General features: G+C 59.2%; 205 protein-coding genes, 1 tRNA gene and 2 riboswitches (2 of these 208 only partly in view). Of the genes, 88 read left to right on the forward strand and 118 right to left on the reverse strand.

Annotated features, from left to right (window positions below):
• Positions 1–2331, forward strand: the 3' portion of a protein-coding gene (locus FY550_RS11665; RefSeq protein WP_070979290.1) for a phosphoketolase family protein. It extends 60 nt beyond the left edge of the window; 2331 of the gene's 2391 nt are visible here — the last part of the coding sequence; the start codon falls outside the window, past its left edge; the stop codon is at positions 2329–2331.
• A 37-nt stretch (positions 2332–2368) separates the two neighbouring features.
• On the opposite strand, the gene glgP is transcribed toward FY550_RS11665, so the two are convergent.
• The 3 genes from glgP to adhP all read right to left on the reverse strand — a co-directional run bounded on the left by glgP (position 2369) and on the right by adhP (position 6845).
• Positions 2369–4894 carry an alpha-glucan family phosphorylase gene (gene glgP, locus FY550_RS11670; protein WP_199287803.1) on the reverse strand — a complete coding sequence of 842 codons (2526 nt, stop codon included), beginning with the start codon at positions 4892–4894 and terminating at the stop codon, positions 2369–2371.
• Positions 4895–4936: 42 nt separating this feature from the next.
• On the reverse strand, positions 4937–5542 hold the full coding sequence (locus FY550_RS11675) for a Dps family protein (protein ID WP_070979420.1): 606 nt from the start codon (positions 5540–5542) through the stop codon (positions 4937–4939).
• Positions 5543–5819: 277 nt separating this feature from the next.
• The gene (gene adhP, locus FY550_RS11680) at positions 5820–6845 is read right to left on the reverse strand and encodes an alcohol dehydrogenase AdhP (protein WP_070979294.1); all 1026 of its coding nucleotides are present in this window, start codon (positions 6843–6845) and stop codon (positions 5820–5822) included.
• 135 nt (positions 6846–6980) lie between these two features.
• Between adhP and FY550_RS11685 the strand changes: the two genes are divergently transcribed.
• The 3 genes from FY550_RS11685 (at position 6981) to FY550_RS11695 (ending at position 9854) form a co-directional block, all read left to right on the forward strand.
• Positions 6981–8006, forward strand: coding sequence for a bifunctional enoyl-CoA hydratase/phosphate acetyltransferase (locus FY550_RS11685; protein ID WP_084388152.1), 1026 nt, complete (start codon positions 6981–6983; stop codon positions 8004–8006).
• 190 nt (positions 8007–8196) lie between these two features.
• On the forward strand, positions 8197–8967 hold the full coding sequence (gene fnr, locus FY550_RS11690; protein WP_070979296.1) for a fumarate/nitrate reduction transcriptional regulator Fnr: 771 nt from the start codon (positions 8197–8199) through the stop codon (positions 8965–8967).
• A gap of 197 nt (positions 8968–9164) precedes the next feature.
• The gene (locus tag FY550_RS11695; protein ID WP_070979300.1) at positions 9165–9854 is read left to right on the forward strand and encodes a hypothetical protein; all 690 of its coding nucleotides are present in this window, start codon (positions 9165–9167) and stop codon (positions 9852–9854) included.
• 9 nt (positions 9855–9863) lie between these two features.
• Here the strand turns inward: FY550_RS11695 and FY550_RS11700 are convergent, their stop codons facing one another.
• Both FY550_RS11700 and FY550_RS11705 read right to left on the reverse strand, forming a co-directional pair.
• Positions 9864–10169 (reverse strand): hypothetical protein, encoded by a 306-nt coding sequence (locus FY550_RS11700; protein WP_070979303.1) that lies wholly within the window; start codon positions 10167–10169, stop codon positions 9864–9866.
• Between the two features lie 136 nt (positions 10170–10305).
• Positions 10306–12774, reverse strand: coding sequence for a sensor domain-containing protein (locus tag FY550_RS11705; RefSeq protein ID WP_199287804.1), 2469 nt, complete (start codon positions 12772–12774; stop codon positions 10306–10308).
• A 249-nt stretch (positions 12775–13023) separates the two neighbouring features.
• On the opposite strand from FY550_RS11705, the gene FY550_RS11710 reads away from it, so the two are divergent.
• From FY550_RS11710 to FY550_RS11735, 6 genes are all read left to right on the forward strand, one after another.
• Positions 13024–14457, forward strand: coding sequence for an FAD-binding oxidoreductase (locus tag FY550_RS11710; RefSeq protein WP_070979305.1), 1434 nt, complete (start codon positions 13024–13026; stop codon positions 14455–14457).
• An 85-nt stretch (positions 14458–14542) separates the two neighbouring features.
• Positions 14543–15142, forward strand: coding sequence for a deoxynucleoside kinase (locus FY550_RS11715; RefSeq protein ID WP_139148714.1), 600 nt, complete (start codon positions 14543–14545; stop codon positions 15140–15142).
• Between the two features lie 290 nt (positions 15143–15432).
• Positions 15433–16728: an Nramp family divalent metal transporter gene (locus tag FY550_RS11720; protein WP_070979310.1), complete on the forward strand. Its 1296-nt coding sequence runs from the start codon at positions 15433–15435 to the stop codon at positions 16726–16728.
• Between the two features lie 127 nt (positions 16729–16855).
• Positions 16856–18613 carry a methyl-accepting chemotaxis protein gene (locus FY550_RS17180; RefSeq protein WP_070979312.1) on the forward strand — a complete coding sequence of 586 codons (1758 nt, stop codon included), beginning with the start codon at positions 16856–16858 and terminating at the stop codon, positions 18611–18613.
• Between the two features lie 253 nt (positions 18614–18866).
• On the forward strand, positions 18867–19061 hold the full coding sequence (locus FY550_RS11730) for a hypothetical protein (protein ID WP_070979314.1): 195 nt from the start codon (positions 18867–18869) through the stop codon (positions 19059–19061).
• A 96-nt stretch (positions 19062–19157) separates the two neighbouring features.
• Complete coding sequence (locus tag FY550_RS11735) at positions 19158–19571, forward strand: hypothetical protein (RefSeq protein ID WP_070979317.1); 414 nt, start codon at positions 19158–19160, stop codon at positions 19569–19571.
• A 221-nt stretch (positions 19572–19792) separates the two neighbouring features.
• Here the strand turns inward: FY550_RS11735 and FY550_RS11740 are convergent, their stop codons facing one another.
• Both FY550_RS11740 and FY550_RS11745 read right to left on the reverse strand, forming a co-directional pair.
• On the reverse strand, positions 19793–22216 hold the full coding sequence (locus FY550_RS11740) for a phosphoketolase family protein (RefSeq protein WP_070979319.1): 2424 nt from the start codon (positions 22214–22216) through the stop codon (positions 19793–19795).
• 54 nt (positions 22217–22270) lie between these two features.
• Positions 22271–23476 carry an acetate/propionate family kinase gene (locus tag FY550_RS11745; RefSeq protein ID WP_070979321.1) on the reverse strand — a complete coding sequence of 402 codons (1206 nt, stop codon included), beginning with the start codon at positions 23474–23476 and terminating at the stop codon, positions 22271–22273.
• A 166-nt stretch (positions 23477–23642) separates the two neighbouring features.
• On the opposite strand from FY550_RS11745, the gene FY550_RS11750 reads away from it, so the two are divergent.
• Positions 23643–23915, forward strand: a complete 273-nt coding sequence (locus tag FY550_RS11750) for a hypothetical protein (RefSeq protein WP_070979323.1) — start codon at positions 23643–23645, stop codon at positions 23913–23915.
• A gap of 82 nt (positions 23916–23997) precedes the next feature.
• Here the strand turns inward: FY550_RS11750 and FY550_RS11755 are convergent, their stop codons facing one another.
• From FY550_RS11755 to FY550_RS11805, 11 genes are all read right to left on the reverse strand, one after another.
• Positions 23998–26091 carry an FUSC family protein gene (locus tag FY550_RS11755; protein WP_149054549.1) on the reverse strand — a complete coding sequence of 698 codons (2094 nt, stop codon included), beginning with the start codon at positions 26089–26091 and terminating at the stop codon, positions 23998–24000.
• The gene (locus FY550_RS11760) at positions 26088–27071 is read right to left on the reverse strand and encodes an efflux RND transporter periplasmic adaptor subunit (protein WP_070979328.1); all 984 of its coding nucleotides are present in this window, start codon (positions 27069–27071) and stop codon (positions 26088–26090) included. Before FY550_RS11760 ends, FY550_RS11755 begins: the two co-directional genes overlap by 4 nt.
• A gap of 12 nt (positions 27072–27083) precedes the next feature.
• Positions 27084–27290 carry a DUF1656 domain-containing protein gene (locus tag FY550_RS11765; protein WP_070979330.1) on the reverse strand — a complete coding sequence of 69 codons (207 nt, stop codon included), beginning with the start codon at positions 27288–27290 and terminating at the stop codon, positions 27084–27086.
• 246 nt (positions 27291–27536) lie between these two features.
• The gene (locus FY550_RS11770; RefSeq protein ID WP_070979333.1) at positions 27537–28709 is read right to left on the reverse strand and encodes a porin; all 1173 of its coding nucleotides are present in this window, start codon (positions 28707–28709) and stop codon (positions 27537–27539) included.
• A 330-nt stretch (positions 28710–29039) separates the two neighbouring features.
• On the reverse strand, positions 29040–29840 hold the full coding sequence (locus tag FY550_RS17110) for a ProQ/FINO family protein (protein WP_070979335.1): 801 nt from the start codon (positions 29838–29840) through the stop codon (positions 29040–29042).
• A gap of 83 nt (positions 29841–29923) precedes the next feature.
• Entirely contained in the window at positions 29924–30442 is a 519-nt protein-coding gene (locus FY550_RS11780) for a dihydrofolate reductase (RefSeq protein ID WP_070979338.1), read from the reverse strand.
• Complete coding sequence (locus tag FY550_RS11785; protein ID WP_070979340.1) at positions 30439–31233, reverse strand: thymidylate synthase; 795 nt, start codon at positions 31231–31233, stop codon at positions 30439–30441. The genes FY550_RS11780 and FY550_RS11785 overlap by 4 nt, the downstream gene beginning before the upstream one ends.
• Before the next feature lie 3 nt (positions 31234–31236).
• Positions 31237–32058 (reverse strand): prolipoprotein diacylglyceryl transferase, encoded by an 822-nt coding sequence (gene lgt / locus FY550_RS11790; RefSeq protein ID WP_070979424.1) that lies wholly within the window; start codon positions 32056–32058, stop codon positions 31237–31239.
• A gap of 41 nt (positions 32059–32099) precedes the next feature.
• Complete coding sequence (locus FY550_RS11795) at positions 32100–32888, reverse strand: sulfite exporter TauE/SafE family protein (RefSeq protein WP_084388153.1); 789 nt, start codon at positions 32886–32888, stop codon at positions 32100–32102.
• Between the two features lie 85 nt (positions 32889–32973).
• Positions 32974–35241: a phosphoenolpyruvate--protein phosphotransferase gene (gene ptsP, locus FY550_RS11800; protein WP_070979343.1), complete on the reverse strand. Its 2268-nt coding sequence runs from the start codon at positions 35239–35241 to the stop codon at positions 32974–32976.
• Positions 35242–35327: 86 nt separating this feature from the next.
• Positions 35328–35822: an RNA pyrophosphohydrolase gene (locus FY550_RS11805; RefSeq protein WP_070979345.1), complete on the reverse strand. Its 495-nt coding sequence runs from the start codon at positions 35820–35822 to the stop codon at positions 35328–35330.
• A gap of 201 nt (positions 35823–36023) precedes the next feature.
• Between FY550_RS11805 and FY550_RS11810 the strand changes: the two genes are divergently transcribed.
• Both FY550_RS11810 and FY550_RS11815 read left to right on the forward strand, forming a co-directional pair.
• Positions 36024–36683: a histidinol-phosphatase gene (locus FY550_RS11810; protein WP_070979429.1), complete on the forward strand. Its 660-nt coding sequence runs from the start codon at positions 36024–36026 to the stop codon at positions 36681–36683.
• A gap of 257 nt (positions 36684–36940) precedes the next feature.
• A complete protein-coding gene (locus FY550_RS11815) occupies positions 36941–38353 on the forward strand; it encodes an FAD-dependent oxidoreductase (protein WP_070979347.1) in 1413 nt (470 codons plus the stop codon).
• Positions 38354–38432: 79 nt separating this feature from the next.
• On the opposite strand, the gene FY550_RS11820 is transcribed toward FY550_RS11815, so the two are convergent.
• From FY550_RS11820 to FY550_RS11850, 7 genes are all read right to left on the reverse strand, one after another.
• Positions 38433–38987: a disulfide bond formation protein B gene (locus FY550_RS11820; protein WP_070979349.1), complete on the reverse strand. Its 555-nt coding sequence runs from the start codon at positions 38985–38987 to the stop codon at positions 38433–38435.
• Positions 38988–39031: 44 nt separating this feature from the next.
• Positions 39032–40630, reverse strand: a complete 1599-nt coding sequence (gshA, locus tag FY550_RS11825; RefSeq protein WP_070979352.1) for a glutamate--cysteine ligase — start codon at positions 40628–40630, stop codon at positions 39032–39034.
• A gap of 213 nt (positions 40631–40843) precedes the next feature.
• Complete coding sequence (locus tag FY550_RS11830) at positions 40844–43171, reverse strand: Tex family protein (protein WP_070979354.1); 2328 nt, start codon at positions 43169–43171, stop codon at positions 40844–40846.
• A gap of 127 nt (positions 43172–43298) precedes the next feature.
• Positions 43299–44858 carry a phosphoenolpyruvate carboxykinase gene (locus FY550_RS11835; protein WP_149054708.1) on the reverse strand — a complete coding sequence of 520 codons (1560 nt, stop codon included), beginning with the start codon at positions 44856–44858 and terminating at the stop codon, positions 43299–43301.
• 268 nt (positions 44859–45126) lie between these two features.
• The gene (hslO, locus tag FY550_RS11840; protein WP_070979356.1) at positions 45127–46017 is read right to left on the reverse strand and encodes an Hsp33 family molecular chaperone HslO; all 891 of its coding nucleotides are present in this window, start codon (positions 46015–46017) and stop codon (positions 45127–45129) included.
• A 66-nt stretch (positions 46018–46083) separates the two neighbouring features.
• Positions 46084–46476 (reverse strand): RNA-binding S4 domain-containing protein, encoded by a 393-nt coding sequence (locus FY550_RS11845; protein WP_070979358.1) that lies wholly within the window; start codon positions 46474–46476, stop codon positions 46084–46086.
• 103 nt (positions 46477–46579) lie between these two features.
• Entirely contained in the window at positions 46580–47230 is a 651-nt protein-coding gene (locus tag FY550_RS11850) for an HAD-IA family hydrolase (protein WP_070979360.1), read from the reverse strand.
• Between the two features lie 98 nt (positions 47231–47328).
• Between FY550_RS11850 and nudE the strand changes: the two genes are divergently transcribed.
• Positions 47329–47901 carry an ADP compounds hydrolase NudE gene (gene nudE, locus FY550_RS11855; RefSeq protein ID WP_199287805.1) on the forward strand — a complete coding sequence of 191 codons (573 nt, stop codon included), beginning with the start codon at positions 47329–47331 and terminating at the stop codon, positions 47899–47901.
• Between the two features lie 64 nt (positions 47902–47965).
• On the opposite strand, the gene FY550_RS11860 is transcribed toward nudE, so the two are convergent.
• Together FY550_RS11860 and FY550_RS11865 are read right to left on the reverse strand one after the other, a co-directional pair.
• The gene (locus FY550_RS11860; RefSeq protein ID WP_139148715.1) at positions 47966–48415 is read right to left on the reverse strand and encodes a hypothetical protein; all 450 of its coding nucleotides are present in this window, start codon (positions 48413–48415) and stop codon (positions 47966–47968) included.
• A 312-nt stretch (positions 48416–48727) separates the two neighbouring features.
• On the reverse strand, positions 48728–49162 hold the full coding sequence (locus FY550_RS11865; RefSeq protein ID WP_139148716.1) for a hypothetical protein: 435 nt from the start codon (positions 49160–49162) through the stop codon (positions 48728–48730).
• A gap of 179 nt (positions 49163–49341) precedes the next feature.
• Between FY550_RS11865 and FY550_RS11870 the strand changes: the two genes are divergently transcribed.
• The 5 genes from FY550_RS11870 (at position 49342) to FY550_RS11890 (ending at position 55081) form a co-directional block, all read left to right on the forward strand.
• Positions 49342–50100, forward strand: coding sequence for an SDR family NAD(P)-dependent oxidoreductase (locus FY550_RS11870; RefSeq protein ID WP_070979368.1), 759 nt, complete (start codon positions 49342–49344; stop codon positions 50098–50100).
• A gap of 17 nt (positions 50101–50117) precedes the next feature.
• Positions 50118–51758: a dihydroxyacetone kinase subunit DhaK gene (locus FY550_RS11875; RefSeq protein WP_070979370.1), complete on the forward strand. Its 1641-nt coding sequence runs from the start codon at positions 50118–50120 to the stop codon at positions 51756–51758.
• 142 nt (positions 51759–51900) lie between these two features.
• The gene (locus FY550_RS11880; protein ID WP_070979372.1) at positions 51901–53343 is read left to right on the forward strand and encodes a circularly permuted type 2 ATP-grasp protein; all 1443 of its coding nucleotides are present in this window, start codon (positions 51901–51903) and stop codon (positions 53341–53343) included.
• Positions 53337–54281 carry an alpha-E domain-containing protein gene (locus FY550_RS11885; RefSeq protein ID WP_070979374.1) on the forward strand — a complete coding sequence of 315 codons (945 nt, stop codon included), beginning with the start codon at positions 53337–53339 and terminating at the stop codon, positions 54279–54281. The genes FY550_RS11880 and FY550_RS11885 overlap by 7 nt, the downstream gene beginning before the upstream one ends.
• Positions 54281–55081, forward strand: coding sequence for a transglutaminase family protein (locus FY550_RS11890; RefSeq protein WP_149054550.1), 801 nt, complete (start codon positions 54281–54283; stop codon positions 55079–55081). The genes FY550_RS11885 and FY550_RS11890 overlap by 1 nt, the downstream gene beginning before the upstream one ends.
• Before the next feature lie 18 nt (positions 55082–55099).
• On the opposite strand, the gene FY550_RS11895 is transcribed toward FY550_RS11890, so the two are convergent.
• Positions 55100–56089: an NAD(P)-dependent oxidoreductase gene (locus tag FY550_RS11895; protein ID WP_070979376.1), complete on the reverse strand. Its 990-nt coding sequence runs from the start codon at positions 56087–56089 to the stop codon at positions 55100–55102.
• A gap of 166 nt (positions 56090–56255) precedes the next feature.
• On the opposite strand from FY550_RS11895, the gene FY550_RS11900 reads away from it, so the two are divergent.
• A complete protein-coding gene (locus FY550_RS11900) occupies positions 56256–57002 on the forward strand; it encodes a peptidase (protein WP_070979378.1) in 747 nt (248 codons plus the stop codon).
• 79 nt (positions 57003–57081) lie between these two features.
• On the opposite strand, the gene lon is transcribed toward FY550_RS11900, so the two are convergent.
• The 9 genes from lon to nrdR all read right to left on the reverse strand — a co-directional run bounded on the left by lon (position 57082) and on the right by nrdR (position 66648).
• Positions 57082–59493: an endopeptidase La gene (gene lon, locus FY550_RS11905; protein WP_070979381.1), complete on the reverse strand. Its 2412-nt coding sequence runs from the start codon at positions 59491–59493 to the stop codon at positions 57082–57084.
• A 115-nt stretch (positions 59494–59608) separates the two neighbouring features.
• A complete protein-coding gene (locus FY550_RS11910; protein WP_070979383.1) occupies positions 59609–60907 on the reverse strand; it encodes a DUF945 family protein in 1299 nt (432 codons plus the stop codon).
• Positions 60908–61009: 102 nt separating this feature from the next.
• Entirely contained in the window at positions 61010–61483 is a 474-nt protein-coding gene (locus tag FY550_RS11915; RefSeq protein ID WP_070979385.1) for a phosphatidylglycerophosphatase A family protein, read from the reverse strand.
• The gene (gene thiL / locus FY550_RS11920; protein WP_070979387.1) at positions 61480–62508 is read right to left on the reverse strand and encodes a thiamine-phosphate kinase; all 1029 of its coding nucleotides are present in this window, start codon (positions 62506–62508) and stop codon (positions 61480–61482) included. The genes FY550_RS11915 and thiL overlap by 4 nt, the downstream gene beginning before the upstream one ends.
• 57 nt (positions 62509–62565) lie before the next feature.
• Entirely contained in the window at positions 62566–63048 is a 483-nt protein-coding gene (nusB, locus tag FY550_RS11925; protein ID WP_070979433.1) for a transcription antitermination factor NusB, read from the reverse strand.
• Positions 63049–63062: 14 nt separating this feature from the next.
• A complete protein-coding gene (gene ribH, locus FY550_RS11930; protein WP_070979389.1) occupies positions 63063–63566 on the reverse strand; it encodes a 6,7-dimethyl-8-ribityllumazine synthase in 504 nt (167 codons plus the stop codon).
• Between the two features lie 129 nt (positions 63567–63695).
• Entirely contained in the window at positions 63696–64850 is a 1155-nt protein-coding gene (gene ribBA / locus FY550_RS11935; RefSeq protein ID WP_070979392.1) for a bifunctional 3,4-dihydroxy-2-butanone-4-phosphate synthase/GTP cyclohydrolase II, read from the reverse strand.
• 144 nt (positions 64851–64994) lie between these two features.
• Positions 64995–66158, reverse strand: a complete 1164-nt coding sequence (gene ribD, locus FY550_RS11940; protein ID WP_070979394.1) for a bifunctional diaminohydroxyphosphoribosylaminopyrimidine deaminase/5-amino-6-(5-phosphoribosylamino)uracil reductase RibD — start codon at positions 66156–66158, stop codon at positions 64995–64997.
• Positions 66145–66648 (reverse strand): transcriptional regulator NrdR, encoded by a 504-nt coding sequence (gene nrdR, locus FY550_RS11945; protein ID WP_070979396.1) that lies wholly within the window; start codon positions 66646–66648, stop codon positions 66145–66147. Before nrdR ends, ribD begins: the two co-directional genes overlap by 14 nt.
• 273 nt (positions 66649–66921) lie before the next feature.
• On the opposite strand from nrdR, the gene FY550_RS11950 reads away from it, so the two are divergent.
• The 4 genes from FY550_RS11950 (at position 66922) to FY550_RS11965 (ending at position 69869) form a co-directional block, all read left to right on the forward strand.
• Complete coding sequence (locus tag FY550_RS11950) at positions 66922–67194, forward strand: GlsB/YeaQ/YmgE family stress response membrane protein (protein ID WP_070979399.1); 273 nt, start codon at positions 66922–66924, stop codon at positions 67192–67194.
• A 129-nt stretch (positions 67195–67323) separates the two neighbouring features.
• Positions 67324–67572 (forward strand): GlsB/YeaQ/YmgE family stress response membrane protein, encoded by a 249-nt coding sequence (locus tag FY550_RS11955; RefSeq protein WP_070979401.1) that lies wholly within the window; start codon positions 67324–67326, stop codon positions 67570–67572.
• A 271-nt stretch (positions 67573–67843) separates the two neighbouring features.
• Positions 67844–68788, forward strand: a complete 945-nt coding sequence (locus FY550_RS11960; protein WP_070979404.1) for an ABC transporter substrate-binding protein — start codon at positions 67844–67846, stop codon at positions 68786–68788.
• Between the two features lie 94 nt (positions 68789–68882).
• Complete coding sequence (locus FY550_RS11965; RefSeq protein ID WP_070979406.1) at positions 68883–69869, forward strand: GlxA family transcriptional regulator; 987 nt, start codon at positions 68883–68885, stop codon at positions 69867–69869.
• A gap of 24 nt (positions 69870–69893) precedes the next feature.
• Here the strand turns inward: FY550_RS11965 and FY550_RS11970 are convergent, their stop codons facing one another.
• The 3 genes from FY550_RS11970 to FY550_RS11980 are packed head-to-tail and all read right to left on the reverse strand — an operon-like array spanning position 69894 to position 72237.
• Positions 69894–70355: a thioesterase family protein gene (locus tag FY550_RS11970; RefSeq protein WP_070979408.1), complete on the reverse strand. Its 462-nt coding sequence runs from the start codon at positions 70353–70355 to the stop codon at positions 69894–69896.
• Entirely contained in the window at positions 70355–71332 is a 978-nt protein-coding gene (locus FY550_RS11975) for an L-carnitine dehydrogenase (protein WP_456073124.1), read from the reverse strand. The genes FY550_RS11970 and FY550_RS11975 overlap by 1 nt, the downstream gene beginning before the upstream one ends.
• Positions 71329–72237 carry a BKACE family enzyme gene (locus FY550_RS11980; RefSeq protein WP_149054551.1) on the reverse strand — a complete coding sequence of 303 codons (909 nt, stop codon included), beginning with the start codon at positions 72235–72237 and terminating at the stop codon, positions 71329–71331. The genes FY550_RS11975 and FY550_RS11980 overlap by 4 nt, the downstream gene beginning before the upstream one ends.
• Positions 72238–72501: 264 nt before the next feature.
• On the opposite strand from FY550_RS11980, the gene fusA reads away from it, so the two are divergent.
• Positions 72502–74607, forward strand: a complete 2106-nt coding sequence (gene fusA, locus FY550_RS11985) for an elongation factor G (protein ID WP_070979412.1) — start codon at positions 72502–72504, stop codon at positions 74605–74607.
• 82 nt (positions 74608–74689) lie between these two features.
• On the opposite strand, the gene FY550_RS11990 is transcribed toward fusA, so the two are convergent.
• Entirely contained in the window at positions 74690–75688 is a 999-nt protein-coding gene (locus tag FY550_RS11990; RefSeq protein WP_070979414.1) for a TerC/Alx family metal homeostasis membrane protein, read from the reverse strand.
• Between the two features lie 154 nt (positions 75689–75842).
• Here FY550_RS11990 and FY550_RS11995 point away from each other — a divergent pair, with 154 nt between their 5' ends.
• Positions 75843–76091 carry a hypothetical protein gene (locus FY550_RS11995; protein WP_139148717.1) on the forward strand — a complete coding sequence of 83 codons (249 nt, stop codon included), beginning with the start codon at positions 75843–75845 and terminating at the stop codon, positions 76089–76091.
• Entirely contained in the window at positions 76084–77829 is a 1746-nt protein-coding gene (locus tag FY550_RS12000; protein ID WP_149054552.1) for a sugar phosphorylase, read from the forward strand. Before FY550_RS11995 ends, FY550_RS12000 begins: the two co-directional genes overlap by 8 nt.
• Positions 77830–78222: 393 nt before the next feature.
• Here the strand turns inward: FY550_RS12000 and FY550_RS12005 are convergent, their stop codons facing one another.
• Together FY550_RS12005 and FY550_RS12010 are read right to left on the reverse strand one after the other, a co-directional pair.
• Positions 78223–79443, reverse strand: a complete 1221-nt coding sequence (locus FY550_RS12005; RefSeq protein WP_070979418.1) for a glycosyltransferase family protein — start codon at positions 79441–79443, stop codon at positions 78223–78225.
• Between the two features lie 713 nt (positions 79444–80156).
• A complete protein-coding gene (locus tag FY550_RS12010) occupies positions 80157–80978 on the reverse strand; it encodes an HAD-IIB family hydrolase (protein WP_070979437.1) in 822 nt (273 codons plus the stop codon).
• A 955-nt stretch (positions 80979–81933) separates the two neighbouring features.
• Here FY550_RS12010 and FY550_RS12015 point away from each other — a divergent pair.
• Positions 81934–82245, forward strand: coding sequence for a hypothetical protein (locus FY550_RS12015; RefSeq protein ID WP_139148718.1), 312 nt, complete (start codon positions 81934–81936; stop codon positions 82243–82245).
• A gap of 343 nt (positions 82246–82588) precedes the next feature.
• On the opposite strand, the gene FY550_RS12020 is transcribed toward FY550_RS12015, so the two are convergent.
• From FY550_RS12020 to glyA, 11 genes are all read right to left on the reverse strand, one after another.
• The gene (locus FY550_RS12020; RefSeq protein ID WP_168169334.1) at positions 82589–83656 is read right to left on the reverse strand and encodes a mannosyltransferase family protein; all 1068 of its coding nucleotides are present in this window, start codon (positions 83654–83656) and stop codon (positions 82589–82591) included.
• Between the two features lie 372 nt (positions 83657–84028).
• On the reverse strand, positions 84029–85135 hold the full coding sequence (locus FY550_RS12025; protein ID WP_070979442.1) for a Wzz/FepE/Etk N-terminal domain-containing protein: 1107 nt from the start codon (positions 85133–85135) through the stop codon (positions 84029–84031).
• Positions 85136–85220: 85 nt separating this feature from the next.
• Positions 85221–86603 carry an undecaprenyl-phosphate glucose phosphotransferase gene (locus tag FY550_RS12030; RefSeq protein WP_070979444.1) on the reverse strand — a complete coding sequence of 461 codons (1383 nt, stop codon included), beginning with the start codon at positions 86601–86603 and terminating at the stop codon, positions 85221–85223.
• 29 nt (positions 86604–86632) lie between these two features.
• Positions 86633–88042 carry a mannose-1-phosphate guanylyltransferase/mannose-6-phosphate isomerase gene (locus FY550_RS12035; protein WP_070979447.1) on the reverse strand — a complete coding sequence of 470 codons (1410 nt, stop codon included), beginning with the start codon at positions 88040–88042 and terminating at the stop codon, positions 86633–86635.
• A gap of 70 nt (positions 88043–88112) precedes the next feature.
• Entirely contained in the window at positions 88113–88628 is a 516-nt protein-coding gene (locus FY550_RS12040; RefSeq protein ID WP_070979449.1) for a glycosyltransferase, read from the reverse strand.
• Entirely contained in the window at positions 88625–89059 is a 435-nt protein-coding gene (locus FY550_RS12045) for a glycosyltransferase family protein (protein ID WP_070979452.1), read from the reverse strand. The genes FY550_RS12040 and FY550_RS12045 overlap by 4 nt, the downstream gene beginning before the upstream one ends.
• Complete coding sequence (locus FY550_RS12050) at positions 89056–90150, reverse strand: glycosyltransferase family 4 protein (RefSeq protein WP_139148720.1); 1095 nt, start codon at positions 90148–90150, stop codon at positions 89056–89058. The genes FY550_RS12045 and FY550_RS12050 overlap by 4 nt, the downstream gene beginning before the upstream one ends.
• A gap of 5 nt (positions 90151–90155) precedes the next feature.
• The gene (locus FY550_RS12055; protein ID WP_070979454.1) at positions 90156–91376 is read right to left on the reverse strand and encodes an O-antigen ligase family protein; all 1221 of its coding nucleotides are present in this window, start codon (positions 91374–91376) and stop codon (positions 90156–90158) included.
• 3 nt (positions 91377–91379) lie between these two features.
• Positions 91380–92900, reverse strand: a complete 1521-nt coding sequence (locus FY550_RS12060) for a hypothetical protein (protein WP_070979457.1) — start codon at positions 92898–92900, stop codon at positions 91380–91382.
• Positions 92881–94026 (reverse strand): hypothetical protein, encoded by a 1146-nt coding sequence (locus FY550_RS12065; protein WP_139148721.1) that lies wholly within the window; start codon positions 94024–94026, stop codon positions 92881–92883. The genes FY550_RS12060 and FY550_RS12065 overlap by 20 nt, the downstream gene beginning before the upstream one ends.
• Before the next feature lie 460 nt (positions 94027–94486).
• Positions 94487–95749 (reverse strand): serine hydroxymethyltransferase, encoded by a 1263-nt coding sequence (glyA, locus tag FY550_RS12070; RefSeq protein ID WP_070979461.1) that lies wholly within the window; start codon positions 95747–95749, stop codon positions 94487–94489.
• 358 nt (positions 95750–96107) lie between these two features.
• Here glyA and FY550_RS12075 point away from each other — a divergent pair, with 358 nt between their 5' ends.
• Both FY550_RS12075 and FY550_RS12080 read left to right on the forward strand, forming a co-directional pair.
• A complete protein-coding gene (locus FY550_RS12075; RefSeq protein ID WP_070979463.1) occupies positions 96108–97520 on the forward strand; it encodes an O-antigen ligase family protein in 1413 nt (470 codons plus the stop codon).
• A gap of 67 nt (positions 97521–97587) precedes the next feature.
• Positions 97588–98268 carry a glycosyltransferase family 25 protein gene (locus tag FY550_RS12080; RefSeq protein ID WP_070979465.1) on the forward strand — a complete coding sequence of 227 codons (681 nt, stop codon included), beginning with the start codon at positions 97588–97590 and terminating at the stop codon, positions 98266–98268.
• A 376-nt stretch (positions 98269–98644) separates the two neighbouring features.
• Here the strand turns inward: FY550_RS12080 and nhaD are convergent, their stop codons facing one another.
• From nhaD to FY550_RS12095, 3 genes are all read right to left on the reverse strand, one after another.
• Positions 98645–100117, reverse strand: coding sequence for a sodium:proton antiporter NhaD (gene nhaD, locus FY550_RS12085; protein WP_070979467.1), 1473 nt, complete (start codon positions 100115–100117; stop codon positions 98645–98647).
• A gap of 128 nt (positions 100118–100245) precedes the next feature.
• The gene (locus FY550_RS12090) at positions 100246–102744 is read right to left on the reverse strand and encodes an ABC transporter permease (protein ID WP_070979470.1); all 2499 of its coding nucleotides are present in this window, start codon (positions 102742–102744) and stop codon (positions 100246–100248) included.
• A complete protein-coding gene (locus FY550_RS12095) occupies positions 102741–103532 on the reverse strand; it encodes an ABC transporter ATP-binding protein (protein WP_149054553.1) in 792 nt (263 codons plus the stop codon). The genes FY550_RS12090 and FY550_RS12095 overlap by 4 nt, the downstream gene beginning before the upstream one ends.
• Between FY550_RS12095 and FY550_RS12100 the strand changes: the two genes are divergently transcribed.
• Both FY550_RS12100 and FY550_RS12105 read left to right on the forward strand, forming a co-directional pair.
• Complete coding sequence (locus tag FY550_RS12100; protein ID WP_070979474.1) at positions 103531–104196, forward strand: arylesterase; 666 nt, start codon at positions 103531–103533, stop codon at positions 104194–104196. The genes FY550_RS12095 and FY550_RS12100 overlap by 2 nt on opposite strands.
• A gap of 717 nt (positions 104197–104913) precedes the next feature.
• The gene (locus FY550_RS12105) at positions 104914–105885 is read left to right on the forward strand and encodes a zinc transporter ZntB (RefSeq protein WP_070978790.1); all 972 of its coding nucleotides are present in this window, start codon (positions 104914–104916) and stop codon (positions 105883–105885) included.
• Between the two features lie 17 nt (positions 105886–105902).
• Here FY550_RS12105 and FY550_RS12110 read toward each other — a convergent pair whose 3' ends face one another.
• Positions 105903–106172, reverse strand: a complete 270-nt coding sequence (locus tag FY550_RS12110) for a SelT/SelW/SelH family protein (RefSeq protein WP_070978788.1) — start codon at positions 106170–106172, stop codon at positions 105903–105905.
• Between the two features lie 203 nt (positions 106173–106375).
• Here FY550_RS12110 and FY550_RS12115 point away from each other — a divergent pair, with 203 nt between their 5' ends.
• The 4 genes from FY550_RS12115 to FY550_RS12125 all read left to right on the forward strand — a co-directional run bounded on the left by FY550_RS12115 (position 106376) and on the right by FY550_RS12125 (position 110870).
• Positions 106376–106813, forward strand: a complete 438-nt coding sequence (locus tag FY550_RS12115; protein WP_070978786.1) for a PAS domain S-box protein — start codon at positions 106376–106378, stop codon at positions 106811–106813.
• 590 nt (positions 106814–107403) lie between these two features.
• Positions 107404–107580, forward strand: a complete 177-nt coding sequence (locus tag FY550_RS16895) for a PA3496 family putative envelope integrity protein (protein ID WP_168169324.1) — start codon at positions 107404–107406, stop codon at positions 107578–107580.
• A gap of 148 nt (positions 107581–107728) precedes the next feature.
• A complete protein-coding gene (gene ettA, locus FY550_RS12120; RefSeq protein ID WP_070978784.1) occupies positions 107729–109390 on the forward strand; it encodes an energy-dependent translational throttle protein EttA in 1662 nt (553 codons plus the stop codon).
• Positions 109391–109487: 97 nt separating this feature from the next.
• Positions 109488–110870: a DUF2254 domain-containing protein gene (locus FY550_RS12125; RefSeq protein ID WP_070978781.1), complete on the forward strand. Its 1383-nt coding sequence runs from the start codon at positions 109488–109490 to the stop codon at positions 110868–110870.
• Positions 110871–111047: 177 nt separating this feature from the next.
• Here the strand turns inward: FY550_RS12125 and lpxL are convergent, their stop codons facing one another.
• From lpxL to FY550_RS12190, 13 genes are all read right to left on the reverse strand, one after another.
• Positions 111048–111968 carry an LpxL/LpxP family Kdo(2)-lipid IV(A) lauroyl/palmitoleoyl acyltransferase gene (gene lpxL, locus FY550_RS12130; protein WP_070978879.1) on the reverse strand — a complete coding sequence of 307 codons (921 nt, stop codon included), beginning with the start codon at positions 111966–111968 and terminating at the stop codon, positions 111048–111050.
• A gap of 67 nt (positions 111969–112035) precedes the next feature.
• Positions 112036–113136 (reverse strand): alanine racemase, encoded by a 1101-nt coding sequence (gene alr / locus FY550_RS12135; RefSeq protein ID WP_070978778.1) that lies wholly within the window; start codon positions 113134–113136, stop codon positions 112036–112038.
• A gap of 12 nt (positions 113137–113148) precedes the next feature.
• Positions 113149–114687 carry a TolC family outer membrane protein gene (locus tag FY550_RS12140; protein ID WP_070978776.1) on the reverse strand — a complete coding sequence of 513 codons (1539 nt, stop codon included), beginning with the start codon at positions 114685–114687 and terminating at the stop codon, positions 113149–113151.
• Between the two features lie 302 nt (positions 114688–114989).
• Positions 114990–115970 (reverse strand): RNA polymerase sigma factor RpoS, encoded by a 981-nt coding sequence (gene rpoS / locus FY550_RS12145; RefSeq protein ID WP_070978774.1) that lies wholly within the window; start codon positions 115968–115970, stop codon positions 114990–114992.
• A 110-nt stretch (positions 115971–116080) separates the two neighbouring features.
• Positions 116081–117214 carry a peptidoglycan DD-metalloendopeptidase family protein gene (locus FY550_RS12150; RefSeq protein ID WP_233350202.1) on the reverse strand — a complete coding sequence of 378 codons (1134 nt, stop codon included), beginning with the start codon at positions 117212–117214 and terminating at the stop codon, positions 116081–116083.
• Positions 117207–118172, reverse strand: coding sequence for a DUF368 domain-containing protein (locus FY550_RS12155; protein WP_070978772.1), 966 nt, complete (start codon positions 118170–118172; stop codon positions 117207–117209). The genes FY550_RS12150 and FY550_RS12155 overlap by 8 nt, the downstream gene beginning before the upstream one ends.
• Positions 118169–118801, reverse strand: a complete 633-nt coding sequence (locus tag FY550_RS12160; RefSeq protein WP_070978768.1) for a protein-L-isoaspartate(D-aspartate) O-methyltransferase — start codon at positions 118799–118801, stop codon at positions 118169–118171. The genes FY550_RS12155 and FY550_RS12160 overlap by 4 nt, the downstream gene beginning before the upstream one ends.
• 19 nt (positions 118802–118820) lie before the next feature.
• Entirely contained in the window at positions 118821–119576 is a 756-nt protein-coding gene (surE, locus tag FY550_RS12165; RefSeq protein WP_070978765.1) for a 5'/3'-nucleotidase SurE, read from the reverse strand.
• A 58-nt stretch (positions 119577–119634) separates the two neighbouring features.
• On the reverse strand, positions 119635–120684 hold the full coding sequence (gene truD, locus FY550_RS12170; protein WP_070978763.1) for a tRNA pseudouridine(13) synthase TruD: 1050 nt from the start codon (positions 120682–120684) through the stop codon (positions 119635–119637).
• Positions 120681–121190 carry a 2-C-methyl-D-erythritol 2,4-cyclodiphosphate synthase gene (ispF, locus tag FY550_RS12175; protein ID WP_233350203.1) on the reverse strand — a complete coding sequence of 170 codons (510 nt, stop codon included), beginning with the start codon at positions 121188–121190 and terminating at the stop codon, positions 120681–120683. The genes truD and ispF overlap by 4 nt, the downstream gene beginning before the upstream one ends.
• Positions 121187–121894 (reverse strand): 2-C-methyl-D-erythritol 4-phosphate cytidylyltransferase, encoded by a 708-nt coding sequence (gene ispD / locus FY550_RS12180; protein ID WP_070978760.1) that lies wholly within the window; start codon positions 121892–121894, stop codon positions 121187–121189. Before ispD ends, ispF begins: the two co-directional genes overlap by 4 nt.
• Positions 121891–122196, reverse strand: coding sequence for a cell division protein FtsB (gene ftsB / locus FY550_RS12185; RefSeq protein WP_070978757.1), 306 nt, complete (start codon positions 122194–122196; stop codon positions 121891–121893). Before ftsB ends, ispD begins: the two co-directional genes overlap by 4 nt.
• Positions 122197–122305: 109 nt before the next feature.
• Positions 122306–122875 (reverse strand): NUDIX hydrolase, encoded by a 570-nt coding sequence (locus FY550_RS12190; protein WP_149054554.1) that lies wholly within the window; start codon positions 122873–122875, stop codon positions 122306–122308.
• A gap of 86 nt (positions 122876–122961) precedes the next feature.
• Between FY550_RS12190 and FY550_RS12195 the strand changes: the two genes are divergently transcribed.
• The 3 genes from FY550_RS12195 (at position 122962) to FY550_RS12205 (ending at position 125652) form a co-directional block, all read left to right on the forward strand.
• Positions 122962–123582: a CoA pyrophosphatase gene (locus FY550_RS12195; protein WP_070978752.1), complete on the forward strand. Its 621-nt coding sequence runs from the start codon at positions 122962–122964 to the stop codon at positions 123580–123582.
• On the forward strand, positions 123579–124256 hold the full coding sequence (locus FY550_RS12200; protein WP_199287806.1) for a 2OG-Fe(II) oxygenase: 678 nt from the start codon (positions 123579–123581) through the stop codon (positions 124254–124256). The genes FY550_RS12195 and FY550_RS12200 overlap by 4 nt, the downstream gene beginning before the upstream one ends.
• Positions 124257–124368: 112 nt before the next feature.
• Positions 124369–125652 carry a D-mannose isomerase gene (locus FY550_RS12205; RefSeq protein WP_070978750.1) on the forward strand — a complete coding sequence of 428 codons (1284 nt, stop codon included), beginning with the start codon at positions 124369–124371 and terminating at the stop codon, positions 125650–125652.
• 59 nt (positions 125653–125711) lie between these two features.
• Here the strand turns inward: FY550_RS12205 and FY550_RS12210 are convergent, their stop codons facing one another.
• On the reverse strand, positions 125712–127046 hold the full coding sequence (locus FY550_RS12210; RefSeq protein ID WP_149054555.1) for an MFS transporter: 1335 nt from the start codon (positions 127044–127046) through the stop codon (positions 125712–125714).
• A gap of 281 nt (positions 127047–127327) precedes the next feature.
• Between FY550_RS12210 and FY550_RS12215 the strand changes: the two genes are divergently transcribed.
• Positions 127328–128263 carry a lysophospholipid acyltransferase family protein gene (locus tag FY550_RS12215; protein ID WP_070978871.1) on the forward strand — a complete coding sequence of 312 codons (936 nt, stop codon included), beginning with the start codon at positions 127328–127330 and terminating at the stop codon, positions 128261–128263.
• Between the two features lie 24 nt (positions 128264–128287).
• Here FY550_RS12215 and FY550_RS12220 read toward each other — a convergent pair whose 3' ends face one another.
• Complete coding sequence (locus tag FY550_RS12220) at positions 128288–128773, reverse strand: YajQ family cyclic di-GMP-binding protein (protein ID WP_070978747.1); 486 nt, start codon at positions 128771–128773, stop codon at positions 128288–128290.
• A 146-nt stretch (positions 128774–128919) separates the two neighbouring features.
• Here FY550_RS12220 and FY550_RS12225 point away from each other — a divergent pair, with 146 nt between their 5' ends.
• The 6 genes from FY550_RS12225 to FY550_RS12250 all read left to right on the forward strand — a co-directional run bounded on the left by FY550_RS12225 (position 128920) and on the right by FY550_RS12250 (position 135242).
• Complete coding sequence (locus tag FY550_RS12225) at positions 128920–129309, forward strand: DUF4870 family protein (protein WP_070978745.1); 390 nt, start codon at positions 128920–128922, stop codon at positions 129307–129309.
• A 167-nt stretch (positions 129310–129476) separates the two neighbouring features.
• Entirely contained in the window at positions 129477–130484 is a 1008-nt protein-coding gene (locus tag FY550_RS12230; RefSeq protein WP_070978869.1) for a Bug family tripartite tricarboxylate transporter substrate binding protein, read from the forward strand.
• Positions 130485–130572: 88 nt separating this feature from the next.
• A complete protein-coding gene (locus FY550_RS12235; protein ID WP_070978741.1) occupies positions 130573–130935 on the forward strand; it encodes a DUF4870 family protein in 363 nt (120 codons plus the stop codon).
• A gap of 1 nt (position 130936) precedes the next feature.
• Positions 130937–131623, forward strand: a complete 687-nt coding sequence (locus FY550_RS12240) for an ABC transporter ATP-binding protein (protein ID WP_233350204.1) — start codon at positions 130937–130939, stop codon at positions 131621–131623.
• Entirely contained in the window at positions 131620–134121 is a 2502-nt protein-coding gene (locus FY550_RS12245; protein WP_070978739.1) for an ABC transporter permease, read from the forward strand. Before FY550_RS12240 ends, FY550_RS12245 begins: the two co-directional genes overlap by 4 nt.
• Entirely contained in the window at positions 134118–135242 is a 1125-nt protein-coding gene (locus tag FY550_RS12250) for a lipocalin-like domain-containing protein (RefSeq protein WP_139148702.1), read from the forward strand. Before FY550_RS12245 ends, FY550_RS12250 begins: the two co-directional genes overlap by 4 nt.
• Before the next feature lie 15 nt (positions 135243–135257).
• Here the strand turns inward: FY550_RS12250 and FY550_RS12255 are convergent, their stop codons facing one another.
• Positions 135258–136136, reverse strand: a complete 879-nt coding sequence (locus tag FY550_RS12255; protein ID WP_149054709.1) for a pirin family protein — start codon at positions 136134–136136, stop codon at positions 135258–135260.
• A 137-nt stretch (positions 136137–136273) separates the two neighbouring features.
• On the opposite strand from FY550_RS12255, the gene FY550_RS12260 reads away from it, so the two are divergent.
• From FY550_RS12260 to FY550_RS12275, 4 genes are all read left to right on the forward strand, one after another.
• Positions 136274–136699 carry a VOC family protein gene (locus tag FY550_RS12260; protein ID WP_070978737.1) on the forward strand — a complete coding sequence of 142 codons (426 nt, stop codon included), beginning with the start codon at positions 136274–136276 and terminating at the stop codon, positions 136697–136699.
• 94 nt (positions 136700–136793) lie between these two features.
• Positions 136794–137483 carry a thiaminase II gene (gene tenA / locus FY550_RS12265; RefSeq protein WP_070978734.1) on the forward strand — a complete coding sequence of 230 codons (690 nt, stop codon included), beginning with the start codon at positions 136794–136796 and terminating at the stop codon, positions 137481–137483.
• Positions 137484–137535: 52 nt separating this feature from the next.
• Positions 137536–137660: riboswitch (TPP riboswitch) on the forward strand.
• 163 nt (positions 137661–137823) lie between these two features.
• Positions 137824–139737 (forward strand): phosphomethylpyrimidine synthase ThiC, encoded by a 1914-nt coding sequence (gene thiC / locus FY550_RS12270; RefSeq protein ID WP_070978732.1) that lies wholly within the window; start codon positions 137824–137826, stop codon positions 139735–139737.
• Between the two features lie 115 nt (positions 139738–139852).
• A complete protein-coding gene (locus FY550_RS12275) occupies positions 139853–141109 on the forward strand; it encodes a dicarboxylate/amino acid:cation symporter (RefSeq protein WP_070978730.1) in 1257 nt (418 codons plus the stop codon).
• Between the two features lie 81 nt (positions 141110–141190).
• Here FY550_RS12275 and FY550_RS12280 read toward each other — a convergent pair whose 3' ends face one another.
• The 3 genes from FY550_RS12280 to FY550_RS12290 form a co-directional block, all read right to left on the reverse strand.
• Entirely contained in the window at positions 141191–141589 is a 399-nt protein-coding gene (locus FY550_RS12280; protein ID WP_070978728.1) for a glutaredoxin family protein, read from the reverse strand.
• Positions 141590–141631: 42 nt separating this feature from the next.
• Positions 141632–142624, reverse strand: coding sequence for an adenosine deaminase (locus tag FY550_RS12285; RefSeq protein ID WP_070978724.1), 993 nt, complete (start codon positions 142622–142624; stop codon positions 141632–141634).
• Positions 142625–142846: 222 nt separating this feature from the next.
• Positions 142847–143092 carry a CsbD family protein gene (locus FY550_RS12290; RefSeq protein ID WP_407657368.1) on the reverse strand — a complete coding sequence of 82 codons (246 nt, stop codon included), beginning with the start codon at positions 143090–143092 and terminating at the stop codon, positions 142847–142849.
• Positions 143093–143329: 237 nt separating this feature from the next.
• Here FY550_RS12290 and FY550_RS12295 point away from each other — a divergent pair, with 237 nt between their 5' ends.
• Positions 143330–143668 (forward strand): hypothetical protein, encoded by a 339-nt coding sequence (locus tag FY550_RS12295; protein ID WP_070978722.1) that lies wholly within the window; start codon positions 143330–143332, stop codon positions 143666–143668.
• A gap of 91 nt (positions 143669–143759) precedes the next feature.
• Here FY550_RS12295 and FY550_RS12300 read toward each other — a convergent pair whose 3' ends face one another.
• From FY550_RS12300 to FY550_RS12310, 3 genes are all read right to left on the reverse strand, one after another.
• Positions 143760–144023, reverse strand: coding sequence for a glutaredoxin family protein (locus tag FY550_RS12300; RefSeq protein WP_070978720.1), 264 nt, complete (start codon positions 144021–144023; stop codon positions 143760–143762).
• 140 nt (positions 144024–144163) lie between these two features.
• Positions 144164–145549, reverse strand: coding sequence for a hypothetical protein (locus FY550_RS12305; protein ID WP_070978717.1), 1386 nt, complete (start codon positions 145547–145549; stop codon positions 144164–144166).
• Positions 145550–145564: 15 nt separating this feature from the next.
• Positions 145565–145987, reverse strand: a complete 423-nt coding sequence (locus tag FY550_RS12310) for a hypothetical protein (RefSeq protein WP_070978715.1) — start codon at positions 145985–145987, stop codon at positions 145565–145567.
• Positions 145988–146168: 181 nt separating this feature from the next.
• On the opposite strand from FY550_RS12310, the gene FY550_RS12315 reads away from it, so the two are divergent.
• The 3 genes from FY550_RS12315 to FY550_RS12320 all read left to right on the forward strand — a co-directional run bounded on the left by FY550_RS12315 (position 146169) and on the right by FY550_RS12320 (position 148151).
• Positions 146169–147164 carry a YihY/virulence factor BrkB family protein gene (locus tag FY550_RS12315; protein WP_070978712.1) on the forward strand — a complete coding sequence of 332 codons (996 nt, stop codon included), beginning with the start codon at positions 146169–146171 and terminating at the stop codon, positions 147162–147164.
• Between the two features lie 104 nt (positions 147165–147268).
• Positions 147269–147442 (forward strand): hypothetical protein, encoded by a 174-nt coding sequence (locus FY550_RS16900; protein WP_168169323.1) that lies wholly within the window; start codon positions 147269–147271, stop codon positions 147440–147442.
• Between the two features lie 190 nt (positions 147443–147632).
• A complete protein-coding gene (locus FY550_RS12320) occupies positions 147633–148151 on the forward strand; it encodes a hypothetical protein (RefSeq protein ID WP_070978710.1) in 519 nt (172 codons plus the stop codon).
• 54 nt (positions 148152–148205) lie between these two features.
• Here FY550_RS12320 and glgB (FY550_RS12325) read toward each other — a convergent pair whose 3' ends face one another.
• The 10 genes from glgB (FY550_RS12325) to glgA form a co-directional block, all read right to left on the reverse strand.
• Positions 148206–150440 carry a 1,4-alpha-glucan branching protein GlgB gene (glgB, locus tag FY550_RS12325; protein ID WP_070978700.1) on the reverse strand — a complete coding sequence of 745 codons (2235 nt, stop codon included), beginning with the start codon at positions 150438–150440 and terminating at the stop codon, positions 148206–148208.
• Positions 150437–153922: a maltose alpha-D-glucosyltransferase gene (gene treS / locus FY550_RS12330; protein ID WP_149054556.1), complete on the reverse strand. Its 3486-nt coding sequence runs from the start codon at positions 153920–153922 to the stop codon at positions 150437–150439. Before treS ends, glgB (FY550_RS12325) begins: the two co-directional genes overlap by 4 nt.
• 40 nt (positions 153923–153962) lie before the next feature.
• Complete coding sequence (locus tag FY550_RS12335; RefSeq protein WP_084388115.1) at positions 153963–156143, reverse strand: alpha-1,4-glucan--maltose-1-phosphate maltosyltransferase; 2181 nt, start codon at positions 156141–156143, stop codon at positions 153963–153965.
• A 72-nt stretch (positions 156144–156215) separates the two neighbouring features.
• On the reverse strand, positions 156216–158504 hold the full coding sequence (gene glgX, locus FY550_RS12340) for a glycogen debranching protein GlgX (RefSeq protein ID WP_084388114.1): 2289 nt from the start codon (positions 158502–158504) through the stop codon (positions 156216–156218).
• Between the two features lie 84 nt (positions 158505–158588).
• Positions 158589–159047, reverse strand: a complete 459-nt coding sequence (locus FY550_RS16975) for a DUF2934 domain-containing protein (RefSeq protein ID WP_070978696.1) — start codon at positions 159045–159047, stop codon at positions 158589–158591.
• A 12-nt stretch (positions 159048–159059) separates the two neighbouring features.
• Positions 159060–161909: a malto-oligosyltrehalose synthase gene (gene treY / locus FY550_RS12350; RefSeq protein ID WP_070978694.1), complete on the reverse strand. Its 2850-nt coding sequence runs from the start codon at positions 161907–161909 to the stop codon at positions 159060–159062.
• The gene (gene malQ, locus FY550_RS12355) at positions 161906–164059 is read right to left on the reverse strand and encodes a 4-alpha-glucanotransferase (RefSeq protein ID WP_070978691.1); all 2154 of its coding nucleotides are present in this window, start codon (positions 164057–164059) and stop codon (positions 161906–161908) included. The genes treY and malQ overlap by 4 nt, the downstream gene beginning before the upstream one ends.
• The gene (gene treZ, locus FY550_RS12360; protein ID WP_233350205.1) at positions 164056–165858 is read right to left on the reverse strand and encodes a malto-oligosyltrehalose trehalohydrolase; all 1803 of its coding nucleotides are present in this window, start codon (positions 165856–165858) and stop codon (positions 164056–164058) included. The genes malQ and treZ overlap by 4 nt, the downstream gene beginning before the upstream one ends.
• On the reverse strand, positions 165855–168050 hold the full coding sequence (gene glgB, locus FY550_RS12365; RefSeq protein WP_199287807.1) for a 1,4-alpha-glucan branching protein GlgB: 2196 nt from the start codon (positions 168048–168050) through the stop codon (positions 165855–165857). Before glgB (FY550_RS12365) ends, treZ begins: the two co-directional genes overlap by 4 nt.
• 20 nt (positions 168051–168070) lie before the next feature.
• Positions 168071–169633 (reverse strand): glycogen synthase GlgA, encoded by a 1563-nt coding sequence (gene glgA, locus FY550_RS12370; protein ID WP_084388113.1) that lies wholly within the window; start codon positions 169631–169633, stop codon positions 168071–168073.
• Positions 169634–170249: 616 nt separating this feature from the next.
• On the opposite strand from glgA, the gene cynS reads away from it, so the two are divergent.
• Positions 170250–170696, forward strand: a complete 447-nt coding sequence (gene cynS, locus FY550_RS12375) for a cyanase (protein ID WP_070978689.1) — start codon at positions 170250–170252, stop codon at positions 170694–170696.
• Between the two features lie 274 nt (positions 170697–170970).
• Here the strand turns inward: cynS and FY550_RS12380 are convergent, their stop codons facing one another.
• The 3 genes from FY550_RS12380 to FY550_RS12390 all read right to left on the reverse strand — a co-directional run bounded on the left by FY550_RS12380 (position 170971) and on the right by FY550_RS12390 (position 173323).
• The gene (locus FY550_RS12380; RefSeq protein ID WP_168201487.1) at positions 170971–171474 is read right to left on the reverse strand and encodes a fasciclin domain-containing protein; all 504 of its coding nucleotides are present in this window, start codon (positions 171472–171474) and stop codon (positions 170971–170973) included.
• 52 nt (positions 171475–171526) lie between these two features.
• Positions 171527–172102: a fasciclin domain-containing protein gene (locus tag FY550_RS12385; protein ID WP_070978684.1), complete on the reverse strand. Its 576-nt coding sequence runs from the start codon at positions 172100–172102 to the stop codon at positions 171527–171529.
• Between the two features lie 78 nt (positions 172103–172180).
• Positions 172181–173323, reverse strand: coding sequence for a GNAT family N-acetyltransferase (locus FY550_RS12390; protein WP_070978852.1), 1143 nt, complete (start codon positions 173321–173323; stop codon positions 172181–172183).
• Between the two features lie 197 nt (positions 173324–173520).
• Between FY550_RS12390 and pncB the strand changes: the two genes are divergently transcribed.
• Complete coding sequence (gene pncB, locus FY550_RS12395; RefSeq protein ID WP_070978680.1) at positions 173521–174687, forward strand: nicotinate phosphoribosyltransferase; 1167 nt, start codon at positions 173521–173523, stop codon at positions 174685–174687.
• A gap of 52 nt (positions 174688–174739) precedes the next feature.
• Here the strand turns inward: pncB and FY550_RS12400 are convergent, their stop codons facing one another.
• From FY550_RS12400 to gap, 5 genes are all read right to left on the reverse strand, one after another.
• Positions 174740–175588 carry a dienelactone hydrolase family protein gene (locus FY550_RS12400; RefSeq protein ID WP_070978677.1) on the reverse strand — a complete coding sequence of 283 codons (849 nt, stop codon included), beginning with the start codon at positions 175586–175588 and terminating at the stop codon, positions 174740–174742.
• Between the two features lie 154 nt (positions 175589–175742).
• Positions 175743–176054 carry a hypothetical protein gene (locus FY550_RS12405; RefSeq protein ID WP_139148701.1) on the reverse strand — a complete coding sequence of 104 codons (312 nt, stop codon included), beginning with the start codon at positions 176052–176054 and terminating at the stop codon, positions 175743–175745.
• 201 nt (positions 176055–176255) lie between these two features.
• A complete protein-coding gene (gene betC / locus FY550_RS12410; protein WP_070978673.1) occupies positions 176256–177770 on the reverse strand; it encodes a choline-sulfatase in 1515 nt (504 codons plus the stop codon).
• Between the two features lie 130 nt (positions 177771–177900).
• Positions 177901–178584: a haloacid dehalogenase type II gene (locus FY550_RS12415; RefSeq protein WP_070978670.1), complete on the reverse strand. Its 684-nt coding sequence runs from the start codon at positions 178582–178584 to the stop codon at positions 177901–177903.
• Between the two features lie 129 nt (positions 178585–178713).
• The gene (gene gap / locus FY550_RS12420) at positions 178714–179718 is read right to left on the reverse strand and encodes a type I glyceraldehyde-3-phosphate dehydrogenase (RefSeq protein WP_070978668.1); all 1005 of its coding nucleotides are present in this window, start codon (positions 179716–179718) and stop codon (positions 178714–178716) included.
• 500 nt (positions 179719–180218) lie between these two features.
• On the opposite strand from gap, the gene glk reads away from it, so the two are divergent.
• Genes glk through FY550_RS12435 form a run of 3 tightly spaced genes read left to right on the forward strand, consistent with a single transcriptional unit; the run spans position 180219 to position 182921 of the window.
• Complete coding sequence (glk, locus tag FY550_RS12425) at positions 180219–181178, forward strand: glucokinase (RefSeq protein ID WP_070978666.1); 960 nt, start codon at positions 180219–180221, stop codon at positions 181176–181178.
• The gene (locus FY550_RS12430) at positions 181175–182032 is read left to right on the forward strand and encodes a D-hexose-6-phosphate mutarotase (RefSeq protein WP_070978665.1); all 858 of its coding nucleotides are present in this window, start codon (positions 181175–181177) and stop codon (positions 182030–182032) included. Before glk ends, FY550_RS12430 begins: the two co-directional genes overlap by 4 nt.
• A gap of 7 nt (positions 182033–182039) precedes the next feature.
• Positions 182040–182921 carry an aldo/keto reductase gene (locus FY550_RS12435; protein ID WP_070978662.1) on the forward strand — a complete coding sequence of 294 codons (882 nt, stop codon included), beginning with the start codon at positions 182040–182042 and terminating at the stop codon, positions 182919–182921.
• 124 nt (positions 182922–183045) lie between these two features.
• On the opposite strand, the gene FY550_RS12440 is transcribed toward FY550_RS12435, so the two are convergent.
• From FY550_RS12440 to zwf, 3 genes are read right to left on the reverse strand one after another with little or no spacing between them, the layout of a single operon-like run.
• Positions 183046–183708: a bifunctional 4-hydroxy-2-oxoglutarate aldolase/2-dehydro-3-deoxy-phosphogluconate aldolase gene (locus FY550_RS12440; protein WP_070978660.1), complete on the reverse strand. Its 663-nt coding sequence runs from the start codon at positions 183706–183708 to the stop codon at positions 183046–183048.
• A gap of 30 nt (positions 183709–183738) precedes the next feature.
• Positions 183739–184419, reverse strand: coding sequence for a 6-phosphogluconolactonase (pgl, locus tag FY550_RS12445; protein ID WP_233350206.1), 681 nt, complete (start codon positions 184417–184419; stop codon positions 183739–183741).
• Entirely contained in the window at positions 184406–185881 is a 1476-nt protein-coding gene (gene zwf / locus FY550_RS12450; RefSeq protein WP_149054558.1) for a glucose-6-phosphate dehydrogenase, read from the reverse strand. Before zwf ends, pgl begins: the two co-directional genes overlap by 14 nt.
• A gap of 314 nt (positions 185882–186195) precedes the next feature.
• On the opposite strand from zwf, the gene hexR reads away from it, so the two are divergent.
• The 5 genes from hexR (at position 186196) to FY550_RS12475 (ending at position 191982) form a co-directional block, all read left to right on the forward strand.
• Positions 186196–187062, forward strand: coding sequence for a transcriptional regulator HexR (gene hexR / locus FY550_RS12455; RefSeq protein WP_070978655.1), 867 nt, complete (start codon positions 186196–186198; stop codon positions 187060–187062).
• 299 nt (positions 187063–187361) lie between these two features.
• On the forward strand, positions 187362–188801 hold the full coding sequence (locus FY550_RS12460; RefSeq protein WP_233350207.1) for a sugar porter family MFS transporter: 1440 nt from the start codon (positions 187362–187364) through the stop codon (positions 188799–188801).
• Between the two features lie 135 nt (positions 188802–188936).
• Entirely contained in the window at positions 188937–189788 is an 852-nt protein-coding gene (locus FY550_RS12465; protein ID WP_070978653.1) for a putative selenate ABC transporter substrate-binding protein, read from the forward strand.
• Positions 189789–189800: 12 nt separating this feature from the next.
• The gene (locus FY550_RS12470) at positions 189801–190469 is read left to right on the forward strand and encodes an ATP-binding cassette domain-containing protein (protein ID WP_325062962.1); all 669 of its coding nucleotides are present in this window, start codon (positions 189801–189803) and stop codon (positions 190467–190469) included.
• The gene (locus FY550_RS12475) at positions 190450–191982 is read left to right on the forward strand and encodes a PhnE/PtxC family ABC transporter permease (protein ID WP_233350208.1); all 1533 of its coding nucleotides are present in this window, start codon (positions 190450–190452) and stop codon (positions 191980–191982) included. Before FY550_RS12470 ends, FY550_RS12475 begins: the two co-directional genes overlap by 20 nt.
• Positions 191983–191994: 12 nt before the next feature.
• Here FY550_RS12475 and FY550_RS12480 read toward each other — a convergent pair whose 3' ends face one another.
• Entirely contained in the window at positions 191995–193641 is a 1647-nt protein-coding gene (locus FY550_RS12480; protein WP_070978651.1) for a pectate lyase family protein, read from the reverse strand.
• 240 nt (positions 193642–193881) lie between these two features.
• Between FY550_RS12480 and FY550_RS12485 the strand changes: the two genes are divergently transcribed.
• The 16 genes from FY550_RS12485 (at position 193882) to FY550_RS12560 (ending at position 207749) form a co-directional block, all read left to right on the forward strand.
• Positions 193882–194607, forward strand: coding sequence for a beta-ketoacyl synthase chain length factor (locus tag FY550_RS12485; RefSeq protein ID WP_070978649.1), 726 nt, complete (start codon positions 193882–193884; stop codon positions 194605–194607).
• Positions 194608–194642: 35 nt separating this feature from the next.
• A complete protein-coding gene (locus FY550_RS12490; protein ID WP_070978647.1) occupies positions 194643–194918 on the forward strand; it encodes a phosphopantetheine-binding protein in 276 nt (91 codons plus the stop codon).
• Positions 194919–194926: 8 nt separating this feature from the next.
• Complete coding sequence (locus FY550_RS12495) at positions 194927–195514, forward strand: COG4648 family protein (protein WP_070978644.1); 588 nt, start codon at positions 194927–194929, stop codon at positions 195512–195514.
• Positions 195511–197217, forward strand: a complete 1707-nt coding sequence (locus FY550_RS12500) for an AMP-binding protein (protein WP_168201488.1) — start codon at positions 195511–195513, stop codon at positions 197215–197217. The genes FY550_RS12495 and FY550_RS12500 overlap by 4 nt, the downstream gene beginning before the upstream one ends.
• Entirely contained in the window at positions 197214–197981 is a 768-nt protein-coding gene (locus tag FY550_RS12505) for a glycosyltransferase family 2 protein (protein WP_070978642.1), read from the forward strand. The genes FY550_RS12500 and FY550_RS12505 overlap by 4 nt, the downstream gene beginning before the upstream one ends.
• Entirely contained in the window at positions 197978–198937 is a 960-nt protein-coding gene (locus FY550_RS12510) for a hypothetical protein (protein ID WP_070978640.1), read from the forward strand. The genes FY550_RS12505 and FY550_RS12510 overlap by 4 nt, the downstream gene beginning before the upstream one ends.
• On the forward strand, positions 198912–199361 hold the full coding sequence (locus FY550_RS12515; RefSeq protein ID WP_070978638.1) for an acyl-CoA thioesterase: 450 nt from the start codon (positions 198912–198914) through the stop codon (positions 199359–199361). The genes FY550_RS12510 and FY550_RS12515 overlap by 26 nt, the downstream gene beginning before the upstream one ends.
• Entirely contained in the window at positions 199358–199909 is a 552-nt protein-coding gene (locus tag FY550_RS12520; RefSeq protein ID WP_070978636.1) for a LolA family protein, read from the forward strand. Before FY550_RS12515 ends, FY550_RS12520 begins: the two co-directional genes overlap by 4 nt.
• Positions 199906–202269, forward strand: a complete 2364-nt coding sequence (locus FY550_RS12525; RefSeq protein WP_070978633.1) for an MMPL family transporter — start codon at positions 199906–199908, stop codon at positions 202267–202269. The genes FY550_RS12520 and FY550_RS12525 overlap by 4 nt, the downstream gene beginning before the upstream one ends.
• Positions 202266–203531 carry an NAD(P)/FAD-dependent oxidoreductase gene (locus FY550_RS12530; RefSeq protein WP_070978631.1) on the forward strand — a complete coding sequence of 422 codons (1266 nt, stop codon included), beginning with the start codon at positions 202266–202268 and terminating at the stop codon, positions 203529–203531. Before FY550_RS12525 ends, FY550_RS12530 begins: the two co-directional genes overlap by 4 nt.
• A 5-nt stretch (positions 203532–203536) precedes the next feature.
• Positions 203537–204121: a DUF3261 domain-containing protein gene (locus tag FY550_RS12535; protein WP_070978841.1), complete on the forward strand. Its 585-nt coding sequence runs from the start codon at positions 203537–203539 to the stop codon at positions 204119–204121.
• Positions 204118–205296: a beta-ketoacyl-ACP synthase gene (locus tag FY550_RS12540; protein ID WP_070978629.1), complete on the forward strand. Its 1179-nt coding sequence runs from the start codon at positions 204118–204120 to the stop codon at positions 205294–205296. Before FY550_RS12535 ends, FY550_RS12540 begins: the two co-directional genes overlap by 4 nt.
• A complete protein-coding gene (locus FY550_RS12545) occupies positions 205293–205757 on the forward strand; it encodes an ApeP family dehydratase (protein ID WP_070978627.1) in 465 nt (154 codons plus the stop codon). Before FY550_RS12540 ends, FY550_RS12545 begins: the two co-directional genes overlap by 4 nt.
• A complete protein-coding gene (gene fabG / locus FY550_RS12550; protein ID WP_070978625.1) occupies positions 205757–206494 on the forward strand; it encodes a 3-oxoacyl-ACP reductase FabG in 738 nt (245 codons plus the stop codon). The genes FY550_RS12545 and fabG overlap by 1 nt, the downstream gene beginning before the upstream one ends.
• A gap of 33 nt (positions 206495–206527) precedes the next feature.
• On the forward strand, positions 206528–207196 hold the full coding sequence (locus FY550_RS12555) for a class I SAM-dependent methyltransferase (RefSeq protein WP_139148700.1): 669 nt from the start codon (positions 206528–206530) through the stop codon (positions 207194–207196).
• 94 nt (positions 207197–207290) lie between these two features.
• Positions 207291–207749, forward strand: coding sequence for a YbjQ family protein (locus FY550_RS12560; RefSeq protein ID WP_070978620.1), 459 nt, complete (start codon positions 207291–207293; stop codon positions 207747–207749).
• Positions 207750–207801: 52 nt separating this feature from the next.
• On the opposite strand, the gene FY550_RS12565 is transcribed toward FY550_RS12560, so the two are convergent.
• From FY550_RS12565 to manD, 11 genes are all read right to left on the reverse strand, one after another.
• The gene (locus FY550_RS12565) at positions 207802–208665 is read right to left on the reverse strand and encodes a universal stress protein (protein ID WP_070978613.1); all 864 of its coding nucleotides are present in this window, start codon (positions 208663–208665) and stop codon (positions 207802–207804) included.
• A 104-nt stretch (positions 208666–208769) separates the two neighbouring features.
• Positions 208770–210266 (reverse strand): SulP family inorganic anion transporter, encoded by a 1497-nt coding sequence (locus FY550_RS12570; protein WP_070978611.1) that lies wholly within the window; start codon positions 210264–210266, stop codon positions 208770–208772.
• Positions 210267–210678: 412 nt separating this feature from the next.
• Positions 210679–211311, reverse strand: a complete 633-nt coding sequence (locus tag FY550_RS12575; protein WP_070978609.1) for a YceI family protein — start codon at positions 211309–211311, stop codon at positions 210679–210681.
• Positions 211312–211379: 68 nt separating this feature from the next.
• Positions 211380–212126, reverse strand: coding sequence for a slipin family protein (locus FY550_RS12580; protein WP_407657369.1), 747 nt, complete (start codon positions 212124–212126; stop codon positions 211380–211382).
• Between the two features lie 28 nt (positions 212127–212154).
• Positions 212155–212730, reverse strand: a complete 576-nt coding sequence (locus FY550_RS12585; protein ID WP_168169321.1) for an NfeD family protein — start codon at positions 212728–212730, stop codon at positions 212155–212157.
• A gap of 102 nt (positions 212731–212832) precedes the next feature.
• Positions 212833–214017 carry a mannonate dehydratase gene (gene uxuA / locus FY550_RS12590; RefSeq protein WP_149054561.1) on the reverse strand — a complete coding sequence of 395 codons (1185 nt, stop codon included), beginning with the start codon at positions 214015–214017 and terminating at the stop codon, positions 212833–212835.
• A gap of 3 nt (positions 214018–214020) precedes the next feature.
• Entirely contained in the window at positions 214021–215544 is a 1524-nt protein-coding gene (locus tag FY550_RS12595; protein ID WP_070978605.1) for a mannitol dehydrogenase family protein, read from the reverse strand.
• A 94-nt stretch (positions 215545–215638) separates the two neighbouring features.
• Positions 215639–216925 carry a TRAP transporter large permease gene (locus FY550_RS12600; protein ID WP_149054562.1) on the reverse strand — a complete coding sequence of 429 codons (1287 nt, stop codon included), beginning with the start codon at positions 216923–216925 and terminating at the stop codon, positions 215639–215641.
• Between the two features lie 3 nt (positions 216926–216928).
• Positions 216929–217495: a TRAP transporter small permease gene (locus FY550_RS12605; protein ID WP_149054563.1), complete on the reverse strand. Its 567-nt coding sequence runs from the start codon at positions 217493–217495 to the stop codon at positions 216929–216931.
• Between the two features lie 67 nt (positions 217496–217562).
• Entirely contained in the window at positions 217563–218540 is a 978-nt protein-coding gene (locus tag FY550_RS12610) for a TRAP transporter substrate-binding protein (protein ID WP_070978839.1), read from the reverse strand.
• Between the two features lie 147 nt (positions 218541–218687).
• The gene (gene manD, locus FY550_RS12615) at positions 218688–219899 is read right to left on the reverse strand and encodes a D-mannonate dehydratase ManD (RefSeq protein ID WP_149054564.1); all 1212 of its coding nucleotides are present in this window, start codon (positions 219897–219899) and stop codon (positions 218688–218690) included.
• Positions 219900–220102: 203 nt separating this feature from the next.
• Here manD and FY550_RS12620 point away from each other — a divergent pair, with 203 nt between their 5' ends.
• Entirely contained in the window at positions 220103–220864 is a 762-nt protein-coding gene (locus FY550_RS12620) for an FCD domain-containing protein (RefSeq protein ID WP_070978603.1), read from the forward strand.
• Positions 220865–220909: 45 nt separating this feature from the next.
• On the opposite strand, the gene kdgK is transcribed toward FY550_RS12620, so the two are convergent.
• Positions 220910–221842: a 2-dehydro-3-deoxygluconokinase gene (kdgK, locus tag FY550_RS12625; protein WP_199287808.1), complete on the reverse strand. Its 933-nt coding sequence runs from the start codon at positions 221840–221842 to the stop codon at positions 220910–220912.
• Positions 221843–221966: 124 nt separating this feature from the next.
• On the opposite strand from kdgK, the gene FY550_RS12630 reads away from it, so the two are divergent.
• The 3 genes from FY550_RS12630 to FY550_RS12640 all read left to right on the forward strand — a co-directional run bounded on the left by FY550_RS12630 (position 221967) and on the right by FY550_RS12640 (position 223587).
• Positions 221967–222647 carry an HAD-IA family hydrolase gene (locus tag FY550_RS12630; RefSeq protein ID WP_070978600.1) on the forward strand — a complete coding sequence of 227 codons (681 nt, stop codon included), beginning with the start codon at positions 221967–221969 and terminating at the stop codon, positions 222645–222647.
• 48 nt (positions 222648–222695) lie between these two features.
• Positions 222696–223385: a DUF2076 domain-containing protein gene (locus FY550_RS12635; RefSeq protein ID WP_070978597.1), complete on the forward strand. Its 690-nt coding sequence runs from the start codon at positions 222696–222698 to the stop codon at positions 223383–223385.
• A 112-nt stretch (positions 223386–223497) separates the two neighbouring features.
• A tRNA-Ser gene (locus FY550_RS12640) sits at positions 223498–223587 on the forward strand.
• 111 nt (positions 223588–223698) lie between these two features.
• Here the strand turns inward: FY550_RS12640 and FY550_RS12645 are convergent.
• On the reverse strand, positions 223699–224634 hold the full coding sequence (locus tag FY550_RS12645; RefSeq protein ID WP_070978595.1) for a homocysteine S-methyltransferase family protein: 936 nt from the start codon (positions 224632–224634) through the stop codon (positions 223699–223701).
• Between the two features lie 134 nt (positions 224635–224768).
• On the opposite strand from FY550_RS12645, the gene FY550_RS12650 reads away from it, so the two are divergent.
• On the forward strand, positions 224769–225815 hold the full coding sequence (locus FY550_RS12650; RefSeq protein WP_139148698.1) for a hypothetical protein: 1047 nt from the start codon (positions 224769–224771) through the stop codon (positions 225813–225815).
• Between the two features lie 363 nt (positions 225816–226178).
• On the opposite strand, the gene FY550_RS12655 is transcribed toward FY550_RS12650, so the two are convergent.
• Positions 226179–226613, reverse strand: a complete 435-nt coding sequence (locus FY550_RS12655; protein WP_070978588.1) for a hypothetical protein — start codon at positions 226611–226613, stop codon at positions 226179–226181.
• A 235-nt stretch (positions 226614–226848) separates the two neighbouring features.
• Positions 226849–227055, forward strand: a riboswitch (cobalamin riboswitch).
• 52 nt (positions 227056–227107) lie between these two features.
• On the opposite strand from FY550_RS12655, the gene FY550_RS12660 reads away from it, so the two are divergent.
• Both FY550_RS12660 and FY550_RS12665 read left to right on the forward strand, forming a co-directional pair.
• Positions 227108–227791, forward strand: a complete 684-nt coding sequence (locus FY550_RS12660; RefSeq protein ID WP_149054565.1) for an energy-coupling factor ABC transporter permease — start codon at positions 227108–227110, stop codon at positions 227789–227791.
• Between the two features lie 175 nt (positions 227792–227966).
• Positions 227967–228308: a 4a-hydroxytetrahydrobiopterin dehydratase gene (locus FY550_RS12665; RefSeq protein WP_070978586.1), complete on the forward strand. Its 342-nt coding sequence runs from the start codon at positions 227967–227969 to the stop codon at positions 228306–228308.
• 30 nt (positions 228309–228338) lie between these two features.
• Here the strand turns inward: FY550_RS12665 and FY550_RS12670 are convergent, their stop codons facing one another.
• Together FY550_RS12670 and FY550_RS12675 are read right to left on the reverse strand one after the other, a co-directional pair.
• Entirely contained in the window at positions 228339–228857 is a 519-nt protein-coding gene (locus FY550_RS12670; protein ID WP_070978584.1) for a copper resistance protein NlpE N-terminal domain-containing protein, read from the reverse strand.
• Positions 228858–228895: 38 nt separating this feature from the next.
• Positions 228896–229822 (reverse strand): alpha/beta hydrolase, encoded by a 927-nt coding sequence (locus FY550_RS12675; RefSeq protein ID WP_070978581.1) that lies wholly within the window; start codon positions 229820–229822, stop codon positions 228896–228898.
• A gap of 175 nt (positions 229823–229997) precedes the next feature.
• On the opposite strand from FY550_RS12675, the gene FY550_RS12680 reads away from it, so the two are divergent.
• On the forward strand, positions 229998–230686 hold the 5' portion of the coding sequence (locus FY550_RS12680; RefSeq protein WP_149054566.1) for a type I phosphomannose isomerase catalytic subunit. It continues 376 nt past the right edge of the window; only the first 689 of its 1065 coding nucleotides appear in the window; the start codon lies at positions 229998–230000; its stop codon lies beyond the right edge, outside the window.

Consider the following 230686-nt stretch of genomic DNA (forward strand, 5'->3'; position numbering starts at 1 on the left):
CGTGCTGCCAACTATCTGACGGTGGGTCAGATTTATCTGCAGGCCAATCCGCTGCTGCACGACCCGTTACAGATCGAGCACATCAAGCCGCGCCTGCTGGGGCACTGGGGCACCTCCCCCGGACTCAACCTGATCTATGCCCATCTCAATCGGATGATCCGCAAACGCGATCTCGACATGCTCTATCTTGCCGGACCCGGTCATGGCGGACCGGCACTGCTGGCCAACGTCTGGCTGGAGGGAAGTTACAGCGAGCATTTCCCCGAGATCACTCGCGATGCCGATGGCATGCTGAAGCTGTTTCGCCAGTTTTCGACCCCCGGTGGCGTCCCCAGCCACGTCAGTGTGCCCACACCCGGCTCGATCCATGAAGGAGGGGAACTCGGCTATGTACTGATGCACGCCTTTGGCGCGGTGTTCGACAATCCGAATCTGATCGCCACTGCCGTGGTGGGTGACGGCGAAGCTGAAACTGCCCCGCTGGAAGGTTCCTGGAAAGGTATTCGTTTTCTCAATCCCGAGCGTGATGGGGCAGTGCTACCGATTCTGCACCTCAACGGCTACAAGATTGCCGGCCCTACCGTGTTGGGACGCCAGAGCAACACCACGCTTACCCGACTGTTCGAGGGTCATGGTTATGCCCCACGCTTCGTGACCGGTGACGATCCTGCCCTGGTGCATCAGGCTCTGGCCGCCGCGCTGGAAGAAGCACTCGATGAGATTGCAGCCATTCAGCGAAAGGCGCGGGAAGAGGGGCTCGATCAGCTTCCTGTCTGGCCGATGATCGTACTGCGCACGCCCAAGGGCTGGACAGGGCCGGAGATCGTGGATGGCAAGCCGGTAGAAGGGACCTTTCGTGCCCATCAGGTTCCTCTGGCCGGACTGTCGAATCATCCCGAGCACTTGCAACAGTTGGCACGCTGGATGGCCAGCTATCAACCCGAGCACCTGTTCGACGAAGCCGGCCAACCGACTCCCGACATACTGGCACTGGCCCCCGAGGGAGAGCGACGCATGGGCTCACCCCTTTACGCCAACGGGGGCCGGCTGAGCACACCACTCAGGATACGCGAGCTCGATCTCTATGCCCTGCCACTCAACGCTGATCAGCGCGCGCGGCATCGCCATGAATCTACCCGGGTACTGGGCACCCTGTTGCGTGATCTCTATCGTGACAACCCTGACAATTTCCGCCTGTTCTGTCCGGATGAAACCAACTCCAACCGACTGGGCGCGGTTTTCGAGGCCAGTGACCGCTGTCTGGTGGCCCGTACCCACCCCGACGATGATCACGTTTCTCCTCAGGGCCGGGTAATGGAAGTGCTCAGCGAGCACAACTGCCACGGCTGGCTGGAAGGGTATCTGCTCACCGGCCGCCATGGTCTTTTTGCCAGTTACGAGGCATTTACCACCATTGTCGACTCCATGGCGACCCAGCATGCCAAATGGCTGGAGCACGCCTGCCGGGTGCCGTGGCGAGCGCCGATACCCTCGCTCAACTATCTGCTGACTTCGACCTGCTGGCGCAACGACCATAATGGCTTCAGTCACCAGGGGCCGGGGTTCATCGATGGCCTGCTCACCAAGCAGCCGGCAGTCGTTCGCATCTATCTGCCACCGGATGCCAACTGTCTGCTATCAGTGGCCGAGCATTGCCTGAAGAGCGTCAACTATCTCAACGCCATCGTCATCGACAAACAGCCTCAGCTACAGTACCTGAACCTTGAAGAAGCTCGAGAGCATTGTGCCCATGGCGCCGGTATCTGGGAGTGGGCCAGCAACTGCGGCGACGAGGAACCGGATATCGTCATGGCCTGTGCCGGCGACATCCCTACCCAGGAAACCCTGGCAGCAGTCGATCTATTGCGCGATTATCTGCCCGAACTGAAGATCCGTGTGGTCAACGTAGTCGATCTGATGATCCTGCCAACCCCGGCACAGCATCCACATGGCATTCGCGAATCGTGCTTTTTATCACTGTTCACTGCCAGTCGGCCGGTACTGTTCGCCTTTCATGGCTACCCGGGCGTCGTTCATCAGCTGTTGCATGGGCGTCCTGGCGCCGAACGGTTTCATGTCCGCGGCTATCTTGAGGAAGGTACCACCACGACACCGTTCGATATGGTGGTGCTCAATCGCATCAGCCGCCTCCATCTCTGCCTCGATGTACTGCGTTATGTCCCCGGCAATCTCAAGCGCAGTGCCGGACTCATCGATTATCTGGAAACACAACTGGCCCGGCATCACGACTATATTCGTGAACATTTCGACGATCTGCCGGAAATACGCGACTGGGTCTGGTCGAATCATCCCCCCGTCAACAAGTCATGAGGTATCCGCAGTAACCTGACGCCCCGGAGCGGGGGCGTCAGTGCTGCCAAAGGATTCGCGGTTCTTCGAGGATACCGAGCAGGCCATCGGGAGACGGCCGCAGGCGCACGGTAAAATCGCCGGCCGGCCGACAGCTGGCAAGCCGGGTTTCGTAAACAGCCACGTTATTGTGACGGGTGGGTTGTACGCTGCAGCTCATCGGCTGGCAGACGCCGGAATCGCCCCGGCTGGCATCGGCATACAGCTCCACCAGGAGCTCTCCTGGCAGCAGTTCGCCCATTTTCACGCGTGCTCGGAACCAATGTTGATGATCGCCGCTATCGACGCTGACCGACTCGAAGGCAACGTCCGACCAGTGCTGATCCAGACGCTGGCGACGCGTGACGATTTCCTGGCCCAGAGCACCATTATCGGCCGAACGAGCGCCCCAGGCTTCGGCCGCCGGCAGATAATAACGCGCAACATATTCGGGCAGTGACCGATTGGTGGAGTACTCAGGGGTCAGACGCGCCATGCTTTCACGCATGCGCGCTACCCAGCCGAGAGGGATATTGGCTTGATCGCGTGTATAGAATGCCGGCAGCACTTCCTGCTCGAATAACTCGTAGAGTGCGTCGGCTTCATGAGCATCGTAGGCGGGATCCTCTCCGTGCTCGCGCCCATCGCCCAGCGCCCACCCCACTTCAGGCCTATAGGCCTCGGCCCACCAGCCATCCAGCTCGGAAATATTGAGCCCACCATTTACCAGTACCTTCATGCCACTGGTACCACAGGCTTCCCAGGGTCGACGCGGCGTGTTGAGCCAGACATCCACGCCCTGCACCAGCTGCTCGGTCAGCTGCATGTTGTAATCAGAGAGAAACACCACCCGGTGACCGACATCCGCTTCACGAATGAACTCGACCCACTGCTGTATCAGTGCCTGGCCTGCAGTGTCTGCCGGATGCGCCTTGCCGGCCAGTACCAGCTGCAGTGGTCGCTCGGAGTGTGTCAGCAGTGCCTTGAGACGCTGCGGATCATGGAGCAGTAGATTGGGTCGCTTGTAGGTCGCAAAGCGCCGGGCAAATCCCAGCGTCATGATGCTCGGATCAAACAGCTGCCGGGCGTCCTCGATCTCCTGTAGCGACGCACCTGATGTCGCCCGCTGACGCGCCAGCCGGTGGCGCAGCTGTTCGATGAGTACCCGGCTGGCCTCGGTACGAAACCGCCACAGCGCCTCATCATCAATATTGCGAATACTTCTCGTCAGCGACTCATCGCACCCCAGCCAGCGGGCCTTGCCACAGGCGCGGGTCCAGAGCTCATCGGCCGGCGCCGAGTCCCAGCTCGGCATGTGTACGCCATTGGTCACATGCCCGATCGGCAGTTCCGGCGTCGGCCAGCGGGGAAACAGCGGCGCGAAGATATGACGACTGACACGCGCATGCAGTTGACTGACACCATTGACAAAACCACAGCCGCGGCAGGCCAGCCATGCCATATTGAAGGGTTCGTCCTGGCACGCCGGGCGGCTGCGCCCCAGGGCCAGCAGCTCATCGAGCGTTATCTTCAGCTGTTGCTCGGCGTAGCGCTTCAGGTATTGCGTCACCAAAGCAGGCGAAAACCGATCAAAACCGGCAGCAACCGCAGTATGCGTGGTAAACAGATTACCCGCGCGGGTGACAGTCAGTGCCGTTTTGAAGTCGGTATCCGCACGCTGCATATAGCTGCGTGCCCGCTCCAGTACGACCAGTGCGGCATGGCCCTCATTGAGATGACAGACCTGCGGGTGCAGATCGAGCGCTTCGAGCAGGCGCCAGCCCCCGATGCCCAGCACCATCTCCTGTTTGAGCCGCAGCTCGGCATTACCACCATAAAGTTCGCTGGTAATGCCACGGTGAGCGGGATAGTTGGCTACGTCATTGCTATCCAGCAGATAGAGCGTGACGCGACCAATACGTGCCTGCCAGGCACGCAGCCATACCGAATAGCCGGGCAGCACGATTTCCAGGCGCAGCCATTCACCATCGGGGGTTCGCAACGGTGTGATCGGCAACTGACCCGGATCGTTATAGGGATAGAGTGCCTGCTGATACCCTTTGCCGTCGATCAGCTGACGAAAATAACCCTGTTGATAGAGCAGGCCAATACCAATCAACGGTACACCGAGGTCGCTGGCCGCCTTGAGCTGGTCACCTGCCACATTGCCCAGTCCACCGGAGTAGATCGGTAGTGCCTCACTGACCATGAACTCCATGCTGAAATAGGCCACCGAAGTAAAGGGTGCCTGCGGATAGCGCTGTTCGAACCAGCTGGCAACACCACTCTGCTCTCGCCCGGCCCGAATCAGCGCTTTCAGCCGATCACGGAAGGCCGGCTCAGCCAGCACCCGAGCAAGCCTTTCTCGCGATACGGTCTGCAAAACCGCCCAGGGATTGTGAGTCAACTCCCAAAGGGTGCCATCCAGCTCTCGCCAGATCCGATCGGTTGCGTGCTTCCATGTCCCGCTCAGATCCAGCGCCAGTTCGACCAGGTCCTCGAAGCCGTCAATATCCGCTCCGGGCAGCTCATAGGGTGACGTCATGGTATTCGCCATATACTCCGATCACTCTGCCCGAAGGCGGGTTCAGACACGCAACAGGGGCGTATCCACCAGATGCTCCGCCAGGAACCAGACCTGTGTTTCATTGAGCCGGATGAGACCGGAGACAATCAGATCACTGCTGCCATCATCACCCTGTGCGGCAATATCGGCCGCCGCATCGTGGCAGTCGGCCAGAATGATTTCATGAGCTTCCAGCAAGCGTGAGAGCATGGCCGGTACTTCCTCGCATCCATCCGGTGCACGGGGAATGTGGGTCAGTTCAGCGACATGGCGCAGATCACCCACGGCGATGCCTCCCAGCGTCTGAATACGCTCGGCAATTCTGTCTATCAGCTCAAGCTGCTCACCGGCGTGCTTGTCGAGCAACAGATGCAGCTGATAGAAGGTCGCCCCGCGTACCAGCCAGTGATGCTTCTTGTAGAGCGCATGTAGCACTTGGGTATCGGCCAGCAGCCGGTTGAGGCGCTGACAGGCGTAAAGGCGCGCATCGTGTGACAAGCCCAGCGGGAACTGGCGCACAGTGCCATAGTGCTGGATCTCCACCCCGTGCTGATGCAACCAGGGTTGACTGCCATGGTGCTCTGCGCCCTCATGTGATGCAGCTGGCGTAGCGGTATTACGATCCATGCGAATACTCTCCTGTAAAGGGGGCGCAACGGGTGTCGTGCAGGACACCTGCCCGAAACGCGCCGGCTCTCCCCTCATGTTGAAGGCTGGCGGATCACTGGCCGGAAAGGACTCACAGCCGGCTTCGTCAACCGGGTCATTGATCGAAGCAAGCGACGACGCCAGTTCAAGTGGCGGTATATTCAGCCATTCACTGATTACGGGCCTGGTTCGGCCATGGTCTGGCGTCATCGCTGCATCCTCGGGATGGCCCTGATCGGTGCCATCGCGCATCGATTCAGAAGGTCAGGACCATTCGACCGTCCACCTGACCGGCCTCCAGATCACTGAACACCTGATTGATATCTTCAAGTTTCGCCTTGTGAATATGCGTGCGCACCTTGCCTTCGGCGGCAAAGGCCAGTGCTTCTGCCATATCACGGCGGGTTCCGACGATCGAGCCACGAATGGTGAGTCGCTTGAGCACCACATCGAAAATGGGCGTTTCGAAATTGCCCGGCGGCAGACCGTTAAGACTGATCGTGCCCTTGCGACGCACTATCTGTAGTGCCTGATTGAAGGCCGGCACTGATACCGCCGTTACCAGCACCCCCTGGGCGCCGCCTCCGGTCGCGTCCAATACCTGCTGGACAGCCTCTTCCTGACGGGCATCGACGGCCAGGTCTGCGCCCAGCGACCGAGCCAGTGCCAGCTTTTCATCACTGACATCAAGTGCTGCCACATGCAGGCCCATCGCTTTGGCATACTGAACCGCGACGTGTCCCAGCCCACCGATACCGGAAATGGCGATCCAATCCCCGGGCCGGGCCTCGGTCTCCTTGATGCCCTTGTAGGTGGTGATACCCGCGCAAAGGATGGGTGCCAAAGCGGCAAAATCGGGATTGTCGGGCAGGCGAGCAACGTAATCGGCATGACCGATGGCATATTCGGCAAAACTGCCATTCACGGTATAGCCACTCATGTGCTGCTCTTCGCACAGGGTTTCCCAGCCGGTGGTGCAGTATTCGCAACGCCCGCAGGCGTCGTGCAGCCAGGCAATCCCGACAGCATCGCCTTCCTTCAGATGGGTCACGCCGGCACCGACTGCAGCCACTATACCGGCGCCTTCATGCCCGGGAATAAAGGGGGGTGTCGGCTTGACCGGCCAATCGCCATGGGCAGCATGCAGATCGGTATGGCAGACCCCGCTGGCCATGATCCTGACCAGTACTTCTCCCGGCCCCGGCTCGGGTACCGGTACCTCTTCAATCTGCAGTGGCTGACCAAAGGCGTGTACCACGGCAGCTTTCATCATCTCGGGCATCTTTCCGTCCTTTAAGCAGGCATGACATCACCAAACTAGGGCGGAAAAACATCTCTCATCTTGACCGGGATCAAACCATGGGCAATTACCTGGCGTAGAGTGATCAGGCATTGCCATCGAGGGAAATGCCTTCTCATGTCGAACGGCCATCACTTCACACGTCCGATTACCTCCGAATCGCACATTCGCTCGGCCACTTCACTGCCAGATGGTTTACCGGATCGACTGGAAGCGCTGATCGAACGGGCCAGACCAAACCAACCCATGCGTACGGCAGTAGTGCATCCCGTGGACGGAGACTCGCTCGGAGGCGCCCTGAGCGCTGCCGAACATGGATTGATCGCACCCTTGCTGGTCGGCCCACCGCATCGCATACGCGATGCCGCGGAAGCAGCGGGGCTTGATATCTCCACACTGCCGATCATTGCGACAGCACACAGCCATGAAGCTGCCGAACGCGCCGTAGCTCTGGTCCACACCGGGGAAGCCGATGCTCTGATGAAAGGGGCACTGCACACCGACGAATTCATGCACCCCATCGTCGATCGGAGTCAGGGACTGCGCACCGCTCGTCGCATGAGTCATGTCTTTGTGGTCGACGAACCGAGTTATCCTCGCTTGATGCTGGTGACCGACGCAGCACTCAATATCCACCCGAACCTGGAAGAAAAGCGCGACATTGTTCAAAACGCTGCCGATCTTGCCCGAGCACTGGGCATCAGGCTGCCCCGCATCGCCATCGTTTGCGCAGTAGAGACAGTCACCCCGCAAATGCAGTCCACCCTGGAAGCTGCAGCACTTTGCAAGATGGCAGACAGAGGGCAGATCAAGGGGGCACTGCTGGATGGGCCACTGGGCTTCGATCTGGCAGTTTCCCCTGGTGCCATGCACAGCAAGCACCTGCATTCGGAAGTCGCCGGCAGAGCCGATGTGGTTGTTGTGCCTGATCTGGAAGCCGGCAACATGCTGGCCAAGCAATTGGAATATCTGGCGGATGCACGTCTGGCCGGCGTCGTGCTGGGTGCGCGAGTCCCGATCATATTGACCAGCCGCTCCGACAGTACCCACACACGTCTGGCCTCCTGTGCCGTGGCACTACTTTATCGTCAGTGGCAGCTGGAACAGTCGGCGCTTGTCACCTCAGCTCCCGACACTACCTGATCGGCAGGCGGCGGGCAGGCGTGGGTTGATGGCTTCCCCATCAGGGGCACCAAAAGCCCCGTTATGGCTATTGTCTTTTACACGCTCTACGGTTCTACTCCTTCGGATGCGTTTCGGGTTCATTTCCGGTCAATCATGACCGGCGACGACTCGATATTGCTTCACCCATCATGAAGCAGGGAGCCGTATCATGTCCGTCCATTTCCCTGATGGCGCACAGCGCCCCGACGCCGGCATCCATTGTCAGACCTGTAGCCTGAGCGCCATATGCCTGCCATTGGCATTGAAAATGGAGGACATGGATGAATTCGACGCCATCATTCGCCGTCGCGCGCCATTGGTGCGTGGCGAGACGCTTTGTCGCCAGGGCGACACTTTCTCCCAGGTCTTCGTGGTGCGCACCGGCAGCTTCAAGCAGGTCGTGCTTGACGAAGAAGGCGAAGAGCAGATCACACACTTTCATCTGCCAGGTGAACTGATGGGTCTGGAAGGCATTAATGAGAACGTCCAGCCAGGCTTTCTCATTGCTCTTGAGCGTTCGACCGTCTGCGAGATCCCTTTTCATCAGCTGGACGCTCTGGCCGAGCGCCTGCCCGGGCTACGCAATGAGCTCTACCGCAGCATGAGCCGACATATGGGAGAGGATCATCATCTGATCCGGCTGCTGAACTGTAAAAGTGCCGATGAACGCCTGGCGAGCTTCCTGCTCGACCTGGCACGCCGCTTTCAGCGCAACGGCCACTCACCGAAGAATTTTCGTTTACCCATGTCACGTACCGATATTGGCAACTACCTGGGTCTGGCACTGGAAACGGTCAGCCGTATGCTCGGCCGGTTACAACAGCAGTCGCTGATTGAACTGAAGGGTCGCGAACTGCACATCCTTCAGCCTGAAGCACTCTATCAGTTCTCCGAATCGCATCCCTGCCTCGGTCACGCCCTGAACAGACAGAAGGGTTGATGGCTCGCTTCTCTCGGCAGTCAAATACATGATCCTTCAAGCATCGTAACATTCGGCAGCAGGAATTCCCTGCCAACGCATCAGGCAAGATTCACTGACAGATCGCCACCAAACGACGCACGTTCGAAACCAAAGACCACCATTTCGGATTCCATGCTCACTACACTGCGACCTCTCTTGTATATGGAGGTAGCCGTATGTGGTCATGGATCGACACTGTATGGAGCTGGATCACGGCCAATGCGACCGTATTCAGCGGGCTAACCAGCGTAGGCATGCTACTGATCTGGGGCATCTATCTGCAGTTGATACTGCACAACTTTCGGATGCAGCGTCGCCCGCAAATCATCATCAATCGTGGCCGTGGCCGGGATATCAACTCACTCTGCCTGATCAGCAACATGAGTCAGGAAGCCGTATTCATCGAGACAATCTTTGCTCAGTTGGAAACCTCACGCGGCAGCTGGTTCATCGATATCACGGATATAGTTGATGAACACGCCGGCCGCCACGATCAGCAGAATCAGACCGGCGCCGACACCCATAGCCTGAGCCAGATGACGCACCAGGGACCACTCAACAAGGGCCAGTACATGGAAAGCGGCACCTTCGGTTTGCTGATTCGACGCATTGCCGAAACAAACGGGCTCGAGCTGAACGAGACGTGCCGCCCCCGTCCGACTGATGTCGAGCTTTACTCGCTTTCCATCTGCCTGATCGCCGTATTCGGCAATGAGAAGCGACCCATTGGCGCCCGTCGCCGGTTCCGCTTGATCGATGATGAGCAGGGGCGTCTTTCGCTGATTCCGGACGAGCCCGGCACCCGACAGCTCAACAGTCGCCGACATCGACTGGAAATCCGGCGCTGGCAACAGGCCCTGCTGTAAGGCCGGTGCTTACGGCCGCTTATGGAGCTCCGGATAGTGTTGGTACAGAAGCTGGTCGATGGCCTGCTGTCGACAGCGCTCTTCAAGCAATCTTTCGCCATGACGCATTCCACATGTCATGCATTCGGCTATCGCCTCCGGCGCCAGCGCCGGCCTTGTATGGCAACTGATGGTCATGCCATGGCCATGATCAAGCCGATTGGCGAGTTGCCTCAACTGGCGAGCCAACCAGTTGCCCGGCGCAGATCGACCGGGATAACCGACATGAACATGTGCCTGCCAATGCAACAGACTCGGATGAATATGATGGGACATGACACCCTCCTTTCGAAGCGTGACCTCGACTGACTGTTTTCACGCCTCATTGTGAGGATTGTCCAACCTGGTGCCCAGGCGGTGCAGGTGTGAGCCTGAACGGCGACGACCTCCTGCATCCGCCCTTTCGTCTCGATCAGGCAAGTTTCACATGGCATCTGCCCTGGGGATCCAGTAGACCGGGCCTGCCAAAGAAGTAGCCCTGCAGATGTGAGCACCCTTCACGCTGCAACAGCGTCGCCTGCTCGACCCGTTCTACCCCTTCGGCTGTCGTTTCAATGTCCAGACTACGACTCATGCTGGTAATCGCTCGCACAATGGCCAGCGCCTCCCGGCTTTCACAAACTTCGTTGATGAAACTCTTGTCGATCTTGATCTTGTCGAAGGGGAAGGTACGCAGATACCGCAGCGATGAATAGCCGGTACCGAAATCATCCAGCACGATACGCACCCCGAGCTGCTTGAGCTGTCTCAGGGTTTCGAGATTGCGCTGGGTTTCATCCAGCAGTACGGACTCGGTGATTTCCAGTTCAAGACGGGCCGAAGGGAGCCCCGATGCTTCAAGTGCCCCGGAAACCCGTTCTACCAGATTACGACGAGCGAACTGGATGGGTGACAGATTGACCGATACCACCTGCTCGACCGGCCATTGCATGGCCGCCCGGCATGCCTCGGTCAGCACCCACGTCCCGATTTCGTGAATCAGGCCGGTCTCTTCGGCAATGGGGATGAATTGCAGCGGAGGGATCAACCCTTTTGTTGGATGATGCCAACGTAAAAGTGCTTCGTATCCCGAAAGGTCCATACTCGCAGAGCGTCTGATCGGCTGATAGTAAAGCAGCAGCTCATTGTTGCTCATTGCCTGACGCAGATCAGTCTCGATATCCAGCCGATGACGTGCCATTTCCTCCATCCTTGGCGAGAAGAACTCGTACTGATTTCTGCCATTGCGCTTGGCTTCATACAGCGCCAGGTCGGCCTGTCGGAAGAGTTGTTCCGCACTCGCCGCGGGCATGGAAGAAAGCGCGATGCCAATGCTGACGCCGGTCTGAATCTGGTGGCCATTGATCAGAAACGGGGCGCGACTGATGCTCACCAACCGACAAGCGATGTCCTCTATTTCCTCGTGACGCTGGCAGGCAGGCACCACTACTGCAAATTCATCACCCCCGATCCGGGCCAGTGTTGCACTGGCGTGCAGCGCTTCACCCAGCCGGCCGGCAAGCTGACCGAGCAATTCGTCGCCGGCCTGATGGCCCAGTACGTCATTGACATCCTTGAAGTTATCAAGATCAAGCAGCAATGTGCCCACCAGCTGCCCGCTATCCCCCGCCTGGCGCAGGGCGTAACTGAGCCGTTCGCCGAACAGCAGCCGGTTCGGCAGATTGGTCAGCGCATCATGATGCGCCATGTGTCGGATCAGCTCATTGGCAGCGTGCTCTTCGGTCACGTCCTCGATCAGAAACATCAGGTTATCGGAGTAGCGATCTTCCTGCTGCAGCACCAGAGTCCGACACTTCAACCGGCTTTTGCCTTCCTCGGTCTGCAGGGTAATTTCCGTCTCCGCTGGGTGATCGGTCATCAGGACCTTGCCGGCCTCCCCGTCAAGATGCGCCAGAATCCGTTCAGGCGATAATCTTTCACCAAAAGGGCAGGAAGAATGCTGACGACTCTCGGCACTTTCACCATGGTTGCTCAACAATACCCTGCCACTGGTCCTGTCCTGAACGATGACCCAAGTCGGAATGTTATCGATTACGGTATTCAAAAACGACGTCAGCGTTCGCAGCTCACCATTGCGCTGTTCGGTCTGCTCCCGAGCTCTGACAAGCTCATCCTCGTATTGCTTGCGCTCGGTCATGTCCCGGGTGATTTTGGTAAAACCGATCAGCTCCCCCCGGTCATGAATGACGTCGATCACCACGCTGGCCCAGAAGGCACGGCCATCGCGTCGCACCCGCCAGCCCTCGGCCTGATAACGGCCCTCACGTCGGACAATTTCCAACTCTCGCTCGGGCACATCAGCCAGGCGGTCCTCATCGGTATAGAAGCAGGAAAAGTGATGGCCAATGATTTCATCGCTGGTGTAGCCCTTGATGGCTTCCGCACCTGCATTCCAGTTCGCCACGGTACCATCACCATTAAGCATATAGATGGCGTAGTCGGTTACCCCCTCGACCAGTAGACGAAACCGTCGCTCCTGTTCGAGGCGCTGCTGCTCCAGACGTCGCGGCTCACTACGATCACGGGTGACCTTGGCAAAGCCGATCAGCTCACCCTGTTCATGAATCGCATCGATCACCACGCTGGCCCAGAAGGCACAGCCATCCTGGCGTATGCGCCAACCTTCGGATTCATAACGACCTTCCCTTCGGGCGATCGCCAGTTCTCGCTCGGGAAGACCGGTCCGGCGCTCATCTTCACTGTAGAAACAGGCAAAACTGTGACCGACAATCTCCTCGCGGCGATAGCCCATGAGAAGTTCAGCCCCCGTATTCCAACTGATAATGCGCCCCGCCGGATCCAGCATGCAGATCGCATAGTCGGTAATATTGTCTACCAGTTGCCGGTAGGACGGCTCGTTATTGCCCAACATGGCTTTCATTCCCTCACAATCCGATGCGCCCGTTGGATTTGAAGGTGCACCCAAATGCCTTTTATTCCTCATTGCCTCCGATATCGACCGCCAACACAGCATTCTTGACCACAGGGATATATTCCCTTCGCCCAAGGTATAAGCCGGGTGCCTGTCAGGGCTCTGTTAAGGTACCTGCGATCCATCATGCCTTCTTCTGCTGACTGTGCCGGCACTCTGCACGGTTGCGCTGTCACCCAGTAATCGGAAATCAGCTCCATGGCACCGAGTACCAATGAGATCGTCGAACAATTGACGGCCCTGCTGGGCAGCAAGGGGGTGCTGCAAAACGCAGCAGATACGGGTCGCTACGTAGAAGACTGGGCCGGTCATCGTCGCGGTCAGCCCCTGGTGGTCGCCCGTCCGGCCACCACCGAGGAAGTCGCCGCCGTGGTGCGTTTTTGCCATGTCAACGGCCTGCGCATGGCCCCTCAGGGCGGCCATACCGGGCTTGTGGATGGCGCGCTACCCGCGGAAACGAACGATGAAGTCATCATCAGCCTGGAGAGGCTGAATCGCATCCATGCCATCGACCCGGTCAGTTTCACCATGGAGGTGGATGGCGGTTGCATACTGGAAGACATCAAGCAGGCTGCCCAACGAGAGCAATGCTTCTTCCCGCTGGCCTTCGCCGCCCAGGGGAGCTGTCAGATCGGAGGTAATATAGCCACCAATGCCGGCGGCCTGAACGTACTGCGTTATGGCGTGACGCGCGAGCTGGTACTGGGCCTTGAGGTGGTACTTCCCGATGGACGCATCTGGAATGGTCTGAAGGCACTGCGCAAGGACAATCGAGGCTACAATCTCAAGCAACTGTTCATTGGCAGTGAAGGTACTCTGGGTATCATTACCCGCGCCGTGCTGAAGCTTTTTCCCGAACCCGAACATACCTCAACCGCCTTGCTGGCAGTGCCCTCCGTGGAAGCGGCTGTGCAATTGTACGGCATGGCGCGACGAGGCTGCAGCGATCTGCTATCGGCGTTCGAACTTATTCCACGAGCCTGTCTGGAACTGGCTTTCGAAGCCGCCAGCCAGCTAAGCGACCCGCTGGCGTGCGCCTATCCCTACTACGTGCTTATGGAAGCCTCCGCTACAGGCCCGGTCGATCTCGACACCATGGTCGAGCAACTGGTCGAAAACGCCATGGAGGCGTCGCTGGTGCTCGATGGCGTACTGGCTTCCAGTGCCGCTCAGGCCGAGCGCCTCTGGCTGATCCGCGAGAGCATGCTGGAGGGACAGCGCGCCCGTGGCCATCATCTGCGTACCGATATCGCTGTCCCGCTCTCTCGTCTCGCCGCTTTTGTTGAAGAAACCACGGCAGCGGTCGAGCAGGCTTCGCCGGAATCGTCAGTGCTGGTTTACGGCCACATCGGTGATGGCAATCTGCATTACAATATCCTGCCGCCGCCGGCACTGGATGACACTGCCAAAACCAGACTCCTGCATGAGCTCGAGGAGATCATCTTTACCGTGCTGGACCGCTTTGATGGCAGCATCAGCGCTGAACATGGCATCGGCCGGCTCAAGCAGGCCGCCTGGCTCAGGCGCACGTCAAACGATGAACTCGCCCTGCTGGCCGGTATCAAGGCGACCTTTGATCCTGATCAACTGTTAACCGTCGGCCGCATTCTGCCCGCGCCCGACATCCGCTGAAACAGAGCATTGACATACCGCCGGTTCCTTTCCACGTCAGTGAAAGGATCGGCCTTGCCATGCGTTGCAGCAGGACAGTGCCACCATGCTGATTGCCTTTGAGGGCCCCATAGGCGCCGGCAAGACCACGCTGGCCCGGCAACTGGCTGATCATCTCGGTCAGAGCACCCGACTGCTGCTCGAAGATTTCGCCGGCAATGCCTTTCTGAGCGACTTCCATATCCAGGCCGAACGCTGGGCGCTGCCAACCCAGCTGGAATTTTTGATCTCACGCCATGAGCAGTTATGTCTGCCCGATGCCGATCCAGACGCCATCATCATCGCCGACCATACCCTGATGAAGGATCGGATATTTGCCGAGCTGCTGCTCGATGGGCGGGAACTGGCGCTTTATGAGCGCATTGCTCAAGCTCTGGACAATGGGTATCCCACGCCGGATGTCCTGGTCTATCTCGACGCCCCTACCCCAGTTCTGCTGGAACGGATCGCACAACGCGGACGCACGTTCGAACAAAACATCAGCGGTGATTATCTGGACGCGTTGCGGCAGGCCTATTCACGCTATCTCGATGCTCCTGAAACGTCGATTCTCGTAGTACGACAGGACACCTCTTCGATACCTCTGAATGCTGCCGATGAGACAAGGCGTTTATGGCAACGCATCCGGCACGTTGTCGGTCACTGAAATTTCTCGCCTGCTTTAATCGGTTCGCCCAAGCCGGTGCCTTTCAAGTCAGCACCCCATGACGCACCGCATTCACAAACGGTACAAGCTCTCATTTCTTGACGGTGTAACCCAATCTGTTTATTTTAACCATGGTTTAACATCATAATCATGGGAACATTCCGCATCATTCACGTTCTGAGCATGCAAGGAGCCGGCAGTGCAAGCACGGGAACACCCGGATCTCACGCGCACACTGACTGACCGGAACGCTGCGTCGATCATCGACTCAACGCCAGAGGAGCGCCGGAGTGAGTAGTCACCAGAGCGAAACACTTGATCCCCTGCCCGGCGAGGCTGCCACCATTCAGGCCGCACAGGCGGCGCTGGAAGGTCGACAGCGAGGCATCAGACGCTTGCTGCCGTTTCTGGGGCCAGCATTCATTGCGGCCGTGGCTTATATCGACCCCGGCAATTTCGCGACCAACATTCAGGCCGGCTCGACCTATGGTTACATGCTGCTGTGGGTCGTACTGGTCTCCAATCTGATGGCGATTCTGATTCAGTCGATGTCAGCCAAGCTCGGCATTGCCACCGGACGCAACGTTCCGGAAGTATGCCGTGAGCGCTTCTCGCGTCCTGTTACCATCGGGCTCTGGATTCAGGCAGAAATCATTGCCATCGCCACCGATCTGGCGGAATTCATTGGTGGTGCCCTGGGACTCTATCTGCTGTTCGGTATCCCGCTGTTTCCGGCGGCCGTCATTACCGGGATCTTCTCCTTTGCCCTGCTGGAATTGCAGCGCCGCGGCTTTCGGCCACTCGAAGCAGGCATTACCGCAATGGTCGGTATTGTGGTGGTCTCCTTCGCCTATGAAGTCGTCATTGCCCGTCCCGATGGCAGTGCCCTGCTGGCGGGCCTGACCACGCCACGTTTCGAGGGCACCGACAGTGTTCTACTGGCGGCCGGCATTCTCGGGGCGACCGTCATGCCGCATGTCATCTATCTGCACTCCGCCCTGACCCAGCGTCGAGTGGTAGGGCGCAGTGAAGATGAAAGAAAGCGCATCTTTCGTTTCGAATTCATCGACATCCTCATCGCCATGGGGGTAGCCGGTCTCATCAATGGCGCCATGCTGGTGATGGCAGCCGGCCTGTTCTTTGGCAGTGACGTCACCATTTCCACCCTCGAAGGCGCCTTCGCTCATCTGGATGACAAGGTCGGTCCACTGGCTGCCATCCTCTTCGGTGTCGGTCTGCTGGCCAGCGGTTTCTCGAGCTCTTCGGTGGGCACCATGAGTGGCCAGATCGTCATGCAGGGGTTCATCAACCGACGCATTCCGATCTTTCTGCGTCGTCTGATTACCATGGGCCCGCCATTGATTATTCTCGGCTTCGGGCTTGATCCGACTTCAGCACTGGTGCTCAGTCAGGTCATCCTGTCCTTCGGGATTCCGTTTGCCCTGATTCCCCTGCTGCTGTTCTGCTCCAATCGGGAACTGATGGGATCACTGGTCAATCATCGCCTCACCACGCTGCTCGCCTGGGCGATTGCCGCGATCATCATCACACTCAATGTGTTCCTGCTAGCCCGCACGCTCTTCTGATACCGACCCGGCCCGGGGCCACTGTACAGGTGGCCCTGACAGTCACTGCGACATCCCACCACTCAGCTTTTCCCTTTTGCTGCCGATAACCCGGCGACGCCGTAAGCAATAACAGGGGCAAGGCACCATGAAGTGGCTGGAAAACATGACGGTCAGGGTAAGCTGGACACTGGTTCTACTGGTTTTCTTTGCGCTGGTACTGGGCGTCAGCGCACTGGGACTCTATACGCTGAATTACAGCAACGGTTCGCTGGATCGCCTGCACCAGGTCAATGTGCGTCAGCAGACCCTGCTTGATCGAATCAACACGAATCTGCTGGCCCTGCGACTGAACGTGGTCCAGCAGGACGATACGGCTGACCTGAACGATCAGCTCAACAGGATTCGTCAGAATTTCGAGCGCTTCACGGCCCTCTCCTTCACGCAGGAGCAACTCACCAGCGTCAATCAGCTCAAGCAGGACTTTTCCCGGCTGGTCAACCAGGGCCTGATACCTCGCATCAGTGCCTTGCAAAATAACGTAGCTCAGGAAGACGAGGACGCCGGCCAACTACAAACACTGGGTGATGGCTTCATGCGTGATGCCGAAGCCTTCATCAGTGCTGCGGAGGCATCGGGCGATACTCTTTACAAGGGCTTTCAGCAGCGGGTCACCCTGTTACAGGTCCTGATGATTGCCGCCATCATCGCTGCCGTGGTCATCAGCCTGATTGTCATGTGGGGCGTCACGGTCAATGTCATCAATCCTCTCAAGCGTATTGTGGGGCACTTCGAGCGCATGGCCAGTGGTGATCTTTCCCCCGTACGCGAGCGCCACGGCAACAACGAAATCGGCAAGCTGTTCAGCGCCCTGTCACGGACCCAGAAAAGCCTGTCCGCGACCGTGACCACGGTTCGAGCCAGCAGCGATCATATCAACAACGATGCTCGTACCATTGCCCGTGACAATATCGATTTGTCCTCGCGCACCGAACAGCAGGCAGCGTCACTGGAAGAGACCGCCGCCAGCATGGAGCAACTGACTTCCACGGTGCAGCAGAACGCCGACAACTCCCGCCAGGCCAGCCAGCTTGCCACACGAGCCAGCGAAACCGCGCAACGGGGTGGTGAGGTCATTGGCGAGGTCCGCGGCACCATGCAGGAAATTTCCAAAGGCGCGCATCAGATGGTGGACTTCATCGCCCTGATTGATTCCATCGCCTTTCAGACCAATCTGCTCGCCCTGAATGCCGCCGTGGAAGCCGCTCGTGCCGGCGAGCAGGGACGGGGATTTGCCGTAGTCGCCGGCGAAGTACGCGCCCTTGCCGGTCGTTCCAGCGAAGCGGCCCGGGAAATTCGCTCCCTGATCGACTCCTCCATCGAGCGTGTCGATAGCGGATCAGCCCTGGCCGATCAGGCCAATAGCACCATGAGCGAGATCGTCGAAGCCGTACAGCGTGCCACCGAACTCATGACCGAGATTGCCGCCGCGTCCGAGGAACAAAGCAGCGGGATCAGTCAGGTCAACCAGGCCGTTTCGCAAATCGACCAGGCGACCCAGCAAAATGCCGAACTGGTGCAGAATGCTGCTCAGGCAGCCCGCGAACTCGAGCATCAGGCCGAGGCACTGCGTGACTCCGTAGCCGTTTTTCAGCTGGAGAACCACAGTGCTCCGAGCCGACCACAACACGATACTTCCTTCGAACCCTCGGAAGGACAATCGCACGCCACTGCGATCCCCACATCCCCGAGCCACAAGACGGCAGAGCAGCGCAAACCGGAACACGTTTCCAGTCGCTCGGAACCCGCTGTTAGAACCTCATCTTCCGAGCCTGCATCCTCGGCCTCGACCAAACCCGTGCGAACCACCACGACCAGTGATGAGGATGAGTGGGAGACCTTCTAACCCGGTGACATGACACAACCGGCCCACAATGAGACAGCCGCCCTATCGGGTGGCTGTTTTTTTCGCAGGGGCACATCACGCCTTTCCAACCACTACAAGGGATTGCACCGGCAATTTCTTCACCGAGGCTGTCATGGGCTCTTTTGCTGCTCTTCCCTGTTAGCAGCCGAATGCGGACAATAGTCCTTTAGCCAGGCCATCAGCACGACACCAGGCGACTCGGCGATGACTGTATCGGGAAAAGGAGCAATACATGAACAGTGGCGATGAGCTGGTCATCGGCCTCGATATGCTGCCCGAGATGGCAGATGTCGGCACCATCGTGCATCTTGAGCTGCCAGCCGACAGTGGAGGTCAGGCACCTGGCGGGCATTACGCACTGCTGGTACGCCAGCTGGGTCCCGAAGAGGCCCTCTGTGAAGTGCTGGCGATTGCCCCTACGCATTGAAGTTCCGGCGCTTCGGGTCAGCGATTCGCCGAGACGGCCAGCCTCGAACTATACTGACACCTGCTGACTATTCATCATCGCCGCAAGGAGGCAGCCATGACGGAACAGAATCGCAACAATCAGCACGCCGAGGATATCGATCGGACCGAAGAGGCACTGGAGCCACGGGAAGATCAGCTTACGGCAACGGCAGAAGAGGTCGAGTCGCTGGCCGATCGTGCCGCTGAAGACTTCGATGGCACGGCCACCACCCAGCCGGCCGAGGAATTGCCACAGGAGTTCGATTACGACGCTGAAGAAGCACTGATCGGTGATCTTGATCGGGATGAGGCAGAGCTGGCCCGCAAGGAAGCCGAGCTTGAAAACGAGCTGGAAGTGACGGGCGCCGACGAAGAAGGTGTGGAGGCCCACATCAAGGAGCTCGATTTCGAAGAAGCCCGGGGCGAGGATGGCGTCGATCCGGAAGCCACCCGACCGGATAACCAGAGCCGGGATCCCGATTCAATCTGATCCACCATTGATAATGGTCGGTATTTGAAGCGCATCGCGACTGAAGTCGCTCCTACAACACCCTTTCTGCCACCGGTGACCATTTTCCTGCAGGTGCGGCCTCGGCATCACGACTGACGTCGCGCCTGCAACATCCTTTCTGTCACCGGTGGCTATCTACCTGTAGGAGCGGCTTCAGCCGCGATCCTCCCTGGCTGAAACCACTTCCCCAATACCAGGGTTCAGGGCTCATCACGCGCCGGCAGGCGAACATGACCGTTCGACCACACCCACTGTGTAATCTCCGGCATATCCTCGAAATGCTCGCGAATATAGCGCTCATGCCGCTTTAGCAGCGCTTCGAGATCGCGGATGATGTCAGCCGCCTGCTCAAGCTGTTTGGGTACATACCGCAACGCATCAAGTGCCAGATGGATGCGACTCATGCGGTTGAGTACCGTCATGTCAAAGGGCGTGGTGGTTGTGCCCTCCTCCATATAGCCACGCACGTGTATCCGATCGGCGCCGGGACGATGATGCATCAGCTGGTGCACCACTCCACGGTAGCCATGGAAGGCAAACAGGATGGGCCGATCAGCCGTAAACAGTGACACAAAACGTGCCTGACTGATGCCATGCGGGTGATCGACATCAAGGCTCATCAGATCGACCACATTAACCACACGCACTTTCAGTTCCGGCAGATAGCTGCGCAGCAGATCCACTGCCGCCAGCATCTCCTGAGTCGCAATATCACCGGCGCAGGCCATGACAATATCCGGCTCTTCATCGCCGCAGTTGCTCGCCCAGTGCCAGGCATCACACCCCAGCCGGCAATGCTCACGTGCCTCGTCCATCGAGAGATACTGCAGCTGAGGATGCTTGTCGATGACAATGGTGTTGAGGTAGTCAACGCTCTGAAAACAGTGCTCGGCCACCGACAGCAGGCAGTTGGCATCCGGTGGCAGGTAAATGCGCACCACTTCGGCCTGCTTGGTCAGCAGGTTATCGATGAATCCCGGCCCCTGGTGACTGAAACCGTTGTGATCGTTACGCCAGCAGGTCGAGGTCAACAGATAGTTCATTGATGGCACCGGCTCACGCCATGCCACATTGCGTGCGTGCTCCAGCCACTTGGCATGCTGCATCGCCATCGAGTCGATAATCGAGGCAAAGGCTTCATAACTGGCAAACATCCCATGGCGGCCGGTCAGGACATAGCCTTCCAGCCAGCCATTGCAGTTGTGCTCGCTGAGCACTTCCATCATGCGGCCATCGCGCGATACCTGCTCATCCTGTTCGTGGATCTCACTGACCAGGCAGCGATCGGTCACTTCGAACACGGCGCCCAGCTTGTTGGAGTTGACCTCATCAGGGCAGAACAGCCGGAACGTGGTCGGGTTGTCCCGATAGATATCGCGCATGTACTGGCCCAGCCGCTCGGTCGAGCCATGCAGCTCACGGCCACGATTGTCGTCAGTCACCTCGACCGCATAGTCACTCGTATCGCGCAACGAGAGCGGCTCTCGCAGCATTCCGCCATTGGCGTGGGGATTGCTGCCCATGCGCTGTTTGCCCTGTGGCGCCCGGGCCGTAATCGCTTCCCGCGGACGACCCTGATCGTCAAACAGCTCATCGGGTCGATAGCTGCGCATCCAACGCTCAAGATGAGCACGGTGCTCATCATTATCACGCACGCCCCCCATCGGCACCTGGTGGGCATGAAAGGTGCCTTCCACCGGCACGCCATCCACGCGATCAGGCCCGGTCCAGCCCTTGGGCGTGCGCATCACGATCATCGGCCAGGCCGGCTTCTCGCGGACACCTTCCTCGCGGGCGCGACGCTGGATGGCATGAATCTCGTCGATCACTTCGGTCAGCGTGTCGGCCATGGCGCGATGGACCGTCATCGGATCATCGCCTTCGACAAAGCGGGGCTCATAGCCGTGGCCGCGGAAGTAGTGTGTCAGGGTTTCATCGCTTTCGCGTGAGAGCACCGTAGGGCTGCCGATCTTGTAACCATTGAGATGCAGAATCGGCAGTACCGCCCCATCACGTGCCGGATTGAGAAAGCGAATGCCTTTCCAGGAGCCTTCCAGAGGGCCGGTTTCTGCTTCGCCATCACCCACGACGGCAGTCGCAATCAGATCGGGGTTGTCAAAAACAGCACCAAAGGCATGCACCAGCACATAACCGAGCTCCCCGCCCTCGTGGATCGAACCGGGGGTAGGCACACTGACATGACTGGGCACCCCTCCGGGGGTAGAAAACTGCCGAAACAGCTGGCGCATGCCGGCACCGTCGCGGGTCACCTGTGGAAAGTGCTCGCTGTAGCTGCCTTCCAGCCAGACATTCGCCAGTAATGCAGGTCCGCCATGCCCCGGGCCGGCCAGATAAATCATGTTCAGATCACGGGCACGGATCTGCTCGTTGAGATGGGCGTAGATCAGGTTGAGCCCCGGCGAGGTGCCCCAATGCCCCAGCAGGCGTGGCTTGATGTGCTCAGGTTCGAGCGATTCACGCAGCAGTGGATTGGCCTGCAGGTAGATCTGCCCGACCGTCAGATAGTTGGCCGCACGCCACCAGCGGTCGATATGCTGGAGAGTCGCGTCGTCCAAAGACAGCGCGTTTGACTGTCCTCCACTCGTCGTCTCGGTGACTGCCATGCCATGTCTCCCTTCCTGGTATTTCGGTAACGTCCCGGTTACTCACTGCACTTTTCAATGCGAGCGCCACAGCTGCCAGGTATGTTCTGCCAGCATGGCTTCTTCGTCGGTCGGTACCACCCTGACGGTGATGGCGCTGTCATCGCTCGAAATCAGCCGTGGCACCTCACCACGATTGGCGGTCTCATCCAGGCGCACCGACCACAGCGGCGCCAGCCGCTCGATGATGGCCTCACGAATGGGCGCAGCATGTTCGCCGATACCCGCGGTAAACACGATACCATCGACGCCCCCGAGTGTTACCGCCATGCGCCCCATCTCCTGGGCAGTCCGATAGACGAAGAAATCGATGGCCCGTTGCGCTGCCGGATCGTCACTCTCCAGTAGTACCTGCATATCGCTGTCGATACCGGAGAGGCCCAGCAAGCCGGATTCGTGATAGAGCAGATGTTGCAGAGCCTCTTCATCGAGCTCGTGCTGGCCCTGCAGATAGAGCACCGCGCCAGGATCCAGCGCCCCACAGCGCGTTCCCATTGGCAGACCGTCGAGCGCGGTAAAGCTCATGGTCGTATCCCGGCTGCGCCCGTTCTCCATCGCACAGAGGCTGGCACCATTCCCCAGATGCGCCACGATCACGCGCCCTTGCGCCAGTTTGGCATCGATCTCTCGAAGCCGTTGCGCAATGTACTCATAGGAGAGCCCGTGGAAACCGTAGCGTCGGATACCCTCCTCGAAATACCGGTAGGGCAAACCGGTCAGCTGAGCAATCTCCGGACGAGCCTGATGGAAAGCACTGTCAAAGCAGGCAACCTGGAGAACATCCGGCGCAAAGCGGCTTACAGCATCAATGCCGGACAGATGATGCGGCTGATGCAGTGGCGCCATGGGGGTCAGCGAGGCAATACGCTCACGAACCTGTTCATCGATGATCACCGGGGCATCGAAAAAACGCCCGCCATGCACGATACGATGGCCGACCGCTACCGGCCTGAAGGCATCGAGCTGTTCATCAAGCATATGGCGAATACGCTCATAGGCATGATCATGATCGGGCACTTCCTGCTCGGAGAGCGTTTCGTCCGCCAGACTCGTACCATCTGCAAGATGGCCGGCGAGATGAGGGTGCGTACCAATGCCATCGAGCTGTGCGTGGGCAAGCAGTTCGAGGGGCGTCTGCTTATCTGCCGAATACAGCGACAGCTTGATGCTGGACGACCCCGCGTTAACGCCAATGATGACGGTTCGCTCCGAATTCGGCATGCGCGCTCCCTGGCTGTCAGATAGTGGTGGCACCTGATCACCAAGCGTAGCCAGGAAATACCCCGGCAGTACAAGCGTTCCGTGACACGCCCTGCACTCTCCCGGTCGAAGAGTTCGCGCCCCTCTTCTACCCTGTAACGGCACACTCAAACGACAAGGAGCTGTCATGCCCATTGTTCAAAGACTCGAAGACGTCACACAGACCATGATCGAGGATGCCAAATCCGCCATGGAAACAGGCCCCGATGCCAATCCGGGTGGTCATGAACACAGCAGCAATCCGGTAGCGGATCTGGGGATGTCGCTGAAACCGCATATCGATCAGGGCATGTCGGTCAAGGAAGTGGCCGATCGGATTGGCGCTTCACCGGATCTGGTCGACCGCTGCATCAGCCATCCCATTGTGACCCAGCTTGATGAAGGCAGTGACGGCCGCTGAACACCGTCCACCTCATGCCACGGCACAGGCCGCGTCATGTACGCGGCCGCCCATGGTTCAGGCGCTTGAAAACATCTGATGCTTAATTCGTTGCCGGCCTGATTTCAGGACTGGGGCTCTCGGCGCTCAGATTGGCGTAACGTCTGAGAGTAATCTGCAATCGCTCATTAAGCCCCTCCAGCAGATCGATCTGATCGCTATCCAGCCTTCCTGAACAGCGCAGCGCATTGACCAGTCGCGCACCATCCTGCTCGAACGTCTCGTCATACTCTCCCCAGGCACTGTGTTCATAGGCATACGCAAGCGTGTACTGCCAGCGCCGCAGGGCAGCACGTACGCGTGGGGTATCATCATTGGCACTGACGCGACGATTGATGCTCAGAATCAGGTGTCCCAGGTTGAGACCGCTCAATCCCATATCCAGCAGATAGCGCTCATCCTCCGGCAAGGCATTATCGTGACCTGACAGGCGCTGGATGCGTTCGATCATGCGCCCATTGAACCAATCGGCGGTGCTGGCACGAGAGTGCTGCTGTGAACGCTCCCACAGATGCAGCAAATCATCGGTAATGGCGCCGATGGCCCGGCGCCGCATGACCAGAGGCCCCGGACCGGGGAAAAGACGGAACACCGTCCACAGAACAAGCAACCCGATGATGACGGCGACAGCGCGATTGAGGAAGCTGACCACACTGAAAGCCATGGCATTGCTAGGCTGTGTCGTGATGACGAAGAAAATGCTGAAACCGAGTGCATACGGCAGAGTGGGAATATTGGCGATACCCATCAGCCCCAGAAACAGCGGTACGCCAAAGATCAGGACCAGCATCTCGTAGAAGCCCGTCGAGGGCGCCAGAAAGATATAGCCGAACATCAGTGCCGCCAGCAGCCCAAGCAATCCGCCCTTGAGCACACTGCGTATCATGACTGTCGGATTGGGAAAGCGATTGAACATGATGCCGAAGATGACCGGCAGGATCATCATCAGTACAGCGGCATTCCACTGGGTACCGACGTAAATCACCGAACCGATGATAAACAGTACGCCAGCCCTCATCGCAGTGGTCATGGCCTGTAGATAGTCACGATGGTGGGCAAATCTTCTGGCACGCAGGCGGGTGGTAGAAGCGTGGCGGATGGCCCCGCGCGCCTGCACCATGACATGGGCACAGTTGAGCAGCTCATGAATGGCCTGACCCAGCCGACGCTGCAGATGTGAACCTGACGCTTCGCTGACCAGATCCGCGCTCTGAACCCGCTTGCGCAAGCCATTCAGGACACGTCTTCGCTCCTCGGTATCTTCAAGCGACCTCAGGCGGGAGAAGGTTCGACGGATATCGCCCAGTACGGCTTTCATCTTATCGGTCAACAGATCCGGATGATTGCGCACCAACCGTCCGGAAACCTGCATTTCCGAAAGCAGCGTCAGGGTCCGCTGCGCCAGTAGCTGCGAAGCCCGAGCGCGGCCGGGGCCTTCCGGGCCTTCGTAGATGACGGCACTGCTGTCGGTATTTAGCGTGACGGCCGCCTGCAGCGCTTCAACCGTCATGTTCTGGGCCTGGGAGAGCGGCACGTCCGGGTCCAGCTCTGCTTCCAGAGTCGCAAAGGCCTTGTCGATGACCTGACTGGCATGGCCATTGACGACATCGCGCACCCGCACCGGCCACACCAGCATGCTCACCACGGTGGCACAGGCCGCCCCCAGACCGATCTCGCTCATGCGCGCCACGGCTGTCTGAAAGACACCATAGCTGGAGTTGTTACTGATCATCGGGATCAGCACGATCAGGGCCGCCGTAGCAGCACCGATGGCAAACCCGTAGGTCAGATTGAAATTGCGGGTCAACGTGGAAGCGGCAGCGTTCAGGCAGATCCAGATCATCAGAAACATCAGCCCGAGGCCTGGCATCTGCATGAACAGCGCCATGATGAGGATGCCGACACCGCCACCGATCAGCGTTCCTCCGATCTGGCAGAGCCCTTTCTCGATCACCAGGCCACTCTGTGGCCGAATCTGCAAAAAGACAGCGGAGATGACCGCCCAGTAAGGGCGGTCCAGACTCAGCAGCATGGCCAGATAAAGCGCCAGTGACATTGCCAACACCCCTTTGAAGGCAAATCTCAGGGTGTTGATATCCGGCGTGAGATAAACGCTGAGCTTGGGCCCCAGCTTCATTGCGATTGCTCGTCCCGGGCGTTACCGGTGCCCTTGACGTCCTCGACCTTCGGGTCGGCGCCCTGCGTACTGCCATTATGCTCAATGGCGTTGGGTGGCGTATCGCGATTGCTATCATCCCGGTCATCCGGCATGACCCTGACCGTGGCCGTCATTCCGGCGCTGAGATAGACACCCTCGGGAATATGATCGAGCACGATATCAACCGGGATACGCTGGGAGAGACGTACCCAGGTAAAGGTCTGCTGAACCTGGGGCAGCAACTGATTATTGCCCGAGGTATTGGTATTGGCGATACCACGACCAATGCTGACCACATGGCCGGTCATCTCCTTGGCACCGCTCATCAGGTGAATCGACGCTCGATCTCCCACATCAATCGGCGGCAACTTGGTCTCGGCAAAATAGGCCGTAATGTAGAACGACCCGGCCCGCACCAGCGACATCTGGGCGTTGCCCTGGGTCACATAATTGCCTTCCCGCAGGTTCAGATTGATGATGGTGCCGTCGGTTGGCGCTTTCACTACCGTGCGATCCAGATCGATCTGCGCGCTTTCCAGCTGCGCCTGTGCCTGTTTATAGCTGGCTTTTGCGCTCTGGGCATTGAGCTGGGCCGTATCGAGATTCTCGGAGCTGATGGCATTGCGCGATAATCCCTTGCGGCGCTGGTAATCATGTTCACGCAGCAGATAGTTGGCCTTCTGCTTTTCCATGGTGGCCTTCGCCTGGTCAAGCGCTGCCTGATAGCGGCGATCGTTGATGCGAAACAGCACATCACCCTTGCTGACATCCTGACCATCCTGGACATTCATCTGTGACACCCATCCCGAAACATCCGGCGCGATGGTAATCACATCGGCCCGAACCCGGGCATCCCGGGTCCAGGGCGTGTACATGTAGTAATGCCAGAGCCAGAGTCCGAGCGCAGTGGCCAACGCCACCATGACGAGAGTAATCAACACTTTCAGGAAGGTACGCATTCGGATTCCGTCTTATTCCATCGTAGTCAGCACGTAGGTCACGACTGCCAGAACGCAGACGAACAGTGACACATCAAACCAGGCTTCCTGCCAGACCAGCCGTGACAGCACACTCTTGTGAATCAGGGTCCGCAACAGTGCCGCGACGACCAGACTGATCAGCACGAAGATCAGCATGGGGCTGTAGAAGATGCCCCCCAGGGACATTTCATGCAGCATGACAAGGCTCCTTCTGTCATCCCGGGTCGCGCCGGCAGGTGATGGGACACTTCAGGCAGGAACGGGTTCAGGTGGCAGTAATCACTGGGGGACAATTCTATCCGCCATGCCCCGTTGTTGCTAAACCCGTTTTTGGATCAGGGTCAGGAAAAAGACGAAGCGTGCCTTGCACTACCCTCTTCACAACGTAAAAGGCCGGCCCAATGGGCCGGCCTTCTCTGGCATTATCAAACGATCGGCTTCAGCTTAGAAGCTGTAAACCATACCGGTGGAGACGCCATCACCGATGTTATCCTTGCGATCGTACTTGGCGCCTTCAAGGAAGACATACATCTGCGAGCTCAGGTTATAGGTCGCGCCCAGGATGAACTCGTTGTAATGCTGGTCGCTGGTGTTGCCGTTGTCGTCATTGAAACGACGCGGGTCGATCAGAGCAGCAGCATCCCCTTCGGCATCGACATACTGGTAGGAACCGTACAGGTCGCCGTTGCCATAACCCCAGCGAGCGCCCAGACCATAGCGGTCAACGTCAGCATCGTCGGACCACTTGGCATCCTGATGGCCCCACTTGGCGGCAACACGCAGCGTATCCCACTGGTAGGAGAGATTGGCGCCATAAAGCTTGCCAAAATCATGCTCGTTACCAGCAGCGCTGATGTACTCGAAGTTGTTCAGATCATCGTAGACCGCTGCCAGAGTCCAGCCAGCCATGGTGTAACGCACGCCACCAAAGAAGGAAGCGCTGTTATCGTCATCAAGAACGAACTCGCCAGCACCAGTAGCAGCATCATAATCGTACTGATTATAATCTTCGCCATCGCCCTTGTACTGGGTACCTACCACAAACTGCAGGCCGCTAAAGATCGGCGAAGTGTAGGTAATCTTGTCGGACTCGTAAGCAGTACCACCGACGTCAGACTGGGCATCGGTATTATCGAAATATTCGTTATTGGAGATCGGATCGGCAATCCAGTCGTCGAACAGTGAATCCCAGGAACCGATACGCAGATCACCAAAGTTACCGGTCAGACCGAGGTAGGCCTGGTCACCTCGGGACAGACCCGACTCCGTAAAGCTCTGATCATCCGGATTATCATAGGCTGCATAATAACCCTTTTGCTGATCCGCATTGAATTCGAATTCAGCGCGGAAGTAACCAGTCAGACCAGGATTAATGATGTGCTCGCCACGGAACCCGATGGTGGAACCGTTGTCGAACAGATCGGAATATGAATCAGTGCCATGATCCGAAGTGTCGTCGCTGTCGTCGTAGCCTTCGATACTACGGAAAGCCAACTGGACATTGCCATAGACGTCGAGCTTGGAGCCGTCCTGGTTATAGACAGTAGCGGCCTGAGCACCGGTGGCCAGAGTTCCCAAAACACCGGCGATTGCAGTCGCGAGGAGCGTCTTTTTCATCGTGATGGTTCCTTGACTAGCTTACTGTTCAGTTATTGTCTGCCTGGGCAGAAAGCTCGCCGCCTAAGGCGTTGAGCGTGGTTATTGTCTGTATGCTCGCCCGAGCACCTTATACTGGGCTTTTTGAGAACGCAACAGAAAAAAACACTGTTTTCGTTCCGGGCGCTAACGTGCTGCAGGGCGCCATGATCAGGGTTTTATGTTCCAGTTCAATGACACTTTAGTGTCATGAATCAATAACCGAATGAATCAAAAGGAATCCTTTTACCCGGCTATTGTTGGTTTTGTTATTCAAACAACAGGTTGCCATCAAAAACGGCTGTTCAGCGCTTACTGATGGCCATGTCGGGAAGCCAATGCCGAGAGTTTTTTGGCCATTCGCTTCGACTGTGCCTGCTGTTCTCGTGACCGTTGTTTCTGCTGAAGCGCCTCGAGTTGCTCGGCTGCGTGCGCGGCATCCTGTTCGTTCACGACGCCTGCATCATTACCTTCCAGGTCAACCCGCGCGTTACCCGTGCGGACCGACTTGAGATAACGCGGCAGATTGACATAGCCGGCCAGCGCTCTACGAACCAGCTTTTCCGGCCATGGTTCACGCGCTGTCAGATCATGATGAATACCGATCCTGAGCGGCCGGGTGTGCCCCCTGAAGAAGGTCTGCGGATATCGCTGATACCACTGCTTCAACAGCGCCTGAGGGGATGGCGGGGTCGAGGTTAAAGCCGTATCTGCGGTTGCCGATATCGAGTCCGACGCCGCGTGTTCACTGACGTCCTGCGACTCATGCTCGTGCGAGACTTCCGCATCGGCAGGGGGCATTTTGGCAGACACCGGGGCCGGATCACCCGTGTCGTCCTCACGGAAGGTGGTGACCTGCTCTCGTTCGTGGCCTTCTTCGTGAACTTCGCAATCAGACGCAGGCTGTGCCTGTGTGGCAGCTACCTCAGCACGGTCGGGCTCTGCTGTATTACCCGAGGCCGCACTGAGGATATCGCTCAAACGCTGCTCGAGCGCCCGGTTGCGAGTTTCCAGTTCACAAATACGTGCCTGGGCCGAATCCAGCTGCGAGCGTGCCTGAGTGGCCTGCCTTTCCAGCGCGTCCAGCAGTTCACCGAGACGATGGGTCGTCACTACGCTGTTCTCCCTGCTGTCCCTGTCCATCGGAAACAAATCGCCAATTGTACTCTCGGCACGCCCGAACCCGGTGCCCCTGCTTATGCTTCACGGCGTTCATAGCGCACAAAATCGTAGTGTGGCTTGCCGGGAGCATCTTCGCCGGCATGACGCTCGACTTCCTGCCAGTTGTCATCAAGTGGCGGAAAAAAGGTATCCCCTTCGATCTCGACATCCACCTCGGTCAGATAGAGACGCTGTGCCAGCGACATGGCACTGGCGTAGATTTCTCCTCCCCCGATCACCATGATCTCTTCACAGGCTTCAAGCATGGCCTGATGGTCAGCCATATCGAGCGCGCTTTCCAGATCATGGCAAACCCGTACGCCCTCATGGTGAAAGTCCCGATTGCGGGTCACCACGATATTGAGCCGATTGGGCAGAGGACGACCGATGGACTCGAAGGTGGCGCGCCCCATGACTATCGGCTTGTCCTGAGTCATCGCCTTGAAGAACTTCAGATCCTCGGGCAGATACCACGGCAGTTTGCCCTGCACTCCAATGACCCGATTTTTCGAAATCGCCGCAATCATCGCAACCGGCACTACCAGCTCTGTCATACCGCCACCTGTGCCTTGATGTGAGGATGCGGATCATAGCCTTCGATCGCAATATCCTCGTAGCGGAAGGCAAACAGATCATGGATTGCCGGATTCAGTTTCAGTTGAGGCAACGGTCGAGGCGTACGCGACAGTTGCAACTCGGCCTGCTCAAGATGATTGAGATAAAGGTGCGCGTCGCCGAGCGTGTGAATGAACTCTCCCGGCGCGAGCCCACAGACCTGGGCCACCATGTGCGTTAACAGCGCATAGCTGGCGATATTGAACGGCACACCCAGAAAGATATCGGCGCTGCGCTGATAGAGCTGACAGGAGAGTCGGCCATCGGCCACATAAAACTGGAATAGTGCGTGACAAGGCGGCAACGCCATTTCATCCACCAGCGCCGGATTCCATGCCGAGACCATCAACCGTCGGGAGTCCGGGTTGTGGCGAATCTGATCGATGACATTGGCAATCTGATCCACACTGCCACCCTGCGGATGCGGCCAGCTGCGCCACTGGTAGCCATAGACCGGCCCCAGCTCACCGTTTTCATCGGCCCATTCATCCCAGATACGCACGCCGTTTTCCTTCAGGTAGGCAATATTGGTATCTCCCTGCAGAAACCACAGCAGTTCGTGAATGATGGAGCGCAGATGCAGTTTCTTGGTGGTCACCAAAGGGAAACCATCGGCGAGATCAAAACGCATCTGATGACCGAAGACCGACAGGGTCCCGGTACCGGTGCGATCGCTCTTGCGCGTGCCATGATCGAGCACGCGACGCATGAGTTCCAGATAGGGCTGCATGAATCAGGCTTCTTGCGCTTGAGATGAAGAGTGGTTGCCGGCACGCGTCCAGTCGGGTGTCTGACGACGCGACCAGAGAATCAGGGCAATGCCGACCAGTACCATGGGAATACACAGCAACTGGCCCATGGTCATCCAGTCAAAGGCGATGAATCCCAGCTGAGGATCGGGGCGCCGCACGAACTCTACCGAAAACCGGAAGATGCCGTACAGCAGCAGGAACAAACCTGAAATCAGCCCGCGTCGCCGCGGCTGTCGCGACACCCACCAGAGTATGGTGAAGAGAATGACGCCTTCCAGTAGAAATTCGTAAAGCTCGGAAGGATGGCGTGGCTGTGGACCATATTCGGGATAGATGATGGCCCATGGCACATCGGTCACCCGACCCGGCAGTTCCTGATTGATGAAGTTGCCAAGCCGACCAGCCCCCAGTCCGATCGGGACCATCGGCGCAATGAAATCGGTCAGTTGCAGGAAGGCCAGTCGATGGCGGCGCGTGAACAGCAGTGCTGCAATCAGCACCCCGATCAGTCCCCCATGAAAGCTCATGCCGCCATCCCAGACCTGGACAAGCCAGAGCGGGTTTTCAATAAACCGATCCAGACCATAGAACAGCACATAACCCAGGCGGCCACCCAGGACGACACCCAGTGCACCGTAGAAGATCATGTCCCCTACCTGATCACGATTCAGCCCCAGCCGATCGGCGCGACAGCGCGCCAGCCACCAGGCGGATACGAAACCGATGACATACATGATCCCATACCAGTGAATCTGGATCGGACCGATCGAAAAGGCTACGGGATCAAAATCCGGATAGTGCATATACATGCTTGATCCTACTCGGTTGACCGGGCGCCGAAGGGCTAGCCCAGCAGGAACTTGAAAGCCACCAGCACGATCAGGCCGGCGAAGATGCGCTTGAGCATTCGATTGGATAGCCCACTGGCGACACGTGCTCCCAGTCGGGCAAAGGGGACACTGAGAATGACGATACCCAGAAAGGCCGGCCAGTAGACGTAACCGGTCGACCACTGCGGCAACGCCTGCGTACCACTACCGACCAGCATGGCGGTCAACGCACCAATGACCGCAATCGGTATACCTGCTGCCGAAGAAGTGCCAACGGCCTGCTTCATGGGCACGCTACGCCATTCGAGAAATGGTACCGACAGTGAACCACCGCCGATACCGAACAGCGCCGAGAGCGCGCCGATGATCCCCCCTGCCGACATCATGCCCAAGCGGCCCGGCAGTGGCCGGCGCCCTCCCGGCTGCAGATTGAAAACCAGCTTGATCGCCAGCAGCAGAAAAAAGATGCCCAGCAATAGTGACATGGCGCCGCCGGAGAGCGCATCGCCAATAAATACTCCCAGCACGGCCCCCGCAATCAGCCCCGGCAGTAACAGCAGCAGGCAGTCCCGTCGCACATTGCCGCGCTGATAGTGCGCCCAGGCCGAGGACAGCGAGGTGAGTGCAATGGTCGCCAGCGAGGTGCCAATGGCCAGATGCAGGATGACACTCTCGGATATCTGCTGAAGACCGAAGGCAAAGGCCAGCAGCGGCACAATCACGACACCGCCACCGATGCCGAATAATCCCGCCATGAAACCGGCAATGGCGCCGATGGCCGGATACAACAGGATGGCTTCCACCTGACCTCCTCATCCCGGGGCAAGGAGCGCCAGTTTAAAGGCAGCGCCCGTGGCTGTCATGGCCGGTGAGATGACCTCTTCAACATCAGCGGTCGTCACGCGGTGGCAGCAGATGCGCCAGCCCCCATTCACTCATGCGCTGGAACAGATGAGCATGCACTTCGGTCAGTGTCGGCAAGGCCAGCGTTTCCTCAACCAGGGTGCTGGCATGATGGCTCTCCACGCGACGAATGGCAGCACGCACGCGCGGCAGACTGGTGGCATTCATCGACAGGGTACGAAATCCCATGCCCGCCAGCAGCAGGGCCCCGGCCGGATCGCCCGCCAGCTCACCACAGACCGAGGTGGATATCCCCAGCCGTTCGGCATCATGTGCCAGCCGATGCAGGGCGTGCAGGACCGCCGGATGGCAGGCATCGTACAGGCCGGCCACCCGGGCATTGTTGCGATCCACCGCCAGCAGATACTGGGTCAGATCGTTACTGCCCACCGAGAAGAAATCGACACGCGTCGCCAGCGCATCCAGCAGATAGAGCGCCGAAGGCACCTCGATCATGACCCCGAGCCGCGGACGTTTGACATCCAGCCCATCCTCACGCAGCTCCTCGATGGCTCGATCAAGCAGCCGCAGTGCGGTGTCGATCTCCTCGATGCTGGAGATCATGGGCAGCAGCAGACGCAGATTATCGAGCCCCTCGGCAGCGCGCAGCATGGCCCGCAATTGCACCATCAGGACTTCGGGGTGATCGAGCATCACCCGGATGCCCCGCCAGCCGAGAAAGGGATTGGCTTCTTCAATCGGGAAGTACGGCAGGTCCTTGTCGCCACCGATATCCAGAGTCCGCATCACCACCGGCAGCGGTGCGAAGCCCGAGAGCTGATCACGGTACAGACGTGCCTGCTCCTGCTCGCTGGGAAAGCGCTGATGCATCATGAAAGGAACTTCGGTGCGATAAAGCCCCACACCATCCACCCTGGCGCTTAGCGTACTGCTCAACTCCGCCGTCAGGCCGGTATTGACCATCAGCCGGATGCGTTCACCATCACGGGTTTCGGCCGGTAGTGACTGCTCGCCTTCCAATACTTCCGCCAGCGCCCGTTCCTCTTCAATCAGACTGTTGTAGCGAGCTTCGAGATCGTCATCCGGACGCACGATCAACCGGCCCCGATGACCATCGACGATCATCCGTGTACCCGAGAGTCGGGAGAGCGGTAGATCGGTCATCCCCAGTACGGCAGGAATGCCCATCGCCCGCGCCAGAATGGCAACATGAGACGTATTGGAACCGCGTGCCGCAACCAGCCCAACCAGCTTCTTGCGGGGCACCTCGCCCAACTGGGCGGCGCTGATCTCGTCACCGACCAGCAGCGTCTGCTCGGGATACTGCACCGGCCGGGTACTGCTTTCCTGCTGCAGATGAGCCAGGACGCGACGACCGAGATCCCGCACATCAGCGGCGCGCTCACGCAGATAATCGTCATCAACCCGCTCAAGATACTGCACATGGCGCCGCACGACCTGAGCCAGCGCGCCCGGAGCCCATTGGCCTTCACGAATGCGCTTTTCAACCTCCTGACCCAGCGCTGCCTCTCCCAGCATCTGCTGATAGACATCAAACAGTGCCTGTTCCTGAGCAGAGATCCGGCTGGCCAACCGCTCGGCAGCCAAACGGATATCCTGACGCACCCGGCCAATGGCATCGTGAAGCCGACGGACCTCAAGCTCTATATCCTCGGCGGCACGCTCGGGAATGGCCTCCAGATTGGCAGGCGGAATCACGACAAAGGCTTCGCCGATCGCCATGCCGGGTGAGGCGGCGACACCACTGAGCATGGCCTGACCGTCAGGGTCGCTCAGCCGCGCCAGCGCCCCGGTGGCCAGAGCATGCATCAGCACCCCTGACAGCTGGGCAGCCATGGTAATCAGAAAGGCTTCCTCGCCCTCTTCAAAGCGGCGCATCTCGCGCTGCTGCACGACCAGTACGCCCAGCACCCGACGCTGATGAATGATGGGCACTCCAAGGAAGCTGGAGTAGCGCTCTTCTCCCGTTTCGGCAAAATAGCGAAACCCCGGATGGGCCGGGGCATTTTCGAGATTGAGTGGTTCTTCACGCTGGCCGACCAGACCGACCAGACCCTCACCCGGGCGCATGGTGACATGACCGATGGCACCACTATTGAGGCCGATGGTATCCATCAGTACAAAGCAATCGTGCTCTTCGTTACGCAGATAGACCGAGCAGACATCGGTCTGCATGGCCTTGCGAATGCGACGCACAATGATCGACAGCGCCGCATCGAGACTGCGAGCACCGTTGACCTCCTGAATGATGCGTCGAAGCACCTCGAGCATGGCGGATGATCATCCCTGGTTGTTGTGATGTCCGAAAGGCCCATTGCGCATTCCCTGCGCGGGCTCGGACCAAAAGCGGCAGCGCTTCAGCGTTCGAGTCGTTCGCCGGTCAGTACCAGCCGGGGTGCCAGTTCATGGAGCGCACGACGGTAGACATCACGCTTGAACGACACGACCTGACCGAGCGGGTACCAGTAACTGACCCACCGCCAGCCATCGAATTCCGGCTTCGGCGTACTGTCGACGCAGATGCGCGACTCCTGACAGCGAATACGCAGCAGGAACCATTTCTGTTTCTGGCCGATACACAGCGGGCGTGAATGAGTCCGGATCAGACGCCTGGGCAGACGGTAGCGCAACCAGCCACGGGTACAGGCGAGCACATCGACGTCATCGGCACACAGTCCGATTTCCTCTTCCAGCTCGCGATACAGCGCCTGTTGTGGTGACTCGTTGGCCTGAATCCCCCCCTGTGGAAATTGCCAGGCATTCTGTCCGACCCGTCGCGCCCACAGCACCTGGCCTTCGCAGTTGGCAATGATGATGCCAACGTTGGGCCGGAAGCCATCAGGGTCGATCACGGGTGCTACCTTCACTGAAATCTGTTACCAGCATTCTTCCACAAAGCGTAAAAGCGCATCAACAAGGCTTATGTCAAGGTATGAGACCTGACGGTGGCACTCCCCTCACCCCTGTTACCGAGTGTGAGTTCCTGCCATCATGATGCTCTCGACATGGCGCTATCCAACGCGCTCAAGGAGCCATCAAGCGAGGAGAAACGCGTGCGTCTGGCCATTTTCGATCTTGACAACACCCTGCTGGCCGGAGACAGCGATCACAGCTGGGGCGAGTTTCTGGTGGAACAGGGCGCGGTGGACGCCGAACGTTACCGGCGCGAGAACGATCGCTTCCATGAGGAATATAATAACGGCACTCTGGATATCGATGCCTATCTGCGCTTTGCCCTGGCCCCGCTGGCCGAACATCGTCCGGAGCAGCTGAACGCCTGGCACAAGCAGTTCATGGCATCGCGCATCGAACCGATGATCCTGCCCCGGGGCGAAGAATTGCTGGCCGAGCACCGCGCACGTGGCGATCACCTGCTGATCATTACCGCTACCAACCGCTTCGTGACCGGCCCCATCGCCGAGCGTCTGGGCGTGGAGGATCTGATTGCCATCGAGCCCGAGCGTATCGATGGTCGCTATACCGGCCGGGTCAGCGGCATCCCCAGCTTTCGCGAAGGCAAGATTACCCGACTGGAACAGTGGTTGGCAGAGACTGGCCATTCGCTTGAAGGCGCCTGGTTTTACAGTGATTCCCAGAATGATCTGCCACTGCTGGAACGGGTCGACCATCCGGTAGCAGTCGACCCCGATCCGGTACTGGAAACCACTGCCAGAGACCGCAACTGGCGCATTATCACCCTGCGCAACCGATGATCAGGTCAATCGCGGGATCGCGATTACCCAGGGGATTCCTTATAATGAACCCCCTCAGACATAACTCCGGGCTTTTCGTTGTAAATCAACAACGCGACAAGGGGTTATACTAACGATCAGGGTCCTGTTGATCCCATCGAATCACCCACTGATCAGCGTGCCTGCCCGCTACACCGTCACTGCTGTCCGTTCGGCATGCCCTGGCGCGTCGGGTCATCTCAGGCAACTGGTTCGCACAACGACGAGTGTGAGTAGCCATGGCAGCAACGACATACGATGTCCTGATTGTAGGCGGCGGTGTCTCCGGTACCGCCCTGCTTTACGAACTGGCCCGCTACACGGATCTGAAGTCGATCGGTCTGGTCGAGAAATATGACAAGGTGGCCATTGTCAATTCTCACGGGCGCAACAACAGTCAGACCATCCACTGCGGTGACATCGAGACCAACTACTCCCTCGACAAGGCCCGAGTCACTCAACGCACAGCAGGCATGATCGTCAACTTCGGCACCAAACTGCCTGCCGAAGAGCGAGACAACATCATCTTCAAGTATCCCAAGATGGTGCTGGCCGTCGGCGACAAGCAATGCGACTTCCTGCGCAAGCGCTTCGAGACCTTCAGCGAACTCTTCCCGCGGATGAAGCTCATGGAGCGCGACGACATCGCCGAAATCGAACCGCAGGTCGTCGAAGGCCGCGACCCCGATCAGCAGATCGTGGCGCTGGGTTCTACCGATGAATACACCGCGGTCAACTACACCACGCTATCGGAAGCTTTCGTCAAATATGCCGAGCAGGATGCCGAGCGCAAGGGCATGAACTGCGATGTGCATCTCTCGACACCGGTGGAAGATATCGTCCGGGAAGGCGACCTGTTCAAGGTGCACACGCCCAACCACGGCGTGCTGCAGGCACGTTACGTGGTGGTGGCCGCCGGCGGGCACTCGCTGCTGTTCGCCCACAAGATGGGCTACGGTCTCGACAAGTCCGTGCTGCCCATGGCGGGCTCGTTCTACTTCACACCGAAGGTGCTCAACGGCAAGGTCTACACCATTCAGAACGAGAACCTGCCCTTTGCCGCGGTGCACGGTGATCCGGATGTGCTGGTGGAGAACAAGACCCGCTTCGGCCCCACCGCGCTGATGCTGCCGCTGCTGGAGCGCTACAACTCGAAGACCTTCTCGGAGTTTCTGCGCGTGTTCCGTTTCGATTCCAGCGTAGCGAAGGTCTTCTGGGACCTGCTCAAGGTGCCGGACATCCGCAACTACGTCTTCAAGAACTTCCTTTACGAAGTGCCGGTACTGCGCGAGAAGCTCTTCCACAAGAGCATCCAGCATATCGTGCCCAGCCTGAAGGCGAGCGATGTCACCTTCGCCAAGGGATTCGGCGGCGTTCGCCCGCAGCTGATCGACAAGAGCTCGAAAAAGCTGATGATGGGCGAGGCCAAGATCGATCCGGGCACCGGCATCGTTTTCAACATGACCCCCTCGCCCGGCGGCACCAGCTGTCTCGGTAATGCCGAAAAGGACATTCTGCTGGCACAGCAGTATCTCGGCTTCAATTTCGATCGAGAGGCCTTTGAGCGCGATCTGCTTCAGGGTGAAGTGGAATTGCGGGAAAACAGCAAGGGGCCGGCCACCAGCGAGGCGACACAACGCGTCGAGGGCTGACCCCGGGCTGATGCGGCTGGCTTCACGACAGTAAAAGGGCCCCTTCGGGGCCCTTTTTACGGTTCGCCGGCAGCCGTTCTCAGGCTTCCGAGCCTGTCAGCGAGGGGTGCTGCCTCCCCCCTTTACCGGCTCCAAAGTGTCGGCCGAACATCAGTCCCAGAGCGATCAGGATCAGCACCACGAAACCGATCAGAGTCCAGCCAGGCAGTGTCAGGCCAAGCCAGCGCGCCGAGATATTGGCGCACTCCCCCGAACCACGCAGTACCTGAGTGATCACACTCTGAATCGGCAGGGCATCGAGCATGTAATCCAGGCCCGGCCCGCAACTGGGCACCTGATCCTCGGGCAGGCGCTGAATCCAGACATGGCGACCGGCCACCAGAGCGCCGGCAATACTGCCCAGCAGTGCAATCCCGCCATACACAATACGCCCCGCCCGCCCGGCGTCATGACAGATACCGATCAGAAAGCCGAGGAGCGCCACCAGCACTGCCACTCGCTGAAAGATGCAAAGCGGACAGGGCTCCAGGCCGAACCCGAACTGCATGATCAGCGCCATCGCCAGCATGAAGATACAAACGCCTGCTCCCAGCAGTGACCAGCGCCGACAGGATGCCCCGGACATAAAAGCCATTATCACTATCCTCGTAGATGGCGGCAGAGGCCGCGTTCCGCTCTTCAGGCTTTCTGAAAGGTATGAGGCTGACGTGCCCGTTCGAAATAACGCCCGAGAAATTCGGCAAACGACACATCATCGTCAGCCTCGGTATCCCGCTGCTGAATGTGGGAGGTTTCACTGAGCTGTTCGAGCAGGGCTTCTCTGGCGCGGTCCATTGGGGTCGCACGAAACCATTCGGCCTGCTGACGTGCCTGTTCGGTCACCCAGTCAACGAAATCGCATCCTTGCTCTCTGAGCAACCGCTCGAGCCGGCCAGCCGGGGTCAGACCGGGATCATCGATACGCGGCGCCAGCGTCTTCAGTGCCGTCTGATGGGGGGCAGTTTCATCACCGCTATCAAGCAGCTGAGCGACGCTTGCAAGTTCATCAAGGATTTCATGGGCGCACGTGCTCATGAGGCGCGGGCCATCCTCGAACTCAAGGGTCAGCCCGGGCTGACGGCCATAGCGCACGACCCTTGCCCGATTGTCATCAAGCCGATCACATTCGGCATCCGGAATCCAGGGACTCTCACGCAGCAGACACCAGACCAGGAAGGTATCCAGGAAACGAATTTCGGTTTCGTCGATACCCAGTGGCAGAAACGGATCGAGATCAAGACAGCGCACTTCGATATATTCCACGCCGCGCGCTTCCAGCGCCTGGGTAGACGTTTCATCGTGGCGCGCCACTCGTTTGGGACGAATATCGCTGTAATACTCGTTCTCGATCTGCAGAATATTGGAATTGAGCTGGCGCCACTCCCCCTCCTGCTGAACCCCAAGGCGCTCATAATCCGGCCAGGGCGTGGCAATGGCGTGACGTAGCGTGCCGACATAGTTTTCCAGCGAATTGAAACAGATGCGCAGCTGTGACTGCACCTTGTTCTGATACCCCAGATCACTCATGCGGAGTGTCGAAGCCGTACTCGACAGCAATGTGCGCTCACCGTGGTGCTCAAGCCCCGCATCACGTCCTTCCAGAAAACTGCGATCAATCGCCGGAGAGGCCCCGAACAGATACATCAACAGCCAGCTGTTGCGCCGGAAGTTGCGAATCAGATCAAAATAGGCTCGCGAACGATAGGCATTCGGAGAGGCCTCGCTTTCCCCTTCGAGCTGCTGCAGTTCACTCCAAAGCGCATCGGGCAGGGAAAAGTTGTAATGAATGCCGGCAATCGACTGCATGATCCGTCCATAGCGCACATCCAGCCCACGCCGATAGACATGCTTCATGGCCCCCACATTGGAGCTGCCGTAATCGGCAATGGGCACACTGTCATTGCCATTGAGGCGTGCCGGCATGCTCGCCGGCCAGATCAGCTCGTCACCGAGATAGCGATAGGTGAAACGATGCAGATCGGCGAGAAAGTCGAGCGCATCCTGCGGTCGACAGAACACCGGCGTAATGTATTCCAGCAGCGCTTCCGAATAGTCGGTGGTGATATGCGGATGGGTCAGCTTCGAGCCCAGTGCCCGCGGATGCGGCGTCTGCTCGATATTCCCCTGCTGATCAACACGCAGCCCTTCCTTTTCGATACCACGGCGTATACGGGCGAACAGACCCCGCTGGGCCGCCCCTTTCAATCCCTCGATACGACGGGCGAGTTGCTCGGACAAGGTTGACCACCTTCTCTTGCGGGAGTGCGGGTCGTGGCAGGCGCGGGCCGGCTTTTCGGCACCGTCACTCCGGTCGGTTTCGCCGGCAGTACCGGCGTTTGCAGTGAAACGGGGCCCGAGTCCCCGATAAGTCCCTCATTATGGAGACCTCTACCCGGCTTTCAAGCACCCGGTGTGAGCACCAGCGGTAGCGCACAGCTACCGCCGGGCCGTTCACCGACGCCGATCGGCGCCGGCCTTCTTCAGCGCCTCGGCCATGGCCCCCTGCGGCGCCGACTCACGCCCGCGCTGCTGTCGGGACTCATTGCGGGATGCGCGTTTCGACTCTTGGCGCCCCCGATCGTTCGCCTGTTCGCCATCGGGTGTGTCATCGAGTCGCATCGACAGCGCAATGCGCTGACGCGCCAGATCAACCGACATCACCTTGACCTGAACGATGTCGCCAGCCTTGACCACCGAACGCGGGTCCTCGACAAAGCGGTGCGACAGTGCCGAAATGTGCACCAGCCCATCCTGATGAACGCCGATATCCACAAACGCACCGAAATGCGTCACATTGGTGATCACGCCCTCAAGTACCATGTTGGGCCTGAGATCGCTGACCTTCTCCACCCCTTCCTGAAAGCGGGCAAAACGGAAAGCCGGTCGCGGATCACGTCCCGGCTTGCGCAGCTCTCCAAGAATATCGCTGACCGTCGGCACACCGAAGCGCTCATCGGTATAGTGGCGCGCATCGAGCCCTCCCAGGAAGGCCTCATCACCGATCAGGCTACCCAACTGGCGACCGCTTTCACGAGCGATACGCTCTACCACCGGATAGGCCTCGGGGTGTACCGCCGACCCATCCAGCGGATTATCGCCGTTATTGATGCGTAAAAAACCGGCACACTGCTCAAAGGTTTTCGGCCCCAGCCGGCTGACATCAAGCAGTTGGCGCCGATTGGCAAAGGTGCCATGGGCATCCCGCCAGGCGACGATGTTTTCTGCCAGCGACTCGTTCAGTCCTGCCACACGCGTCAGCAGGGCACTCGACGCGGTGTTGAGATCGACCCCCACGGCGTTGACGCAGTCCTCGACCACACCATCGAGTGCACGCGCCAGCTGCAACTGGGAAACATCGTGCTGATACTGCCCTACGCCGATCGATTTGGGGTCGATCTTGACCAGTTCGGCCAGTGGGTCCTGCAATCGACGGGCAATCGACACTGCACCGCGCAGCGTGACGTCAAGTTCAGGGAATTCGCGAGCCGCTGTCTCCGATGCCGAATAGACCGAGGCACCGGCCTCACTGACCATGACCCGGGTGAGATCGCGGTCCCTGAATTGTCCGACCAGCTCGGCCGCCAATCGATCTGTTTCCCGGCTGGCCGTCCCGTTACCCACTGCGATCAGCGACACTTCATGGCGGTGGCAGAGTTGCGTCAGCGTCGCCAGCGACTCCCGCCACTGGTTCTTCGGCGCGTGCGGGTAGATGGTAGCGGTATCCAGCAGACGCCCGGTGCCATCGACCACGACGACCTTGACGCCGGTGCGCAACCCCGGGTCGAGCCCCAGCGTGACGCGTGAACCGGCCGGCGCCGCCAGCAACAGATCCTTGAGATTATGCGCAAAGACGGTAATCGCCTCGCTCTCTGCCCGCTCGCGCAGCTGGCCCAGCAGCTCGGTTTCGATATGGGTATACAGCTTGACCCGCCAGGTCCAGCGCACTACCTCTTTGAGCCAGCGGTCGGCAGCACGCCCCGCATCCCGAATGCCAAAGACCCGTGCGATCTCGACCTCCATGGGATGGACCGTGGCCTCTTCCTCATCAGGCAGGCGGAGTGCCAGTCCCAGCACACCTTCATGGCGTCCGCGGAACATGGCCATGGCGCGATGCGAAGGCACCTTCGCCAGTGGCTCCCGATGCTCGAAGTAGTCCGCAAAACGCGTACCTTCGTTCTCCTTGCCGGCAATCACCGTGGAGACCAGCTCGCCCTCCTGCCACATGCGTTCGCGCAGCCGGCCGACCAGCTCGGCGTTTTCGGCAAAGCGCTCCATCAGGATCTGTTTGGCGCCATCCAGAGCCGCTTTACTCTCCTCGATGCCCTGCTCGGCATCGATATACGCCTGCGCCGTGCTTTCGGGATCAAGGGAAGGATCATTCAGCAGCGCATCGGCCAGGGGCTCGAGTCCCGCTTCACGTGCAATCTGCGCCTTTGTGCGACGCTTCTTGCGATATGGCAGATAGAGATCTTCGAGACGCTGCTTGGTCTCGGCCGCCATGATCTGCGCCCTGAGGGTCTCATCCAGCTTGCCCTGTTCCTCAATGGCGGCCAGTACCGTATCGCGACGCTCATCGAGTTCACGCAGATAACGCAGCCGCGTCTCGAGTGTACGCAGCTGGCTATCATCGAGCCCGCCGGTCACCTCCTTGCGGTAGCGGGAGATAAACGGCACCGTAGCGCCCTCATCGAGCAGCGTAATGGTAGCGTCGATCTGGCGAACCTGAACCTCGAGTTCATTGGCCAGCCGTTCGGCAATCGAAGTTTGTGCTTGACTCATGACACCTGACTATCGGCTCGTGAATGGCGCCAGGGTAGCATGAAAGTGCCCTTTATGCTCCCGACAAAACGACAGCGGGGAGCGTCGAAACGCTCCCCGGAAAACGCCCATCGGCCCCCTGACTGACTCAGTCGAGAGAGGGTCCGGCGTTGATAATGCTCTGCTCAATTCCTTCAAACTTGCTGAAATTCTCCACGAAACGGGCGATCAGCGCCCCGGCATGGGTATCAAAGGCAGCCTGGTCGGCCCAGGCGCGACGCGGGTTGAGCAGGCGATCATCGACGCCCTCGACATGAACAGGCACAGCCAGGTTGAGCCCTTCAATCCATTCGGTTTCAGCGTGTCTGAGCGCCCCGGACTGAATGGCAGTGATAATGGCTCGGGTAGTGGGAATGCTGAACCGTTCTCCACCCTCGCCGAATGCCCCTCCACTCCAGCCGGTATTGACCAGATAGACCCGCGAACCAAAGGCTTCGATCCGCTTGATCAGCAGTTCGGCGTATTCACGCGCCGGCCGGGGAAAGAATGGCGCTCCGAAGCAGGTCGAGAAAGTGGCTTCCAGCGCGCTGTGGCCCCCCATTTCGGTCGACCCCACCCGAGCGGTGTAGCCGGAGAGGAAGTGATAGGCCGCCGCTTCCCTCGACAGGAGGGAGACCGGCGGCAACACGCCGCTCATGTCACAGGTCAGAAAAATGATTGCCGCAGGCTCGCCAGCTCGTCCGGCCTCAATGCGCTTGTCAACGAATTCCAGCGGATAGGCTGCCCGTGCATTCTGAGTCAGGCGGTCATCGCCGTAATCCGGCTGACGCATTTCATCGAGTACGACATTCTCCAGCACGCTGCCAAAGCGAATGGCGTGATAGATGATCGGCTCGTGCTGCTCAGAGAGATCGATGGTCTTGGCATAACACCCCCCTTCGAAGTTGAACACGGTGCCCTCTCCCCAGCCGTGTTCATCATCGCCGATCAGATAACGTGCCGGGTCCGCCGAGAGCGTTGTCTTGCCGGTGCCCGAGAGACCAAAGAAGAGCGCAGTCTCACCATCCTCTCCGACATTGGCACTACAGTGCATCGGCAGCACGCCCTTCTCCGGCAACAGGAAGTTCTGCACCGTAAACATGGCCTTTTTCATCTCACCGGCGTAACGCATGCCGGCAATCAACACCCGGCGCCGGGCAAAGTTGATAATCACGGCGCCTTCGGAACGGGTGCCGTCACGCTCAGGATCACAGACGAAGCCGGGCGCACTGAGAATGGTCCATTCGCGCTTGTCCTTGGGATTGAAGGGCGACGGGCGGACGAACAGATTGCAGGCGAACAGATTGTGCCAGGCATACTCGGTCACTACCCGGATGGGCAGATAGTGCTCGGGGTCAGCGCCGACATGCAGCTCCGATTCGAAACGGGGATGTCCTTCGAGCCAGGCTTCAACCCGTTCCCACAGCGCGTCGAAACGACTGGCGGGAAAAGGCTGGTTGACGCGTCCCCAGTCGATTTCGGCACTGGAGGAAGGCTCATCGACAATATAACGATCTCCCGGTGAACGCCCGGTGCGGCTACCGGTTTCGGCCACCAGCGCCCCATTGGCGGCCAGCCTCGCTTCACCATTGATAATGGCGTACTCGACCAGCTCGGCAGCACTCGGATTGCGCCGGGGTCGCGATGAATGCTCCTGGGCCATGGTCATATCGCTCATGCGTTGTCCTGGACAAAAACGCCGTCTCTTTCTTCAGTACGCTTGCAGGTACGCCTGCCGGCAACAGTCGCTACATCCCTCTTGCAACCGGCTGATGCATCAGGCCGTGCAGCGGGCTACTGCTGCGCCATGACGCTCTGAACAAGGCAGCGGGTGGCCATTATGGCAAAAAGCCCCAAGTCGTGGAACGCACATGTAGTCACGCCGTCAGGTGGGCACAGCCGGAGTAGTTTTACGACCCTACTCCGACTGTATGGCATCAATGCACGGTCGGCGAGCTGTCATCAGGAGACTGGATCAGCGATTCAACCGCAGCCGCTGAAAATACGTAGCGGGTATTACAGAAGTGGCAATGGGTTTCGATCTCACCCTGTTCGGCCACAATACTGCGCAACTCCTCTGCCCCCAACTGGTAGAGGCCGTTGGCAAAGCGTTCTCTGGAGCAGGTACAGCCGAACTCGACCGGGGCAGGATCAAAAAGACGCGGATTATCTTCGTGAAACAGCCGGTTCAGCGTGTCCAGCGGCGCCAGATCAAGCAGTTCCCGGCTACTGATCGTGTCAGCCAGCATGGTCAGCCGGTGCCAGGCATCCGGGTCCTGATTGCGACTGTCATCGGGCAGCTGCTGCAGTAGCAAACCGGCAGCGCCCTCATTGTCGGCGGCCAGCCAGAGTCTCGTGGGCAGTTGTTCGGAGCGTTCGAAGTAGGCTTCCAGACAGCCGGCAAGCGTTTCGGCTTCCAGCCCCACGATTCCCTGATAGCGCTGCCCCTCTTTGGGATCAAGGGTCATGACAATCTGGCCTTCGCCCACCAGGGCGCCCAGATTATCCGGTGCTTCGGGCACGGCAGAAGCATCGTTGAAGCGCGCAATGCCACGCAGTTGCTGGCCCTGTTCCGCCGTTGCCGGATTGGACTCGGCCATTAGAAGCGATACCGGTCCGTTACCCCGCACTTCCAGGGTTAATACGCCATCCAGCTTGACGGTCGCTGTCAGCAGAGCCACCGCTGCCAGCATCTCACCCAGCTGGCGGGCCACCGGCTCAGGGTAGTCGGCATGACGGCTGCGAACTTCACGCAGGGTATCGGGTGCGGTGACCAGTTCGCCGCGCACATTGGTCTGATCGAAAAGAAAACGTTGAATGCGATCCATGAAAGGTCTCGTGCGAAAACGCAGGCCACCCCCGCTCATGCGGCGATAACCTGCAGCTTCCGGTGGTCAGTCGTCGGACATTTGCCGCTGAAAACGCTGGATATCGCGGCGATCGCGACGATCCGGGCGCCGCTTCGGCGGCTGCATGATCTGGTTGTTGAGGCGACGATTTTCCGCCTCCTGCTGGCGCCGCTCGGCACTCGCTTCGGTCTCGTGATAAAGCGTCCGGGCTTCAGGGGCACTGCGACGTTTGTCGGTTACTCCCAGCACTTCAATCTCCATGCGGGCCCAGCCCTGGGGAATATCCAGCCGGGCACCGACTTCAACGGCCTTGCTGGGCTTTACCCGGCCTCCGTTGTAATGCACCTTGCCACCCTCTATGGCCTTCTGAGCCAGCCCTCGGGTCTTGAAAAAGCGCGCGGCCCAGAGCCATTTGTCGAGTCGTATCTGGTCACTCATGCGCTCTCCTGTTCATCCGGCATGATTCCACGGCGTGTCTGCCGCCGGGTCGTTCGACCCGTGACGCTCATCTACTCGTTCCATGGGGGCATCCAGCGCGGACTCAAGCCCTCATGACGCTCGCAAACCGATCCAGGCAGGTAAACTCCTCAAGTTCGATCGGTTCACGCTGGCTGTCCGGCTGACGAATCCCCAACAGATGACCAATGCCACTCTGGCGTGCACAGCCGAGCACTGCCGGGTTGTCATCAATCAACAGGGTACGTGCAGGGTCGTGAGGCTGATGCGCCAGCAGCGCCTGCCAGAACTCCGGCGACTCCTTCGGCGCACCCATGTCCTCGGAAGAGACCAGTGCATCAACATAACGGCCAAGCCCCGTAAGTTCGAGCTTCAGCGTCATGCCGGCACGATCGGCATTGGTGGCCAGAACCACCCGTTGTGGTGCGTCATGCAACCACTCGAGGAATTCATGGGCATCGCTGCGATAACCGATCAGGTGACTGAGTTCACGTTTGAGCGAGACCATGTCGACTTCAAGCTCGCGCTGCCAGTAGTGAAGACTGTACCAGTTGAGCGTACCGCGCTCGGAGAGAATGCGTTCGACCAGGGCCCGCGCATGGGAGGCATCAAGCTGATGAATTTCGCAGTAGCGTCTGGGCAGGTGTTCCAGCCAGAAATGCGTATCGAAGTGCAGATCCAGCAGGGTACCGTCCATGTCCAGCAGTACGGTATCGATATGACGCCAGTCGATCATGGGCAGTTCGCCACCGGGAATTCATGGCTATTGTAAGGGACGCATCGCCTCACGCCCATCGTGGTGTCATCATGGGCCCTCGTTGTGGAGGAAGAGACATGTCACGCCATCACCGCCCCGTGATCCATCAGTGTCGCGAAGTTGCCGCCAGCCGTCTGTTTCGCATCGAATCGCTGGAACTCGAATTTGCCAATGGCAACCGACGCACCTTCGAACGACTGCGAAGTCCCGATCGGGGGGCCGTCATGATTGTGGCACAACCTGATCCCGAGCATGTGTTGCTGATCCGCGAGTACGCCGCGGGTATCGACGATTATGTGCTGACGCTGCCCAAGGGCGTTATTGACCCGGGCGAGGACATGATTACGGCGGCCAATCGCGAGCTTCAGGAAGAGTGTGGTTTCAGCGCGGCACGGCTGGAACCATTGATCGAGCTTTCGCTGGCACCCAATTACATGAACCATCGCATCAGCGTCATCATGGCCAGCAATCTTGAACCATCGCGCCTGCCCGGTGATGAACCGGAACCCCTGACGGTTGAAACCGTGGCCCTGGAGCAACTCGACACGCTACTGGCCACCGGGGAATTACACGAAGGCCGTGCCGTGGCCGCCCTGCTGCTGGTACGTGAACGCCTTCGCGAGAATCAGGAACTGCCTGCCCTGTGGTAGCCAGGCATGAAAAAACCGCCGTCGGGCAAACCGACGGCGGTGGGTAACGGCACGGCAGAATCGATTACTGCTGATCCTGACCTTCATCAACGCCGCCACCGGCCTGGGTGGGATCGCTATCGCCGTCAGGAACGGTGCTCTCCATCTGAGAAGAGTGGCCCTGACGACCGGTCGGCGTGGTATCGGCATTGTTGACGCCGTGCTTCACATCCGACTTGTGATTGTTCATACCGGCACCAGCATTGTGCTGATCGTCATTGCCATCCGGCATGGCATTTTCCATCTGTGCAGAATGCCCCTGACGCCCCGTATTGGTGACATCAGTGCTGGTCTGGCTGTTATCCATGGTGTTAGCCGTATCAGTAGCCTTTGACCCCATCTTGGTCTGGCCCTGATCAGACTGGTAATCCGAGGATGGCGTGGCCGTATCGCTGGTGCTGGCTGCAAAGCTGGCGGCAGTCGGCAGTGCCAGTAGAGTGGAAACGGCGGCTACGGCAAACGTCTTCTTCATCATGGTTCCTTCCTCTGTTTCTGAAATGGCTTATGCCATCTGGTGTCGTCCTGACACCGTTAGCTATCCGATAGATTCATCAGGCGCTGACACCTGATGTTGAAATACTCTGTGTCATCTCGTTGCTGAGTGTCGTCTCAAAACTTAGCTGCCAACCTTTCTCCTGTCAAAACCGTGTACACCTCACGTACAATTTTTAAGGAAAATCCAGGCGATCCGGCAGCCAAGTCCAGGTCATGCAGATCCGGCCTCTGGAGCGCTCATCGCCGGGCATGGCCCGGCGATGAAGGGAGAGCGACCCACTGCCAGGTGGATTCAGCGGGCGTTATCGTCAGCCCTGTTATCTCCATCCGGCAGCGTGCTCTGCATCTGCCCGGAGTGCCCCTGGCGGCTGTCAGGCGTGCCATTGTCATACTGCATGTTCCCGGCGCTTCCGCCCTGAGATGGCGCAGTATGGTTGGTATCGTTGCTCCACTGTTGATGACTGCCCTGGCCGGAATCATCCATGGTGTTCTGCATCTGAGCAGAGCGGGGCTCTCGTTCGGTGGGCGTCGCGTTATCAAACTGCCCACTACGGTGCGTGCTCTGCTGGCGCTCATTGAGCGTGTCATTCATTTGGGCCGAATGCCCCTGGCGCCCTGTCGGCGTGTCATTGTCGAATTGTGCGTTCTGATCAGGCTGGCCGGCGCAGCCCTGAAGTGAAGTCATCCCAAGCCCGGCAATAGCGAGAGCGGTCAAAGTCCGTTTCATGCAACTGCTCCAATTCGTTTTACTGCGAATGATTACCCTGCATACATTCTGATCACTTCGGTCAATTTCAACCCGTCGTTCGGACATCGGTCGCTGCCAGTACGGGAATCGGTCTATTCTGGGTCAGGGAGCTGTCACGGTGACTTTTCCGATTTTTCGCTTCACTCCAGGAGGTTTGCATGTCTCAGGTTGTCTTCATCACCGGTGCCACCTCGGGCTTCGGGCGCGCCTGCGCCTATCGCTTTGCCCAGGCAGGCTGGTCACTGGTCCTGACCGGTCGCCGGCAGGAACGACTCGAAAGCCTGAAGGAAGAACTCGGTCGCCGGGTCCCTGTTCATATTGCAGCGCTGGACGTGCGCGACAGCGAAGCTGTCAAAGCAGTTGTCGAGGCTCTGCCCGCCGATTTCCGACCGATCACCGCGCTGATCAATAATGCCGGACTGGCACTGGCGCCGGAGCCTTCCCAGCAGGTAGCGCTGGAAGACTGGCATACCATGATCGATACCAATGTCACCGGGCTGGTCAACGTCACTCATGCGCTACTCCCCTCGCTAACGGAAACCGGCGAAGGCGCCACCATCGTCAACCTGGGCTCGGTCGCCGGTCAGTGGCCCTACCCCGGCAGTCACGTTTACGGTGCCTCCAAGGCCTTCGTTCAGCAGTTTTCCTACAACCTGCGCTGCGATCTGCTGGGTACCGGCATCCGGGTCACGGATGTCGCCCCCGGGCTTTCGGAAAGTGAGTTCACCCTGGTGCGCAATCGCGGTGATCAGGCCGCCTACGACAAGCTCTATGGCGATACCACACCGCTGCAGCCCGAGGATATCGCCGAACAGATTTTCCACGTGGCGACCCTGCCCGCGCATGTCAACATCAACCGCCTGGAGGTGATGCCCACTCGCCAGGCCTGGTCGCCCTTTGCGGTGGATCGCGACTGATCCGACAAGGAGACCCCATGGAACATTTCTACAATCGCCCCGACCAGCTGGTGCCCGAGGTGCTGGAAGGTGTCGCGCTAACCACCGGGCTGCACTTCTCCGATGATCCTGCAGCCCGCATCCTGATGCGATCAGACTGGCAACCCGATCAGGAAGGCCGGCAGCAGGTTGCCGTCATCTCCGGTGGTGGCTCCGGTCATGAGCCGGCCCATGCCGGCTTCATCGGTCAGGGCATGCTGACCGCCGCTGTCGCCGGCGACCTGTTTGCCTCGCCCAGCGTTGAAGCCGTCCTGGCAGCCATCCGCGCCTGCTGTGGCGAAGCCGGTTGCCTGCTGGTCATCAAGAACTACACCGGCGACCGACTCAACTTCGGCCTCGCCGCCGAACGCGCCAGGGAAGAGGGTTACCGGGTCGCCAGTGTCATCGTCGCCGACGATATCGCTCTCCCCGATGCCGATCAGCCAAGGGGTCTGGCAGGCACCGTACTGGTACACAAGGTCGCCGGCTTTCATGCCGAGCGTGGTGATGACCTTGAAATCGTCGAGCAGCAGGCTCAACGCATGGCTCAGAGCGTACGCTCCCTCGGCATGGCGCTCTCGAGTGTGGTATTGCCCGGGCAGAACAGTGAACGGCGCGCCCCGGAACTGGGACTCGGCATTCACAATGAACCGGGCGTACGACAGGTCTCCCCGGGGAGCGCCGATGAAGCGGCCGCGCTCGTTATTGATCCGCTCAAACAGAGCCTGAACGAGAGTGGCAATGGTGGGCGCACTCTGATGCTGATCAACAATCTGGGGGGATGCGCCCCTCAGGAGATGCAGGTATTGGCTCGGGAGTGTTTGAAACGCTGGGGCAGTGATGATGTCGCCTGCCTCGTGGGCCCGGCCAGCCTGATGTCCTCGCTCGACATGCACGGATTCTCGGTCAGTGTGGCCACCGCCGATGAAACCATGATGGAAGCCATCACCGCCTCGACGGCTGCTCAGGCCTGGCCCGGTGCCACGACCGAACGGCGCGTGACCCGCTTTACCCCTACCTTCAGTCAGGCGGCGGAATCAGGCAGCGGCAGCCGGGATGCCGAACGCGCGCGTCTTCTCGGTCGGGTAGCTGAAACCATTCGTGACAGTGAAACCGAGCTGGATGACCTGGATGCCAGAACCGGTGATGGCGATGCTGGCGCGACCTTCGCGGCCGGGGCCCGTGCCGTACTCGAGGCGCTCGAGCAGGACCGTCTTTCTACCGGTGATGATGCACGGCTGGCCGGCGAACTGGGTCGTCTTTTCGCCAGCGCCATGGGGGGATCGAGTGGCGTACTGCTCTCCATCCTGATGACCACTACGGCTCAGACCCTTGAGCAGGGCAAGCTCTGGCCCGAAGCCCTGAATGCCGGGATCGAGCGCATGCAGCATTACGGTGGCGCGCAGGAAGGCGATCGGACCCTGCTTGATGCGCTTATTCCAGCGGTGCGCTCTCTGCTGGAAGGCGGCTCGTTGTCAGAAGCCGCTCGCCACGCCCGTGAAGGCGCCGATGCCACGGCCGGGCTGAATCGCGCCGGAGCGGGCCGTTCCGCGCAGGTACCCGCCGAATCGCTCGAGGGGATTGTCGACCCCGGTGCAGAAGCGGTGGCGCGCGCGTTGGCGGCACTGACCGACACCTGAGCCCTCTGACAGGCGAAGCTACTGCAGAACCGGCACAGTGGTTTCGCCTGTACTCGACTACCCTGAAAGGGGTAGTGGTAGAAAATGACGCCACGCCCGTTCGCAGGGCGCTTCAGCGCCTCCTCCCGAAGCAGGAGTGGCGATGACTGATAATAGCTACAATGAAATGTTCGATCCCACGGGGGCATGCCGGGCCCATTACGGCCCCTATCAGCACTGGCTGACACACATGCCCGAGGATCTGCTGTCACGCAAGCGGCGTGAAGCCGATCTGCTCTTCCACCGCGCCGGCATTACCTTCACAGTCTATGATGATGAGTCCGGCACCGAGCGTCTGATCCCCTTTGATCCGCTACCTCGCATTATTCCGGCCCATGAATGGACCATGCTGGAAGCCGGCTGTCGTCAACGGGTGCAGGCGCTCAACGCCTTTCTTGACGATATCTATCACGGTCAGCGCATCCTGAGTGAAGGACTCATTCCTGCCGAACAGGTCCTGGCCAACCCCCAGTATCAACTCGCCATGCAGGGCGTCACCCTGCCCCACGGGATTTATAGCCATATCAGCGGCGTCGACCTGGTGCGTGATGGTAACGGTCGTTACTGTGTGCTCGAAGACAATCTGCGCATCCCCAGCGGGGTCTCCTATATGCTGGAGAATCGCCGCATGATGATGCGCCTGTTCCCGGAGCTCTTTACTCACAACCGCATCGCACCCGTCGACCACTACCCCCACCTGCTGCTTGAAACACTGCGATCGAGCACGCCGATCGATGCCCCCTGCGTGGTGGTGCTCTCCCCCGGACGCTACAACAGCGCCTACTTCGAGCACGCTTTCCTGGCGCAGCAGATGGGCGTTGAGCTGGTCGAAGGACAGGATCTGTTCGTCAGTGAAGGGCGCGTACGCATGCGGACCACCGCTGGCCCGCGGGTCGTTGATGTCATCTATCGACGAGTCGATGAAGCCTTCCTCGATCCGCTCGCCTTCAACCCCGATTCCATGCTGGGCGTTCCCGGTCTTTTGTCAGTGTATCGTGAAGGCGGCGTGGTGCTGGCCAATGCGCTGGGGACCGGCGTGGCCGATGACAAGTCGATCTATCCCTACGTACCGGAGATGATCCGCTTTTATCTTGATGAAAACCCGATTCTCGATAACGTGCCGACCTGGCAGTGTCGCGATCCAGAGCAGTGTCGTTATGTGCTCGATCACCTGGGTGAACTGGTCGTCAAGGAAACCCAGGGCGCCGGCGGTTACGGCATGCTGGTCGGCCCGGCCGCCACCCATGCCCAGATCGAAGAGTTTCGACGTCGCCTGAAGGCCAATCCGGCCGGCTATATCGCCCAGCCGACCCTGGCGCTGTCGAGCTGCCCAACCTTCGTGGAGGCCGGTATCGCACCACGTCACATCGATCTGCGCCCCTTTGTGCTGTCGAGCCTGCAGGGTGTACGCATGGTGCCGGGCGGCCTGACTCGGGTAGCCCTCCGGGAAGGCTCACTGGTGGTCAATTCCTCCCAGGGAGGTGGCACCAAGGATACCTGGGTGCTGGAAGAAGATGTGTCCAAACCGGAGGCACCATCATGCTGAGCCGCACTGCCGCCAACCTCTACTGGCTGGGCCGTTACATGGAACGAGCCGAGAGCCTGGCTCGACTGCTGGATGTCAGCGCTCGACTGGCGCTATTACCCCGTTCTGCAGCCCGTGAAGAGCTGACCGCTATCCTCAGCGTTAATGGTGTCACCGATGCCTTCTGGTCGCTGCGCAACCAGCTTGATGCCAACGCCCTGCTCAATTTCATGATCGGCGATGTCAGCAACGCCTCGAGCATCCACAACAGCCTGCTGGCCGCCCGTCAGAACGCTCATGCCGTGAGAGGCCATATCACCTCCGAAATGTGGGAAGCAGTCAATGCCACCTGGCTGGAACTACACGACTGGACCGCACCGGGGGTCACCCTGCATACCGCGCCGGGCTTCTTCGAGTGGATGCGCCAGCGTACCCATATTTACCGGGGCGCCCTGTACGGGACGGCACTGCGCGATGACGGGTTTCGCTTCATGCGTCTGGGCAGTTGCCTGGAGCTGGCAGACAACACCCTGCGGCTGCTGGATACCAAGTATCAGATGATCGACCTCTCCGATGATGTGGCCATCCCGGATGCCACTATCCGTGCCGAATATCTCTGGCAGGCGGTCCTCGAAGCACTGGGCGCTCGTGAAGCCTATACCCGGGCCTACGGTTATCTGATCGAAGCCGGCCAGGTCATTGAATTGCTGACCCTGCGCGAAGATGTACCACGCTCGCTGCGGGCCTCGCTGGAGGAACTCGTCGAGCTGCTGGATGAACTGGAGAGCCCCGGCGGCAAGCGCGCCAGACGCCTGGCAGGCGAACTGCATGCCCGGGTCCGTTATGGGGATATTGATGACATTATCAGCTTCGGCCCTCATGACTGGCTGACCGCGACCATCGATGATGTCGCTCTGCTGGCACGCCGGGTTCAGGCCGCTTATCTGGAGGTCGCCTGATGCGGCTCGCGGTGCAGCACCGCACCCATTATGGCTACGAGCAGGCCGTACGCTCGAGCATCCAGTATTTGCGACTGCAACCCCGCAGCAGCACGGCCCAGCAGATCGAATCATGGCAGCTGACACTGCCTGATGGGCATCAGCCACCGATTATTCGGGATGGTTTTGACAATCTCATGCAGGTCTTTGTGCTCGAGCGGCCCCATCGCGAAATCGTGATCGAAGCCCGGGGTGTCGTGATACTCACCGACCGGTTCAATGGCCGCCTGCACGATTCGCTCGAGCCGCTTCCCTTTGTGCGACCGACCCCCCTGACACTGCCCGACGAGGCTCTGACCGAGCTGGCATGGCACCACCTCGGTCAACGGCGAGATCTCGCCGCGTTATGTACGTTACAGGAAGCGATTCTGGCGGCCATGCCCTATCGCCCGGGCGTCACCGAAGTCTGGTACACCGCCCGGGAAGCCTGGCGCGTCGGCTCGGGGGTCTGTCAGGATCATGTGCATGTCATGCTCGGCTGCGCCCGCCTGATGGGGCTGCCGGGGCGCTATGTCAGCGGTTATCTGCACAGTGATGATGAGACCCACCTGGCCTCGCATGCCTGGGCGGAAATATATCTTGATGGCGCATGGCAGACCTTCGATGTCACCAATAACCTGATCCAGCCGACCCACCATATCCGTCTGGCCATCGGCATGGATTATCTCGACGCCTGTCCGATCCGTGGCATACGGTGCGGGGGCGGCGAAGAAGTCATGGATGCCAGCGTCGAAGTGCAATACGCGCCGATCGATCAATAAGGCGCAAACCGTACTGCTTCAGGAGCAGATCGGGCGCAGGGTTATCGAGTCGGCATTCACCGCGCCATCGGGGATCTCCCCGCGCAGGATCCAACGTATCTGCTCGACCGTCTGCAAAGACTGATAATCAATGGCCTCGGGCACCATGCCACCAATATGAGGGGTGGCCAGTACACTCGGCAGAGCCGCCAGTGCTGCAGTCGGACTATCGCCCTCACCGCTGCCGACATCCAGTGCCGCACCGGCCAGTTGTCCCGTCTGCAAAGCCTCCTGCAATGCCCTTTCATCCACCAGCGCACCGCGAGCCGCATTGATGAACCAGCTCCCCGGCTTCATTGCAGCAAATGCCGCACGATTCATCATGCCCTCGGTTTCCCGGGTATGCGCCGCCAGACAGATCACCGCATCCGAACGCGAGAGCAGGGTCCCCCGACTTACCGCATCGCCACACTCTGCCGGTACCGTCACGCCGGGATCATGGACCAGTACCTGCATGCCCAGCGCCCTGAGCAGAGGTGTCAGATAGCGTCCGATATGTCCCAGCCCGAGCACTCCGGCCGTCAGCCCGGCAATCTGGCGCCCCATGACCGGTCGAGGCGTTTCTCCACGCCGCCACGCCAGCATATAGTCGGGCAGCCCTCTGGCCAGATTGATCAGTTGTGCCACCACCCATTCCGATACCGCCTGCACGAAGCCCGGTCCGGCATGAGTCACCAGCACCCCCCGCCGAGACGCCGTCTCGATATCAATGGAACGGATATCCATGGCACAACGAACCACGGCCCTGAGTTCGGCGCCAGCCTCGATCAGTTCGGCGGGCACGGGCGTAGCGCGGTCGGCCACGATCAGCTGACAGTCACGGATCTCGTGCAGCAATGCCTCCCGGGACCATCGCTGCCCCGGGCAGATCACCGTCTCCCCCAACTGTCTCAGACCAGCCAGCGCCTTTTCGCCATACCATTGCTGCAATGCCTGCGCATCATGGGTCAGTAGAATGCGACAGCTCATGAGCGACTCCTCCGGTTCTACAATGGATCATGCCCGAATAGCGGTTGCTTGCGGACCGTCGATTTAGCGATGCGCGCCCGGCTCATGCCGCGATTGCAATTCACCGGTTTTTACCTTTCACTGCCGCTGAAGCCCTGATTTCAGTGCACACTACCGGGATCGATCCATGACCTACTGTGTTGCCATGGCCCTCAGCGAGGGCGTCGTGTGTATTTCCGATACGCGTACCAATGCCGGCATCGATCAGATCGCCAGCGTACGCAAACTGATGGTCTACGGTTCACCCGGTGAACGTGCCCTCATCATTCAGACTGCCGGCAACCTGTCGACCTCCCAGGCCGTACTGACTCGACTCGAACAGCAGTTCGGCGGTGAGAGCGAAACGCTGCTCAATGTCCCTACCCTGTTCGATGTTGCCCGACTGATTGGCAGCACACTCAAGGGCATTGTCGCCGATTACGGCAACGATCCCGCGATGCAGGGGATCGATGTCACCGCCTCGTTTCTGATTGCCGGCCAGATCCGCGGGGGGCGTACCGAAGTGTATAACGTTTACCCACAGGGCAATTTCATTGCTGCTACACCGGACACACCCTACTTCCAGATCGGCGAAAGCAAATACGGCAAGCCGGTGCTGGATCGCGTACTGGACTATCGCACCCCCCTCGGCGAAGCACTACGCTGCGGGCTGATCTCCTTCGATTCGACCCTGCGCAGCAACCTGTCGGTGGGCATGCCACTGGATATTGCCCTCTATCCCAATGACAGCCTGACACCGCCGCTGATTCGGCGCATCAACGAGGATGACGACTACTTCACCCACCTGCGCAGTTGCTGGTCGAGCGGATTGCAGGCGCTGATGGAGAGCATCGATCCGCCTGAAGAGCAGTACTGGCGCAGCCCGTCGAACTGACTTCCCCTTGTAATAAAAAAGCCCACTGCCTTGCGGCAGCGGGCTTTGCACCATGACGCTTGTCATGACAGCCTTCGGCTCAGCCGAACACGATTTTCGAGACGTCCCGATACACCTTCGCGAAGTGCGCCGTCATACCGCTTTTGAGGTAATCCGGCAGTTCGTCGAAATCACGTCGATTGGCATCGGGCAGAATCACCTCGAAGATATCGCTGCGTCGTGCGGCAATGATCTTCTCGCGAATGCCGCCTACCGGCAGTACCTGGCCGGTCAGGGTCAACTCACCGGTCATCGCCAGTGGCCGAGCGATCTCGATGCCGCGGGCCAGTGACAGCAGCGCCGTGGTCATGGTCACACCGGCCGAAGGTCCATCCTTGGGCGTGGCACCTTCCGGCACGTGCAGGTGGATGAAGGACTCATCAAAGAACTTCTCGGACACCCCGTACTCGCCCAGATGCCCCAGCACGAAGCTGTAGGCGATATTGGCCGACTCCTGCATGACATCACCGAGCTTGCCGGTGAGTTTGAGCCCACGCTGCAGGCCATGCACCCGGGTCGCCTCGATCGGCAGGGTCGCGCCCCCCATTGATGTCCAGGCCAGGCCTGTGACCACCCCGACGCCCTTGAGCACCTTCTCCTTGCGAAAGAGCGGCGCTCCCAGGAACTCTTCGAGGTTGTTGACCGAGACCTTGACGTCTTCCTGCTCATTCTCCAACAGCTTGACTGCCGACTTGCGCACGATGCGGTGCAGCTGTTTCTCCAGCTGCCGTACGCCGGCCTCACGAGCATAACCATCGATGACATGCTTGAGCGCGGCATCGGTGAGATTGATGCGCTTTTTGGGAATGCGATCGCGCTTGAGCAGCTTGGGCCACAGATGATGTTTGGCAATCGCCATCTTCTCTTCGGCGATATATCCCGACAGGCGGATCTGCTCCATGCGATCGAGCAGTGCGCTGGGGATGGTGTCGAGCTGATTGGCGGTGCAGACGAACAATACCTTCGACAGATCCATGCGCACATCGAGATAGTGATCCAGGAAATCACTGTTCTGCTCGGGATCAAGCACTTCCAGCAGCGCCGAGGCCGGATCACCCTGGAACGACTGGCCCAGCTTGTCGATCTCATCAAGCATGACGACCGGATTCTCGACCTCGACTTCCTTGATCGCCTGCACCAGCTTGCCCGGCATGGCGCCGATGTAGGTTCGCCGGTGGCCCTTGATCTCGGATTCATCGCGCATGCCGCCGACCGAGAAGCGATAGAACTGACGACCCAGGGCCTCGGCAATCGAGCGCCCGACCGAAGTCTTGCCGACCCCGGGTGGTCCGACCAACAGCAGGATGGAACCGCCCACATCCCCCTTGAAGGCGCCTTCGGCGAGGAATTCGATAATGCGATCCTTGACGTCCTGCAGACCGTCATGATCGCGATCGAGTACCTGTCGGGCATGTGCCAGATCGAGCTGATCGTCGGACGTGATCCCCCAGGGCAGAGAGGTCAGCCAGTCGAGATAGTTGCGCGTGGTGCCATATTCCGGCGAACCGGTTTCCAGCACCGAGAGCTTGTCCAGTTCATCGTCAATGCGACCCTGCACCCGCTCCGGAACGACCTTGTCCGACAGCCGCTCACGGAAGGTATCGACATCATTCTCCCGATCATCCTTGGAGATACCCAGCTCCTTCTGGATGATCTTGAGCTGCTCACGCAGGAAGAACTCGCGCTGACGCTCCTGCATCTGAGCATTGACCTGCTCGGAAATCTCGCTCTGCAGCTGGGCAACCTCGATTTCCTTGCGCAGCAGCGGTAGTACTACCTGCATACGCTCAAGCACGGGCAGGGTCTCGAGCACAGACTGCAGCTCGGGCCCCTTGGCCGAGGTAATGGCCGCGGCGAAATCGGTCAGCGGGCCAGGCTCATTGGGGCTGAAGCGATTGAGGTAGTGCTTGAGCTCCTCGCCGTAAAGCGGATTGATCGGCAGCAGTTCCTTGATGCCATTGATGATCGCCATGGCATAGGCACGGGTTTCATCGCCATCCTTGTCGACCGGCTCGTTGGGATAGCTGACCTCAACCAGATACGGCGGCTTGCGAGACAGCCAGCGGGAAATGCGAAAGCGCCGCAACCCCTGAGCAATGAACTGAAGCTGCTCGTTTTCACCCTCACTGCGATGCACCCGCACGGCCGTACCGGTTTCGGGAAACTCGCTGGAACTCGGGTCCTCGTCGACATCGCCGACAAAGGCCAGGCCCACCGTCTGGTGCGGTGTATTACTGACCCGCTCCATGGTTTCGGTCCAGCGATTGCGGTTGATCACCAGCGGCTGAACCTGAGCCGGAAAGAACGGCCGGTTGTGAATCGGCAGCAGATAGATTCGTTCGGGCAAATATTCCCGGGTCGGGATGACCGCCTGGCTCTTGATCGCCTCGGTCGGATCTTCGTTACCCGGGGCGTCGGTCACGATATCCGACTGATCGTCGTTCTCGCTCATCCTTGCATCCTGTTCAGTAACGGGAAGCCCGCGATGATGATCGCGGGCATATGACTGATATCAGGAATGAGGTCTGCAAGAGGCGTTATCAAGCCCTGGCGAAGAACAGGCCATCTCAGGGCGCGCTCATCAGCCTGTAAAGTGGCATCAGAGCCTGATCGTTGACCCGAACCTCGCCATCGACGATATCGAACTCGATCCGAGCCTGGTCCGGGGACTGGCCGACAATCAACGCCAGCAGCGGCGGGGCATTGGTCAGCGTCAGGCTGCCCTGCAATCGCTCAAGAAACGCTCTCATCCCCTGCCTCTGGCGCAAATCGGCCACCCGGGTATCGGCAACACCCTCGCCGTGGAAGGTCAGTTGTCCATTCAGCCTGATCGGCTGGTCGAGCATCGGACTCTGAACGCTGAACTCACTCAGGGTCAGTTGTGGCGAGGGTGACAGCATGGCAAAAAACGAGGTCTGTACAGGCTCGATCAGACTCAGCCAGTCGTCACCGGTATCAGCAGAGGAACGACGCAACTCTCGCTTCATGCCGGCAACAAGACGGGAGGCTGCATCGGCGCCAAGCCGTTCGAGTGACAGCTTCAGCTTCAGACTGCCCAGCCCCTGCTGTGATACCTGAATGCCCTCGACCCGACTTGAGAGTTCATACCCCAGCATGCCGGCCTGACGCTCGGCATGACCCTGCCAGTGAATGCCCTTCAGCGTCACCGGCAGCGAGCCCTGGGGATGCATCTGAAGCTGCTCGATATGCAGCTGTTCGACCCGCTGCTCGCTATCTGCTGCTTCAGAGCCTGCCTTCCCCCTTTGCCGCCGGGAAGAAAAATTGGTGACACCCAGCCCCAGCGAACCATTTTCATCCGCCAGTTCCAGAGCATCGAAGCGCCCTTTCAGGGCAAGACTTTGCTCATCGCCGTGGAGTTTCAGCACCGCGCCCTTGAGTAACGCCCGTCGAGGCCCCTGCGTCAGCCCCACCTGCTCCGGCAGTGTCACCTCGAGTTCGCCATTACGACGGAAATGGTGAATCACGGCCGAAAGCTCGGCCTGATGACCCGGTGACAACCGATCAGCCAGCAGGCGCGGCCCATCGTTGCCACTACGCACGTCGGCATGGCCATTGAAATGCGTAGAGAGAATGCCATGACGCGCCTGCCAGGGAACCACCAGTTCAACCGGTCGACCGTCGTAGCTCACCTCCGGCCAGGTCACTACCAGCGTGCCACGGGTATGAAAGAACCCACGATCCAGCTCGCGCTGATCGGCTGAGAGGGCAGGCGACGCATTGAGCTGGGCCATGGTCTCATCAAGACGCTGCAGGAAAACATGCCGGCTCCAGGCCACGCCCCCAAGCCAGGCAGCGCCCAGTACCGCCGCGATGATCACCACACTACCAATGACACGCTTTTTCATGCCGCTCCCTGAATCGGTACTGTCAGATGTCTTTTAACGACTACCCGGCAAGACGCTGTCCGAAAAATCGACGAGCGAGGGGCAGGCACTTTCCGCCAGGGCCTAGTGCAGCCAGAACCACAGGTGCATCGTACTCCACGCATACACACCGGCCAGTACATCGTCGAACATGATGCCAAACCCACCGGTCACACGACGATCGACGAAGCGTACCGGCCAGGGTTTGATGACATCGAACAGGCGAAACACCGCGAACCCCCACAATGCGGCCGGCCAGGAGAAGGGAACTGCCATCATGGTGATCCAGTAGCCCACGAACTCATCCCAGACGATACCGGAGTGATCATGCACGCCCATATCCCGTGAGGTGCGATCACACAGATAGATGCCCAGCAACCCTGTGACCAGCAGCACCAGCAGATAGACGGACAGCGGCAGATCGGAGAGCAACCAGTAAAAGGGGATCGCTGCCAGCGTGCCGAAGGTGCCGGGGGCAAACGGCGCCATACCACTTCCCAGACCGAAGGCCAGGAAATGAGTAGGCCGATGCCAGACACTCGACGGTCCGCGATTCATGACGTGGCTCCCGTAGCCGATCGATCATCAGGCTCGACGTCGAAGTGCTGCCAGCCGACATGCTCGGTCGGCACCCCATGAATGCCGGGTTCTGCCACCGTGCGGCCGATCACGGTCAGTGTGCAGTCATGCGCCGCCAGATGCGCTTCGGCACGGGCAAGTGCATGTTCGGGCAGCGTGCACAACAGCACATAGTCATCGCCGCCTGTCAGCGCCGCCTGTCGCGCTGTCTGCTCGTCAAACCGCTCGGCCAGACCGGGATACAGCGGTAACGCCTCAACATCAATCCGCGCCCCTACCCCGGAAGCCCGACAAATATGGGCAAGATCAGCAACGACGCCATCGGAAACATCGATCGCGGACGTCGCCAGCCCACGCAGCGCTTCACCGGCATTCAGTGCCGGCGACGGCCACAGGTAGGCATGAAGCAATGGATCGGTGTCATCGCGCTCGCCAGACTGCCACGCCCGCAAGCCACCATGAGCGCCACCCACCGGTCCGGTCACCACGATCAGCTCATCGAGCCCCGCCCCGTCGCGGCGCAACGCAGTCTGGGCCGGCACTTCGCCATGAACGGTGATGGTGATTGACAGCGACCCACGGGTCACATCACCGCCAACCAGCCGAATACCACTGTGATCGGCCAACCGGTGCAGGCCGCGGGCAAAGCCTTCCAGCCAGTCGGTGTCGATGTCGGGCAGCGTCAGGGCGAGCACATACCAGCGTGGCGAGGCCCCCATGGCAGCCAGATCGCTCAGATTGACAGCCAGCGCCCGATGCCCGATGGCCTCGGGAGGAGCGTCAGCCGGGAAATGCACATCTGCCAGTGAGGTATCGACACTGACCGCCAGTTGCCAGCCGGGTGTTGGCGTCAGCAGAGCACAATCATCGCCCTGCCCCAGCGCCACGCCGGAGGCGGGATCATCGCCCCCATAGCCGTCCCGCCGAGCCGAGCCGGTGCAGGTATCGCGCACGAAAAAACGGCGAATCAGATCAAACTCGCCCAGACGTTGTGAATCGCTCATCGCTGTCGCTTCCTCCGGGACGTTGGCCGATCCCTGGATCTCGGTCGTGGCACTCGCCTAGCGGCGGCGCGCACTGACCTCGACACTGCGCAGCTGATGGGCAAGTCGGTCAAGCAGGGAGTTGACGTACTTGTGCCCGTCAGTGGCACCAAACCCCTTGGCCAGCTCAATGCCCTCATTGATGACCGAGATGTAGGGCACCTCGAGGCGGTGAGCGAGCTCATAGGTACCCAGTCGAAGAATAGCCAGTTCAATCCGATCAAGTTCCTGAAGGGAGCGATCCAGCAGCGGTGCCAGCTGCGCGTCGAGTTCACCGCAGTGCTGAACAACACCGTGCAGCAACTCATGGAACAAGGCCAGGTCAGCGATCTGCATGACCTGCACCCAGTTCTCATGAGGCGCCAGATCCTCATCAGCTGTCTGAGAGCGGAATTCGGCTTCGAGCTGGGTGATCGATTTGCCGGTCATCTGCCACTGATAGAGCGCCTGAACGGTCAGCTCACGGGCAGCACGGCGTGCCTGTTGAGCCTTTGAAGGCATTCGGCCATCACGACTCACGCCTCACCTCCTTCACCGGCAGGCGCATCGCCGAGCTGACGCAGCAGCGACACCATCTCCATCGCTGCCATGGCAGATTCGAAGCCCTTGTTACCGGCCTTGGTGCCGGCACGTTCGATGGCCTGCTCGATCGAGTTGACGGTCAGTACGCCATTGGAAACGGGTGTATCGTAATCCAGCTGGAGCCGATTGATCGCCGAATTGCACTGCCCGGCAATATGCTCGAAGTGCGGCGTGCCGCCCTTGATGACCGCACCCAGTGCGATCACGGCGTCAGGATGCAAACGCTCGAGCACCCTTTTGACCGCCAGCGGCAGCTCCCAGGCACCCGGCACGTGAATGATGTCGATCTGCTCCTCGTCGACCCCATGGCGCACCAGTGCATCCACGGCGCCTTCGACCAGTGAGTCGACCACATGATGGTTGAAGCGACCGACCACAATGGCATAACGCCCTTCGACGTCGTTGAATCGCCCTTCTACCTGCGCAATCGGTTGCATGACAAGAATTCCCTGAACGCCCTTACCCATCGGCAAGGGTCGGTTGATCATCATGACGGCCGGGCAGCAGGCCCGACCGTTAACGTTTCAAGCGCTCGACACGCGCCCCATGTCGCGCCGAGCTACGGTTTATTGTCGCGATACCGCTCCGTCACCGCTGATCTGTTCGACCACTTCGAGATCGAACCCGGAGAGGGCGGAGAACTTCCATGGAGAGCTCAAAAGGCGCATCCGACCGACACCAAGCCGACGCAGAATCTGCGCACCGGTGCCAATGGTCTGGTAGTTGCCTGCCCCATCGACATGCGCATCGCGTGGCACCCGGCGTCGCTCGAAGAAGATATCCAGCTGCTCACGAAAGTCACGAGGCGGCTGATCGCTGTCGAGCAGTACCAGCACCCCGCACTCACTGCGGGCGATTTCATCCAGCGCACTGTGCGCTGTCCAGCTGGTACTGCCGCCGGGGCGCTGCAGACCCAACAGATCACGCAATGGGTCGGCCGCATGCACGCGCACCGTGGTCGGTTGATCGGGCTGTGGGGTGCCCCGCACCAGAGCCAGATGATGACGTCCTTGGATACGATCACGGAAGCAGTGCAGCTGAAAGCTGCCGCTGGCCGTTTCAACCGGTTGGGCATCGACATGATCGACGGTCTGCTCATGATGCATGCGGTAGTGAATCAGATCGGCGATCGTGCCCATCCGGATGCCATGCTCGGCAGCGAACTGCTCCAGCTCCGGGCGACGGGCCATGGTGCCGTCGTCATTCATCACCTCACAGATCAGACCGCAGGGCTCGAAGCCGGCCATGGCCGCCAGATCACAGGCCGCCTCGGTGTGACCGGCACGCCGCAGGACACCACCCGGCTCCGCCATCAGCGGAAAGATATGACCGGGCTGAACGATATCATCCGGTTGTGCCCCACGTGCCGCCGCGGCGCGTACCGTGCGCGCACGATCAGCAGCGGAGATACCGGTCGTGATGCCGGTGGCGGCTTCGATCGATACCGTGAACTTGGTGCCGAATCCCGAGCCGTTGTCGTTGACCATCAGCGACAAACCAAGCTGCTCGCAGCGCTCGCGGGTCATCGGCTGACAGATCAGGCCGCAGGCATAGCGGGCCATGAAATTGATATGCGAGGCCTCGACGCACTCCGCCGCCATGATCAGATCGCCTTCGTTCTCGCGATCCTCATCATCCATGAGAATGACCATTTTGCCCTGGCGGATGTCCTCGACCAGCAAGGCGATATCACTGAGTGTCTGCGTAGGCTGTGAAGTCATGCACCTCTGCCGATCATCGTCGGCCCCCTGTCACGGTTGGATTCCGGTCTGCTGATGCCCGTCGACCCCGGCACTCCGAACAGACCGGGCTGGCATCGGAGCGCGCCGATTGTCGCACTACGCGGGCCACAGGGAAACTGTTGCTCAATTCACCGCTCCTGTCGCCGCGCGGCACGGTCGCGCCGTAATACACCAGTCATCGCCTACCGCACGGATATCATCGATGACCAGAGTCTGCTGCTGATCCATGCGCTCAAGACCCGGCAGGTTCAGCAGCCCGCGGGCATCGGATCCCAGCAGGGTCGGCGCCATGAAAAGCTTCAGTTCATCCACCAGCCCGGCGGCCAACATGGCGCCAGCCAGCCCCGGTCCGGATTCCAGCAGGAGTTCATTACACGCTTCCTGCTCGACCAGCTGACGCATCAGTGCCATGAGATCGACCCGGCCTTCGCGTGCAGGCAGAACGATCAGTTCGGCACCGGCCTCACGCAACGGCGCCTGACGCCCCGGATCGTCTACCAGCGTGGCTACCAGAGTCCGTCCGGGTTCGGCCAGCATGGGGGCTTGTGGCGAGAGCCGCAAAGTGGAATCGACCACCACCCGTAACAGCTGATCATGAGCGGCTGCCCGGGCAGCTTCTTCACTCAGGCCGGCTTCGATCAGCGCTGGCTGGCGTACCGTCAGCCGGCTGCCATCCATGCTGACGGCGTCCACACCACTGAGGATGGCACTCGATTGTGCCCGCAGGCGCTGCCCCCATCCCCGGGCGGCAGCGCCGGTAATCCACTGCGATTCACCACTGGCCATGGCAGTACGCCCATCGAGACTCATCGCCATCTTCAGGCGCACGAACGGCAGTGAATGTGCCATACGCTTGATGAATCCCGGATTGAGCGCGGTGGCTTCTTCCGCCATCAGGCCACATTCGACAGTTATGCCGGCCTGCTCGAGTATTCTCAGCCCACGGCCCGACACGGCCGGGTTGGGATCGCGCATGGCGACGACAACCCGTGCCACGCCGGCCTCAACCAGTGCCCGGGCACAAGGGCCTGTGCGTCCCTGATGAGAACAGGGTTCAAGCGTCACATAGGCCGTAGCACCACGAGCCTGCTCTCCGGCCGCTCGCAGCGCATTCACCTCGGCGTGCGGCTCGCCGGCACGCTCATGCCAGCCCTCACCCACCATGCGACCGTCATGAACCAGTACACAGCCCACCCGCGGGTTGGGATGAGTGGTATAGAGCCCGCGACGCGCCAGTTCCAGCGCGCGCGCCATCCAGCGAGCATCGGTGGCGTCAGTCCTGTTCATGGTCCTGCTCTTGAGGATCGTCCACGGACGGATGGGTCGGCTCCCGGGTCAGCCGATCGATCTCGGCCCGGAATTCATCCAGGTCCTGAAAACGGCGATAGACCGAAGCAAAGCGGATATAGGCAACCTGATCGAGACGGCGGAGCTGTGCCATGACCTCCTCGCCAATCAGACGAGCATTGATTTCGCGTTCACCGCGCGCTCTCAACCGCTGTCGAATTCGTTCGAGCGCCCCCTCGATACGTTCACTGGACACCGGGCGTTTCTCCAGTGAGCGCAGCATGCCGGCACGCAGCTTGGCGGCATCAAAGCTTTCGCGTGAACCATCGGCCTTGACCACGCGCGGCATGATCAGCTCGGCAGTTTCATACGTTGTGAAGCGCTCGCCACAATGACCACATTGACGCCGTCGCCTGACCTGATCGCCTTCGGCTACCAGTCGCGAATCCGTGACCCGGGTTTCCTGTGCGCCGCAAAATGGACATTGCATGATAGTGACAGCCGCTGCTCGTTAATGGATACCCGCCATGCGCCGGCATCTTCGCTATAGTGTAACGCCCGCCGCCGCTGGCCGAAAATGCAGGACCATGCGTCGATGTTCGATCATGCCGGTTCAGGTGTGCGCATTTGTCGCACCAACCGGGTTGTCTCGTCATCCCCCCTGGCACGGATAATGGGGCCGTTCACGATCGCCTCACGATGCCATGGCCCGAACCGCATGAGCGTCGGCGATCGGCCTATTCGTCACCAAGGGAGCATTAGCATGAATCTCATCTCCTGGCTGTTCGTCAGTCTCCTGATCGGCGTCATTCTCAGCTTCCTGACCCCTTCACGCTATAATGCCGGCGCCCTGGGCTCGATGGGCATCAGTGCCGTGGGTGGCGTCGCCTTCGGATTCATTTCGACCCTGTTCGGTCTGGCTGCCGAGCTTCACTTCGATTTTCACAGCCTGATCGCAGCCATGATCGGTGCCGTAGTGGGGTGGGCCGCACTGCTGGCCTATATCATCATCGCGCAACCGCAGCTGCATGACTGATTCGAGCAGATTTTTTCCATTCTTTCCGGATAGCTTGCTCAGTTCACGATCGGCGTCTAGTTTCACATTCAGGAGAGCGTCATTCGACGCTCGTCCCGAGTGCTAAAACGTCCGATCATGGAGGATTAAATGGGTATCATTGCATGGATCATCTTCGGACTGATTGCCGGCGCCGTTGCCAAGTTTCTGATGCCCGGCAAGGATCCGGGCGGCATCATCGTGACCATCATCATCGGTATTGTCGGGGCCCTGCTCGGTGGCTGGATCGGCACGGCACTGGGCTTTGGCGGGGTGTCGGGATTCAATTTCGGCAGCCTCATCATCGCCATTCTCGGCGCCATCATTCTACTCATCCTCTATCGGGTGGTGCGGCGCTGACCCCTCGGTCCGCCCCCCTTTTTACCCGGCAGCACCACTGCCGGGTTTTTTAATGCCTGAAAGCCTCCATCGAATAACGATGATTTCTCTGAATGCTCACCTTTTATGACATTCCATCATTGTTGAGACACATAATGTCGCCTCAGGTCACGAAAGGGTCGCCTGGTGCCAATTTGGCGCTTCACAATCACGCAAGCTGAATGGGTTTCGGGCGGAAGATACGCAGGGCTACCGCCGCCTTTCGATAACAAGGAAAGAACAGGGGATTTCCATGAAGCACTCTCGCCAGCTGCTGCATGCGGCCACACTGACCGGCCTGCTCGCCGGCTCACTACTGTCACTGCCTGCCCAGGCCGATCTTGACCAGGTGCGTTTTGGTGTACCCCCCTGGCCGGGTGTGACCGTCAAGACTGAAGTCGCCAGTCAGTTGCTGAGTGAGCTGGGCTATCAACCACAGTCACAGGAGCTCGCGGTCAGCGTGGTGATCAATGGCCTGGCCACCCACAATCTGGATGCCTATCTGGCCGGCTGGTATCCCACCGAGAAGCCGCTGATCGAGCCGCTCGCCGAACAGGGCAAGCTCGACAAGGTGGTCGCCAACGTCAGCGATGCGGTCAATGGTCTCGCCGTGCCGGACTACGTCTGGAATGCGGGAGTCCACAAGATCAGCGATCTCGACAAGCATGCCGATCAGTTCAACTCGACCATCTACGGTATCGAAGCCGGCGCCTCGATGAGCGAGATAATCGACAACAAGATCAAGGCCGATTACGAAGGTCTGGGAGACTGGACCCAGAAGAACAGCAGCACCGCGGCAATGCTGGCGCAGGTCGGTCAGGAGATTCAGAACAAGCAGTGGGTGGTCTTCAATGCCTGGAAGCCGCACTGGATGAACCTGAGCTACAACCTGCACTATCTCACCGATGACCAGCCCGACTCCCCCATTGCCAGCGTCCAATCGACGGTCTGGACCGTGGTCCCGTCAAGCCTGAAGCAGGACGATCCCAACCTGTATCGGTTCTTCAAACAGTTCGTGGTCGACAGCCGCATTCAGAGCAAGTGGATCTACGACTACAGCCATGAAAAGAACGATCCCGAACAGGTGGCGCATGACTGGATCGCCGCCAACCTGGATACCGTTCAGGGCTGGCTTGAAGGGGTGAAAACGAAGGATGGTCGAGACGCCTTCGAGGCAGTCAGGGCCGACTTCCACTAAGCTTTGGCTGGACGTCCTTCACAGCGAACGACATGATGCAGGGGCACCCTTTGGGGTGCCCCTGCTTTCGCAGCCAAATTGAGCCGGCAACCTCATGCGACTCGACTATCATGGTCCCGAACCGGAACCGATCGGCTATCTGCTGATCGATCAGTTCTCGATGATGGCCTTCTTCTCGGCCACCGAGCCCCTGCGTATTGCCAATCGAATCGCTGGCCGGGAGCTGTTTCGCTGGCTGCTGATCAGCGAGGATGGAGAAGCCGTCACGGCTTCCAATGGCATGCGGCTGATGGTCGATCATGCCATCGGTGAATTCCACCATCTCCCCAGTCTGTCGATCTGCAGCGGCTTCGGCGCGGCTCGCGGCAGCCACCGGGCGCTGCTGGCCTGGCTGCATCGTCTCGATCAGAGCGGCTGTGCACTGGGAGGCATCGACACCGGCTGTTTTCTGCTCGCTGAAGCCGGCCTGCTGGCCAATGAGCAGGTCACGCTGCACTGGGAGAGTCTACCGGCTTTCCGTGAACGCTTCCCTGACGTGGATACCACGGAAGCCCTGTTCAAGATCGGCAGTCGACGCTTCTCCTGTGCCGGCGGTACGGCCGCCATGGACATGACGCTGGAGATGATTGCTCATCGTCACGGCGACGGTCTGGCGCATGCCGTTGCCGAGCAGTTGATTCACGCCCGCATGCGCTCACGCGATGACCATCAGCGTCAGTCACCGGCGCGACGCCTCAATGTCCATCATCGACCGCTGCTGAAAGCCATCGCCATGATGGAGACCCATCTGGAGACGCCGCTGGCACTGGGAGAGCTGGCCGAACAGGTGGGGCTTTCGGCGCGTCAGCTGCAACGGCTGTTTGCCCACCAGCTCGATAGCACGCCAGCTCAGTGGTATCTGACATTGAGACTGGCGCGTGCCCGCACCCTGCTACAGGATACCGACATGACCGTGATTGCGGTCGCCCTGAGCTGTGGATTCAGCTCAAGCTCCAGCTTCTCCCGCGCCTATCGGCGCCATTTTGGGCACCCCCCTCGCGGTGAGCGCTCACCCCGCGATACGCAGCAGCCTCTGCTCTGAAGCGAGCCGAATGTACGATGGCGCTCAGCGCCGGCGAATACCGATCTGCCGGCCGGCCTGATCCGGCCATTGCGCTGTATCGGTACACTCGAATGCCGCAAGTGTGACTGACACGCTCTCCGGTAGCGCTGTCGGTCGGCCGCTGTCAATGCCCATGGCCATCAGCATCTGTTCGCTGGTGGCCAGCAGCTGGCCCTGCTCATCCAGCAAGCGGAAGAATACATGCAACCGCTTGCTGTCCCGATCCAGCAGCGTCAACTCAACCGAGAGGCGCTGCCCCTCATGCGCCTCGGCGAGATAGCTCAGGTGTGTTTCCAGGGTATAAACCGTCATGCCGCTGGCGCGACGCCCGGCGTCGTCCAGACCGATATGATCAAGCAGCGCCTCGACGGCCAGCGAGAACACACGGGCATATTCAGCATCGTTCATGTGACCGTTGTAATCCACCCACTCCGGTAACACCCGGGTCGTCATCAGTGCATTCATCAGATACGCCCCTCCAGGCCTTCGGCCTCCGGCCAGTAGCGTTCGACCACTTCCAAAAGCTCGGTCAGGAAGGCATCGCGACGCGACTCAAGCTCGGTAATCGAACGGCCGGCCGCCTGGTGCTCACTGCCCTCGACCACACGATCAATCAGGTCATCGGTCAGTTCCGGCGCTTCGAGCTTCGTCCAGGGCAGTTTCAGCGCCGGGCCGAACTGCTCGAGCATGTGACGCATGCCCTCTTCACCGCCGGCAAGATGAAAGGTCAGGAAAGTGCCCATCAGCGACCAGCGCAGCCCGGCGCCATACACCACCGCCGCATCGATCTCCTCGGTGGTGGCGACACCGTCGTTGACCAGATGCAGCGCTTCGCGCCAGAGTGCTTCCATCAACCGATCGGCAATATGCCCCTCGATCTCGCGACGCACCACCAGCGGGCGCATGCCGAGCTGACGATACGCCTGCTGCCCCTGCTCGAGCAGCGCCGGTGTTGTCGCCTCACCGCCGACCAGCTCAACCAGCGGCAACAGATAGACCGGGTTGAAGGGATGAGCCACGATCACACGGCCCGGCGCTTTGGCACATTTGGCCTGCAACTCGGTCGGTTTGATGCCCGAGGTGGAAGAGCCAATGATGACATGCGCCGGCGCCAGGGCATCGAGCTGTGCCAGCACGCCCTGCTTCAGCTCGGTACGCTCGGGTGCGTTCTCCTGGATCAGATCGGCACCTTCGACGGCGGTCGCCGGATCAGTCGTGAAGCGCCAGCGATCCGACCGTGCGCCCGGAGCCAGCCCCCGTTTTTCGAGCGACGGCCAGGCCGTCTCGATGGCAGTTTTCAATCGAGCCTCGGCCGCCGGGTCAGGATCACAGGCAATGACATCACAACCGCTGGCGAGTGCCCGGGCAGCCCAGCCGTTGCCGATGACCCCGCAACCGATGATGGCTACCGTGCGCACGTCCTGCTTCGTCATATCGGTCATGATTGGCCTCCCGGGGTACGCAGATTGAGCTGTTCGCGGGTCTCGGCCGGTGACATCACCCGTGCGCCCAGCGAGTCGACGATGCCCACGGCTTTCTCCACCAGGCCAGCGTTATCGGCCTTCACGCCTTTCGACAGATAGAGGTTATCTTCCAGACCGACGCGCACGTGCCCCCCCAGCAGGACGGCCTGAGCGACCATCGGCATCTGCATCCGGCCAATGCCGAATGCGGCCCACTGTGCATTGGCAGGCAATCGATCGCGCATGGTCAGCATCGTCTGGGTGTCCGCTTCCGCGCCCCAGGGGATACCGAGACAGAGCTGGAACAGCGGATCGCCTTCGATCAGCCCTTCCTCGATCAATTGCCGGGCAAACCAGACATGGCCCAGATCGAAGCACTCCAGTTCCGGTTTCACGCCGGCGTCACGTACCAGCCGGGCATGTTCGCGCAGCCAGTCGGCACTGTTGAGATAGACCATGTCGCCAAAGTTGAGACTGCCGCAATCCAGCGTGCAGATCTCCGGCAACAGTTCGCCAATCGGCGCATGACGCTCCGATGGCGTTTGCAGATCAGAGCCGGCAGCGGCGCGAATCTGGCGCTCCTCACCTTCGGTGCCGATGAGCTCCGGAAACAGATCACCGCCACCACCCGCAGTGAAGTTGAGTACCACATCGGTGTCCGAGTCGCGTACCCGGTCGATGATCTCGCGGAAATATTCGGTTTTATGACTATGCGCGGCGGTTTCAGGGTCGCGTACGTGAACGTGTGCGATCGACGCACCGGCCTTCGCAGCGGCGATCGCCGATTCGGCAATCGCCTGTGGCGTGACCGGCACATTGGCGTTCTTCGCGGTGGTCTCCCCCGCGCCAGTGACCGCACAGGTAAGAATGACATTGCGATTCATGGCAGAGCTCCTCGCTGAACAATACCTGTATTGTCGCGGGCGCCACGGTCGGCAGTTTGACGCCGGACGCCAGAACATTGACGCCAGACGACATATCATTGCGTCAGCCGCCATCCGCCAACGGTCACAAACACTCCTCGCAAACTCCGCAGGAGTGGTTTACAACCAGCAGAACACTCCTGTTTATCAGGTTCAGCGCGGTTTTCGTTTTTTCGATTGCGGCGTGCCATGGCGACGCCGTCAATCGCACGGAGGAACGTTGGCATGGCCCGCACCACCCCTATCGAGCGGTATCGCAATATCGGCATTGTCGCTCATGTCGATGCCGGCAAGACCACGACCACCGAGCGCATCCTGTTCTACTCGGGCGTCAACCACCGGATGGGCGAGGTCCATGAGGGGGCGGCAACCATGGACTGGATGGTGCAGGAACAGGAGCGCGGCATCACCATTACCTCGGCCGCCACCACGGCCTTCTGGGCTGGTTCGAACCAGCAGTATGCCCGCCACCGCATCAACATCATCGATACGCCGGGGCATGTCGATTTCACCATCGAGGTCGAGCGCTCGCTGCGCGTGCTCGATGGCGCGGTCGTCGTCTTCAGCGCCGTCGACGGTGTCGAGCCGCAATCGGAAACGGTATGGCGTCAGGCCAACCGCTATCACGTTCCGCGTATCGCCTACGTCAACAAGATGGATCGCGCCGGTGCCGATCTGCTGCGCGTGGTGGAACAGATCCGGACCCGGCTCGGGCATACCCCCGCGCTCCTGCAACTGGCGATCGGAGCAGAAGATCAGTTTGCCGGTCAGATCGATCTGCCGAGCATGACGGCACGCTACTGGCACGATGACGATCTGGGCCTGCATTACCGTGAAGCGCCCATCCCCGATGAGCTGCTCCCTGAAGCACAGCAGTGGCGTGAACGGCTGGTCGAGATGGCTGCGGAAGCCAGCGACACCCTGATGGACCGCTACTTCGAGACAGGCACACTCAGCGAAGCGGACATTCGCGCCGGCCTGAGAGCGCGCACGCTGGCCGGCGAGATCGTGCCCATTGTGTGTGGCTCGTCATTTCGCAATCGGGGTGTGCCGCTGGTACTGGATGCCGTGATCGATTATCTGCCTGCGCCCAACGAGGTGCCAGCGATTCGGGGCGTTCGACCCGGCAGCGAAGCCCAGCCGGAGGAACGTCATGCCGACGACAGTGCCCCCTTCGCCGCCCTGGCCTTCAAGATTGCCAGCGACCCCTTTGTCGGTACCCTGACCTTTATCCGGGTCTATTCGGGGGTGCTCGGTTCCGGCGACGCCGTGCTCAATGCCGGACACGATCGCCGTGAGCGAGTCGGTCGGATGGTACAGCTGCATGCCAACAGCCGCGCTGAAATCAATGAAGTGCGAGCCGGTGACATTGCCGCCCTGATCGGGATGAAGGCCGTCACCACCGGCGATACCCTTTGCGCCCTCGATCATCCGATCGTGCTCGAACGCATGGAATTCCCCGAGCCGGTCATTTCAGTGGCCATCGAGCCGAAGACCCGGGCCGATCACGAGAAAATGGGCGTCGCACTCTCGCGTCTGGCGCAGGAAGATCCCTCCTTTCGCGTCCGCGTCGATGCAGAGTCCGATCAGACCATTATCTCCGGCATGGGCGAACTGCATCTGGATATTCTCATCGATCGGCTGCGTCGCGAATTCGGCGTCGAAGCCAATACCGGCAAGCCTCAGGTGGCTTACCGCGAGGCCATTCGCAACACCTGCGAACTCGAAGGCCGCTTCGTGCGTCAGTCCGGCGGACGCGGGCAGTTCGGCCACTGCTGGATCCGTTTCGAGCCCGCTGAAGAAGGCAAGGAGGGTCTGGAGTTCATCAGCGAAGTGGTGGGAGGCGCCATCCCGAAGGAGTATCTGCCGGCCATCCGCCGGGGCATCGAAGAACAGATGGCCAATGGCGTGCTTGCCGGCTATCCCCTGCTGGGGCTGAAAGCCACGGTATTCGACGGCTCCTGGCATGACGTTGACTCCAGCGAAACTGCCTTTCGCATCGCCGCCGCCATGGCCACACGCCAACTGGCCGACAAGGGTGATGCCGTACTGCTCGAGCCGATCATGCGGGTTGATGTGGTAACGCCTGAAGAGTACATGGGCGACATCATCGGCGATCTCAATCGTCGCCGGGGCATCATCCATGCCATGGAAGACTCCCCTGCCGGCCGGGTCATTCACGCTGAAGTGCCGCTGGGCGAGATGTTCGGCTACGCCACCCAGGTCCGTTCGATGTCTCAGGGGCGCGCCAGCTACTCGATGGAACCGGCGCGCTACAGTGAGGTGCCAGCCGCCACGGCTCGCGCAATCATCGCCCGAACACGGGGCTGATCAGGCGGGCTTTTCCCGGCACATACCACAAGGCCCACGCCAGTGGCGTGGGCCTTGTTCGGAGACGCAGGCCTCATGGCCTTCAGTGTTCGGAGGCCTGCTGCGTGCGGCGGCTTTTGAGCAGACTGGCGACGGTCGTCACGAACAGCACGCCGATGATGACCGACAGCGACAGCACAGTGGAAATATGCGGCACCCAGGCGATATGTTCCCCGCCGTTGAGAAACGGCAGGGTGTTTTCCGACATCGCATGGAAGATCAGCTTGACGCCGATGAAGGCCAGTACCACCGATAGCCCGATCCCCAGATACACCAGCCGATCCAGCAGCCCGCCCAGCAGGAAGTAAAGCTGCAGCAGACCCAGTAGCGCGAAGGCGTTGGTGGTAAAAACGATATAGGGTTCCTGGGTCAGCCCGTAGATGGCCGGAATGGAATCCAGCGCAAACAGCAGATCGGTCACGCCCAGCGCAATGATCACGATCAGCATGGGGGTTACCACACGCTTGCCATTTTCGATCGCGAGCAGCTTCTGGCTGTGGAACTGTTCGGTGGCCGGCAGATGGCGTTGGGCAAACTTCACCAGCGCGTTGGGCTCGTATTCCTCATCGCTCTGCTGGCCATGCGACATGCTCTCGATGGCCAGTTTGACCGCGGTATAGAGCAGGAAAACCCCGAAAATATAGAACACCCAGCTGAACTGGTTGATCGCCGCGGCGCCCACCGCGATGAAGATGCCGCGCATGATCAGTGCCATGAGAATACCGATCAGCAGTGCCTTCTGCTGAAATTCCCGCGGCACGGCGAACTTCGCCATGATGATCACGAACACGAACAGATTATCGACGGAGAGGCTCTTCTCGGTAATAAAGCCGGCGAAGAACTCGACGCCATGCTGATGCCCCCAGACCCACCAGAGGCCGGCGCCGAACAGACAGGCCAGCGCGACATAGAAGATCGACCAGAGCGCTGCCTCTTTCATCGAGGGCGCATGGGGCTGGCGCACGTGGGCGAAGAAATCAAAGACAAACAGCGCTGCAATGGCGGCAATGGTCGCCGCCCAGATCCACAGGGGGACATGCATGAGACAGACTCCGGTTCGTTGCGAGTAACCGGAGGTCTCTTCCATCACGCACTGCCTGCGTGACCCACAGCACCGGATGCGGACAAAGCCGAACCGTGATGACGATGCTGTCGCCGACGATACCGGGCGGTATCACCGGGGAATACTCCCCTCCATGACCACCGCGCAAGTCTCCATGAAAGCGCCACCGGGTGCAATCACTCATGCCATCCGATTCAGAGGTTTAAGGTGGATCACAGACAGCAAACCGGCGGGGCATCGCACCGAGGCGATCGATATAAAAGCCGGATCGGCAGGTGACATCACCCCGGGGGCTGGCCAGGATAGTAAAGGCATGGTCGTGGGTCTCACCGTCATGACCACAGCCGGTAAAAACACAACAAAAGGAATGCTCGATGTCTGATGCCACTGCCACGGTTACCCCGCTTTCCGAAGCCGAATTCATCGAACGGGCGCAGTGCGAGCTGGCCTTCGTTTACGGGGAGCGCAGCGAGGAGATTCTCAGACGTCTGCGCCAGCTTGTAAGCCGCCGGGAAGAAGAGATCGACTCACCGGCAAGACCGCTATGGACCGAACGCAGTCAGCTATTGATCACCTATGGCGACAGTATCCTCGAGGAGCGTGACACCCTGCCGCTGGCTGCACTGGAGCGGTTTTTACAGGAGCGTCTACCGAACACCTTCAGCGCGGTGCACATTCTGCCCTTCTTTCCGTGGAGCTCGGATGATGGCTTTGCCGTGATTCACTACGGCGAGGTTGATCCCAAACTGGGGGACTGGCCGCAGATCCGACGCGTGGCAGAAGGCCATAACCTGATGGTGGACCTGGTCATCAACCATGTCTCCCGCGAATCGCTGTGGTTTGCCGACTATATTGCCGGCTCGCGCCCCGGCCGCGACTACTTCATCGAGCTGGACCCGAATACCGATGTCTCCGGGGTTACTCGCCCTCGCAATACGCCGCTGCTGGTCCCGGTCTCGACCCGGCGCGGCACCCGCCATGTGTGGGCGACCTTCTCCGAGGATCAGATCGATCTCAACTACGCCAACCCGGACGTGTTGATCGAGATGGTCGGGGTAATGCTGCACTATCTCGGCCAGGGCGCCCGGTTGATCCGGCTCGATGCCATCGCCTATCTCTGGAAGGAGCTCGGCACACGCTGCATCCATCTGCCTCAGACCCATGCCATCGTGCGACTGCTGCGCGCCATCATGGAGTATGTGGCCCCGGGCGCCCTGCTGATCACCGAGACCAATGTCCCTCATCACGAAAATCTGAGCTACTTCGGCGAGGGTGATGAAGCGCATGTCATCTATCAGTTCACCCTGCCACCACTGCTGTTGCACACGCTCACCTCGGGCAACGCCGAAACGCTGACCGAATGGGCCGCCACCCTGCCCCCATTGTCCCCCGGCTGCACCTATCTCAACTTTACCGCCAGCCATGATGGCGTTGGCGTACGAGCGCTGGAGGGGCTGCTGCCCGATCACGAAATCGGCGCCCTGCTGGAGCTGATGCAACGCTTCGGTGGGTTTGTCAGCATGAAAACCGACCCGGATGGCAACGACTCTCCCTATGAGATCAACATCTCCTGGTTCGACGCGCTCAAGGGCACCCGACGCGGGGCCGATCCCTGGCAGATCGCCCGCTTCATCTGCTCGCAGACCATCATGCTGGGGCTGCAGGGGATCCCGGCGGTCTACATCCACAGCCTGCTGGCAACGCTCAACGATCATGAAGGCGTGACTCGCACCGGCCACTTGCGCGCCATCAACCGCAAGCGCTGGCAGCGTGCCCCTCTGGAGCAACTGCTGGAAGCCTACAGCACACCGACTCGCATCGTCTTCGATGCGCTGATCGAACGGCTGCGGATACGCCGCGAGGAATCCTGCTTCCATCCGGACGCGCCACAGAAAGTGCTCGACCTGGGACCGCAGTTCTTCGCTTTCATTCGCGGCCCGCTCTCTGACGGACGACGCCTGCTGGCACTGCATAACGTCACCGACCAGCCACAGTCGGTACACCTGCCGGAAGCTTTTGGTCAGGAACAGTGGCGCGACATCATCGGCAATACATCGCTGGATGCGGACACGGTCGTGCTGGCGCCCTACCGCAGCGCCTGGCTGGTCAATGATGGGTAATTACCCATTCTGACGCCGCAGGGAGGACGCCCTCCAACCCGTAGGCGCGATGGATCAGTCCCGCCACGCGAACCGAACAGGCCTCCCGTAGGAGTGACTTCAGTCACGATGGTGTTTCGCGGCTGAAGCCGCTCCTACAACACCTGTTGATCTACCAAACACAGAGAGAACTCATTCGCCATCGATCAACTCCCGCCACTCGAACCAAACAGGCCTCCCGTAGGAGCGACTTCAGTCGCGATGGTTTTCCGCGGCTGAAGCCGCTCCTACAACACCTGTTGGTTGACCGAACGCGGAGAGAAACTCATCCGCCATCAATCAGCTCCGGCCACGCGAACCAAACAGGCACTCCCGTAGGAGCGACTTCAGTCGCGATGATGTTCCGATAAGCGCTCAGACTTCGCCCCGGTTATCCGCCTCGACCGCGTCGTACATGCGCTCGAGCATATCCGGGAATGCCGACTGTACCCGCCCCCAGCTGGGAATGAAGGGCTTGTCGCGTGGGCTTTCAAGAAAGGTTGTGCCCGCTTCCATGATGGTCTGGGCGAACAGCTCGACCGCCTGCTCTTCACTGTGCCGATCAACGACCAGCCCATTCATCATGGCATCGTGGTAGTAGTTTTCGATCATATCGAGCGCAGTGCGGTAGTAGGTCGCCTTGAGGGTTCTGAAGCTCTCCTCGGAGAGCGTGACGCCCAGTGTTGCCAGTTTGCGGTAGAGCGCCTTGGCGATATCCAGACTCATGCGGTAGAGCCCATTGGTCGCATCGTCCGGCGACAGCGGCTGATGCTTGTGATCGTAATGATCAGCGATATCCACCTGGCAGAGCTGCTTGAAGGAGTGGTTGCGATACACCTCCGAAAGTACGCCGATTTCCAGCCCCCAGTCGCTGGGAATGCGAATGCCACCCAGCACATCGGTACGCATCGCAAACTCGCCGGAGAGCGGGTAGCGGTAGCTGTCGAGATAGTTGAGATACTCCAGCGGCCCGCAGATTTTCTTCAGCGCCCGCAGCATCGGCGTCACCATCAGCCGGCCAACCCTGCCGTTGAGCTTGCCGTCGGCAATCCGCGCGTAATAGCCCTTGCAGAACTGATAACTGAAATGAGGGTTGGCCACCGGATAAAGCAGCCGGGCCAGCAGGGTCCGGTTATAGGTGGTGATATCACAGTCATGCAGCGCCACCGCCTCGGTGCGCCCGGACGCCAGTACGTAGCCCGAGCAGAACCAGACATTGCGCCCTTTGCCCGCCTCCTGAGGGGCCAGCTCCTCGGCAGCCAGCTCGGCATCGAGCGCCTGTAGGCGCGGGCCATCATTCCAGAGGATGCGATGGCGCTGCGGCAGTCGGGAGAAAAAATCACGTGCTCGAAGAAACTGATCGCGATCCGCCCGATCCAGGCCGATCACCACTTCCGAGAGATAATCGACCTGCGAGATCTGGTCGATGATTTTCGTCAGCGCCGGACCTTCCAGCTCGGAATACAGTGACGGCAGTATCAGTCCCATCGGACGACGCTGACTGAAGCGCTTGAGATCCTGTTCCAGTGCCTCACAGGATCGGTCGGTCAGATTGTGAAAGTTGGTAATAACGCCATTCTGGTAGAAATCGCTCATACCTGCCCTCCCTGAGCGGCCTGCAAAGCCCCGAAGGCGCTTTAACAGGCACCGGGTTGGGATGATGACTCGCTCATCCCGGGATTTGTCGCCTTTGTTGTTGTCTTGCAACCTTCAGGGCAACCCTACACGCCTAGGCCTGCCGCCAAATCCGATCAACGAGGATCGGCCAGGACAATTCCCGCAGGCCCCTGGACCTTTGTAGGGTTTATGCCGCCGAACGGCAAGCAGGAATCACACACCAGGCAGTAGTCGAACCCGTTAAAAACGTCCGGAAGTAGGTATGGGTGCGATCAGGGAGGGAAAAGCAATCGCGGCTGAAGCCGCGCCTACGCCTGATAATCCAACGGGTTTGGTAGGAGCGACTTCAGTCGCGATAGGGTCGACACTCAACAGGTCGTTTGGAAAACAGCAAGCTTCCCTGTTAAGTGCAAATGCTGATGCGATTATCTTTTCGCGGCTGAAACCGCGCCTACACCTGGCAATCCAACGGGTTTTGTAGGAGCGACTTCAGTCGCGATAGGTTTGAAACCCAACAGGTCAGCCGGCAAGCAGCAAGCTTCCCTGTAAGTACAAATGCTGATGCGATTATCTTTTCGCGGCTGAAGCCGCGCCTACACCTGGCAATCCAACGGGTTTTGTAGGAGCGACTTCAGTCGCGATAGTTTGAAACCCAACAGGTCACCCGGAAAACAGTGAACGTTACTACCTGCTCAACTAGCACTGATCCAGTGCTCCAGCCCCTCGACCCACCCGTGTGGGCCATGCTCATGGGTACGATAGGTCCGCGCCTCGTCACGCACCTCAATGGGCTGATCATGCTTGCCGCGAATGATGACGGCTGCATCGACTGTATCGAACATGGAAACATCATTGGGGCCATCGCCCAGCGCAATACTGGACACGCTGGTTCCCAGGCGCTGCTCAAGGCGACTGATCAGCCAGCCACAGGCACGACCCTTGCTACAGGTTTCACCCATGACGTGATGAAAGCGGCCACCGCGGGTCAGCTCCAGCCCCGCCCCAATCAGTTCGAGTCGGAAGTGGTCCAGGGCAGTCTCACTATCCCGCCAGATCAGCGGTTCAGAGGCTTCACGCTGGCATGCTCGCCGGGCGCTCGGCTCATCAAGCCCCGTCAGCGTCATTACTTCCTGATGGGTCATGTCGGCAAACCCGCGAAAGCGCAGTGACTCTGTCTCCCGGATCGCTTCCAGTACTGTCAGGATACGAGAGCGTGAGGCGCCCAGCACCACACGGGCCCAGCCGTCTACATCGACATCTTCATTGATGACCCAACTCTCGGGGAGATAGACACACCCACCGTTTTCCGTCACGAAAGGCGCATCCAACCCCAGCTCATGATAAAGCGGCAACACTTCAGCCGCCGTCTTGCTGGTATTGAGAATGACCGGTACGTCAGCCGCCTTCAGGCGTGCCAGCCATTCAATGGCCGGGGAATGGTCATAGGTGTCGTGATCAAGTAGCGACCCATCAAGGTCGGTAAAGATCAGCAGCGGCTGGGCGAGCGAGAACATGCCGAAAGATCCTGATAAAGAGGAACACTTAATATTATTTTTATCGGCCAGCCTCTGAAAAACCATAGGTAAAAACTGTTAATCAGACACAAAAAAGGATGAAATAAGGTTCACCTAATTTAAATAATCATTCAACTCCCCGGCCAATAGCACTTCACTTGAAGCACCACCGGTATCCGGTCATCCAGGCCTGCCATTTTCTCTCGGCGCCAGCGCGCCGGGAGAGATTCAGCTCGCCATGACGAGGCCTGATAAACCTGCCAGCCGCGGGCCATCAGCCATGGCGAAACAGAAAACAGTTCACCCATTTCGGATGAACTGCCAAGAACGCTTACCCCGGCTGACACATGGATGGGGGCGAGGAATGATCGGAATCGTGATCGCCACCACTGGTAATAATGGCAACGCCACCGCCGATCAACAAATACACCAATATAGCGACTCCGATTCTAGCCATAGTGTTCCCTGCAATGTGTCTCGTTGTTTCGAACAATTGCAGAGTCATACAAAACAAAAAAACAGGTTGTGCCACTTTGATTAATAATCGAAAAAACAGTAAAAAACCATTAATTATCGAATGCCAGTTTACTTCATTGATTAATATTAAATAGCCAGCCAGGCTTCATTCTAAAGATGATCAACAACAACCCTGGCATGACTTCAGGGACGGCGCATCCGGCATATTTCCGAATAGATAATCGGAAATAAAAGCCGTCATTCTTTTGGCGTTAATGATCTTTCTCAATCACACTCTGATATGCAAAAACCACCTCCCCCTTTCAGGAAGTTTCTGCACACTTTCTTACACCTGTCTTTCCGGGGACTGTCAGTCATACTACCGACAGTACGCCGTCACCGTTCGCTTGATGAGCGCAACGGCATGATTCATCAAAGGGCGCAGTCTTTCATGGGTGGTTTCGGAGGGTAGAGTCGGAGTTGGCGATACGATAGAAAGATGAGAAATCCTATCGCAACACTCAGGGGCATTGAAAAGACGGGTGCTTTACTGCGGATCACTACGTGGCAAGTTCTGGAAAAGCGACTGTCAGAAATAAAAAAACGGCACCCCATCGGGTGCCGTTATATCGAGCTGATGCCAGGTCGGAAAAGATCAGCCAGGCTGACAGATTTCCGTATTGTTCGAATCAAAATCGAAAGCATCACCATCCGTGGCCGCGGCAACGCCTCCTCCGGTCAGAAGAAGCACCAGCGCGCTAATTCCAATCCTGTACATGGAATCTCCCTGCGTTGCGTCAAGTTTGATTGAACGCTTACAGGGTCTTACAAAAACTAAACACTCACTATGCCGTTTTGAGCGAAGTTCACAAAATTGGTCATAAGGGATCAATGGTGTTTCAATTAACCATACCAATTATAAAACTATAAAATGATCAAAAACCCATTCTTTACTTTCCTGTAAACCAAACCAATGACTCACTAGAGACTAAAACAAAAACCCAAAACAGCACTTAAAAAACAACACCATCGTCACCATAAATAACGCGATTCTCATCATGCATTTTGACTCATCTGCCATACGAAAGAACCAGACCCGTAATGACCTCATCGGCACAGCCATCTGGTAACTCTAATTAACACAATATTTTCAATCACTTAAGCCATTCCGCACCAGCACTCCACCCCGCCAGCAGCCACAAATTCAACGCGATAAGGGCAAGCACCATCAACCAGCGCCAGACAACAGGAATACGCATCAGGCCATCATGAACCGCCAGCAGCATAAACGGAATGCCCACAAGATAGCGTGGCAGTGACTCCAGCCCGGTCGCCAGAGGGATCAAAAGCATCACGCTGGCAGCCACACCCTCTGCCACACGGCCGCGATGCAATAACCACAGCGCCAGCAGCAGACCCACCACACCAGCCGATACTTCATACAATGCAACACGGCCGCCCTGCTGCCCCGGATGCTCGATGCCGTTGCGAAAGCCCCCCAGCAGAGTCTCTATTGGCCATTGCAGGGTGCGCCCCCAGGCCGCCTGCACATGCAGGAACGCCAGTGGATCACCCACATGAATCCAGAGATAGAGCATGTAGCCCAAAAGCCCCAACGGGCAGAGCGCCAACGCAGCCAAAGCGATAAACCAGCGAGGTGTCTGCTGGCGATGATGGCGCTGCCATAGCCACTGCGCCAGCAAACCGACCGCCCAGGCCACACCCACGACTCGTGAGGCAGAAAGGAACATACCAAACCCGCCAGCCGCCAGTGTCCGCCCGCGCTGCCAGCTCAGGGCACTTCCCAGCAGCAGTAGCGCGAACAGCGCCTCGGAATAGCCCGAGGCCAGATAGAAGCTGTAAGGTCCCAGACAGAACAGACTTGCGACCAGCCAGGGTGAAACCACCGAGCGTGTCATCCGGAGATAGCGCAGCAACACCAGTAGTGCGAGCAGCGCCGCCGTATTGGCAATCAACCATAACGACCAGAACGCCGATAGCCCGGTGATACTGACAAGCCCTCGTGCCAGGAGCGGATAGAGCGGGAAATAGGCCCAGTTGCTGCGACCATTGGCCAGCACTTCATCCGGCGTGAAATATCCCTGCTGGACGATGCCGATATACCAGTGGCAATCCCATTGGCAGAAGGCACTGACGGAATCGCCCTGCCACCACCCGCCCAGCAGGGCGAATACCAATCTGGAAAATATAAAAAGAGCCACCAGGGCCCATGTCCGGTTAATCTGCAATAGTGAGTCTCGGGCATGGAAAACCAATCATGTCTGTCAGGCTATAACCTCACCTGACTTCAGGCCATCATTTCGATGGTCCAGACATCTCGGCTCCCCGAGTTCGTGGAGCTGCGGTATATACAGTGAAGACACGCTATCAGCGGATTGATGAACATGCCGAGCACTCCGATCATCAGGATGGGAGTCACGACAGGCCATGAAGACCGGTGGGCACAATTCTGGCGACTATGGTAGATGGTGAACGAAAGAGAAAGGGTGGGGAAGAAACAGGAGGGAAATAACAGCAGACAAATGATGAGAGCTGCGGGTGCTCAGGCAACACCCGCAAACCTTACTGTCCCGTTACTCGGCGGAGTGCTGACGCCCGAAGGCGCGTCTCAACAGTACGATCAATGCCCCAACAACCAGGCCAAGCAGGATACAGCCCAGCAGAATCATGGAGGCTTTGGTGCCGATTTTGGAAATATTCGGCTGCTGCGAGGTCACATTGACTATTGGCGCTGCGCTATCCGACTGCTGCGCCAGAGCCTGATAGTGCTGCCCCAGTGATTGCGCATCAGCAATCATTTGCTCCAACTGGTGCGTCTGGTCATTGGCGACTTCACCCAGATGGCTTTTCAGAGTCTGATATTCTGCCTGCAGAATACGAGTCCCCAGAAAATATTGAGCAAATTGCCACTGCCCATTGGATATAACAGTCTGGGCGGGACCATTGGACATGAAGTCGTAGGGCGTCGTCGGCTCCTTGATGCCCAATATCTTTGCAGTCTCGATAGCATGTTCGAGATCACTCAACTCTGCCTTGCGTTTGGCAATGCCCTCTTGACGCACTGATTCCAGCTTTTCCTTCAGTGCATCGAGGCGATCGGCATTATCTTCCAAGCGCTGCGTTAGCAGATCAGTACGAGCCTGCGTAGCGCTCCAGTGTACATACTGCGCAAGCAAGGCAGCATCAGGCTCATCCGGAGAGTACCGATATTGCGCTTCCAGGCCTGGGTTATTCTTGCCACCCGTGGAAAAGCTGAAATGCGATATAAACTGCGACTCGTTCCACTGCTGACCGTTCAACTGCTCCGGCGAGATGGTTTGCTGAAACTGGTTGAAATTCTCGAAATCTGCAATCAGTTGGTGGTATCTCTGAAACGCCTCATCAGGTGAGAGCCCAACCCGAGCAACCTGATAAGAAGGCGTATTCGAATTATCCTTTTTGGCAGCCTGTACTTCCAGGCGTGAAAAATCATCCAACGCCTCGGGGGCAGCCGGCATCACCTGTATCGATGCCTGATACTCTTTCGTGCTCAGTAATATACTTAGCAAACCAATAGCCAAAAACACGACCACGGCAAACAGTAGCGTTTTCCAACCAGCCAGCAGGGTTCGCCACAATTCCAGCAGATCAATTTCATCATTGGAAATAATCCGCTTTTTTCCCGGCTTGTTATCTTCCATGTTTCCAAACCCTTTCAGGGATTCATTATCGAACCGTCAACACATGGAGACCCTACCAGCTTTTGCGAACGATTTTACACAATTATTAATATGCATTTTTATTAATAAAGCCTTTCAGAAAGGTCAGGAATATTATTTTTACGTCCAGCAACAGTGACCAATTATCGATATACCAAAGGTCACACTGTACTCGCTTCTGCATTTTTTCCAGCGTATCGGTTTCTCCCCGATAACCACTCACCTGAGCCCAGCCGGTTATCCCGGGCTTGACCTTATGGCGTTGCATGTAGGATTCGACCATCTCCTTGTATTGATCGTTATGCACCAATGCGTGTGGCCTTGGACCGACGATCGACATGCGCCCCTGCAATACATTATAGAATTGTGGTAGCTCATCCAGTGATGTCCGACGCAGGAAGCCACCTACCGGCGTTAAACGACAGTCGCCCTTTCGCGCCTGAGTCACCTTTCCACTGGCTTCCTGATGGACCTTCATGGAGCGGAATTTATAGACCTTGAAGCGTTTACCATTAATCCCCGTACGATATTGCTTGAACAGGATAGGGCCAGGTGAAGTGCACTTGATGGCCAAGGCAATCATCAGACATGCGGGCAGCACCAGAATGCAAAACAGGCTACCCAACACAATGTCCTCGAGTCGCTTGATCAGGCGTGCCCCACCCGCCATGGGACTAACACTCAGATCGATACTATAAAGCCCAACCACTTCACTAACCCGATGGTTGAGCAATGGCATGTCTGTCAATTCCGGAAAAAAACGAATTTCTACCGTCTGATAGCGCAGTGCAAACATCAGCTCCTGCACTACACCTCCCAGACGCAAGGGCATACAAATCCACACTTCACGACTGTTGGAAGCAGCCACTCGCCGAGCAATCGTCTCAAGGTCTGCCTGAGAGTGCTCCTGACTCAACCGATGCACCCCACTAATGGAGTAACCGGCAGCCTGCTGGGCACGCATGTGACGCGTAATATTAAGCAGCGTAGTGCCTGGGCCGATCAGAAAAACCGGGCGACGATGGCGCCCGCGCAAACGATAGGACTGCAGGGTTCGCCGTGCCAACCAACGCACACTCACTGCCATGACAAAGGAAACGGCCATGGTCAGTATGATCCACAGTCGTGAATAACGCTCTGCCACATGAGCAAAATAGATGATGGAGGTTGCAGCGACCGAAACCAGGCCCCACACCAGCATTAGACGAAAGAGGATGTCGGAGAGGCGTCGCGTGCGCCAGCGCCTGTAAGCTTCCATCGAGAGGTTCAACATCAGCACCAGCAGGGTGATAACACTCAGCGCCCAGAGATAACGCTCCTGCACCTCCTGATAACCGAACCGATAGAAATACGTCAGGATACCGGCCACGATAATCGATGCGGCATCCAGCAGCATGGCCAGAAACGGTAGTGGCACACGCTCAATCAGTAATGCTTCCTTTCCTGACACTATGCTTCTCTTTTGCTGATGATTGGGCGTTACTGCCGCCCGTAGCGGTCCTCGAAGCGCACGATATCATCTTCTCCCAGGTAGGCACCGGACTGCACCTCGATCAGCTCCAGCGGAATCTTGCCCGGGTTAGCCAGAAAGTGCTGAGCCCCCAATGGGATATAGACTGACTGGTTCTCGGTGACCAGCTGCTCTTCACCATCGATGCCGACCAGCGCCGTACCGGAAACAACGACCCAGTGCTCAGAGCGATGATGGTGCATCTGAATCGACAGCTTATGCCCCGGCTCAACGGTAATCCGCTTAACCTGGTAGCGCGCTTCCATATCCACGCAATCATATTTGCCCCAGGGTCTGAACACCTCACGATGCTGGGTAACCTCGCTGCGCCCCTGAGCCTTGAGCGATGCCACAAGCTGCTTGACCTCTTGCGCGCGATCCCGATGGGCCACCAGTACCGCATCCTTGGTTTCGATCACCATGACATTTTCCAGCCCTACCAGGCTAACGAGGCGGCTCTGGGAGTAAGCCAGGCAATCACGAGCTTCATGCAGCGCCACATCACCATGACTCACATTACCCTGTGCATCTTTTTCATTAACATCCCACACGGCGGACCAGCTACCGACATCACTCCATTCTGCCTCGAGTGGAACCACCACAGCGCTTTCAGTGTGTTCCATAACCGCATAGTCGACTGACTCCGAGGGGCACGCTTCAAACGCAGCGGCATCGATGCGCAAAAAATCGAGATCCTGATCAACATGCGCCATGCTACGGCGACAGGCATCCAGGATATCCGGCCGAGACTTTGCCAATTCTTCCAGATAACGGCTGGCCCGAAACATGAACATGCCGCTGTTCCAGAAATAGCCCCCCTGGTCAAGATAGTGCTCAGCGGTAGCGCGATCCGGCTTTTCAACAAATGCAGCGACCGGCGCATAGCCCTGATCCCTGTTCCCCTCACCGGCCTGCACATATCCATAACCGGTTTCCGGATGAGTGGGCCGAATGCCAAAGGTCACCAGATACCCTGCCTCGGCAGCATCCTGACCGCACTTCACCGCCTGTTGGAAAGCCCCCACATCCCCGATGTAATGATCCGCGGCCAGCACTAGCAGCACTGGATCATCCCCATCGGCAGTAGCTCTCAACGCCCCTAGCGCGATAGCCGGTGCAGTATTGCGGCCACAGGGTTCCAGCAGAATGCCGCCATGCTGCGCTTCCATCAGGCGCAACTGTTCTGCAGCAATAAAGCGATGCTCTTCATTACAGATCAACAGTGGTGGCTGATAGCTCAAACCCTCCAGACGAGCCAGGGTCTGCTGCAGCATGGAGTACTGCTCATCAGCCAAGGGTAGAAACTGCTTGGGATACATCGGCCGGGAAAGTGGCCAGAGCCGAGAGCCTGCCCCACCCGCCATAATAATTGGAAACATAACCTTACTATCTCATCGCTACAAACAGGCTATAGAACTATATGGAAACCACCCACCTCCGGCTTGGGGATCAGCCAGGCGCTTTCATCTTTTCAACAATGTTTGCAAAAAACGACTTTCTTTTCTGTATTATGCTTGAAGCATCATAGCTTATACTAAAACTGCCTTTTTTAAATCCCGACAAAAACTCATAGACTTCATCTTGCTGTGAAAAATATGGCACATCGAACATCTTGCTAATTGATTCAGCACTATCTATCTGATGATCATTCCTGTGTTCAGAGTACTGAGCACGCCGAGGAATCATTATAAAAGGCAGCCCTTTTTCTATAAAAGAAATCATATTACCCATCCCTGCATGAGTTATAATAAGATCAGCCTTTTCATAGTTCTCCTGATAATCATCAGGAGAGAAAAAATCTCTGACCAACAAATTATCCATGCCTTGCCCATCGATTTGGGCAGTCCCTCCTGGACCGGATTGATATATAAACTCATCATGTACCATATGCAGGGCGCAGTATGTCAGTATATTTCCCATACGCGTAAATGGCAGTTGCATACCAGCAGTGAAGAAAAAAATCATAGCAAACTACCTATATATTCAACCTTTTTGTTTTTTGCTGCTACATCTTCCCACTGACTTAGGGTGATATCCGCAAAATACATAGCCAACTTCCCGGATAAAGAAAGTTTTTTACTATTGGCAATACTATCAACCCACATTGTTTTTTTTCCAACAATTGACGCCAAAAAAATAACCAGCAGCCCTGGAGCCGCACCGGTACTCAAAACCCAGGCAGGATCCTCCTCTTTAATTATTCTATAGACTTTCAAGAACTCCGAAAACCCAATATAGAAATTTGATACATTAAAGTCTTTTATTATATAAACCTTATCCTCGGATTTTACACTCTTAGTGCTTATAAAAACCTCATCACTGAAAGAAAGGCCTTTGGCTATTCGATTGAGCTGAACCCAATGACCACCGAAAGATGCAGCATATAACACTTTCATCGATCACCTACAAAAATATTATCAAGAAGACTTTCAATCACACATTTTTCGTTATATGTACTGGCTGTTTTTACAGCATTGCCTGACATAGCCTCAACCTTTTTATTTTCTAGAGAAAGATAACTTTGAACAGCTTTAAGCAAACTCTCTGGATGACCCGGCTCAAACAAAATCCCATTGTAATTATCTATTAAATAACTTCTTATCCCAGCTATATTACTACCTACAACAGGTAGACCACATGCCATAGCCTCTATCCCAACTAAACCTAGGCTCTCGCGTTTGCTAGGAAAAATGAAAGCATCTGCCGAGCTATAAAACTCTGACAACTCACAATGATTCATACTAGGAAAATACCGGACAAAAACATTTTTTTTTGAGTTAGCAGTAGCTATTTTAGAACTCAAAAAAGAAAGTGCTTTTTCACCGCCATTTCCTATTATATCTATTTTTAGCATTGTACTCCATTCCCCAAGCACCAAGGCATCCAACAGATCAAAAACCCCTTTCTCATGATTTATCCTTCCCACATACAACATCCTTTTCTCATTTCCATGAGAAATGCCAATTTTATTTTTAAAAATATTTAAATCAACTCCACCAGACGGGCTAATCAAAATTTTTCTTTGCGGCACATCGTATATCTCAACCAACATTTCTTGTGCGTAATCTTCTGAAGGACAAACCACCAAATTAGAAAGATTCAAAGATTTTCGACATAACCAAAATTTGACCTTTCTTTTAAACCCAGAAAGATTATCTAGATACAAATCCGAGCCATGGGCATTTAAGACCAAGAATCGCTTTCTAAAAATATTAGCTAAAATTATTGGAACAGATACATGAGAAATATAATGTGCATAAACAACGTCTTCACCACCAACTATATACAAAACAAACGACCTGATGTAAAAGATGATGTAGGAAAATAGCTTCAGAACACCAGACACTTTCTTTAGACTTACTAAACTGACTTTTACCTTATGCCTTCTTATTCCATCTACTATCCTTTTGACAAAGATTCCATACTCTGGATACTTATCCGAAGGATACATATTGGTTATTACCAAAATCCTTTTTTGAAACTCCACAACTATCACCTTAGCCGATAGAACAAAAAAGCCAGATATGGTGAAGCCACACCTGATGTAAGAAAGTGGCCGGAAGTATTACTCATAAACACTACAACGAGAAAAGCCAAAAATTTGTATATCGAAACTTTGCCCTCCCTTATTCCTGAGCTGCTACCCAATCTAAAAATCCCGAATAAATAAACAACAAACAAAGGTACTCCCAACAACAAAACCAAATCTGGAAAATCTATCTCTGACCTGTACAATGAGACAGGATAGCCTCCTAATAACAAATAGAGATAATTACTAGGCAAGATATCTCTTATTATATGCTCCAACTTCTGGTCCCTATTCGACAACATCAGAGATATCAAGTTTTGATTGTTATAATTCTCAAACTGAATTCGAAAATAGTCAAAGCTGGAATTGATCGATTCACGGAAAGAAGAATTTAGAAAGTATAACAATAAGGCAAAAACTCCCATCAAGAAAGATAAAACAAAGCATAGCCCTAAAGCTTTCATGATCCCTTTTTTGGAGGTAAAATATACAAAACAACAAAGTAATAAGCCAATGATAGCAGCTTTAGTTCCTAACAAAAGAGTCGCAGCCGCACCTATTAATAGCCAACTCCATTTCTTATACCCCCCGTTGCCTAAATAAATTTTATAGAATCCAAGCAACACTCCCGTTATAAATAGGGCAGATGCTTCATTCTGAGCCCATACTACACCTTTATAACCTGCTCTCCCTGAGCTCACAGGATAACTACGGAAAAGATCAATAGAAAATATTGCTCCTACGAGAACAAAAACAAAATAAGTCAACAAACTACACATTATTACTTTTTCGAGAAGCAATTCTTTATCAGGACTCAACTCTTCTTGGAAAAATTTATAAAATAAAAACAAGCCGAAAACTTTTATCAGCATATTCATACTTTGCAGGAAAGCACCAGTATCATATAACCCTACTCCAACCCAAATGAGTGAAGAAGCAACTGGCAGACCAAAAAGCAAAAACAAAAATAATTCTTTTGTTTTTAACCTACAACCATAGCCCACAAAGATAAGAGCACAAAAATAGACAACCCCCCTCAGAATCAAAGAGACTCGCGAATAAGAATAATCGTTATTATGCAAATATACAGAAACGAAGTCCGCTATCGGCATAAAAAGAAATCCGACAGCAATAACCCAAAAAAACCATCCTTTGCCTCGAACTCTCTCCAAAGGGTATTGCATATTTCACTCACCCCTTATGTTTTCTTTGGTATAATTGAAAAAACAAGGTATGTAATTATTTGCTATTCTACCCAAAAACTTTAGCTTCGACATGTAAACGGGCGGAGTATAGCAATTTACAAAATTCTCTGACCTTAGTTTTTTTACTTTCCCATATTTTTTCTCATCAACTTCTTTCCATAACTTCACGAAAGAAACCTCACGACCAACCTCTTTAGGGTCGAGGTGAAAGAAAAAAGTAAAAACAGCCGGGTTAAACATAAGAGGAACAACGGTATTAAAAATGGCGTTCAGTGTATTTCCACCGAATATCGCATGCCTACCGCCTCTTCCATAAAAACACTCATAATAAGAAACCTTATGAAGTGGCGCCAATTTCAAGCTGCCGGTTCTTCTTGAATAATCAGACCATATAGTTTCAAAATCTTTATCATCAAGATCTTTGAGTCTATCTTTCAGCAGTGAAGACTCAGACTGATATGAAACAAGACTGGGGAAGAATTTTTTAAATTCCGCACCGACACCTTTGCCGAACAAAAAAGTGCCCCGCTGCAACACATCACCCAGATATCCATCCAAACATACATGAGTATCTGAAATATGCTTAAAGGCTTCACCATAAGCACTTACAAGATTGATATTTGTTTTACCTGCCCCGCAAACAAAGTAATCGTACAACTTATCCTTTTCTTCCATTTTATTACTCAAGAAGCGAAAGCTATAATGATACAGTCCAAGCTCTTTTGCGATCGTTCGTCCAGCTTTGATATCAAATGCATTTTCGGGACCCCATGTGTAAGATTTAGCTGCATCACCTACAATAGCAATTAGGCGTGAATCAAATCCTGAAGATATAGGCACATGTTTTTCTTTTTTATCCCAAAAACCACTAATATAATTCATGTAATCGATGGCTTGACGATAAGAGTGCACGTATGCGGTATTTTTATTGCTTATCACCACCTCTTCACTTCTTGTCTCTCCGCTACTAAAGAGTAAATCTCCAGAGCACAGCCTTTTTACACTACTATCCAGACACTCTACTCCCGGAATATAGTTTATTTTTTCCAGCAACCTGTTATTCTTTTTATCTCTTTCTTTAACAAGTCTTTTGGCTGAAGCAGAAACAACGACATTACCGTTATCTATCTTATAATAACTGGAAGACAATCCCATTGGATCAGAAAAGACTACATATCTGTTATCAGCTTTGGAGAGATAAAAGGCTGTGAAGACGCCATGTTCAATAGACCTAATAACATTGTGGGGCTCATTCTTTTTCAGCTCTTCCAAGAGAGCTTCGAGATCATTCTTTTTTCCATTCAGAATAAACCATCCTGCCACTCCTACAATATTATCCTCTGTTTCTAATATAGGTTCACAACTCCACTCTCTGGGATCATAAAAAACTTTGAACACAATTTCATCAACCGAAACGTTTACCTCTTTACTTGTCTTTATTTTATTGAGGACGAAGTCATCAATTTCCGCATCCGATTCCACATTAATATACAGTGCGTGCATTCAAAATCTCCCAAACCTGCTTTTTTACATAGAAAAATCTGGCAATATAGAAAACCAAGTAAACAAGGAGACAGAGAAGCATGCCCGTATCTACGCCCCCTCCTATGTATAAGACAAGATAATATGCCATTACAGCTATAGTTATGCCCAATGCATTTATTGACAGGAGTTCTTTTGACTTCCCATAAAGTCCGGCTATATGCATATAAATCAAAGATATTTGACCCACGAAAAGGTAAAAACATATAAGGGAAAAGGCAGCAAGCCGTTCTATTCCTATTCCTTCCTCAGAAAATACATTAAAATAACTCCATACAACCAATAAGGCACTAACCATAGCCAGAAAAGAAATCAATACTATTGTTTTCTGCGCGAACAAAACATTAGAGGTATTGGCTGATGTAATCTCTTTCAACTTATAATTGAAATATGCTCTAGGAAAAAGCAGGGTTACACTAGCCAGTGAAACAACGAGTGTATAGAGCCCCTCTCCATGTCCTTCTCCCGAAGATATCAAAAGAGGAATAAGGAAAACGAAGCCAGAACTTAAAAGGTTTATTCCACCTATACCCAAACCTTCCCAATAGGCTCCATCATCATTTTTGGAAAACTTGTATTTGGACCCACTTGCTATAGCGCCAAAGAAATAAAAAAAACTGAGTGCCGCGAAATAAAAAATTGCCCACATAATGCCAAAACCAAATAATAGTAAAACCAGGAAGCCTGAGTACAATATTGCTTCAAACAACAAGGAAAAATATATTTTTTTCCTGTAGAAGATATAATTTCTTGCATAAAGATATAAGGCGTACCCGAGAGACATTAACAGCGCCTGCCATCTAATGGCACTGCTCAACCACATCAGAGATAACAATGATACTATTATATACGTCCCTGCTGAATAGAATATTTGGTTTCCTGCAGATTGGTTATTTGTTTCCTTCTTTATTGCTGTAACCGAAAACCCCAAGGAAACCAAAAGAGAAGATAGTTGAGCATAATTCCATGCAATAGCCAAATCAGATAGGCTTTCGGCTTTTATAAAAAAGCTTCCAAGCATAAAGACACATAATCTGCCAACACCGGGGCTACTTGTTACAACCAACCATATGAGCTTATTTGTCATTTAGCCTTACCACAATTTCCCATCTCAATTTATCGAGTCTTATTACAACTATCCGAATGTCTTCTTAGCCAGCTTGAGATGGCAGAAATAAGTGAATGATTATGATATACGGACATGCTACCGCCCGGGAATTGGTTCCGGGCTATTTCCAGACCCTGATTGCTGCTTCCAGACACACACTTGCCTTGCTCAAGAAGCGTGTCTGTTGAAATACCCATTCCTCGACATGAGATTCTACGCAACTGACCTACTGAAGGACCAGCATTCAGAAGCACATCAATCAGCCCTACCCCTGGATTTTTTCCTTTCGCAATAGGTAATTAGACTTTGATACGTACCAGAAAGATACCCTTGGAGACATCAGGTATTAGCTAAAGGGGTCCCATATGCCTAATAACTATCAACATTAAAAAAGCCATACCTCAAAGGCATGGCTTTCGAAACATCTTGCAGAATTGCTTCAGGAATACACCGGCAACCGCTTGCAGATCGCCTCGACCTGCTCCTGCACCTGCTGCTCAGCCACACTGCTGTCACCCTGCTGCATGGCATCGAGGATATCGCAGATCCAGCCGGCGAGATCACGACATTCGGCTTCACTGAAGCCGCGCGTGGTGACGGCCGGCGTGCCAATGCGTAGCCCGGAAGTCACAAATGGGCTCTGCGGGTCACCCGGCACCGCATTCTTGTTAACGGTGATGTGCGCCCGGCCCAGTGCGGCGTCTGCGTCCTTGCCAGTCAGGCCCTGTTTGACCAGCGAGAGCAGAAAGAGGTGATCCTCTGTACCACCGGAGACCACGTCGTAGCCGCGCTCGATGAACACACCTGCCATCGCCTTGGCATTTTTGACCACCTGCTGCTGATACTCGCGGAAGGCGGGCTCCAGTGCTTCCTTGAAGCAGACGGCCTTGGCAGCAATCACGTGCATCAGCGGGCCGCCCTGCTGCCCCGGGAATACGGCCGAGTTGAGCTTCTTGTAGAGGCTCTCATCGCCATGATTGGAGAGAATCAGGCCGCCACGTGGGCCGCGCAGTGTCTTGTGTGTAGTGGTCGTCACCACATGCGCATGCTCGATCGGGCTGGGATAAACGCCAGCAGCGACCAGGCCAGCAATGTGGGCCATATCCACCACGAACCAGGCCCCGATTTCATCGGCAATGCTGCGAAAGCGCGCCCAGTCGATGATCTGCGAGTAGGCCGAGAAGCCGGCAATGATCATCTTCGGCTGGTGTTCGCGTGCCAGCTGAGCTACTTCGTCATAATCGATCAGGCCAGCGTCATTCAGGCCGTACTGCACGGCGTTGTAGTGCTTGCCGGAGAAACTGGGCTTGGCCCCGTGGGTCAGGTGGCCGCCGGCATCGAGGCTCATGCCGAGAATGGTGTCGCCGGGGGAGACCAGCGCCTGAAAAACCGAGCTGTTGGCCTGCGAGCCGGAGTGCGGCTGCACGTTGACGTAATCGCAGCCGAACAGTTCGCAGGCACGGTCGATGGCCAGCTTCTCGACCTTGTCGACGTACTGGCAGCCACCGTAGTAGCGCTTATCCGGATAGCCTTCGGCGTATTTGTTGGTCAGCTGGGTGCCCTGGGCCTGCATCACCCGCGGGCTGGTGTAGTTCTCGGAGGCGATCAGCTCGATGTGCGCCTCCTGACGGGTGTTTTCTTCCTCGATGGCGTGCCAGAGCGTGTCATCGAAACCGGCAATGGTCATGTCACGGGTGAACATGGGCTAACCTCGGCAACAGGGGGGGAATCGGCACAGCATTGCGCGGTGAGGCCGCACAAGCGCAATTGAGCGCCATGATACACAAGGCCTTGTGGGGTTTCACATGCACGTACGTCATCGAGTTGTTCAAAAGCGCTCAAGGTAGATGGTATGGCAGTAGTAAAGATTTTGAGGTATCAACTGCTTGTAAGAAGACTTATTGATGTCCATCCAAAGCAAAATCGTGTCATGCGCATATAACATGGTTACAGGAATCCAACCAGTTTTTTCAAGCATCAGGGAATAGTCTGTTATATCGTTCGCCGCAGTTTTACCCGATGTCACTGCTTGTACCAGGCGAGATTACCAAGGATTCCACTTGATCAGCGCCCTTCCCCTGCCCTCTCAGCCACACCATCACTCGAAAACCGAGCGCTGGTGTCATTTGATCGGTCTTGTCTCACTGTTCATCTATGCCTTTACCTGGCAGCTGAGTCTGGATATTTCGCGCTCCTTCGAGCCGCTGATCATGCTGGTCTATGTCATTGCGCTGTGCGCTCATCCACAGCGGTTACACATGCTGCGCGATCCGCTCTGGGGCCTGCTGGGCATCTGGGTTGTGCTGCAGTTTGTCACCATTCCGATTGCCAATGCGCTGTTTCCGGATCATGCCGATGCGCAGATCAAGGATATGCGCCATCTCTCCAAGGTATTTTTCATTCTGCCGATTGCGTGGCTGCTGGCCGGGCGCACGCGTAATGGGCTGTGGATGCTGAGCCTGCTGTTTGTCGGCATGCTACTGGGGGGGCTTTTCCTGGGCGAGAGCTGGAGCACGCTGGCGCACTATATTCAGGCAGGCAAACGACCAAGGCTCGGCTTCAAGAACTGGGAGCATGCCGGCGTCTGTGCTGGCGTGATGATGATTGCGCTGAGCTGTTTTCTGCCACGCTTTCTACGCTGGAGTGGTTCGCTGGATAGCGGGCTGATGCACTGGGGAACCAGACTGGGCTACACGCTGGCCGTAATACTGGCCGTTACCGGCTGGCTGATCACGCGCACTCGAGCCAGCTGGCTGGGGATCGTGGTGATTCTGCTCATTGCCCTGATTGGCGTGCTTTGGCTGCTGGGGCGTGGGCATGTGCGTTCGCGGCGCACCCGTTTCGCCATCCTTTATGGGTTTATCGGGCTGGCGCTGGTCATGACGGTGATCGGCGCTCTGTTTGGTGATGCCATCATTTCCAGGGTATTTGCCGAGCACCATGTCGTGCTGGAGGTGCTTTCAGGCGATCTTTCCAATGTGCCCTATTCCAGTATTGGCTTTCGTATTCATGCGTGGCACTACGCCCTGCAACTGATTGCCGAACGCCCCTGGTTCGGCTGGGGGCCGCAGAGCCATATTCCACTGCTGTTGAGCGCGCCCAATCCAGAGCTAAAGGCACAGGCCGTTAGCGAAAACCTGACCCACTTTCATAACAGCTATATCACCCTGCTGGTCGGTAACGGTGTGCTCGGTTTTGCCATGTTCGTGGCGATAGCCGGCGTGGTGGGCCGTGCGGCCTGGCAGAGCTGGCGCCAGGGCGCTATGCCCAATGATGTCATGATCTTCCTCAGCCTGTTTTTCATCTTCTGGGTGATCGTCAATTGCTTCGAGAGTTATGTCGGGTACCGCACCGGTATCTATCTGGATGGGTTGATTGGCGGGCTGGCCTACAGCTATGCGATGCGTCTCCGGCTGGAAGGCATGAACAAGGCAACGAGCAAAACCGGAAAAATCACAAGAGAAAACGGTTAATCACCCATTTTGGGTTAAGCAACCTCTGATAAGCTGCGTCGCTTTGTGAATCAGTGGCGCAGTATCAGTGACAACCGCGAAACATCGACTCGATATAGATGGAGTACTTTGTATCAGCCTGCAGGAGCGCTCGGATCGTCGGGCGCTGATTCAGCAGGAGTTTGCCGGATTCGATCACGAGATCGAGTTCGTGAAGGTCAGGCGGGATGAACAAAACCCGGTACGGGGCTGTTACCTGTCTCATCAGCGCTGTGCGGCCCTGGCTCTGGAACGCGGCTGGCAGCGAGTACTGATTCTCGAGGATGATGCCACCTTTCTACCCCCCACCCCGCGACAGATCCAACGGCTTAACCGGTTTTTGCGCGTTCGCCGCCCGGAGATCTGCTATCTCGGTGGCATGCTGGGCCGCATGTGGAGAATTCCATGGCCCGGTGTAGTCCGTGCCCGATTGAAGGGTACGCAAGCCTATATTCTTTCTTCTCGCGGCTGCCGACGACTGCTTGGGCATGAGTGGTATGGCAAGGCCATTGATGGCCACTACTGCCGCCATTTTCGTGCTTACGCCACCTATCCCATGATTTCCATGCAGCAACCGGAATCGGCGGCGAGCAGTGACATCATGGCCTATCGCCTAGAGCGGCGGGCCGCAACGCGCTGCAAGGATGAGGATTACTGGGCGACCAATTACGCCAGGCAGGCGAGCAACCTGCGAAAGCACTGGGCCAGAACGCTGTTGATGCGGTTCTGAGCGCCGGACAAAACCTGATCGCGACTGAAGTCGCTCCTACAACACCCCTTCGGCTTTGGCTGAGAAAGTAGCGCCGGGCGTCACCCAACTGCGGTGATGAAGCGCGTCCGCGGGGGCATGGCAACCTGCGCTACTTTAGGAGCGGCTTTAGCCGCGAAAACCGAATCGCGACTGAAGTCGCTCCTACAACACCCCTTCGGCGTTGGCGGGAAAAATAGCGCCGGGCATCACCCAACTGCGGTGATGAAGCGCGTCTGCGGGGGCATGGCAACCTGCGTTACTGTAGGAGCGGCTTTAGCCGCGAAAATCCAATCGCGACTGAAGTCGCTCCTGCAGAGCCAGGCGCTGGTGGCGTTGCAGGAGCGACAGGGGGCGGTCAGCCGCCTCCGAACAGGGTGCCCAGTTCGCCGGTAATCAGCAGGTGGGTGAGAATCGAGAGCACATAGCCCAGGGCAATGGCCGGCGTCCACTTGAGGTGCGAGACGAAGGTGTATTTGCCCTTTGCCTGCCCCATCAGCGCGACACCCGCGGCCGAACCGACCGAGAGCAGGCTGCCCCCGACCCCGGCGGTCAGCGTGATCAGCAACCACTGCGCCTTGTCCATGTCCGGGTCCATGTGGAGCACGGCAGCCATGATCGGAATGTTATCCACGATGGCAGAGAGAGCCCCGATCAACCCATTGGCGATGGTGGGGCCAAGCATGCCGTAGAGGAAGTTCGAGGTCACGCTCAGATAGCCGATGAAGCCAAGACCGCTGACACAGAGAATCACACCGTAGAAAAACAGCAGCGTGTCCCACTCGGCATCGGCAATATGCCCGAAGATATTAAAGCGTTCGCGATCCTCGATGCGGCCGGCCCGCTCTTCAATCTTGACCGGTGTGGTCTCGTCTTTCTGCTGCCACTCTTCGACCTGAGACTCCCAGCGCTCGTTGGTCTTCATCAGGTAGTACATGTAGAACTTGAGATACCCCAGCCCCAGCATCATGCCCAGGAAAGGCGGCAGATGAAGCACCTGATGGATCACGACCGCCGTCACCACGGTTGCCACGAACAGGGCAATCACACCCAGCGCACCACGCCGCATGGCCATCGAGTCACCGGTGGCCTCGGGTTTGCCATGCGGCAGAAAGAAGTGCATGCACAACGCCGGTACGATCACATCGACCAACGCCGCCGGGAAGAGCTCGAAAAAGCGGGCGAAGCCGAGCTGACCGGCCTGCCAGACCATCAGCGTGGTGATATCGCCAAATGGGCTGAACGCACCGCCGGCATTGGCTGCCACCACAATGTTGACGCAGGAGATGGCGACGAAACGCGGGCTGTCACGACCCACGGCCAGCACCACGGCAGAGAGCACCAGCGCTGTCGTCAGGTTATCGAGAAACGGCGACAGGAAAAACGCCAACCCCCCGGTGATCCAGAACAGCTTGCGATAGCTGTACTCCCGACTGGTCAGCCAGTTGCGCAGCGCCTGAAACACGTGGCGATCCGTCATCGTATTGACGTAGGTCATCGCCACCAGCAAAAACAGGAACAGTTCGGTAAATTCCGCCAGACCGTCGACCAGGGCGCCTTCCACGGCTTCCTGATCGCCTCCGTGGAGGGTATAGGTCAGCGCGACCAGCGCCCAGATGATACCGGCCGTGAAAACGATCGGCTTGGACTTGCTGAGATCGGTAAACTCCTCGGTCGCCACCAGCACGTAGGCGACCACGAACAGCACCAGGGCCAGTATCCCTTCCCAGCGAGTGGTCAGATCCATCGGTCCGGCGCTGGCTGCCAGCGCCATGGAAGGCATCAGCGCTGCCAGCAGCAGCACCGTCACGGTCTGTATCGTTCGTCTCATCAGTTCGCTCGTCGGAGGGTGAACATCCTTGCCTGACTGAAACCAGTCTTAAACACCAATCCCCCATGATGGCCCAATCAGGCGCCGAATTCGAATCCGAGCGTAACGAAGCGGCCATTTCGGCAAATTCAGGCTTCACCCAGTAACTGCAGACTGGCCATGGGTGCCTGGCGTCTGAGCGGTCGCGACAGCAGATAGCCGATGCCCCCGATCAATAGCGCTCCGCCCAGCGGCAGGGTCAGCCAGAGCCAGAGGTGCCAGCGTGGCGTGAAGTCGAGCCAGCCTGCATAGAGTACCGCCGCAGTGCTTTCTGTCAGCGCTGCCCCCAGCAAGCCACTGGCCAGCCCAAGCAGCAGAAACTCGCTCGCCTGAGTGCGCGCAAGCTGGCGATTGCCGGCACCGAATACCCGCAGTAGCGCGCCTTCATGGGCCCGGGCCGGCCGGCTGGCAGTGAGCGCGGCATAGAGCACGGCAATCCCGGCCAGCAGCACCAGTCCCAGAATCAGCTCGATGGCCTGTGCGACCTGGCCCAGCAGGTTGCGTACCTGGCCGAGAATGGCATCGATATCCAGAAGCGAGACCGAGGGGAAGCGCTGAATCACCGAGCCGAGTTGCTGCTGCGCGCTGTCATTCAGATAGAAGGACGTAATATAGGTATGGCTGAACCCCGATAGCGCACCGGGCGGAAAGATCACGAAAAAGTTGGGCCTGAACGACTCCCAGTCCACTTCGCGCAGACTGGTGATCTGCCCCGAGACTTCCTGACCGGCGACATCAAAGGTCAGCCGATCCCCAAGCGCCAGCCCGAGATCCCGCGCGAACCCCTGCGCCACCGAGATCGGCGGTAGCGATTGCTCGCCGGCGCCCTCGCCAAACCATTCACCGCTGCTGAGCGGATTATTGGCCGGCGGTGCGGCGCTCCAGGTCAGATTGGTTTCACGCTGCAGCTTGCCATCGTTGCGCTCGCCTTCGGGCACAGCATCACGTGCAGTCTCGCCATTGATGGCCACCAGCCGCCCCCGCACGATGGGGTACACCTGCGAGCGCTGATCGGTCAGTTGATCGATGGCGTCAATGAAGGCGTCCCGCTGGCTCGGCTGAATATTGATGGCGAACTGGTTGGGGGCATCCGCGGGCAGTTGCTCCTGCCACTGAGTGATCAGATCGCTGCGCACCAGGGTGATCAGTGCCATCAGCGCAAAGGTCACGGCAAAGGCGATGATCTGGCCAAGACTCGAACTGCGCCGTCTGGCCAGCTGGCGCCCGCCCAGGCGCAGATTGAGAGGCAGATGAGGGGTCAGTGCCAGTAGTGCCGCCAGCAGGCCCCGGGCGACCCACCAGAGTATCGCCAGCGCGACCAGACCGCCCAGCAGCAGCCCCAGTGAGAGCATGAAATCCCGACTGTAGAGCCACAGCAACGCCCCGAAGACCAGACTCGCCACGGTCACGATCAGCCAGCCCGCGGCGGGCAGAGGATCCAGTTCGCGACGCAGTACCTTGAGCGCACTCACCTGGCGCAGCCGCAGCAGGGTCGGCCCGGCAAATCCGACCAGTACCGCCATCGCAGTCAGGACACCCAACAGCAGTGGCAAGGGCCCCGGTGGGGGTAACTCGAGCGGCAGCAAGCGGGTCAGCACCGCCAACAGCGCCCACTGCCCGACCAGCCCCAGCAGCGCGCCGCCAACGGCGGCCAGCAGGGCCAGTAGCGCCAGTTGAGCGGCAAACAGACGGACCAGCTGGCGCTGCCGGGCACCAAAACAGCGCATCAGCGCCGCGGTATCAAGATGGCGATCGACATAGCGCCGGGTGGCCATCGCCACCGCCACGCCGGCCAGCAATACCGCCGCCAGCCCGGCAAGGCTGAGGTACTTCTGCGAGCGCTCCAGCGCCCGGCCAATGCGCGGGCGATCCTCGCGCACGTCCATCACTCTGATGCCGCGGTCACGCCATCGATCCAGCTGATCGTCCAGGCTTGCCAGCTGGGCGGGCGTCCCCTTCGCCAGCAGCCGATAGGTGGCGCGTGACCCGGGCTGGATCAGATGCGTGGTGGCCAGTGTACTGCCGCTGAGCATCACGCTCGGATTGAAGCCGGCCAGGCCGACATCCTGATCCGGCTCCTGCAGCACCCAGGCCGAAACGGTCAATGACTGATCGCCCAGCGTGATTTTTTCACCCAGTGACACACCGAGTGCCCGTCCAAGGCGCTGTTCGATCCAGACATGGCCCGGCGCAGGCAGTCCGCCGGCTGATTCACGCCCCTGACCGCGATCAATAGTGACCTCGCCATAGAGCGGATAACCGGGGTTGACCGCCTTCAGGCTTGCCAGCTGGAACTGATCACCATGTCCGGCCATGGAGGCTGTCGTGGTCTGGGCAGTGACGGTCATGCCGGCGTGTTCGAGCGTTTCAATCACCCCGTCATCAAAGGCACTGCCCTTGACCAGCACCAGATCGCCTCCCAGCAGCTGGCCGGCCTGACGGGCCATGGCATGATCCACCCGATCGAGAAAGAAGCCGATCATGGTGGTCGCGGCCACTGCCAGTGTCAGCGCCAGCAGCAAGGCCCGCACATCGGCGGCCCGCAGATCACGGCGCACCCCGCGCCATGCCATCGCCAGAATTTTCATCGGCCAGGCTCCCGGCTCGTTTCCGGCTCGAGATGCCGAGGGCGTAGCTGACCCGCTTCCAGCTCCAGCGCTCGATCACAGCGGGCAGCCAGTGCCAGATCATGGGTCACCAGCACCAGCGTGGTACCGGCCTCACGATTCAGACCAAACAACAGTTCAGCCACCCGGGCGCCAGTATCACGATCGAGATTGCCGGTCGGCTCGTCGGCAAATACCAGACGGGGGTCGGCTACGAAGGCACGGGCAATCGCCACGCGCTGCTGTTCGCCGCCGGAGAGCTGTTTGGGCAGATGATGCAGACGCTCGCCGAGTCCGACCCGTTCGAGCCAGTGCCGGGCGGCCGAAGTATCAGCACCGGCCCGGGTCAGCTCCAGAGGCAGCAGCACGTTTTCCAGCGCCGTCAGAGTGGGCAGCAGCTGGAAGTTCTGGAACACAAAGCCGACCTGCCCGGCACGCAGTTGTGCGCGGCCGTCTTCATCCAACTCGTTCATGGCGCGCCCGAAAAGCTTCAGTTCACCGCCGCTGGGCGCATCCAGCCCTGCCAGCAGTGACAACAGGGTCGATTTACCGGCCCCCGAACTGCCGAGAATCGCAACGCTCTCTCCTGCCATGATCTGCATCGTCACCCCAGCCAGAATGGTCAGCTGGCGCTCGCCACTGGCGACCGTTTTGGTGAGTGCCTGCGTTTCCAGCACGGTCTCGGCTGTATTGTGACGGGTTTCTTCAGGTCGATTTTGGGCCACACTGGAAGGATGACGCTGATCGATCCCTGATTGCGGAGACGACATGACGAGTATTCCCCTGCGATGGTTACCGGTGGTCCTGCTGCTTGCCCTTTCCTGCCTGCCAGCCCTAGCGCGCGCCGAAACCCTTATGGTTTTGGGCGATAGCCTGAGCGCAGCGCGCGGTATCGAGCGCAACCAGGGGTGGGTCAATCTGCTGCGCGAGCGGCTGGGCGATGAGCAGACAGTGGTCAATGCCAGCATCAGTGGCGATACCACTGCTGGCGGCCTGGCGCGCTTGCCCGAGGCGCTTGAGCTCCATCAGCCGGATATCGTACTGCTCGAACTCGGCGGCAATGATGGCCTGCGTGGTCTCTCGCTTGAGCAGATGAAGGCCAATCTGGCGCAGATGATCGAAAAGAGTCAGGCTGCCGGTGCACGGGTCGGATTGCTCGGTATACGCATCCCGCCGAATTACGGGCCGGCCTATACAAAAGCCTTTCGCGCCATCTATCCCGAACTGGCCCGGCAGTACGAGATACCGCTGGTCCCCTTCCTGCTGAAGGACGTGGCACTGCATGATGATCTGATGCAGAACGATGGCATTCACCCCAATGCCGCGGCCCAGCCGATTCTTCTCGATAACGTTTGGCCGCTGGTACAAGGATTGTTGCAAAAGCCGAATCCCGCCACTGCTCGGCAGGCTGACTCACAGCATGAGGCCTCCTGATTCAGGGCGATTTCAGCTGCGAGCGCAAAATCATCGCGACTGAAGTCGCTCCTACAACAACCTCTTGCAGCGCTCCATGCCAATGATCGTGTTCAAGGCAGACGCTCAGGTGGAGATAGCTGCGCGATCAAGGTCATATTCGAGAAGGCAATCTCAGCCAACGCCTCTGTAGGAGCGGCTTCAGCCGCGAGGAGTCTTCCCGCCTGGATGCGCGGGATCGCGACTGAAGTCGCTCCTGCAACAACCTCTTGCAGCGCTCCATGCCAATGACCGTGTTCAAGGCAGACGCTCAGGTGGGGGTAGCTGCGCGATCAAGGTCATATTCGAGAAGGCAATTTCAGCCAACGCCTCTGTAGGAGCGGCTTCAGCCGCGAGGAGTCTTCCCGCCTGGATGCGCGGGATCGCGACTGAAGTCGCTCCTGCAACAACCATTGCCGTTATTTTGCCCCGCTGGAGATCAGCTCATGCTACCAGGCTCTTTCCGTTTCATGCCCTCCCCTAAAGCTTTTTCGACTGCTGCCGTAGGAGCGGCTTCAGCCGCGAAAATGTCTTCACACATCAATGAACTGCATCGCGACTAAAGTCATTCCTACAGCAAATGCAGCAATATTCCTTGCTCATGGAAACAGCTTGAACCGCAAGGTCTCCCATCTGGCCCGCATGTCATGTCGACGGGCATAATCGGCCGCTATCGATTCGGGTTACAGGAAGGATCACATGACCGAGAAACGCTCTTCCTTTGTTGCCGCCTATCGTCTGGACGGCCAGGGCGGCGGACAGATGCTGACTCACGATGAACTGGCCGCGGCCTGGGCAACCGATGCCTCCCCTTTATGGATGCATCTGGACTTCACCCATGATGATGTCGACCGTTACCTCAATGACATCGCCGAACTTGATGAGAATATTGTCGAGGCCTTGCTGGAGGAGGATACCCGGCCACGGGTCGCGCACTTTCCCGGCGGGATCAATACCACCCTGCGAGGTATCAATCTCAACCCCGGGGCCTCGCCTGAAGATCTGATCTCGCTGCGCGTCTGGATTACCGCCAATCGGCTGATTACGGTACGTCGGCGTCCGCTACAGTCAATCCTGCGAGTGCGGGAATACCTTGATGCCGGTGAGGGGGCACGGACGGTCTCCGAACTGTTTGCCGGCATGGCCGATGCCATGGTGGATCGGGTCGGCGAAAGAACACATCAGATTGATGACTGGCTGGGCGACCTGGAAGAGAAGCAACTTGAAGATGCCCCCGTCGACAGTGATGACATTACCCGCATTCGTCGCCCGCTGATCACCCTGCGCCGCTTCATGGACCCCCAGTATCACTGTCTCTCCCAACTGGCTGAAATCAGCCTGTTCGATGAGACCGGTCGACTCTGGCTGCGCGAGGCTGCCAACCAGCTCTATCGCTATGTCGAGGATTTCCGGGCGATGCAGGAGCGCGCGCTGGTGATGCAGGAGCAACTGCGCAATGATCAGGACGAGAGACTCAATGCGCGCATGTATCTGCTGGCCATCATCACCACCATTTTCCTGCCACTGGGCTTTCTCACCGGCCTGCTGGGCATTAACGTCGGCGGTATTCCTGGCGCAGATAATCCCTGGGCCTTCACCATCTTTGTGGTGCTGGTGCTGGCCATCGTGCTCCTGCAGCTGCTCTTTTTCCGCAAGCGCCACTGGTGGTAACCATGATACAGGGCAGCTCAGCGATCCGTGTGCCCGAGGTCGCGTTCGGGATCGAGGCGATCACGCACCAGCCGCTTGAGCACCTTGATATCCGGAAAGCCCCCGTCGCGCTTGCGCTCCCAGAGCACTTCCCCTTCATCGGTGACGATTTCGAAATGCCCCCCATGGCTGGGTGCCAGCGCCACCTGTTCCAGATCTTCGCCGAAGGTAGACAGCAGCTCCTGCGCGTACCAGCCGGCGCGCAGCAACCAGTTACATTGAGTGCAATAGTGCAGCGTAATGCGCATGGCATCTCTCCTTCATGATCAGCACAGTGAATCGAATACCGATATTTGGCGGCAATCTTTCATGATTCGCGTCCGTGGGGCTTGCCGATCACGATGCTGTTGGTAAAAATCGGCAACAGTTACGTTTAAAGGCCTTTTCATAAGCAAATAGATAATAAAGGCCATAAGTTATCAACTGAATTAATACAAGGATGTTCCACGCCATGAGTAATCCCCCCATGATCAGCCCGGAGTTGCTGGAACGCGTTGTGAATGCTTCCAGCGACGGTATCGTGGTGGCCGAAAAGGAAGGCAATGAAAATATCCTGATCTATGTCAATCAGGGCTTCGAGCGACTGACGGGCTACATGGCCGACGATATTCTCTATCGTGACTGCCGGTTTCTGCAAAACGGCGATAATCAGCAACCCGGTCTGGACCGCATCCGCGACGCGCTGCGCGAAGGTGTGCCCTGTCGTGAGGTCATTCGCAATTATCGCAGTGATGGCAGCATGTTCTGGAATGAGCTTTCGATCACGCCCGTGAATGATGAAGAGGATCAACTGCTCTATTTCGTTGGCGTGCAAAAGGATGTGACCTCATTGGTCGAGGCTCAGCAGGAGCTGGAACGTCTGCGCGCGCGGCTGGAAACCGCTTCCTGAGATGTAGGCTGCCAGAGGCCGTATTGTCTTCGCGCCCAGGTAAGCTGTATCGCGACTGAAGTCGCTCCTACAAGACCATTGGGCTTTGTCTGTATATACGACGCCGAACATGAACGCCCTGCGTTAATGGGTCTGTATCTGCGCTGCATGGCAACTCACGCGACAGTAGGAGCGGCTTCAGCCGCGAAGGGTGTCTTCCCGCCCGGGTAGGGCCATAGCGCGACTGAAGTCGCTCCTGCAAGACCATTGGGCTTTATCTGTATATACGACGCCGAACATGAACGCCCTGCGTTGATGGGTCTGTATCTGCGCTGCATGGCAACTCACGCGACAGTAGGAGCGGCTTCAGCCGCGAAGGGTGTCTTCACCGCCCGGGTAGGGTAAGGCCATATCGCGACTGAAGTCGCTCCTGCAAAAATCTCGTGCAGCGCACCGGTGAAGTCACGACCCGACAGTCGCGCCAGCCTGCGGCATTCAGGCTAAAATCGTTTGATTGCTCACAATTGCGTCAGAGGTTATTGCCAGCTGCGCGGGTTAACGCTATATAGCCTTTTTCACGGCATGGCGTTGTCATTTGGAGGAGCGGGCCGATGAGCAGCGAACTGGATACCGAAGACGACTTCGAAGCGGTCAACGACGAGCAGTACACGGCGCCTCGACCGCGCCGGGGCGAAATCTGTGCCCGTCGACGCATCGAGGCACTGCTGGAAGAGCGTGAGCTCCGGCAGGTTCTGGAAGACGACTGGGGCAGCGACGAGGAAGAGTAAACCGCCCTTCGCACCCTCACCGCAGCGGACGCCTCTCGGCGTCCGCTGTTCATTTGTGACCCCGGCAGCCCGATACGGGTGGCCCCATTCCGGTGAGGGGCTTATCATCGGGACATATTCACCTTCGAGTCAACAGAGCCGAATCTCCATGGCGCAATACGTCTATACCATGAATCGGGTGGGCAAGATCGTCCCCCCCAAACGCGAAATCCTCAAGGACATCTCGCTCTCCTTCTTCCCTGGCGCCAAGATCGGCGTGCTGGGTCTGAACGGTTCGGGCAAGTCGTCACTGCTGCGCATCATGGCGGGCGTCGACCAGGAGTACAACGGCGAAGCCCGGCCGATGCCGAACCTCAATGTCGGCTATCTGCCCCAGGAACCGGAACTGGACGACGAGAAATCCGTACGCGAGACCGTCGAGGAAGCTGTTTCCGAGATCAAGGATGCCCAGCAGCGTCTGGAGGAGGTGTACACCGCCTACGCTGACCCCGATGCGGACTTCGATGCCCTGGCCGCCGAACAGGCACGGCTCGAGAACATCATCGAAGCCAGCGATGCCCACAACCTCGAGCGCAAGCTGGAAGTTGCCGCCGAGGCACTGCGTCTGCCGCAGTGGGAGGCACGGGTTGGCAATCTCTCCGGTGGTGAGCGCCGCCGCGTAGCGCTCTGCCGTCTGCTGCTGTCCAACCCGGATATGCTGCTGCTCGACGAGCCCACCAACCACCTTGATGCCGAATCGGTGGCCTGGCTTGAGCGTTTCCTGACCGAGTATCAGGGTACCGTGGTGGCCGTCACCCACGATCGCTACTTCCTCGATAATGCGGCCGGCTGGATTCTCGAGCTTGACCGTGGCCAGGGCATTCCCTTCGAGGGCAACTACTCCAACTGGCTGGAAGCCAAGGAGAAGCGCCTCGAGCAGGAAGCCAAGCAGGAGGCCTCACGCAAAAAGGCGATCAAGCAGGAACTGGAGTGGGTCAAACAGAACCCCAAGGGTCGCCAGGCCAAGAACAAGGCCCGTCTCGATCGCTTCGAGGAGATGCAATCCACCGAGTTCCAGAAGCGCAACGAGACCAACGAGATCTATATTCCGCCGGGCCCGCGCCTGGGTGACAAGGTGATCGAATTTCACGACGTCACCAAGAGTCAGGACGGTCGGGTCCTGTTCGAGAACCTCTCGTTCCAGGTGCCCCCCGGTGCCATCGTCGGTATCGTGGGCGGCAACGGCGCCGGCAAGACCACCACATTCCGCCTGATTACCGGTGTGGAAACGCCCGACAGCGGCCATGTCGAAACCGGTGACACCGTTCAGATTGCTCACGTCGAGCAGCTGCGCGACGAGCTCGATAACGATCAGACGGTGTGGCAGGCGGTCTCCGATGGTCAGGATATGCTCAATATCAATGGCTATGAGGTCTCTTCACGTGCCTACGTCGGCCGCTTCAATTTCAAGGGCACCGATCAGCAGAAGCGTCTGAGTGATCTCTCCGGCGGTGAGCGTGGGCGTCTGCAGCTGGCCCAGACCCTGAAGCAGGGAGCCAACGTGCTGCTGCTTGATGAACCCTCCAACGATCTCGACATCGAGACACTGCGAGCGCTGGAAGAAGCCCTGCTGGCTTTCCCCGGCTGTGCGCTGGTGATCAGTCACGATCGCTGGTTCCTCGACCGTGTCGCGACGCACATTCTCGCTTTCGAGGGGGATTCTCACGTCGAGTTCTTTGAAGGCAACTACACTGATTACGAAGCGGATTACCACAAGCGCGTTGGCAGCGACACGCCTCAGCGTATGAAGTACAAGCGTATCGACGCCTGACGCACCGAGGCATTATCCAAGCCTGCTGGCCTCCGCCGACCCACTCGGCGGAGGCTTTTTACTGCTTCCGATCCACCGACCCGGAACTCCCCTGATCATGTCACAGTGGTTGCGCTACCCCATCGATCTGGCTCGGCGCTTTTTTCACAGCATTGCCTACTATCCGACGCTGCTGTCGCTGATCTATCTGCTGCTGGCCATCACGCTGATCGAATTACCCGATTATCCGACACGGGACATGCTCTCGGCGGCACCGGACAAACTCCTCTTCAACGATCTGGAGACGCCGCGTTCGCTGCTCTCCTCGATGATTTCCAGCATCATCTCGCTGGCCGTGTTCAGTTTTTCCACGGTGATGGTGGTGCTCTCCCAGGCGGCCAGCAATTACTCGCTGAAACTGATGTTCGGGCTCATGACGGCCCGCTTTCATCAGATGGTGCTGGGCAACTATCTGGGTACCATTGTCTACAGCCTGGTGCTGCTGACCGGGCTGGGCAATGCCGACAGCGTTACCATCTGGGCCTCGATGGGCGTATATCTGGGCATTGCCATGACCCTTTTGTGCATGGCGCTGTTTGTCTACTTCATCCATCACACGTCACGTTCCATCGAAGTCAACACAGTGACCAGCAGCCTGGGCACGCGCACACGGCGTTCCCTGCACCGGGCCAGCGAACGCTATTCCGATGGGCACTATCGTCAGGTACTTCCCACACCTCAGCCCAGTGAGCAGGCACACCGCATTTGTGCCCGCAGCAGCGGTTATGTACAGAGCGCCGCTCTATCATCCCTGGGCAAGGTGGCACAAACGCATGACGGCACGCTGCATATCGATTTCACTTTCGGCAGCTTTGTTGTCGAGGGGCAGGTGGTCATGCGCTGGTCGGGCCCGTTACCGGAGGCCGACGAAAACCAGACCCGGGAAGCCGCTGTAAGCACCTTCGAAGGCCAGCTGATTCAGGAACTGAATTATCTGGAAGGGGAAAGCATCGAGCTGCGCTACGCCTATGGCTTCACTCAGCTGATGGAAACCGCCATCAAGGCATTGTCACCCGGTATCAACGCGCCGGGTACGGCACTTTTGTGCATCAATCAGCTCACCGATCTGCTGAGTCGACGCCAGCAACTGGAGGTCCCCAATGCCTGGCAGGATAACGAGGGCACCACACGCGTGGTCTGGGATGAAGTCTCGTTCGAGGATCTGCTTTATCGTTCGGTAGGTCCGATTCTTGACTATGGCCATCAGGACATCAGTGTCTGCCTGTCATTGCTGGCCCTGCTCAGGGCTCTGGCCAATACCGATACGGACGAGGCAGGGCTTACCGCGCTGCAGGGCCATGCTGACAGGGTAATGGCGGCCCTCAACAAGATGACCCTTTACCCGGTGGATCGGCGCTTCATTGAAGCCCGGCTGGGCAGCGGTGGTTCCAGACTGTATCTACCGAACCATCTCGCTCCTTCCGAAGCCATTCGCGAGTGATGCCCAACATTTTTCGCGGCTGAAGCCGCTCCTACAGAAGCGCTGGCTGAAAACTGCCCCGGCCAGGGCAGCCGCAATGGTGTGGCAGGAGCGACTTCAGTCGCGATGGGAGTCATCTCTGGCATGAATACGGACTTCACGGCTGAAGCCGACTCCGAACATGCGTACCATCGGTTATCAATAAAACCCGTTCTCTCCTTTCGGTCGGGTCTTGAAGCGTCGATGCAGCCAGAGATACTGATCGGGATGACGTCGGATGGCCTGCTCAATGAAGGCATTGACCTGGGCGGCATCAGCGACATCATCGCCGCTCGGGAAATTCTCCAGCGCCGGCAGATACTCCAGGGTATAGGTGTAATCATCGGGATTGCGGTGAAACACCAACGGCATTACCGGCGCACCGGTCATCCGGGCAATACGGGCCGTCAGGGTGATCGAGGCGGCGTCGATGCCGAAAAATGGCGCGAATACGCTCGACTCACGTCCGAAGTCCTGGTCCGGTGAATACCACACCGCATGACCGCCACGGATGCGGCGCACCACACCACGCAGATCATGTCGGTCGATCGCTGCCCCGAAGATACGTCGCCGGGCACGCGTCATGAAACGCTCGAACAGCGGATTATCGTGCGGCCGGTAGACCACATCGGCATCGAAGAAGAGCGAGTGCAGCGCACCACCCAGATCCAGCGTCGAGAAATGGATACCAATGATCAGCACGCCCTTGCCACGGGCTTTTGCCGCTTCCATATGCTCGGCGCCGAGAAAGGTCACCCGATGGCGCATATGTTCGGGATCGCGGCACCAGCCGGTCGCGGTTTCGAAAATGCCAACACCATTGGAGTGAAAGGTGCGGCGTACCAGCCGGGCAAGCTCGCGCTCACTCAGTTCCGGGAAACACAGACGCAGGTTGGTCTCGGTAATGTGGCGCCGGCGTCGGGCAAGGCGCCATGCCAGCTCACCAATCAGCCGTCCCAGTCCGAGACGCATTCGCCAGGGCAACCATGCACCAAGACGCATCAAGGCAATCATGCCCCACATGGGCCAATAGCGCGGATGAGCAAAACTTTCAGGATAGGGCTTGCGTTTACGGGCCATGAAGGCGTAGTGACTCAGGTCGTTTGAAGCAGCCGCCATTGTAGGCACACCGGGCGGCGGCGTCACGTCAGGTCGATGACAGCATCCTGCGCGGTACCCGGGCAGTCACCCCGGTCAGCAACGTGTAGCTGATGGTGTCGCAGCAGGCTGCGACCTCATTGACGGGAAGTATCGCGCCATTCGGGCCACGCCCCCAGAGCGTGACCCTGGCGCCGACATCCGCTTCGGGAAGCTCGGTAATATCGACAATCAGCATGTCCATCGAGACCCGTCCCACTACACAGGTACGCGCTCCTTCCACCAGCACCGGGGTACCATCGATGGCGTGGCGATCATAGCCATCGCCATAGCCGCACGCGACGACGCCTACCCGAACAGGCTGCTCGGTGACGTAACGGCTGCCGTAGCCGATCGGTTCACCGGCCCCCAGTTCCCGTACCGCAATCAGCCGGCTTTCAAGGGTCATGACCGGCTGCAGCTCGGTACTCAGGTCATTGGCCCGGGGCAAGGGGTCGGCACCATACAGCATGATACCCGGGCGTACCCAATCGCCATGCGCGGCGGGATGAGACAGCGTCGCCGGCGAATTGGCCCAGCATACCGGCGGCTGACCAAGGGCCTGGCGCAACCGCTCAACTGTCGCCAGCTGGTGGCCAAACAGTGCGCTCTCCTGCTGATCTGCCGTCGCGAAATGGGTCATCAGCACGCGTTCGCCTACAGCCGTCATGTCCCCCAGACGCTTCCAGACATCAGGCACCTCGTCGGGCACAAATCCCAGGCGGTGCATCCCGCTATCACATTTCAGCCAGACCGCGATCGGCTGGGTAACCTGCGCGCTGGCCAGCGCCTCGAGCTGCCACTCGCTGTGGATCACGCAGGTGACGCCCTGCGCGGCAATCCACTCGAGCTCATCGGCCTCGAAGAACCCTTCCAGCAGAACGATGGGCTGTTCGATACCGCCTTCGCGCAGGGCCTGTGCTTCCTCGATGGACGCAACACCAAAGGCAGGCGCCAGATCACTCAGGGCGCGGGCGCATTCAAGCGCACCATGCCCGTAGGCATTGGCCTTGAGTACCGCGAGCGCCCGGCTATGGGGCGCCGCCTGGCAGGCCAGACGATAATTGTGTCGGAGGGCCTGAGTATCAATCAGAGCGTGGAGAGGACGCATGGCAAATCGGCATCAGGGCGTTTGCGAAGTACCGGGCAGTGACGCCTGGCGAACCCGGGAGGCTCGGTTCGAATCGCCATTGTCCTGAGTCACCCCGGGCAGGTCCGATAGCGACTGGCTGTTACCGGCGCCCTCCAGGGTATTGTCGCCCTCGCCTTCCTGCTGATATTGCGACAGGAAGTCGAGTCTTACCGCCTTGTCATCACGCAGCCAGTCATTGAGCGTCTGGATCGTGCCCACATCAAGGATACCGGCCGACTGTCTCAGACTCAGCAGATCGGTAATGTAGTTATAGCGGGCATCGGCATAGTCATAAATCGCCGAGTAGAGATTCTGCTGGGCGTCGAGCACGTCAACGATGTTACGCGTGCCCACTTCATAACCGCTGCGAGTCGCCTCCAGCGACGCCCGGTTGGACTGAATCGAGCGCTGACGCGCCTGAACCGTCAACACATCGTTGACCACCGAGGCAAAGTAGGAGCGCACATTCTGAACGGCGCTGCGTAGCGAGGATTCCGCCTGATACTGCGACTGCTCGAGCGAGTAGGTGCTCTGACGCACCTGGGCACTGGTCGAGCCGCCGGAGTAGATCGGCACGCTGGCCTGAATCCCCACCTGGGTCTGACGATCATCGTCGTTGTCCAGCTGATCGTTGGTACTGTCACCCCACTGATAGTTGGCAAAGGCCGATAGGGTGGGGAGATGACCTGCCCGAGAGGTATCCAGATTGGAACGTGCAACCTCAATGCCTGCTCGAGCCGCCTTGAGATCCAGGTTCTGGGTGGAAGCCATATCAACCCAGGCATCCCGCGAGGCGGGCTCGGGATTTTTGATCGGCAGATTATCGGCCAGACCATCGATACTGGCGTACTGCTGGCCCGTTAACTGCTCGAGTCGCTCGAAATTGACCTGCAGGGTACTTTCCTGGGCGATACGCTCGGAGCGCGTCTGATCATAGGTGGCCTGGGCTTCGTAGACATCAGTGGCCGCGACCGTGCCTACGTCGAACTGCTGACGCGCCTGGCGCAGTTCACTGGCCACGGCTCTCTCTTCGGCACGGAGGGTATCGAGCTGCTCCTTGGCCCGCAGTACATTGAAATAGGCTTCGGCCACATTGTAGAGCAGTTGCTGCCGATCACCGGCCAGCGACAGGGCCTCCTGAGCCGTCTCGCGTTTGGCCGCCTCGAGCTGATACCAGTTGGTGGCATCGAACAGTGCCTGGGTGGCTTCAACCTGAACGCTGCGCGAACTGTAGTGGTTGTCGTTGCCGCCCAATCCGGTCCCGCCATTGCCGAGTCCGCTGGTGGCACTGCTCGACTGTTGGGAATCGATGTTATACCGGGTCATGCTGCCCGAAGCGGTCACCTGAGGCAGCAGGTCACCACGGGCGATCGCCTCCCCTTCCCGGGTACTGCTGTAGCCCGCCCGTGAGGCCGCCAGATCCGCATTGTTGATCAGGGCATCACGAGCAACGGTCATGAGATCCGCCGCTTGCGCCTGACTGGCCACGGAAACGGCGATTACCAGTGGCAGCACTCTGAACTTCGGCATCGGACTTTTCCTGTAACAGGGGACGAGCACAGCCGCCCATGTTCTGTGATCGTGGATGCATCATCGCGCAGTAGAAGGCTTGCGCGATAGCCCCCAGGCGGTGGTCCGGTGAGCACCCGTGCGCCCCGCCCGAGACTTACATACATTCCAGCATGTTTGAGTGCGCTCATTCTAGCGCGACAATGCGTAAATAATAAGCATGCAGTCGAATGCATCTGCCTGATATGCGACAGGCGGCACTGCGTTGGCAGTGCCGCCTGTCGATTCCGGCAGAGCGGGCTGGTCACGCCAACCCTGTCCAATCAGGCTTCGAAGATGGCGTCCAGAGAAAGGCCCTGCTTCTCGAGCATGCGACGCAGTTTCTTGAGCGCCTCGACCTGAATCTGGCGAACCCGTTCACGGGTCAACCCGATCTCTTCGCCCACTTCTTCCAGAGTTGCCGCCTCATGACCGCGCAGACCGAAGCGGCGAATCACCACTTCCATCTGTTTCTCGGTCAGTTCGGCCAACCAGCCATCAACGTGGGCCCGGACATCAAAATCGACCAGATTCGACTCGGGGCCGGTCTCGTTCTCATCGGCGATGGTATCGATCAGCGGCTTGTCGCTCTCGCTGCCGAGCGGATAGTCGACCGACGAGATGCGTTCATTCAATCCCATCATCTTCTTCACCGACTCGACCGGCTTGTCGAGATGTTCGGCGATTTCTTCGGCGGTCGCTTCGTGATCGAGCTTTTGCGTCAGTTCACGCGAGGCGCGCAAATAGACGTTGAGCTCCTTGACCACGTGAATCGGCAAACGAATGGTTCGGGTCTGATTCATCAGTGCCCGCTCGATCGTCTGACGAATCCACCACGTTGCGTAGGTCGAAAAGCGGAAACCACGCTCGGGATCGAATTTCTCCACCGCCCGGATCAGACCGAGATTGCCCTCCTCGATCAAATCCAGCAGCGACAGGCCACGATTGAGGTAGCGTCGGGCAATCTTGACCACCAGGCGCAGGTTGGACTCGATCATGCGCTGTCGACCGGCCGGATCTCCCTGGCGGGCAAGGCGACCGTAGTGCACCTCTTCCTCGGGAGTCAGCAGCGGTGAAAAGCCGATTTCATTGAGATAGATCTGGGTAGCATCAAGGCTTTGATGATATTGGCGCTCTTCGCGATTCAGTGCCTTTTCAAAGGCCTCTTCGCTTTCGACGGCCTCCTTGTCGTCGTTGAGCTCGAGTTCAGACTCGTTATTTTCTTCAAGATCGACGTCCTGCAATTCCTGTTCCACTACGCTCATGTCGATATCCCCTTATCGTCTGAAGCGTCAAACCGGCAGGCATCCGACACCGACCACGTTATCTCCAGGCAGCCGTCGCGACAGTGGGCACGACGGCTGGCACCGGGAAATCAGCGGTTCGGCAGGAATGTCATCGGATCCTTCGGCTGGCCATCCTGGCGTATCTCGAAGTGCAGCTCGGTGCGATCGGCATCGCTGGAGCCCATGGTGGCAATCACTTCCCCGGCTCTGACCACGTCGTTTTCCTTGACCTTGAGAGTCTGGTTATGTGCGTAGGCACTCAGGAACTGGTCGTTATGCTTGAGGATGATGAGGTTGCCGTAACCATGCACGCCGCTGCCCGCATAAACCACTATGCCGGGACCGGCTGCTACCACAGGTTGCCCCTTTTGACCGGCAATATCAATGCCCGGAGTGAGATCGGTCTTGTCCTTGAAAGTGCCTACTACCTTGCCATCCGTCGGCCACTGCCAATCGATGTTTTTGGCCGGTGTATAGGTCTGTTTGCTGCCGGAATCGCTGCTCGATTTGCCGGCTACGGCAGTACCGCCATTGTCAGCCGAAGCAGCATTCTGCTGACTCTTCGAATCTTTCGCGGAACTCTGATCATTCGTCTGGCTGCCGGAAGTCGGCGCATTCCCGGTCGACTGCCGGTTGGCGGGCTGCTGCGGCGCACTGCTGGGACGCTGCTGTTGATTGCCACTTCCCCCGGCTACCGCGCCGGCCACACCAGCGTTAACCCCAGCGCTGCCCGATCCTGCGGTGCTACCGGAGGTGCCAGCCTGATTGTTGCGAATGGCCTCGTCATCGGGCGCCAGCCAGCTGTCATCGCCATTCGATACGGTACTGTCGCTGCCATCCCCGCTGCCCAGGGCGATGGCACGTGTCCCCGAGCTGCCACTACTGCCGGGTGAGCTGTCCTGAGGCACACTGGCACCGCTGTTGAGTCGCAGGGTCTGGCCGGGCGTCAGATTGTAGGGCGGCTGAATATCATTCAGCCGAGCCAGCTGGTGATAATCAACGCCGGTGCGCCAGGCAATCGAATAGATCGTGTCTCCACGCTGTACCCGATAGAGCCCATTGGCAATGGAGGACTGATTGAAGGACGCCTCCTGGACATCAGGCGCGCCATTCATCGACTGACAGCCGGTCACCGCCAGCATCAGTACTGCAGCGCCTGCCAGTGCGCGGTGGCGTTTCATAACGTCTGCGACTCGCTCGAACGCATTGCCCACTTCACTCATTGTCCCCGGACTCCTTCGACAGCATTCCTTTTTCACCGGCCTGCGATGGCTGCGATGATGAGCGCTCACCCACCAGCATGATGACCGCAACTCCGATAATCATCAGCACCATGGCCCCCAGCAGATGAGCGGGCTCACCGGTTATGGCACTGAAATCATTCGGCCACAGCAGCTGGTGATGCAATGGCACGATATCGCCATTGTCTCCCATTCGATAGCGGGTCAGTTGCTGCCAGGGCCAAAGGGTCGGTAGCGAGCCGAGGATGAAGCCGATCAGCAGGTTGAGGGTCAGATCATGGTGGTGGCGAAACAGCCAGGATAACACACGCGAAAAAGTGAACAATCCAACCAGACAGCCGGCGGCAAACAGCCCGAGAGTACCGATTTCAAATCCCTTGATGGCGCCCATCACGGTGCCATACAACCCCATGGTGAGCAGCAGAAAGCTTCCCGATACCCCTGGTAGCAGCATCGCACTGATGGCAATCGCGCCGCCGAAGAAGAGCATGGTGGCGCTCTGGCTGGTCGGCAACAGCATGGGCAGGGCCCACGCCAGCACGCCGCCCAGCAACAGTGGCAACAGATGAGCGGGTTGCCAGTGACCGAGGCGGCGGAACACCACGCCGGCAGACGCCAGCACCAGGCCGAAAAAGAAAGCATTGAGCAACAGCGGATAGCTGGCCATCAGCCAGGTCACCAGATGTGCCACGCTCAATACGCTGGTGCCGATCCCCAGGACCAGCGGTATCAGAAACACCAGGTTGAGATGAGCGATCAGTGCTCTCATCCCTCCACGTCGCCAGACGCCAAAGGCTTCCGGACCAAAGCGGCGAATGGTGTGAATCAGTTCCTCATAGATTCCGGTAACGAAGGCAATGGTCCCCCCGGAAACACCCGGCACCGCATCAGCGGCTCCCATACCCATGCCCTTGAAGAACAGTGACAGCGACCTTTTCAATCGGAAACTCCTTGTCTGAGGGGGACAAAGCGCACGGGTGCCAGACGCTGACGCTGCCACTCACCACCCCGACGAACCAGTCGGGTCAGCCACTGCGCCCCATTCGCGTCCTCCAACGGGGCGATCACAATGCCGCCCTCACGTATCTGACCGGTCAGCACCTCGCCGGGTTCACGAGTGGCAGCCGTCAGAATGACGGCATCAAAGGGAGCAGCTTCCGGCCAGCCATCAGCGCCATCCCCATGGCGCAGTTGTACATTGTCGTAGCCGAGCTCGGTCAGCACGCCGGCGGCGCGCTCATGGAGCGCTCGAATACGCTCGACCGAATGGACCGATTCGACCAGGCCGGCAAGAATCGCCGCCTGATACCCCGAACCGGTGCCGATCTCCAGCACTCGGCGTGGCGCAATGGAAAGGACACATTCGGTCATGCGCGCCACGATGACCGGTTGTGAGATGGTCTGATCATGACCGATCGGCATGGCGGTATTCAGCCAGGCTATCGCCCGGTCAGCGTTGCCCACGAAACGATCGCGTGGCGTACTGGCCATCACCGTCAGTACACGCTCATCGGTAATGCCTGACGCACGCAATTCATCGATCAGCCGGTGTGCTGCAGAGTCATTCATGTCCCTTCCGCTCCCGCCATCAGCCCCGATCGGTCAGGGCATCCAGCCAGGACTGCACATCGTCCAGAGCCGTATGCCGGGTGAGATCGGTATGCAGCGGCGTAATCGAGACGTACCCTGCCTCGATGGCAGCAAAATCGGTGTCGTTACCATCGTCGGCACTGAGCCCGGCCGGAGCGATCCAGTAACGCGTGCGTCCACGAGGGTCCTCGATCGGCAATGGCTCTCGTCCCGGACCACGATGCCCCTGCCGGGTCACCCGGAAACCACGCAGTTCCTGCCATGGCACATCGGGCACATTGACGTTGAGCAGACTGCGCGGCGGCAGCGCCAGGCGCTCCACGGCACCGACCAGTGAAGCCGCTACCCGACCCGCCGTTTCGAAGTACTGATGGCCACACAGCGAGACGGCTATGGCCGAAAGGCCCAGCGAACGCCCCTCCATGGCGGCGGCGACCGTGCCGGAATAGAGCACGTCATCCCCGAGGTTGCCCCCGTGATTGATGCCCGACACCACCAGATCGACACCTTCATCGAAAATTCGGCTGACCCCCAGATAGACGCAGTCCGCCGGCGTCCCGTCGACGCTATAGAAACCGCTTTCCAGAGGCGTCAGCATCAGCGGTCGGGTCAGCGTCAGCGAATTGCTGGCACCACTGCGATCCCGGTCGGGGGCGATCACTCGTACTTTCGCCTGCGGCTCAAGCGCCTCGTAGAGGGCGCGCAGACCCGGCGCATGAACGCCATCATCATTGGACAGCAGCAGTTTGCGCATCGCCTTGTCTCCTCCGGTTCAGAGTCTGCATCGGTGCTCGCGGCACACCGATATCAGCTCAGAGTTGCTCATGGGTGATCAGTTCACGCAGCACGGCCGTGGCAAACCCACCCCGGGCCAGCGTGAACGATACGCTCACCCCTTCATGACCATTTACCATTGTGGCCGCTTCCGGCATCAATCGCAGCGATCGGCGTGCCGGTTTCGCGCCTGCCTGTTCGATTCCGGCACGCAACAGCGGGTGACGCTCGATCACCCGCTGTTCCAGCTCTGCAGCAACCCCACACGCAGCGGTCTCTCCGCGCCCCCAGAGCGGGCCGGTGGGGTGAATATCACCACTGGCCAGCCGCTCGGACAACTCGGCATCGGGTGACTCGGCAGTAAAGTGACTGGCACTGCCGGCCAGGTTGAATACCTCCCCTGCCAGTGGCGTCAACCAACAGTCCTGATCGATGCGTTCAGCCAGCACGGCGTTGAACAGATAACTGCGTGCGGTGGATAGCAGCAGACCCTCACGATCATCGCGCCGTCGCCAGCCACGCTCGAACAGTCGCAAGGCTCTCGAGATGTTATCACCCCCGACCCCAAAGCGCTGGGGACCGAAATAGTTGGGCACCCCCTGCGTCACCAGTTGTTGCCAGCGGTCATCCAGAGCCGATTCACTCGCCTCGGGTTCTCGCAGCTCAATCCGAAAGCGATTGGCAAGGTGCACACCGCGCTTGAGCTTGCGGGGGTGACGAGCATGATCGAGCAGCGCTACCCGGGTAGCGCCATCTTCCAGTGCCAGCAGCGCTGCCAACCGCTCCGGCGTCTCTCGCCCCGGCAGCCAGACCGACAGCCACTGACGGGTTACTGCCCCGTGATCCTTGAGGCCGCTGATACCGATATCCCGCGGCGCCACTTCCAGCCGTCGCGCCACATGGCGTACCAGCACCGGCGTACTCATGGCGCGCTTTTCCAGCCATAGCCAGAGATGCTCCCCCTCACCCTCCGGGGTGAAAGGCATGATCTCCTCGACCTGAAAATCCTCGGGCGTTACACGAAACCGGGCGTGGCCAAGCGGCGCACCATGCAGACGCGACCAGTCCGGCAAGGCAGACGCAGTCATCGCGATGGCTGTCCGGCCAGCAGCGCCACCGCCTCGGCAGCAATACCTTCGCCGCGTCCGGTAAAGCCCAGTCGCTCACTGGTCGTTGCCTTGACGCTGACCCGATCAACACCGATACCCAGGTCTTCGGCAATGCAATAGCGCATGGCCTCGATATGGCGCGCCATCTTCGGCGCCTGGGCGATCAGGGTGGCATCGACATTGCCGACGACGTAGCCGGCTTCATGCACCAGCGTCATCACATGACGCAGCAGAACGCGGCTGTTGGCCCCGGCCCACTCATCACTGTTATCGGGAAAGTGGTGACCGATATCTCCCAGCGCGCAGGCCCCCAGCAGGGCATCACTGATGGCATGCAGCAGAACATCGCCGTCACTGTGCGCGACGAACCCCTGTTCGAACGGGATGCTGACGCCTCCGATGACAAGATGATCGCCCGGACCGAAACGATGGACATCGAAGCCGTGTCCGATGCGCAACGATGGCATCATGGCCTGCTCGTTCATGTAGGTTCTCGCTGTGACTCGAGGATCATGGCGGCAAAGCGCAGATCCTCGGGATGAGTGATCTTGATATTATCGCTGCGTCCGGTCACCAGTAACGGTGCCAATCCCAGCGCTTCGATCGCGGACGCTTCGTCGGTAACGGCGACCCCGCCATCACGAGCGTGTTCAAGTGCCCGGCGAAGCACACCGAATCGGAAGCCCTGTGGCGTCATGGCTCGCCACAAGCCATCCCGGGAAGGCGTCGTTGCCACCCGTTGTCCATCATCCTGACGTTTAAGCGTATCGGTCACCGGCGAGGCCAGCAGGCCCCCTACCCGATCGCGTCGCAGGGCCGCCAGCAGATGCTTCAGATCACTGGCCGTGACACAGGGGCGAGCCACGTCGTGCACCAGCACCCAATCTTCCTCATCGGCCTGACCGGCCATGGCATGCAACGCTGCCAGCACTGACTGCCAGCGGGCCTCGCCGCCATCAACCCGTTGCCAGTGGCTAAAAGGCACCATCGTGTCTTCAAACCACTCATCATCGGGATCGAGACACAGCATAAGGGTCGCCTCGGGCCAGACGCTGTGCAGTCTTGAGAGCGTCTGGGTCATGACGCTTCGCTCGCCCAGAGGCAGGTACTGCTTGGGACGATCGGACCCCATCCGGGTGCCACGACCGGCCGCTGGCACAATCAGCCAGGGAGCGGCATCTGCTCTCATTGCGGTATCTCCGGAGTGGCCTGCACCGTGGCACCGGGCACCCAGATGAACTGCTCGTCCTGGCGGACCATGCCGAGATCGTTGCGGGCCCGCTCCTCGATGGCATCCAGCCCGTTCTTGAGATCGACCACTTCAGCCGCCAGCCGATCGTTGCGTTCGTCGAGCTCCTGATTATCGGCCGCCAGCAGATCAGCCCGTGCCTCTACTCGCTGCAGTTCCAGCAGACCGCCATCGCCCATCCAGAGGTGGTATTGAAGCAGCGCCAGCAGTGCCACCAGCACCAGCGAAATCCATTTGAACATCAAGGGTCAGCCGTATGCGGGCGCCCGGTGCACGGGCGCTCATTGAATCGATCCATCAGGAGCGCGATTATGCCATCATCAGCGCACTTGCACAGGGGCCGGGCATGGCTCAATCGGGACGTGCAGGCGCCTGCCAGCGCTCGAAGCTGCCCACATGGAGAGAAAAGCGTTCGGCGCCAGGGGGCAGTTCACGGCGTCGATCATCGAAAAAGTGCCTGAGGGTGCGTTCGATGGTGGGAAAGGCCAGCGACTCCCAGGGGATGGCCGACTCTTCGAACAGCCGGACTTCCCGGCTTTCCGGACCTGCGGAGAAATCGCCTGCCAAACGTCCGATAAAGATCATGTAGACCTGATGGATGTGTGGTAGATCAATCAGCGTGTAGAGCGACAGCTCGGTCAGCTCGGCACCGGCTTCTTCCCGGGTTTCACGCCTTGCCGCCTGTTCGGTGGTCTCACCGTTCTCCATGAACCCTGCGGGCAGCGTCCAGTACCCATCACGGGGGGAAATGGCACGACGACACAGCAGTACCCGATCATCGATCAAAGGCAGTGTGCCGGCAACGATACGGGGATTCTGATAGTGAATCGTACCGCAGCGATCACAGAGATAGCGCAGTCGGTCGTCTCCCGCCGGAATGGCCAGGCGAACCGGGGCGCCGCAGTGGCTACAGAAATTCATGGCGTTCCAGACAATAATGGCGCCTGACACGACCGTATAGGCCGCCGGGCACGCGCGGGACGGGTTAACGGACAGGATGGAGAGTCATGTTAGAGAAAGCGCGAACCCGGCTGCAAGCCTGGACACCTCGGACCCTGGGCGATGAACGTGCCCATGCCGCGGTCCTGATCCCGCTGATCGATGCCACATCGCCGAGGCTGCTGCTGACACGGCGCGCCGGGCATCTCAGTCAGCATGCCGGACAGGTCGCTTTTCCCGGTGGCAAACGCGATGCCACGGACCCCGATCTTGTCAGTTGCGCCCTGCGGGAAGCCAGCGAAGAGATCGGCCTGCCTCCCGCGCAGGTGGATATCGTCGGCCGGCTCAGCGACCGGCGATCGCGCCATGGGCTGATCGTCACCCCGTTTGTCGGCATTATCCCGGAGGGCCTCGAGTTTCATCCCAGTGCCGATGAGATCGCCGCCATTTTCGAAGTGCCCCTGACCACCCTGATCACCGACCCGCGCCAGCATACCGATGTCATCGATGATGCCCGTGGCCGGCTGTTTGTACCCAGCTACACTTTTGGCGAGCATATCCTGTGGGGGCTTTCGGCGATGATGGTCGTCGAGCTGCTGGCGGTGGCCTTCGACGTCGATATCAGTCTCGATCAGGCGCATCCACACGCCCCACTTCGTTATCCCGTCAATGGAAGGCAGTCGCCATGACCTCACCGGTGCACCCCGTAGCGGCCGCCTGGCCGGCGCTGGATACCCAACGCATGGAGGCCCTGATCGATGATCTGGTTGAACATGGCTGGGCGGTCGCCGAAGACTTTCTCGACCATGATCTGACCCACGCACTCAGTCATGAACTTCAAGCGCTCGAAGACAACGGCGCACTGGCCGAGGCCGGTATCGGCCGTGGCCGCGAATATCAGCACCGCCCCGACATCCGCGGTGATTCGATCCGCTGGCTGACCCCGGATCATCCGGCCCAGCGCCACTATCTGATGTCCATGGCAGCCCTGCGTGATGCCATCAATCGGTCGCTGTTCCTTGGCCTGTTCGAATTCGAGGCACACTTTGCACGCTATCCCATCGGAGCTTTCTATCAACGCCATGTCGACAGCTTCCGCGGCCGGGCCAACCGCATCATCTCCAGTGTCAGCTATCTCAATGCCGACTGGCCGGATGATGGCGGCGGCGAAATGGTGGTCTATGCTCCCGAAGACGAGACGCGTGAACTGGGGCGTGTAGTGCCACGCGCCGGCACCTTTGTCTGCTTTCTCTCGGAAGAAATGCCGCACGAAGTGCTCCCGGCCCGCTTGCCTCGCGCCAGCATCGCAGGCTGGTTCCGTCGCAACAGCTCGCTGGGTAATCTGATCGACCCGGCCCTTTGACAGGCTGACCAAGGTCGGATTGTCCCGCCGCAACCGGCCGGGCAGGCTTGCGAGCGAACCGGAACTGCGGTTTGACGCGTCACCCCATGCCACCCTGTCACATGGAGCCCTCATGGCCGCCTGCCATCCCTTTATTGCCACTACCGAAGAGAGCTGGCTGAATCGCCCCGCTCATCGCCGCTGGCTGATCGACCAGGGAGAGTCACTGATCGCCTTCGGTAAGGCGTCGCGTCGTCCCGAGGGCGGTTTCGCCACACTCGATGAATGGGGCCACCCCATTCCGGCCCAGCGCCCGCAGACCCTGATTGCCGCACGCATGACTCATACCTTTGCGCTGGCCGCCCTGCAGGGTATCCCCGGCGCCGGCGCGCTGGTCGATCACGGCATCAGTGCCCTCACCAGCCTGTTTCACGATGACCGTCATGGCGGCTGGTTTGCCGAAATGCCCGATGATGAGGACGCTTCGGGCATCGACACCACCAAACAGGCCTATCTGCACGCGTTCGTGGCCCTTGCCGCTGCATCCGCCACGGCAGCAGGTCGACCCGGCGCCCGGGTGCTGCTCGATCGCGCCGTCGAGGTCATCGAACGGCACTTCTGGTCGGATGAGGAAGGCCGCATGCGCGAAAGCTTCTCGCGTGACTGGCAGCAGGGCGAGGCCTACCGTGGCGCCAACAGCAACATGCATTCGGTAGAAGCCTTTCTGGCACTTGCAGACGTGCTGGAAGCACCGGTATGGCGTCAGCGAGCGCTATCGATTGCCGGTTATCTGATTCACGAGCATGCTGTGCAGGCCGGCTATCTGGTGGTCGAACACTTCGATGAACAGTGGCAGGAGTGGCGTGATTACAATCGCGACCAGCCAGGCGATCAGTTTCGTCCCTATGGCCTGACACCGGGCCATGCCCTGGAGTGGTCACGACTGCTGGTCAATCTCGAGGCCGGCTTGTTGCGTCATGGCGAACAGGCACCCGACTGGCTGCTTCACGATGCCATCGGGCTGTTTGATGCCGCTGTCACCACGGGCTGGGCGGCCGATGGCGCGCCGGGCTTCGTGTACACCGTCGACTGGCAGCAGCAGCCGGTGGTACGGGCCCGCATGCACTGGGTTATCGGTGAAGGTGTGGCGGCAGCGGCGGCGCTGCTGGCACGGACCGGTCAGGTCCGCTTCGAGCACTGCTACCGCCAGTGGTGGGATTATATCGATCTCTACCTGATCGATCGCGAGCGAGGCAGCTGGCATCACGAGCTCGATGAGCACAATCAGCCATCAGCCAGTGTGTGGTCAGGCAAGCCCGACATTTATCATGCCTACCAGGCCACCCTCTTCCCTCGCCTGCCGCTGGCCCCAACAGCCGCAACACTGCTGGCCGAGCGTCCTGAACTGGCCGGCTAGCCTCGCCGGTGAGCGGCACCCGATCAAGCCCTCAGGGTTTGCATCGGGTGCCGTTCGTCTCAGACCGTGGTGTTAGAGTGTCTTTTCGCCATGACGGTCTCATCCTCGTCGCTAACACGCTCGGAAGCTCCCTCTTCTTCATCCCGCAGGCGGGCTTCCTCGGCACCATTGACCAATGCCTCGGTCACTTCCAGCTCGGCGCCCACCACCGATTGCATCGGCGTGGCCACGAAAGGTGCCACCGGCTGGGGGGCAGGCCGCACACTGCGCCGCCAGGCAAAGAACAGCGCCAGCGCCAATGCTGCCATGGCAAAACCGTAGAACAGCCCACCTTCTCCCAGCATGTTCATGACCGAGGTCAGTACCGGGGCACTGAGTGTGCAGCCAACCGCATTGATCAGCAAAAGCCCCTGACTCATGCCGACCAGTGCTCCGGCGGGTGCCCGATCGGCTGCGTGTCCGACAGCAACGGGATAGAACGAAAAGGCCCCGCCGCCGAACAGGAACAGGGCTCCGGCCAGCCACCAGAAATGACTGACCGCCAGCGGTAATAACAACGCCAGCACAACCAGGGCACCACCGAGTACGATCAGTACGATCTGCCGATCATGACGATCGGACCAGCGGCCAATGGGATACTGCAGCGCCATGCCACCTACGATCATGACCGCCATCAACTGGCCGATCTGCTCTACCATGTAATTCTGTTGCTGCAGATAAAGCGGGAGCAGTGAATAGAGCGCCGCCACGATCACGCCCGAGCCGAAGGCGCCGGTCACACCGGTTGGGGTAATGCGTGCCAGCTTCAGCGGTGAAATCGGTTCGGCCTGTTCAAGCAATGGGCTGACCCGCGGAATAATGGCCAGTGGCAGAATCGACAGGGTTGCCAGCATACCGATCAGCACATAAGGCGTGCTTACCGGTGCGCTTTCAAACATCCCGAGCAGCAGCTGGCCCAGCGCCAGGGCCCCGTAAAGCGCGATCATGTAAAAGGCCAGCACCCGCCCGCGGACACTGCGATCGCCGCTGGTCAAAAGCCAGCTTTCGATAACGAGATAGACCCCTACCGTCGCCCAGCCGCCCACCAGTCGCAGTGCAAACCAGGCCCAGGGCTGCAGCCACAACGACTGGGCCAGTGCCGAGACCGCGACCAGCGAGGCAAAACAGGCATAGGCGCGAATATGGCCGATACGCAGCAGCAAGCGATCATTGAGCAGTGCGCCGATGGCCAGACCGATATAGTACGCCGCCGACACCCAACCGATGGTATTGATCGATACCCCGGCCATGTTCAGGCGCAGGGTTACCAGGGTGGACAGGAAACCATTGCCCAGGGCAAGAATGAACAGGCCCAAAAGGGGGGCCAGAACCAGTGCCAGCAGCTGACGTGCCATGATGACCTCAAACCGGTATTAGCGCACTGGAATGGCGCAAATACTCGCCTGATGCGCGGTGAAGCGGCGGCAATATACGCCTGCGCCAAACAAAAAGCATCTGTTATTACGAGCACTCGAAGGCTTTTTCGTCAATGCCTGAAATGCCCGTCCGGCGGGGGCTGGCGCCTGGCATGAACCGAGGTGCTCCAGCTCTGAATGCTGCCCTTCATGATCGCCCCATGGCACGGCCCTGCGGCTTCGGTATACTCGGGCGCTGCCTGACCAACCACGATGTGCTCATGACCCTGATCGAACGACTTCAGTCTCGTACCATTACTGCCTTGTGGCGGCTGATGGGAAGCTGCTCGACCCGCACCCTGTGGCGTATCGCCGGTATCCTGGCCCCACTCTATACGTTGCTGGCCAGACGTGAACGGCGTGTGACCCGGATCAACCTGCGCCGGGCCTGGCCCGAGCTGACCGACACCGAGCTCCGGCCTCTGGCCCGCCAGAGCCTGCGCCACAGTGTCGCCATGATCCTTGAACTGGGGTTTGCCTGGTACGCCGAGCCCCAGCGTGTCTCGAATGCCATTCATCGGGTCCATGGCCGTGAACTGCTGGATGAGGCCCGCGCCGAAGGACGCGGCGTTATCGTGTTGGGGCCTCACTTCGGTAACTGGGAGCTGCTGAATTTCTGGCTGTCAGGCCACTTCCCCATCACGGCGATGTACGAGCCTCCCAAGATGGCAGCACTCGGCCCACTGATTCGCCAGGGGCGAGAGCGTAATGGCGCCACTCTGGTGCCCACCACCTCACGCGGCGTCGCGTCACTGTTGCGCGCACTGCGCCGTAGCGAGGTCGTCGGCATTCTGCCCGACCAGGTACCCGACTGGGGCAGCGGCGTCTTTGCCGATTTCTTCGGTCACCCCGCCTATACCGGCACCCTGCTACCGGGGCTGGTAGCCCGCACCCAGGCTCGGGTCGTAACCGGCTTTACCCGTCGACTGCCAAACGGTGAAGGGTTCGACCTGCATTTTCTGGCCGCCGACGAACGCGTCTACGACCCTGATGAAGCGGTATCTGCCGCCGGCGTCAACGCCTGCGTGGAAGCCGCCATTGCGCTTGATCCGGCGCAGTATCAGTGGGAGTACAAGCGCTGGCGCAAGACCCCCGGCGAAGAGACCGATGAACCCGGCTGGCGCGAGCGCAAGCTGTACAATCGGCGCCATCGCTGACAGCGCTCGGTACCAGCCAAACGCTCAATCGCGAAAATTATTGAACTGCAGCGGCAGATCAGGCCCCTCTTCGCCCTTGAGCAGGGCGATTGCCTGTTGCAGATCATCCCGCTTCTTGCCGGTCACGCGGACCTTGTCGCCCTGAATGGCCGCCTGTACCTTGAGTTTCGAGACCTTGAGCTGGGCAACGATACGCTTGCAGTCGCTCTGCTCGAGGCCCTGTTTGAGCACTACCTGCTGACGGGCCCGCACGCCGGTAAGTACCGGCTCCTGAATATCCATGCAGCGTGCATCAATGCCCCGGGCAATCAGCTTCGCACGCAGTACATCCAGCATCTGTCGCAGCTGAAAATCGGCATCGGCCTCGAGCGAGACGGTCTCCCCCTCGAGTTCGAAGCTCGCCTTGACGCCGCGAAAGTCAAAGCGGGTCTGAAGCTCACGATTGGCCTGATCGACCGCATTGGTCGCCTCGTGGCTGTCAAATTCGGAAACGATATCGAAGGAGGGCATGGCAGTTACCGGTTGTTGGCGAAAAGAGGGCGATTATAGTGGCTTTCGAACGCGACGGAATCACTGATCAACGCATCGGCTGCTTGCAGCATCGGCTGCTCGCCCACATGTATGCATCATTGAGAACCCATACTTCGGGAGGCCCCATGCCCGAGACCTTCGAACACAACAGCGCCCAATCCCACGGTGATACGCCCGAGCAGGCCCATCAGCGGGTCATGGCACGCATTGTCTATCTGCTTTATCTGATCAGTCTGGTAGCGCTGATTACTGGCGTCATCGGTGCGGCCATGGCGTGGTGGTATCGTCGTCAGTGTCGCGAACAGTGGCTGGATGACCATTACCGCTTTCAGATCCGTACGTTCTGGATTGGCGCGCTCTACACCCTGGCGTCGGTAGTCATCAGTCTGATTCCGCCCTTCAACCTGCTCGCGGGTCTGGCACTGTTTCTGTGGTTTGCCGTACGCGCCATCCGAGGCTGGATCAGCCTGGAGCGACGCCGCTCGCCGGAGGCCATCGATAGCTGGCTGTGGTAACCCCCCCCCTGCCTCGACCGAGGTCGAATCGACTTCCCCCTTTCAGCGACTAGACTGAGCGATCGGCCGGATGCTTTCCTTCCGCCGGCCTTTTACTGCCCCGATCAAACGGCGTGAGCCGTGTGATCGGTCATCACGATAACGCCTTGCCGGAATTCGGAATGTCGATGCGCCCACTGCTTCTCTCCCCACTTCGCGGCTTCGGCCGTGCCCTGCTGTTATCCTGCCTTGCACTCATGACAGTGGTGAGCACTGCTCATGCCGCGCCCGACGGCAAGCTCGAATGTATCGCGCCGGCCAAACCCGGTGGCGGGTGGGATTTCACCTGCCGTAGCGTCGCCCGCACCCTGGAGCAGACCCAACTGATTGATGGCGCCATGCAGACCATCAACATCCCCGGAGCCAGTGGCGGGGTCGCCTTCAGCCATGTCCGCGCCAAGCGTCAGGGTGACAGCCATGTGCTGATTGCCGCTTCAACGGCCACCACGACCCGGTTGGCCCAGCGTCGCTACAACGGTGGCAGTGCCGATCAGGTCCGCTGGGTCGCCAGTCTGGGCGCCGATTACGGGGTAATCGCCGTGCCTGCGGACTCCCCCTGGCACTCGCTCGGTGATCTGTTCGACGCCATGAAAGAGAATCCGGCCTCGGTCAGCTTTGCCGGCGGAGATGTGGCCGGCGGCTTCGATCATCTCAAGGTATTGATGGCCGCCCGCAAGGCGGGTATTCAAAAGCTTCGCCAGATCAAATATCTGGCCTTCGACTCGGGTTCGGTAGCGCTGACTCAGCTGATCGGTCATCACGTTGACGCCTTTACCGGCGATCTCAGTGAGACCCGCGGCTTTCTGGACAGTGGTGACATCCGGCTGCTGGCCATTTTCTCCGAAGACCGCCTGCCCGGCGAGTTCCACGATATTCCCACCGCTCGGGAGCAGGGTATTGATGTCGTAGCACCCAACTGGCGCGGCTTCTATCTGCCCGGTGGCGTTTCCGACAGTGATTATCAGGCGTGGGTCACGACCCTGGATCAGCTTTACGATACCCCGGCCTGGCAGAAGGTGATGGAAAATAACGGCCTGCAGCCCTTCCACAAGTCGGGGCCGGCGTTGACCGACTTTGTTCATCAGCAGATCAGTGATATCCGCTCGCTCTCCGATGAACTGGGGCTGGTGCGCTAACCCCTGCCTGACAGGATCGGCCATCTTCAGGCACTGCCGGGCCCGGGACGTCTATAGTGACGAGGGCATATCCTGATGGGAGCTGCTCATGACCTCGGACATGACGACCGGCTATAGCCGTGATGATGCCGATCCCACTCTGGCGCGAGTGGTTTACATCCTCTATCTGATCAGCCTCGCGGTAGGTATCACGGCAGTGGCCGGACTGCTTATCGCGTGGTTCTGCCGTCGCGACGCCCCGCCCTGGCTCTACGCACACTATCGCTTCCAGATCCGCACCTTCTGGATCGGGCTTTTATGGTTCACGCTGGCGACCCTGTTGCTGGTCGTCGGTGTCGGCTTTCTGCTTTACGGCCTGGTCTATGCGTGGATCATCGTGCGCTGCATTCGCGGCTGGCGAGAGCTGGAACGTCGTAGTGCGCCCCAGCCTCTGCTGAATTGGTGGTGGTAGATTGGCTGTATCCGAAGAAACACCGCTGCTTGCCTGTCGCGGCCTGACCAAATCCTTTGCCACGCCGCAGGGGTCGCTGACCGTGCTCGACGGAATCAACCTCGAGCTGGATCATGGCGACAGTCTGGCGTTGATGGGCGAATCGGGCAGCGGCAAGTCCACCCTGATGCATCTGATTGCCGGACTCGATGATTTCGACAGCGGCAGCCTGCGGTTCAACGGTCGCGAACTCGGCCAGCTTTCCGAAACCGCTCAGGCGCGATTGCGACGGGAACGGATCGGTCTGATCTTCCAGCAGTTTCATCTGGTCCCGAGTCTCGACGTCCGGGCCAATCTCGCCCTGCAGGCTCGGCTCGCCGGTCGGTTCGATGACGCCTGGTGTGATCATCTGCTGGAGCGGCTGGGGCTGACCGAGCTGACCGGACGCTACCCCGAGCAGCTCTCCGGTGGGCAGCAGCAGCGACTGGCGATCGGGCGGGCGCTGGCGGTTCGGCCCGACCTGCTGCTGGCCGACGAGCCGACCGGCAACCTGGATGAGCGCGCCGCTGAAACCGTACTCGAACTGCTGATGGCGCTGGCCGATGAGCATGGTTGCGCGTTGATGATGATTACCCATAGCCCGGCCGTGGCTGCTCCTCTGAGGCGTCGCTACAGGCTCACCCACGGTCGGCTGGCCGAGGAGACATGACGGCCCGCTTCCCCCTTTGCCGTACGCTGCTGGCGCACTACCGTCGCCACCCCGGTCAGCTGGCCATGACGCTACTGGGCATCATTCTGGCCGGAGCGCTCTATAGCGGTGTACAGACCATCAACACGCAGGCACGTGACAGTTTTGCCCGCGCCGAGTCGATGCTGGGCGGTCAGCAGGTGGATCGACTGCAACCTGCCACGGGTCAACAGCTTGATCAGGACGATTTCGTGCGGCTGCGTCGCGCCGGCGTCCCCGTCTCGCCCCTGGTGCGCGGAGAGATCACGCTGGCCGATGGTCATTCATTGACCCTGCTGGGGCTCGATCTACCCACCCTGCCACCGGCCATGCAGCCCGATGCCGGGGTCGCCAACGAAACCGGAACGCTCGGTGGCAGTTTCATGCAGCCGCCCTGGCAACTGCGGCTGGCACCGGACAGCGCACAAGCGCTGGGATGGCATGAGAAAGATCGCCCACGGCTGGCCGACGGACGCCGATTACCCCCGGTAGTCATCCAGTCTCACCTGGCACCCGAAACCGCCGTTACCGATATTGCGGCAGCGGCTGCCCTGCTCGACCGGGGCCATCGCATCGATGCCCTGCTGCTGCCCCATTCAGCCGAGCTGCCACCCACTGTTGCCGGGGGCTACCAACGCATCAATGCCGAACAGGGGCTGGCACCGGGCGAACTCTCGGCCAGCTTCCGACTCAACCTGACCGCCATGGGTCTTCTATCATTGGTGGTGGGGCTGTTTATCGTGCACAGCGCCATGGGGCTGGCTCTCAGTCAGCGGCTGGAGAGCTTCGCCGTACTGAGGGCCATTGGTGTCTCGCGGCGGGCGCTGGTGACAGGCGTACTGATCGAGCTGCTGGGACTCGGCCTCATCGGTGCCGTGCTCGGCCTGGCAGGGGGCGTCGCACTGGCCGATCTGTTGATGCCGGGGGTCGCCCGTACCCTGTCGTCACTCTATGACGAACGTGTTGCCGGCGCCGTTATCCTCACCCCGCACGCCATTGCCAGTGGGCTGGGCATGACCCTGCTGGGCACTCTGACGGCCGGACTGACCACCCTGCGTCATGCGGCCGGCGTCAATGTGCTGGCGCCCGCGCACACAGCCTTCGAAGCCCGAGGGGGCATAAAACGGCGCCGGCAACTGGCCTTGCTCGGAATCATGATGATACTCGGCGCATTACTGCTGTGGTGGGCTCTGAACGGGCCCCCTGGCGACTTTCTCGCCGGCCATCGCCTGATCGCTGCCTTCATCGTGGTGGCCGGACTGCTGATCGGCAGTGCCCTGCTGCTCCCGGCCTTGCTGGATGGTGCGATAACGCTCCTCATCCGACCAGCTGCCCGGTTCGGCGCCGAACGCGCCGCGGCTCTGCAGTGGCTACTGGCAGATACCCGCACCCAGTTGCCACGTTTGAGTCTGGCACTGGCGGCCCTGTTACTGGCCCTCTCCGCCAATCTCGGGGTCAGTGGCATGGTGGGCGGTTTTCGGATGACCTTCCTCGATTGGCTCGACCAGCGCCTGGCCGCCGATCTCTATGTGCACCCACCCGCTGCGAGCGTCGTCGATATCCAGCGCTGGCTCGATAGCCAGGAAAAGTCGGCCACCGTCCAGCGCGTGCGACAGCTCGACAGCAAGGCAGGGGACCGACCGGTCGGCGTTCGTGCCCTGCCAATCGATACACTGACCCAACGGCGCTGGCCCCTTTTGGAAACCATTGCGGTACCCTGGCAACATCTTGAACAGGGCAGCCTTTTGATCAACGAACAGCTTGCCCGTCAGTTGCGCAAGGCCCCCGGCGACTCGCTGACACTGACTACCCCGAAAGGCCGCCAGCATGTACTTATCGCCGGCCTCTATGCCGACTATGGCAACCCGCGCGGTGAAGTGACACTGGCACTGGCTCAGGCCGATCAGTGGTGGCCGACAGACACAGGCACAACGTCACTGATGCTCTATGGCGTGACGGATCACCGCCAGGACATCGCCCATACGCTTCAACAGCGCTTCGGGTTGAGTGAAGAGCGCATGATCGATCAGCCGTCCCTTCGACATCGGGCGCAACAGGTCTTCGAGCGCACCTTTGCGATTACTCGCGCGCTCAATGCGCTGACCCTGGGCGTTGCTGCACTGGCACTGCTCTCCTCGCTGTTGGCGCTCGGCCGCTGGCGACGCGCTCAGCTGGCACCGCTGTGGGCCATGGGCCTCACCCGCCGCTGGCTGGCACTGGCCAGCGCAGGCCAGATATTGCTGCTCTCCCTGCTGACTGCACTGCTGGCATTACCCCTGGGGGTGGCCCTGAACCAGGCCCTGGTGGCCCTGATCAATGTAGAAGCGTTCGGCTGGCGGCTGCCGCTACATGTTTTTCCACTGCAGCTATTGGGCAGCGTCATGGTGGCTCTGCTGGTAGCAGTGCTGGGCGGCACGCTGACTGCCATTCGACTCTGGCGCATGCCCCCGCGTCAGCTGCTGGAAGAGTTTCGCTCATGATGTGCAAGCGTTGGCGTCCCGGCAATTTGCTCCCCCTGTTGCTTTGCATCCTGCTCAGTGCCTGTGGCAGTGGGCAGGATACCTCCGACGGGAAGGCGCGTGGCTTTGCCGACCTGGGCAGTGCGGCAACCGGTTATCGTCACGCCCGCCTCGGCACGACGCTGCAGTTTCCACGCGATCATGGGCCGCATCCCGGTTATCGCATCGAGTGGTGGTATCTCACTGCCAACCTGCATGATGACCACGGCAACCGTTACGGTGTGCAGTGGACACTGTTTCGCCAGGCACTGGCCCCGCCGGATAACGCGCCATCAAAAGCAAGGGATGAAGTCTGGCAGAGTGATCAGATGTGGATGGCCGATGTCGCCATCTCCTCACCGCAGGGCCACTTTGCGCTCGAACGTTTCGCGCGCGGGGGGACCGATCAGGCCGGTGTTACCGCCGAGCCGTTCAGCGGCTGGCTGGACGACTGGCAGCTGAGCGCCACCGGACAGGGTTTTACGCCGCTGCAGGTGCAGGCCGCCGGCACGACCCGTGCCGGTCATGAGCTGGGTTACCAATTGCAGCTCGACGCCCATGGGCCGCTGATACTCCAGGGCGATCACGGCTTCAGTCGCAAATCGCCCGATGGCCAGGGATCGTACTACTACAGCCAGCCGTTTCTAACGGCCAGCGGCTATCTGCGCATTGATGGGCAAAATGTGGCTGTGCAGGGCCGGGCCTGGCTTGATCGTGAGTGGAGCAGCCAGTTACTGGGCGGCGATCAGAATGGCTGGGACTGGTTCTCGCTGCATCTGGAGGATGGCAACAGGCTGATGGCCTTTCGGCTGCGCGGCCAACGGGATTTCATCTCCGGCAGCTGGATCGCCCCCGACGGCACAGTCACACCGCTGGACGGCAATCAGCTCTCGCTGAAGCCACTGAGCACGACCCGGGTGGCAGGCCGAAAGCTGCCACTGAAGTGGCGCATTACCCTGCCGGAGCGCCAGCTCAGGCTAACCGTCAAGGCCGACTATGCTGATCAGTGGATGGACACCGCTTTTCCCTACTGGGAAGGCGCGGTCGAAGTCAGCGGTGACCGCGCTGGCGAGGGCTATCTGGAAATGACCGGTTATCAATAGCCCCCTGGCACCCGGTCAGATCTCCAACCCGCCGAACCGACCGGCCTGGTAATCCTCGACCGCCTGCTGGATCTCCTCACGGGTATTCATCACGAACGGCCCGTAGGAGACCATCGGTTCATTGAGCGCTGACGCATGACCGAACAGTAACCGGGCATCGAGTTCGGCTTCGATCAGCACTTCATCACCATCGGCTTCGAGCTCGATCAGATGATGCGGGTTTACTGCCGTACCGCCCACGCTGACTTCTCCATCGACCACATAGAGAAAGACGGTCCGCTCCCGCGGCACAGGTAGTGCAATCCGTGCACCGGCACTCAGCGCAAGGGTCGACATGAAGACATCGGTCAGCGATTGGATCGGTCCGGTTTCGCCTCCGAGGGCACCGGCAATCAGGGCCAGGCGAGCACGCCCCTCATCCAGCTCGACTTTTGGAATATCATCACGTTGCAGGCCGGTATAGGCGGGCTCGACCATCTTCAATCGCGCCGGCAGATTGATCCACAACTGCAGAATCTCCAGTGCCCCACCGTCACGTTTAAAGGCCTCCGGAGACACTTCGGCGTGTACCAGCCCGCTGCCGGCTGTCATCCACTGCACACCGCCGGTCTCGATCACGCTCTGATGGTCACCGCTATCGGCATGTGCCAGCGAGCCTTCCAGAATGAAAGTGACCGTCTCGAAACCGCGGTGAGGGTGCGGACCAAACGGCAGGCCGCGATTGTTTGGCGGATAATGCTGGGGCCCGTGGTGGTTGAGAAACAGGAAGGGATCGAGTTGTTCAAGCGTTGTCCCCGGCAGTGGCCGGCGGGTGATGAGTTCGCCAATGTCGTCCCGTACCGCGGCATGCTGGCGGCGAACGGTGCGATGGGCAGACTGGGTCATGAAACACATCCGTGGCAAAAGTGAAGAGGCTCATCATGCCACGATGGCACTCTTCACCGAGAGGATAAGTGTCCGGTTGCTACCATGGCCTTATAGTTTCAGTGAAGATGTCGTACATGACTCACCCCACAGGAGCAGGAGTTTTCATGGCCCTTTCCCCCTTTCATCTTGCCATCCCGGTTCACGACCTGCCGGCTGCCCGAGCCTTTTACGGCGAAACCTTCGGTCTCAATGAGGGGCGTTCGAGTGAACAATGGGTCGATTTCGACTTTTTCGGACACCAGCTGGTCATTCATGAGCATCCGAAAACGCCCTCCCAGGAGAAGGCGCATACCAACCCGGTTGATGGCCACGATGTCCCGGTGCCGCACTTCGGCGTGGTGCTGGAGTGGGCACAGTGGGAAGCACTCGCCGAGCGGCTACGCGCATGCGATACCGAGTTCGTAATCGAGCCCTATATTCGCTTTCAGGGTGAACCCGGCGAACAGGCCACCATGTTTTTACTTGACCCCTGCGGCAACGCACTGGAATTCAAGGCCTTCAGGGACATCGATCAGCTGTTTGCCAAATGATCAGGAGCAGCCAATCTCCGCCAACTTGACTGATCAGCGCCCGGGTCACAACACTCAGGCCAGTTACCCGCCCGTTGACCGACCCGGAGCCCGCATGCCCTCGTCCGACAGTCCCCATTACACTCTTGCCGATCTCACACAGCGCCACGAGGCCATCTGGCAGACTTATATCGATCACGAGTTCGTGCGCCGCCTTGCTGATACCTCGCTGCCCGAATCCTGCTTCCGGCACTATCTGCAACAGGACTACCGCTTTCTGATCCACTTCGCCCGCGCCTGGGGTTTGGCCGTCTACAAGAGTCCCGATCTCTTCGAGCTGCGCCGTGCCTTCGAGGCCCTGAAGGCGATTGTTGATACCGAACTGGATCTGCATGTCGGCTTCTGTCGACAGTGGGGCATCAGTGAGCGGGAGTTGGCCGAACTCGAGGAGGAACGCGAGACTCTGGCCTATACCCGCTTCGTTCTCGACTGTGGCCACCGCGGGGATCTGCTCGATCTGCACGTAGCGCTGGCGCCCTGCCTGATCGGCTATGGCGAGATTGCCACCCGCCTGCTTGAGCAACCGACCACGGTGCTCGAGCACAACCCCTACAGGGAGTGGATCGAAATGTATGCCGGCGAGGATTTCCAGAGTGCCATGCGTGATGAGATCGAATGGCTCGACCGAGCATTGAGTGACGTCTCCACCGAGCGTTTCGAGCAGCTCGCCGCGATCTTTCGCGATGCCACACGACTGGAGATCGATTTCTGGCAGATGGGCCTGAATGCTGTCCGGTCATCTTGACCCACCACGCCTACGGGAACAGACTGCTCCGGCAGCAGGTAATTTCTCCTGCTGTTGCTTGACGGGGTGCCGGTGGAACCGGCTGAGATCGTTCTGCGCCAGAACCTGGCGCCACGACGGATCCCGATGAACCTGATCCGGCTAGTACCGGCGTAGGGACTCAAGGCATACCGGCTGAAGGCCTGAATGAGCGCTCGCCCCGAGGGCATTTTTCCATTCAGTGCTGCTGTCGGCACTTCCTCCCGGGGAAGGTCGTGTGCGGGACACCTCCCGCTGATCTTCACACCTTCCCGACCTACGCTGTGCGCCGGCTGACTGATGTCACGCTCTGGAGCACACCATGACTGATTCCCGCACGATAGAACCTGCACTCGGCAGGGCCCGCTTTCTCGCTGATTCAGCCCGGGTCGACAGTGCCGCCATCGCCCCACTGCCCGGCTCACGCAAGGTATATGTCGAGGGTTGGCGTCCCGATGTTCGTGTCCCGATGCGCGAAATTCGACAATCCCCGACCACGACGCACGGCGAGCACGAAGAGAATCCGCCACTGCTGGTCTATGACACCTCCGGCCCTTATACCGATCCCGATGCCAATATCGACATCCGGCGGGGGCTGCCCGATCTGCGCCGCCGCTGGATCGACGAGCGTGATGATACCGAGTTCCTCGACGGCCCAACCTCGGAATATGGCCGCCGCCGTGCCGACGATCCGCGGCTGGCCGAGCTGCGCTTCGAACTGAAACGCACGCCACGCCGTGCCAGGGCCGGTTGCAACGTGACCCAACTGCACTATGCCCGCCAGGGGATTGTCACCCCCGAGATGGCATTTATCGCCATCCGCGAAAATCAGCGACGCCAGGCACTGGGGAGTGATGAGGTCGAACGCATTCTCGGCCACCAGCACCCCGGCCAGGGCTTTGGTGCCCGACTGCCGGAGGACATCACTCCCGAATTTGTACGCCGTGAGGTCGCCGAGGGACGCGCCATCATTCCAGCCAATATCAATCACCCGGAGAGCGAACCGATGATCATCGGGCGCAATTTTCTGGTGAAGATCAACGGCAACCTGGGCAACTCGGCCGTGACGTCCTCCATCGAGGAAGAAGTCGACAAGATGACCTGGGGGATCCGCTGGGGGGCCGATACCATCATGGATCTCTCTACAGGCCGGAATATTCATGAAACCCGCGAATGGATCATTCGCAATGCACCGGTACCGATCGGCACAGTGCCGCTTTATCAGGCGCTTGAAAAAGTGGATGGCGCCGCCGAGCGGCTCAGCTGGGAGATCTTCCGCGACACACTCATCGAGCAGGCCGAACAGGGCGTGGATTATTTCACCATTCACGCTGGCGTACGCCTGCACCATGTGCCGATGACCGCCAATCGTACGACCGGCATTGTCTCACGGGGCGGCTCGATCATGGCCAAATGGTGTCTGGCACATCATGAGGAGAGCTTCCTCTATACTCACTTCGAAGAGATCTGCGAGATCATGAAGGCCTATGATGTCTCGTTCTCGCTGGGCGACGGCCTCCGCCCCGGCTCGATTGCCGATGCCAACGATGAGGCCCAGTTCGCCGAACTCGAAACACTCGGTGAGCTGACCCGGGTGGCCTGGCGCCACGACGTGCAGGTCATGATTGAAGGGCCCGGACATGTCCCCATGCACCTGATCCGGGAGAACATGGACAGGCAGCTTGAATGCTGCGATGAAGCCCCCTTCTATACTCTGGGGCCACTGACCACCGATATCGCCCCGGGGCATGATCACATTACCTCCGGCATCGGTGCCGCAATGATCGGCTGGTATGGCTGCGCCATGCTTTGCTATGTCACCCCCAAGGAACATCTGGGCCTGCCCAACAGGGATGACGTCAAAACCGGCATCATCACCTACAAGATCGCCGCCCACGCAGCAGACCTGGCCAAGGGGCACCCCGGGGCTCAGCGTCGCGACAACGCCCTCTCGAAGGCGCGCTTCGAGTTCCGCTGGGAGGATCAGTTCAATCTGGGGCTGGACCCGGATACCGCGCGGGCCTATCACGACGAAACCCTGCCGAAGGATTCAGCCAAGGTGGCGCACTTCTGCTCCATGTGCGGGCCGAAATTCTGCTCGATGAAGATCAGTCAGGAAGTGCGCGATCGCTTCGGCCAAACCAGCCAACGGGTTGAGGAGGAACGCAGGGCCGGGCTCCGGGAGCAGGCCGAGCGCTTTAACGCCGAAGGGGGACAGCTTTATCAGGAAATCTGAACCGAGTTGAGACCAAAGTTGAAGGACGCCGTGCCAGTCACGGCGCCCGTTCTCCGGCCCCGGTTCTGTACAATGCGCGCTCTCTGAACAGCTCGTTTTCCCGACCGGAGTCGCCATGAATCAACCGCAAGCCGAACACCCCAATCTCTGGCGTCGCATTCCTCTCTGGCAGAAGATCCTGGCTGGTCTGGTGCTGGGGGCTCTGGTTGGCGCCCTGATGGGCGAACAGGCCAGCATGTTCAAGCCGCTGGGCGATCTGTTCATCAGTGCGATCAAGATGCTGATTGTGCCGCTGGTCTTCTCGACCCTGATCGTCGGCATTTCCGGGATGCGCGACCCGCAAAAGATGGGCCGTATCGGTCTGCGCACCATCGCGCTCTATCTGCTGACTACCGCCTTTGCGATTGCCATTGGCCTTGGCGCCTCCCTGCTCTTCCAGCCCGGTGTCGGGTTGGATTTGAGCTTTGATCAGGGGGCGGTGGAGGCAAAGGAAGCGCCCTCACTGGTCAGCATTCTGACCGGGCTGGTACCGGGCAACCCGGTCGATGCACTGGCCAATGGCAATATCCTGCAGATCATTGTCTTCGCCATTGGACTGGGCATTTCGCTGACCCTGATCGGCGAGAAGGGTGAGCCGGTAGTGCGCGTCTTCGAGAGCTTCGCTGAAGCGATGTACAAGCTCACCGAAATCGTCATGGCGTTTGCCCCGTTCGGGGTCTTCGGGCTGATCGCCAACGTCTCAGGTCAATATGGGCTGGAAGTCCTGTTGCCGCTGGCAAAGATGATCGGTGTGGCGTATCTCGCCAGCCTCCTGCATGTGCTGATCGTCTACAGCGGACTGATCTCGCTGCTGGGGCGGCTCAATCCGCTGAAATTCCTGCGCGGTATCGTCAATGCCCTGGTGGTCGCCTACTCCTCGGCCTCTTCCTCCGGCACACTGCCGGTATCATTGCGCTGCGCGCAAAAGAATCTCGGAGTCTCGGAAGGTGTTTCGAGTTTCGTGTTGCCGGTCGGCGCGACCATCAACATGGATGGTACCGCCATCTATCAGGGCGTCGTGGCGATCTTTATTGCCCAGTTGCTGGGTGTGGACCTGTCGATGACCGATTACGGCATGATCATCGTTACCGGCACCCTGGCCTCGATCGGCACGGCGGGTGTTCCCGGCGCCGGACTGATCATGCTGTCGATCGTGATGTCCCAGGTGGGACTACCGCTGGAAGCCATTGGCGTGGTGGCCGGCGTCGATCGCATCCTCGATATGGCGCGTACCAGCGTCAACGTGGCTGGCGATCTGATGGTGACCACCCTGGTCGGCAAGAGCGAAGGCGAGCTGGACCGCCGTATCTACGATGGTGACAACACGGTCTGATTTTGCCGTCCCCTGCCAGCGATGGCGCGTGCCATCGCTGGTAGCGGTTGATAGCACCAGGTATCGCAAGTCGGCAGTCGTTCAGCCGGTAGCCGGTTCAAAGCGCTGCTGCAGGTAGCGCTTGATCTCCTCGGATTCATACATCCACTCATCTTCACCGGTCTCGTCGGCAATACGCAGACAAGGCACTTTCACCCGCCCGCCACCGGCTTCGAGCGCCTGTCGATCGCGCTCATGCTGGCGGATATCGCGCAGCTCGATCGGTAGGGCTAGTCGGTGCATCTCCTTGCGCACCCGGATGCAGAACGGACAGGTACGGTACTGATAGAGCGCCAGGGATTGGCAGGCCTGATCCACTTCGGCCTGCGCCTCGATGCCGCGTGCGACCGGCTGCGGCCGGGTGAGTCGCTCGTTGGCGATCATGACCGGCCCCAACGCCCGCCGAACGCCCCTGAAGAAAGTGCGAGCCACGATACCCATGATATTACTCCCGGTTGTCTGGTCTTCCTGCGACGGTCAGCTTCAGCAGTTGGCCACTGCCGACAAGAGCCGACTGCGTCGTTCGTCGTTCATGAAGGCTTCTTCCAGTGCGTTGCGGGCCAGCTGCCTGAAAGTCGCCTGATCCCAGCCGAAAGCGTCGTGACACGCGATAAAGTTGTTGAGCATGCCGCCACCAAAATAGGCCGGATCGTCGGAATTCAGCGTCACCTTCAGCCCCTGCTCAAGCAACCCGGGCAGTGGATGATTCTCGAGCCGCTCAACCACCTTGAGATAGACATTGGAGAGCGGGCAAACGGTCAGCGGCATCTGTTCACTTTTCAGGCGCTCAACCAGTGCCGGATCCTCGAGACAGCGCACGCCGTGGTCAATCCGGCAAACGCCGAGTGCATCCATCGCGCCACTGATATAGGTGGCCGGGCCTTCCTCACCTGCATGAGCCAGCCGGGGGATACCCAGCTCACGGGCGCGTTCGAAAACGGCAGCGAACTTCTCCGGGGGATTACCCAGCTCGGCACTATCGAGTCCGATCGCCGCCAGGCGATGATGCCAGGCACGCGTCTGTTCAAGCACCGTCATCGCCTCCTCGGCAGAGCGATCGCGCACAAAACTCATGATCAGCGCACTGGAAATGTCGTAGCGTTGCTCGGCTTCCCGCATGGCCCGTTCAAGCCCCTCGAAAGGCACACTCGGTTCAAGACCTCGCAACAGATGTGGCTGAGGATCAAAGGAGAGTTCGACATGCACCACGCCATCGGCGTGGGCACGATCGAAATAGGCCATGGCAAGTTCGAAGAAGTCCTGCTCGGTATGCAGTACCGCCATGCCCTGATAGTAGAGATCAAGAAACGATTGCAGATTGCTGAACTCGTAGGCTGCCCGCACCTCGTCGATACTCGCATAGGGCAGGGTCACGCCATTGCGTGCCGCCAGTTCGAACATCAGCTCCGGTTCCAGAGTGCCTTCAATATGCAGGTGCAGCTCTGCCTTGGGCAGCGCCTTGAGCCAGGTCTTCATCGTCGCCTCCGAGGATGATGAAAAAGTACGGGACACGACATCACCACTCGGCCAGCAAGTGATGAGACGCGCGATGGGGCGACATCTTGCCATGGCGGCAGGCATCACTCACATTTTTCGGACATCGATCTGCCATGGCACGCATGAAAAGCTGGCCCCTGAAACGAAATTGCCGTGGCAGTCAACTGCCACGGCAATCATTCACCTACAGGGACAGATGTGTTACTTGCGGTCTTTCAGGGCGTCCTTGGTCTCACCCCGGGCCGACTTGCCATGGCCTTTTGCCTGCTGGGCCTTGCCTTCGGCTTCGGTGTGATGATTATCGGTTGCCTTGCCAACCCCTTCCTTGAGCTTGCCGGCAGCCTTGTCGATTGCGCCTTCGGCCTTGTCTGCCTTTGAATCCTTTGCCATGACACCTACCTCCTTGCTGGCATGTCGGGTCGATTGACCCTCGGCAAATGACGACATGCCCATGCCGTCACCTGACTTCAGCATGGTTCAATTTACGATGAATGCCAGTCTTGTTTGTAACAGTATGCAACATGCTACAAAGCCTCTCGAACTCTGACATTACGATACCACCAGAGGCACAAAACAATAGTCTTACGACTGTCTACAGTTACAAAAGCGCACATAACGCCGACATCGTCCTGCTGGCGCTTTGATATACTTTTGTGGAGTCACTACAAGGGAGTACATCGCGACATGCTCACGATGATAATCGGTGTAGTGCTGAATCTGCTGGGGATTCTGGCACTCTGGTCCAGCTTTACCAGTAGTTATTACATGGACCCGGCACTTCAGGACGTATTCTACCTGGCACTCGGCCTGTGGGGTATTTCTGTTGTGGGCGCGCTGCTCTGTCTCAGTCCGGTTACCCGCCGTGCAGGCTCGACACTGGTATCGATCGGTTCACTGATCTTCTTTCCGCTTGGCCTGATCGCCATGATTGGGGCGCGAAAAATGCTCAATGAGCAAAAGCGCAGCCAAAAATCGGATCATCATGGCGCTCATCATTCCAACGGCTATTCCGATCTGGTCTGACGCCTCAAGCGTGTGTTTCAGACAGAACAGGAAAAGGGAGCATGCTCTGCTCCCTTTTTGATGTGCGGACACTCATATCATCGCGTTTTTCTCACCCCCGGTTGCCATAACGGCTGACCAGGAAGCGATTGATATCCTCGGATTCGTACATCCACTCCACACTGCCATCATCCTTCGTGATCCTTAGACAGGGCACCATGGTACGCCCGCCCCCCTGCTGTAATTCCTGGCGGGCTTCAGGATCGCGACGCGTATCACGCAGTTCGATATCGAGATCGAGTTGTTCAATCTGGCGCAGCACCCGTTGACAGAACGGGCATGCCGGAAACTGATAAAGCACCAACTCCTGAGTCATTCAATTCCCTCCCTTGCCCGCTCACAGGGGCGTTGTTTCAACCGTGACAAGGGCCATGACAGGCACCCTTACCATTCACTCTCTTCTCTTAATGTGGCTGGCGATCACTGACTTGCCAAATTCTGACACTCGAATGAGCGTTATCGATCCGTCTCTTCGGCGGCAGGCTCATTAAGCGATGCCGGGACCGTCACTTCCTCGATATCCACGATTTCCGATCGATTCATGGTGACCTTCCAGCGCTGATGGACCACCCGCTGGCCCTCACTGGAGCGGGTCAGCAAATTGAGCTGATGGCGTTTTTCGACTTCATCACGCACCACCTCATTATCCTTGAGTCGATACACATGGTGGGTTTCACGGTCCATCAGGCGCGACAGGGGCTGGAGATCCAGCAGAATGGTTTCACGCATTTTCTCGTAACCGCCGAGGAAACGGCCGGGTGACATGCGTGACCGACTGCGATAGTGCAGGATGACTTCTTCGCGCTGCCCCAGACTGCCCTTGCGTGCGGCCTGAATCGCAGCATCCAGATGACGATAGCGCGTATAGTCAAGCCACTCGAGCTGACGTCCGACCGTATCACCACTATCAACATCGAAGTAGCGTCGGCGCCAGCGAGGGCGCCCCTTGCGCAGCCAGCGCAGCAGGGTATGACGCAGATCCTCCTTGAAGACCTCGCGCATGGCATACAGCAGCGCCAGTACCAGTACAAATTGCAGCGTCAGGTTGCTCATGACATGACGAGCTTCCAGCAGCAATGCAGACATCACGATCATGATCAGTCCGGCGGCCAGCGCTCGCACCATGCGTCCTTCATTGGCGCCAAGTTCCTGGGTTGTCTGCCTGAGGGTGAGGGGATACTCGATCAACCGCCGCAGACGGCGCATCTTGTTGGAGATGCGTGATGGATCGGCGGTTACCCGTGCCGAGTTATAGGCCTGCTGCTCGCGATGGGCATCCTCATCCCGGCAGAATGCCAACAGACGCTCGCTCGCCGCCGTCAGATGGTCACCCGACGGCAGATGGGCCACCAGCCGCAGCAGTTGCTGCTCGCTGAACCATGAGAGGTAGTTATCGATACTGCGATAGTAACGCTGATGCTTGTCGAGCCGGGGGGTGGTCTGGCGCACTCGCTTTAGAACATCCCGACACTGACTGGCCAGCTCATCGAGTCGAACCGCCGTGATGTCGTCAGCGTCTTCGATCAACTGCTGGACGGTGTGCTCCAGTGCTACCACATACTGCCAGGCATACAGGCTCAGCCGTACCCGGTACCCCTGACCACTGGCACGCTCTTCATCATCCGCGCCGTCTTCACGCCGGGGCAGCCGGTAATGGCTGCTGTAATACATGCGCCGAACATGGAAGGCCTGATGATAGAAGCTCTCCTCCGACATGTATCGGGCGTTGAGCCCCAGCTCGCCGGGAACAAACAGATAGAGATCCAGTTGATGAGGCGTGGATTCACGCAGTACCCGGGTCAGGCGCAGCTTGAAACCATCCCTGCGTTCGGCACTGATCATGGTGCTGCCTGCCTCCTATTGGCTTGTGCCTTTGCTCTCTTTCCCCGCCAACAGGTCCGCCAGCCAGGCCGCCGGATCGGCGACCCGGTCCGGATCAAGCGCGATCAGCTGCACCGGCTGATGGTCAAGTGACCGTCTCGAGGCTGTATCAAACATTGTCAGATCCGCTTCCCGACAGTAGATCAGCGCGCGAGCGCCCGTCCGCTCGATCAACGCCGGAATTTCGCTCGGATAAAAGACGCGCACACCTGCAATCCGGGTCGCGTGCTGCCAGGGCGCATCACTGACCAGCGCCTCCAGGCGCAGCCCTGACGAGGCAACAAGCTGTTGTTGTAATCGATAGTGCACCGCTTCGATGCCGCAGATAATCACGCCATGGCCGACAGGGCCCCTGGTGGGCTTCAAGCGCCTTTGTAATCGTTCCAGCCATACCTTCATGTCGCTCTGCCCATCGGAATCATTCTCGCAGGAAAAACATGGAAGCTGCTTCTTACACCCCGAACGCAACGCCTGCCACAATGGTGCCAAACCATCTAGACTTCATCTCGGAGCCGGCGTTGACACGCCGGACTCATTGATGGCCGGACGCCATCCCATTGACTGCAGGAAGCGTAATGTCATGACTCACAGGCCTGCTTCGGCGCCCCCCTCTTCCTCCGACCATACCATCGGACGTGAAGCCGACACGCCAATGGCCATTCCGGCACGCGGCTGGTGGCAGACATTGCTTCGTGTCCGTGCCGAAATCAATGACAACCATGCCAACCTGATCGCGGCCAGTATCGCCTTCTATGGCCTGCTCGCACTGTTTCCGGCCATTGCCGCTTTCATTTCACTGTGGGGCATGATCTTCGATCCTGACCAGGTGCAGGCACAGATCAACATGCTCAGCAGTGTACTACCCAGTGAAGCCGCCACCCTGATTGAACAGCAAGCCCTTGCCGTGACTACCCAGCCCGGTAGTGGTCTGGGGGCCACCGCCATCGGTGGTCTGCTCCTGACCCTGGTCAGCGCTTCCAAGGGTGTTCGAGGGTTCATGGCCGGGCTCAATATCATGTACAACGAACGTGAAGAGCGTGGATTGATCAAACGCACCCTGATCACCTGGGTGCTGACAGCCGGGCTGATTCTGATGACCATTGTCACCCTGGGGACCATTACCCTGCTGCCGGCCCTGATCGCTCGATTACCGTTCGGCGGGATGCTCAATGCCCTGTTGATTTATGTCCGCTGGCCATTGCTGCTGGCGCTGGTCATGATGGCGCTGACGATTCTCTATCGCTTCGGCCCCAGCCGGCGCCCACCCCGGCTCGGCTGGATCAGTACCGGATCGATCGCCGCCACCCTGTTATGGCTGGTGGGATCAATCGGCTTTTCAATCTATGTTCGCAACTTTGCCAGCTACAATGAAACCTATGGGGCCATCGGCGCGGTCGTGATTCTGCTGATGTGGTTCTGGTTGTCTGCCTTCATCGTACTGCTGGGCGCCACACTCAACTGTGAGCTTGAACGTCAGACGGCGCGGGATACGACCATCGGCCATCCCAGACCCATGGGACAGCGAGGCGCCTGGGCAGCAGACACCGTGGCGGATGATGCCCATGAGCGGCGCTGAAGCCGCTCGATGGATACAGGACCAACGCCCAATCGTCACCCGAAAACTTCATGTGCATGATAAGGCGATAGCCAGTAGGTCAAGAACCGGCAAGGAGCCGACACATGAAGCTTTTCAAGCGTTATACCCAACGGGATCGTCTGCCATGGCGGGCACGGCACATGTTCAACACTGATGAGAAGATCGATACGGCTGTAGACGAGCCGATGCGAGGGGCGACCCGCACCAGCAAGGTTCCTTCGATGCCACCCGTTGATGATCGCCCGACCGCCCGCTGAGACGTTCGATTGCCTGAGGTCATTCCCGGACGCCACACCGGCACCCGAGTTGAAAAAACAGTGTTTTTTTCTATAGTCGATCTGATCGAGGGCGTGTAAGCGCGCTTTCGTGAACCGTTGTCACCAAACGGTTTGTACCGCTTGTGGCACCGGGCAAGGGAGATTCGGCAATCAACGAAAGGGAGTGTACATGATGCAACCGGTTCAGCGTCTGGCAGGCACAATTCTGGTCACGGCCGGCCTGTTGGGAGCCTCCTCGGCCTTTGCCGCACCCCAGGGGCTCTACTCCTCGAGCGAGCTGATGGATGCCGATGTCTATCTTCAGGGACAGGATCAGCAAAGTATCGGTGAAGTCGAGGATATCCTGCTGGGCGAAAACATGGGCGTTCAGGCCCTGGTGATCGAAACCGACGATGACAGCCAGTTGGGCGATCACGAGTATGTGATCGAAAAGGGTCATTTCACCGTCCAGACCACCAACGACGATAATCTCGATGAACTCCGCTATCGGGTCACCGTCAACATGGACGAAGCCCAGGTGGCCAAACAGGCGCAGTACACCAATGACTGGTGGCAGAACGCCAAACGCGACGCTGCAAAAGCCTGGGAAAATACTCGCGAGAGTGCCTCCAGCGCCTGGCAGAGCACCCGTGAGGCCACTTCCAGCCTGCTGGAAAAAGCCAGCGACGCCATCAGCCCCGAGCAGTAATGTCGCTCGTCACCGACCGCTGGGTGCCAGCGGTCGGTGGTTTGCGGAAAAGCCCTACTCCGGCATCAGAATCACCGCACCCAGCGGTGGAAGCGTCAGTTTCAACGAGCAGGGATGACCGTGCGAAGCGGTCTGCGATGCCACTACCCCGCCACCATTACCGATATTACTGCCACCATAAAGCTCACTGTCACTGTTGAAGCGTTCGCTCCAGCGCCCTTCTCTGGGGACCCCAAGGGTATAGTCTTCAAGCACACGCGGCGTGAAGTTGACCACGACCAGCGCCACGCCTTCCTCATGGCTCCAGCGTAGCCAGGCCAGCACGCTGTTTTGGGCATCGTCCCCTACAATCCATTCGAAGCCGTGTGGTCGATCATCCTGTTCATGCAGCGCCGGGAGCGTGCGATAGAGCAGATTGAGTTCGCGCACCAGCCGCTGCAACCCCGCATGGCCCGCCTCACTCAGCAGCCACCAGTCGATCTCACGATCATGACTCCACTCCTGCCATTGGCCGAATTCGCAACCCATGAACAGCAGCTTGCGCCCGGGGTGTGTCCACATGGCCGTCAGATAAGCACGCAGATTGGCAAACTGCTGCCAGCGATCTCCCGGCATCCGGGCAATCAGCGACCCCTTGCCGTGAACCACTTCATCGTGGGAAATCGGCAGCACAAAACGCTCGGAATAGGCGTAAACCATCGAAAAGGTCATCTGATGATGATGGTAACTGCGATAGAGCGGATCCTGCTGCATGTAGCTCAGGGTGTCGTGCATCCACCCCATGTTCCATTTCCAGTCGAAGCCCAGCCCGCCTTCGCTTACCGGCGCTGTCACTCCCGGCCAGGCCGTGGATTCCTCGGCAATCATCAGCGCACCGGGCACCTCTTCATGAACGACCTCGTTGAGGTGGCGGAGAAAATCGATCGTCTCGAGATTCTCCTGGCCACCGTAGCGATTGGGTATCCACTCCCCGTCGCGACGGGAGTAGTTGCGATACAGCATGGAGGCCACGGCATCCACGCGCAGGCCATCGATATGAAACTCGCGCAGCCAGTGCAGTGCCGATGAAAGCAGGAAGCCATGTACCTCACGCCGACCGAGGTTATAGATATAGGTATTCCAGTCCTGGTGAAACCCTTCGTAAGGATGGCTGTACTCATAGAGTGCAGTGCCATCGAAGCGGGCCAGTCCGTGTGGATCGGTAGGAAAGTGCGCCGGAACCCAGTCGAGAATGACACCAATGCCGGCCACATGGCATGCATCGACGAAGGCCGCGAACGCCTGCGGTGAGCCGAAGCGTCCACTGGGTGCGAACTGCGATAGCGGCTGATAGCCCCAGGAACCACCAAAGGGGTGTTCCATGATCGGCAGCAGTTCGATATGCGTGAACCCCATTTCACTGACGTAGGGGATCAGCGATTCCGCCAGCTCCTGCCAGTTATAGCTCTCCCCATCATCACCGCCATGGCGACGCCATGAACCCACATGCAGCTCATAGATTGCAACGGGTGCCTCGGTGGACTGACGCTTGCTGCGTGTCGCCAGCCAGTCGGCATCATGCCATTCGATGGAGGCTGGATCGGCCACCACGGAGCCTGTCAGCGGCGGTGGCTGTGTGGCCAGGGCCACCGGATCCGCCTTGCGCAGCCACTGGCCATCCGCGCCGATCAGATCAAACTGATAGATCGCGCCGGGCGCAAGGCGGGGGATGAACAGCTCCCAGACCCCGGAGGGATGACGCCTGCGCATCAGATGACGACGGCCGTCCCATTGATTGAAATCCCCGATGACCGAGACACGCTGAGCGTTGGGTGCCCACACCGCAAAACGCACACCCGGGATGCCTTCGACGCTCATGGCATGAGCGCCGAGGCACCCTCCCAGCCGGCGGTGCGTCCCCTCACCGATCAGATAGAGGTCAAGCTCGCCGAGCAACAGGTCAAAGCTGTAGGGATCCTCGACCACCTCCTCTCCCCATGGCCAGCGCACATGCAGTACATAGGGTTCTATATAATCCAGATGCGCCACGAACAGGCCGGGTAGCCGACTACGCTCCAGCCGAGCCAGCAAACGATCCGGAGCCTCACGGGGCCGTACCTCGACTCCGATTGCCCCGGGCAGCCAGGTGCGCAGGATGACACTGCCATCAGGCTGTTCATGCGGTCCCAGCACTGCAAAAGGATCGCCATGGCGCCCTTCGCCCAATGCCTGCGCCACATGATCGTCAATTTCCCTGTCGAGGGTAGTGGCTTGCGTGGTAGCCGATTCGGCACGGCGGTTATCACTCATGACGTTCTCCCGGGGTAGCGGCGTTCGTGAAAGCCGTGGTCGTCCGAACGCTGCATGGCTTCTGCCAGAGCAGCCAGACCGAACAACGGCACCTTCAGCCAGTCGGGACGATTGGCCGCTTCATAGGTCAGCTCATAAGCGGCTTTCTCCAGCAGACACAGGCTCAGAATACTGGTAAAGATTTCTCCCTGTTCAGCGTTGCTCGCCGAATATCCGGCGACTTCACGATAGGTGGACAAAAAGGCGGCATTGGCCTCACGGTAGTACTGCTCTGCCACCCGACGATCCTGCTGCAGAGTGGCCTCATCACGCTCGCTGCTCTGGGCATTTTCCAGCGCCATGGCGGCGGCATAATCGAAGGACCGCAGAATACCGGCCACATCGCGTAGCGGACTGTGTTTGGCACGTCGCTCAGTCAGCGGTCGAGCCGGTTCGCCCTCGAAATCGATCAGCCAGGCATCTTCCTGAGCTACCAGCACCTGGCCAAGATGCAGATCGCCATGAATGCGGGTACGCAGCGCCCCTTGCAGTTGCGGCTCCACTGCCTGCAACCACTGCTCGATGCGATCCCGACTGCTCAGCAGCACAGCCGCACGCTCCCGACTCACTTCAGGCAGATCCGTCTGGCGATGACCCAGTACAGCCATGGCCTCGGCCACCCGCGCACGAACACGTTCAACCCAGGCATGAGCCTCATCAGTATCAATGACCTGCGGCGCAAAATCGGGGTCTTCGGTGGGGCTGGCCAGTACCTGATGCATTTCGGCCAGTCGTCTACCGAGCAGTGAAGCGAAAGTGGTCAGCGTGGACATGGCCCCGAATCCTTCGCCGAGAGGCGGTTCGCTGCTGCCACCCTCTTCCTTCAGGCCTTCCTGAACCTTCTCTTCGCTGGCTTCACGCATTGCACGATCCAGCGTATTGAGCGTCCACAGCCAGCCATCGCCCTGATTGGCGACATATCCCTGAGCCACCATCAGGACATGAGGCACACCGGCCTCATCGACACGCACAATCTCTCCCAGCATGGGCGCAATATGCTCGAAGCCACGCGTTGTCAGATAGCGGCCCATTTCGGCTTCGGGATGCTGCCCGGGTTCGATCTTGCGAATCAGCTTGAGCACGATGCGCTCATCGATGATGACCGAGCTGTTGGATTGCTCGACACCGGGATAGCGGACATCCTGCTCCTGCGGCATCATCTCCGCCCACAGCGGTGCCAATCGGTCACTGGGGACAAACTGCAGCTCTCCATGCTCCAGCGGCAGACGCTGTCCTGCCCTGAGGGATTCCATCAGGCGCAGAATCACGGCAGGCATGGCAAAGGCATCGGTGAGATAGCCCACTTCACGCCCACGTCTCACCCGGGCCAGGGCCAGACTCTCCACCAGCGCCGAAGGATGCTGTTCATCCACATGCGTCAGTGCCAGCAAATAGTGCTGCGCCGGTCCTTCTTCCGAAGTCTCTGTTCGGGTTTCACACAACAGCACGCTGGGTACTTCATCGCCGGGGGGCGGCGTCAGAATGGTGGTGTGTCCGATCTCGACCTCGATCCGCGCGGCCTGCTTGGCACCGAACCAGCGCCGCTGGGCCAGATAGATGGGCAGAATATCCCGCTCCAGCTGACGCCGAGCCGGGGGTTGCAGGATATCCTCGATGCCGCGCTTGATAATCAGGGTCAGCAGATCGGGCATGACGCTGTGTGCCGGCGTATGCCAGGCCGGCAGCCGTGCCTCGCCGGCAAGCGTGAACCAGTAGAAGCCATAGGGCGGCAGCGTCATCTGATAGGGTGCGCGCACGATCGGCGGAAAGGCACTGCCACCGATCATTTCCACCGGCACCAGCCCCTCGAACGCCGACAGGTCGAGCGCTACCGCCTGAGCAGTACGCGAGACATTGGCCACGCAGAGAATCACGTCAGTCTCGCCATTCTCCGGGGTATATTCGCGCAGATAAGCCAGAATGCGCCGATTGGCCGGCGTGAGCATACGTAACGTGCCGCGACCAAAGGCGCGATGACGATTGCGGACTGCCAGCAACCGACGTGTCCAGTTCAGTGACGAATGGGCATCGCGCGCCTGCGCCTCGACATTGATGGTCTGAAAACCGTAGAGCGGATCCATGATCGGCGGCAGCACCAGACTCGCCGGATCAGCCCGGGAGAAGCCGCCATTACGATCCATGGACCACTGCATGGGGGTACGCACGCCATCCCGGTCACCGAGATGAATGTTATCCCCCATGCCGATCTCGTCGCCGTAATACAACACCGGCGTACCCGGCATCGACAGCAGCAGGCTGTTGAGCAGTTCCACCCGGCGCCGATCCCGCTCCATCAGCGGTGCCAGCCGTCGGCGAATACCCAGGTTGATGCGAGCACGCCGATCGGCTGCGTAGTGTTCCCACAGATAGTCACGCTCACGATCGGTGACCATCTCCAGCGTCAGTTCATCATGGTTACGCAGGAAGATCGCCCACTGGCAATTGTCGGGAATGGACGGTGTCTGGCGCAGAATGTCAGTGATCGGAAAGCGATCTTCCTGAGCCAATGCCATATACATGCGCGGCATCAGCGGGAAATGGAAGGCCATGTGACACTCATCACCATGACCACTTTCATCACCGCCGAAATAGGGTTGTGTATCCTCGGGCCACTGATTGGCTTCGGCCAGCAGCATGCGGTCGGGATAGTGGCGATCAATCTCCGCCCGAATCCGCTTGAGCACGGTATGAGTCTCGGGCAGGTTCTCGTTGTTGGTGCCCTCCCGCTCGATCAGATACGGAATGGCATCCAGCCGCAAGCCGTCGACGCCCATCGCCAGCCAGTAGTGCAATACTCGAAGCACTTCTTCCATGACCGGCGGATGATCGAAATTGAGATCCGGCTGGTGAGAGTAGAAACGGTGCCAGAAGTACTGCCCGGCGACCGGATCCCAGGTCCAGTTGGAGTGCTCGGTGTCCAGAAAGATGATGCGCGTGCCACTGTAGGCCTGATCGCTGTCCGACCAGACATAGAAGTTGCGCTCCGAGGAGCCGCGGGGTGCCTGGCGAGCACGCTGAAACCAGGGGTGCTGGTCGGACGTATGGTTGATGACCAGCTCGGTAATCACCCGCAAACCACGGGCATGTGCCTCGCTGATGAAACGCTGGGCATCCGCCAGGGTGCCGTAGTCCGGGCTGACATCGTAGTAATCAGCGATATCGTAGCCGTCATCCCGGCGCGGCGATGGGTAAAACGGCAGCAGCCAGACGGTATTGACCCCCAGCGACTGAATGTAATCGAGCTTCTCGATCAGCCCCGCAAAATCGCCGATACCATCATTATTGGCATCGAAAAACGATTTGACGTGCACCTGATAGATGACGGCATCCTTGTACCACAAGGGATCTTCGATAAAGCGCTCGGCCGCCTCCCCGGATCTTGCTGCAGCACTCTCGACCGACTGCAGGGAGGTTTGAACGACCCTGCCGTTGACATTGATCATGATCCTGCCCCCTCATCCCTGACTTCATCGCCACTATTCTTCATGCAGCCCCATGCCAGCCCCGACCGGGCGGGCTAACGCGCCAGATGCCGAATGGCATCTCCGGGGTCAGATGCGTCCATTGCCACTTGCCGAACCAGCTCCAGCGGTGGCCGTTCATCAGATCCTCACCATAAAGTTCGGCGTCGTCATCGAGCCCGAACCACCATAATGGCAACTCGAAATGCCCTTCCTGAGCACTGTGTGGATCGAGACTGATGGCAATCAGCACCACGTTTTCCAGATCCGGGGTGGCCTTGGCGAAATAGAGGATTCGGTCGTTGTCGATGTGCAGGAAGGTCACCCCTGTATGGCGTTGCAGCGCCGGATTATCGCGTCGAATCCAGTTGAGCTGAGCGATCTCCCAATTGATGTTGCCAGGTGCAAAATAATTGCGCGGACGGATTTCGTACTTCTCGGCGTCGAGATACTCCTCCTTGCCATGAATCGGCGCCGATTCACACAGCTCGAAGCCGGAATACATGCCCCAGAGTCCCGATCCCATGGTGGCCAGCGCGGCACGAATGAGAAATCCGGGGCGGCCGGAGGACTGCAGAAAGATCGGATTGATATCAGGCGTATTGACGAAGAAATTGGGCCGATAGCACTCGCGCAGCGGTGACTCATTGAGCTGAGTGAGGTATTCGCTCAGCTCGGCCTTGGTATTGCGCCAGGTGAAGTAGGTGTAGCTCATGTTGAAGCCGATCTTGCCCAGCCTGGCCATGATGGCCGGCCGAGTGAAGGCTTCGGCAAAGAACAGCACCTCGGGATCGCGACTGCGAATATCGGCGATCAGCCACTCCCAGAACGGAAAGGGTTTGGTATGAGGGTTATCGACGCGGAAGATTTTCACTCCCTCGTCTACCCAAAGCTGCACCACATCACGCAGCGCCTCCCACAGCGCCGGTCGAGCATCCCCGGCGTAGAAGTCGACGTTGACGATGTCCTCATATTTCTTGGGCGGATTTTCCGCGTAGCGAATGGTGCCGTCAGGCCGCCAGTCGAACCAGCCGGGATGCGCCGCCAGCCACGGATGATCCGGTGAACACTGGATGGCAAAATCCAGCGCGATTTCCAGATCATGCTCATGCGCAGCGCGCACCAGCGCACGAAAGTCCTCGAAGCTGCCGAGTTCGGGATGAATGGCATCATGTCCGCCAGCTTCATTGCCGATCGCGTAAGGACTACCGGGATCATCCGGCGCCGGCGTCAGAGTGTTATTGCGTCCCTTGCGATGGGTGTGACCAATGGGATGAATGGGCGGGAAATAGAGCACATCAAAGCCCATGTCGCGAATCATCGGCAGCCGCTGGTGAACATCGGCGAAGGTGCCATGACGCCCGGGATCATCGGTCTGTGAACGGGGAAAGAGTTCATACCAGCTGGCAAAGACGGCGCGTTCGCGGTCCACCTCCAGCGGATAGTAACGGTCACTGCAGGTAAGGTGTTCGAAGGCATCGGCCTGCTGCATCGCAAGCTGAGTATCCGGGCTCAGCAGGAGATCGACACGTTCGGCTGTTTCGGTCGATGCCTGATCAAGTCCGTCCATCACCTGGCGAAGGTGTTTTACCGCCGGATCATTGGTGGTCTGATCGTCGGCCACCAAACGCTCCAGGCCATCGGCCACCAGCCGGCGCCCCTCTTCGAGCTCCAGTGTAATCGGCACGCCAGCCGCGTGTTTCTTGACCAGCTCATTGCGCCAGGTCGCAAAGGCGTCACGCCAGGCTTCAATGACGAATTCGCAGCGACCCAGTGACTGTGGCGTGATAACCCCTTCCCACAGATCATTACCCGGTGGCTGCACCAGGCTCATTGGTGCACTGTGCCAGCCGGCAGCAGTATCGGCCTGCCCGGCCTGCACCGATCGCCAGTGCACCCGGGCTGCCAGCGTGTCATGGCCATCGCAGAGGATCACGGCCGTGACCCGTAACGGTTCACCGATGATCGCTTTTGCAGCGAAACGGCCGTCATCCACGCTGGGCATGACCGATTCGATCGCCAACCGCGGCGCCTGCATCATTTCCGCAAGCGAGTGGCGAGCGGGCTTTACAGCCTGCGATGCTGCATCAGCCGCTGTACTCGACTCCGTGCCGACCTGGCCAGTGATGGCCGAACGATCATCGACCTGTTCCACTGGCGCCTTCTTCGCACGCGACGCGCCACCCTGTACCGACTTTTTCATGGTCCCTCCCTGACCGCCACTGGCGTGTCCTGTAGCCCTGTACTGACCCGGTCGATAGCAGATGTGACCGCGCTACCAACCGAGTCCATCACTCTCGTGCCCCTGGACCAGCTCCAGCAACACCAGCGATCGACCAGTCACCCTGTAGCTCTCCTCCCCCTCAAGCATGGGCAGGCTGTGTCGCTCCGGTTCAGCGGTATGCAATCGGAAATGCCAGCCTTCACCGCTATCCACGGCAGGCAGTCGGAATTCAACCTCATCCGAATGGGTATTGATCAGCAGCATCAGCGTGCTGGCGCTACCTCGCTGGCGAATACCTGTTGGCTGAGCCCGTCCATCAAGCAGTACCGCAATCGCCCGGGCTTCGGGGTCTTCCCAGTCATCGATGGTCATGCCTTCACCCGCTGGCGTCATCCAGGTGACATCGCGGACATCGAGTTCTTCATTGTATTCACCGGTCAGAAAGCGCGATCGATGCAGTACCGGAAAGTGTCGGCGCAGGGCAATCAGACGCTGGGTAAAGGCCAGCTGCATCCGCCCTTCATCAGAAAGATTCCAGTCAACCCAGCCGATCTCGCTGTCCTGGCAGTAGGCGTTGTTATTCCCTGCCTGGGTGCGAGCGAATTCATCGCCTGCCAGCAGCATCGGCGTGCCCTGGGAGAAAAGTAATGTGGTCAGCAGATTACGCATCTGCAAAAGCCGCACTGCGCGAATATCAGGATCGTCGGTCTCTCCTTCCACACCGTAATTCCAGGAGTGGTTGTCATCGTGACCGTCGTTGTTGTCCTCGCCGTTGGCTTCGTTGTGCTTATCGTTGTAGGTCACCAGGTCACGTAGCGTGAAACCATCGTGCGCGGTGATGAAATTGATCGAGGCGTAGGGCTTGCGACCACGATGGGCAAACAGGTCAGCAGAGCCGGTCATGCGTGTGGCGAATTCCGCCAGCTGACCTTCATCGCCTTTCCAGAAGCAGCGCATGGTGTCACGAAAACGATCGTTCCACTCCGCCCAGCCGGGAGGGAACTTTCCGACCTGATAGCCGCCGGGGCCACAATCCCAGGGCTCGGCGATCAGCTTGCACTGCGATAGCAGCGGATCCTGACGGCAGGCATCAAGAAAGCCACCGCCCTCATCAAAACCGTGCGGTTCTCGCCCGAGAATGGTGGCCAGGTCGAAGCGGAAGCCATCCACCCGCATCTCCTCGGCCCAGTAGCGCAGCGAATCCGTGACCATCTGCAGCACGCGCTGGTGAGACAGGTTGAGGGTGTTGCCGGTGCCCGTATCGTTGATGTAATAGCGCGGTTCTTCCGGCATCAGCCGGTAGTAGGTCGCGTTATCAATGCCGCGATGCGACAGCGTCGGGCCCATTTCATTGCCTTCGGCGGTATGGTTGTACACCACATCGAGCAGTACCTCGAGACCGACCGAATGTAACCGCGCCACCATCTCCTTGAACTCGTTGACGGTCTCGGTAGCCATGTATTTCGGATGCGGGGCAAAAAAGGCCAGAGTGTTATAGCCCCAGTAATTGTGCAGCCCGTTTTCCTGCAGATGGCGATCATCGGCGAAGGCATGAATCGGCATCAGCTCAACCGATGAAATGCCCAGGGTCCGCAGATAATCGGTAATGGCCGGCACCCCCAGCCCCGAGAAAGTGCCACGCAACGATTCCGGTACTTCCGGATGACGCATGGTGTAGCCACGCACATGCGTTTCATAGATGACCGTATCGTCCCAGGGAATATGAATCTCCCGGGAACGCCCCCAGGTAAAGGCCGGATCGATGACCCGGCATTTTGGCATGAAGGGGGCGCTGTCCCGTTCATCGAAACTGAGATCGCCATCTTCGTGACCGATGGTGTAGCCATAGAGGGCATCGTCCCACTGAAGCTCACCCACCAGCTGCTTGGCATAAGGATCGATCAGCAGCTTGTTGGGATTGAAACGATGTCCCTGTTCCGGCTCATAGGGGCCGTGCACCCGATACCCGTAGATCGTACCGGGGCGCGCATCGGGCAGATAACCATGCCACACCTCGTCGGTATATTCGGGCAGCTCGATGCGCTCGAGCTCCTCACTGCCATCGGCATTGAACAGGCAGAGCTCAACCTTCGTGGCATGGGCGGAAAACAGCGCAAAATTGACGCCCAGACCATCCCAGGTCGCCCCCAGGGGCCATGGCAACCCTTCGCGTACTCGCGAACGCTGTACCCCCTGCATCATCTCGTCAGGCTGTTTAATTTCCCCTTCATCGGGCACATCCCAGCCGCCCGGAGGCATGGCTGTCTCATCATGGCTGACACCGTGCTCGGTACCCCGAGCAGGATCGTCACTGTCACCGTACATGGTGTGGTCATTCATCAATCAGAGCTCCGACGGGGAATTCCATTGCACTTCGGCGAATATCACCGACCGTACCTCTGCCACAACAGCATCGGTCACGGATCATGATTTACGAGGACGTCTTGTCGCTCGGCTGCCGGTGGTACCCGAATCCCCGTTGCGTGCGCGCCGGCTGCGGCTGCGTGGCTTGTCGGGGACCGGTGTTTCGGGTGGCACATCAGGGTCGGGGCCTGTCTCGGGAACACCCGGCGGCGGTGGTACGTCTTCAGGCGGCTCGGGTGGCTGCTCGATTTCGGGCTCATCGGGGCGTGTCGGATCCACTTCCGGCTCCGGCTGGGGCGACTCTGGCGCTGGTGCCGGCTCGGGCGTTGACGGCGGCGCCACAGTATCAACCGACTCCCTGACCCCCGTTTCCGGCATCGGTGCATGAGCCTCGGTGCGATGCTCGGCCTCGACCAGTCGAGTGGCCATATGCCAGTGCCGCTCGGCCTGCCCTTCCGGACAGCCTTCCGACTCCCAGATACGGTAGGCCAACAATCTGATACGCAGTTGTTCGTCCATCGTTACCCCTCCTCAGGGATCACCTGCATCGTCACGCACGAGCAGGCAAAACGGCAACTCGGCCAGCAATCGACCAAGTGTCACGCTCTGTTCCATGCACCGACCCAGTGAGGATTCGGCGCAGTGCAGGACAATGGTGCGTCCTGTCAGCCAATCCTTCCATGGCATGCGACAGACCTGCATATTGCTCTCGTCAAACCAGCGGATGCGGGTTCTCCCCCAGCATTCCGGATCAATTTGCAACCCCTCACCAGACATGGTGCCTGCATGCCGGGCAGCCACCACAACGAGCTGCTGCTGGCCATGGCGTCGCTGGAAGGCCACCACCTGATCGGCCCCCTCACCCTCAACGGACAGCGGCAGATACTCACCTTCTGCAAACAGCACCGGATAGCGCTGACGCAACATCAGCACTCCATGAATCAATGCCTGCTTGATGCGGCCGTCCTGCCAGTGCGTTTGCAATTCGACCAGCGAGTCCGAGCTGGCCAGCGTACGCTGACGAGCTTCGAAATCGACCGGGCGTCGGTTATCAGGGTCGACCAGCGAGAAATCCCAGTATTCCGTTCCCTGATAGAGATCCGGCATACCCGGCGCCGTCATCCGCAGCAGGGTCTGCACCAGTGAATTGATGGCCCCTGTTGGCGCAATACGCATCGCCATGCCATGAATCGAATGACGCAGCTCATGCATCTCGGGAGAAGTCAGCAGCCCGCGGGTGAAATCGCGACAGGCCTGCTCATAAGGCTCATTGGTATAGAGCCAGTGACTGTTCAGCTTGGCCTCACGCAGGGCCTTCTGCTGCCAGGCCTCGATCCGCTCGGCAAAGGCCGTCATGCCGGCCTCGTCATCAGGCAGCAGATCCAGCGGCCACGCGCCTACCAGAATCTGATAGAGCATCAGCTCATCAGCGGGCATCACGGTGACACCGCCGGTCGAGGCTGTTCGGCCGCGCAGGGCACTGGCATCAACGAACCACTGACGCACCGCCTCGGTGTAAACGCTGGCCCATTCCGACAGCGCCGCCAGGCGAGCTCGCACATCCTCACCACGCTTGTGATCGTGCGTTGCGGTGGTCAGCATGGCGTGTGGAAAGCGGGCATGTCGGTCCTGGTTGGCCGCATGGAAGCGTTCAACCGACATCGAAAAGGTGTCGGCTTCGAAACCGACATCGCTGCGCGACAGCAGTACCGCACAGCGGTAGCCGGCAGTATCTTCGACGGCCTTGGCGGCCACTGGCGAGGTCAGCTGCTGGAAGCGGGTAATGGCGCGCAATCGAGCCGTCCGCTCGGGCTCCGGGAAGTTGACGGGCGCCTCGCTGCCCAGCCAGCACTCCAGCGCATCCAGCACCTGCTGCCCGGGCGGCTCAACGCAGTATCGCGCGACTTTCAGCGCTCGTTGAAAATGCGGCTCGTCCTGTACCGGTCGGCCATGGTCATCAGCATAGGTCCGATAGATACCGAACTGCACAACCAGTTCACGCAGCGCACGTCGAATCATCCCTGTGGTCAGATCACGATGATCGGGATGACTGCAGGCTACTGCCCGCAGGGCCCGCACCGTGCCCTCGAATTCGCTCGCCAGCAGACTCTTGAGCATCAGCCGCCGCGATCGCACCGTCTCTTCACTGAAATCTGCAGTCCGCCCGGACAGTGAGGACCACAGTGCGGCCAGGGGCGCTTCTCCATCGGGTCGATGCTGTAGCGCATTGACACTGTTCATGAAGGCGTAGCCGGTATCGCCATCCACACCCCAGTCATCATGCAGCTGTTCATCCTCGGCCAGGATCTTTTCCACCAGTATCGGTAGCCGATCCGGTGCACTGGTCCGTGTCGTGACCGGGCGCCTGGCGGCCAGCTCATCAAGCCGCGTCCGCAGTTGAAGACAGTAGCCCCTCGGATCGGCGAGGCCATCGACATGATCGATACGAACACCATCCACCCAGCCCCGTTCGATCAAATCGAATACCCGGGCATGCACGGCTTCAAAGACATCCGGTAGCTCGACTCGCACACCAGCCAGCTCGGTGACATCGAAAAAGCGTCGCCAATTGAGTTCATCATTACCCGCACGCCACCAGGCCAGCCGATACCACTGACGCTCCAGCAGTGCATGCAGTCGCTCGGCCCTCTCGGGTGTACTGCCGTCATGATCCGCAAGTACCCGCGCCAGTGCGTCACGTGCCGATGACTGGGTCAGCCATTGCTGCAACGCCGTTCGCAATTCTGCCACGCCAGCACGTGCCGATTCGGCCTCGTCTACTGTCAGCGGCAGTGCGTTGGCAAGCGCTGCCAGCGACGAAGCACCTGCCGACTCAAGCAGCGGACCCAGCGAGTGCATGGCCAGCGGAAAACGATGCTCGTGATAGCTTACCTGCAGCTCACCGAGCTCAGCGTCGAATCCCGGTTGCAGCTCCCCGGAACGCAACACCGAGCCATAAGTGTCACCCAGCAGCGGTAACAGCATCCGTCCCTGCAACGCTGGGTCAGGCGAGTGCCAATCGATATCAAAGAAGTGGGCATGGGCACTCTGCTGCCCCATCTGCAGGACATCCTGCCACCAGGGATTCTCATGACCGATGGCCAGATGATTGGGCACAATATCCATGATCAGCCCCATGTCCCGCGCGTGGAGGCGCTCGACCAGCCGTGCCAGTGCCTCTTCTCCCCCCAGCTGGGGATCGATCCGGGTCGGATCGACACCATCGTAGCCATGGGTAGAGTCGGTGCGCGATTTCAGCAGCGGGGAGGCATAGAGGTGACTGATACCCAATGCACTGCAGTAGTCGACCAGCTCGCAGGCGTCATCCAGAGTAAATCCCGGATGAAACTGCAGACGCAGCGTGGCACGTAACGAGGTCATGAAGACTGCTCCGGACCGTTGTCGGGGTCGGTGATGTGGTAGGCCCGCTCGAGCGTGGCACTGTCCATGCAGGGTGCACGGGCATGACGCAGGATCTCCAGGCGGGTCTGGGCAGCGGCACAGGAGAGAGTAGTCGCTTCAGGCGGCTGCCGCCGGCACCAGTTGGGGTGGCCATCCACGGTGCCGGGCAGATTGGCCTGCTCGACTTCGCCCATCAGATCCTCGATCGGAATCAGTGCCAGACGACTGGCAGTGCGGGCGATCAGCCGGATAGCGCCATCGACGACCGAAGCGGTCGGAGCGGTCGGCTCAATGCCCAGTGCCTCGGCAAGATGCTCACGCTCCTCGTCACGCTGCACCCGCTCGGCCTCGGGGTCGTCGATCAGCGCCAGGCGTTCACGCCAGTCGATATCACGCGATTGCCACCAGCCTGCCACGGTGGGCAGGTCGTGGGTACTGGTCATGGCCACGGCATCGCGGGTATAGCTTGCAGGCGAACTGAATGCGCCTGTTTCCTCACGCTCGAACCACAGCACTCGCATGCCGTAGATGCTCCGTTCGTCAAGACGCTGACGAAAATCGGGATCGACCGTTCCCAGATCCTCGCCGATCACAATGGCACGATGCCGCCAGGACTCCAGCGCGACCAGTCTCAGCAACGCCTCTTCCGGATAACTGACATAGGCGCCTTCGGTAGGCGCATCGCCCTGTGGGATCAGCCAGAGCCGCGATAACCCCATGATGTGATCAAGCCGTACACCACCGGCATGGCGAAATCCGGCACGCAGGGTTTCAATAAAGGTGGTAAACCCTTCGCGTACCAGCCCCTGGGGCGAAAATCCGGCAACCCCCCAGTTCTGCCCATTCGGATTGAAATCGTCCGGCGGCGCGCCGACATCCAGCGTGGTCAGGGTTTCTTCGGGGCGACTCCACGCCTGACTGCCCTGGGGAGATACACCCACGGCAATATCGGCGATCACTCCAATCGCCATACCGGCGTCAACCGCCGTGCGCTGCGCTCGAGCCAGGCCCCGGTCGATCAGCCATTGAGTGAAGGCATGAAAGGCAACATCTTCGCGCTGACGACGCATGAACTCCTGCACCAGTGGCCGCTCGATATGATCGTACCCTTCAGGCCAGCTGCCCGGGTCACCGAAAGCGGCACATAGCGCCTCGAAACAGCAGTGCTCTTCTAGTATCCGGCCGCGGCTGCGACGGAAACGCGCAAAATCGGCTTTCAGCCCATGATCCTCGGCAGCGCCCCGGGCATGACTGAAGCGCTCGAAGACGCGACGCAACCAGCGCCAGCGCGCTGCAGCCACGGCTGGATAGTCGATCAATTCCAGGGCTTCGAGTCTTACCCGATCCAGCTCGAAGGCCTCCCGGGTCAAGGCCTCCCCCATCAGTTGATCGGGCGCGGCATGCAGGGCGTTATAGACCAGTCGGCTGGAAGGCGCGTAAGGGCTGATCCGTTCGGCATCATGCGCAAACAGGGCATGCACCGGACTGATCGCCACACTGTCCACGCCAGCGGCAGCGGCATTTCTGACCAGTTGCTCGAGGGCAGCCGTATCACCCAGCCCGCCATCCCCCTGACGACGCAGGCCATAGACAGGCACCGTCAGCCCGTAGCGCCGCTCACGCGGCAGGGAGGCGACATCAATATCATCCAGGGTAAAGGCGCGCTCGGGGGCCACTGCCAGCGTGCCGTGATAGACCACGGCCAGATCGCTTTGCTGGTCAGTCGCACCGTCAGCCTGCATGACTTCCATCTGGTAATAACCCGGTTGCTCCGGGGCCAACAGCGCCCCGGTACCTTCGATATCACCCTCACGCACACCACCGCTCTCATCGGTCAGTCGCCAGCGACTGCCTGCGGGCAGTGATGATGGCAGCGCGACCGGCTGACTGGCCTGTGCGGTCAGCAACGGCGGCCACTGGCCAGGCTCTTCGGGGTGATGCAACTGATCGAGATGCCGCTGACTCTCGGCAACCTGCTGCGCATCATCGGCAGGCAGTCCCAACCCCGCCAATAACGAGCTCAGCACGGGATCGCTGACGCGGTGGGGAGTATCCGAGTTATCCACCCAGTCGATGGCAATACCTGCCGCCTGCGCCAGGCGATGAAGCGATGACGTCACTTCACTCATACTCCGGCCTCCAGCAGCCAGACGCGAATAGCGCCTCCGGGCAGCTCGGTGACCTGTTCCCCCGTGCCCCATTCGAATAACTGATGACCTCGCAATACCGGCTGCATCACCGAGGTATCGCCGAGATTCACCGCCAGCGATAACACGCTGTCATCTCCCATCTTCCAGCGCGCATGAACCGCCTTGTCTCCCAGTACTTCAGCATCAAGGGTTTCAGCGCCTTCGAGCCGTGGCACGATTTCGGCATGGCGCAACTCAAGCAATCGGGTATACAGATCGAACCAGTGCTGCTGATGCTCGTCACCATCGCGCCATTCGGACACGGAGGTGGAAAAACTGGCCTCGGCGTTGGGATCGGGGATGGTGGCGCGCACCTCCGAATCGGCAAAGGCGGGAAAAGCCGCGAACTCGCTACGCCGACCTTCCCGCACGGCCTCGGCCAGTTCCGGGCGGTGATCGGTAAAGAACAGGAAAGGCCGCGTTTCGCCCCATTGCTCGCCCATGAATAGTAGCGGAATGGGAGGCGAGAGCAGCAGCAGTACAGTCGCTGCTTCCAGTCGCGCGCGGTCGGCAAGCTCGATCAGGCGCTCACCGAAGGCCCGGTTGCCGATCTGGTCATGATTCTGCAGGAAATTGACGAACCGGGTAGGCGGCAGGTAGACGCTCGGAGCGCCACGGGGCTCTCCCCGACCATTCGGCTGGCCCTGATAAAGGAACCCCTCTCCCAGCACCCGTGCCAATCCCTCGGTAGGCTGTTCGCTGTAGTCGCTGTAATAGCCATGCTGTTCATCGGTGAGCAAAACGTGCATGACATTGTGAAAGTCATCATTCCACTGCGCAGTAAAGGCTGATTCCAGCAGGGCTGCCGAGTTGCGTTCATCCTCCAGCACCAGGTGGACGTAACGACCCAGTTCGACGGTATTGCCGATCTCGTCGCTGAGCTGTCCGAGGAATTCATCATCATCAATGGCATGTACGGCATCCAGCCGCAGCCCGTCAAAGCGATACTCCATCAACCACATCAGGGCGTTATCGATGAAGAATCGCTGCACCCGGGGATGGCGGAAATCGATGGCATCGCCCCATGGCGTCGCAACATCACTGCGAAAGAACGCGCCGGCATATTCAGGCAGATAGTTGCCATCCGGCCCGAAGTGGTTATAAACCACATCCAGCAGCACCATCAGCCCCAGGCCATGAGCAGTATCGATCAATGCCTTGAGATCTTCCGGGCTGCCATAGGAAGCCTCGACAGCGTAGGGCAGCACGCCGTCATACCCCCAGTTGCGGGCACCGGGGAATTCGTTGATCGGCATCAGCTCAATGGCCGTAATGCCCTGCTCGGCCCACTGCGGCAACCGCTCGGCCGCCCCTGCAAAACCACCCAGCGTTCCAACATGCACTTCCAGAATTACGGCCTCATGCCAGGGACGCCCCATCCACTCCGTGTGACGCCAGCGAAAGGCACGCGGATCCACCACGCGGCTGGCCCCCTGAACATCGCCATGCTGCGCGCGGGCAGCCGGGTCGGGGACTGCCAGATCATCGCGAATGCGAAAACGATAAGCGGCATCGCGTCCGCAACGCGCCTCGATGCTGAAGTGCCCTTCTCCCTCATCGGTCATGGCCAGACGCTGTGGCTCACTGCCCGCATCTTCCAGCTCCAGGTCAACCGCCTCCAGCGAGGGCGCCCAGAGATCGAACCGGGTACGCCCGGCATCAATCAACGTGGCACCGTAGGCCGTCATGAACTGAAAACGATCGATACAGGCAGTATCGTCCATGTCATGTGTACTCATATCGGCCAGTCTCCCTGACGCAGATAGAGCGTTCCCAGCGGGGGCAGGGTCAGCTCGAGCGAAGCCGTGTAGCCGTGGCTGGGGGTCGGCCGGGCGTGCAGCGCACTGCCATTGCCGAGATCCGAGCCGGCATAAAAACGACTGTCGCTGTTGAAGATTTCCCACCACGAACTCAGCGCCGGCACACCGACGCGATAGTTGTAGCGGGCACAGGGCGTGAAGTTGACAATTACCAGCAGCGGCGCCGTACCTGCCTCGCCCGAACGCAGAAAGGCAAACACGCTGTTATCCGCGTCATCGCTGACCACCCAGGTGAAGCTCTCGGGATTGCCATCTCCCACATGCAGCGCAGGTTCTTCGTTATAGATACGATTGAGATCAGCCAGAGCCCGTGCCAGGCCGCGCGGCCCCTGCTCATCGAGGCGATACCAGTCGAGCTCACTATCGTGCTGCCACTCGTGGCGCTGACCGATTTCGGCCCCCATGAACAGGAGCTTCTTGCCGGGATGGGCCCACATGAAAGCCAGGTAGGCGCGCAATCCGGCGAATTGCTGCCACTCGTCACCAGGCATCTTCGTCAGCAGGGCGCCTTTGCCATGCACCACCTCATCGTGGGAAAGCGGCAGTACGTAGTGCTCGGAGAAGGCATAATGCAGCCCGAAGGCAATATCGTGATGGTGGTAGCGGCGATAGAGCGGATCACGGCTGACATAGTGCAGGGTGTCGTGCATCCAGCCCATGTTCCACTTGAAGGTAAAACCAAGCCCGCCCACTGCTACCGGAGCCGTCACTCCCGGCCATGCCGTGGACTCTTCGGCAATGGTCATGACACCACTGCAGCGCTCGCCAATGACCTTGTTGAGTTCGCGCAGGAAAGCGACCGCCTCGAGGTTTTCACGGCCGCCATGAACATTGGGCACCCATTCGCCGTCGGGACGGCTGTAATCGCGATAAAGCATCGAGGCGACGGCATCGACCCGCAGGCCATCGATATGAAAACGTTCGATCCAGTACAGGGCGCTGGCAATCAGAAAACCGCGCACCTCATGGCGTCCGAAGTTGTAGATCAGCGTATTCCAGTCACGATGAACACCTTCGCGCGGGTCGGCGTATTCATAAAGCGCCGTACCGTCAAATTGCGCCAGACCATGAGCATCCGCAGGAAAATGCGCGGGTACCCAGTCGAGAATCACGCCCAGACCTGCGTTGTGACAGGCATCGACAAAGCGGGCGAAAGCCGCCGGTGACCCATAGCGCGAGCTGGGGGCAAACATGCCCAGTGGCTGATAGCCCCAGGAGCCGCCGAAGGGATGTTCGGTAATGGGCAAGAGCTCGACATGGGTAAAGCCCAGATCGGCTACCCAGGGAATCAGTCGTGCTGCCAGTTTATCCCAGTCCAACACCTCACCGTGCTCGCCACGCCGCCAGGAACCGACATGCAGCTCATAAATGGAAAGCGGTGCATGGTGCCAGTCCATTTCGCGGCGACGCTGCAACCAGTGAGCGTCCTGCCAGGTCAGCGGCGCATTATCGACCACGATCGAAGCACTGCCCGGCGCCTGCTCGCAGAAGCGAGCCATGGGATCGGCTCGCAGCTCCGGCGGGCCCCCATTCCGACCGATCAACTCGAACTTGTAGAGCTCACCAACACCCAGACGGGGCACGAACAACTCCCAGACCCCTGCTGTAGCGTGATAGCGCATCGGATGACGCCGGCCGTCCCAGCCATTGAAATCGCCCACTACGGAAACCCGCCGGGCGTTGGGCGCCCAGACGGCAAAATGAACACCACTGACACCCTCATGATGAACCGGCTGAGCACCGAAAAGACGATAAAGCTCGAAGTGCCGTCCTTCGTTGAACAGGTGCAGATCAAGATCGCCCAGCCGCAGGCCGAAAGCGTAAGGATCCTCGCTCTCCTGAATGCTCTCATCCGACCAGTGAATGCGTAGTCGGTAGGGCTGATGACGTTTCAGGTGAGCACGGAAGACACCGGTTTCATGAACCGGTTCGAAATCCGCCAGAAACTTTCCCGCAGGATCAATGGCCTCCACCGCCCGGGCGCCCGGAAACAGCGTGCGGATAACCACGCCGTCTCCGTTATCATGCGGCCCCAGCCACAGGCCCGGATCGCCATGGACACCCGCCGCCAGGGCGTCGATGGCCGCTCGCTCTGCGCGACTCATCGTCATGATCGAGTGCTCCGATATACTCATGCACGCCTGCCCAACCGAGCGACAGACTCATTCGGTGCCACCAGGTTCGAATAGAGATCCGCATATGGACGCACCGAAAGCCGCCACTGATAGTGAATGGCCATGGCTGCACGACGCATGGCATAGAACAGATCAGTGGCCCCGAAGACGCGGAAAGCTCGCCGTATGGCCTCCTGGAAACCATCGGGGCTCATTTCGTCGAACAGAAAGCCGGTAACCCCATCCTCGATGGTATCTGCCAGCCCCCCGGTGCGATGCGCAATCGGCAGTGAGCCGAAACGCTGTGCATACATCTGGGAAAGGCCACAGGGTTCGAAACGCGACGGCATCAACAGGAAATCGCTACCGGCAAACAGACAGCGTGCCTCGCGTTCGCTAAAGCCGATGCTGACGCCGATCGCACCGGGAAAGCGTGCAGCCAGATTGCGCAGTGCATTCTCGATCGGCGGTTCACCACAGCCAATCACTACGATCTGACCGCCAGCCCGCACGATCGATTCTGCCACGGCAATGGTCAGATCCAGCCCCTTCTGATGCACCAGACGGGAGACCACGGCAAACAGCGGCCCATGGCTGACGGCGAGCCGGAAACTGCGTCTGACGTATTCGGTATTGGCCCGTTTACCGGCCCAGTCACTGGTCGCAAACGAGCGGGCCAGGTAGGTATCGGTACGCGGGTTCCAGCTGTCATCGATACCGTTGACGATGCCGGTCAGGCGGCCTTCCTCTGCCAGCGTGGCGAGCAGACCATCAAGGCCGCAACCGAATGCGGGCGTCGTGATTTCACGAGCGTAGGTGGTACTGACAGTAGTGATGTGATCGCTGTAGACCAGCCCGGCCTTCATGAATGAAAGCTGATCAAAGAACTCGACCTTTCCCTCATCAAACGCCGATTCCGGCACGCCCAGTCTGGCGGCATGATGACGCGGAAACAGCCCCTGATAGGCAAGATTGTGAATGGTATAGACACAGGGCGTATCAACATGATTCCAGCGCAGATAGCCAGCTGCCAGACCCGCCTGCCAGTCGTGTAGATGCAGTAGATCGGCCTGCCACTCCAGTGCCGTTGTCTCATGTCGAGGATAGCCGACACATAGCTGGGCGGCGGCCAGCGACAGTCTGGCGAAGCGAATGTCATTATCGCTCCAGTCGCGCCCTTCCGGGTCGAGATAGGGAGAGCCTGCCCGATCGTAGAGTTCCGGGCACAGGAGGGTGTAAACGATCAACCCTTCGGTGAGTTCGATTCGCCCCAGCTGGCAAGGAGGTATATCCATCAGCCCGGGCAGCTCGGCAACGACCTCGATCGGCCATTCGCTCTGAGTCACCTGCGGATAACCGGGCACCAGTACTCGAACATCGTGATGGACCTGCAAGGCTCGAGGCAATGCCGCCGAGACATCACCCAGGCCGCCGACCTTGACAAAATCGGCAATTTCAGAGGTCACAAACAGGACACGTGACCCGGGTGATCGATCGCCTGGATCACGGCGCTCGGCATCATTGCCGGCCTGGATTTCGGACAGGTTTTCAGCAGTATTTCGCGACGCCAGAACTACCATGATGCGCACTCCCTCGCTTATGCAGAATGCACCGGAGTTGAATCCGACACATTCGGCTCGTCTTTGGCAGAACTGAACCGAACAGAGTCGGGATCAACGGTCGGCGATTTCGATGGTCACTCACCGAGAAACACCCGTGACATGACCGAACAGCAGCCCTGATCGGGGCCGGTGACGCCCCTTTTGTATTACCGACCTCACCAACACGGCCAACCGCAAGCGGAGTTATCGCTTCCCTGCATACTCCGATCAGCCTCTGACGGGCATGTTACTTGGATATAGACAAGCCTGCTTACCGCCGTCAATGGGCGTTTAATGTACTTACAATACGTTGCAATTAACATTGCTCAATCGGGCCAATAAACTTCAGCAATATCAATTGGGTGGCGAATCCGCCCGGTGCTTCTTCGCCTGTGCGACATTTTGCTCTGAGACCATTGACTGTCATGCAGCCATGTCTCGGGTATGTCAGTCATTTCCATTTAAAATGACACGCCCTGGAACGACATTGACGCAGATCAGAATATGACCAACCTTTCAGGAGCATCGACGCCCATTGTCATCACTCATTGACCCTGGCAATGGTCATCACGACTGATACTGATGGAGGCTCCAGATGGACCACATGCATGCCCCACTGACCGAGGTTCTGCTGGAAGCCAAACAGGAGAAGGGGTTGACCTGGGCGCAAATCGGCGAGCAGATCGGCATGTCTCCGATCTGGGTCGCTTCGGTGGCCTATGGCAACAACAGTGCGCCCCCTGAAAAGGCGCAGGCCATTGCCGAAGTGCTCGAACTTGACGAGGAAACTACCCGGGCACTGAGCGCTTATCCCACCAAACGCTGGGAGCAGACTGTTCCCACCGACCCACTGATCTACCGCTTCTACGAGATCATGGGCGTGTACGGTGAAGCCACGAAGGATGTCATTCAGGAAGAATTCGGCGACGGTATCATGTCGGCCATCGATTTCGAGATGGACGTACATCGCCAGCAGGATCCGGCCGGCGACCGGGTCGTCATCACGCTCAATGGGAAATTCCTGCCCTATCGCGCCTGGTAGGATTGCGGACTGATGCAGGAGAGCTCATCGCCACCGACATTCAGAACCAATGGGTGGCGAAGTATCAAAACCCGCTTCGGGCATTCAGCAGATCAGCGCCATGGCTTTCAAGCCTGAGACCCGGCTGGAAAAGTTATCGAGCGATAAGCCAGCCAAGGCAAAAAACGGTGAAGACAGGGACCGGGCTGGCACGCCGGCCTGGAGAGGTGAATGAATGTTCCGAGCCGGACTTTGACCACCGCATGAACAAGCGCAGGCCCTTTTCAATCAGGACCTAGAGGCTGGGCAGCAATACCTGGTTCAGCCCGTAGAGACGTCCCTGAGCCGTATGAGCAATCGCGCCGTCCACCTTTGCGCCATTGACCGTGACCGAATCTCCACGCGTCTCGAAATGCAGCGCCTGGCCCTGGCGCGAGCCGACCATGCCGATCTGTAATGCCTGATTCAGTGACAGATCGCGCTCGATAATGTGAAGATTGAGCACATCCAGCAGTCGATCGCGGTTACGCAGGGAGAACAGCTTGCTTCGCTCTTCCTCATCCATCGCCTCGAAAGCGGCATCGGTCGGCGCCAGCAGGGTGACGGCGGACAATTGAGAGAGCGCCTTTTCCAGTTCCGTTTCGCGCACTGCTCGCAAAAACCAGTGATAGTGCCCGTCAGCGCGCGCCGCATCCAGCAATGATTGCGCCTCAGCCTGGCCGGGGAGCAGCATGAGCATGCTCAGCAGCAGACCGAAAAGCCAGGCGCCCCGGCAATAGTGTCGCCTAACCGACCACATGCTCATCCGCTTTCTCCCCTGCCGGCATGATGCCCCTGCCTGATCAACACACTCAGTTTTCGTAGTAGGGCATCAGCACCTGATTGATGGGATGAATGATACCGTTGCGGGTCACAATCTGCGATGGCGCGATGTCGGCACCATTGACCGTAGCCCTCCCCTGCTGCTGCTGAATCTTGAGCTGTCCGGTCAGAGCCTGAGGGTGCTCGACCACTCCAAGGGCCTCCTGCGGCATCAGGCCGGGCATCAGATGGTAGCGAAGCAGCTTGCGCAGGCGCTCGGTATCATCGGAATTCAGGATTTGGCGCTGTGCCTCCGGCATTTGTGCGAAGGCCTCATCGGTGGGCGCAAACAGGGTATGCGGCCCATCTCCGCTTAGCAGATCGGTCAGCCCGGCTCGATCAAAGGCATCCAGCAATCGAGAAAAATCTCCCTTCGCCTTCAGTGCCTGAAGCAGTGAATCGTATTGCGCCTGATCGCGTACGCTCTGGTGGCGCTGCTGATGCCGGGCCTGCTGTTGACCGAGCGACGGGGATGATGCATCCCCGGCAGAAGCGGCCTGCGCCGATAGACTGGTGGCACTCAGCGCCAGCACCAGACTGGTGAGTGTTATTGATCGTTTGATCATCAAATCCTGTTCCCCTCTGCGTTTCGTCACACTCACGTGACTCTGCTCATATCGTCGGCGTCAATGTCATCGACCCCGTTACTCGTTTTCGATCACTTTGAATGGCAGCAGTTCACGCGCTTCCTGCATACGCTCTGCGACCATTGGTCGCTCCCTGGAGAGAAAGTCGCCGATCGCGTCACGAAACCGTGGATGTCTTATCCAGTGCAATGATCGGGTGACAATCGGCTCGAAACCACGCGGCACCTTATGCTCGCCCTGGGTGCCAGGGTCGAAACGATGCAGTCCCTGCAGGATGCAGTGTTCGATGCCCTGGTAGTAGCAGGTTTCGAAGTGCAGACAATCGGCTTCCACTTCACTGCCCCAGTAACGGCCGTAAAGCGTATCCCTGCCCTGAAAGCAGAGCGCTGCAGCGACGGGTTGTTCACCGTACATTGCCTGAACAAGAACCAGCGCCTCCGGCATGGTTTCGAGCACCCGACTGAAAAACTCGTAATTGAGATAACCACGCTGGCCATGCTCGAGGTAGGTCATCTGATAGCAGCGATAAAAGGCCGCCAGATCGGCTTCGCTGATCTCACTACCCTGCAGACGACGCATGCAAAGCCCCTGCTCCGCTACCTTGCGCCGCTCACGCCGGAGCTCCTTGCGACGCTTGGAAGTCATGGTAGCCAGGAAAGTATCAAAATCGTCGTACGCACGATTGAACCAGTGATACTGCATGCCATGGCGCTCAAGCAGGGTTGACCAGACCGACTGCCATTCGCCGGCTTCGCGCGTCTCCGGAAAAAGCAGATGCCAGGTTTCGGGACGTTGTCGCTCCAGATGTTCCACCAGCAGTCGGATGGCCTGATCGGCAGCGACCTCATCCGCCAGATGCAGCCGTGGTCCCTGGCAGGGCGTAAAGGGGATGGCGCTGAGTTGCTTGGGGTAGTAGCTGCCGCCAGCTCGCTCCCAGGCATCCGCCCACTGCCAGTCAAAAATGTACTCGCCGAAGGAATGGTCCTTGTCGTAGTGCGGTAATACCCCGACCAGTCGATCCGACTGCCAAAGGGTCAGATGACGGGGGATCCAGCCGGTTTCGGCAGTGGCAGCGCCGCTGCTTTCAAGGGCTTCGAGAAATTCATGGCGCAGAAACGGGTAATCGAGGCCGGTCAGAGCGTTCCATTGCGCTCGGTCGATATCGGCCATGGCGCCGATCTCGCGGAGTTCCAGCGTCATCACACCTCCGTGCCGGGTATCGGGAATCGATCGACCATCTGTCAACAGTACATGCGATGGTCGAGCCTGATGGCGATCAGTGTAGACTCCCCGCTCCGACTGCGTCGCTGAACTGATATCCTGCTCCATGGAGTCAGGTGGTCAGCTACGCTATCCTGTCTCTCCCCGGACTATCCATCAGGGACAACACCCCATCGATGCTGCACTCGATCCTCGATAACGACTTCTACAAGTTCACCATGCAGAATGCCGTGGTGAAACTGTTTCCCAACGCCATGGCGCGCTATGCCTTCATCAATCGGGGGGAGCATCGCTTTCCTCCCGGCTTTGGCCAGCGCCTGCGCGTACTCGTCGATGAAATGGCCGCGCTGCGCCTGAGCGGCGAAGAGCGACGCTTCCTCGAAGAGACCTGCCCCTACCTCGATCCGACCTACCATGACTTCCTTCAGGGCTTTCGCTATAACCCGGCCGAAGTCACCATCGAACAGCATGGCGAGGAGCTGTCCGTCACTGTCGAAGGACTCTGGTATCGCACCATCCTGTGGGAAGTCCCGCTGATGACACTGATCAGTCAGCTCTGGTTCGAGATGCTTGGCGAGGATCGGGACAGCAATGAGAAAGTGCTGAAACGTACACGCGAAAAGATCGAGCACTACCATGAGCTGGGTGTACGCGTAGCCGAATTCGGTACGCGTCGTCGGTACTCTTACGAGGTGCACGATCAGGTGGTGGCGGCACTCAAGAAGTATGGCGGCAACAGCTTCACCGGCTCCAGTAATGTCCACCTGGCCCACCGCCATGACGTCAAGCCTCTGGGCACGCACGCGCACGAATGGTTCATGTTTCACGCTGCCCGTTTTGGCTTCAAGATGGCCAATATCCTGGCGCTGGAGCATTGGGTCAGAGTCTACCGGGGAGATCTGGGCATTGCGCTGTCGGATACCTTCACGACCCAGGTCTTCTTCGAGAGCTTCGACAAGATGTTTACCAAGCTCTTTGACGGCGTGCGCCACGACAGCGGCGACCCGGTTGAATTCGCCCAGCGTACCATCGCCCATTACGAGCGTTTCGGTATCGATCCGCGTAGCAAAACCATCATCTTCTCCGATGCTCTGGACACGGAAAAGGTCGATCGCATTGCCCGTTTCTGCAGCGGTCGTATCGGCATGTCCTTCGGTATCGGGACCAACTTTACCAACGATGTTGGTCTGAAACCGCTGAACATGGTGGTCAAGATGACCGATACGCGACCCGAAGGACGTCAATGGGTGCCGGTGGTCAAGCTGTCCGATATCCGAGCCAAGAACACGGGTGATCCGGAGATGATCCAGCTGGCAAGACGCAATCTGTCGCTGCCCGAATGAACGATCACCGGGGACGATGCTCCTGACTCACCGCCCCGGCTATTCATGCCAGCTACTGTGTCTTGCCGCCAGTCGAGGGACGAGCAAACACCTGATCAAACAGGTTCAGCATGACCTGCCATGACGCGGCATCGGCTGCCGGGTTGTAGGCCAGCGGCAGATCGAACTGCGACGCTTTGGCATCGACATAGGGGTTGGTGAAGGCGTGTTTGGCATGCGGATACTGAATGACCGTGACACTGGTATCGACCTTTTTGAAGGCATCGACCAGTGACTGCAGAGCTTCCGGCTTGACCATCTGGTCATCCTGCCCGTTCTGGATCAGCACGCGGCCATCAAAGTGCTTTGGCGTTTCCACCACCTGCGCCGGGCTGCCATGGAAGCTGACCACGGCATCAAATGGCATACCGGCCAGTGCTGCGTTGAGCACTACTGCACCACCAAAGCAATAGCCAATGGCCGCCAGACGGTCGGGGTCAACGCCGTCCTGGGACTTGAGCGTGGCCATGGCCACCTCGAGATTGCGCTCCGCGGCGGGCCAGTCCTGCATCACATTCGATGAAAATGTACCGGCATCCTCCGGATGAGTGGCGGTGCGTCCCTCGCCATACATATCCACGGCAAAGGCAACGTAGCCCAATGCGGCCAGCTTTTGCGCCCGCTGGCGAATATAATCGGTCTGTCCCCACCATTCGTGTACGATCAGTACACCGGGACGCTTGCCCTGCGCACTGACATCCCGGGCCAGGTAACCGTTGTACTGGTGATTATCAACGGTATAGGTCACCTGCTGTCCCTGCACATCCGGCCCGATGTCACCGGGCATGCCCTGTCCCTGTTCGGCACCATAGGTACTGACGCTTGCCATCAGCATGCCGAAGCCGAAAACCATGGCTCTCATGATTCCTCCCGTCCCTTGCAAATGGTCACCGGGACCATTGATGGATACCAGAGACAGTATAACGGGCGGAAAGCAGGCTTAAAGTCCGGGAAAGGCGTTAATTGAGGGTGCAGCTACCTTGCGCAGCCGCAGAAAGCATAATCGGGTGGTCGATTCAGGCCAGTCGACGCTGTTCGGTCATCGCGACAGGCGCTTCTACCACGGGGCTCTCGGCGGGTGACTCATCGGTCCGGGCCTTCAGTTCCTGACGACGGCATGCCTCAACCAGATCACGCAGCTGATCGCAGGTCACGATAATCCGTTCGGCACGGCGCTGGCCCTGCCAGACAATATCCACGACCGGATGGTCACGCGTCTGATCGATACCGACGATCCTGCCTGTCCGATCGCGACGCCCATCTCGCAGGGTCGAACCAATCAGGAGGTGAACTCCCTGAACACACTCTTTATTCGTCATTTTCTGCATGAGCCGAGCCTCGATGGCCACCGCACCGGAATGAATGATCGGCAACCCTGAAATAGCAGGCAGTGAACTACCGTCAATGGATCACGGAGCGCAGTGTAACACCGCTACAACAACCATAACAGGCCCCGAGCTGTCAATCATTTTGTCGCCGATTGGCAACACCACGAAAACAGCCGAGGCCTGCGAGCCCGGTGGAGGCAGTTATTCGCCGCGCGGGAAACGCTGCGATTCTTCCAGCACGTTAAGATCCATGTGATTGCGCATATAGCGCTCCGAAGCCACCTGTAGCGGCTGATGATCCCAGGGGAAATAGGCGCCATTACGCAACGCCTCATAGACGATCAGGCGGCGAGCCTGACTCTCGCGCACGTCGGCATCGAAGCGCGCCATATCCCAGCGATCCATCATCTGACGGGCAAACTCGGTCAGGATGGCATGGTGGTCAGGATCCTCGGCCAGATTGTGCTTCTCGTCGGGATCCTCCTCCAGATTGAACAGCTGGGGAGGATCGATCTCACAATGGTTGAACTTCCACTTGCCCTGCCGAATCGTCACCAGCGGCGCATAGCTGCCCTCGGCGGCATACTCCATGTAGACCGGGGCCTCGCGCTTTTCACCATGTGCCAGCGGTAACAGCGACTGGCCATCGGTCCAGGGTTCGATTTCACCCAGATCGATGCCTACCAGATCGGCCAGGGTGGCATTGACATCGATCGAGGAGACCGGTGTATCCACCCGTTTTGGTTCAAGGCCCGGCGCACTGATCATCAGCGGTACGCGAGAAGACCCTTCGAACGGACTCATCTTGAACCATAATCCGCGCTCACCGAGCATATCGCCATGATCGGAGACGAACAGCACAATGGTGTTGTCCTTCATACGGGTACGCTCGAGCACATCCAGGATGCCGCCGATCTTGTCATCAATGTAGGAGAGGTTGGCAAAATACCCCTGTCGCGCCCGACGTACATTTTCCGGCTGAATATCGAATTTGGTGTAATCGTTCGCTTCATAGAGGCGCTGGGAGTGCGGATCCTGCTGCGCGTAGGGCACGGCACCCAGTTTCGGCTCAAGATGCTCGCAGTCATTGTACAGATCCCAGAATTGCCGCCGGGCCACATAGGGATCATGGGGGTGGGTAAAACTGACACACAGCGCCCAGGGTCGTTCATCGTGACCACGCGACAGATCAAACAGCTTCTGCTCGGCGTGAAAGGCCACCTCATCATCATATTCCATCTGGTTACTGATCTCGGCCACGCCTGCGCCGGTCACCGACCCCAGGTTGTGATACCACCAGTCGATACGTTCACCGGGGCGCCGATAATCCGGCGTCCAGCCAAAGTCGGGTGGATAGACATCGGTGGTCAGGCGGGACTCGAAGCCATGCAGCTGATCAGGCCCGACAAAATGCATCTTGCCGGAAAGGCAGGTGGCATACCCGGCGCGACGCAGATGGTGCGCCCAGGTCGGCACACTGGAAGGAAATTCGGCGGCATTGTCATAGACACCGGTACGCGAGGGAAGCTGACCGGACATGAAAGCCGCACGTCCGGGGGCACAGAGATAACTGGGCGTGTAGGCATTCCTGAAGCGCACCGACCGCTCTGCCAGAGCCTTGAGATGAGGCATATGCAGAAAATCGGCCGGGCCATCCTCGAACAGCGTACCGTTCACCTGATCGGCCATCAGTACCAGAATATTGGGTTGTGTCATGCCGGCTCCCCCGCCTGTTGATTGTTGGTGAACTCAGTGTAGTCAGATTGGGGGGTCAGAGCGGTCGGCGACAAACGATATCTCCGGTGGCTCAGCCCCAGCAGTGCTGGGGCATGAACGAACGCCACCGCTAAACGCCGGGTTTCTCCAGCATCTTTGGCAACTCGCTCAGCGAATCAATGCGGAAATTCGGCTCCAGTGCCGAATCCTCGATCAATGCAGTGGGATCGCGCTGCACCCAGGCCGCATTGAGGCCGACATGACGAGCCCCCTGCACATCCCAGTTATTGCTGGAGATCAGCCAAAGGCGATCGTGTGCGGCCTGCATCCGGCGGGCGAGATGGTGATAGACCGCTGGATCGGGCTTGAAGCGCTTGACCTCATCGACGCTGACCAGGTCGTCGAAATGGTCGAGTAACCCGGCATTACCGAGCACGGTGCGCATCGCGTCATGGCTGCCATTGGAGAAGGCTACCCGCCGGTAGCCCTGTTGGCGCAGCTCGACCAGCGCACCGGCAACTTCGTCAAAGGCTGGCAGACGCGCATAGGCGGCCATCCATGCCTCACGAGTTGATTCATCAATCTCCGGGGCATGCGCTGCCAGTGCCACATCCAGACCATGACGAGTGCAGACGCTGAAATCGTCGTACCGCCCCATCAGCCCCCGTCTGAAGGAGAGCTGCAACTGACTCGCTCGCCAGGCCGCTGCTACCGTTTCGGCCCGTTCGCCCAGCTGAGGTCGCAGCTCATCGGCAAGTGCATAGGGATCAATCAGGGTGCCATAGACATCAAAGGCAAGTGTGGTCTCGGACATGAAAGCCCTCCATTGCATGGGAAATCCGACTTCAGCGTAGAAGAATGATGATTTGGCCGGGCCCATGGAACACAAAGGGCGCCTCCCCAGCGGGAGACGCCCTTCGGCTACCGAATGAATCGGCGTGCCTTACTTCATGGTTTTCGACATTGCCAGGGCTGTATCCAGCATACGATTGGAAAAGCCCCACTCATTGTCATACCAGGCCAGCACCTTGACGAGCTTGCCGGAGACACGCGTGTGGTTGCTGTCGAAGATCGACGAGTGCGCATTGTGGTTGAAATCAATCGAAACCAGCGGCTTCTCGTTGACATCCATGACCGGCGACTTCTGTGCCGCCTCGGTGACCAGCCGATTGATTTCTTCCTTCGAGGTCTCACGACCTGCGGTGAAGGTCAGATCCACCACCGAGACGTTGAGCACCGGCACACGGATGGCAAAACCATCAAGCTTGCCGGTCAGATCCGGCAGCACTTTTGCCACGGCAGAAGCCGCACCGGTTTTCGTCGGAATCATTGACTGGGTAGCACTGCGCGCCCGGAACGGATCCTTGTGATAGACGTCAGCCAGGTTCTGGTCGTTGGTGTAGGCGTGTACCGTGGTCATCAGACCGGTCTCGATCCCGACACCTTCATGCAGCGCCTTGGCCAGCGGCGCCAGGCAATTGGTGGTGCAGGAGCCGTTGGACACCACGGTATGGTCACTGGTGAGATCCTGCTCGTTGACGCCATATACGATGGTGGCATCGGCATCGCCACTGGGTGCAGAAATCAATACCCGGCCGGCACCTGCCTCGATGTGTTTGGCAGCACCTTCACGCGAGGTAAAGATACCGGTGCACTCCATGACCAGATCAACGTTCAGCTCTTTCCAGGGCAACTGAGCCGGATCCTTTTCGGCCAGGATACGGATCCTGTCACCATCGACACTCAGACTGTCGTTGTCATGGCTGACGGGAAAATTGAAGTGCCCGTGTGTGCTGTCATGTTCCAGCAGATGCGCATTGAGGGCCGGATCGCCCAGATCATTGATGGCCACCACTTCCATGCGATCGCGATAGCCGTTTTCGTAGAGAGCACGGAAGGTATTCCGACCGATGCGGCCGAAACCGTTGATGGCAACACGTAAGGTCATTGCTGTTTCCTCCTGCGACTGGATGGAAAAGGACATGTTCGGGAGTCATCCCGGGTCTGTCGGAAAACCGGTTCTGCCAATGACATGGGGACGATGATGGAAGATTACTACATCCTGGACGTCGATACCGGCCGAATCCAGGGGTCGTACCGATAATTAACGCGCCCACCCCTGAGACAGCCGCTTCGGCCGACGGTTTCCTCCTGCTGCAGACCCCCTTCGAACCCTGTTGCCCCAGTCTGGTCGTTTCGCGGCCACCTCGCCAGTCCCGAACGCCCGTTCCCATATCGTGACGCCCGGCAACCTTCTCCGCTAAAGTATGCATGATATCGACCATGCGCCGACCTGCGTGGTCTGCAACACGGCCCCTTTGCCCGTTTCGGGTCCCGGTAATCAACGAGGCACAGCGCCTGCCATTCGGCACGCTATGCTCATGGCCCGTTCGCTGCGGCCCGTCGCGCACTCAGTACAAGCATGACCAACGTCAGGAGATCAACCCAATGACACGACCCGCTCTGGTCGGCGATATCGGTGGCACCAATGCCCGTTTCGCGCTGGTGACACCCGGAGAATTCGACCTGCACGACATCGAGACCCTGCCGTGCGCCGATTTCTCCAATCTCGACGAAGCGGTCCGCGCCTACCTCGACAAGGTTGGTAGCAAGGCACCCAAAGAAGCCTGCCTGGCTTTCGCCTGCCCGGTGCATGAAGATGAAGTGAAAATGACCAACAACCCCTGGCATTTTCGCAAGTCGACCATGAAAAAGACGCTCGGTCTGAACAATTTCAAGGCCATCAACGACTTTACCGCCATGGCGCTGGGCTTGCCGCATATTGCCGAAGACGATCTGGTCAAGATTGGTGAAGGCGGCAGCGAAGCCGGACGCGCCCGACTGGTCATCGGCCCCGGTACCGGCCTTGGTCTCGCTGGCCTTGCGCCCAGTCAGCGTTTCTGGATCCCCCTTTCCGCCGAGGGTGGGCATGCCAGCTTTGCGCCGACCGACGACACCGAGATTCACCTGCTCAAATGGTTTCAAAAGCGTTATGGTCGCGTTTCGATCGAGCGCATGCTTTGCGGTCAGGGACTGCTCGACACCTATCAGGCGCTATGCGAATTCGAGGACGAAAAGGCCGTGCTGGAGACCCCTTCAGCCGTCTCCGAAGCGGCCGGTCAGGGCGATAAAAACGCTCATCGTGCCATCATGCGATTTTGCAAGATGCTGGGCGATGTGACCGGCGATGTGACCCTGACCCTGGGCGCTCGCGGCGGCGTCTACCTCTGCGGCGGCATTCTGCCCAAGAATCTTGAATTCCTGCAGCACAGCGATTTCCGCAAGGCCTTTACCAACAAGGGACGCATGGAGCACTACAATGCTTCCATCGCCACCTGGGTGGTGACTGCCGAATGGACCGGTCTGCTGGGGGCCGCCGAGGCCCTGCACAACGAGGAGGTATCATGATCCCCGAAGCTCTGCGTCAGGCGCTCGATGAAACCCGTGGTCGCCGTGATGCCCGTTGGGCCGATCGCAGCGTCCTGCTGATCAACGAGTCATGGGGAGAGCTGGCCCTCTCACGCCATGGGGGCCATCTGCTGCATTTTGCACCGCGAGACCAGCGCGATTGGCTATGGACCGGTTCCATACCCAAGGCGCCACCTGGTGCCATTCGCGGCGGCATTCCGTTGTGCTGGCCCTGGTTCGGGGATCCGGAAGACGGTCAGGGGCCGGCACACGGCACTGCCCGTACCGCCGAGTGGCAGATCGAAGCGGTGGATGACGCCGAGGATGGTGTCGAAATACATCTCTTCCCCGAACAGCGCCTCGATGAGCAACTCTCACCACGTCTGGTGATTCACGCCAATGCACGCCGACTGGCGCTGGAACTGATGACCGAGCATGATGGTGAAACACCGACGCGTCTGACCCAGGCATTGCACAGTTATTTTGATGTTGCCGATACGTATGCCTGTCGCGTCGAAGGGCTATCGGGAGCGCGCTATATCGATAAGCTCGATGGTTTCACCGAGCATGACCAGGTGGGAGAACTCGGGATTCGTGGCGCACTCGATCGCATCTACCATTCCAGCCGCCCGCTGGTGCTCGATGACGGTCAAAGGCGCCTGCGTATCGCGAAAAATGGCAGCGACTCCAGCGTAGTCTGGCATCCGGGAACGCCGCCGCCCGGTGATGTCGCTGCCGAGGAGCTTGATCGCTTTTTGTGTGTCGAAGCCGCCTGCACACACCTCGATCCTGTCTGGCTGGCACCGGGTGCCCAGCACCGCCTCTCCCTGCATGTCTCCCTGGCTGACGAGTGAGTGCGCCATGAGTGTGTTTGATGCGCCCCTGATCATGGGCATGAGAAATCTGCCCGGCAATGACCGGCTCAACTCGCCCCGCCATCTTGCTGACTGGATCGAGGCTCGTCTCGACGAGGGCCTTTGCTGGTTCGATCATGCCGATATCTATGGCGCCACTCGCGGTGGTGATCGTGCAGGGGAACGCCTGTTTGGTGAGGCACTTGCCCAGCGTCCGGCGCTGGCCTCTCGGGTGCGCATCATCACCAAGATCGGTATCGTGCCGGCGCATATCGATGATTCCCCGTGGCAGGTCAAACACTACGCAACCGATCCCCCCTATCTCGAATACTCGATCGATGCCGCCCTGAAACGACTCAACGTTGACCATATCGACCTGCTGCTGCTGCATCGTCCCGATCCGCTGAGCGATATCGATGCCGTTGCCGCAACGCTCGACGGCGCCATTGAGGATGGACGTCTTGGTAACGTGGGCGTGGCCAATCACATGCCGGCCCAGTGGCGTCGTTTGCAAGCCGCTCTGCGTCACCCGCTGGCTGGCCATCAGATCGAACTATCGATTGCCCGTTCACAGCTGCTGTTCGATGGCCTGTGGGATGCCATGCGCCTCGATAACCTGCCTGGCATGGCCTGGTCGCCACTATGTGGTGGTCGCCTGTTCGAAAATCAGCTCGGTCATCTGCTCGGTCAAATGGCCAACGATTACGGCGCTACGCCGGCTGGTGTGGCCCTTGCCTGGCTCCGACGCATTCCGCATGGCCCTGTCCCGGTCGTGGGCACACTACGACCTTCGCGACTGCGTGCCATGCATGACGATGCCGGACTGGAGCTGACGCGTACCGAGTGGTTTGCCCTGCTGGAAGCCGCCCGCGCCTGTCGGGTGCCCTGACGCCCTCCTGCCCTGCCCGGGCCTGAAGCCAAAAAAAGCCCATCCGACAGGATGGGCAAAGTCAACAGCCTGGGCTGTCGAGAGAGAGAGGGCGATCGTCACCGAATGACGACCGTCGACGGGTTCAGCCGCCGATATCTCGCATGGTTTCTTCGGCCAGCGCACGAATGGCGCCCCAGTCCGCACGCTCGATCAGTTCGGCGGGCATGACCCATGAACCACCTACACACATCACGTTGCGCAACTTCAGATAATTGGCCGCATTATCCGGTGTAATCCCACCAGTGGGACAGAACTGTGCATCCCGCAGTGGTCCTGCGAATGCCTTGAGGGCGGCTACGCCACCACAGGCTTCAGCCGGAAAGAACTTGAAGCGTCGATAGCCATACTGCCAGCCGGTCAGCGCCTCGGTCATGGTGGCAATGCCGGGAAGCAGAGGTACCGGACTACGCGTACCGTATTCATAGAGCTGCTCGGTGGTGCCCGGCGTAACCACGAAATCGACCCCGGCCTCTTCAGCCTGACGGTACTGCCCGAGCGTAATGACAGTACCGGCGCCGATGCTGGCCTCCGGCAGGGCATCACGCAGGCGATGCAGGGCCTGCAGGGCGCAGTCGGTCCGCAGGGTGACTTCGAGCGTGGTCAGCCCGCCTTCATAAAGCGCCCGACACAGGGGTACGGCGTCTTCCAGATTGTGAATGGTCAGCACCGGAATCAGCGGCACCCGATAGCAGATGCTATCGATCTCACTGGTTCGCGTGGCCGGCAGTTGTCTATCCGTGGTCATTGGCAGCCTCCTTACGCCCGGGGATTTCCCTCAGGGCGCCCAGTAGAGGGCGATCGCCTCGCCCAGAAAGGCCCGAATCGGTAGCTCACGGGCATCTTCACCGCCAAAGGCTCGCGCAAACATGGCACGCTTGTCATCGCCGGCGATGTGCAGAAAGTGGCGACGCGCCTGTATGAGACGATGCCGGGAGAGCGAAATGCGCCCTTGCGAGACACTCGGCGCGTGTACAGCCAGTGCCACCGCTTCGGTGGTCAGCCCTTCTTCCAGCTGCGGGCTGTCGGGGAACAGCGAGGCCGTATGACCATCACCCCCCATACCAAGGATGACGGCACTGGCCGGCCAGCTCAGGGCTGCAATGCGCTCACTGACTTCATGAACACCTGCTTCGGGCGCGTCGTCTGCGGTCGTCAGGGTATGATAACTGGCCGCCGCCGCCGGACCGGTCAGCAAATGCTTGCGCACCAGCTGTTCGTTGCTGTCCTTGTGATCGGAAGCCACCCAACGCTCATCGGCCAGTGTGATATCCACGCGTGACCAGTCGAGTTCGCGCCCGGCCAGTGCCTCGAAAAAAGGCACCGGTGTCGAACCGCCGGACACCACCAGCAGCGCACGCGACTGCTGTGCCAGGTCCTCGCGCAATGCTTCGGCTACAGCTTCGGCCAGCGCCTGTGCCAGCCGGGTGCGTTCATCCTGCATCTCAGTAGTCTTCATACCAGGACCTTCCATCCTGAGTGATCATGGCAATCGAGGAGACCGGGCCCCAGGACCCCGCCGGATAACGCTTGGGCGGCATATCCCTGGCTTCCCAGCCGGCAATGAGCGTGTCGACCCAGCGCCAGGCATACTCGATCTCGTCACGACGAACGAACAGATACTGCTGCCCTTTCATCACCTCAAGCAGCAATCGCTCGTAGGCATCGGGAATTCGCGTGCTCGGAAAGGCCTGGTGGAAGTCCAGATGCAACGGTCCCGTGCGCAGGCGCATCCCCTTGTCCAGTCCACTGTCCTTGGTCAGCACCTGCAGCGCAATGCCTTCATCGGGCTGCAAGCGGATGATCAGCTTGTTGGAGGCCATGCCGCGCTGATCCGGATCAAAGATATAGTGCGACTGCTGCCGGAAGTGGATGACGATCTGGGAGAGCTTTTCCGGCATCCGCTTGCCGGTGCGCAGATAAAATGGCACGCCGGCCCAGCGCCAGTTGGAGACTTCGGTCTTGAAGGCCACGAAGGTTTCGGTACGCGAATCGGTATTGGCGCCCTCTTCCTCGAGATAGCCCGGCACCTGCTTGCCACCGCTGGTGCCGGCCACGTACTGACCGCGGACCACGTCGGTATTGAGCCGTTCGCCCTCGATCGGCCGCAGCGCCTTGAGGACCTTGACCTTCTCATCACGGATACTGTCGGCATCAAGATTGGACGGCGGGTCCATGGCGATCATGCACAGCAGTTGCATGAGGTGGTTCTGCACCATGTCGCGCAACTGACCGGCCTGATCGAAGTAGCCCCAGCGACCTTCAATACCGACGGTTTCGGCAACGGTGATCTCGACATGGGAGACATGATTCTGATTCCACTGATTGCCGAACAGCGGATTGGCAAAGCGCAGTGCCAGCAGATTCTGCACGGTCTCCTTGCCCAGGTAATGGTCAATGCGATAGATGCGCGACTCATCGAAGACCGCGCCGATCGCATCGTTGATCTCCTGCGAGCTCTCCAGGTCGTAACCGAGCGGCTTTTCGACCACTACCCGCGACTCGCTGTCCAGGCAGTTGGCCTTCGACAGGTTCGAACAGATGTCTCCATACAGGCGCGCAGGCACCGAGAGGTAAACGGTCAGTGGATTGGGATTACGGCCATGCCACTGACTGATCTGCCTGTAGCCCTCGGGTGCATCGAACTCAAGCTGGATATAGGCGAGTCGATCAAGAAAGCGCGTCAGTACCTCTTGCGTGCGCTCCTCATTGGGCACCCGGTTCTCGAGCGCATCGCGTACCCGGGCGCGAAACGCATCGATATCATATTCCTGACGGGCCAGGCCGAGGATACGGGTATCCTCGTGCATCAGCCCTTCACGATCGAGATGGTAAAGCGCCACATAAAGCTTGCGCAGGGCCAGGTCACCCAGAGCCCCGAACAGGGCTACGTCGACGGCGGGCGTTGTTCCGTCACTCATGCGTCGCTCCTTCCCGGCCTGTAAATTTCACGACAGTGTTAGCCATCAAGCTTACATCCTCGCAACTCGTTTGCGTAAGTTTACCAACTCGAAGGGCAATTCGTCTGCGTTCCTGTCAAGTTGGCGCTCGAGTTTCATCATGGCAGGATTGCGTGTCACGCTCGGTAGCCTGACGCTATCGGATTACAATCCTGCCACCGGACATCGGGAAAGCGCTCATGCATCCCGCTGTCTGACCAGCTGGCATACCCGGCAGGTAAAAGGCAGATCCGCCTCAACAGTTTTACTCATGATCACTGGATGGAAAAGCACCCATGGCAGCCTATGACCTGCTGTCCCGAATTCGTGAACGCCTGGAAACGCTGAATCGTTCCGAGCGTAAGGTGGCCCGGGTCATTCTCGACGATCCTGCCACGGCGACTGGCATGAGCATTGCCACTCTGGCTCAGGCGGCGTCGGTCAGCGAGCCGACCGTCAATCGATTCTGCCGTAACTTCGAAACCCGTGGTTACCCTGACTTCAAGATCAAGCTGGCACAAAGTCTCGCCGGTGGCACACCCTATGTCAGCCGTAGCGTTGAACATGATGATGACGCCCGGGCTTATGCCGACAAGATTTTCGGCGCCACTATCGCCGCGCTTGATGAGGCACGGCGACTGGTGGATCCGAAGCGGATCGAACGCATGGTCGATCATCTCAGCCAGGCCCGGCAGATCAGTTTCTTCGGCCTCGGTGGCTCCGGAGCGGTGGCCTTCGATGCCCAGCACAAGTTCTTCCGCTTCAATCTGCCGGTAATGGCCTATGACGATGTGCTGATGCAGCGCATGGTAGCTGCCGCCGCACACACCGGCGATGTCATCGTCACCATCTCCTACACCGGGCGGACTCGTGAAATGGTCGAAATCGCCCGCCTGGCACGCGAGAACGGCGCTGTCGTACTGGGGATCACGGTGGCCGATTCACCACTGGCCGAAGAGTGTACCGAAAGCCTGGGTATCACCCCCGTCGAAGATACCGAATTCTATATGCCGATGACGTCGCGGATGGTACATCTCGCCCTGATCGATGTGCTGGCCACCGGCGTCACCCTGCGTCGGGGCGATGATTTCCTGCCCCACCTCAAGAAAATCAAGGACAGTCTGCTACCGACCAAGTTTCCGCCACGTGAAGCACCTGAATGACCGCGTTCCCTTCATGAACCACAGAACTGTGTCACGGCACATTCCGCTTCCCGGAGGCGCGTTATACTAACGGACCAGCCGGGTAGCCATCGGCAATCGAGCTTATTGTGGTCACGTCCCGAGGTGAAATGCCTTCTACTTTGGTCGTAAATGTCGCCCGGGCGTTTTATGCACCCACTGCGACCGACCATAATAAGCGTTTACCGATTTTCCGGCTGCCCTTTGCAAGTGTGGTGTTGCGTGCACACCACACCCGCAATACGCAAAGCGTGCTGAAAAACGAAACCAGGAGATGATTCATGTCCGATCAATCCTCAGGCAGCGCCGATACCGCTGCCCGGGATCAGAAACCCGACGCTGTACTGCACGCCGATATTGTCCCCATGGTCTGGTTCAGCTGCGCGCTGGCAGCACTGGCAGGCCTGTTGTTCGGCATGGATATCGGGGTTATTTCCGGTGCCCTGCCTTTCATCAAGGAGGACTTCCATGTGTCGACAGCCATGGAAGGCTGGATCGTGAGCTCGATGATGGTGGGTGCCGCGCTGGGTGCTCTGATGGCCGGGGGCATTTCACAGCGTTTTGGTCGCCGAAAGGCACTGCTTTACAGTTCGCTGCTGTTCTTTATCGGCGCGCTGATTGCCGTTATCTCGCCCAATACCACCGTGCTGGTCATTGCCCGTATCCTGCTGGGGCTGGCGGTCGGTGTCGCCTCCTTCACGGCACCGCTCTATCTCTCCGAGGTAGCGCCGGAGCGAATTCGCGGCACGACCATCTCCTTCTATCAGCTGATGGTGACCATCGGCATTCTGGCCGCCTTCGTTTCCAACCTGGCCTTCAGCTATATCGAAAGCTGGCGCTGGATGTTCGGTGTCCTGATGATCCCGGCGTTCATGCTTTTCATGGGCGTGTTGATGGTGCCCACCAGTCCGCGCTGGCTCGCAGCCCGGGATCGCTTTGATGAAGCCCGCGAGGTTCTGAACCGTCTGCGCAGCTCGAAGACCGAAGTCGAATACGAGATGAAGGAAATCCAGGAGAGCATTAATTCCCAGCAGCAGAACCGCGGCTGGGACATGTTCAAGGAAAATCCCAATTTCCGTCGCTCGGTCCTTTTGGGGATATCCCTGCAGCTGGTGCAACAGTTCACCGGCATGAACGCGATCATGTACTTCGCGCCGCAGATCTTTCAGCTGTCCGGTTTCGAAGGTACCGCCGCTCAGCTTTGGAGTACGGTCATTACCGGGCTGGTCAACGTGCTGGCCACCTTCATTGCCATCGGCTTCATTGATCGTCTGGGGCGTAAACCGATCCTCTATGCCGGCTTTACCATCATGGCAGTGAGCATGGCCGTGCTGGCCATCATTCTCGGCATCGGCCCGTCCACGGCCTTCCTGCAGTACACCGCCATGGGCGCACTGCTGATCTTCGTAGCCGGCTTCGCCATGTCCGCCGGTCCGCTGATCTGGACCCTCTGCGCCGAAATCCAGCCGCTACGCGGTCGTGACTTCGGTATCAGCGCCTCGACGGTCTCGAACTGGGTGGGCAACTTCGCTGTTGGCCAGTTCTTCCCCATCATGATCGTCGGTATCGGTGGAACCGCTACCTTCGGCATTCTGGCCGGACTCAATGCGGTATTCATCGTCCTGACGCTTATGCTGATCCCTGAAACCAAGGGCATCTCGCTGGAGAGCATCGAGAAGAAACTGATGAATGGCAAGCGACTGCGCGACATCGGCACCTGATTGTTCGCGCAAGCCCAGGGGCCCTGCATCGTGCCGCGATGCAGGGCCCCTGTCGTTTCATGACACAGCTCGCAAACATGCACGAAACCCCATAAACTGCCTACCCGTTTATCTCGACCACCCCGGGAGCCCTTGATGCGCTGGCTGCTTGCTCTACTGTTGACCCTGATCAGTGTTAACGCCCTGGCCGACACCTTTCGGTTTACCGCCATCCCCGATGAAAACGAGGACAGACTGGTGGCGCGTTTCGACCGGGTGGCCGATTATCTGTCGCAGCAAACCGGCCTGGATGTCGAATACGTCCCGGTCAAATCCTACCCGGCGGCTGTCAGCGCCTTTCGCAATGATCAGGTCCAGCTTGCCTGGTTCGGTGGGCTGACCGGTGTACAGGCCAGATCTCTGGTGCCCAACTCCGAAGCCATCGCTCAGGGCAAGGAAGACGCTGCCTTTCGCAGCTATTACATCGCCAATGCATCGACCGGCATCGCCGCCGACCAGCAAGAGTTGCCGGATGCCATCCGGGGCCACAGTTTCACCTTCGGCGCCAAGACCTCGACCTCGGGACGTCTGATGCCGGAGTACTATCTGCGCCAGCGTTTCGAGCAGTCGCCACAGCAGCTGTTTTCCCGGGTCGGTTTTTCCGGTGATCACACCCGCACCATTGCGCTGGTCGAATCCGGTGCCTATGACATTGGCGCCGTCAATTACAAGGTCTGGCAAGCCGAGGTGCGTCAGCACAAGGTGGATACCAACAAGGTGCATGTCATCTGGAAGTCACCGCGTTATCCCGATTATCAGTGGACCATTCGCGGCGACGTTGATCAGCACTTCGGCGAGGGAACCAGGGCTGCCGTTCGTCAGGCGCTGCTCGACATGACCGACCCGGAGCTGCTCAAAAGCTTCCCGCGAGAAGGCTTCATCCCGGTGTCCAACGACGATTATGAACCCATCAAACGAGTCGGCAAGCAGCTGGGATTGCTGCGCTGAACGGAGCGCGTCGTGCCGCTGGTCACTTTAAAGGATGCCACGCTCGCGCATGGACGAGGCAAGCACCGTCAGATAGTGCTGGATAACATCACGCTCGAACTCCGTGATGGTGAACGGGTGGCGCTGCTGGGCCGCAGCGGCGTGGGCAAATCCACGCTGCTGGATGCAATACGTCTCGAACTGGGTGAGAAAGCGGCCTGGTGCCCACAGGAGCAAGGGCTGGTCGGCGCCCTCTCGGTCTATCACAACATCTACATGGGGCGACTTGAACGCTCCTCGACCTGGCGTAATCTGCGCAACCTGATCCGGCCGGACCCCACCGCCTGGCAAGCCATTGCCGAACTGTGCCACCTGCTCGGCATTGCCGATGTACTCCGCCAGCCGGTGGAAAGTCTCTCCGGCGGCCAGCGTTCGAGAGTCGCCATCGCCCGAGCACTCTACCAGGCCCGCCCTCACTTCCTGGGTGATGAACCGGTGGCCAGTGTCGACCCTCATCAGGGAGACCGCCTGCTGACACTGATTACCGAGCGTCATGGTCTCTGTCTGATTGCGCTCCACCAGCGTGAACTCGCCCTGAGCCACTTCGACCGGGTAATCGGCCTGACCCGGGGACGCGTTGCGCTGGATGCTGACACTTCAAGTCTGACGCTGGAACAGCTTGATGCGCTCTACCGTTCCTGAACGCCCGCGACCATTTGCCGATCTGTTCGCTGGCCATCGGCTCGGCCGCCTGAACCGCGTAGCGCTGGGACTGGTCATCCTGACGCTGATACTGCTACCGGCCGCCGATCTCTCGATTACCGTACGCGATCCCTGGGTAGAGCTTCAGCGTATGGCAGGTGGCCTGCTGACCCCGGATTTTGCCCGGGTGAGCGCCCCTTTCGAAGCGGTAGGGCTGACCGTCGCCTTTGCCCTCTGGGGTGTGGCACTGGGCCTGCTGGCCGGCATTCCGCTGACATTGGTGTTTCATCGTTGCCGATGGATTCGGGGGTTCTGCGCAGCGCTGCGAGCCGTACACGAACTGTTCTGGGCATTGCTGTTTCTGCAGATCTTCGGCACTTCTGCCGTTACGGCCCTGGCCGCGATTGCCGTCCCCTTTGCCGGTATCTTTGCCAAGGTCTTTGCCGAAATCCTCGATCAGCTCGACCCTGCCCCAGCCCATGCCCTGCCCCATGGCATCGGACGTCTGTCGCGCTTTTTATACATCGAGTGGCCGCAGGCACGTGGGCAATTGCTGGCCTATGTTCGCTATCGCTTCGAATGTGCCCTGAGAAGCAGCCTGCTACTGGGTTTCGTAGGCCTGCCGACCCTGGGGTTTTATCTGGAGAGCGCGTTTCGCCAGGGGCGCTATCAGGAAGCCGGGGCCGAGCTGCTGATATTCTACCTTTTGATCGGCACGCTGCGCTGGTGGGGTGATCGCCGCTTTTTATGGCTATTGCTTCCCATCAGCGCATGGCTACTCGGTCCGTGGCCGGATGTTGATCCATCGCTGGCATGGCGCTTTGTCACTCACGACATCTGGCCGGCGCCGCTGCTCAATGGTGATCCTGCGGGGCTTGCACAGTGGTGGACGCAACTCCCACCGCTGGGCGCCGCCATCGGAAACACTCTGCTGCTTGCATTGATGGGGACCAGTGGTGCACTGATTGTGGCTCTGGTGCTCTGGCCACTGGTTTGCAGGCATTTCACCGGCCCTGTTCGACGCTGGCTGGGAGCTGGCGTCCTGATTGCCCTGCGTTCCACTCCGGAAGTGCTGTTCGCCTTTGTGCTGTTACTGCTGACGGGGCCGTCGATGCTGCCCGCCTGGATCGCTCTGGCACTGCATAACGGCGCGCTGATTGCCTTTCTCGTCGCTCGCCACGCTGATGAGCTGCGCCCCGGGCTACCCGATGTCCGAGGCGTCAATCTCTACTGCTGGGAGTTGTTGCCGAGGGTAATGCCCGGCTTGCTGGCCCTGGTATTTTACCGGGCGGAGGTCATCATGCGGGAAACGGCCATTCTGGGGATTCTGGGTGTCGCGACACTGGGTTTTCAGATCGACTCGGCCTTCGCCTGGCTACACTTCGATACAGCCCTGTTCCTGTTGATCATCACCTGTCTACTCAATCTGACCGTGGACGCCCTCTCCCGACAACTTCGTCCTGCCCGCACGCCCACGGCGCTGAGCTGCGACACGCCCGGCCCGCCGGCCTGAGCGCTGGCCATTTCACTGCGGATGAAACAGCTGGACGCTGAAGGCATCCGGCGTATGGGGGTGACCACTGTCTCGCTTGATGAAACGAAACACAAAGCCCTTCCAGGCGCGGTACTGCGAAGCACCCGAATAGGAGGGAATGTGCTCGATACCATCACATACTACCCCGCTGTCATCGACAGTCACCGTAATCACCGGATCGCGAAATTCCACGTCGCCTTCGGGGAATGAAAGCTCAACCCGACCATCATCGATCTCCTCGTGACGATCGAAGAAATCACAACCCGGGCCATCACTGTCATGGCGATGCCAGCGCACGAACTGGGCCACCCCGGTCAGAGCGTGGCGCAGCTTGCCTTTTCCATCGACCAGCGCGGTCTGCCCCAGGATGCCCGGACGCTCCCGATTGATGCGATACTCGTCATAGTGCAGGGTATCCTTTCCCTCCACCTGACTGGCAAAGCGCAGGCTACCGTCCCAGACGCCCTGTTGCCCTGCCGACTCCGCAGTATCGAACTCGATATTGCCCCTGGCCGCCGAATGCCGGAAGACCAGCGGATTGGTATGCTGACTTTCGCTAGAGGCGCTGCTCTGAATCACGAACGGGGTCGCCGGCCCCCACTCATCCACCATGGCACGAATAGTGGTGGGCTCCACTCGAACCGACTTGGCGGTCGACTCCCGTACCACCAGCACGCCATTGTCGGTAGACACGCCACCCATCCGACCGGAATTCTTTTCGCTGGCAAAGATGTTGTCCCAGCCGTAATGCGCCTTGTTGGCGGCGGCAAAGCAATTCATGATCTGCTGGCTCATCGTGGTCCGTAGCGTCGGCCAGGGCTTTTTATCGCCGACGCGCCCTTCCCACCAGTTACCGATGAAATTTGAGTTGTAGATCAACTGGGCAAGAATGGCGTCCCCGCGCAGATTCTCGAAAATATTGTCCTGGAAGGTGCTGCCATGCAGTCGCCCTCGGGTAATGAAGGCATCATCGCAATAATTGAATTCGTTGCCGATGAGACGCACCGTGGTGGATTCGCTATCTTCGGAATCGACCAGCAGCCCGGTACCAATACCGACAAAGGTGCAGCGCAGCAGGTTGAAATTGACCAGGTTATCACCGGCATACAGCGCCCGGGCCGCACTGGTGAAACTGACGTTTTCGATCACGCTGTTATAACCGTAGACCTGCAGACAGGTCAGCTCACCCTTGAACCCTTTGCCATCGAAGACCAGGTCGCGCACCACCGGACCATGATTGCTGAACATCGGCTCATCACCGAGGGTATGATGCGGCACCAGTCGCGCCCCTTCCCCACCGGAGCGATCTGCCCGGCTGCGACCACCGCCCACCAGATTGCAGCGCTTCAGGTCGACATGACGTCCGATGGCATAGGTCCCCGGCGGAATATAGAGATTCTTGATCCGCTGCGAGCGCACCGCCCGCACGAAGGCCGCCGAGCTATCGCGCCGCCCGGAGGGGTCAGCTCCCCAATAGAGAATGTTCTCCAGCGCTTCGGCATCGAGCGCGTCGTCACGCTCGCGGCGGCTGTCAGCCTGACTCGGGGCCGCAGCCGCTACCATGCCTACTGCGGGCACCATGGTCAGAGCACGTCGCATGAAACGACGACGGTTACGATCATCCTCACCCATGGACATTACACTGTTCTCCTGCTGACTCGATCACTTCCGGAAAATGCATTGATGACTTCTCCCGCGAGCGCTGCTCAATGAAGACCACCGGACGCTTTGATCTCATATCGGTGATGCCGCCTGCCATGCCATTGTGACGCTCGACAGGCGTATTTACCTTTTGCCACACGGCTACGGCAGGCGGTTTATGATCACCCGGCGAGCGCTTACAATCGCGCCATGACTCCCATTCTCAGGACTTCGGCCATGCCCGTCTGCCCGCCTGTCTCGGAGACCAGGCTATATCTGCGTGACTGGCGCGCCTGGCTTCCCGGCAGCACCGTTGCTACCGACCCGCGCATCGATGCCAGCGAACGGCCCGAGGCCGAGCATATCCCGGCCATGTTGCGTCGGCGCCTGACGCCTCTGGGCCGTGCCGTGTGCGTGATGCTCCATGCACTGGGCAGCGATGCCGAAACCCTGCCGGTGCTGCATGCCTCTCGCCATGGCGATGGCCACCGTCCATTGGACATGCTCGACACCATCGCCTCCGGTGAAGGGGTATCCCCGGCTCGCTTCAGCCTGTCGGTACACAATGCCATCGTTGGGGTACACTCCATTGCCAGTGGACACCATGCGCCCATGGCAGCCATCGCTGCCGCTGGAGACGAGTTTGCGGCCCTGCTCGAGGAAAGCCTGGGCTATCTGGCCGACGGGCAATCGGAAGTCATTGCTGTCTTCAGTGACAGCCCGCTACCGACACGCTATCGTGCCGCCGATATTGCGCCGGAAACCCCGGCAGCCGTGGCGCTGAGATTTTCCTGCCGGGATGGCCGACAGCTTCGCGAGCAATCGGCCGATAAACAGGCCATGTCCGAAACGGTTACGCCACCCATGGTGGTCGACTGGCTCTGCCAACAGCGCACCAGCCTGACGACCCACCATCCACCCCGTTGCTGGTGGCTGGAAACACCGGACCTGAAGTCCCGTTAATGAACACAAAGACTGTCCGTTATAAAGAGAGTTCCATGGCTGAGACTGCCCAGACCCCACTTGAACGCTCCCTGGCCGAAATGGTCATCGAGACCCTCGAGCTCGAAGACATCACGGTCGATGACATTGATCCCGAAGCGCCTCTGTTCGGAGAGGGCCTTGGGCTGGACTCGATCGACGCACTGGAACTGGGGCTGGCGCTGCAAAAGCACTACGGCATCCGCCTGGACAGCGACAGTGAAGACAATCAGACGCACTTCGCCAGCCTGCGCAATCTGGCCGCGCTGGTTGAAGCACGCCGCACCACCTGAACTGTCACATGCCCCGCTGGCGCTTTCGCTCGACAACATTACCTGCGCTGGTGATCGGTCTGGTCATGCCCATGACCTGGTGGCTGATCCTGCCGACGACCGGTCCACTGCCCGTGGTCTTACTGGGTCTGATCCTTCTGATATGGCAGGCGATCACCGGCTCGCATCGATGGCGCTATCTGAGCATGGCAACGATCGTGACGCTACTGGTCCTGTTCGGCCATGCCGAAACAGGCATGCGGGCCTGGCCGGTACTTATCAATCTGGGGCTGGCTGGGCTTTTCGCGGCCTCGCTGCGTCCCGGCAGCATGCCCCTGATCGAACGCATTGCACGGCGCAGCGAGCCGGAGCTACCCGCCTCGGGGGTCCGTTATACCCGTCGGGTCACTGCCCTGTGGTGCGGATTTTTCGTCTTCAACACCCTGATGGCGCTGATGACCGGCCTGTGGGGCTCACGCGATATCTGGCTCCAGTACAATGGCGGGATCAGCTATCTGCTGACCGGTGTCCTGATGATGGGTGAATGGTGTGTCCGTCGCCGGGTTCGTCGCCGTCATGCCCATCAGGCCACCGACACGTCGAAGGTGGTTTCATGACCTCCCCGAAACCAACCAGCTTGACCAGCGCGCCGTGGCGCCACCGCAGCGATGACACGCCGGTAGCCTGTACGACGGGTGAAAGCCGTGATTACCGTCAGTTGCGGCTGGCACTGGCTCATCGACAGCAGCAACTGCGCTCACTCGCCTCGTGCCCTGCGGATGTCGCCCTGTTTGACCCCGACCCATGGCAGTTCGTGGTCACCCTGCTGGCCCTGTGGCATCTGGGTCACCGTGTGTGGCTGCCCGGTGATGATCGTCCTGATACCCGACAGGCGCTGGCACAGCGACAGATTCCCTGGCTGACACCCGCCTTGTCTTTATCTCCATTGCCGAAAGCCGAGGAGATGCTGCCCGAATGGGGAGAGCTGAGGGCCGACGCCACGGCGGTGGTGCTGTTCACCTCGGGCTCGACCGGAGAGCCAGCACCGCTGGCCAAGCGCTTCGCTCAGCTCGACAGCGAGGTTGAAGCCCTCTATCGCTGCCGGCCGTTCGAATCGGGCTGCATCATCAGCCAGGTCAGTCACCAGCACATCTACGGCTTGACCTCTGCACTGTTGCGCTCGCTCTGCGAGAATCGACCTTTTGGGCTCGAGCCTGCGCTGTGGCCGGAAAGCGTCAGTCGCCTGCTGGACAATCTGAGTGTCAGCGCACTGATCAGTTCCCCGGCACAGCTCTCCCGATTGCCGGAGTCACTACGGCTGAGCCGTCATCCGCATGATGTCTTCAGCTCCGGAGCGCCGCTCTCGGCAGATGCCGCAGCCACTGCAGAACGACTGCTGGCCGCCCCCGTTACCGAGCTTTATGGCAGTTCCGAAACCGGCGGCATCGCCGTTCGCCGCCAGGCCGAGCGCAGTGGCTGGCAAGCGCTGGCAGATGTGGATACCGATTATCGTGACGGCCTGTTATGGCTGCGCTCCCCTCGGCTCGACGAGCCCGGGCACTGGTACTGTCATGCCGATCGTGTCGCCCCGGACGGCCAGGGCGGCTTTCATCTGCTGGGGCGCGCCGATCGCATCGCCAAGATCGGTGGCAAGCGGGTGTCACTGGTCTCGATGGGCCAGCACCTTGAAGCCCTGCCGGGTGTCAGGCGTGCCCACTGTCTGGTGATCGAGCATGCCGGCGGTCGGGTGGGGGCCATCGTCGAGACCGAAACGACCGAACAGCCCGTGGATCATGACTCGCGGCGTGCACTGATCACCGATTTGCGCAACCGCCTGGGGGAGGCCTTCGAAACCACCGCCCTGCCTCGTTTCTGGCGTTTTGTGCCCGAATGGCCGGTCAATGCCCAGGGCAAGCTCACAAGGTCTACCATCACGCGACTGTTTGCCGATCTTGATGACCGGCGCCGGGTTCGCTGGCTGGGCACCCGCTTCGACAGTCCCGATCACTGCCAGATAACACTCGAGGTCCCTGAGCGGCTATTGCAGCTCGAAGGTCACTTTCCCGGCCAGCCGATCGTCCCCGGTGTCGCGCAACTTGACTGGGTCGTCACCTACTGCCGGGAAGCCTTCACTACACAAGGGCCCTGGCGACGCTTCGAGCGAGTGAAGTTCCCTCTGCTGTTGCTGCCCGGCGAGCGGGTAATCCTGGATCTGACACTACGCGGTGAGCGGGTCGATTTTCATCTCGGTTCGCCTCGTGGCTGTCACGCCACGGGACGGCTGACACTGTCACGCGAGCAGATGGATAACCACTCATGAAGCATTTCTGCTCCTCGACTGCCGGTGACGACAGCATCATCGCCTGCGTGCTGATTCCGGTCTACAACCACGAGAGTGCCATTGGCCCAACCTGTGAGGCCCTCACCTCACTCGGGCTGCCGATCGTACTGGTCGATGATGGCAGCCATGCCCGCTGCGCCGGGGTACTGGCCGAGCTGGCCGAACGTGATGGATATCGGCTGCTGACGCTCCCACGCAATGGCGGCAAGGGCGCAGCGGTGCGCGCCGGTCTGGCCTTTGCCGAGCGAGAGGGGTTCACACACGCCCTTCAGGTCGATGCCGACGGCCAACACTGCATTGATGATCTGCCCGCTTTTATCGAGGCTGCGCGACGCGATCCAGAGCTGCTCGCCATCGGCTATGCCTGCTACGATCACAGCGTTCCCCGGCACCGCTATTACAGTCGCTACATCACTCATGTCTGGGTGTGGTGCAATACGCTCTCCACTGCCCTGCGCGATACCATGTGCGGTGTACGACTCTACCCCCTCGGGATGACCAATGCCCTGCTGCACCGACACACCTGTGGCAATCGCATGGAGTTCGACTCGGAAGTGCTGGTGCGCTGGTACTGGCAGGGTGGCCGGCTGGTCAACCTGCCGGTAAGGGTTTCCTATCCGCGCGATGGCATTTCGCACTTTCGCCTGGTGCGTGACAACCTGCTGATGGCACGCATGCATCTACGGCTGACCCTGGGCATGCTCAGGCGGCTGTTTCCTCTGCTCAGAAGGCGAGCTCAATGACCTCATTCAACGGTCACGATACCCACTGGTCACGTGTTGAAGAATCCGGCACGGTCACCGGTATGCGCGTCATGCTCGCCATTGATCGCTACCTTGGTGAATGGGCCTTTCGGGCCATGCTGGTTCCGGTCGCCGCCTACTTCTGGCTGCGGCGTCCTCTGGCGCGACGTGCCTCCCGGGAATACCGCCGCCACCTGCAGCATACTTTCCCGCAATTGCGCCTGGGCCCGCTGGCCACGCTGCGTCACTTCATCAGTTTCGGCATGACCATGCTCGACAAGGTTCGCGCCCTGCATGGCCGCATCGATGCCGAGCATGTGCACTTACCGGATCGCGCTACCCTGAGCGATGCCATCGAGTCGGGGCGCGGCGGGTTGATTCTCGTCTCGCATCTCGGCAATCACGAAATCTGTCAGGCGCTGTCACGCCAGCGGCCCGATCTGCGCCTGAGCCTTTTGATGCATACCCATCACGCTCAGCGCTTCAATGCACTGTTGGACAGTGCCGACCGCGGCGAGCGTGTCGATGTCATCGAGGTCAGTGATATCAATCCGGAAACGGCCCAAAGACTGCGAAGCCGACTCGATGAAGGCGGCTTTGTGGTCATCGCCGCTGATCGTGAACCCCTCAGTGGCGGCCAGCGGGCTCGCACGCTCGATTTCCTCGGCGCACCAGCGCCCTTTCCGGAAGGTGCCTTTCGCCTCGCGTTGCTGCTGCGCTGTCCGATTTATCTATTGCTCTGCGCGCGTGACGCGGGGGGGTACCGCGTACATTTCGAGGCGCTCGGCGATAGCCGTGGCGTCGCCCGCAACATGCGCGATGCCTGGCTTGCCCAACACATGGAGTGCTTCGTACGGCGCCTGGAATACTACTGCAGTCGCTATCCGCTACAGTGGTTCAACTTCTATCCGTTCTGGAATTCCCCATCCCATGACTCAGGTACCGATCAGCGCTGAAGTCGAGGTGCAGGTGGCATTCGGTGACGTCGACATGATGTCGATCGTCTGGCACGGTCATTACGTGCGTTATTTCGAGGCAGCACGCAACGCGCTGCTCGATCGGCTCGACTACAACGTCGACACCATGCGGGCCTTTGGTCACGAATGGCCGGTCATCGATCTGCGCATCCGCTATGCCTATCCGGCCCGCTTCAATCAACGCCTGATTGCCCGTGCCGAACTGGTGGAGTGGGCTCATCGGCTACGCATCCGCTATACCGTACTCGATGCCGAATCCGGCACTCGATTGACCCGTGGCCATACCGATCAGGCCGCCGTGGAAATGGCCTCCGGCCGGCTCTGCATGAACACACCCGACATACTGCATGATCGGCTCGCCGCCTGGCTCGATACCCCCACTGCCGGAGATCAGCTCTCATGACATATGCCCGGTTTCTTTGCACAGTGGCGCTGCTTCTGATTTTGCCGGGGCTGGCCCGGGCCATGACGCTGGATACCCTGGAGCAACAGCTGTCGAGCCAGGGTAATGTCAGCGGCACTTTCGATCAGCAGCGTTATCTGGCTGATCTTGATACTGCCATCAAGGGTCATGGTCGCTACGCCTTTGAACAGGGCGAGCGAGTCCGCTGGCACCTGCTCGCCCCGGTCGACCAGGACCTCGTTCTTGATCGTCAGGGTATCGAACAGGGAGGGGAGATGTTCAGGGATGATCCGGCTGGCGTCGCCCGACTGATCCTGCAGGTATTGCAGGGCGATCTGAACGCATTGCGTAGCCGCTTCGAGATCGATATTACCGGCTCACCCGGAGACTGGCAGGCACATCTGACCCCACGCAGTGACACGCTCCGCCGCTATCTCGATCATCTCGACCTCTCCGGCGATCGCCATATGCGCCATGTGCGCATGGCGATGCACAATGGTGACCGCCTGGATATTACGCTGCATCCGAACGGTGCTACCCCGCAATGAAGGCCTCAGGCCATTTCACGCCTCGCAGGCGCTGGCTGGCCACGCTGTGGAGTGCAATTCTGCTGGGCTGCGTAATCGCCAGCACGCTCATGATCCTCCACGGGACCCGTTTCGATAACCGGGTGACGGCACTGCTACCCGAGGATCGACAGAGTCCTCTGATCGAGCAGGCCAACGCCCGGTTGGGCGATCAGTTTCAGGATCGCTTTGTACTGCTGCTTCAAACATCCGGCGAGAACGTCCAACAACTCAGGCAAATGACTCGCGCCCTGACCCGGCAGCTCGGACACAGCGGTGTCGTCACGGGTCTGCGCTGGCGCCCGGATGATTTCAGGCAGGGAGACCCCGTCAATCTCCTGGGGGCACAACGCTACCGGCTACTGACGCCGAAACTGCAACAGCAGCTTGACAGTGGACAACACGAGGCTCTGCTGCAACGTGCGCTTGGCAGCCTGGTGATGCCCACCGGAATTGATCGCGACCCGGTCCGCGATCCTTTCGGCCTGCTGGACGCCTGGCTCGGAACACAGTTACCGACCCATATTCATACAGATCAGGGTCTGATTACGGTAAAAACCGATGGCGGCAGAGCCGCCGTCGTGACCGGTCAACTGACCGGCAGCCCCTACGCGCCTGATCTGCAAACGCGGCTGACCTCGGCCCTGCAGAATTTTGGACAGGCGCATCCCGAGGTGACCCTGCTGCGCTCGGGACTGGTCTTCCACGCCGCTGCTGGCGCCCGTCAGGCCAAACACGAAATTTCCACTTTCGGTCTGGGCGCGCTGATCGGACTGGTCGTCATGCTGCTGCTGGTCTTCCGATCTCCCCTGACTTTGCTGACCCTGCTGCTGCCGCTGATCACTGGTGGGGTGCTGGCGCTGACGCTCACGCTCTTCCTGTTCGGTGGTATTCACCTGCTGACCCTGGCGTTCGGCACCAGCCTGATGGGGGTCGCCATTGATTACGCACTGCATCTGCAAAGCGCTCGGGTAGCGCTGCGGGACCGCTTCCGGCTGAGGCCCATGCTGGCAGGATTGCTGTTGAGCCTCATCTCCAGCGCGCTGGCCTATGGCGTACAGGCCTTCACACCCATGCCGGGCCTGCGTCAGATGGCCTTTTTCGCCACCTGCGGCCTGATCGGTGCCTGGCTGACCGTGGTGCTCTGGCTGCCGGGCATCCCCATCGGCCGCTCACCCTTTACCGATCGGATCATCGATACACTCTGGCGTCTGATGAGCCGTTGGCGAGGTTTGCTGGGCTGGCGCTCGGCTCTGGGACTGGCCCTGGTCATGCTGCTCCTCTGCGTGAGCTTTACACGCACCAACGACAGCCTGCGTCTGCTGGACACCTCCTCTTCAGCCATGCTGGATCAGGAGCGCCAGATCCAGCAGTTGCTCGGTCGCGATACCGGCACACTCTATCTGCTGGTCACTGCTGCCGATCAGCAGCAGTGGCTGGAGCGGGTTGAATCGCTGACACCTACCCTCAGGCGTCTGGTCGACAATGGCCATCTGGGCGATTTCGACAGTCTCGCTTCGGCCGTGCCCTCTCATGCGCGTCAGCAACATAATCTCGCGCAGGTTCGACAGCTCTATCACACGACGTTACCCACGCTCTATGAACGCGCCGGATTACCTCGAACTCTCGAACAGCGTGCCCGCCAGCACCTGCAGAATCCGCCCCTGCTGGAGATCGACGACTGGCTGAACAGTCCGCTGGGACACAGCGACCAGCGACTCTGGCTGGGGGAGATCAATCCCGGGACGACCGCCTCCGGCACCCCCGGCAAGACGGTAGCCGGGATGGTGGTATTCAGCGGCCGCTTCGATGCCACTGCTCGGGCAGAGATCAATCAGCTGGCCACTCACCATGCCGGCGTCAGATTTGTTGATCGGGTGGGTCGACTCTCCCGCGTGCTTGGGGAACTGCGCCAGCAGATTGCCATCTGGGTCGCCATGGCGCTGGTCGTACTGGTCGCGATTCTGGCAGTGCGCTACCGTGGACGCACCTGGCGGGTCATTACGCCAGCCGCCGGGGCGATTCTGATCGTACTGAGCGGTTATGCCCTGACAGGTGTACCACTCAATCTTTTCCATCAGCTTGCGCTATTGCTGGTATTGGGTATCGGGCTGGATGCCGGTATCTTCAGTGCCGAGCATCCCGGCGACCGTCACGTCTGGCTGGCCATCACACTGTCGACCGTGTCGAGTCTGCTGACCTTCGGACTGCTGGCTTTCAGCGCCACCCCGGTATTGCATTACATCGGTCTGACCGCTCTGATCGGTCTGAGTGCCGTGTGGTTGCTGACCGCGCTGGTGCAACCTGCACAAGTTCATCGCCAAACACGGGAACACCCATGACCGATGCCTCCGCTGCCTTGCGGCAAACGTCCACTGCGCCACTGGCCACCACGGATATCGCCATTATCGGTGCAGGCCCGGCCGGTGCTGTGGCTGCCTGCCGCTTGCGTGATGCCGGCTGGCAGGTGAGTGTCATCGAGGCATCACACTTCCCACGTTTTTCCATCGGCGAGAGCCTGCTGCCCCAGTGCCTGGTCGATCTTGATCAGGCCGGGCTCGGCGAAACGGTGCGAGCCGGGGACTATCAGTACAAGAATGGCGCCCGCTTTCGCTGTGGTGAGGAGGAACGGGATATTCTCTTCCCGGACAATGCCTGGGATGAAGCCCCTCCTCGACCGGGCGACGCCTTCCAGGTCGAGCGCGCCGACTTCGATACGCGTCTGATCGAAGCTGCGCAGGCACGTGGCGCCCAGGTGCGCTTTGGTATCCGCGTGACCGGTTTCACGGCCGATGACCAGCGCCCTGAGCTGACGCTGGATGATGGCAGCCGATTGCAGGCACGTCTGGTGCTGGATGCCAGTGGATTCGCTCGGGTGCTGACCCGCCAGCTGGGTACCGCCCGCCCACCCCGGCTGGCAGAGCGCCGCGCTCTTTTCACTCATGTCGCACTGCCTGAACACGTGCCAGGGCTGGAACGCCAACGTATCCTGATTGGCATGCACCCCAGCACACCGGCGCTCTGGTACTGGCTGATCCCGCTACGCGATGGCAAGGCATCGCTGGGGTTTGTCGGCACCCCCGAGCGGCTGGCGAGCTTCGGCCCTGACGACGACAGCCGTCTGAACGCACTGATCGATCACTTCCCGGAACTGCGCACGCTGCTCGGCCAGCCTGCACAGTTGCGTCCCACGGGCTCGCTCGGGGGCTACAGCAGTGATGCGGTTCGTCTCAGTGGCCCCGGATATGTTCTGCTGGGCAATGCCGGTGAATTTCTCGACCCGATCTTTTCATCGGGCGTCACCGTGGCCATTCGCTCGGCCATGCTGGCCGCGCCGCTGGTCGATCGCCAGCTCAGCGGCGAGCCGGTTGACTGGGATGACGCGTATGAACGGCCTCTGCGCAAGGGTCTGGAAACCTTTCGCGCCTTTGTCGATGCCTGGTATGACGGCCGGCTGCCCACGATCATCTTCCACCCCGATCCACCCGGTTATCTGCGTCGCATGATCTGTGCCGTGCTGGCCGGCTATGCCTGGGATGAGCGCAACCCCTTCGTGCAGGCTCCCGGGCGACGTCTCGATACGCTGGCACAACTATGTGGATGACCGATATGCCCAATGCCCGTTTGACACTGTATCGCCTCGTCATCGTGCTGCTGACCCTGTGGCTTGGTGGCTGTGTCGGCCCGCCCCTCTCCCCCTCGCCGGATCTGCATGCTCACAAGCCTTCACGGACTCTCGTAAAGCGCATCGAATTCGTGCCCTTCGCTCATCCCGAGCAGGCAAAAACCCTGATTGCCGCCATTCGACGCGCTTCCGATGGCCTGCGCGTCGTGGTCACCACGCCCACCGGGCAGCGTCTGCTGACGCTGGTGCATGATGATCAGGGCGCCCGCTACACCCAGACCCTGATGCCGGCGGACCCGCCGTTTCCGGCCATCTGGCTGGCCCAGCGACTGGAGTGGGGGTTGTGGCCACTCGACAGCCTGCAGCACGCCTTCGCCGGCAGCCACTGGCAGGTCAGCGAGCGCCCCAATGGCCGGGGCACCATTCGACGCATCGAACACAACCATCGGTTGATCGTTCGTGTTGATCGCTGGCCCTCCCATGATGTGCTGACCGATTACAGCGGTGACTACCGCCTGACCATTACGCCCCTGTCCGACACGCCGGAAGACCGGCAGGAAATCCCATGAGCCAGCATTTTCCCTGTCGCCTCTCCGCACCCGGCCTGATCTGCAGCATTGGCAGTGATCATCCCGGAGTCCTCGACGCACTGGGCCGAGGTCAGCGCGGATTACAGTCGAGCGATCGCTATACTCCCGGCCGCCGGGTGCCCATCGGGGCCATCGACGCGTCTCTTCCTGATACCTCGACCTGGCCTGCAGATCATATCAGTCGCAATAATCAGCTGATCACTCATGCACTTGAGCAATTGGGAACCACCCTGCAGGAGACCCTTCGGCAGGTCGCACCGGAGCGCATCGGGGTCATCATGGGGACCAGCACTTCCGGTGTGCTGGAAACCGAACGGGCCATTGCACGCACCGGACCCGGCGAGCCGTTCGATGACGACTACCGTTATGCCCGTCAGGAAATCGGTGCCCCGGCCCGTTTTATCGCCGAATATCTCGGCATAAAGGGACCGGCCTGGACCCTGTCGACCGCCTGCAGCTCGGGAGCCCGGGCACTGGGAGCGGCTCGTCGAATGCTGCGTACGGGGCGAGTCGATGCTGTTATCGCCGGTGGCGCCGATACCCTCTGCGGCCTGACCGTCAACGGTTTCGATTCTCTGGGCGCCATCAGCGATGCCCCCTGCCAGCCGTTCTCTGCCAATCGACGCGGTATCAATATCGGAGAGGCAGCAGCGCTGTTCATCGTCACCGCGGCCCCCGGCGGCATTCAGCTCGCCGGCGTCGGAGAAAGCTCCGATGCGCATCATATTTCGGCTCCCGAGCCCACCGGCAACGGGGCTTTCGCGGCCATGGAACAGGCGCTGACCATGGCCGAGCTGCCACCCGGTTCGGTCGATTATCTCAACCTGCACGGTACCGCCACCGAACAGAACGATGCCATGGAAGCACGAGCCATTGCCCGACTTTTCGGAACTCATCGCCCGCCCAGCAGTTCGACAAAGGCGCTGACCGGCCATACTCTGGGCGCGGCTGGAGCTCTGGAAGCCGCCTTCTGCTGGCTGGCACTGACTCATCAGCATCTGCCCCTGCATGCCTACGATGGCGTCCCGGATCCGACACTACCGGCGTTGCCACTGATCGAGTCCGCACATCCGAAGCGTCCCATCCGACACGCCCTGTCGAACGCCTTCGCCTTCGGAGGCAACAATGTCGCCCTGCTGCTGGAGGCCTCATGACTCCATGGCCTGACATCGAGACGCTGGTACCCCATGCCGGACGCATGTGCCTGCTTGATACCGTACTGGCCTGCGACAGTCATCACATCGAAGCGGTTATCACGCCCACGAAGCAGGATCCCTTCGCCAGTGAGGCAGGGGTCGGCGCTCATGTCGGGTTGGAATGGATGGCGCAGGCGGTGGCTGCCTGGGCAACACTGAATGCCTCGAATGAAAGCAGGGTCAGCGAACCCGCTCCCGGCATGCTGATCAGCAGTCGGCATTTCGAGACCACGCGTGATTACTTCATCTTTGATGAGCCGGTCATGGTGATAGTTGAACTCGAGTTTAGCGGCGCCAATGGCCTGCGCAGCTTTCACGGTAAGCTGACAGTGGCCGATCAGCTGTGCGCCGAGGGTGTTTTCCGAATCTATCAGCCCGATGCCGGGCAGCCGGCGACCAACGCATCACAGGAGCCTTGATGAGCGATGACGACCACCGCTGTATTCTGGTAACCGGAGCCGGACGTGGTATTGGCCGCGCCATCGCTCTGCGTCTGGCCCGGGATGGCTTCGATATTGCCGTGCACTATCACAGTAGCCGTGAAGCAGCAGAAGGCGTGGCTGAAGAAATCCGGGGGCTGGGTCGGCAGGCGCGCCTGATGTGCTTCGATCTCGCCGATCGCAGTGCCGCGCGCGCGGCTATCGAGGCCGATATCGCCGAATATGGTGCCTGCCATGGGGTTGTGCTCAGTGCCGGTTACCACAGTGATGCCCCCCTGCCAGGCATGAGCGATGAGCAGTGGGATCGGGTGATGGATGTCAATCTGGATGGTTTTTATAACGTCCTGCGCCCGATGATCATGGCCATGATTCAGCGACGCCGGGGTGGGCGCATCATCACCCTCTCCTCGGCGGCCGGGGAACTCGGCAACCGTGGCCAGGTCAACTACAGCGCTGCCAAGGGTGGACTGATCGCGGCCACCAGGGCACTGTCAGTAGAGTTGGCCAAACGCAACATTACCGTCAACTGCGTGGCACCGGGCTGGATCGAGAGTGACATGACAGCCGCTATCGATCGGGAGAGCATCAAACAAACCGTGCCCATGCAGCGCCCCGGCCAGGCCGATGAAGTCGCCGGTACCGTGAGCTTTCTCTGTTCCGACGATGCTTCCTATATCACCCGCCAGGTGATCGCGGTCAATGGCGGCTTGTACTGATCACCCCGATCAGGGATCGAACGGGAGATGAGCGTGAGTCGACGTGAAGTGCTTTACCAATACATGGCCGATGCCATCAATCGGCTGGACCATCAGGGACGCTGGCTGCGTTATCACTATCGTGACCGACGCCTGCTGGAAGGCACCATCCTGCCGGCCATCGCTCGTAATGAAGCCCCTCACCGCCTGCTGATGGTCGGCTGCGACTGGTACACGCGTCATTATCCACGCTATTTCAATGGCTGCTCGGTCACCACCATGGATATTGATGCCGCCAAGGCCTGCTTTGGCGCACAGCGCCACATCACCGACTCAATGGCCCATGTCACCGCTCATTTCGAGCACGAGACACTCGATACCGTGATCTGCAACGGCGTGATCGGCTGGGGGCTCGATGAACGCGAGGAGATCGAACAGGCACTGGCCGGCTGCGTCAGCACCCTGCGTGCAAACGGGATGTTACTGATCGGCTGGAACGACAAGGCACCCCACAACAGCTATGCACCGGATGCCATGGCCGCTCTTTCCAACATGGTGCGGATCAATATTCCCGGTCTGGCCACACATGAAATGATGGCGCTGGCACGCAATCGCCATACCTTTCAGGCATGGCGCAAGCCGCCCGCCATGACCGGGACAAGCGCCTCGATCACCGCATCCCTGACGACCGCGCAGGCTGCTGCCATACGGCCACCTTCATAGCCCTTTTGTTTTGGACTGCAGACTTTGCCTGAGCAGCTCCGAGCGCTACATTAGGCGCCCCGAACGCTGTCGTTTTCGCCCTGGAGGAGCATTCATGACGCCAAGAGCAATTCTGACCGCCACCCTGTTGGGTGCGCTTCTGTCACTGGGACTGGCCACCGACGCCCAGGCCCGTAACGATTTTCTGATGCAACCGCTGGCCAATGTCTTCTCTCAGCCCGAAGCCCAACAGCAACTGGACCCCTCGATTCAGCTCTTCTTCGCCGATCAGTTGCACCCTGATATCAAAACCCGTCGGGGCGGCTACTTTGCGACGCACAAGGTCAGTTCGGTGCTCAAGTCCGACGAGGAAGCCTGTCGGCAGGCCGCACTGGAATCACTGCTTGATCTACAGAAGCGGGCGCGCGAAGTCGGCGCCAATGCCGTCGTCAATATCGTCAGCTACTACGACCAGCGCGCCAATCCCAGCGACAATCGCTACGAATGCCATGCCGGCAATGTCATTACCGAGGTGGCCTTCAAGGGCGATCTGGTGACCATCGACAAGCAGTAAAGCGGCATGCAGAAGGCCTGCCAGAGCTGGAGAGCTCCGGCAGGCAAACCGGCTAGCCCCGGGAGCGCATCAGCAACAGCGCACCGGGCATGCGTTCGAGCAGATGGTGGGTGGTGCTGCCACTCAACCAGCGACGCAGCGAGGAGTGCCCATAGGCCCCCATGGCGGTAAAGTCGATGCCCTGCTCCCGGGCATAGGCGGGCAGCTGCTCACGCGCCTCACCCTCAAGGGTCACGGCACGTGCCGTAATCCCGGCTTCCTCAAGCTGTCGGACAGCGGCATCGGGACCAGTCTCGGTGCTTGTGTCCCCCACCAGCACGACGTGGCACTCCAGCCCGGTCAGCCAGCCCTGCTCGATCAGCGCGCTCACCTGTCGTAGCGCCCGAGCACTGCCATCAAAGGCAATCATGGCACGTTGTGGTGTCCGATAGTCAGCGGGAGCAATCAGTAGCGGTGACTTGACCGTATGCGCCAGTGATTCCAGGTGCTCACCTACCGGGGTTCGCCCTTCCCCGAGCTCATGCCGATGTCCGCAGCGTCCTACGACCAGCAGCATGTTGTCGCGGCACAGCTCAGTCAGGGTCGCTTCGAGCTCGCCGTGACGCTGAAGCGTGGAAATGTCACTGGCACTGTCTGCCAATCGCTCGCTCAGCGCCTGCAGCATGGCACGTCCGTCCTGGCGAGCCTGGCGGGCCTGACGAGCATCTGCTTCAGTCAGACTGTCGAGCAGTTGTTCGCGTGAGCCCAGTCCGATCTGGCCGGAAAGATCCTGCGATACACCGCTGTTGGAATGCTCGATGACGTGGAGCAGACACAGTGGCGCGGCGAGCCGGCGGGCCGCCCATGCAGCGTAATCGCCGATGGCGCTGTCGACCTGGGTGGCATCGTCGAAACAGGCGATAATGGATGCGGTCATGACTTGCTCTCTATCGTTACCGATCGCCGCCCGGGGACGGCGCCGGAATGGTCAATACGGGTGTCCTGCAAGCGGCACCCGCACGAGGGCAGTAGCGGGCCGGTTCAGTGACCGCCCGGCTCAATGATGCCATCGGTCTTGTCGTGAACGCCGAAACGATCGACCATGGTCTGACTGGCTTCGTTAAGCCCGATCACCTCGACTTCGGTCCCTTCACGGCGGAACTTCATCACGATCCGGTCAAGAATTTCGACGGCCGTGATGTCCCAGAAGTGGGCCTGACTGACATCAATGCGTACGCGATCAATATCCTCCTTGAGATCAAAGGCATCGGCAAACCGGGTACTTGACGCGAAGAACACCTGGCCTGAAATGCGATAGATACGCTGCTGCGAATCCTCTTCGCTCAGCGCACTGTCGATGTGCAGGATGCGACCGATCTTGTTGGCGAAAAACAGCGAGGCCAGCAGCACGCCTACCAGTACCCCCAGCGCCAGATTATGAGTCGCCACGACCACGGCCACGGTGGCCAGCATCACGATATTGGTCGTCAGCGGCTTTTTAGGAATATCGCGAATCGAAGTCCAGTCGAAGGTACCGATGGACACCATGATCATTACCGCCGCCAGCGCGGCCATGGGGATCTGAGCCACCCAGGGCCCCAGAAAGACCACGAATACCAGCACCCCGATACCCGCCACCATGGTCGACAGCCGGGTCCGGCCGCCCGACTTCACATTGATCACGGTCTGGCCGATCATGCCGCACCCCGCCATGCCACCGAGAAAACCGGTCGCGATGTTGGCAATCCCCTGACCGCGACATTCGCGATTCTTGTCACTGCCGGTATCGGTCAGATCATCAACAATGGTCGCGGTCATCATCGACTCCAGCAGGCCCACTACCGAGAGGGTCAGCGCGGTCGGGAAGATGATTTGCAGAGTCTCGAAATTCCAGGGAATATCGGGCAAGAGAAAGATCGGCAGGCTATCCGGCAGCTCGCCCATGTCTCCCACCTGATGGACATTGAGCCCCATGATCATCGAGACGGCGGTCATCACGATGATGCATACCATGGGCGATGGAATGATCCTGCCGATTTTCGGTACCCGCGGGAACAGATAAATGATCGCCAGCCCGCCGAGCGCGATGGCATAAACGACCGGACGTGCATTTTCACCGGTCAGTTCGGGGATCTGCGCCATGAAGATCAGAATCGCCAGCGCATTGACAAACCCGGTCACCACCGAACGGGAGACAAAGCGCATCAGGTTGCCAAGACGTAAAACGCCCCAGAGTATCTGCAGGATACCGGTCAGGATGGTGGCTGCCAGCAGATACTGCAGCCCGTGATCGCGCACCAGTCCGACCATCAGCAGCGCCATCGCACCGGTAGCCGCGGAAATCATCGCCGGACGCCCGCCGGCAATCGCAATCACTACCGCCATCGAAAAGGAGGCATACAGCCCCACCGCCGGATCAACACCGGCAATCACCGAAAAGGCCAGCGCCTCCGGAATCAGTGCCAGCGCCACGACCAATCCCGACAGCACGTCGGCACGCACATTGGAAAACCAGTGTCGTCTGAGTGTCTCTATCATCCTGTCTACTCTTGCTCCGGTGGTTATCGAGAAGTTGTGGCAATCGATTGCGCTGTCCATTGGCCCGTGGTGGCCGATGGTCAGGTCCGGCATGCTGACGTGCGCGCCGAACGCTTGTTCGCATGGCAGCCGTCCCGAGCATTATCGGGCCCTGTCATGAGTCATTTTTTACACTGCAGGGAAATCGGGATGCCGGACGGATACGACGACCGCGCTCGGGAGAGCGCACCATTCGAGGGAGAACGGTAGCCTTTTGGCTCAGGGTGGAGTCGGGCTCCAGTGGGTCGTCACGGGCATCATGATCATCAATCGAAGCTGAATGAATCGGCGCGCAGTCTAGCATCACTGCATTGACGATGCACCCCGGGCGGCCGCTGTGGTTGACACACCGACCGCCCTGAAGGGTCTGGCACTACTTCGACTGCGGTACGAACTCGGCTTCGATATCGAGTCTGACTTCGTCACTGATCCCCTTCTGCCCCTTTTCGGGCATCAGATAGTCAATACCGTAATCGCTGCGTTTCAGCGTCGCCGTGCCATCAAAACCCAGTCGATACTGCTTGTCGAAGGGGTAGACAGCCGCCTGATTGAAGGTGGCATCAATGGTCAACGGATGCGTCTGGCCATTGAGGGTCAGTTCCCCGGTGATCTTCGCCGAGTCATCTCCGGTCATCTCGATACTGGTAGACTTGAAGCTGGCCTTTGGATACTGGGCACTATTGAAGAATTTTTCACCCTGCAGGTGCTCGGAGAGCGCACTGCCAGTCAACACCTCGGCCAGTGGCAGTTGCACACTGACCTGGCTCTTCGAAGGTTTCTCGGCCAGCTGCAACGATCCGGAAAGATCGACGAACTGCCCCTCGTAATGCGAGAAGCCGTAGTGATCGACGCCCCAGGTAATCTTCGAATGAAGCGGATCGAGCGTGTAATGTCCTGCCGGTACTTCGGTAATGCTGCCCGTTTCGGGCTGATCCGCAGCCATCGCCTGCCCCCCGGCCAGACTCAGCACCAGGCTCGCGCCCACCACAGAGATCTTGCGCTTCATACCCTTCCTCCAGTATCTCACCGGCACCGACCGGCTCATGGTTGCTTTTCAGGTTCTGTGTCAGCCCACTACTCGCCCCGCATCTGCTCGAAGATTTTCGTGATCTCCAGCGGCAGTGGAAAGAAGATGGTCGAAGAATTACGACTGCTCATGTCATTCATGGTCTGCAGATAGCGCAACTGAATGGCGGCAGGATTTTGTCCCAGCACATCGGCAGCCTCGACCAGCTTCTGCGACGCCTGCAGTTCGCCATCGGCTGCAATGACCTTGGCTCGTCTCTCACGCTCGGCCTCGGCCTGACGCGCGATGGCGCGCACCATATTCTCATCGATATCGACCTGCTTGATTTCGACATTGGCCACCTTGATACCCCAGGCCTCGGTCTGGGCATCGAGAATTTCCTGGATATCATCGTTGAGTCGATCGCGCTCGGCCAGCATCTCATCAAGATCGTGCTTGCCCAGCACCGAGCGCAACGTGGTCTGGGCGATCTGACTGGTGGCCATACCGAAATTCTCGATCTGGATGATCGCCTTTTCCGGATCAACCACCCGGAAATACACCACGGCGTTGACGCGCACCGTTACATTATCGCGCGAAATGACATCCTGACCGGGCACATCGAGCGTAATGGTACGCAGATCAACCACTTCCATCTTCTGGATGACCGGAATGATCAGCAGTAATCCCGGCCCCTTGACCTGCTGAAAGCGACCCAGAAAGAAAACCACCCCGCGCTTGTACTCGGGCAGAATACGCACCGAAGCTGCTACGAGGGCAATGATCACGATAAGAGGAATGAGATAGGCGTACATCACGAGCTCCAGGCGTGCAGCGATGAAATCAGGAATCGGCGACCTCACCGGACTCCAGCGGTACCACGGTGACGGTCAGCCCCTCGAGTGCGGTGACTCGCACGACATCACCTTCGCTGATGGGCGACGCCGAACGCGCCTGCCAGCGCTCACCGTGTAGTCGTACATGGCCCCGATACCCCGTATGGCCGTCGGCCTCGAAGCGGGTCAATGCCTCGGCATGGGCATGCAACACGGCTTCCTGACCGCCCCGGGGTTGCTGTCGTCGCAAGCGAATGGCGCGCAGGACGACCCAGCATAGAAAGGACGCCATGATCAGGGCTGCCAGCAGCAGCAATGCCAGCCCCCAGAGCGAATCACCGCCGGGTAGCCATCCGGCATCGTAAAGCAGTATTGCCCCGGCTACGAAGGCCACGAGACCCAGCGTGCCAATGATACCGATCGTAGGCGTCAGGGCTTCAATAACGATCAGCGCCAGGCCCGCCAGTAACAGGCCCGTCCCCAGACCGGGATGTCGCTCGCTCATCCCGGCACCAGCCGCCATGACCGGCAGAGTCACCAGCGCTGCGAACACGCCTGCCATGCCTGTTATGAGACGCACCATGAGATATCTGCCAGGGAACCATTGATTCTTCATCATGGTCCAGCGTAACCGGATTGGCTGATTTTTTCCTGAGGCAGGAGATTAATAAACGCACTCTACAGACTACATCAGCCGTACCACGGCCTGTTCCACGCCACGCAGCTCGGCCAGCCCGCGCAGTCGACCGATCATTGGATAGCCCGGTCGGCTGTCACGGGTCAGGTCATCGAGCAACTGATGACCGTGATCGGGACGCATCGGAATCGGCCGTCCGCCTTCGAGCGAGCGACGCTGCTCCTCACGCACCAGCTCGCCGATCACCCCGACCATATCGACGTCCCCCTCGAGATGAGGCGCTTCCATGAAGCTTTCGGCATCATCCGCGTCACGCCGGGTCGCACGCAGGTGGGAGAAATGAATGTGGGGTGCAAATTCGCGCGCCATGGTGACCAGCTCGTTGTCAGCGCGCACCCCCAGCGACCCGGTACAGAAGGTAATGCCATTGGCCGGGCTGGGAGCGGCATCAAGTACGCGGCGCAGATCAGCCGCGGTGGACACGATCCGTGGTAACCCCAGCAGTGATCGGGGTGGATCGTCGGGATGGATGGCCAGGCGCATGCCCAGCCGCTCGGCGACTGGTACCACGCGACGCAGAAAACTTGCCAGATGTTCGCGCAGTGCCATTTCACTGATGTCATGCCAGGCCGCCAGCACGTCACCGAAGCTTGCCGCCGTATAGTGCTCGGTGGCTCCCGGCAGGCCGGCAATGATGTTCTCCAGCAACTGGCGCCGAGCGGTCTCGTCCATCGCTTCAAGGCGACGCCGCGCCGAATCGATCCGCCAGGGTTCGTACTCTCGTTCAGCACCCTCGCGGTTCAGAATGAACAGCTCGAAGACAGCAAAATCGGTGCGATCGAAACGCAGAGCCGTACCACCCTCCGGCAGTGGCCAGGCCAGTGCTGTTCGGGTCCAGTCCAGCACCGGCATGAAGTTGTAGCAGACAGTATCGATACCACACGCCGCCAGGTTTTCCAGCGTTTGACACCAGGCCTTTAGATCGGATGATCGCGCATCATTGTGATCATCGCCGCGCTTGATCGCCTCACTGACCGGAATGCTCTCCACCACCGACCAGCGCAGACCGGCGGCCTCGATCATTTCGCGGCGCGCCCGGATCGCTTCGATCGGCCACGTTTCGCCCGGGGCAAACTCATGCAGGGCAGTCACGATGCCAGTGGCACCGGCCTGCCGAATATCACTTAACGCAATCGGATCCTCGGGTCCGAACCAACGCCAGGCCTGTTCCATGACTCAGCTCCTGTTGCCCTGCTCGACAGATTTTGACGCGTCAGCTTCCTGCTCGACATGGTATTGCAGTGCCGCTGCCATTCCGTAACGATCGATCCTGTCGAGCGCCTCCAATACTGCCCCGTAAAAGCGAGCATCATCCGCCAGCTCAACGGGAAAGATTTCCGTTATCCCCAGCATGGCAGTGACCAGCGATGCCAATGAGGTCGACTGTCGATGTCGCGCCTGTAGCGTAACCACCAGCGGGTCACTGGGCTCAAAGAGTTCCCCACGACCATCACGACCGGCGGTATAGCGAATCCAGGCCGCCACACCGAGCGCCACCGCAGCAATCCGTGGCCGTTCACCGGCCAGCTGGCATCGGGCACCGTGCAGCCAACGCTGTGGCAGCTTCTGAGAGCCATCCATGGCGATCTGCTGCAGTCGGTGGTGGAGGCTGTCATTGGAAAAACGCACAAGCAGGCGCTCGGCATAGGCGGCAGGATCGACCCCGACCGGCAGTGTCAGCGTGGGGGCGGCTTCATCATGCATATAGCCGTGAATCAACGCCGCCATGGCCGGATCGGCCACCGCCTCGCTGACTGTCTCGAAGCCCGCCATTACGCCCACGTAAGCGAGCAGCGAATGACTGCCATTGAGCATGCGCAGCTTCATGGTCTCGAATGGCGTAACATCCGCGACCATCTCAACTCCAAAAGCTGCCCAGTCCGGACGCCCGGCGGGAAAGTCGTCCTCGATCACCCATTGCGAGTAGACCTCACAAGTCACTGCAGCCGGATCATCAACGCCGAGTCCGGCCAGCTCGCGATGTGCCCGTTCATCCATCGCCGGCACGATGCGATCGACCATGCTCGAAGGGAAGGCAACCTCCCGGGCGATCCAATCGGCCAGATCATCACCGCGTTGTTCATCCAGTCGCTGCGCCAGCTCGATCACGGCCGCTCGTACCCGCCGACCGTTGCTCGGCATGTTGTCGCAGCTGAGCACGGCAAACGGGACGACACCGGCAGCGCGCCGCCGACGCAATCCCTCTACCAGCAATCCCGGCGCGCTGCGGGGCTGCTCGGGTGTTTCGAGATCCTCTGCAATGGTGGGATCATCAAACCTCAGACGACCGCTGGCCGGGCTCAGGCAGTAGCCCTTTTCGGTCACGGTCAGCGTCACAATCCGCGTCGAGGGTGCCTCCAATCGCTCCAGCAGAACAGACAAATCATCGGGCACCACCTCGCCGGCGCCACGTCCGGTGAACAGGGCTTCGCAAATCGCTGTAATCTCGCGCAGCGTCACATGTTCACGGTCACGATATTCCGCTACATGATAACGGCCCTGCTGCGCGCGCAAACCGGTAACCAGAGCGTGATTGGCACGCAGGTTGACACTGCAGAGCCCCCATTCACGCTGACCGGCTTCCAGACAGTGCTGTAGATAAACCGCCTGGTGGGCGCGGTGAAAGGCGCCCAGTCCCAGATGCACGATACCGATGCGCTCCGGCGCAGCTTCGGCCTCGAAATGTTCAACTTCCGGCATGACCACTGCCCCCGTTCGCTGCTTGCCGATACGTTCTTCTCATGACCGCGCAGGGTGACTTCGCATCCGCTATTGGCGGGCCGTTCGGTTCACGTCAGGACGCCGACCCCATGATCAGGTTCGGCAACCACAGTGATATCGCCGGAATGTAGGACACCAGACCCAGCACACAGAGATTGCAGACCAGAAACGGCACGATGGCGCGCGCTACTCGAGTCGTCTGCAGATTGCCGATGCCGGCAACCACAAACAGACAGACCCCGACCGGCGGCGTGGTCAGACCGATCATCAGATTAAGCACTGCCATGATGCCGAAATGCACCGGGTCCATGCCGACGCCGGTCGCCACCGCCAGCAGTGCCGGAAAGAGGATGATCAGGGCTGCGATGGTCTCCATGAAGGTGCCCACTACCAGCAGGATCAGGTTGAGGATCAGGATGACCACGAAGGGATTGTTGCTGATGCCAAGAATGCCACCGGCAATCATCTGCGGAATCTGTTCGCTGGTCAGTATCCAGCCAAACAGGTTGGCCAGCCCCACCAACAGCAGCAGTGCGCCCGAAGTCAGTACGGTCTCTACCAGCAGCCCCGGCAGGTTACGCAGCGTCAGTCCCTTGTAGATGAACATGCCCACCACCAGCGCATAGAGGCTGGCCACCACCGAGGCTTCGGTGGGCGTGAACAGCCCCCCGATAATGCCGTACAGAATGATGAAGGTCATCAGCAGGGCCCAGAAGGCGCTGCGGCCTTCACGCACCAGCGTTTTCAGTGACGCTCGCTCTTCCTTCGGATAGTTGCGGCGCACGGCGAGAATGTAGACCGTCACCATCATCGCCAGCCCGAGCAGAATGCCGGGCACGGCCCCGGCAAGAAACATCCGTCCCACCGAAATGCCGGAGAGCGAGCCAACGATGATCATCGGCACGCTGGGCGGAATAATCGGCGCCACAGTGGAAGATGCTGCCGTGACTGCCGCGGCAAAGGGCTTGTCGTAACCGGCGCGTGCCATCCCCGGAATCATCACCGAACCAATGCTGGCGGCATCTGCCACGGCGGTACCGGAAATACCACCGAAGATCATCGAGCCGCCTACATTGGCAAAGCCGAGGCCGCCCCTGATATGGCCCAGCAAAGCGTTGGAGAAGCGAATGATCTGCTCGGTGATATTGCCGGTATTCATCAGATTACCGGCCAGCACGAAACCGGGAATGCATAGCAGCACGAAGGAGTCGATGCCGCCATAGAGCTTTTGCGGCACGATGGTCAGCGGTATACCGGCGAGCATCAGATAACTCATCGATGCCAGCCCGAGCGCAAAGGCGATCGGGATACCGATCAGCAGCAGCACGCCGAATACTGCGAACAGCACCAGCACTTCCATGGCTTATGCCTCCCCGTTGGCGCGGATCGCGCCGCGCATGGCCAGCACTGCCTCAAGCAGACCAATCACGCTGTAGAACAGCACCAGCGCCAGCAGCACGGTCATCGATAGAAAAATCCAGATCATCGGGATGCCCAGCGTTGGAGAAGTCTGGAAGGCACCGATGCTGGCAAACTTCCAGGCAGGCGGCAGCGCCAGGATCGAGAATCCCCCCAGCAGGAGACAGACCAGACTCTGATAGAGCGCCTGTCCACGTCGACCCAGGCGATGATGAAACAGCTCAAGGGTCACGTGACGGCGTCGGCGCAGGATCAGTCCGGCACTCAGCGCCACCATCCAGATGAACAGATAGCGCGACAGCTCTTCGGTCCAGGCCAGCGTAATCGGGAGCATCAGTCGCGACACGATCTGCAATACCACGACCAGCACAATACCCAGCAGCGAAAGCGCCGAAAGCAGTGCAAACAGTCCATCCAGCCCGCGCATCAGGTAACCGGCCCAGCCCCCCAGCACGGGGACCTGGCCGGGATCGTTCTGCAAGGATTCAACGCTGTGTCGGGTATCCGTCATCTCGACCACTCGACCTCATCATATGACGACGGCCCGACGCGGACCGCCGTTGGCGTCGGTACAGCACTTACTGCTGCTGTTGCTGGATTTTTTCGTAGAGCTTGAGCTGCTCCCCGGAGAGCGCCTTGCGCACTGCCGGGCGCGCCTTCTCGGCAAAAGCCTGCTGGTCTACCTCGATGAACTGCATGCCATGATCCTTGAGCGTCTTCCTCAAACGCTGCTGATCCTTGACGAAAAGCTCATGCTCGTAGCTTTGCATCTGATCGGCAGCATTCATCACTACCTTCTGCAGATCCTCGGGCAGCTGATTGAACTTCTGCTGGCCGATCACTACATAGATCCAACTGCGCACGTGGTCGGTCATGTTCACGTACTTCTGCACTTCATCGAAGCTGGCACTCTCGATCAGCGACAGCGGATTCTCCTGGGCATCGATGGTGCCCTGCTGCAGCGAGGTGAAGACTTCACTGAACGCCATCGGCGTGGGTCGGGCGCCGAGTGCCTGCCAGGTCTTGACGAACAGCGGCACATTGGGCACTCGCAGCTTGAGCCCATCGAGGTCGGAGGGCTTGCGAATCGGCCGATTGGAGGTCAGCTCGCGCGGGCCGCGCTCGAACCAGGCAATCGGTAGCAACCCGGTCTTGTCGACCACCTGCTGTTTGATCTGCTCACCGATGGGGCCCTCGATGGTCTTTCTCATCTGCTCACTGGAATCGAACAGATACGGGACAGCCATCAGGGCGGCCAGCGGCGCCCAGTTCTGCAGACTCTCGCCGGTAATGGTCATATCGGCGGTGCCCAGCTGAATGGAGTTGATGACTTCCATTTCGCTGCCGAGCTGCTCGTTGGGATAAACCCTGACCGCGATGCGGCCATCGGAATTCTTCTCGACCAGCGATTTGAACTTCATCGCCGCCTTGTTCCAGACATTATCCTCGCTGGCCAGATGGCCGAACTTGAGCGTGTACTCCGGCGCCGCCTGGGCCATGCCGGCCCCCAGCAGCGTGGCAGCGGCCAGAGCGCCAACAGCCAGTTTCCTGCTCATGAATCGGGATAGGGACATGTCATGCTCCTGTTGGATTGCTGAAAACCATCGACATCAACGGGTCTGTTGGCAGCCATATCACGCCCGGCAACCTTCGCTTCGGCCTGATCCTGTACAAGCGATCACGAGTTGCTGCCCTCTTCGGATCTACCAGTGCCATAGCGTGCCGTCTTCGAGTCGGTTGACCGGCAGGCTGGCCCGGCGATAGGGAAATTTCGCAGCAAGCTGCTCATCAATATCCACCCCATGCCCGGGGACCTCGCCAGGCGTGAAATGCCCATCCTCGAAGCGATAGGCATGCGGGAAGACCGCTTCGGTCTCCTCGCTGTGCGGCATGTACTCCTGTATTCCGAAGTTGGGCACCCAGCTGTCGAAGTGCAGTGCCGCCCCCATGCAGACCGGAGAGAGATCGGTGGGACCGTGAAAACCGGTACGCACGTGATAGAGCTCGGCCAGCTGAGCGATACGACGCACATGACTGATGCCACCGGCATGGGTCAGGGTGGCGCGAATGTAGTCGATCGATTGCGATTCGATCAGCTCACGGCAGTCATGAATCGAGTTGAACACCTCTCCGACAGCCAGTGGCGTGGTAGTGTGCTGCCGGATCAGACGGAAGGCGCTCTGGTTTTCGGCCGGTACACAGTCCTCCAGCCAGAACAGATGGTAGGGCTCGGCGAGCTTGCCCAGGCGCGCCGCCTCGATCGGAGTCAGGCGGTGATGGACGTCATGCAGCAGATGCAGCCCGTCACCGAAACGCTCACGCACCGCCTCGAACAGCTTCGGCACGAAGTTGAGATATTTCGCCGTATCCCAGACATGTTCGGCCGGCAGATCGGCATCGGCCGGCTCATAGCGCTCGCCAGCCCTCTTCGCCACGCCGTAGGTCGTAGCAATTCCGGGGATGCCGCACTGCACTCGGACGGCTCGATAGCCAGCCTCGACATGGCGTTCAACCTCCTCGAGACAGCCATCGATGTCCCGCCCGGTCGCATGACCATAAACCATGATCCGATCGCGGCTCTTGCCGCCGAGCAGCTGATAGAGCGGCATGCCGGCCGCCTTGGCCTTGAGATCCCACAGCGCCATGTCGACAGCGCCAATGGCACTCATGGTGACCGGCCCGCGCCGCCAGTAGGCGCCGCGATAGAGAAACTGCCAGATGTCCTCGATGTTGTGCGCATCACGTCCGATCAGCGCCGGCACCACGTGCTCCTCGAGATAGGCCACCACCGCCTGTTCACGGCCGTTGAGAGTGGCATCGCCGATACCGTACAACCCCTGGTCGGTTTCGAGCTTCAGAGTCACCAGATTGCGCCCGGGGCAGCAGACGATGATCCGAGCGTGAGTAATGCGCATGGCAGTATCCATCGTGTTCGGGTTGGCGAGTGTTGCCAATGAACCACGACATAATTGGCATACCAAATAGACATTGGTCTACCAGGGCTTTATTCGAGTTGTTATTTCCACTCCTTCGCAGACTCATGATATGGCAGTATCATGTCTCATATGGGAAGTAGCGCAGGAGATGGTGAATTGGTATACCAGGCGAGGACCCTGTCATGACACGCCAGTATCAGCGCATCGGTCGGATGATCGAGGCGGAGATCGAAACCGGCACGCTGGCGCCCGGCGATCGACTGCCAACCGAGCGCGACTATGCCGAGCGCTTCGGCGTGAGTCGCACCGTGGTGCGCGAAGCTTTTATCATGCTGGAGCTGGCCGGACAGGTCAGTGTGCGCAAGGGATCGGGCACCTATGTATGCGCCCGGGAGGAAGCACGCTATACCGGAGTAACCACATCACCGGTCGATGCCTTGCCGGAGGCCGATATCGGCCCCTTCGAACTGCTCAATGCACGCCAGGTGGTGGAAAGCGCCATTGCTGCCAGCGCAGCCCTGCTGATTCCCAAATCGGATCTGCGTCATCTTCAACAGCTGCTCGATGACGAGCGTCGCGCGCTCGATGAGCATCACAGCCGGAAGCTACCGCATGCCGACGCCGATGCGGCCGATCGCGCCTTTCATCTGGGGATCGCCGAAGCCAGTCAGAATACATTGCTGCACGAGATGGCGACCCAGCTCTGGGATCAGCGTCATCGCAGCGCCATGTGGCAGCAACTGCACAGCCATATCCTCGATTTTTCCTATCGGGAGAACTGGCTGGCCGACCATGACGTCATTCTGGCCCGGCTGCGCAAGCGTGACGGTGATGGCGCCCATCAGGCCATGTGGCAGCATCTGGAGAACGTCAAGACGACACTGATGACGCTTTCCGATACGGATGACCCTCGCTTCGATGGGTATCTGTTCAATTCGCACTGACAGCTTGTCAGGGCATTCGGTCAGCGTTCCGAGGCTGACCCACGGCTATGACATGGCCGGCATGTAACGGGGATCGATAATCGCACCCCGGTGCTGAATGACCGTTGCCGCCAGCCGATGCCCCTGGCGCGCGGCATCGGTGCTGCTGCCTCCCTGCAGGCGACAGGCCAGGTAGCCGGCGCTGAAGGCATCGCCAGCAGCCGTGGTATCCACTACCTGCTCGACCACTTCACCGGCGATCTCCTCGCGCCCCTGCGGCGTTACAACAATACAGCTTTGTGCGCCTCGCTTGATAACCACCTCATCGAGGCCGATCCCGGTATAGTACGCCAGCAGTTCTTCGACGCTGTCGATACCATACAGGGCCTGATCATCCTCGAAGGTTGCCAGCACCAGATCAACGTGTTCGAGCAGCGCCCGGTAGTGTCGTTGCGCCGTCGCTGTATCCGCCCAAAGTCGCGGACGATAGTTATTATCGAACACCACCCGAGCGCCATGTAGCCGTGCGCGAGCGAGCGCTTCCAGCAAACGTTCGCGACCGCTCTCGGTCAGAATGGCCAGCGTGATGCCGCTAAGATAGAGGGTATTGAAGTTCGCCAGCTGCGCCAGGCGGTGTTCGCCCTCGGCCTCGTCATCGAACATGAACCGTGCTGCCGCCTCGCTGCGCCAGTAGTTAAAATGGCGCTCCCCCGCTGCATCAGTTTCAATGACATAAAGCCCGGGCAGGCGGTTTTCCAGCCGGGCTGTCAGCGCATGGCCGATGCCTTCCCGCGCCCAGCAGGCCAGCATGGCCTCACTGAAGGTATCGTCACCGACCGCTGACACATACTCTATCTGCAGGGTTTGCTGATCGCAGAGGCGCGCCAGGTATACCGCCGTATTGAAGGTATCGCCTGCAAACCCCTGCCGAAATGTTTCCTCTCGACGACCGTGAAGCTCGATCATGCACTCGCCGATCAGCGCCATGGATTGATTCACTGCGTACTCCTGCAATTTCCGAAGCGTCCCGTGAACGCTACCCTTCACTCATGAGCATGATGATGAACAGACAAGGAGCCTGTCATCTCATGCATTCCTGACACACTCGCCACAAGGAGCGCCCATGGCCTCTGATTTCTGTCTGATTTTCGACTGCGATGGCACCCTGGTAGACAGCGAACCACTACTGGCCAGCGCGCTGGAGCACTCGCTGACCAAAGCAGGCCTTCCCTTCGAGGCACGCCGCTACATGGAAGAGTTCCGCGGCGTCCAGTTCGCCAGAATTCTGGCGGCAATGGAACAGGAGCATGGCATGCAACTCTCCGATGAGCACCGGGAGAGTACCGAAAATACCATGCGCATCCGACTGGAAGATCACATGCGCGCCTCGCTGGAGCCGATCGAAGGGGTGGAGACCACGCTGGCAACACTCGATCAGCCCTGTTGTGTGGCCTCCAATGGGCCATTACGCAAGATCCGGCTTTCGATGGAAACCAGCGGGCTCGGGCGATTTTTCGGCGACCGGCTTTTTTCCGCCTATGAAATCGGCACCTGGAAGCCTGATCCCGGTCTTTACCGGCATGCCGGAGAAGTCATGGGCTTCAACCCCGAACGCTGTGTGGTCATCGATGACGCGCCCGTAGGCGTGGAAGCCGGCATGGCCGCCGGTATGCATGTGGTCCACCTCAACCGCTTCAGTGACCGGGAATCGACACCAGAGGGCGCCTGGCCCATCGAACGCTTCGATCAGTTACCCGAGGTCATCGCACGCCTGCAACGCCGGCTCGATTCCACGGTCCAATAGCATTGGCGCGATAGCTTCCGCCTGTTCCCGGAAAAAGGAGATTCTGTCATGGCATCCGAAGAGCAGCGTCTGATCGATGATCTTTTCAATCGGCTGAAAAAGGCCGAGGAGAACACGGGCGAGCGAGATGATGAAGCCGAGCAGCGTATTCAGTCGCATGTGCAAAAGCAGCCTGCAGCGCCCTACTACATGGCACAGACCATTCTGATGCAGGAAGCCGCGCTCAAGCGGCTTCAGGCACGGGTGGAACGACTGGAGCACGAAGCCCGCGAACAGCGCTCCAGCGGAGGCTTTCTGGCCGGACTGTTTGGTGTCAGGGATGAACCGGCAGCTCATTCATCACAGCGCCGCAACGACACCTCACAGCAGACACCAGGCTGGGGCTCACGCGCCGAGCCCGGCCAGGGTCAGCGCGGCTTTGCCCAGGGCATGAGCGGTCGAGGCGGCGGATTTCTCGGTGGTGCCCTGCAGACAGCCGCCGGGGTAGCCGGTGGGGTCATGCTGGGCAATCTGATGATGGACATGTTCGGTCATCATCAGCCCGAAGAGATGGTCAATGTTATCGAGGATCCGAACGCTGGCGAGGCCAGCGCTGCCGGCGACGATATCGATGCGGGTAGCGCAGGGGCACCGATGGACGACGGCCTTGCCGGTGGCCCGGACGACAACACCGGGTTCGAAGATACCGATTTCGGTGGTATGCCGGGCTTCGACGACGATGGCTTCGACGAACTCTGAGTGTTCTGATCGCGTGCTACCCATGAAGGCCCTGCCGTCGTTCGGGGTAGCGCTTCCGCGCTCGGAGCGGGGTGGACAACTCGGGGTTCACCCCGTAACATATGCGCCGCTCGGAGAGGTGGTCGAGTGGTCGAAGGCACCGGTCTCGAAAACCGGAGCGGGTTCACGCCCGCCGAGGGTTCGAATCCCTCCCTCTCCGCCACTGTATTAAAGAGAAGAAAACCGGCTTTAATAAGCCGGTTTTTTAATGTGTGACACATACCGGCGATATACCTGTCAGCACAGCTTGTCGGTCCCCTGGCCGCACGCCCGATCATTGACAGGAGAGGCAGATCTGCCGGATATGCCGATCATCCGTCCCACAGCAGCCTCCGAACACGTTGAGGTGCGGGAAACGTGCTAGCAGGCGGCCATACTCGGCACCAAGCGTTTCAGGATCTCCTGCATCGAGCGCTACCGCCTCATCCAGTTCGGCATGACTCTTCTTCGAAGCATTGCAGCGCAATCCACGCAGTCGCTGTATCCATGGCTCATTCGTCAGCACCTCCGCAAAGTGGCTCGGATGAGCGCAGTTGATCATGTAATAGGCAGGTACGCTGCCGGTCTCATTGTCGACTTGTTTAATCGCCTCGGCCAGCGTCTCGCCAGTCGGCAGATGGCCGTCGGTTTCAACGGTGAACGATATCACTACCGGCACGTCCTCGGCCTCGGCGGCGCGCGTGATACCTACTGCCTCCGTTACACTGGTCATGGTAATGGCAGTTATCATGTCAACATCCGCGCCAACCAGGACCCGTAGTTGATCAGCATGATACGTCCGGGCTTCGTCGGCAGTCATGACCCGGCCAGGATCATAGCCATCTCCCCGGGGACCGATACAGCCGCTGATCACACAAGGCGTGGCCGAGGTCTCACGCGCCTTGCGCAGCTCGTGAAGCAGCTCGATTGCCCGGCGATTCGCCATATCCAATTCGGTGCTCGAGTAGCCCAGCGCCCTGCCCCAGTCCGGGCTCGATCGCCAGGTTGCACTTTCGAAGATAAACCCGGTGCCGAACTCTCGAGCAATGTCGACGTGTCGCCGGAAGTAGTCGCGCAGCACTTCAGTACCCGCTGCATCCTTCAGCAGATGAAATGCAGCAAAACAGGGCAGCTCCAGCCCCTCCTGAAAGATCAGAGTGGTCTCGAGGCCTGAATCAGTCAGAAACAGTCCGCCGTCAAGTTGTGGCAGATGATATCTGTATTTCGCCATGACATCGCTCCTCCCGGAAGTGATGAAAGCGCCTGGAAGCACCAGTGGTAGCGGGGTATCCTGCAGGGTGACACCTTAAGCGTCTTTCACTTCATAAGGCGTGAGGATGAACCTCACGATGTGAGGTGCTGGTGATGAATTCCAAAGCCTCTGAACCACACATGGCACCGGTGGTCGCCATCCTGCTATTCGAGCAGGGCGGGACGCCGCCCGGCCACACCGCCCTCGCCCGCGCCGTCGGCGAACGCCTGGTCTACGAACTGGAGCGTTCCGGCATAGTCGAACTGGTGCTAACGCCTGATCAACCTCCATCTCGGCTGGCAGTACTCCCGCATAACACCGACTACCTTCTGATCGCTCGCCTGCGAATCAAGTCCGATCTACCGCACATCGCACTGACACTGATCTCGGGGGCCGATACGGCGCCGTTATGGCACGAAGCCCTTAACGATACGATTCAGTCGCCCTTCAATGCTGCCAACGATGCAGTACCACGGCTTGCAACTACCCTGGCTGCCATCATTCGAAGCGATTTCCATCGCCGCCTTCGCTCCGGTGTATCAACTACTGACCTGGCTATGCGATATATGCCCCTGTCTGGCCCCCGCCTTCCCGTTCGACTTCGGGGTCGACCAAACGAAGCACAGCATGCGCAGCTCATCAGGGAAGCGAACAGCTGGTGGGCCGAATTTTCCGGGGTCCTGGCTCCGCTCTCCCACCTGAAAGGACTGGAGGATATTGCGCGTCTGCTGGCGCGGCCGGGAGAACCCCTGCACTGCCTTGAGCTGACTGGTCGAATCGAGACCACGCCCGGCGCTGCCATACTGGATGAGCGCAGTCGTTGTGAAATCGGATGCCGCCGGCTTGCGCTTCAGACAGCGCTGGCCGAAGCGGAGGGCATGAACGACCTGGGCCGTGCCCATGCGCTACGCAGCGAACTGGATCAACTGAGCGAAGAGCTCTCAAAGGCGCTGGGGCTCGATGGTCGCAAGCGGCGACTGGGAGATGCTGCAGAGCGGGCGCGTTCCACCGTGACATGGAGGATTCGTCATGCCATTCGCCGAACAACGACGGTGCATCCGGCGCTTGGCAGACATCTGGCGAATTCGGTACGCACTGGACTGTTCTGTAGCTATCTGCCGGAACGGGAAATCCAGTGGCGGATCCGGGACCTCCCATAAGCGGGTTGCCACCTGACAGCTGATCGGCGAATGCCACCCGAACATCCCACCTTCGGCAGGCACCACCACAGTGCTCGCCTTTATCGCTCGGGGAAATTTCGGCTGTAGCACTGGATTGTCACTACAATGTGACTATACTTGTCCACTCGGTAAGTCAGTAAGCAGGCGGTGATACTCATGACGGACTTTCTCTGGCGAATGGCCCCCTCCCTGCTGCTGCTGGCGCTCTCGATGCTCGCCCTGCTGGGTATGAGAATCGGGGATCGACGCAGACAGCAGCAACGCGACAAGTAACTGCCTCATCTGCCGGTGCGGTATCCGGCAGGGAAAAGGTACCAGGGGCCTTCGGGCCCCTTTTTCATGTCACACCAGCTTTTCCAGCCGCTCGTTCATGATACTGATTTCCGTTTCCAGCTCGAGCAGTTCGCGATTGCGTTCTGCCAGCAGGTCACTGTGCTCCCGAGTATCATCCTGCCCTGCCAACTCGGAAATCTCGCTACGGATACGCATGGCATCCCGATTCACGGTAGCAATGGCCTGTTCCAGTGCCTGCCGGCGCTGAATAACAATTTCGCTGGCAATTTCACGGAACACCGGGTCCTCATCACCATGGCGATGGAAAGAAGCCATCAGTTGCCAGGCAATATCCAGATAATGCGCGTCATAATCGCTCAGATCTCGAGCTCGCCATTGATAGGCATGACTGTTGTAGAGAGCGAGGGTCAGATCGCGTAGCGATTCCACGGCGGGGTCGTGTTCGTTAAGCAGGAACGTCCTGTGCTGCTCGAAGGGATTCATCGCTGTGTTCCATGTTGGCGGGGGGCCAATTAAACATATTTTCACGCCGCGTTACATCACTGGATAGCCTGCCAGCGTCCATTTTGTTCAAAACCCACTCATGAAGTGATGTCCAGTCACGCTCGCAGAAGTATTGGCGCGGGGGATTACTGATGGTCCGGAAGCACGAGGTCACAATAATCCTGCCCACTGAGCTCTCGAAAGTCTGTTGAGCCATCCAATTCGGATGTGTACTTTCAAAATGATCGATCAGGGTTCCATGCCCCATCTGGGGCTGGATGAAAAGGGAACATGGTGAGGTGTTTCGACGAACGACCAAGACCATGACTGCCCCCGCAACTGTAAGCGAGTAGTGCGCTTCAGCATGCCACTGGCACCGTGCCGGGAAGGCGAAGCCATAACAACCGCGAGTCAGGAGACCTGCCCTGATCGGCCGCGCCACTTCGGCGAATCGTCAACCTGTCCTGCACGGTGGGTGCAGTGAGGATAATCCCATGCATATTGAACCGGGCGTTGTTACAGGCGCCAAAATCCTGCTCAGTTATGGTACGGCTGTCGGGGCGCTGGGTCTGACCAGCAGAATGGCTCTGGAGACGCTGCGCCATGATGGGGGTGCAGTCGCCTTGCTGGGGCGCAGTGTCATTACCACCCTGCTGGTCTTCTGCTTCTTCCAGATATTGCCCCATCAGCCCGTAGGGGTGTCCGAAGTGCACCTTATTCTGGGCTCGACACTGTTTCTGATGTTCGGTGCCGGTCCTGCGGCCATTGGGCTGGCACTCGGCCTGCTGCTTCAGGGACTGCTTTTTGCACCGTTTGATCTGCCCCAGTACGGCATGAACGTTACTACCCTGCTGGTTCCGCTCTGGGGGCTCAGATTACTGGCCGCGCGTCTCATTCCTGCGCATACCCGCTATGTGGATGTCACCTATCGTCAGGCGCTGGCACTCTCGAGCGCCTACCAGGGGGGCATTGTAGCCTGGGTTACCTTCTGGGCACTTTATGGCGAGGGCTTCACCGCCGAGACGCTGGTTGGCGTAGGTACCTTCGGGATGGCCTACATGTCGGTCATTCTGCTTGAGCCATTGATCGATCTGGGTGTGCTGGCCGGTGCCAAAAGTCTTTCACATGTCACACACCATCCACTGTTCACTCGTCGGCTGCGTCAGGCGGCGCTCTGAATCGCGTACCCCATACGCTGATCCCTGGGGGCGGCTCGCCAGGGCCGCCCTTGTTCATTCGGCCAGGCCTCCGGGGGATCGGTTACATTTCGACCCATGGGGCGTTGACCCGTTGATGGAAACTGCCACTCTGGAGCTGACAGGAGAGATGCCACACCCCGGACAGGAGGAAGCAATGAGCGAACTGGCCCATCAGCAGTGCATCGCCTGTCGCCGCGATGCGCCCCGAGTGAGTGTGGAAGAGATCAATGAACTCAAACCGGCCATTCCCGAATGGCAACTGGTGGAGAGACATGGTATCCAGCAGCTGGAGCGGCTTTATACCTTCAGTGATTTTCGTCAGGCACTCGAATTCACCTGCCGGGTTGGCGAGCTGGCCGAGCAGGCCGGACATCATCCGGCGCTGCTGACCGAATGGGGCCGAGTTACGGTCACGTGGTGGACTCACAAGATTCACGGTCTACACCGCAACGATTTCATCATGGCGGCGCGAACCGACGAACTGATCGAGCGGTAAGTACCTGTTGTGTCACATATCGACCACGCCTCAGGGCGTGGCCGTCCCGGGCGCCTCGCTGGCATCGCTGCGCTGCGGCTGGACCGGTTGAAGAATCGGCTCACGAGGCGCATGCAGCGGTGAACCATTACAATCGAGTGCTCTCAGGGCACCGCTTTCGAGCAGCTGGAAGGAGAGACAGGGCGCTCCGGAGGTATCCGGGTCCAGCCGAAAGATCGTGGCCTTCGGATCCGTCAGACTCCCCTTTTCAATTGTCCAGTCGCCGGTACGACTGGTCTTCGGCCCATCCTGTTGGCCGTTGAGGCTCTGCTGATCGATCACATAGCCGGCAGGCAGCCCCGTAACGCCAGAGCGCATCAGAATCAGCCGGGTTTCCAGGCCCTGACAATCCACACAGGGGAGCACACCCTGCCAGGCATCCGACATCGTCAGCGACACCGGCGCCTCCTTGACCTGCTGATCGGGGGAGTGTGTCGTGCCGGCACATCCTCCGAGCCCTAGTGCAATACACAACCCACCAAGGGCAATCGCGCGCCTGGATGACTTCATGATGCTCTCCTTGCAATGATGATATGAATGGCGAATCGTCAATTCGTGTAAAGGCGCAACCAGTGCGCAGCATCCGCCAGCATTTCCCGACCCCGATCAAGCACGCCATCCATGCAGATGCAGGCGTGAATGGTGCCGGGGTAGCACTTCTGCGTCACCATGACGCCGTGCCGGGCCAGGCGCCATCCATACACCTCTCCTTCATCGCGCAGCAGATCGTGTTCGGCAGTAGCCAGAAAGGCCGGTGGCAGACCCGCAGGATCGGCCGTATAGAAGGGAGAGAGACGCACATCGTACAAGTCATGTCCTGCGGCATAGGCCTCCATATACCAGCGCATACCGGCCAGCGTCAGACCGTAACCTTCGGCATGCTGCCTTCGGGAGGGCGAATCCGGCGCGACATCACCCCGGGTACAGGGATAGATCAGCAACTGACCGGCCAGGGCCAGCTCGGCGCGATCCCGCATCTGCTGCGTCATGACTGCAGCCAGACTGCCGCCGGCACTGTCGCCACCCACGATAATTCGTTCAGGATCGATATCGAAACCGTCGGCATCGTGATACAGCGCTGTCAGCACACTCATGCAATCCTCCAGCGCCGCCGGGAAGGGGTGCTCCGGCGCACGTCGATAATCGACTGCCACCACCTGCACGCGCCCGGCATCCGCCAGATGGCGACAGACCACATCATGGGTATCAAGATCACCGGTCACGAAGCCGCCACCGTGACAATAGATCAGTAGCGGCGATGGTGTGTCGATATCCTCTGGTCTGTACCATCGCACTCCGACCCCGGCGATCGTACGATCCTCAACCCGGGCCATCTCTCGGCCCGTGCCAGCAAAGACCCTGGTCCGCTCATGCTGCAGTGCACGCAGTTGTTCAACGGATGGCTGCAGTGGCAGATGCGCTCCCATTCGAGCCATGTGCTCCAGTACCCGACGTGCCTGAATATCCAGCGACATGCCCTTTTCCTGGTTGCATATCCGACAGTTACCGACCGTTCGTGATTCGGCCGCCCTGCCCCCAGGATAGACGAGCCGACAGGGAAAGACACCCGCCAGTCTGATACGGCGAAACCATCATGGCTGGTGCTGATCTACTAAACTGCCCACTTTGATCCCGAACGGCAGTGTCATCATGCAATGGTATCCCCTGAAGCTCTCTACTCCTCTGGCGCGCCAATGTTTTGGCGGCGAGCGGCTGCGCACCCGACTGGGCAAGGCGATTGATACTCAAAAGCGAGTGGCCGAAGCCTGGGAGGTCAGTGATGTCGAAGGCGCCAGCGCCCGGATTGAAAATGGTGAACTGGCGGGGCTGTCGCTCCACGATGTGTTCGAACAGCATAAAGAGGCATTGATGGGTCCACACTGGCAGGGACCGCCTCACTTCCCGCTGCTCTACAAGTTCATTGACGGTACCGGCATGTTACCGGTGCATGTACATGCCGATGACGACACCGCGCGCCGTCAGGGCATCTGGCATCATGGCAAGACCGAAGCCTGGCATATCCTCTGGTGTGAACCTGGCGCCACCCTGCTGCTGGGTGTGAAAGCCGGCGTGACTCATGAACGGTTGCGGGAAGCGCTGTTGGCACAGGACTACGATACCGTCATGCACCGCTACTCGCTTCGTCCTGGTGATACCTTTTATGTCCCGGCCGGCACCCTGCACTCCTTCGGCCCGGGCGTGGTGCTGGGAGAAATCCAGCAGACAGCCGACATCCTCGAGCAGGCGATGCCATGGGAGATGGCCGATGGAGCCCCTCTTTCGCAGGAACAGTGGGAGGCCAATATCGAGGCCACACTCGGTCAGCTCAATCTCGACCA

This window comes from Kushneria phosphatilytica, from assembly GCF_008247605.1.
Classification (GTDB): domain Bacteria; phylum Pseudomonadota; class Gammaproteobacteria; order Pseudomonadales; family Halomonadaceae; genus Kushneria; species Kushneria phosphatilytica.

Excerpts from the sequence above, each read along its gene's own strand:
- FY550_RS16975 (WP_070978696.1), bottom strand. The coding sequence starts at position 159,047 with ATGGACGAACAACTGCGTATCAGATTGTTGGCCTACCGTATCTGGGAG.
- FY550_RS11910 (WP_070979383.1), bottom strand. The coding sequence starts at position 60,907 with ATGAAAAAGCGTGTCATTGGTAGTGTGGTGATCATCGCGGCGGTACTG.
- FY550_RS11990 (WP_070979414.1), bottom strand. The coding sequence starts at position 75,688 with ATGCATGTCCCCCTGTGGATCTGGGCGGCGACCATTGCCGCCATTGCA.
- treS (WP_149054556.1), bottom strand. The coding sequence starts at position 153,922 with ATGATCAATGTCAACGGCAGGGTCGTTCAAACCTCCCTGCAGTCGGTC.
- malQ (WP_070978691.1), bottom strand. The coding sequence starts at position 164,059 with ATGAGTGAAGTGACGTCATCGCTTCATCGCCTGGCGCAGGCGGCAGGT.
- pgl (WP_233350206.1), bottom strand. The coding sequence starts at position 184,419 with ATGAAGACTACTGAGATGCAGGATGAACGCACCCGGCTGGCACAGGCG.
- FY550_RS12620 (WP_070978603.1), top strand. The coding sequence starts at position 220,103 with ATGACACGCCAGTATCAGCGCATCGGTCGGATGATCGAGGCGGAGATC.
- FY550_RS11895 (WP_070979376.1), bottom strand. The coding sequence starts at position 56,089 with ATGAGCTGTCGCATTCTACTGACCCATGATGCGCAGGCATTGCAGCAA.
- FY550_RS11750 (WP_070979323.1), top strand. The coding sequence starts at position 23,643 with ATGCCCATTGTTCAAAGACTCGAAGACGTCACACAGACCATGATCGAG.
- FY550_RS11995 (WP_139148717.1), top strand. The coding sequence starts at position 75,843 with ATGACCACCGCGCAAGTCTCCATGAAAGCGCCACCGGGTGCAATCACT.
- alr (WP_070978778.1), bottom strand. The coding sequence starts at position 113,136 with ATGCGTCCTCTCCACGCTCTGATTGATACTCAGGCCCTCCGACACAAT.
- FY550_RS12235 (WP_070978741.1), top strand. The coding sequence starts at position 130,573 with ATGACCTCGGACATGACGACCGGCTATAGCCGTGATGATGCCGATCCC.
- FY550_RS11830 (WP_070979354.1), bottom strand. The coding sequence starts at position 43,171 with ATGAGTCAAGCACAAACTTCGATTGCCGAACGGCTGGCCAATGAACTC.
- FY550_RS12500 (WP_168201488.1), top strand. The coding sequence starts at position 195,511 with ATGACCTCCCCGAAACCAACCAGCTTGACCAGCGCGCCGTGGCGCCAC.
- FY550_RS11850 (WP_070979360.1), bottom strand. The coding sequence starts at position 47,230 with ATGATCGACTGGCGTCATATCGATACCGTACTGCTGGACATGGACGGT.
- FY550_RS12310 (WP_070978715.1), bottom strand. The coding sequence starts at position 145,987 with ATGAAGGTATGGCTGGAACGATTACAAAGGCGCTTGAAGCCCACCAGG.
- FY550_RS11980 (WP_149054551.1), bottom strand. The coding sequence starts at position 72,237 with ATGAATCGCAATGTCATTCTTACCTGTGCGGTCACTGGCGCGGGGGAG.
- FY550_RS12385 (WP_070978684.1), bottom strand. The coding sequence starts at position 172,102 with ATGATCAAACGATCAATAACACTCACCAGTCTGGTGCTGGCGCTGAGT.
- FY550_RS12465 (WP_070978653.1), top strand. The coding sequence starts at position 188,937 with ATGCGCTGGCTGCTTGCTCTACTGTTGACCCTGATCAGTGTTAACGCC.
- FY550_RS12490 (WP_070978647.1), top strand. The coding sequence starts at position 194,643 with ATGGCTGAGACTGCCCAGACCCCACTTGAACGCTCCCTGGCCGAAATG.
- FY550_RS12390 (WP_070978852.1), bottom strand. The coding sequence starts at position 173,323 with ATGACGCTGGAACTCCGCGAGATCGGCGCCATGGCCGATATCGACCGA.
- FY550_RS12250 (WP_139148702.1), top strand. The coding sequence starts at position 134,118 with ATGATGTGCAAGCGTTGGCGTCCCGGCAATTTGCTCCCCCTGTTGCTT.
- FY550_RS11955 (WP_070979401.1), top strand. The coding sequence starts at position 67,324 with ATGGGTATCATTGCATGGATCATCTTCGGACTGATTGCCGGCGCCGTT.
- hslO (WP_070979356.1), bottom strand. The coding sequence starts at position 46,017 with ATGGATCGCATTCAACGTTTTCTTTTCGATCAGACCAATGTGCGCGGC.
- FY550_RS12090 (WP_070979470.1), bottom strand. The coding sequence starts at position 102,744 with ATGAAAATTCTGGCGATGGCATGGCGCGGGGTGCGCCGTGATCTGCGG.
- FY550_RS11970 (WP_070979408.1), bottom strand. The coding sequence starts at position 70,355 with ATGAATGCACTGATGACGACCCGGGTGTTACCGGAGTGGGTGGATTAC.
- FY550_RS12540 (WP_070978629.1), top strand. The coding sequence starts at position 204,118 with ATGAGCCAGCATTTTCCCTGTCGCCTCTCCGCACCCGGCCTGATCTGC.
- ribD (WP_070979394.1), bottom strand. The coding sequence starts at position 66,158 with ATGAACAGGACTGACGCCACCGATGCTCGCTGGATGGCGCGCGCGCTG.
- FY550_RS12585 (WP_168169321.1), bottom strand. The coding sequence starts at position 212,730 with ATGGTGCGTCTCATAACAGGCATGGCAGGCGTGTTCGCAGCGCTGGTG.
- FY550_RS11760 (WP_070979328.1), bottom strand. The coding sequence starts at position 27,071 with ATGCGTACCTTCCTGAAAGTGTTGATTACTCTCGTCATGGTGGCGTTG.
- FY550_RS12025 (WP_070979442.1), bottom strand. The coding sequence starts at position 85,135 with ATGGAAGATAACAAGCCGGGAAAAAAGCGGATTATTTCCAATGATGAA.
- glyA (WP_070979461.1), bottom strand. The coding sequence starts at position 95,749 with ATGTTCACCCGTGACATGACCATTGCCGGTTTCGATGACACGCTCTGG.
- FY550_RS11770 (WP_070979333.1), bottom strand. The coding sequence starts at position 28,709 with ATGAAAAAGACGCTCCTCGCGACTGCAATCGCCGGTGTTTTGGGAACT.
- adhP (WP_070979294.1), bottom strand. The coding sequence starts at position 6,845 with ATGCCCGAGATGATGAAAGCTGCCGTGGTACACGCCTTTGGTCAGCCA.
- FY550_RS12560 (WP_070978620.1), top strand. The coding sequence starts at position 207,291 with ATGACGCCAAGAGCAATTCTGACCGCCACCCTGTTGGGTGCGCTTCTG.
- nudE (WP_199287805.1), top strand. The coding sequence starts at position 47,329 with ATGTCACGCCATCACCGCCCCGTGATCCATCAGTGTCGCGAAGTTGCC.
- FY550_RS12210 (WP_149054555.1), bottom strand. The coding sequence starts at position 127,046 with ATGGCACGTCAGCTGCTGGCACTGGTTCTGGCCCCCCTTTTGGGCCTG.
- glgP (WP_199287803.1), bottom strand. The coding sequence starts at position 4,894 with ATGACGTCACCCTATGAGCTGCCCGGAGCGGATATTGACGGCTTCGAG.
- FY550_RS11870 (WP_070979368.1), top strand. The coding sequence starts at position 49,342 with ATGTCTCAGGTTGTCTTCATCACCGGTGCCACCTCGGGCTTCGGGCGC.
- FY550_RS12040 (WP_070979449.1), bottom strand. The coding sequence starts at position 88,628 with ATGATTTTTTTCTTCACTGCTGGTATGCAACTGCCATTTACGCGTATG.
- FY550_RS11675 (WP_070979420.1), bottom strand. The coding sequence starts at position 5,542 with ATGGATCGTAATACCGCTACGCCAGCTGCATCACATGAGGGCGCAGAG.
- FY550_RS11820 (WP_070979349.1), bottom strand. The coding sequence starts at position 38,987 with ATGGCTTTTATGTCCGGGGCATCCTGTCGGCGCTGGTCACTGCTGGGA.
- FY550_RS12515 (WP_070978638.1), top strand. The coding sequence starts at position 198,912 with ATGACTCAGGTACCGATCAGCGCTGAAGTCGAGGTGCAGGTGGCATTC.
- FY550_RS12010 (WP_070979437.1), bottom strand. The coding sequence starts at position 80,978 with ATGTTCTCGCTCGCCCAGCCGCTGCTGATCTTTACCGACCTTGATGGG.
- FY550_RS11755 (WP_149054549.1), bottom strand. The coding sequence starts at position 26,091 with ATGAAGCTGGGGCCCAAGCTCAGCGTTTATCTCACGCCGGATATCAAC.
- gap (WP_070978668.1), bottom strand. The coding sequence starts at position 179,718 with ATGACCTTACGTGTTGCCATCAACGGTTTCGGCCGCATCGGTCGGAAT.
- treZ (WP_233350205.1), bottom strand. The coding sequence starts at position 165,858 with ATGAGTACACATGACATGGACGATACTGCCTGTATCGATCGTTTTCAG.
- FY550_RS11875 (WP_070979370.1), top strand. The coding sequence starts at position 50,118 with ATGGAACATTTCTACAATCGCCCCGACCAGCTGGTGCCCGAGGTGCTG.
- FY550_RS12190 (WP_149054554.1), bottom strand. The coding sequence starts at position 122,875 with ATGAATTTCTGTAGCCACTGCGGCGCCCCGGTTCGCCTGGCCATTCCG.
- FY550_RS12605 (WP_149054563.1), bottom strand. The coding sequence starts at position 217,495 with ATGACGGATACCCGACACAGCGTTGAATCCTTGCAGAACGATCCCGGC.
- FY550_RS12520 (WP_070978636.1), top strand. The coding sequence starts at position 199,358 with ATGACATATGCCCGGTTTCTTTGCACAGTGGCGCTGCTTCTGATTTTG.
- FY550_RS12060 (WP_070979457.1), bottom strand. The coding sequence starts at position 92,900 with ATGCACGCACTGTATATTAATGTGGAATCGGATGCGGAAATTGATGAC.
- FY550_RS11860 (WP_139148715.1), bottom strand. The coding sequence starts at position 48,415 with ATGATGAAGAAGACGTTTGCCGTAGCCGCCGTTTCCACTCTACTGGCA.
- FY550_RS11740 (WP_070979319.1), bottom strand. The coding sequence starts at position 22,216 with ATGGCAGTCACCGAGACGACGAGTGGAGGACAGTCAAACGCGCTGTCT.
- FY550_RS16895 (WP_168169324.1), top strand. The coding sequence starts at position 107,404 with ATGAGCAGCGAACTGGATACCGAAGACGACTTCGAAGCGGTCAACGAC.
- FY550_RS12285 (WP_070978724.1), bottom strand. The coding sequence starts at position 142,624 with ATGAAGACCTGGCTCAAGGCGCTGCCCAAGGCAGAGCTGCACCTGCAT.
- FY550_RS12475 (WP_233350208.1), top strand. The coding sequence starts at position 190,450 with ATGCGCTCTACCGTTCCTGAACGCCCGCGACCATTTGCCGATCTGTTC.
- FY550_RS12535 (WP_070978841.1), top strand. The coding sequence starts at position 203,537 with ATGCCCAATGCCCGTTTGACACTGTATCGCCTCGTCATCGTGCTGCTG.
- FY550_RS11845 (WP_070979358.1), bottom strand. The coding sequence starts at position 46,476 with ATGAGTGACCAGATACGACTCGACAAATGGCTCTGGGCCGCGCGCTTT.
- FY550_RS11890 (WP_149054550.1), top strand. The coding sequence starts at position 54,281 with ATGCGGCTCGCGGTGCAGCACCGCACCCATTATGGCTACGAGCAGGCC.
- FY550_RS12505 (WP_070978642.1), top strand. The coding sequence starts at position 197,214 with ATGAAGCATTTCTGCTCCTCGACTGCCGGTGACGACAGCATCATCGCC.
- FY550_RS12600 (WP_149054562.1), bottom strand. The coding sequence starts at position 216,925 with ATGGAAGTGCTGGTGCTGTTCGCAGTATTCGGCGTGCTGCTGCTGATC.
- manD (WP_149054564.1), bottom strand. The coding sequence starts at position 219,899 with ATGCGCATTACTCACGCTCGGATCATCGTCTGCTGCCCCGGGCGCAAT.
- thiC (WP_070978732.1), top strand. The coding sequence starts at position 137,824 with ATGACTGATTCCCGCACGATAGAACCTGCACTCGGCAGGGCCCGCTTT.
- FY550_RS12530 (WP_070978631.1), top strand. The coding sequence starts at position 202,266 with ATGACCGATGCCTCCGCTGCCTTGCGGCAAACGTCCACTGCGCCACTG.
- FY550_RS12055 (WP_070979454.1), bottom strand. The coding sequence starts at position 91,376 with ATGCAATACCCTTTGGAGAGAGTTCGAGGCAAAGGATGGTTTTTTTGG.
- FY550_RS12215 (WP_070978871.1), top strand. The coding sequence starts at position 127,328 with ATGACCCTGATCGAACGACTTCAGTCTCGTACCATTACTGCCTTGTGG.
- FY550_RS12105 (WP_070978790.1), top strand. The coding sequence starts at position 104,914 with ATGACCGAGAAACGCTCTTCCTTTGTTGCCGCCTATCGTCTGGACGGC.
- fusA (WP_070979412.1), top strand. The coding sequence starts at position 72,502 with ATGGCCCGCACCACCCCTATCGAGCGGTATCGCAATATCGGCATTGTC.
- FY550_RS12670 (WP_070978584.1), bottom strand. The coding sequence starts at position 228,857 with ATGAAGTCATCCAGGCGCGCGATTGCCCTTGGTGGGTTGTGTATTGCA.
- FY550_RS12290 (WP_407657368.1), bottom strand. The coding sequence starts at position 143,092 with ATGTCGTCATTTGCCGAGGGTCAATCGACCCGACATGCCAGCAAGGAG.
- ispF (WP_233350203.1), bottom strand. The coding sequence starts at position 121,190 with ATGAACGAGCAGGCCATGATGCCATCGTTGCGCATCGGACACGGCTTC.
- glk (WP_070978666.1), top strand. The coding sequence starts at position 180,219 with ATGACACGACCCGCTCTGGTCGGCGATATCGGTGGCACCAATGCCCGT.
- FY550_RS11960 (WP_070979404.1), top strand. The coding sequence starts at position 67,844 with ATGAAGCACTCTCGCCAGCTGCTGCATGCGGCCACACTGACCGGCCTG.
- FY550_RS12280 (WP_070978728.1), bottom strand. The coding sequence starts at position 141,589 with ATGGGTATCGTGGCTCGCACTTTCTTCAGGGGCGTTCGGCGGGCGTTG.
- glgB (WP_199287807.1), bottom strand. The coding sequence starts at position 168,050 with ATGACGATGAGTCGCGCAGAGCGAGCGGCCATCGACGCCCTGGCGGCG.
- FY550_RS12635 (WP_070978597.1), top strand. The coding sequence starts at position 222,696 with ATGGCATCCGAAGAGCAGCGTCTGATCGATGATCTTTTCAATCGGCTG.
- FY550_RS11885 (WP_070979374.1), top strand. The coding sequence starts at position 53,337 with ATGCTGAGCCGCACTGCCGCCAACCTCTACTGGCTGGGCCGTTACATG.
- zwf (WP_149054558.1), bottom strand. The coding sequence starts at position 185,881 with ATGAGTGACGGAACAACGCCCGCCGTCGACGTAGCCCTGTTCGGGGCT.
- FY550_RS12430 (WP_070978665.1), top strand. The coding sequence starts at position 181,175 with ATGATCCCCGAAGCTCTGCGTCAGGCGCTCGATGAAACCCGTGGTCGC.
- nrdR (WP_070979396.1), bottom strand. The coding sequence starts at position 66,648 with ATGCAATGTCCATTTTGCGGCGCACAGGAAACCCGGGTCACGGATTCG.
- fabG (WP_070978625.1), top strand. The coding sequence starts at position 205,757 with ATGAGCGATGACGACCACCGCTGTATTCTGGTAACCGGAGCCGGACGT.
- ftsB (WP_070978757.1), bottom strand. The coding sequence starts at position 122,196 with ATGTTCAAATGGATTTCGCTGGTGCTGGTGGCACTGCTGGCGCTGCTT.
- nusB (WP_070979433.1), bottom strand. The coding sequence starts at position 63,048 with ATGCCTTCAAAGGCTCAACAGGCACGCCGTGCTGCCCGTGAGCTGACC.
- FY550_RS12495 (WP_070978644.1), top strand. The coding sequence starts at position 194,927 with ATGCCCCGCTGGCGCTTTCGCTCGACAACATTACCTGCGCTGGTGATC.
- FY550_RS12115 (WP_070978786.1), top strand. The coding sequence starts at position 106,376 with ATGAGTAATCCCCCCATGATCAGCCCGGAGTTGCTGGAACGCGTTGTG.
- FY550_RS12200 (WP_199287806.1), top strand. The coding sequence starts at position 123,579 with ATGACCTCACCGGTGCACCCCGTAGCGGCCGCCTGGCCGGCGCTGGAT.
- FY550_RS11835 (WP_149054708.1), bottom strand. The coding sequence starts at position 44,858 with ATGACCATGGCCCAGGAGCATTCATCGCGACCCCGGCGCAATCCGAGT.
- cynS (WP_070978689.1), top strand. The coding sequence starts at position 170,250 with ATGGACCACATGCATGCCCCACTGACCGAGGTTCTGCTGGAAGCCAAA.
- hexR (WP_070978655.1), top strand. The coding sequence starts at position 186,196 with ATGGCAGCCTATGACCTGCTGTCCCGAATTCGTGAACGCCTGGAAACG.
- glgB (WP_070978700.1), bottom strand. The coding sequence starts at position 150,440 with ATGAGTGATAACCGCCGTGCCGAATCGGCTACCACGCAAGCCACTACC.
- uxuA (WP_149054561.1), bottom strand. The coding sequence starts at position 214,017 with ATGGAACAGGCCTGGCGTTGGTTCGGACCCGAGGATCCGATTGCGTTA.
- FY550_RS12380 (WP_168201487.1), bottom strand. The coding sequence starts at position 171,474 with ATGTGGTCGGTTAGGCGACACTATTGCCGGGGCGCCTGGCTTTTCGGT.
- FY550_RS12440 (WP_070978660.1), bottom strand. The coding sequence starts at position 183,708 with ATGACCACGGATAGACAACTGCCGGCCACGCGAACCAGTGAGATCGAT.
- fnr (WP_070979296.1), top strand. The coding sequence starts at position 8,197 with ATGTCCGTCCATTTCCCTGATGGCGCACAGCGCCCCGACGCCGGCATC.
- FY550_RS12575 (WP_070978609.1), bottom strand. The coding sequence starts at position 211,311 with ATGAAGCGCAAGATCTCTGTGGTGGGCGCGAGCCTGGTGCTGAGTCTG.
- FY550_RS11975 (WP_456073124.1), bottom strand. The coding sequence starts at position 71,332 with ATGACCGATATGACGAAGCAGGACGTGCGCACGGTAGCCATCATCGGT.
- ispD (WP_070978760.1), bottom strand. The coding sequence starts at position 121,894 with ATGAGAGCAGATGCCGCTCCCTGGCTGATTGTGCCAGCGGCCGGTCGT.
- FY550_RS12000 (WP_149054552.1), top strand. The coding sequence starts at position 76,084 with ATGTCTGATGCCACTGCCACGGTTACCCCGCTTTCCGAAGCCGAATTC.
- FY550_RS12005 (WP_070979418.1), bottom strand. The coding sequence starts at position 79,443 with ATGAGCGATTTCTACCAGAATGGCGTTATTACCAACTTTCACAATCTG.
- lpxL (WP_070978879.1), bottom strand. The coding sequence starts at position 111,968 with ATGGCCCGTAAACGCAAGCCCTATCCTGAAAGTTTTGCTCATCCGCGC.
- FY550_RS12570 (WP_070978611.1), bottom strand. The coding sequence starts at position 210,266 with ATGATAGAGACACTCAGACGACACTGGTTTTCCAATGTGCGTGCCGAC.
- FY550_RS12255 (WP_149054709.1), bottom strand. The coding sequence starts at position 136,136 with ATGTGTTTCATGACCCAGTCTGCCCATCGCACCGTTCGCCGCCAGCAT.
- FY550_RS12300 (WP_070978720.1), bottom strand. The coding sequence starts at position 144,023 with ATGACTCAGGAGTTGGTGCTTTATCAGTTTCCGGCATGCCCGTTCTGT.
- FY550_RS12205 (WP_070978750.1), top strand. The coding sequence starts at position 124,369 with ATGGCCGCCTGCCATCCCTTTATTGCCACTACCGAAGAGAGCTGGCTG.
- FY550_RS12405 (WP_139148701.1), bottom strand. The coding sequence starts at position 176,054 with ATGCAGAAAATGACGAATAAAGAGTGTGTTCAGGGAGTTCACCTCCTG.
- ettA (WP_070978784.1), top strand. The coding sequence starts at position 107,729 with ATGGCGCAATACGTCTATACCATGAATCGGGTGGGCAAGATCGTCCCC.
- FY550_RS12160 (WP_070978768.1), bottom strand. The coding sequence starts at position 118,801 with ATGAATGACTCTGCAGCACACCGGCTGATCGATGAATTGCGTGCGTCA.
- treY (WP_070978694.1), bottom strand. The coding sequence starts at position 161,909 with ATGACCTCGTTACGTGCCACGCTGCGTCTGCAGTTTCATCCGGGATTT.
- FY550_RS11915 (WP_070979385.1), bottom strand. The coding sequence starts at position 61,483 with ATGAATCGCGGACCGTCGAGTGTCTGGCATCGGCCTACTCATTTCCTG.
- FY550_RS11705 (WP_199287804.1), bottom strand. The coding sequence starts at position 12,774 with ATGAAAGCCATGTTGGGCAATAACGAGCCGTCCTACCGGCAACTGGTA.
- tenA (WP_070978734.1), top strand. The coding sequence starts at position 136,794 with ATGCCCTCGTCCGACAGTCCCCATTACACTCTTGCCGATCTCACACAG.
- FY550_RS12510 (WP_070978640.1), top strand. The coding sequence starts at position 197,978 with ATGACCTCATTCAACGGTCACGATACCCACTGGTCACGTGTTGAAGAA.
- surE (WP_070978765.1), bottom strand. The coding sequence starts at position 119,576 with ATGCGCAAACTGCTGCTGTCCAATGATGATGGCGTTCATGCGCCGGGT.
- FY550_RS12435 (WP_070978662.1), top strand. The coding sequence starts at position 182,040 with ATGAGTGTGTTTGATGCGCCCCTGATCATGGGCATGAGAAATCTGCCC.
- FY550_RS11730 (WP_070979314.1), top strand. The coding sequence starts at position 18,867 with ATGAACAGTGGCGATGAGCTGGTCATCGGCCTCGATATGCTGCCCGAG.
- FY550_RS16900 (WP_168169323.1), top strand. The coding sequence starts at position 147,269 with ATGAAGCTTTTCAAGCGTTATACCCAACGGGATCGTCTGCCATGGCGG.
- FY550_RS12630 (WP_070978600.1), top strand. The coding sequence starts at position 221,967 with ATGGCCTCTGATTTCTGTCTGATTTTCGACTGCGATGGCACCCTGGTA.
- FY550_RS11785 (WP_070979340.1), bottom strand. The coding sequence starts at position 31,233 with ATGCAGCCCTATCTGGAACTCATGCGTCGCGTGCTCGATCATGGCACG.
- FY550_RS11965 (WP_070979406.1), top strand. The coding sequence starts at position 68,883 with ATGCGACTCGACTATCATGGTCCCGAACCGGAACCGATCGGCTATCTG.
- ribH (WP_070979389.1), bottom strand. The coding sequence starts at position 63,566 with ATGCAACCGATTGCGCAGGTAGAAGGGCGATTCAACGACGTCGAAGGG.
- FY550_RS12295 (WP_070978722.1), top strand. The coding sequence starts at position 143,330 with ATGCTCACGATGATAATCGGTGTAGTGCTGAATCTGCTGGGGATTCTG.
- FY550_RS12225 (WP_070978745.1), top strand. The coding sequence starts at position 128,920 with ATGCCCGAGACCTTCGAACACAACAGCGCCCAATCCCACGGTGATACG.
- FY550_RS12220 (WP_070978747.1), bottom strand. The coding sequence starts at position 128,773 with ATGCCCTCCTTCGATATCGTTTCCGAATTTGACAGCCACGAGGCGACC.
- FY550_RS17180 (WP_070979312.1), top strand. The coding sequence starts at position 16,856 with ATGAAGTGGCTGGAAAACATGACGGTCAGGGTAAGCTGGACACTGGTT.
- lon (WP_070979381.1), bottom strand. The coding sequence starts at position 59,493 with ATGAGCGAGAACGACGATCAGTCGGATATCGTGACCGACGCCCCGGGT.
- FY550_RS12335 (WP_084388115.1), bottom strand. The coding sequence starts at position 156,143 with ATGAAAAAGTCGGTACAGGGTGGCGCGTCGCGTGCGAAGAAGGCGCCA.
- ribBA (WP_070979392.1), bottom strand. The coding sequence starts at position 64,850 with ATGACTTCACAGCCTACGCAGACACTCAGTGATATCGCCTTGCTGGTC.
- FY550_RS12650 (WP_139148698.1), top strand. The coding sequence starts at position 224,769 with ATGAATTCCAAAGCCTCTGAACCACACATGGCACCGGTGGTCGCCATC.
- FY550_RS12655 (WP_070978588.1), bottom strand. The coding sequence starts at position 226,613 with ATGAATCCCTTCGAGCAGCACAGGACGTTCCTGCTTAACGAACACGAC.
- FY550_RS11710 (WP_070979305.1), top strand. The coding sequence starts at position 13,024 with ATGGCACCGAGTACCAATGAGATCGTCGAACAATTGACGGCCCTGCTG.
- FY550_RS11695 (WP_070979300.1), top strand. The coding sequence starts at position 9,165 with ATGTGGTCATGGATCGACACTGTATGGAGCTGGATCACGGCCAATGCG.
- FY550_RS12565 (WP_070978613.1), bottom strand. The coding sequence starts at position 208,665 with ATGACCGCATCCATTATCGCCTGTTTCGACGATGCCACCCAGGTCGAC.
- rpoS (WP_070978774.1), bottom strand. The coding sequence starts at position 115,970 with ATGAGCGTAGTGGAACAGGAATTGCAGGACGTCGATCTTGAAGAAAAT.
- FY550_RS11745 (WP_070979321.1), bottom strand. The coding sequence starts at position 23,476 with ATGCCGAATTCGGAGCGAACCGTCATCATTGGCGTTAACGCGGGGTCG.
- FY550_RS12660 (WP_149054565.1), top strand. The coding sequence starts at position 227,108 with ATGCATATTGAACCGGGCGTTGTTACAGGCGCCAAAATCCTGCTCAGT.
- FY550_RS11950 (WP_070979399.1), top strand. The coding sequence starts at position 66,922 with ATGAATCTCATCTCCTGGCTGTTCGTCAGTCTCCTGATCGGCGTCATT.
- FY550_RS12125 (WP_070978781.1), top strand. The coding sequence starts at position 109,488 with ATGTCACAGTGGTTGCGCTACCCCATCGATCTGGCTCGGCGCTTTTTT.
- FY550_RS12580 (WP_407657369.1), bottom strand. The coding sequence starts at position 212,126 with ATGTACGCCTATCTCATTCCTCTTATCGTGATCATTGCCCTCGTAGCA.
- FY550_RS12415 (WP_070978670.1), bottom strand. The coding sequence starts at position 178,584 with ATGTCCGAGACCACACTTGCCTTTGATGTCTATGGCACCCTGATTGAT.
- ptsP (WP_070979343.1), bottom strand. The coding sequence starts at position 35,241 with ATGCTCGAGGTGCTTCGACGCATCATTCAGGAGGTCAACGGTGCTCGC.
- FY550_RS12260 (WP_070978737.1), top strand. The coding sequence starts at position 136,274 with ATGGCCCTTTCCCCCTTTCATCTTGCCATCCCGGTTCACGACCTGCCG.
- FY550_RS11685 (WP_084388152.1), top strand. The coding sequence starts at position 6,981 with ATGTCGAACGGCCATCACTTCACACGTCCGATTACCTCCGAATCGCAC.
- FY550_RS11780 (WP_070979338.1), bottom strand. The coding sequence starts at position 30,442 with ATGACAGAGCTGGTAGTGCCGGTTGCGATGATTGCGGCGATTTCGAAA.
- FY550_RS12015 (WP_139148718.1), top strand. The coding sequence starts at position 81,934 with ATGAGAAATCCTATCGCAACACTCAGGGGCATTGAAAAGACGGGTGCT.
- FY550_RS12100 (WP_070979474.1), top strand. The coding sequence starts at position 103,531 with ATGACGAGTATTCCCCTGCGATGGTTACCGGTGGTCCTGCTGCTTGCC.
- FY550_RS12480 (WP_070978651.1), bottom strand. The coding sequence starts at position 193,641 with ATGTCCATGGGTGAGGATGATCGTAACCGTCGTCGTTTCATGCGACGT.
- FY550_RS12305 (WP_070978717.1), bottom strand. The coding sequence starts at position 145,549 with ATGATCAGTGCCGAACGCAGGGATGGTTTCAAGCTGCGCCTGACCCGG.
- FY550_RS11700 (WP_070979303.1), bottom strand. The coding sequence starts at position 10,169 with ATGTCCCATCATATTCATCCGAGTCTGTTGCATTGGCAGGCACATGTT.
- FY550_RS12110 (WP_070978788.1), bottom strand. The coding sequence starts at position 106,172 with ATGCGCATTACGCTGCACTATTGCACTCAATGTAACTGGTTGCTGCGC.
- pncB (WP_070978680.1), top strand. The coding sequence starts at position 173,521 with ATGCTGCACTCGATCCTCGATAACGACTTCTACAAGTTCACCATGCAG.
- FY550_RS12275 (WP_070978730.1), top strand. The coding sequence starts at position 139,853 with ATGAATCAACCGCAAGCCGAACACCCCAATCTCTGGCGTCGCATTCCT.
- FY550_RS11765 (WP_070979330.1), bottom strand. The coding sequence starts at position 27,290 with ATGCTGCATGAAATGTCCCTGGGGGGCATCTTCTACAGCCCCATGCTG.
- FY550_RS12485 (WP_070978649.1), top strand. The coding sequence starts at position 193,882 with ATGCCCGTCTGCCCGCCTGTCTCGGAGACCAGGCTATATCTGCGTGAC.
- FY550_RS12195 (WP_070978752.1), top strand. The coding sequence starts at position 122,962 with ATGTTAGAGAAAGCGCGAACCCGGCTGCAAGCCTGGACACCTCGGACC.
- FY550_RS12315 (WP_070978712.1), top strand. The coding sequence starts at position 146,169 with ATGACTCACAGGCCTGCTTCGGCGCCCCCCTCTTCCTCCGACCATACC.
- FY550_RS12065 (WP_139148721.1), bottom strand. The coding sequence starts at position 94,026 with ATGACAAATAAGCTCATATGGTTGGTTGTAACAAGTAGCCCCGGTGTT.
- lgt (WP_070979424.1), bottom strand. The coding sequence starts at position 32,058 with ATGCACTATCCGGATTTTGATCCCGTAGCCTTTTCGATCGGTCCGATC.
- FY550_RS12045 (WP_070979452.1), bottom strand. The coding sequence starts at position 89,059 with ATGAAAGTGTTATATGCTGCATCTTTCGGTGGTCATTGGGTTCAGCTC.
- glgX (WP_084388114.1), bottom strand. The coding sequence starts at position 158,504 with ATGAATGACCACACCATGTACGGTGACAGTGACGATCCTGCTCGGGGT.
- FY550_RS11900 (WP_070979378.1), top strand. The coding sequence starts at position 56,256 with ATGACCTACTGTGTTGCCATGGCCCTCAGCGAGGGCGTCGTGTGTATT.
- FY550_RS12645 (WP_070978595.1), bottom strand. The coding sequence starts at position 224,634 with ATGGCGAAATACAGATATCATCTGCCACAACTTGACGGCGGACTGTTT.
- FY550_RS12230 (WP_070978869.1), top strand. The coding sequence starts at position 129,477 with ATGCGCCCACTGCTTCTCTCCCCACTTCGCGGCTTCGGCCGTGCCCTG.
- FY550_RS11815 (WP_070979347.1), top strand. The coding sequence starts at position 36,941 with ATGGCAGCAACGACATACGATGTCCTGATTGTAGGCGGCGGTGTCTCC.
- betC (WP_070978673.1), bottom strand. The coding sequence starts at position 177,770 with ATGACACAACCCAATATTCTGGTACTGATGGCCGATCAGGTGAACGGT.
- FY550_RS11865 (WP_139148716.1), bottom strand. The coding sequence starts at position 49,162 with ATGAAACGGACTTTGACCGCTCTCGCTATTGCCGGGCTTGGGATGACT.
- FY550_RS11715 (WP_139148714.1), top strand. The coding sequence starts at position 14,543 with ATGCTGATTGCCTTTGAGGGCCCCATAGGCGCCGGCAAGACCACGCTG.
- thiL (WP_070979387.1), bottom strand. The coding sequence starts at position 62,508 with ATGAGCGATTCACAACGTCTGGGCGAGTTTGATCTGATTCGCCGTTTT.
- nhaD (WP_070979467.1), bottom strand. The coding sequence starts at position 100,117 with ATGAGACGAACGATACAGACCGTGACGGTGCTGCTGCTGGCAGCGCTG.
- truD (WP_070978763.1), bottom strand. The coding sequence starts at position 120,684 with ATGACTGCGTCTGCCTTGCCGGACTGGTCGCGTCTGCATGGTGCGCCG.
- FY550_RS12610 (WP_070978839.1), bottom strand. The coding sequence starts at position 218,540 with ATGAGCAGGAAACTGGCTGTTGGCGCTCTGGCCGCTGCCACGCTGCTG.
- FY550_RS12245 (WP_070978739.1), top strand. The coding sequence starts at position 131,620 with ATGACGGCCCGCTTCCCCCTTTGCCGTACGCTGCTGGCGCACTACCGT.
- FY550_RS12665 (WP_070978586.1), top strand. The coding sequence starts at position 227,967 with ATGAGCGAACTGGCCCATCAGCAGTGCATCGCCTGTCGCCGCGATGCG.
- glgA (WP_084388113.1), bottom strand. The coding sequence starts at position 169,633 with ATGGTAGTTCTGGCGTCGCGAAATACTGCTGAAAACCTGTCCGAAATC.
- FY550_RS12460 (WP_233350207.1), top strand. The coding sequence starts at position 187,362 with ATGTCCGATCAATCCTCAGGCAGCGCCGATACCGCTGCCCGGGATCAG.
- FY550_RS12095 (WP_149054553.1), bottom strand. The coding sequence starts at position 103,532 with ATGTCGTCTCCGCAATCAGGGATCGATCAGCGTCATCCTTCCAGTGTG.
- FY550_RS12675 (WP_070978581.1), bottom strand. The coding sequence starts at position 229,822 with ATGTCGCTGGATATTCAGGCACGTCGGGTACTGGAGCACATGGCTCGA.
- FY550_RS12320 (WP_070978710.1), top strand. The coding sequence starts at position 147,633 with ATGATGCAACCGGTTCAGCGTCTGGCAGGCACAATTCTGGTCACGGCC.
- FY550_RS11735 (WP_070979317.1), top strand. The coding sequence starts at position 19,158 with ATGACGGAACAGAATCGCAACAATCAGCACGCCGAGGATATCGATCGG.
- FY550_RS11880 (WP_070979372.1), top strand. The coding sequence starts at position 51,901 with ATGACTGATAATAGCTACAATGAAATGTTCGATCCCACGGGGGCATGC.
- FY550_RS12150 (WP_233350202.1), bottom strand. The coding sequence starts at position 117,214 with ATGAGTGAAGTGGGCAATGCGTTCGAGCGAGTCGCAGACGTTATGAAA.
- FY550_RS12140 (WP_070978776.1), bottom strand. The coding sequence starts at position 114,687 with ATGCCGAAGTTCAGAGTGCTGCCACTGGTAATCGCCGTTTCCGTGGCC.
- FY550_RS12525 (WP_070978633.1), top strand. The coding sequence starts at position 199,906 with ATGAAGGCCTCAGGCCATTTCACGCCTCGCAGGCGCTGGCTGGCCACG.
- FY550_RS12035 (WP_070979447.1), bottom strand. The coding sequence starts at position 88,042 with ATGTTTCCAATTATTATGGCGGGTGGGGCAGGCTCTCGGCTCTGGCCA.
- FY550_RS12595 (WP_070978605.1), bottom strand. The coding sequence starts at position 215,544 with ATGCCGGAAGTTGAACATTTCGAGGCCGAAGCTGCGCCGGAGCGCATC.
- FY550_RS12545 (WP_070978627.1), top strand. The coding sequence starts at position 205,293 with ATGACTCCATGGCCTGACATCGAGACGCTGGTACCCCATGCCGGACGC.
- FY550_RS12400 (WP_070978677.1), bottom strand. The coding sequence starts at position 175,588 with ATGAGAGCCATGGTTTTCGGCTTCGGCATGCTGATGGCAAGCGTCAGT.